This window comes from Ramlibacter sp. MMS24-I3-19, assembly GCF_050320135.1.
Classification (GTDB): Bacteria; Pseudomonadota; Gammaproteobacteria; order Burkholderiales; family Burkholderiaceae_C; genus Ramlibacter.
Genome location: NZ_CP190017.1, coordinates 3,677,302 through 3,900,116 on the forward strand (window position 1 = coordinate 3,677,302; position 222,815 = coordinate 3,900,116).

At 69.5% G+C, this 222,815-nt stretch carries 210 protein-coding genes, 6 pseudogenes and 1 riboswitch (2 of these 217 only partly in view); of the genes and pseudogenes, 102 read left to right on the forward strand and 114 right to left on the reverse strand.

Annotated elements, in window-relative coordinates; translation table 11 throughout:
- Together ACPWT1_RS18235 and ACPWT1_RS18240 are read right to left on the reverse strand one after the other, a co-directional pair.
- Positions 1-153, reverse strand: the 5' portion of a protein-coding gene (locus tag ACPWT1_RS18235) for a cupredoxin domain-containing protein (protein WP_427912550.1). It extends 507 nt beyond the left edge of the window; only the first 153 of its 660 coding nucleotides appear in the window; the start codon lies at positions 151-153; its stop codon lies beyond the left edge, outside the window.
- An 8-nt stretch (positions 154-161) separates the two neighbouring features.
- On the reverse strand, positions 162-551 hold the full coding sequence (locus tag ACPWT1_RS18240) for a COG4315 family predicted lipoprotein (RefSeq protein ID WP_427912551.1): 390 nt from the start codon (positions 549-551) through the stop codon (positions 162-164).
- Positions 552-747: 196 nt separating this feature from the next.
- Between ACPWT1_RS18240 and ACPWT1_RS18245 the strand changes: the two genes are divergently transcribed.
- From ACPWT1_RS18245 to infA, 8 genes are all read left to right on the forward strand, one after another.
- Complete coding sequence (locus ACPWT1_RS18245; protein WP_427912552.1) at positions 748-1,734, forward strand: Bug family tripartite tricarboxylate transporter substrate binding protein; 987 nt, start codon at positions 748-750, stop codon at positions 1,732-1,734.
- Between the two features lie 34 nt (positions 1,735-1,768).
- Entirely contained in the window at positions 1,769-2,236 is a 468-nt protein-coding gene (locus ACPWT1_RS18250; RefSeq protein ID WP_427912553.1) for a tripartite tricarboxylate transporter TctB family protein, read from the forward strand.
- Positions 2,230-3,726 (forward strand): tripartite tricarboxylate transporter permease, encoded by a 1,497-nt coding sequence (locus ACPWT1_RS18255; protein ID WP_427915589.1) that lies wholly within the window; start codon positions 2,230-2,232, stop codon positions 3,724-3,726. The genes ACPWT1_RS18250 and ACPWT1_RS18255 overlap by 7 nt, the downstream gene beginning before the upstream one ends.
- 149 nt (positions 3,727-3,875) lie before the next feature.
- Positions 3,876-4,733: a MipA/OmpV family protein gene (locus tag ACPWT1_RS18260; RefSeq protein WP_427912554.1), complete on the forward strand. Its 858-nt coding sequence runs from the start codon at positions 3,876-3,878 to the stop codon at positions 4,731-4,733.
- A 2-nt stretch (positions 4,734-4,735) separates the two neighbouring features.
- The gene (locus ACPWT1_RS18265; RefSeq protein ID WP_427912555.1) at positions 4,736-5,866 is read left to right on the forward strand and encodes a phospholipase A; all 1,131 of its coding nucleotides are present in this window, start codon (positions 4,736-4,738) and stop codon (positions 5,864-5,866) included.
- A 103-nt stretch (positions 5,867-5,969) separates the two neighbouring features.
- Complete coding sequence (locus tag ACPWT1_RS18270; protein WP_427912556.1) at positions 5,970-6,842, forward strand: winged helix-turn-helix domain-containing protein; 873 nt, start codon at positions 5,970-5,972, stop codon at positions 6,840-6,842.
- 250 nt (positions 6,843-7,092) lie between these two features.
- Positions 7,093-7,389 carry an RNA recognition motif domain-containing protein gene (locus ACPWT1_RS18275; RefSeq protein WP_427912557.1) on the forward strand — a complete coding sequence of 99 codons (297 nt, stop codon included), beginning with the start codon at positions 7,093-7,095 and terminating at the stop codon, positions 7,387-7,389.
- A gap of 129 nt (positions 7,390-7,518) precedes the next feature.
- Positions 7,519-7,797 carry a translation initiation factor IF-1 gene (infA, locus tag ACPWT1_RS18280; RefSeq protein ID WP_427912558.1) on the forward strand — a complete coding sequence of 93 codons (279 nt, stop codon included), beginning with the start codon at positions 7,519-7,521 and terminating at the stop codon, positions 7,795-7,797.
- 4 nt (positions 7,798-7,801) lie between these two features.
- On the opposite strand, the gene ACPWT1_RS18285 is transcribed toward infA, so the two are convergent.
- Entirely contained in the window at positions 7,802-9,694 is a 1,893-nt protein-coding gene (locus tag ACPWT1_RS18285; RefSeq protein WP_427912559.1) for an ABC transporter ATP-binding protein, read from the reverse strand.
- Between the two features lie 240 nt (positions 9,695-9,934).
- Here ACPWT1_RS18285 and ACPWT1_RS18290 point away from each other — a divergent pair, with 240 nt between their 5' ends.
- Entirely contained in the window at positions 9,935-10,456 is a 522-nt protein-coding gene (locus tag ACPWT1_RS18290) for a hypothetical protein (RefSeq protein WP_427915590.1), read from the forward strand.
- Positions 10,457-10,489: 33 nt separating this feature from the next.
- On the opposite strand, the gene ACPWT1_RS18295 is transcribed toward ACPWT1_RS18290, so the two are convergent.
- Positions 10,490-10,765: a KTSC domain-containing protein gene (locus ACPWT1_RS18295; RefSeq protein ID WP_427912560.1), complete on the reverse strand. Its 276-nt coding sequence runs from the start codon at positions 10,763-10,765 to the stop codon at positions 10,490-10,492.
- 108 nt (positions 10,766-10,873) lie between these two features.
- Between ACPWT1_RS18295 and ACPWT1_RS18300 the strand changes: the two genes are divergently transcribed.
- The 3 genes from ACPWT1_RS18300 (at position 10,874) to ACPWT1_RS18310 (ending at position 13,842) form a co-directional block, all read left to right on the forward strand.
- Positions 10,874-11,095, forward strand: a complete 222-nt coding sequence (locus tag ACPWT1_RS18300) for a hypothetical protein (protein ID WP_427912561.1) — start codon at positions 10,874-10,876, stop codon at positions 11,093-11,095.
- Between the two features lie 112 nt (positions 11,096-11,207).
- Positions 11,208-13,178, forward strand: a complete 1,971-nt coding sequence (locus ACPWT1_RS18305) for a prolyl oligopeptidase family serine peptidase (protein ID WP_427912562.1) — start codon at positions 11,208-11,210, stop codon at positions 13,176-13,178.
- A 19-nt stretch (positions 13,179-13,197) separates the two neighbouring features.
- Positions 13,198-13,842, forward strand: a complete 645-nt coding sequence (locus tag ACPWT1_RS18310; protein WP_427912563.1) for a hypothetical protein — start codon at positions 13,198-13,200, stop codon at positions 13,840-13,842.
- On the opposite strand, the gene ACPWT1_RS18315 is transcribed toward ACPWT1_RS18310, so the two are convergent.
- The gene (locus tag ACPWT1_RS18315; protein WP_427912564.1) at positions 13,820-14,548 is read right to left on the reverse strand and encodes a hypothetical protein; all 729 of its coding nucleotides are present in this window, start codon (positions 14,546-14,548) and stop codon (positions 13,820-13,822) included. The two genes, ACPWT1_RS18310 and ACPWT1_RS18315, sit on opposite strands and share 23 nt — an antisense overlap.
- 187 nt (positions 14,549-14,735) lie before the next feature.
- On the opposite strand from ACPWT1_RS18315, the gene ACPWT1_RS18320 reads away from it, so the two are divergent.
- From ACPWT1_RS18320 to ACPWT1_RS18330, 3 genes are read left to right on the forward strand one after another with little or no spacing between them, the layout of a single operon-like run.
- The gene (locus ACPWT1_RS18320; protein ID WP_427912565.1) at positions 14,736-15,629 is read left to right on the forward strand and encodes a DUF6502 family protein; all 894 of its coding nucleotides are present in this window, start codon (positions 14,736-14,738) and stop codon (positions 15,627-15,629) included.
- Positions 15,613-16,911, forward strand: coding sequence for a DUF5666 domain-containing protein (locus ACPWT1_RS18325; protein WP_427912566.1), 1,299 nt, complete (start codon positions 15,613-15,615; stop codon positions 16,909-16,911). The genes ACPWT1_RS18320 and ACPWT1_RS18325 overlap by 17 nt, the downstream gene beginning before the upstream one ends.
- A 16-nt stretch (positions 16,912-16,927) precedes the next feature.
- Positions 16,928-17,332: a DUF6869 domain-containing protein gene (locus tag ACPWT1_RS18330; RefSeq protein ID WP_427912567.1), complete on the forward strand. Its 405-nt coding sequence runs from the start codon at positions 16,928-16,930 to the stop codon at positions 17,330-17,332.
- Here ACPWT1_RS18330 and ACPWT1_RS18335 read toward each other — a convergent pair.
- A complete protein-coding gene (locus tag ACPWT1_RS18335) occupies positions 17,329-17,754 on the reverse strand; it encodes a DUF1810 domain-containing protein (RefSeq protein WP_427912568.1) in 426 nt (141 codons plus the stop codon). The genes ACPWT1_RS18330 and ACPWT1_RS18335 overlap by 4 nt on opposite strands.
- Positions 17,755-17,821: 67 nt before the next feature.
- Between ACPWT1_RS18335 and ACPWT1_RS18340 the strand changes: the two genes are divergently transcribed.
- Both ACPWT1_RS18340 and ggt read left to right on the forward strand, forming a co-directional pair.
- Positions 17,822-18,049, forward strand: coding sequence for a hypothetical protein (locus ACPWT1_RS18340; RefSeq protein WP_427912569.1), 228 nt, complete (start codon positions 17,822-17,824; stop codon positions 18,047-18,049).
- 68 nt (positions 18,050-18,117) lie between these two features.
- Complete coding sequence (gene ggt, locus ACPWT1_RS18345) at positions 18,118-19,854, forward strand: gamma-glutamyltransferase (protein WP_427915591.1); 1,737 nt, start codon at positions 18,118-18,120, stop codon at positions 19,852-19,854.
- Between the two features lie 9 nt (positions 19,855-19,863).
- On the opposite strand, the gene ACPWT1_RS18350 is transcribed toward ggt, so the two are convergent.
- Together ACPWT1_RS18350 and ACPWT1_RS18355 are read right to left on the reverse strand one after the other, a co-directional pair.
- The gene (locus ACPWT1_RS18350) at positions 19,864-20,541 is read right to left on the reverse strand and encodes a DUF3313 family protein (RefSeq protein ID WP_427912570.1); all 678 of its coding nucleotides are present in this window, start codon (positions 20,539-20,541) and stop codon (positions 19,864-19,866) included.
- A gap of 13 nt (positions 20,542-20,554) precedes the next feature.
- Positions 20,555-21,031 carry a hypothetical protein gene (locus ACPWT1_RS18355; RefSeq protein ID WP_427912571.1) on the reverse strand — a complete coding sequence of 159 codons (477 nt, stop codon included), beginning with the start codon at positions 21,029-21,031 and terminating at the stop codon, positions 20,555-20,557.
- 99 nt (positions 21,032-21,130) lie between these two features.
- Here ACPWT1_RS18355 and ACPWT1_RS18360 point away from each other — a divergent pair, with 99 nt between their 5' ends.
- From ACPWT1_RS18360 to ACPWT1_RS18375, 4 genes are all read left to right on the forward strand, one after another.
- Positions 21,131-21,532: an FKBP-type peptidyl-prolyl cis-trans isomerase gene (locus tag ACPWT1_RS18360; RefSeq protein ID WP_427912572.1), complete on the forward strand. Its 402-nt coding sequence runs from the start codon at positions 21,131-21,133 to the stop codon at positions 21,530-21,532.
- Between the two features lie 161 nt (positions 21,533-21,693).
- The gene (locus ACPWT1_RS18365; protein ID WP_427912573.1) at positions 21,694-22,395 is read left to right on the forward strand and encodes an SRPBCC family protein; all 702 of its coding nucleotides are present in this window, start codon (positions 21,694-21,696) and stop codon (positions 22,393-22,395) included.
- The gene (locus tag ACPWT1_RS18370; RefSeq protein WP_427912574.1) at positions 22,395-22,520 is read left to right on the forward strand and encodes a hypothetical protein; all 126 of its coding nucleotides are present in this window, start codon (positions 22,395-22,397) and stop codon (positions 22,518-22,520) included. Before ACPWT1_RS18365 ends, ACPWT1_RS18370 begins: the two co-directional genes overlap by 1 nt.
- 147 nt (positions 22,521-22,667) lie before the next feature.
- The gene (locus ACPWT1_RS18375; RefSeq protein ID WP_427912575.1) at positions 22,668-25,556 is read left to right on the forward strand and encodes a molybdopterin oxidoreductase family protein; all 2,889 of its coding nucleotides are present in this window, start codon (positions 22,668-22,670) and stop codon (positions 25,554-25,556) included.
- Between the two features lie 15 nt (positions 25,557-25,571).
- On the opposite strand, the gene ACPWT1_RS18380 is transcribed toward ACPWT1_RS18375, so the two are convergent.
- Positions 25,572-26,510: a bestrophin family protein gene (locus ACPWT1_RS18380; RefSeq protein WP_427912576.1), complete on the reverse strand. Its 939-nt coding sequence runs from the start codon at positions 26,508-26,510 to the stop codon at positions 25,572-25,574.
- Positions 26,511-26,633: 123 nt separating this feature from the next.
- Here ACPWT1_RS18380 and ACPWT1_RS18385 point away from each other — a divergent pair, with 123 nt between their 5' ends.
- From ACPWT1_RS18385 to ACPWT1_RS18395, 3 genes are all read left to right on the forward strand, one after another.
- Complete coding sequence (locus ACPWT1_RS18385) at positions 26,634-27,398, forward strand: hypothetical protein (protein ID WP_427912577.1); 765 nt, start codon at positions 26,634-26,636, stop codon at positions 27,396-27,398.
- Positions 27,399-27,467: 69 nt separating this feature from the next.
- Positions 27,468-27,962, forward strand: coding sequence for a hypothetical protein (locus ACPWT1_RS18390; RefSeq protein ID WP_427912578.1), 495 nt, complete (start codon positions 27,468-27,470; stop codon positions 27,960-27,962).
- A gap of 394 nt (positions 27,963-28,356) precedes the next feature.
- Positions 28,357-28,497, forward strand: a complete 141-nt coding sequence (locus tag ACPWT1_RS18395; RefSeq protein ID WP_427912579.1) for a hypothetical protein — start codon at positions 28,357-28,359, stop codon at positions 28,495-28,497.
- A 21-nt stretch (positions 28,498-28,518) separates the two neighbouring features.
- Here ACPWT1_RS18395 and ACPWT1_RS18400 read toward each other — a convergent pair whose 3' ends face one another.
- Positions 28,519-28,875, reverse strand: coding sequence for an STAS/SEC14 domain-containing protein (locus tag ACPWT1_RS18400; protein WP_427912580.1), 357 nt, complete (start codon positions 28,873-28,875; stop codon positions 28,519-28,521).
- A 39-nt stretch (positions 28,876-28,914) separates the two neighbouring features.
- A complete protein-coding gene (locus ACPWT1_RS18405) occupies positions 28,915-29,157 on the reverse strand; it encodes a glutaredoxin domain-containing protein (RefSeq protein WP_427912581.1) in 243 nt (80 codons plus the stop codon).
- Between the two features lie 170 nt (positions 29,158-29,327).
- On the opposite strand from ACPWT1_RS18405, the gene ACPWT1_RS18410 reads away from it, so the two are divergent.
- Positions 29,328-30,530 (forward strand): ammonium transporter, encoded by a 1,203-nt coding sequence (locus tag ACPWT1_RS18410; RefSeq protein WP_427912582.1) that lies wholly within the window; start codon positions 29,328-29,330, stop codon positions 30,528-30,530.
- A gap of 10 nt (positions 30,531-30,540) precedes the next feature.
- Here the strand turns inward: ACPWT1_RS18410 and ACPWT1_RS18415 are convergent, their stop codons facing one another.
- Both ACPWT1_RS18415 and gndA read right to left on the reverse strand, forming a co-directional pair.
- Positions 30,541-31,359: a glycosyltransferase gene (locus tag ACPWT1_RS18415; RefSeq protein ID WP_427912583.1), complete on the reverse strand. Its 819-nt coding sequence runs from the start codon at positions 31,357-31,359 to the stop codon at positions 30,541-30,543.
- A gap of 143 nt (positions 31,360-31,502) precedes the next feature.
- A complete protein-coding gene (gndA, locus tag ACPWT1_RS18420) occupies positions 31,503-32,906 on the reverse strand; it encodes an NADP-dependent phosphogluconate dehydrogenase (protein WP_427915592.1) in 1,404 nt (467 codons plus the stop codon).
- Positions 32,907-33,238: 332 nt separating this feature from the next.
- Here gndA and ACPWT1_RS18425 point away from each other — a divergent pair, with 332 nt between their 5' ends.
- The 5 genes from ACPWT1_RS18425 to ACPWT1_RS18445 all read left to right on the forward strand — a co-directional run bounded on the left by ACPWT1_RS18425 (position 33,239) and on the right by ACPWT1_RS18445 (position 37,537).
- Entirely contained in the window at positions 33,239-33,994 is a 756-nt protein-coding gene (locus ACPWT1_RS18425; protein WP_427912584.1) for a DUF3348 family protein, read from the forward strand.
- Between the two features lie 2 nt (positions 33,995-33,996).
- Positions 33,997-36,081 (forward strand): DUF802 domain-containing protein, encoded by a 2,085-nt coding sequence (locus ACPWT1_RS18430; protein WP_427912585.1) that lies wholly within the window; start codon positions 33,997-33,999, stop codon positions 36,079-36,081.
- Positions 36,078-36,743 carry an OmpA family protein gene (locus tag ACPWT1_RS18435; protein WP_427912586.1) on the forward strand — a complete coding sequence of 222 codons (666 nt, stop codon included), beginning with the start codon at positions 36,078-36,080 and terminating at the stop codon, positions 36,741-36,743. The genes ACPWT1_RS18430 and ACPWT1_RS18435 overlap by 4 nt, the downstream gene beginning before the upstream one ends.
- A complete protein-coding gene (locus ACPWT1_RS18440; protein WP_427912587.1) occupies positions 36,740-37,303 on the forward strand; it encodes a DUF2894 domain-containing protein in 564 nt (187 codons plus the stop codon). The genes ACPWT1_RS18435 and ACPWT1_RS18440 overlap by 4 nt, the downstream gene beginning before the upstream one ends.
- Positions 37,304-37,378: 75 nt before the next feature.
- Positions 37,379-37,537 carry a hypothetical protein gene (locus ACPWT1_RS18445; protein WP_427912588.1) on the forward strand — a complete coding sequence of 53 codons (159 nt, stop codon included), beginning with the start codon at positions 37,379-37,381 and terminating at the stop codon, positions 37,535-37,537.
- A gap of 143 nt (positions 37,538-37,680) precedes the next feature.
- Here ACPWT1_RS18445 and ACPWT1_RS18450 read toward each other — a convergent pair whose 3' ends face one another.
- The 5 genes from ACPWT1_RS18450 to ACPWT1_RS18470 all read right to left on the reverse strand — a co-directional run bounded on the left by ACPWT1_RS18450 (position 37,681) and on the right by ACPWT1_RS18470 (position 41,531).
- On the reverse strand, positions 37,681-37,917 hold the full coding sequence (locus ACPWT1_RS18450; RefSeq protein ID WP_427912589.1) for a hypothetical protein: 237 nt from the start codon (positions 37,915-37,917) through the stop codon (positions 37,681-37,683).
- 271 nt (positions 37,918-38,188) lie between these two features.
- Positions 38,189-39,208, reverse strand: a complete 1,020-nt coding sequence (locus ACPWT1_RS18455; RefSeq protein WP_427912590.1) for a TRAP transporter substrate-binding protein — start codon at positions 39,206-39,208, stop codon at positions 38,189-38,191.
- 40 nt (positions 39,209-39,248) lie between these two features.
- Positions 39,249-40,541, reverse strand: coding sequence for a TRAP transporter large permease (locus ACPWT1_RS18460; protein WP_427912591.1), 1,293 nt, complete (start codon positions 40,539-40,541; stop codon positions 39,249-39,251).
- 4 nt (positions 40,542-40,545) lie between these two features.
- Positions 40,546-40,995, reverse strand: a complete 450-nt coding sequence (locus ACPWT1_RS18465) for a TRAP transporter small permease subunit (RefSeq protein WP_427915593.1) — start codon at positions 40,993-40,995, stop codon at positions 40,546-40,548.
- A gap of 47 nt (positions 40,996-41,042) precedes the next feature.
- Positions 41,043-41,531 carry a gluconokinase gene (locus ACPWT1_RS18470; protein ID WP_427915594.1) on the reverse strand — a complete coding sequence of 163 codons (489 nt, stop codon included), beginning with the start codon at positions 41,529-41,531 and terminating at the stop codon, positions 41,043-41,045.
- A gap of 190 nt (positions 41,532-41,721) precedes the next feature.
- On the opposite strand from ACPWT1_RS18470, the gene ACPWT1_RS18475 reads away from it, so the two are divergent.
- From ACPWT1_RS18475 to ACPWT1_RS18490, 4 genes are all read left to right on the forward strand, one after another.
- A complete protein-coding gene (locus ACPWT1_RS18475) occupies positions 41,722-42,747 on the forward strand; it encodes a LacI family DNA-binding transcriptional regulator (RefSeq protein WP_427912592.1) in 1,026 nt (341 codons plus the stop codon).
- Between the two features lie 63 nt (positions 42,748-42,810).
- Positions 42,811-43,692 carry a DMT family transporter gene (locus ACPWT1_RS18480; protein ID WP_427912593.1) on the forward strand — a complete coding sequence of 294 codons (882 nt, stop codon included), beginning with the start codon at positions 42,811-42,813 and terminating at the stop codon, positions 43,690-43,692.
- 12 nt (positions 43,693-43,704) lie between these two features.
- A complete protein-coding gene (locus ACPWT1_RS18485) occupies positions 43,705-44,064 on the forward strand; it encodes a hypothetical protein (protein WP_427912594.1) in 360 nt (119 codons plus the stop codon).
- Between the two features lie 89 nt (positions 44,065-44,153).
- Positions 44,154-44,399: a hypothetical protein gene (locus ACPWT1_RS18490; protein ID WP_427912595.1), complete on the forward strand. Its 246-nt coding sequence runs from the start codon at positions 44,154-44,156 to the stop codon at positions 44,397-44,399.
- A 9-nt stretch (positions 44,400-44,408) separates the two neighbouring features.
- Here the strand turns inward: ACPWT1_RS18490 and arsC are convergent.
- Both arsC and ACPWT1_RS18500 read right to left on the reverse strand, forming a co-directional pair.
- Positions 44,409-44,833 (reverse strand): annotated as a pseudogene (arsC, locus tag ACPWT1_RS18495) (arsenate reductase (glutaredoxin)).
- Between the two features lie 82 nt (positions 44,834-44,915).
- Complete coding sequence (locus ACPWT1_RS18500) at positions 44,916-47,345, reverse strand: hypothetical protein (protein ID WP_427912596.1); 2,430 nt, start codon at positions 47,343-47,345, stop codon at positions 44,916-44,918.
- 253 nt (positions 47,346-47,598) lie between these two features.
- Between ACPWT1_RS18500 and ACPWT1_RS18505 the strand changes: the two genes are divergently transcribed.
- The 3 genes from ACPWT1_RS18505 to ACPWT1_RS18515 all read left to right on the forward strand — a co-directional run bounded on the left by ACPWT1_RS18505 (position 47,599) and on the right by ACPWT1_RS18515 (position 49,427).
- The gene (locus ACPWT1_RS18505) at positions 47,599-48,759 is read left to right on the forward strand and encodes a helix-turn-helix transcriptional regulator (RefSeq protein WP_427912597.1); all 1,161 of its coding nucleotides are present in this window, start codon (positions 47,599-47,601) and stop codon (positions 48,757-48,759) included.
- A gap of 60 nt (positions 48,760-48,819) precedes the next feature.
- On the forward strand, positions 48,820-49,026 hold the full coding sequence (locus ACPWT1_RS18510; protein WP_427912598.1) for a hypothetical protein: 207 nt from the start codon (positions 48,820-48,822) through the stop codon (positions 49,024-49,026).
- 143 nt (positions 49,027-49,169) lie between these two features.
- Positions 49,170-49,427, forward strand: a complete 258-nt coding sequence (locus ACPWT1_RS18515; RefSeq protein ID WP_427912599.1) for a hypothetical protein — start codon at positions 49,170-49,172, stop codon at positions 49,425-49,427.
- A gap of 100 nt (positions 49,428-49,527) precedes the next feature.
- On the opposite strand, the gene ACPWT1_RS18520 is transcribed toward ACPWT1_RS18515, so the two are convergent.
- Both ACPWT1_RS18520 and ACPWT1_RS18525 read right to left on the reverse strand, forming a co-directional pair.
- On the reverse strand, positions 49,528-50,958 hold the full coding sequence (locus tag ACPWT1_RS18520) for an RNB domain-containing ribonuclease (protein ID WP_427912600.1): 1,431 nt from the start codon (positions 50,956-50,958) through the stop codon (positions 49,528-49,530).
- 20 nt (positions 50,959-50,978) lie between these two features.
- Positions 50,979-51,617: a hypothetical protein gene (locus tag ACPWT1_RS18525; RefSeq protein ID WP_427912601.1), complete on the reverse strand. Its 639-nt coding sequence runs from the start codon at positions 51,615-51,617 to the stop codon at positions 50,979-50,981.
- 219 nt (positions 51,618-51,836) lie between these two features.
- Between ACPWT1_RS18525 and ACPWT1_RS18530 the strand changes: the two genes are divergently transcribed.
- The 4 genes from ACPWT1_RS18530 to ACPWT1_RS18545 all read left to right on the forward strand — a co-directional run bounded on the left by ACPWT1_RS18530 (position 51,837) and on the right by ACPWT1_RS18545 (position 55,014).
- Positions 51,837-52,013 carry a hypothetical protein gene (locus tag ACPWT1_RS18530; RefSeq protein WP_427912602.1) on the forward strand — a complete coding sequence of 59 codons (177 nt, stop codon included), beginning with the start codon at positions 51,837-51,839 and terminating at the stop codon, positions 52,011-52,013.
- Positions 52,014-52,644: 631 nt separating this feature from the next.
- Positions 52,645-53,196 (forward strand): hypothetical protein, encoded by a 552-nt coding sequence (locus ACPWT1_RS18535; protein ID WP_427912603.1) that lies wholly within the window; start codon positions 52,645-52,647, stop codon positions 53,194-53,196.
- A gap of 91 nt (positions 53,197-53,287) precedes the next feature.
- Positions 53,288-54,193, forward strand: coding sequence for a DUF3014 domain-containing protein (locus ACPWT1_RS18540; protein ID WP_427912604.1), 906 nt, complete (start codon positions 53,288-53,290; stop codon positions 54,191-54,193).
- A 77-nt stretch (positions 54,194-54,270) separates the two neighbouring features.
- Positions 54,271-55,014, forward strand: coding sequence for a glutathione peroxidase (locus tag ACPWT1_RS18545; protein WP_427912605.1), 744 nt, complete (start codon positions 54,271-54,273; stop codon positions 55,012-55,014).
- Between the two features lie 9 nt (positions 55,015-55,023).
- Here the strand turns inward: ACPWT1_RS18545 and ACPWT1_RS18550 are convergent, their stop codons facing one another.
- From ACPWT1_RS18550 to ACPWT1_RS18560, 3 genes are all read right to left on the reverse strand, one after another.
- On the reverse strand, positions 55,024-55,278 hold the full coding sequence (locus ACPWT1_RS18550; RefSeq protein WP_427912606.1) for a hypothetical protein: 255 nt from the start codon (positions 55,276-55,278) through the stop codon (positions 55,024-55,026).
- A gap of 45 nt (positions 55,279-55,323) precedes the next feature.
- Positions 55,324-55,698, reverse strand: a complete 375-nt coding sequence (locus ACPWT1_RS18555) for a VOC family protein (RefSeq protein ID WP_427912607.1) — start codon at positions 55,696-55,698, stop codon at positions 55,324-55,326.
- Between the two features lie 63 nt (positions 55,699-55,761).
- Complete coding sequence (locus ACPWT1_RS18560) at positions 55,762-56,133, reverse strand: YybH family protein (protein ID WP_427912608.1); 372 nt, start codon at positions 56,131-56,133, stop codon at positions 55,762-55,764.
- A gap of 98 nt (positions 56,134-56,231) precedes the next feature.
- Between ACPWT1_RS18560 and ACPWT1_RS18565 the strand changes: the two genes are divergently transcribed.
- From ACPWT1_RS18565 to ACPWT1_RS18580, 4 genes and pseudogenes are all read left to right on the forward strand, one after another.
- On the forward strand, positions 56,232-56,891 hold the full coding sequence (locus ACPWT1_RS18565; protein ID WP_427912609.1) for a Bug family tripartite tricarboxylate transporter substrate binding protein: 660 nt from the start codon (positions 56,232-56,234) through the stop codon (positions 56,889-56,891).
- A gap of 10 nt (positions 56,892-56,901) precedes the next feature.
- The gene (locus ACPWT1_RS18570; RefSeq protein WP_427912610.1) at positions 56,902-57,933 is read left to right on the forward strand and encodes an amidohydrolase family protein; all 1,032 of its coding nucleotides are present in this window, start codon (positions 56,902-56,904) and stop codon (positions 57,931-57,933) included.
- Between the two features lie 98 nt (positions 57,934-58,031).
- Positions 58,032-58,886 (forward strand): annotated as a pseudogene (locus ACPWT1_RS18575) (aldo/keto reductase).
- A 106-nt stretch (positions 58,887-58,992) separates the two neighbouring features.
- Complete coding sequence (locus tag ACPWT1_RS18580) at positions 58,993-59,370, forward strand: cupin domain-containing protein (RefSeq protein ID WP_427912611.1); 378 nt, start codon at positions 58,993-58,995, stop codon at positions 59,368-59,370.
- A gap of 236 nt (positions 59,371-59,606) precedes the next feature.
- Here the strand turns inward: ACPWT1_RS18580 and ACPWT1_RS18585 are convergent.
- From ACPWT1_RS18585 to ACPWT1_RS18605, 5 genes and pseudogenes are all read right to left on the reverse strand, one after another.
- Positions 59,607-60,802: pseudogene (locus ACPWT1_RS18585) on the reverse strand (PLP-dependent aminotransferase family protein).
- 186 nt (positions 60,803-60,988) lie between these two features.
- Complete coding sequence (locus ACPWT1_RS18590; protein WP_427912612.1) at positions 60,989-61,633, reverse strand: hypothetical protein; 645 nt, start codon at positions 61,631-61,633, stop codon at positions 60,989-60,991.
- 223 nt (positions 61,634-61,856) lie between these two features.
- A complete protein-coding gene (locus ACPWT1_RS18595; protein WP_427912613.1) occupies positions 61,857-62,603 on the reverse strand; it encodes a hypothetical protein in 747 nt (248 codons plus the stop codon).
- A gap of 108 nt (positions 62,604-62,711) precedes the next feature.
- Positions 62,712-63,653: a YsnF/AvaK domain-containing protein gene (locus tag ACPWT1_RS18600; RefSeq protein WP_427912614.1), complete on the reverse strand. Its 942-nt coding sequence runs from the start codon at positions 63,651-63,653 to the stop codon at positions 62,712-62,714.
- A gap of 27 nt (positions 63,654-63,680) precedes the next feature.
- Complete coding sequence (locus ACPWT1_RS18605) at positions 63,681-64,106, reverse strand: YsnF/AvaK domain-containing protein (RefSeq protein ID WP_427912615.1); 426 nt, start codon at positions 64,104-64,106, stop codon at positions 63,681-63,683.
- A 166-nt stretch (positions 64,107-64,272) separates the two neighbouring features.
- Here ACPWT1_RS18605 and ACPWT1_RS18610 point away from each other — a divergent pair, with 166 nt between their 5' ends.
- The 6 genes from ACPWT1_RS18610 (at position 64,273) to ACPWT1_RS18635 (ending at position 69,010) form a co-directional block, all read left to right on the forward strand.
- On the forward strand, positions 64,273-65,010 hold the full coding sequence (locus ACPWT1_RS18610) for a dienelactone hydrolase family protein (protein ID WP_427912616.1): 738 nt from the start codon (positions 64,273-64,275) through the stop codon (positions 65,008-65,010).
- Positions 65,011-65,209: 199 nt separating this feature from the next.
- Complete coding sequence (locus ACPWT1_RS18615; protein ID WP_427912617.1) at positions 65,210-66,148, forward strand: YihY/virulence factor BrkB family protein; 939 nt, start codon at positions 65,210-65,212, stop codon at positions 66,146-66,148.
- Between the two features lie 98 nt (positions 66,149-66,246).
- Positions 66,247-66,573 carry an ArsR/SmtB family transcription factor gene (locus ACPWT1_RS18620; RefSeq protein ID WP_427912618.1) on the forward strand — a complete coding sequence of 109 codons (327 nt, stop codon included), beginning with the start codon at positions 66,247-66,249 and terminating at the stop codon, positions 66,571-66,573.
- 19 nt (positions 66,574-66,592) lie between these two features.
- Positions 66,593-67,066: an ArsI/CadI family heavy metal resistance metalloenzyme gene (locus tag ACPWT1_RS18625; protein ID WP_427912619.1), complete on the forward strand. Its 474-nt coding sequence runs from the start codon at positions 66,593-66,595 to the stop codon at positions 67,064-67,066.
- Between the two features lie 13 nt (positions 67,067-67,079).
- On the forward strand, positions 67,080-67,772 hold the full coding sequence (locus tag ACPWT1_RS18630) for an aquaporin (RefSeq protein ID WP_427912620.1): 693 nt from the start codon (positions 67,080-67,082) through the stop codon (positions 67,770-67,772).
- Between the two features lie 50 nt (positions 67,773-67,822).
- A complete protein-coding gene (locus ACPWT1_RS18635; protein ID WP_427912621.1) occupies positions 67,823-69,010 on the forward strand; it encodes an MFS transporter in 1,188 nt (395 codons plus the stop codon).
- Positions 69,011-69,016: 6 nt separating this feature from the next.
- Here ACPWT1_RS18635 and ACPWT1_RS18640 read toward each other — a convergent pair whose 3' ends face one another.
- The gene (locus tag ACPWT1_RS18640; protein WP_427912622.1) at positions 69,017-69,949 is read right to left on the reverse strand and encodes a VTT domain-containing protein; all 933 of its coding nucleotides are present in this window, start codon (positions 69,947-69,949) and stop codon (positions 69,017-69,019) included.
- Positions 69,950-70,137: 188 nt separating this feature from the next.
- Between ACPWT1_RS18640 and ACPWT1_RS18645 the strand changes: the two genes are divergently transcribed.
- Positions 70,138-70,476: a GIY-YIG nuclease family protein gene (locus ACPWT1_RS18645; protein WP_427912623.1), complete on the forward strand. Its 339-nt coding sequence runs from the start codon at positions 70,138-70,140 to the stop codon at positions 70,474-70,476.
- A 171-nt stretch (positions 70,477-70,647) separates the two neighbouring features.
- On the opposite strand, the gene ACPWT1_RS18650 is transcribed toward ACPWT1_RS18645, so the two are convergent.
- Together ACPWT1_RS18650 and ACPWT1_RS18655 are read right to left on the reverse strand one after the other, a co-directional pair.
- Positions 70,648-72,258: a gamma-glutamyltransferase family protein gene (locus ACPWT1_RS18650; protein WP_427912624.1), complete on the reverse strand. Its 1,611-nt coding sequence runs from the start codon at positions 72,256-72,258 to the stop codon at positions 70,648-70,650.
- A 110-nt stretch (positions 72,259-72,368) separates the two neighbouring features.
- A complete protein-coding gene (locus ACPWT1_RS18655; protein ID WP_427912625.1) occupies positions 72,369-73,337 on the reverse strand; it encodes a Bug family tripartite tricarboxylate transporter substrate binding protein in 969 nt (322 codons plus the stop codon).
- An 82-nt stretch (positions 73,338-73,419) separates the two neighbouring features.
- Here ACPWT1_RS18655 and ACPWT1_RS18660 point away from each other — a divergent pair.
- A pseudogene (locus tag ACPWT1_RS18660) lies at positions 73,420-73,548 on the forward strand (LysR family transcriptional regulator); the annotation flags it as partial.
- Here ACPWT1_RS18660 and ACPWT1_RS18665 read toward each other — a convergent pair.
- Positions 73,486-73,629: a hypothetical protein gene (locus ACPWT1_RS18665; protein ID WP_427912626.1), complete on the reverse strand. Its 144-nt coding sequence runs from the start codon at positions 73,627-73,629 to the stop codon at positions 73,486-73,488. The pseudogene ACPWT1_RS18660 and the gene ACPWT1_RS18665 overlap by 63 nt on opposite strands.
- 286 nt (positions 73,630-73,915) lie before the next feature.
- Between ACPWT1_RS18665 and ACPWT1_RS18670 the strand changes: the two genes are divergently transcribed.
- Positions 73,916-74,296 (forward strand): LysR substrate-binding domain-containing protein, encoded by a 381-nt coding sequence (locus ACPWT1_RS18670; protein ID WP_427912627.1) that lies wholly within the window; start codon positions 73,916-73,918, stop codon positions 74,294-74,296.
- 103 nt (positions 74,297-74,399) lie between these two features.
- Here the strand turns inward: ACPWT1_RS18670 and ACPWT1_RS18675 are convergent, their stop codons facing one another.
- A complete protein-coding gene (locus tag ACPWT1_RS18675; protein WP_427912628.1) occupies positions 74,400-75,308 on the reverse strand; it encodes a LysR family transcriptional regulator in 909 nt (302 codons plus the stop codon).
- 95 nt (positions 75,309-75,403) lie between these two features.
- Here ACPWT1_RS18675 and ACPWT1_RS18680 point away from each other — a divergent pair, with 95 nt between their 5' ends.
- The 4 genes from ACPWT1_RS18680 to ACPWT1_RS18695 all read left to right on the forward strand — a co-directional run bounded on the left by ACPWT1_RS18680 (position 75,404) and on the right by ACPWT1_RS18695 (position 80,912).
- Entirely contained in the window at positions 75,404-76,363 is a 960-nt protein-coding gene (locus tag ACPWT1_RS18680) for a Bug family tripartite tricarboxylate transporter substrate binding protein (RefSeq protein ID WP_427912629.1), read from the forward strand.
- On the forward strand, positions 76,360-77,319 hold the full coding sequence (locus ACPWT1_RS18685) for a 2-hydroxyacid dehydrogenase (RefSeq protein WP_427915595.1): 960 nt from the start codon (positions 76,360-76,362) through the stop codon (positions 77,317-77,319). Before ACPWT1_RS18680 ends, ACPWT1_RS18685 begins: the two co-directional genes overlap by 4 nt.
- 44 nt (positions 77,320-77,363) lie before the next feature.
- Positions 77,364-78,233, forward strand: coding sequence for a 4,5-DOPA dioxygenase extradiol (gene ygiD, locus ACPWT1_RS18690; protein WP_427915596.1), 870 nt, complete (start codon positions 77,364-77,366; stop codon positions 78,231-78,233).
- Between the two features lie 441 nt (positions 78,234-78,674).
- The gene (locus ACPWT1_RS18695) at positions 78,675-80,912 is read left to right on the forward strand and encodes an NADP-dependent isocitrate dehydrogenase (RefSeq protein WP_427912630.1); all 2,238 of its coding nucleotides are present in this window, start codon (positions 78,675-78,677) and stop codon (positions 80,910-80,912) included.
- A gap of 149 nt (positions 80,913-81,061) precedes the next feature.
- Here the strand turns inward: ACPWT1_RS18695 and ACPWT1_RS18700 are convergent.
- The 12 genes and pseudogenes from ACPWT1_RS18700 to ACPWT1_RS18755 all read right to left on the reverse strand — a co-directional run bounded on the left by ACPWT1_RS18700 (position 81,062) and on the right by ACPWT1_RS18755 (position 95,976).
- A pseudogene (locus ACPWT1_RS18700) lies at positions 81,062-82,043 on the reverse strand (Bug family tripartite tricarboxylate transporter substrate binding protein).
- Positions 82,044-82,173: 130 nt separating this feature from the next.
- On the reverse strand, positions 82,174-83,613 hold the full coding sequence (locus ACPWT1_RS18705; protein ID WP_427912631.1) for an aldehyde dehydrogenase family protein: 1,440 nt from the start codon (positions 83,611-83,613) through the stop codon (positions 82,174-82,176).
- A gap of 130 nt (positions 83,614-83,743) precedes the next feature.
- On the reverse strand, positions 83,744-85,069 hold the full coding sequence (gudD, locus tag ACPWT1_RS18710; RefSeq protein WP_427912632.1) for a glucarate dehydratase: 1,326 nt from the start codon (positions 85,067-85,069) through the stop codon (positions 83,744-83,746).
- 137 nt (positions 85,070-85,206) lie between these two features.
- On the reverse strand, positions 85,207-86,757 hold the full coding sequence (garD, locus tag ACPWT1_RS18715; protein ID WP_427912633.1) for a galactarate dehydratase: 1,551 nt from the start codon (positions 86,755-86,757) through the stop codon (positions 85,207-85,209).
- Positions 86,758-86,860: 103 nt separating this feature from the next.
- Complete coding sequence (locus tag ACPWT1_RS18720; protein ID WP_427912634.1) at positions 86,861-87,823, reverse strand: Bug family tripartite tricarboxylate transporter substrate binding protein; 963 nt, start codon at positions 87,821-87,823, stop codon at positions 86,861-86,863.
- Between the two features lie 47 nt (positions 87,824-87,870).
- Positions 87,871-88,782 (reverse strand): 5-dehydro-4-deoxyglucarate dehydratase, encoded by a 912-nt coding sequence (gene kdgD / locus ACPWT1_RS18725; protein ID WP_427912635.1) that lies wholly within the window; start codon positions 88,780-88,782, stop codon positions 87,871-87,873.
- A gap of 200 nt (positions 88,783-88,982) precedes the next feature.
- Positions 88,983-89,708, reverse strand: coding sequence for a FadR/GntR family transcriptional regulator (locus tag ACPWT1_RS18730; RefSeq protein WP_427912636.1), 726 nt, complete (start codon positions 89,706-89,708; stop codon positions 88,983-88,985).
- A gap of 247 nt (positions 89,709-89,955) precedes the next feature.
- Complete coding sequence (locus tag ACPWT1_RS18735) at positions 89,956-90,930, reverse strand: tripartite tricarboxylate transporter substrate-binding protein (protein ID WP_427912637.1); 975 nt, start codon at positions 90,928-90,930, stop codon at positions 89,956-89,958.
- A 211-nt stretch (positions 90,931-91,141) separates the two neighbouring features.
- Positions 91,142-92,599, reverse strand: coding sequence for an MmgE/PrpD family protein (locus ACPWT1_RS18740; protein WP_427912638.1), 1,458 nt, complete (start codon positions 92,597-92,599; stop codon positions 91,142-91,144).
- Positions 92,599-93,780, reverse strand: coding sequence for a CaiB/BaiF CoA transferase family protein (locus tag ACPWT1_RS18745; protein ID WP_427912639.1), 1,182 nt, complete (start codon positions 93,778-93,780; stop codon positions 92,599-92,601). Before ACPWT1_RS18745 ends, ACPWT1_RS18740 begins: the two co-directional genes overlap by 1 nt.
- Positions 93,780-94,946, reverse strand: a complete 1,167-nt coding sequence (locus ACPWT1_RS18750; RefSeq protein ID WP_427912640.1) for an acyl-CoA dehydrogenase family protein — start codon at positions 94,944-94,946, stop codon at positions 93,780-93,782. The genes ACPWT1_RS18745 and ACPWT1_RS18750 overlap by 1 nt, the downstream gene beginning before the upstream one ends.
- A gap of 154 nt (positions 94,947-95,100) precedes the next feature.
- Complete coding sequence (locus ACPWT1_RS18755) at positions 95,101-95,976, reverse strand: FAS1-like dehydratase domain-containing protein (protein WP_427912641.1); 876 nt, start codon at positions 95,974-95,976, stop codon at positions 95,101-95,103.
- Between the two features lie 62 nt (positions 95,977-96,038).
- On the opposite strand from ACPWT1_RS18755, the gene nth reads away from it, so the two are divergent.
- The 4 genes from nth (at position 96,039) to ACPWT1_RS18775 (ending at position 98,653) form a co-directional block, all read left to right on the forward strand.
- The gene (nth, locus tag ACPWT1_RS18760; RefSeq protein ID WP_427912642.1) at positions 96,039-96,686 is read left to right on the forward strand and encodes an endonuclease III; all 648 of its coding nucleotides are present in this window, start codon (positions 96,039-96,041) and stop codon (positions 96,684-96,686) included.
- A 94-nt stretch (positions 96,687-96,780) separates the two neighbouring features.
- Positions 96,781-97,779: a DUF6602 domain-containing protein gene (locus ACPWT1_RS18765; RefSeq protein ID WP_427912643.1), complete on the forward strand. Its 999-nt coding sequence runs from the start codon at positions 96,781-96,783 to the stop codon at positions 97,777-97,779.
- Positions 97,780-97,922: 143 nt separating this feature from the next.
- The gene (locus tag ACPWT1_RS18770; protein WP_427912644.1) at positions 97,923-98,195 is read left to right on the forward strand and encodes a hypothetical protein; all 273 of its coding nucleotides are present in this window, start codon (positions 97,923-97,925) and stop codon (positions 98,193-98,195) included.
- A gap of 83 nt (positions 98,196-98,278) precedes the next feature.
- A complete protein-coding gene (locus ACPWT1_RS18775; protein ID WP_427912645.1) occupies positions 98,279-98,653 on the forward strand; it encodes a hypothetical protein in 375 nt (124 codons plus the stop codon).
- Positions 98,654-98,660: 7 nt separating this feature from the next.
- Here ACPWT1_RS18775 and ACPWT1_RS18780 read toward each other — a convergent pair whose 3' ends face one another.
- The 8 genes from ACPWT1_RS18780 to ACPWT1_RS18815 all read right to left on the reverse strand — a co-directional run bounded on the left by ACPWT1_RS18780 (position 98,661) and on the right by ACPWT1_RS18815 (position 106,427).
- Positions 98,661-99,695 carry a Cj0069 family protein gene (locus ACPWT1_RS18780; RefSeq protein WP_427912646.1) on the reverse strand — a complete coding sequence of 345 codons (1,035 nt, stop codon included), beginning with the start codon at positions 99,693-99,695 and terminating at the stop codon, positions 98,661-98,663.
- A gap of 151 nt (positions 99,696-99,846) precedes the next feature.
- Positions 99,847-100,737, reverse strand: coding sequence for an ABC transporter permease (locus tag ACPWT1_RS18785; protein ID WP_427912647.1), 891 nt, complete (start codon positions 100,735-100,737; stop codon positions 99,847-99,849).
- A 7-nt stretch (positions 100,738-100,744) separates the two neighbouring features.
- Positions 100,745-101,686: an ABC transporter permease gene (locus ACPWT1_RS18790; RefSeq protein ID WP_427912648.1), complete on the reverse strand. Its 942-nt coding sequence runs from the start codon at positions 101,684-101,686 to the stop codon at positions 100,745-100,747.
- 17 nt (positions 101,687-101,703) lie between these two features.
- Entirely contained in the window at positions 101,704-103,224 is a 1,521-nt protein-coding gene (locus tag ACPWT1_RS18795) for an ABC transporter substrate-binding protein (protein ID WP_427912649.1), read from the reverse strand.
- 21 nt (positions 103,225-103,245) lie between these two features.
- Positions 103,246-104,328: an ABC transporter ATP-binding protein gene (locus ACPWT1_RS18800; protein ID WP_427912650.1), complete on the reverse strand. Its 1,083-nt coding sequence runs from the start codon at positions 104,326-104,328 to the stop codon at positions 103,246-103,248.
- Positions 104,325-105,335, reverse strand: coding sequence for an ABC transporter ATP-binding protein (locus tag ACPWT1_RS18805; RefSeq protein WP_427912651.1), 1,011 nt, complete (start codon positions 105,333-105,335; stop codon positions 104,325-104,327). Before ACPWT1_RS18805 ends, ACPWT1_RS18800 begins: the two co-directional genes overlap by 4 nt.
- Positions 105,335-106,051 (reverse strand): DUF1028 domain-containing protein, encoded by a 717-nt coding sequence (locus ACPWT1_RS18810; protein WP_427912652.1) that lies wholly within the window; start codon positions 106,049-106,051, stop codon positions 105,335-105,337. Before ACPWT1_RS18810 ends, ACPWT1_RS18805 begins: the two co-directional genes overlap by 1 nt.
- Before the next feature lie 94 nt (positions 106,052-106,145).
- Positions 106,146-106,427 (reverse strand): hypothetical protein, encoded by a 282-nt coding sequence (locus tag ACPWT1_RS18815; RefSeq protein WP_427912653.1) that lies wholly within the window; start codon positions 106,425-106,427, stop codon positions 106,146-106,148.
- A gap of 81 nt (positions 106,428-106,508) precedes the next feature.
- Between ACPWT1_RS18815 and ACPWT1_RS18820 the strand changes: the two genes are divergently transcribed.
- Positions 106,509-107,138 carry a cysteine hydrolase family protein gene (locus ACPWT1_RS18820; protein WP_427912654.1) on the forward strand — a complete coding sequence of 210 codons (630 nt, stop codon included), beginning with the start codon at positions 106,509-106,511 and terminating at the stop codon, positions 107,136-107,138.
- Between the two features lie 67 nt (positions 107,139-107,205).
- Here ACPWT1_RS18820 and ACPWT1_RS18825 read toward each other — a convergent pair whose 3' ends face one another.
- Genes ACPWT1_RS18825 through ACPWT1_RS18850 form a run of 6 tightly spaced genes read right to left on the reverse strand, consistent with a single transcriptional unit; the run spans position 107,206 to position 113,658 of the window.
- Entirely contained in the window at positions 107,206-108,648 is a 1,443-nt protein-coding gene (locus ACPWT1_RS18825) for an FAD-binding oxidoreductase (protein WP_427912655.1), read from the reverse strand.
- 12 nt (positions 108,649-108,660) lie between these two features.
- The gene (gene hpaI / locus ACPWT1_RS18830) at positions 108,661-109,467 is read right to left on the reverse strand and encodes a 4-hydroxy-2-oxoheptanedioate aldolase (RefSeq protein ID WP_427912656.1); all 807 of its coding nucleotides are present in this window, start codon (positions 109,465-109,467) and stop codon (positions 108,661-108,663) included.
- Positions 109,464-110,948 (reverse strand): NAD-dependent succinate-semialdehyde dehydrogenase, encoded by a 1,485-nt coding sequence (locus tag ACPWT1_RS18835; protein WP_427912657.1) that lies wholly within the window; start codon positions 110,946-110,948, stop codon positions 109,464-109,466. Before ACPWT1_RS18835 ends, hpaI begins: the two co-directional genes overlap by 4 nt.
- Before the next feature lie 41 nt (positions 110,949-110,989).
- The gene (locus ACPWT1_RS18840; RefSeq protein WP_427912658.1) at positions 110,990-112,513 is read right to left on the reverse strand and encodes a UxaA family hydrolase; all 1,524 of its coding nucleotides are present in this window, start codon (positions 112,511-112,513) and stop codon (positions 110,990-110,992) included.
- 22 nt (positions 112,514-112,535) lie between these two features.
- Entirely contained in the window at positions 112,536-113,537 is a 1,002-nt protein-coding gene (locus ACPWT1_RS18845; protein ID WP_427912659.1) for a tripartite tricarboxylate transporter substrate binding protein, read from the reverse strand.
- A complete protein-coding gene (locus tag ACPWT1_RS18850) occupies positions 113,503-113,658 on the reverse strand; it encodes a hypothetical protein (RefSeq protein WP_427912660.1) in 156 nt (51 codons plus the stop codon). The genes ACPWT1_RS18845 and ACPWT1_RS18850 overlap by 35 nt, the downstream gene beginning before the upstream one ends.
- Positions 113,659-113,692: 34 nt before the next feature.
- On the opposite strand from ACPWT1_RS18850, the gene ACPWT1_RS18855 reads away from it, so the two are divergent.
- Entirely contained in the window at positions 113,693-114,658 is a 966-nt protein-coding gene (locus ACPWT1_RS18855; protein ID WP_427912661.1) for a LysR substrate-binding domain-containing protein, read from the forward strand.
- 209 nt (positions 114,659-114,867) lie between these two features.
- Complete coding sequence (locus tag ACPWT1_RS18860; protein ID WP_427912662.1) at positions 114,868-116,403, forward strand: WD40/YVTN/BNR-like repeat-containing protein; 1,536 nt, start codon at positions 114,868-114,870, stop codon at positions 116,401-116,403.
- A 94-nt stretch (positions 116,404-116,497) separates the two neighbouring features.
- Here the strand turns inward: ACPWT1_RS18860 and ACPWT1_RS18865 are convergent, their stop codons facing one another.
- The 3 genes from ACPWT1_RS18865 to ACPWT1_RS18875 form a co-directional block, all read right to left on the reverse strand.
- Positions 116,498-116,902, reverse strand: coding sequence for a DUF1801 domain-containing protein (locus ACPWT1_RS18865; RefSeq protein ID WP_427912663.1), 405 nt, complete (start codon positions 116,900-116,902; stop codon positions 116,498-116,500).
- A 308-nt stretch (positions 116,903-117,210) separates the two neighbouring features.
- A complete protein-coding gene (locus tag ACPWT1_RS18870; protein ID WP_427912664.1) occupies positions 117,211-118,215 on the reverse strand; it encodes an aldo/keto reductase in 1,005 nt (334 codons plus the stop codon).
- A gap of 10 nt (positions 118,216-118,225) precedes the next feature.
- Positions 118,226-119,191: an alpha/beta fold hydrolase gene (locus ACPWT1_RS18875; protein WP_427912665.1), complete on the reverse strand. Its 966-nt coding sequence runs from the start codon at positions 119,189-119,191 to the stop codon at positions 118,226-118,228.
- 157 nt (positions 119,192-119,348) lie between these two features.
- Between ACPWT1_RS18875 and ACPWT1_RS18880 the strand changes: the two genes are divergently transcribed.
- From ACPWT1_RS18880 to lplT, 4 genes are all read left to right on the forward strand, one after another.
- On the forward strand, positions 119,349-119,618 hold the full coding sequence (locus ACPWT1_RS18880; RefSeq protein WP_427912666.1) for a hypothetical protein: 270 nt from the start codon (positions 119,349-119,351) through the stop codon (positions 119,616-119,618).
- A gap of 245 nt (positions 119,619-119,863) precedes the next feature.
- Positions 119,864-120,997 carry a hypothetical protein gene (locus tag ACPWT1_RS18885; protein WP_427915597.1) on the forward strand — a complete coding sequence of 378 codons (1,134 nt, stop codon included), beginning with the start codon at positions 119,864-119,866 and terminating at the stop codon, positions 120,995-120,997.
- A gap of 1 nt (position 120,998) precedes the next feature.
- The gene (locus ACPWT1_RS18890) at positions 120,999-121,865 is read left to right on the forward strand and encodes a GNAT family N-acetyltransferase (protein ID WP_427912667.1); all 867 of its coding nucleotides are present in this window, start codon (positions 120,999-121,001) and stop codon (positions 121,863-121,865) included.
- On the forward strand, positions 121,862-123,061 hold the full coding sequence (lplT, locus tag ACPWT1_RS18895) for a lysophospholipid transporter LplT (protein WP_427912668.1): 1,200 nt from the start codon (positions 121,862-121,864) through the stop codon (positions 123,059-123,061). The genes ACPWT1_RS18890 and lplT overlap by 4 nt, the downstream gene beginning before the upstream one ends.
- Before the next feature lie 28 nt (positions 123,062-123,089).
- Here lplT and ACPWT1_RS18900 read toward each other — a convergent pair whose 3' ends face one another.
- The 10 genes from ACPWT1_RS18900 to ACPWT1_RS18945 all read right to left on the reverse strand — a co-directional run bounded on the left by ACPWT1_RS18900 (position 123,090) and on the right by ACPWT1_RS18945 (position 138,937).
- Positions 123,090-124,745 carry an efflux transporter outer membrane subunit gene (locus ACPWT1_RS18900; protein WP_427915598.1) on the reverse strand — a complete coding sequence of 552 codons (1,656 nt, stop codon included), beginning with the start codon at positions 124,743-124,745 and terminating at the stop codon, positions 123,090-123,092.
- An 11-nt stretch (positions 124,746-124,756) separates the two neighbouring features.
- Positions 124,757-128,077 carry an efflux RND transporter permease subunit gene (locus ACPWT1_RS18905; RefSeq protein ID WP_427912669.1) on the reverse strand — a complete coding sequence of 1,107 codons (3,321 nt, stop codon included), beginning with the start codon at positions 128,075-128,077 and terminating at the stop codon, positions 124,757-124,759.
- The gene (locus ACPWT1_RS18910; protein ID WP_427912670.1) at positions 128,074-131,250 is read right to left on the reverse strand and encodes an efflux RND transporter permease subunit; all 3,177 of its coding nucleotides are present in this window, start codon (positions 131,248-131,250) and stop codon (positions 128,074-128,076) included. The genes ACPWT1_RS18905 and ACPWT1_RS18910 overlap by 4 nt, the downstream gene beginning before the upstream one ends.
- Positions 131,251-131,281: 31 nt before the next feature.
- On the reverse strand, positions 131,282-132,871 hold the full coding sequence (locus ACPWT1_RS18915) for an efflux RND transporter periplasmic adaptor subunit (RefSeq protein ID WP_427912671.1): 1,590 nt from the start codon (positions 132,869-132,871) through the stop codon (positions 131,282-131,284).
- A 256-nt stretch (positions 132,872-133,127) separates the two neighbouring features.
- Positions 133,128-133,565 (reverse strand): universal stress protein, encoded by a 438-nt coding sequence (locus ACPWT1_RS18920; RefSeq protein WP_427912672.1) that lies wholly within the window; start codon positions 133,563-133,565, stop codon positions 133,128-133,130.
- A gap of 100 nt (positions 133,566-133,665) precedes the next feature.
- Positions 133,666-134,430, reverse strand: coding sequence for an ABC transporter ATP-binding protein (locus ACPWT1_RS18925; RefSeq protein WP_427912673.1), 765 nt, complete (start codon positions 134,428-134,430; stop codon positions 133,666-133,668).
- Positions 134,427-135,449, reverse strand: coding sequence for a FecCD family ABC transporter permease (locus ACPWT1_RS18930; protein WP_427912674.1), 1,023 nt, complete (start codon positions 135,447-135,449; stop codon positions 134,427-134,429). The genes ACPWT1_RS18925 and ACPWT1_RS18930 overlap by 4 nt, the downstream gene beginning before the upstream one ends.
- On the reverse strand, positions 135,446-136,312 hold the full coding sequence (locus ACPWT1_RS18935) for an ABC transporter substrate-binding protein (RefSeq protein ID WP_427912675.1): 867 nt from the start codon (positions 136,310-136,312) through the stop codon (positions 135,446-135,448). The genes ACPWT1_RS18930 and ACPWT1_RS18935 overlap by 4 nt, the downstream gene beginning before the upstream one ends.
- Positions 136,309-137,121, reverse strand: coding sequence for a cobalamin-binding protein (locus ACPWT1_RS18940; protein WP_427912676.1), 813 nt, complete (start codon positions 137,119-137,121; stop codon positions 136,309-136,311). Before ACPWT1_RS18940 ends, ACPWT1_RS18935 begins: the two co-directional genes overlap by 4 nt.
- A gap of 7 nt (positions 137,122-137,128) precedes the next feature.
- Positions 137,129-138,937 (reverse strand): TonB-dependent receptor domain-containing protein, encoded by a 1,809-nt coding sequence (locus ACPWT1_RS18945; protein WP_427912677.1) that lies wholly within the window; start codon positions 138,935-138,937, stop codon positions 137,129-137,131.
- Between the two features lie 76 nt (positions 138,938-139,013).
- Positions 139,014-139,283, reverse strand: a riboswitch (cobalamin riboswitch).
- Positions 139,284-139,319: 36 nt separating this feature from the next.
- Between ACPWT1_RS18945 and ACPWT1_RS18950 the strand changes: the two genes are divergently transcribed.
- From ACPWT1_RS18950 to ACPWT1_RS18965, 4 genes are all read left to right on the forward strand, one after another.
- The gene (locus ACPWT1_RS18950; RefSeq protein WP_427912678.1) at positions 139,320-139,529 is read left to right on the forward strand and encodes a DUF904 domain-containing protein; all 210 of its coding nucleotides are present in this window, start codon (positions 139,320-139,322) and stop codon (positions 139,527-139,529) included.
- A gap of 15 nt (positions 139,530-139,544) precedes the next feature.
- Positions 139,545-139,874 carry a cell division protein ZapA gene (locus tag ACPWT1_RS18955; protein WP_427912679.1) on the forward strand — a complete coding sequence of 110 codons (330 nt, stop codon included), beginning with the start codon at positions 139,545-139,547 and terminating at the stop codon, positions 139,872-139,874.
- 351 nt (positions 139,875-140,225) lie between these two features.
- Positions 140,226-141,026: a sulfite exporter TauE/SafE family protein gene (locus ACPWT1_RS18960; RefSeq protein WP_427912680.1), complete on the forward strand. Its 801-nt coding sequence runs from the start codon at positions 140,226-140,228 to the stop codon at positions 141,024-141,026.
- A 19-nt stretch (positions 141,027-141,045) separates the two neighbouring features.
- Entirely contained in the window at positions 141,046-141,972 is a 927-nt protein-coding gene (locus tag ACPWT1_RS18965) for a methionyl-tRNA formyltransferase (RefSeq protein WP_427912681.1), read from the forward strand.
- On the opposite strand, the gene ACPWT1_RS18970 is transcribed toward ACPWT1_RS18965, so the two are convergent.
- A complete protein-coding gene (locus tag ACPWT1_RS18970; protein WP_427912682.1) occupies positions 141,969-142,916 on the reverse strand; it encodes a LysR family transcriptional regulator in 948 nt (315 codons plus the stop codon). The genes ACPWT1_RS18965 and ACPWT1_RS18970 overlap by 4 nt on opposite strands.
- Before the next feature lie 108 nt (positions 142,917-143,024).
- On the opposite strand from ACPWT1_RS18970, the gene ACPWT1_RS18975 reads away from it, so the two are divergent.
- Complete coding sequence (locus ACPWT1_RS18975) at positions 143,025-143,294, forward strand: hypothetical protein (RefSeq protein WP_427912683.1); 270 nt, start codon at positions 143,025-143,027, stop codon at positions 143,292-143,294.
- Positions 143,295-143,322: 28 nt separating this feature from the next.
- On the opposite strand, the gene ACPWT1_RS18980 is transcribed toward ACPWT1_RS18975, so the two are convergent.
- Together ACPWT1_RS18980 and ACPWT1_RS18985 are read right to left on the reverse strand one after the other, a co-directional pair.
- A complete protein-coding gene (locus tag ACPWT1_RS18980) occupies positions 143,323-144,066 on the reverse strand; it encodes a sulfite exporter TauE/SafE family protein (protein WP_427912684.1) in 744 nt (247 codons plus the stop codon).
- Between the two features lie 65 nt (positions 144,067-144,131).
- Positions 144,132-144,257: a hypothetical protein gene (locus ACPWT1_RS18985; protein ID WP_427912685.1), complete on the reverse strand. Its 126-nt coding sequence runs from the start codon at positions 144,255-144,257 to the stop codon at positions 144,132-144,134.
- Positions 144,258-144,512: 255 nt separating this feature from the next.
- Here ACPWT1_RS18985 and oxlT point away from each other — a divergent pair, with 255 nt between their 5' ends.
- Positions 144,513-145,829, forward strand: a complete 1,317-nt coding sequence (oxlT, locus tag ACPWT1_RS18990) for an oxalate/formate MFS antiporter (protein WP_427912686.1) — start codon at positions 144,513-144,515, stop codon at positions 145,827-145,829.
- A 102-nt stretch (positions 145,830-145,931) separates the two neighbouring features.
- Here the strand turns inward: oxlT and ACPWT1_RS18995 are convergent, their stop codons facing one another.
- Positions 145,932-146,552: a Crp/Fnr family transcriptional regulator gene (locus ACPWT1_RS18995; protein WP_427912687.1), complete on the reverse strand. Its 621-nt coding sequence runs from the start codon at positions 146,550-146,552 to the stop codon at positions 145,932-145,934.
- A 153-nt stretch (positions 146,553-146,705) separates the two neighbouring features.
- Between ACPWT1_RS18995 and oxc the strand changes: the two genes are divergently transcribed.
- The 5 genes from oxc to fdhF all read left to right on the forward strand — a co-directional run bounded on the left by oxc (position 146,706) and on the right by fdhF (position 156,606).
- Positions 146,706-148,436 (forward strand): oxalyl-CoA decarboxylase, encoded by a 1,731-nt coding sequence (gene oxc / locus ACPWT1_RS19000; RefSeq protein ID WP_427912688.1) that lies wholly within the window; start codon positions 146,706-146,708, stop codon positions 148,434-148,436.
- A gap of 37 nt (positions 148,437-148,473) precedes the next feature.
- Entirely contained in the window at positions 148,474-149,721 is a 1,248-nt protein-coding gene (gene frc / locus ACPWT1_RS19005) for a formyl-CoA transferase (RefSeq protein WP_427912689.1), read from the forward strand.
- 58 nt (positions 149,722-149,779) lie between these two features.
- Positions 149,780-151,918: an acetate--CoA ligase family protein gene (locus ACPWT1_RS19010; RefSeq protein WP_427912690.1), complete on the forward strand. Its 2,139-nt coding sequence runs from the start codon at positions 149,780-149,782 to the stop codon at positions 151,916-151,918.
- Positions 151,919-151,927: 9 nt separating this feature from the next.
- Positions 151,928-153,634, forward strand: coding sequence for an NAD(P)H-dependent oxidoreductase subunit E (locus tag ACPWT1_RS19015; RefSeq protein ID WP_427912691.1), 1,707 nt, complete (start codon positions 151,928-151,930; stop codon positions 153,632-153,634).
- Between the two features lie 143 nt (positions 153,635-153,777).
- Positions 153,778-156,606, forward strand: a complete 2,829-nt coding sequence (fdhF, locus tag ACPWT1_RS19020; protein ID WP_427912692.1) for a formate dehydrogenase subunit alpha — start codon at positions 153,778-153,780, stop codon at positions 156,604-156,606.
- Between the two features lie 16 nt (positions 156,607-156,622).
- Here fdhF and ACPWT1_RS19025 read toward each other — a convergent pair whose 3' ends face one another.
- From ACPWT1_RS19025 to ACPWT1_RS19055, 7 genes are all read right to left on the reverse strand, one after another.
- Complete coding sequence (locus tag ACPWT1_RS19025; protein ID WP_427912693.1) at positions 156,623-157,885, reverse strand: phospholipase D-like domain-containing protein; 1,263 nt, start codon at positions 157,883-157,885, stop codon at positions 156,623-156,625.
- Between the two features lie 72 nt (positions 157,886-157,957).
- Complete coding sequence (locus ACPWT1_RS19030) at positions 157,958-158,782, reverse strand: alpha/beta fold hydrolase (RefSeq protein WP_427912694.1); 825 nt, start codon at positions 158,780-158,782, stop codon at positions 157,958-157,960.
- Entirely contained in the window at positions 158,779-159,069 is a 291-nt protein-coding gene (locus ACPWT1_RS19035; protein WP_427912695.1) for a hypothetical protein, read from the reverse strand. Before ACPWT1_RS19035 ends, ACPWT1_RS19030 begins: the two co-directional genes overlap by 4 nt.
- Before the next feature lie 105 nt (positions 159,070-159,174).
- A complete protein-coding gene (locus tag ACPWT1_RS19040; RefSeq protein ID WP_427912696.1) occupies positions 159,175-159,951 on the reverse strand; it encodes an enoyl-CoA hydratase/isomerase family protein in 777 nt (258 codons plus the stop codon).
- 4 nt (positions 159,952-159,955) lie between these two features.
- A complete protein-coding gene (locus ACPWT1_RS19045; protein ID WP_427912697.1) occupies positions 159,956-161,158 on the reverse strand; it encodes a CaiB/BaiF CoA transferase family protein in 1,203 nt (400 codons plus the stop codon).
- Positions 161,159-161,300: 142 nt separating this feature from the next.
- Complete coding sequence (locus ACPWT1_RS19050; protein WP_427912698.1) at positions 161,301-162,269, reverse strand: Bug family tripartite tricarboxylate transporter substrate binding protein; 969 nt, start codon at positions 162,267-162,269, stop codon at positions 161,301-161,303.
- Between the two features lie 17 nt (positions 162,270-162,286).
- A complete protein-coding gene (locus tag ACPWT1_RS19055) occupies positions 162,287-163,516 on the reverse strand; it encodes a pyridoxal-phosphate-dependent aminotransferase family protein (RefSeq protein ID WP_427912699.1) in 1,230 nt (409 codons plus the stop codon).
- Positions 163,517-163,642: 126 nt separating this feature from the next.
- On the opposite strand from ACPWT1_RS19055, the gene ACPWT1_RS19060 reads away from it, so the two are divergent.
- From ACPWT1_RS19060 to ACPWT1_RS19105, 10 genes are all read left to right on the forward strand, one after another.
- Positions 163,643-164,329, forward strand: coding sequence for a GntR family transcriptional regulator (locus ACPWT1_RS19060; RefSeq protein ID WP_427912700.1), 687 nt, complete (start codon positions 163,643-163,645; stop codon positions 164,327-164,329).
- Positions 164,329-167,391 (forward strand): FAD-binding and (Fe-S)-binding domain-containing protein, encoded by a 3,063-nt coding sequence (locus tag ACPWT1_RS19065; RefSeq protein ID WP_427912701.1) that lies wholly within the window; start codon positions 164,329-164,331, stop codon positions 167,389-167,391. Before ACPWT1_RS19060 ends, ACPWT1_RS19065 begins: the two co-directional genes overlap by 1 nt.
- 153 nt (positions 167,392-167,544) lie before the next feature.
- Positions 167,545-168,525, forward strand: a complete 981-nt coding sequence (locus ACPWT1_RS19070) for an LLM class flavin-dependent oxidoreductase (RefSeq protein WP_427912702.1) — start codon at positions 167,545-167,547, stop codon at positions 168,523-168,525.
- Between the two features lie 49 nt (positions 168,526-168,574).
- The gene (locus ACPWT1_RS19075) at positions 168,575-169,027 is read left to right on the forward strand and encodes an N-acetyltransferase family protein (protein ID WP_427912703.1); all 453 of its coding nucleotides are present in this window, start codon (positions 168,575-168,577) and stop codon (positions 169,025-169,027) included.
- 79 nt (positions 169,028-169,106) lie between these two features.
- Positions 169,107-169,424, forward strand: a complete 318-nt coding sequence (locus ACPWT1_RS19080; protein WP_427912704.1) for a phasin family protein — start codon at positions 169,107-169,109, stop codon at positions 169,422-169,424.
- A gap of 125 nt (positions 169,425-169,549) precedes the next feature.
- Positions 169,550-174,298 (forward strand): ATP-binding protein, encoded by a 4,749-nt coding sequence (locus tag ACPWT1_RS19085; RefSeq protein ID WP_427912705.1) that lies wholly within the window; start codon positions 169,550-169,552, stop codon positions 174,296-174,298.
- Positions 174,299-174,370: 72 nt separating this feature from the next.
- A complete protein-coding gene (locus ACPWT1_RS19090; protein WP_427912706.1) occupies positions 174,371-174,877 on the forward strand; it encodes an HAD family hydrolase in 507 nt (168 codons plus the stop codon).
- A 7-nt stretch (positions 174,878-174,884) separates the two neighbouring features.
- The gene (locus ACPWT1_RS19095; protein WP_427912707.1) at positions 174,885-175,418 is read left to right on the forward strand and encodes a GFA family protein; all 534 of its coding nucleotides are present in this window, start codon (positions 174,885-174,887) and stop codon (positions 175,416-175,418) included.
- 97 nt (positions 175,419-175,515) lie between these two features.
- The gene (locus ACPWT1_RS19100; protein ID WP_427912708.1) at positions 175,516-176,169 is read left to right on the forward strand and encodes a phosphatase PAP2 family protein; all 654 of its coding nucleotides are present in this window, start codon (positions 175,516-175,518) and stop codon (positions 176,167-176,169) included.
- Positions 176,170-176,398: 229 nt separating this feature from the next.
- The gene (locus tag ACPWT1_RS19105; protein WP_427912709.1) at positions 176,399-177,061 is read left to right on the forward strand and encodes a DsbA family oxidoreductase; all 663 of its coding nucleotides are present in this window, start codon (positions 176,399-176,401) and stop codon (positions 177,059-177,061) included.
- A 13-nt stretch (positions 177,062-177,074) separates the two neighbouring features.
- Here the strand turns inward: ACPWT1_RS19105 and ACPWT1_RS19110 are convergent, their stop codons facing one another.
- Positions 177,075-179,294: an ATP-binding protein gene (locus ACPWT1_RS19110; protein WP_427912710.1), complete on the reverse strand. Its 2,220-nt coding sequence runs from the start codon at positions 179,292-179,294 to the stop codon at positions 177,075-177,077.
- A 147-nt stretch (positions 179,295-179,441) separates the two neighbouring features.
- Here ACPWT1_RS19110 and ACPWT1_RS19115 point away from each other — a divergent pair, with 147 nt between their 5' ends.
- The 4 genes from ACPWT1_RS19115 (at position 179,442) to ACPWT1_RS19130 (ending at position 184,489) form a co-directional block, all read left to right on the forward strand.
- Positions 179,442-180,212, forward strand: coding sequence for an IclR family transcriptional regulator (locus ACPWT1_RS19115; protein ID WP_427912711.1), 771 nt, complete (start codon positions 179,442-179,444; stop codon positions 180,210-180,212).
- Positions 180,213-180,294: 82 nt separating this feature from the next.
- Positions 180,295-181,800, forward strand: coding sequence for a sensor histidine kinase (locus ACPWT1_RS19120; protein WP_427912712.1), 1,506 nt, complete (start codon positions 180,295-180,297; stop codon positions 181,798-181,800).
- A 58-nt stretch (positions 181,801-181,858) separates the two neighbouring features.
- Positions 181,859-182,545, forward strand: a complete 687-nt coding sequence (locus ACPWT1_RS19125) for a response regulator (RefSeq protein WP_427912713.1) — start codon at positions 181,859-181,861, stop codon at positions 182,543-182,545.
- A 66-nt stretch (positions 182,546-182,611) separates the two neighbouring features.
- A complete protein-coding gene (locus ACPWT1_RS19130) occupies positions 182,612-184,489 on the forward strand; it encodes a potassium transporter Kup (RefSeq protein WP_427912714.1) in 1,878 nt (625 codons plus the stop codon).
- 10 nt (positions 184,490-184,499) lie between these two features.
- On the opposite strand, the gene ACPWT1_RS19135 is transcribed toward ACPWT1_RS19130, so the two are convergent.
- The 6 genes from ACPWT1_RS19135 to ACPWT1_RS19160 form a co-directional block, all read right to left on the reverse strand.
- Positions 184,500-186,035: a malonate--CoA ligase gene (locus ACPWT1_RS19135; RefSeq protein ID WP_427912715.1), complete on the reverse strand. Its 1,536-nt coding sequence runs from the start codon at positions 186,033-186,035 to the stop codon at positions 184,500-184,502.
- A gap of 96 nt (positions 186,036-186,131) precedes the next feature.
- Complete coding sequence (locus ACPWT1_RS19140) at positions 186,132-187,115, reverse strand: Bug family tripartite tricarboxylate transporter substrate binding protein (protein WP_427912716.1); 984 nt, start codon at positions 187,113-187,115, stop codon at positions 186,132-186,134.
- A gap of 47 nt (positions 187,116-187,162) precedes the next feature.
- Complete coding sequence (locus ACPWT1_RS19145; protein ID WP_427912717.1) at positions 187,163-188,527, reverse strand: malonyl-CoA decarboxylase; 1,365 nt, start codon at positions 188,525-188,527, stop codon at positions 187,163-187,165.
- Entirely contained in the window at positions 188,524-189,192 is a 669-nt protein-coding gene (locus ACPWT1_RS19150) for a GntR family transcriptional regulator (RefSeq protein ID WP_427912718.1), read from the reverse strand. The genes ACPWT1_RS19145 and ACPWT1_RS19150 overlap by 4 nt, the downstream gene beginning before the upstream one ends.
- Positions 189,193-189,373: 181 nt before the next feature.
- Positions 189,374-190,213, reverse strand: a complete 840-nt coding sequence (gene lgt, locus ACPWT1_RS19155) for a prolipoprotein diacylglyceryl transferase (RefSeq protein ID WP_427912719.1) — start codon at positions 190,211-190,213, stop codon at positions 189,374-189,376.
- A gap of 20 nt (positions 190,214-190,233) precedes the next feature.
- The gene (locus ACPWT1_RS19160; RefSeq protein ID WP_427912720.1) at positions 190,234-191,148 is read right to left on the reverse strand and encodes a LysR family transcriptional regulator; all 915 of its coding nucleotides are present in this window, start codon (positions 191,146-191,148) and stop codon (positions 190,234-190,236) included.
- Between the two features lie 103 nt (positions 191,149-191,251).
- On the opposite strand from ACPWT1_RS19160, the gene ilvD reads away from it, so the two are divergent.
- Together ilvD and ACPWT1_RS19170 are read left to right on the forward strand one after the other, a co-directional pair.
- Positions 191,252-192,946, forward strand: coding sequence for a dihydroxy-acid dehydratase (gene ilvD / locus ACPWT1_RS19165; protein ID WP_427912721.1), 1,695 nt, complete (start codon positions 191,252-191,254; stop codon positions 192,944-192,946).
- Between the two features lie 210 nt (positions 192,947-193,156).
- Positions 193,157-194,653, forward strand: a complete 1,497-nt coding sequence (locus ACPWT1_RS19170; protein ID WP_427912722.1) for an FAD-dependent oxidoreductase — start codon at positions 193,157-193,159, stop codon at positions 194,651-194,653.
- A gap of 21 nt (positions 194,654-194,674) precedes the next feature.
- Here the strand turns inward: ACPWT1_RS19170 and ACPWT1_RS19175 are convergent, their stop codons facing one another.
- Positions 194,675-194,914: a TIGR04438 family Trp-rich protein gene (locus ACPWT1_RS19175; protein ID WP_427912723.1), complete on the reverse strand. Its 240-nt coding sequence runs from the start codon at positions 194,912-194,914 to the stop codon at positions 194,675-194,677.
- 111 nt (positions 194,915-195,025) lie between these two features.
- On the opposite strand from ACPWT1_RS19175, the gene ACPWT1_RS19180 reads away from it, so the two are divergent.
- The gene (locus ACPWT1_RS19180) at positions 195,026-195,331 is read left to right on the forward strand and encodes a c-type cytochrome (protein WP_427912724.1); all 306 of its coding nucleotides are present in this window, start codon (positions 195,026-195,028) and stop codon (positions 195,329-195,331) included.
- 162 nt (positions 195,332-195,493) lie between these two features.
- On the opposite strand, the gene acs is transcribed toward ACPWT1_RS19180, so the two are convergent.
- The gene (gene acs / locus ACPWT1_RS19185; protein ID WP_427912725.1) at positions 195,494-197,479 is read right to left on the reverse strand and encodes an acetate--CoA ligase; all 1,986 of its coding nucleotides are present in this window, start codon (positions 197,477-197,479) and stop codon (positions 195,494-195,496) included.
- 167 nt (positions 197,480-197,646) lie between these two features.
- Between acs and ACPWT1_RS19190 the strand changes: the two genes are divergently transcribed.
- Positions 197,647-198,261: a YqhA family protein gene (locus ACPWT1_RS19190; RefSeq protein WP_427912726.1), complete on the forward strand. Its 615-nt coding sequence runs from the start codon at positions 197,647-197,649 to the stop codon at positions 198,259-198,261.
- A gap of 30 nt (positions 198,262-198,291) precedes the next feature.
- Here the strand turns inward: ACPWT1_RS19190 and ACPWT1_RS19195 are convergent, their stop codons facing one another.
- From ACPWT1_RS19195 to ACPWT1_RS19215, 5 genes and pseudogenes are all read right to left on the reverse strand, one after another.
- Entirely contained in the window at positions 198,292-198,768 is a 477-nt protein-coding gene (locus ACPWT1_RS19195; RefSeq protein ID WP_427912727.1) for a hemerythrin domain-containing protein, read from the reverse strand.
- A 14-nt stretch (positions 198,769-198,782) separates the two neighbouring features.
- Positions 198,783-201,203 (reverse strand): catalase, encoded by a 2,421-nt coding sequence (locus ACPWT1_RS19200; protein WP_427912728.1) that lies wholly within the window; start codon positions 201,201-201,203, stop codon positions 198,783-198,785.
- Between the two features lie 122 nt (positions 201,204-201,325).
- Complete coding sequence (locus ACPWT1_RS19205; protein ID WP_427912729.1) at positions 201,326-202,339, reverse strand: aldo/keto reductase; 1,014 nt, start codon at positions 202,337-202,339, stop codon at positions 201,326-201,328.
- Positions 202,340-202,343: 4 nt separating this feature from the next.
- A pseudogene (locus ACPWT1_RS19210) lies at positions 202,344-203,815 on the reverse strand (M81 family metallopeptidase).
- A 46-nt stretch (positions 203,816-203,861) separates the two neighbouring features.
- Positions 203,862-204,815: a Gfo/Idh/MocA family oxidoreductase gene (locus ACPWT1_RS19215; RefSeq protein WP_427912730.1), complete on the reverse strand. Its 954-nt coding sequence runs from the start codon at positions 204,813-204,815 to the stop codon at positions 203,862-203,864.
- A gap of 191 nt (positions 204,816-205,006) precedes the next feature.
- Between ACPWT1_RS19215 and ACPWT1_RS19220 the strand changes: the two genes are divergently transcribed.
- The gene (locus tag ACPWT1_RS19220) at positions 205,007-207,178 is read left to right on the forward strand and encodes a C1 family peptidase (protein WP_427912731.1); all 2,172 of its coding nucleotides are present in this window, start codon (positions 205,007-205,009) and stop codon (positions 207,176-207,178) included.
- A 143-nt stretch (positions 207,179-207,321) separates the two neighbouring features.
- On the opposite strand, the gene ACPWT1_RS19225 is transcribed toward ACPWT1_RS19220, so the two are convergent.
- From ACPWT1_RS19225 to ACPWT1_RS19255, 7 genes are all read right to left on the reverse strand, one after another.
- A complete protein-coding gene (locus ACPWT1_RS19225) occupies positions 207,322-208,173 on the reverse strand; it encodes a class III extradiol dioxygenase subunit beta (protein ID WP_427912732.1) in 852 nt (283 codons plus the stop codon).
- 88 nt (positions 208,174-208,261) lie between these two features.
- Positions 208,262-208,642 (reverse strand): protocatechuate 4,5-dioxygenase subunit alpha, encoded by a 381-nt coding sequence (gene ligA / locus ACPWT1_RS19230; protein ID WP_427912733.1) that lies wholly within the window; start codon positions 208,640-208,642, stop codon positions 208,262-208,264.
- A gap of 59 nt (positions 208,643-208,701) precedes the next feature.
- Positions 208,702-209,628 (reverse strand): amidohydrolase family protein, encoded by a 927-nt coding sequence (locus ACPWT1_RS19235; RefSeq protein ID WP_427912734.1) that lies wholly within the window; start codon positions 209,626-209,628, stop codon positions 208,702-208,704.
- A 7-nt stretch (positions 209,629-209,635) separates the two neighbouring features.
- Complete coding sequence (locus ACPWT1_RS19240; protein ID WP_427912735.1) at positions 209,636-210,619, reverse strand: tripartite tricarboxylate transporter substrate binding protein; 984 nt, start codon at positions 210,617-210,619, stop codon at positions 209,636-209,638.
- Between the two features lie 7 nt (positions 210,620-210,626).
- A complete protein-coding gene (ligK, locus tag ACPWT1_RS19245) occupies positions 210,627-211,310 on the reverse strand; it encodes a 4-carboxy-4-hydroxy-2-oxoadipate aldolase/oxaloacetate decarboxylase (RefSeq protein WP_427912736.1) in 684 nt (227 codons plus the stop codon).
- Between the two features lie 11 nt (positions 211,311-211,321).
- Positions 211,322-212,350 carry an amidohydrolase family protein gene (locus ACPWT1_RS19250; protein ID WP_427912737.1) on the reverse strand — a complete coding sequence of 343 codons (1,029 nt, stop codon included), beginning with the start codon at positions 212,348-212,350 and terminating at the stop codon, positions 211,322-211,324.
- Between the two features lie 25 nt (positions 212,351-212,375).
- Positions 212,376-213,065, reverse strand: coding sequence for a substrate-binding domain-containing protein (locus ACPWT1_RS19255; RefSeq protein WP_427912738.1), 690 nt, complete (start codon positions 213,063-213,065; stop codon positions 212,376-212,378).
- A gap of 121 nt (positions 213,066-213,186) precedes the next feature.
- Between ACPWT1_RS19255 and ACPWT1_RS19260 the strand changes: the two genes are divergently transcribed.
- The 3 genes from ACPWT1_RS19260 to ACPWT1_RS19270 all read left to right on the forward strand — a co-directional run bounded on the left by ACPWT1_RS19260 (position 213,187) and on the right by ACPWT1_RS19270 (position 215,692).
- Positions 213,187-214,098: a LysR substrate-binding domain-containing protein gene (locus tag ACPWT1_RS19260; RefSeq protein ID WP_427912739.1), complete on the forward strand. Its 912-nt coding sequence runs from the start codon at positions 213,187-213,189 to the stop codon at positions 214,096-214,098.
- Positions 214,099-214,200: 102 nt separating this feature from the next.
- Positions 214,201-215,097 carry an aldo/keto reductase gene (locus ACPWT1_RS19265; protein ID WP_427912740.1) on the forward strand — a complete coding sequence of 299 codons (897 nt, stop codon included), beginning with the start codon at positions 214,201-214,203 and terminating at the stop codon, positions 215,095-215,097.
- Between the two features lie 4 nt (positions 215,098-215,101).
- Positions 215,102-215,692, forward strand: a complete 591-nt coding sequence (locus ACPWT1_RS19270) for a DUF6064 family protein (protein ID WP_427912741.1) — start codon at positions 215,102-215,104, stop codon at positions 215,690-215,692.
- A gap of 9 nt (positions 215,693-215,701) precedes the next feature.
- On the opposite strand, the gene ACPWT1_RS19275 is transcribed toward ACPWT1_RS19270, so the two are convergent.
- The 8 genes from ACPWT1_RS19275 to ACPWT1_RS19310 form a co-directional block, all read right to left on the reverse strand.
- Positions 215,702-216,667: an AEC family transporter gene (locus ACPWT1_RS19275; RefSeq protein WP_427912742.1), complete on the reverse strand. Its 966-nt coding sequence runs from the start codon at positions 216,665-216,667 to the stop codon at positions 215,702-215,704.
- A gap of 2 nt (positions 216,668-216,669) precedes the next feature.
- Positions 216,670-217,599, reverse strand: coding sequence for a tripartite tricarboxylate transporter substrate binding protein (locus tag ACPWT1_RS19280; RefSeq protein WP_427912743.1), 930 nt, complete (start codon positions 217,597-217,599; stop codon positions 216,670-216,672).
- Between the two features lie 174 nt (positions 217,600-217,773).
- Positions 217,774-218,499 (reverse strand): ABC transporter ATP-binding protein, encoded by a 726-nt coding sequence (locus tag ACPWT1_RS19285; protein ID WP_427912744.1) that lies wholly within the window; start codon positions 218,497-218,499, stop codon positions 217,774-217,776.
- Positions 218,492-219,256 carry an ABC transporter ATP-binding protein gene (locus ACPWT1_RS19290; RefSeq protein ID WP_427912745.1) on the reverse strand — a complete coding sequence of 255 codons (765 nt, stop codon included), beginning with the start codon at positions 219,254-219,256 and terminating at the stop codon, positions 218,492-218,494. The genes ACPWT1_RS19285 and ACPWT1_RS19290 overlap by 8 nt, the downstream gene beginning before the upstream one ends.
- Positions 219,256-220,278 carry a branched-chain amino acid ABC transporter permease gene (locus ACPWT1_RS19295; RefSeq protein WP_427912746.1) on the reverse strand — a complete coding sequence of 341 codons (1,023 nt, stop codon included), beginning with the start codon at positions 220,276-220,278 and terminating at the stop codon, positions 219,256-219,258. Before ACPWT1_RS19295 ends, ACPWT1_RS19290 begins: the two co-directional genes overlap by 1 nt.
- Positions 220,275-221,150 carry a branched-chain amino acid ABC transporter permease gene (locus tag ACPWT1_RS19300; protein ID WP_427912747.1) on the reverse strand — a complete coding sequence of 292 codons (876 nt, stop codon included), beginning with the start codon at positions 221,148-221,150 and terminating at the stop codon, positions 220,275-220,277. Before ACPWT1_RS19300 ends, ACPWT1_RS19295 begins: the two co-directional genes overlap by 4 nt.
- Before the next feature lie 49 nt (positions 221,151-221,199).
- Positions 221,200-222,375 (reverse strand): ABC transporter substrate-binding protein, encoded by a 1,176-nt coding sequence (locus tag ACPWT1_RS19305; RefSeq protein WP_427912748.1) that lies wholly within the window; start codon positions 222,373-222,375, stop codon positions 221,200-221,202.
- Between the two features lie 173 nt (positions 222,376-222,548).
- A protein-coding gene (locus tag ACPWT1_RS19310; protein ID WP_427912749.1) for a GntR family transcriptional regulator crosses the window boundary here: on the reverse strand, positions 222,549-222,815 show its 3' end. Its footprint extends 504 nt past the window's final position; only the last 267 of its 771 coding nucleotides appear in the window; its start codon lies beyond the right edge, outside the window — the gene reads right to left on this strand; the stop codon is at positions 222,549-222,551.

The window sequence follows — 222,815 nt, forward strand, 5'->3', positions numbered from 1 at the left end:
CGGCCCGAACGCGGGCGGCACGAGCACCACCACCGCATCGGGCACCGGGTTGCCGTCGCGGTCGATGACCGACACCTGCAGCGTGCCGGCTGCGGCCGCGACCGGCAGCGCGAGAACCACGGCCAGGGCCGCGAGGGAGCGTCGCAAGGTCATGGCCGGCATCAGCGAACGATGTGCCAGACCTTGTTGTAGTTGTCGCCGTACTTGTCGCCCGGGTCCTGGTCCTCGGGCCAGGTGTACAGCGGCTTGCCCTTGAAGGCCCACTGGCGCCTGCCGTCGTCGCGCGTGACGACGGTGTAGTCGCCCGAAGGCCGGTCGTCCGCCTTCGCCATGACCGGCGGCCACTTGACCGCGCAGTCGCCGTTGCACGCCGACTTGCCGCTGTTAGCCACGTCCTTGTCGAACGTGTAGACGGTCATGCCCTTGCCATCGACAAGCATGCCGTCCTTCATGGCCAGCGGCGGGTGGCCGGCGGACGAGGACATCGGTCCGGACGCGCAGGCCGCAAGCAGCACCGCGGCGGCGGCGAGGGACAGTGAGGTCTTGTGCATTCGCTTCTCCTCAGGCCATCGACATGCAGCCTGTGACGCACCAACGCCGGCGACCGTTGGGTTATTCCATGGTTGGCGCGCGACTGCGGAGGAATTCACGCTGGGCCACTGGGTTTGCCCTAGCGGGGCGATGCCGCCGTGCCGCTTAGATTGCGATGAGCCGCGCCGGAGCCGCGGCCTCAAGGAGACACAGTCCATGACGCACCGCAGCCGCCGGGCCTGGCTGGCCACCGCCATCGCCGCCCTGTCCTTCGCCACCACCACCCTGCCCGCTGCCGCCCAGGCCAACTACCCCAGCCGGCCGGTCACGCTGATCGTCCCCTGGGGCGCGGGCGGCGGCACCGATGCCACGGCGCGCATCGTCGGCAGCCTGCTCGAGAAGGAACTGGGCCAGCCCGTCACGGTGGTCAACCGCACCGGCGGCAGCGGCGTGGTGGGCCATGCGGCGATCGCCGCGGCCCCGCCCGACGGCTACACCATCGGCATGGCCACGGTGGAGATCAGCATGATGCACTGGCAGGGCCTCACCGAGCTGAGCGGCGCCTCGTACACGCCGATCGGGCTGGTGAACATCGATCCGGCCGGCATCCAGGTGCGCGCCGATGCGCCGTACAAGAACGTCAAAGACCTGCTGGCCGCGATCAAGGCCAGCCCGGGCAAGTACAAGGCCTCGGGCACCGGCCAGGGCGGCATCTGGCACCTGGCGCTCGCGGGGCTGCTGCGCGACCAGAAGATCGATCCGGCGGCCGTGGGCTGGGTGCCCAGCAACGGCGCGGCGCCAGGCCTGCAGGACATGGTGGCCGGGGGCGTCGAGATCGCGCCCGTGTCGCTGCCGGAAGCGCGCTCGCTGATCGACGCTGGCAAGGTCAGGAGCCTGGCGATCATGAGCGACAAGCCCTCGGCGCTGTACCCGAAGGTGCCGACCCTGAAATCCGAGACCGGCAGCGACTGGACCATGGCGGCGTGGCGCGGCATCGTGGCGCCCAAGGGCCTGCCCAAGGACATCCACGACAAGCTCGCGGCGGCCGTGCGCAAGGTGGCGGCGAGCAAGGAATACACCGACTTCATGGCCAGCCGCGGCTTCGGCGTGATCTACGCGGGACCCGAGGACTTCGCGAAGTTCATGGCCAAGTCCGACCAGGAACTCGGCGCGACCATGAAGGCCGTGGGCATCGCGAAATGATGTTGCAGTTGCCTCGGGAGGCGAAGCCATGCGGATGAACGACGCCGTCTTCGGCTTCCTGCTGCTGGTGCTGGGCGCGGCGGTGCTCGCCGTCGTCCAGGGCTATCCCAAGATCCCCGGCCAGCCGGTCGGTCCTGCCCTGTTCCCGGGCCTCATCGCCGCGGGCCTGTGCATCGGCGGCGTGCTGCTCGTCGCACGCGGCTGGAAGGAACGGCACGACGCCCCCTGGATCGCGTGGGACGACTGGGTGCGATCGCCGCGTCACATCCTCGGCTTCGTGACCGTGGTGGCCTCGATCCTGTTCTACATCCTGGCGTCCGAGTGGCTCGGCTTCCTGCCGACGGCGTCGCTGATCCTGCTGGCGCTGTTCCTGGTGCTGAAGGTGCCGCCGGGCCGCGCCGTGCTCATCGCGATCGTCGCCACGCTCGTCATCCACTTCGCCTTCTACAAGCTGCTGCGCGTGCCGCTGCCCTGGGGCGTGCTCAAGGGAGTCGCCTGGTGAACGCCGTCCTGCAGGCCTTCGCGATGGTCTTCGAGCCGACCACGCTCGTGGCCATGCTGCTCGCCTCCCTGTTCGGGTTGTTCGTGGGCGCGGTCCCGGGACTCACCGCGACGATGGCCACCGCGCTGCTGGTGCCGGTGACCTTCTTCATGGCGCCGATCCCGGCGATCGCGACGATGGTCACCGCCACGGCGATGGCCATCTTCTCGGGCGACGTGCCCGGCTGCCTGCTGCGCATCCCCGGCACGCCGGCCAGCGCGGCGTACACCGACGAAGCCTATGCGCTCACGCGCAAGGGCCAGGCCGAACTGGCGCTGGGCGCTGGCCTGGTGTTCTCGGCGATCGGTGGCCTGTTCGGCACCGCGGTGCTGATCCTGGCCGCGCCCGCGCTGGCCGAGTTCGCGCTGCACTTCAGCTCGTTCGAGTACTTCTGGCTCGTGCTGCTCGGCCTCACCTGCGCCGTGTTCATCACCAGCGACCAGCCGCTCAAGGGCGTGATCACGCTGTTCCTCGGGCTGCTGGTCGCCTGCGTCGGCCTCGGCAACCCCGCGGGCTTTCCGCGCTTCACCTTCGGCAATGCCGAGATGACGGGCGGCATCGGGATGATCGCGATGATGATCGGCATGTTCGCCATCTCCGAGGTGATCCGCTTCGTGGTGGACACCAGCCCGCCGGCCGAACTGGTCGTGGACAAGGTGGGCAACGTGATGCGCGGGCAGTGGGAACTGGCGAAGAAGTACCCGCTGCAGATCCTGCGCGGCAGCGCGCTGGGCACGGCCGTCGGTGCGTTGCCCGGTGCGGGTGCCGACATTGCGGCCTGGATGTCCTATGCGATGAGCAAGAAGTTCAGCAAGGAGCCGCAGAAGTTCGGCACCGGGCACATCGAAGGCATCGTCGAGTCGGGGTCCGCCAACAACAGTGCGCTGGCGGGGGCGTGGATCCCGGCGCTGGTGTTCGGCATTCCCGGCGACAGCATCACCGCCATCGTCATCGGCGTGCTGTACATGAAGAACATGAACCCGGGGCCGACGCTGTTCACGACGAACCCGCAGAACATCTATGCGGTGTTCCTGCTGTTCATCGTGGCCAACGTGATCATGATTCCGCTGGGCCTGCTGTGCATCAAGGTGTCCAAGCAGATCCTGCACGTGCCGCGCAACGTCCTGATGCCGCTGATCCTGCTGTTCTGCATCGTGGGCACGTTCGCCATCAACAACTCGCTGTTCGAGGTGACCGTGATGCTGGTGGTCGGCCTGGTGGCCTACCTGCTCGAGGCCAACCGGTTCCCGATCGCGCCCGCGATCCTCGGCGTGGTGCTGGGCGGCATGCTGGAGGAGAACTTCATCACCTCGATGATCAAGAGCAACGGCGACCTCGGCGCGTTCTTCTCGCGTCCGATCGCCGCGGGCCTGGCCGTGCTGACGGCGGTGGTCTGGTTCGCGCCCGTGGTCACGCGCCTGCTGCGCGGAAGGCGTCCGTTGCCCGCGTGATCGCCCGTGGCAGGACGAGGGCGGCCGGCCATCGTTGGGTTGCTTTTCGTGCGTCGGACGGGCGCCATGCGGGCGTCCGTCACGCCCTCCTCCCCACGCGGACGGCGAAGTGCGATAGAACCGACGACTTTGCCGCGCCGCCCTCATCGATGAACGTCCTCCGCTGCCTATCCCGCGCCCTGCTGCCACTCGCCTGCACGGCCGCCTTCGCCCAGACCGAATCCGTCCCCGCCCCGCCCACTGTCGAGGGCGCCGGCCGCCCGCTCTGGGAAGTCGGCGGCGTGGCGCTGGGCGTGGCGCAGCAGGCCTATCCGGGATCCAGCCGGCAGGTGCACCGCGGGCTGGCCCTGCCCTTCGCCATCTACCGCGGCCGGTTCTTCCGCGCCGACAACGATGGCATCGGCGTGCGGCCGGTGAAGACGCCGCTGTACGAGTTCGACATCAGCGCGGCCGGCAGCTTCGGCTCCAGCGCCAGCAACGACCCGGCGCGGGCCGGCATGCCCAACCTGGGCACGCTCGTCGAATTCGGCCCGCGCCTGAAGTTCAACCTGGGCCCGGCGCCGCTGGGCGGCCAGTGGCGCGCCGACCTGCCGCTGCGTGGCGTGTTCGACCTCAGCCACCAGCTGAAGTACCGCGGCGCCGTGTTCCAGCCCGGCATCACCTGGAGTCGGCGCCCCGGCGGCGGCTGGCTCTATGGCGGCGGCCTCAGCGTGCTGTTCGCCGACCAGCGACTCGCCCGCACGTTCTACGAGGTCGAGCCGCGCTTCGCACGGACCGGCCGCCCGGCGTACGAAGCCGAAGCGGGCCTGCTCGCGACACGCCTGTCCCTCTTCGCGTCCAAGGACATCACGCGCGACTGGACGTTGTTCACCTTCGCGCGCGTCGACTCGATCGCCGGCGCCGCCAACCGCGCCAGCCCGCTGGTGCGCGAGACCACCGGGCATTCGATCGGCATCGGCGTCTCCTGGACGTGGTGGCGCTCGCAGCGCAGGGAAGGCGAAGACTGAGCGTGTCTGCTGTCGCAGCGGCCGCCGGCAGCGCCCTCGTGGCGCTGGCCTGGGCCGCGCCCCTGCCTGCCGCGGCCCAGGGCGCCGCGCCAGCCGACGGCTGGCAGGCCTGCGCCGCCCTGGCCGATGCCGATGCACGCCTGGCCTGCTATGACCAGTGGGCAGGCCGCGCGCGGCCCGGCCCGGTGGCCGCGCCCGAACCGTCCCCTGCACCAACGCCCAAGCCGGGCGACACCGCCCGCGTCGAACCCCCGGGCAACGACGACACCGCACCTGGTGGCTGCCACGACAGCGCGTACTCCGAGCTGTCCCGCTTCTGGGAGCTCGAACGCGCGACCGGCTGCGGCGTGTTCGGCATCCGCAGCTACCGCCCGATCAGCCTGTCGGTGATCGGCTCCGACAGCGTGAACCGGCAGCCCACCTCGGAGAACCCGCTCAACAACGCGGCGGCTCCGCTGCCCTATCGCACCACCGAAACGCGCATCCAGCTGTCGGTGCGCACCAAGCTCGCCGAGGGCCTGCTCACACAGGGCGCCGTGCGCGATTCGGTCTGGTTCGGCTACACGCAGCAGTCGTCGTGGCAGCTGTTCACCGGCGGGTTGTCGCGCCCGTTCCGCAACACGGACCACGAGCCGGAGTTCGTCTATGCCTACCCCTTCCAGCTGCCTGCGCTGCAGGGCTGGCGGCTGCGGTACGGCGGCCTGGGGCTGGTGCACCAGTCCAACGGCCAGAGCCTGCCGCTGTCGCGCAGCTGGAACCGCGTGTACCTCATGGCCGGCGCCGACCGTGGCAGCTTCACCCTGCAGGGGCGCGTGTGGCAGCGGATCAACGAACAGGCGGCCGACGACGACAACCCGCGCATCAGCGACTATGTCGGCCGTGCCGAGGCCACGGGCAGCTGGCACCTGTCGGATGGGGAGATGCTGTCCTTCACCGTGCGCCACTCGCTGCGCGCGCAGGCGCATGGGTCGCTGCGGCTCGAATGGATGCTGCCGATCGGCGACACGCACGGCAGCCGCAACAGCGCGATGCGCCTGCACACGCAGCTGTTCTCCGGCTACGGCGACAGCCTGCTCGACTACAACCGGCGCCGCACGGTGCTGAGCTTGGGCCTGAGCCTGGTGGACTGGTAGCCGCTTCACACACGCTTCACCAGCCATCACCGAAGCGATACACCGCCTGCATAGTTCCTGCACCGTCTGTCCGTACCGTGGCGCCAGAGCCGAGGACCACGCGATGGAAGACCTGCACGCCCACAGCGGCGCACCCGAAACCTTCACCGGCGCGGGCCACCTGCCCAGGCCACCGACGCAACGGCGCCTGGTCCAGCGTGGGCCACGCAACGGCGCCGGCTCCTGGCGTTCACGCGAGGCGGCCGCACCCCGCAGGGGCTCGCCGCACGTGCTGCTGGTGGACGTGGGCAGCCCGTTGCGCGAACAGCTGGTGGCCCCCTTCACTGCGGAAGGCATGCTGGTCACCACGATGGACTCGCCGGCAGACCTCGCCGTGCACGTGGGGCGGCTGGAGCCGCACGCGCTGCTGCTCGGCCTGCAGCGGCAAGGCAAGGTGACGCTCGAGCTGTGTGCGCGATTGCGCGAGCAGGGGCGAGATGTTCCCGTGATCCTGCTGTCCGCGAGTCGCGACGAGGTGGACTGCGTGGTCGGCCTGGAAAGTGGCGCGGACGACTACGTGGTGCTGCCCTGCTCGCCGCGCGAACTGCTGGCCCGCGTGCGCGCGGTGCTTCGGCGCTGCGGTCCTGCCCCGAACGCAGCAGTCCCGCAGCCTGAGGCCCGCCCCGTTGCGGTCGGCGACTCGGTCTTCGATCCCGACCGGCGCAGCCTGTCGCGTGGCGCCGAGCTGCGGCACCTGAACCCGATCGAGTACGCCATCCTGGCCGAGCTGTTGCTGCATCCCGCGCAGCCGATCTCGCGCCAGCGCCTCCTGGAGGTGTCGCACGGCACAGGCAAGACGCCACTGCCGCGCAGCATCGACACCGCGGTCATGCGGCTGCGGCGTCTGGTGGAACCCCAGCCGTCGCAGCCCGTGTACCTGCAGACCTTGCACGGGCACGGCTACATGTTCCTGCCGACCGGGCGACGCGGCGTCTGAAGGCGCGGATGCGCGGATGCGCGGGCCGGGCTACAGCTGCTGCGTGCATGAACCACAAGCTTCGCGGACGCAGCAGGGTTTTTTGCGCCTTCGCAGAGCGAACGAAGGGCTGCGGGCGCATAATCCTGCCTGCCCGCAAGGGCATGTTTCGCGGTGTCCAGTCTGCTTCGCCTTCCCGAACCCGGTTTTCTCCATGAGTTTGTGATTGCATCCCGGCTCCATCGTGGCTTTTTCTCTCTATGGAGTCTTCATGGGTAACAAACTCTACGTGGGCAACCTGCCCTATTCGTTCCGCGACAGCGACATGGAACAGGCGTTCAGCCAGTTCGGTGCCGTGCAAAGCGCCAAGGTGATGATGGACCGCGACAGCGGCCGCTCGAAGGGCTTCGGCTTCGTCGAGATGGGCTCCGAGGCGGAAGCCAAGGCTGCCATCGAAGGCATGAACGGCCACGACGTCGGCGGCCGCGGCCTCGTGGTCAACGAAGCCCGCCCGATGGAACCGCGCGCCCCCCGCAGTGGCGGCTACGGCGGCAACCGCGGCTACTGATCCCCGCGGCCGGCCCGCGCAGCGGGCCGGTTCGCAGCAGCCGAACCAGCCAGTTCGCCTCGCGGCGGGCTGGCTGTTCCCGCTTCTCAACACTGCTTGCGTGCCTGGAGGCGCGCCAAAGGAATTGACGTGGCAAAGGAAGAATTGATCGAAATGCGCGGCAAGGTCGCCGAGATCCTGCCGGACTCGCGCTGCCGGGTGATCCTGAACAACGGCCATGAACTGGTGGCCTACACCGGCGGCAAGATGAAGAAGCACCGCATCCGCATCATCGCGGGCGATGACGTGACGCTCGAGATGTCGCCCTACGACCTCACCAAGGGACGGATCATGTTCCGCCACCTGCCCGAGCGCCGTCCCGACCAGCCGGGCGGCCCGGCACGACGGCCCGGAGGCCCGCGCCGCTGAGACGCTACGCCGCCCGTTCCGCGAAGGGCGCGCGGGGCGGGAGGTCCGTGTCGTTGGCAGCACTCGCGGCTGCAGGCGGCACCAGGTCGGGCGCGGCGGAGGGCACGCCTTCCTCGTCGGCCAGGTTTCCCAGCGAATCGAGCGAGGCCCCGCGCGCATGCCGCGCGAAGAGCCCCGCGTAGTAGCCGCCCTGCGCGAGCAGCTGCGCATGCGTGCCCACCGCCTCCACGCGGCCGCCGCGCAGCACGACGATGCGGTCCGCATCCACCACGGTCGAGAGGCGGTGCGCCACCACCAGCGTGGTGCGACCGCGCGTGAGGCTGCGCAGGGCCTGCTGCACCAGCGCTTCGCTCTCGGTGTCCAGCGCACTGGTCGCCTCGTCCAGCACCAGGATCGGCGGGTTCTTCAGCAGGGCCCGCGCGATCGCGATGCGCTGCTTCTGTCCGCCCGAGAGGCCTGCGCCGCGCTCCCCGACGACGGTGTCGTAGCCGAGCGGCATCTTCTCGATGAAGCCGTGCGCGTTGGCCGCGAGCGCTGCCAGTTCGGCCTGCTCGCGCGTGGCACCCGGCGTGCCGTAGGTGATGTTGGCCAGGATGGTGTCGTTGAACAGGTGCACGTCCTGCATCACGGTGCCGACCTGGCTTCGCAGCGACCGGTGCGTGCAGCCGCGGATGTCGACACCGTCGACGAGGATGCGGCCGGCGCTGGGCGCATGCAGGCGCTCGAGCAGCGACACCAGCGTCGTCTTGCCGCAGCCGCTCGGGCCCACCAGGGCGACGGTCTCGCCGGGCGCGACCGACAGCGTCACGTCGCGCAGCACCGGTCGGCCATCGCCGTAGTCGAAGGTGACGCCGTCGAAGGTGACGGCGCCCTGCGCGACCACGAGGTCCTGCGCGCCCGGCACGTCGGCCACCGGATCGGGCGCCTCGAGGATCGCGCAGACGCTTTCCAGCGACACGCCCGCGCGCCGCACCGTCGCATACACGTTGGTCAATCCCTGGATCGGGCCGAACAGGCCGCCCACGTACTGCAGCGCGGCCACCAGCGTGCCGACGGTGCCGTGGCCGCGCAGCACGAGCCAGGCGCCGAGGCCGGCTACCGAGAGCCGCGCCGCTGCGGCCGACAGTCCTTGCAGCGCCGTGGTGCGCGCATCGCGCCGGGCGCCGCGCGTGACCTGCGCGTTGCCATCTGCCACGGCGGCCAGGAAGCGCTGCTCCTCGGCCTGCTCCATCGCGAAGCCCTTGACCGTGCGGATGCTCGCCAGCACCTCGGTCCAGCGGCCGAAGGTGGCGGTCCAGTGCGCGAGCAGCGCGCGGTCGCGGCGCGTCTGCTCGGGTGCGGCGCACATGCCGATCGCCGCCGGCAGCGGCGCGAACACGCACACGGCCAACGCAAGACGCCAATCGAGTTGAACGAGCGCTGCCAGCGCCAGGCCCAGGTAGGCGATCGCGGGCAGCGCCTTGAACGCCAGTTCGCCGACTGCGGCCACGAAGCCGTTGATCGACACGTTGACGCGGTTCACCAGTCCACCCACGGTGTTCTGCTGGTGGAACGTCAGAGGCAGCTGATGCAGTTGCGCGGTGACCCGCTGGCGCAGCCCGAAGTCCAGGTCCAGCCGCACGCGCCAGCTGCGCGCCTCCAGCAGGCGCGACAGCCAGACCTGCGCGAGCTCGGAGATCGCCACCAGCGACAGCGACAGCAGCACCAGGCGGACGGTCGCCGGGGCCAACGGACCGGGCGCCGTCGCCTGGGCGGAGGCCACCTGCCCCAGCGCGTCCACCAGCCGCATCACGGCGAGTGGCGCGGCGGCGCTGACGGCGGCCAGCAGCAAGGCCAGGCCGACCACCTTGGCGATCGGCTTGCCGAATCCCTGCAGCCACGGCAGCGAGCGCCGCATGAGGGCGGTGCTGATCCTCGGTGAGGTTCGGGACGACAAGGTGACTCCGGAGGGGAACTGCTTGGGGGACACGCGTTCCCCGTCAACAGGACTGTACCGGCTTGCGGATGAGCTCATGGTCCGCTTGGGCACTCGGAACGCACCGGGCGTCGCCTGCCCCGCGCCGGCGCTTCCCGTGCGAGCATCGGCCCTCAACGAGGCGAGGTCTGCATGGCAGGTGGCAAGTCGACGGTGCGCGGGATGAAGATGGTGCTCGGCGCGTTCGCCGTGGCGCAGGGCGTGATGGCGGTCCTGTTCGCCGCGGCCGGCCTCGTGCTGCTGCTGATCGCCGCGCGCACCGGCTGGGAAGCCGTCGTCGAAGGCCTGACCGCCGAGTCCGCCCAGACCGTCATCGAGGCGGTGGGCCTGCTCGCCGCCGCGGTGGTCGCGTTCCAGATCGCCCAGACGATCGCCGAGGAGGAAGTGATCCGCGATGCGCACGTGAGCGCACCGACGCGCGTGCGGCGCTTCCTGTCGCGGTTCCTGGTGGTGATCGTGGTGGCCCTCTCCGTCGAAGGCGTGGTGGCCACCTTCAAGGCCGTGCACGAGGGCCTGGAGAAGCTGCTGTACGCCAGCGCCCTCCTCGGCTCGGTGGCGCTGCTGCTGGCCGCCTGGGGCCTGTTCGTGCAGACCAACCGGCATGCCGAGGACCTGGAGCCCGAGGCGATGCAGGACGCCAAGGACGAGGACCGCAAGCTGGGACAGGGCGGTCCGCGCGAATGAGACGGCCGGGGCGGCGGTCCCGTCGAGAGCGCTTCAGTCGTCCGTGCCGCCGAACAGGTCGCGCAAGTCCTTCGTCCCTGCCGCCGGCGGCTCCGCGGCCATCGGCGTTCCCTTCGGATATTCCTCGGCGATGCGGTCTTCCCAGTAGGTCGCCGGGTTGGGGGCGCTGCACAGCCGTCGGAAGACCTCCTGCGGCACATGCTTGTAGGCGGTCACGGCCCTGTTGTCCCAGTGCAGGTCCAGCTGCTGCGATGACGGGTCGTACTGCGCCTTGCGCAGGCGACCGCTGGTGAACACCTTGATGGTCATGGCGCATCTTCCCGGAACCCGCAACGTGCGTGTCAAGCACAGCAAACGTCCCGTGTGGACATGCACGCGGGAGTGGCCTCTTGCGGGGTGATCGGCGAAAATACGGCCATGGCAGCAAAGACCGACAGAGCCGCAGCAGCGGCCGACACCGACATCCACATCATCATCGAAGACCAGGACGAGCTCACCGCCCGCGAACTCGCGCAGGAGCGCAAGGCCGCCATCGAGGAGAAACAGCGCCAGACCTGGCTGTCCCACACCGCCGAACAACTGGCCGGCCGCATCCCGGTGTCCGTGTTCGCGATGGGTTCCCTGGTCAGCGGCGACTGACGTCCCGCAGCCACGCCGGCCCCGCGCTGGGCCGGCCCGCATCGCTTCCTGCACGTGCGGCCCTTGCGGCCGCCCACCATCGCCTTCCTAGAATGTCCGCAGGAGGACAGGGATGGCCCACGACCGCAGCTCCGGTGATCGGCCGGGAACGACCGCGCTCACGCGTCGCCGCTTCAACCAGGGGCTCGGCGCGCTCGGCGTCGGGCTGACCGTCCGGGCGAACGCCCAGGACGCGCCCGTTCCGCTGGAGCAGTTCTTCCAGAACCCCGCGTTCGGGGAGCCGCGCTTCTCGCCCGACGGCAACTCGCTTGCCGTCGGCGTGGCGGCGAAGAACGGCCGCGTGCAGCTCGTCGTGATCGACGTGGCCAGGCTCTCGGCAAAGGTGGTGGCCAGCTTCACCGACTCGGACGTCTCGATGTACGACTGGGTCAATGACGATCGGCTCGTCGGCGGCGTGACCGAGGGCGACACCGCGCCGGGCGACATGCGCTTCGGCTCGGCGCTGTTCGCCGTCGACAAGGACGGCGACAACTACCGGCGGCTGTGGACCGCCATCGGCGCGTACGCCGGCACCCCCCGCAAACGCGACACCGACGACATCTTCGTCGAAGGCGCGGAGCGCACGCCCGCAGGGGAGCTGCACCACACGGTCCTGTTCCGGCTGAACACGCGGACCGGACACTTCACGCGCCTGAAGGGACCCGACTTCGTCCGGGATTGGGTGCTGGACCAGGACGACGAACCGCGCGTAGCCGTCACCGTGAGCGACGGCAAGCGCTCGGTGCTCCATCGCGATCCACGCACGGGAGAGTGGCGCGCACTCGACACGCGGGGCGTGTACGAATACGCCGGCTTCGAGCCCTACGCGTTCACGCCCGACGGCACCCTGCTCGTCACCTCGCGGCAGGAAGGTGACACCACGCGGCTGCACCGCTACGACTTGCAGGCCAACCGCGTGGCGGATGCCATCGTCTCGGTGCAGGGCTACGACTTCCAGGGCTCCCTCGTCTTCAGCCAGCAGCGCCTGCTGGGCGTGCACTACGTGGGCGACGCGATATCGACGGTGTGGCTCGACGAGCGTCTCAAGGGCATCCAGCAGAAGGTGGACGCCCTGCTGCCCAACACCATCAACCTCCTGGCCGTTCCCTTGCGCGGCCAGCGGTCCACCGTGTCCGTGCACGCCCATTCGGACCGCGACCCCGGCACCCTGTACCTGTTCGACACCGCGTCGGGCGAACTCACCCTGCTCGGCAAGCGGATGCGCGACATCGACCCGCGCCGCATGGGCAAGGTGGACCTGGTGCGCTACAAGGCGCGCGACGGCCTGGAGATCCCGGCCTGGCTCACCTTGCCCGCCGGCGGCGGCAAGAACCTGCCGATGGTCGTCCTGGTGCACGGCGGCCCCTACGTCCGCGGCCGCAGCTGGCGCTGGGATCCGCACGCGCACTTCCTCGCCTCGCGCGGCTATGCCGTGCTGGAACCCGAATTCCGCGGCAGCACCGGCTTCGGGTTCCGCCATTTCCGCGCGGGCTGGAAGCAATGGGGCCTGAAGATGCAGGACGACATTGCCGACGGCACGCGGTGGGCGATCGCGGAGGGCATCGCCGATCCGAAGCGCATCTGCATCGCGGGTGCCAGCTACGGCGGCTATGCCACGCTCATGGGCCTGGTGAACGATCCGGACCTGTACAAGTGCGGCATCGACTGGGTCGGCGTCACCGACATCGAGATGCTGTCCACCGTCAGCTGGAGCGACCTGTCGGACGTCTACGAGCGGTACGGCATGCCCATCCTCGTCGGCGACCGGGCCAAGGACGCGGAGCAGCTGCGCAGGACCTCGCCCCTGCACCAGGCCGCGCGCATCAGGCAGCCGCTGCTGCTCGCCTATGGCGGCCGCGACCGCCGCGTGCCCATCGTGCACGGAACCGAGTTCCGCGACGCCGTGCAGAAGACCAATCCCGACGTCGAGTGGATCGAATACCGGCTCGAGGGCCACGGCTGGATGCACGTGCCCAATCGCATCGACTTCTGGACGCGCGTCGAGAAGTTCCTCGCCAGGCACCTGGGCCCGCACGCCGGCTAGCATTCGAAGAAGGTCCGCCATGCCCATCCGTCCCAGCTCCCGCAAGGCCGCCGGCGTCCTCCTCGCGGTCGCCGTGGTCATCATCGCTGCCGTGTCGGGCAGTTGGCACGGCCGCAGGGAGCAGCCCCAGCAGGTGCTGGACCCCGCCCGCATCGTCCTGCTGCGCACGCCGGGTGGTTTCCTCGAAGTGGGCAGCCTCGAGAAGGCCGAGGAGTTCGGCTGGAGCTCCAGCTGGGATTGCGGGCCGGTCGCCGATTGCGGCAAGTTGTTCGGCACCACGGTCAGCCGGTTGCGCGTGCGTGCGCGCTACACCTACCGCATCCCGCTCGCGGAGGAATGGCGCCTCGTGCGTGACGGCGCGCAGTGGCTCCTGGAAGTGCCGCAGGTGCAGCTGGCGACGCCCGTGCCCTTCCACACCGCGGACGTCGAGATCAGCACCAGTGCAGGCTGGCTCTCGCCTCCCGTGGGACCGAATCGCGAACTGCTGCTCCGCAACATCGGGCCCGAGCTGGCGCGGCGCGGCAACGAGCCGGCCTACCTGCAGGCGCAGCGCCCCCTGGCCCAGAAGACCGTTGCCGAGTTCGCGCGGCGATGGATGCTGGAGCAGCGCAAGGGCGCCGATCTCCCGGTCCAGGTCACGTTCAGCGGCCCCTCGCCAGGCTGATCCTTCCCGCCCGCGCTTCTTGCCGGGCACACCCATTGCCGCGGTCCTGCGGGATGCGTCCCATGGCCGGCATGCCATGGGCGGCGTCCCTTCGCGTCTTCGAACGCACCTCAACCAAAAGGACCTCCGACATGACCAAGACCCACAGAATCGCCGTCCTCGCGGCCAGCGCCGCGCTTGCCGCGGCCTCGTTCGCGGTGCAGGCGCAGTCCTCCTCCAGCGGATCCAGCACGAGCCCGGGCAGCAGCACCAGCTCGTCGACCGGCTCCTCGTCCAGCTCCGGCACGGGGTTGAGCAGCGGATCCAGCACGAGTCCCAGTACGGGCGCCGGCACGAGCTCCAGCACCAGTCCCAGCACCAGCGGCATGGGCGCCTCCAGCGCCGGCACCACGCCCTGCCTCAATCGCGGCAGCAGCGCGAGCGCGTCGGCCACCCCGGGCAGCAGCTCCATGGGTTCCGACTCCAGCGGCTCGACCACCATGGGCTCGGCAGGCAGTTCGGGCGGGATGGGCTCCAGCAGCAGTCCCTCCGCATCGAGCGGCACGTACGGTTCGAGCAGCAGCCCGGGCGCCAGCAGCACGGCATCGTCCAGCCCCAGTGACAGCAGCAGTTCGTCCAGCCCCGGAAGCACGACGATGGGATCGTCCAGCGGCTCGGGCAGCAGCCTCGGCGGGACGAGCAGCTCGATGGGCGCGGGAGCGGGCACGACCGCGAGCAACTCCGGCTCGACCGGTTGCTGATCCGGCGCGTGGCGCGGCCACGCTGATCAGAGATGGGCGCCTCAGGCGCCCTTCTCTTTGGGCAGGCCAAGCTCCAGCGCGGCCGCTCGAAACAGCTTGTCACCTCTTCGTGCTGGCGAAATGTGCTCTTTGCACATTACAGTAGCTCAGCACATGACGAACCCGGACACACCCCTCGACGCGGACCGGCACGCCGTCCTGGGTGTGCTCGCGACGCTGCTGAAGCCCGTGGCGCAGCTGTGCATCGCACGCGCCGTGACGATCCAGCCCGTCGAGGAACTGCTGCGGCAAGCCTTCGTGCAGGCCGCTCGGGACGCTTGCGAGGCCAGTGCGCGCAGCGAGCGGCTCACCAGTCGCCTGAGCACCATGACGGGCCTGACCCGGCGGGAAGTCGGCCGGCTGCAGGCGGCGCCCGAACAGCGGCTGCCGGTCTCGCGATCTCCGGCGACCGACGTGCTGACGCTCTGGATGAGCCAGGCGGCCTACCTGGACGAGACCGGCGTTCCAGCGTCGATTCCCCGCCTCGGTCCTGAACCCAGCTTCGAGGCGCTCGCGGCCCAGGTCACGCGCGACGTCCACCCGCGATCGCTGATGGACGAGCTCGTGCGGCTGAAGATGGTGGCGCACGACCCCGCCACGGACCGGCTGGCACCGCTCACCAACGCCTTCGTGCCGCGGGCCGACTGGACCCGCATGCTCGGCTTCCTCGGGACCAACGTCGGCGACCACCTGCGTGGCGCCGTCACCAACGTGCTCGGCGGCGGCAACGAACATTTCGAACAGGCGCTGCTGGCCGACGAGCTCTCCAGCGAATCGCTCGCGAAGGCTCGCCAGCTCGTCGCCGAGCAATGGCGTCACCTCATGACTTCGCTCGTTCCGCAGCTGCAGGCGCTGATCGAGGACGACGCGCGCCAGCGGCGGCCGCAGGACCGCGAGCTGCGCATCGGCCTGTATTCGTGGTCCGGTCCCATGCCGGACCAGGACCGACCTTCCGGAGCATCGGACTCCGGCCAACCAGGGAATGCAACCCATGACAAGCACGACTGACAAAGCCGGCCGCGTCACGCGCCGAACCGCCCTCGCCTCCCTCGCCGCGGGCGCCGCCACGCTGGCAGGCTGCGGCGGAGGTGCCGCGGGCGGCGACGCGACGGCCGGCGTGAGCGGAGCAGCAGGCGTCGACGCCGTACCCGCTGGAGCCGCGCCCGCCATGGGGGATGCAGGCGGACCCGCCGACGTGGCGGGCATCAGCAGCGGCGGCACCGGATCGTTCACCACCGGCACCGTGTCGGGACTGGGTTCGATCATCGTGTGCGGCATCCGCTACGACGACGGGTCGGCGACCGTGGAACGGGACGACGGCGGCATCGTGGGCGCGGTCCGCCCCGGGATGGTGGTCGCGGTACGGGGAACCGCCATCGCGCCCGCCGCCGGCACTGCCCTCCCGACCGCGACGGCGCTGCAGATCCGCTATGCCAGTGAATGGGCCGGCCCGGTGGATGCGGTGGACGCCGTCGCGCGGACGATCACCGTCGCCGGGCAGCGCGCGGACATCGCCGCGAATGCCGTGTTCGATGGCGACGCCCTCCAGCTGGCCGGCATCACCACGGCGCACCAGGTGGAGCTGCACGGCTACCTGGACGTCTCGACCGGACGCCTGCTCGCCACCCGGGTGGAGGTCTCCAGCGTCGCGGCAGCCAGCGTTCGCCTGAGCGGCAAGGTGACCAGCCTGGATGCAGCGGCACGCACGTTCCAGCTCGGCACCGCCCTGATCGGCTTCGATGACGGTCTTGCGCTGCCGGCGGCCTGGGGCAATGGGCAGCTGGTGCGGGTGACGCTCGTGCCCGGCTCGAGCGGGACTGCATGGCGTGCGACGGGCATCCAGCAGCGCCAGGCATGGCTGCAGGCGATGGACGCCGGCAATGGTGCGGAGGCCGAACTCGAGGGACGCATCACCAGCGTCGGTGCGCCCGGCACGTTCGCGGTCAACGGCATCCAGGTCGACGCGTCCGCTGTCACGCTGGCGGGCGCGCTGCTGGTCGGCACCGTGGTGGAAGTGCATGGCACGACGTTCAACGGCACGGTGATCGCGAGCCGCGTGGAGCTCAAGCCGCTGGCCCAGGTCGAGACCGAGGTGTTCGAGTTCCTGGGCGCGGTGAGCAACCTGGACATCCTCACGCGGACCTTCACGCTGAAGGGCCTGCAGTTCACCTACGGCGTGGGCACGCCCATCGACATCCTTGGCTGGATCACCGGGGCGACGCCCGTCGTCCACGTCAAGGCCGTTCCCGTCGGCGGCAGCTGGCTCGCGACCGAGATCCACCAGTCCTGAATCGATCAGGCATCCCATGCTGACCACGTCCGACATCAACGAGTGGACCCGCGCGTCGATCCACGCGCGGCAGGTCTCCACGGGCACCTGGACCTCCTCGGCACATCGCAGCGCCGAGGAGACCGGCACGCCCGAGGCGGAACAGAGCTGGCGCACCCTGCTGCGCGTGCTGCAGACCAGTGCCGATCCCGAGGTGCACCTGGCGCTCGCGACCGGTCCGCTGCGGCGCCTGATCGACGAGGCCAGCGGCCAGTTCATCGACCGCATCGAGCGCGCCGCCTGGAGCAATCCCGGGTTCTGCAAGCTGCTGGCGCTGGCGTGGGACTGCGCCCCGACGGACATCTGGGCCAGGATCGATGCGGTGCGAAGCGTCGACGTCGCGCGCCGGCTCGCAGCCGGCTACGGAACGCCCGGCCGCTAGCGCAGGGCCGCGGTCGTCAGCGGATCGGGCGTGCCGCCGAAGTACTGGCGCAGGGCGTCGCTGAACACCTCGTTGTCCTGCGCCGCTTCGGCGAACAGGGTCAGGCAGGAGCGCAGCTTCATCGCGTCGGTCTCGCCGAAGATCGCCACGGCGTCGTGCTGCCGCAGGTGCAGCAGCAGCTGGCAGCACTCGAGCAGTCGCGGCCCGAGGACCGGGTGCATGAGATAGGCCCTTGCCTCGTCCACGCCGGACAGGCCGTAACGACGGGCCATGCTGCTGCGGCCCAGCGTCGCCAGCTGCGGGAACACGAACCACATCCAGTGGGACTGCTTGAGCCCGGCGCGCAGCTCGGCGAGCACGTCCGCCCACACGGTGTCCTGCGCGGTGACGAACCGCTGGAGATCGAAGGGATCGGCTGCCATCGCACCACTCTAGTCGCGTGCGGTCCCCGCCGGTGACAATGCGCCCCTTGCCTTCACGAAAGCCCGCATGCCGCCCCGTCCCGCCTGGTCCGACAAGGTGATCGCGCTGCTGCGCGCAGGCAACCCCGCCGGCGCCATCGCCCAGATCAGGGTGGCGCCCAGCGTGCGCGACCTGCGCGCGCTGGAGAAGGCGATGGGCGCAGCGCAGCTCACCGGCAAGTGGCGCGATGTCGACGGCGCGATCGCGGACAGCGTGCAGGCGCTGTCGGCACCGCGGCTGCACCGCTCGCCGTGACGGGCGCGAGCCGGTAAGCTCCAAGCCCCGCGCAGCACCGCGCGGAGCTCCAGGAGACAACCATGCGCATGCCCGCCTCGTTCCCGCTGTCCTGCATCAGGCGCGGAGTTGCCGTCGTCGCGACCACCTTCCTCGCCATCACGTCCCATGCCGCGTCGGTGCCGCCCGTGGGCGCCGAGAACGGGATGGTGGTCACGGCCCAGCACCTGGCCAGCCAGGTCGGCGTCGACGTGCTGAAGAAGGGCGGCAACGCCGTCGATGCCGCCGTCGCGGTCGGCTATGCCCTCGCGGTCGTCTATCCCGCGGCCGGCAACCTGGGAGGCGGCGGCTTCATGACGATCCAGCTGGCCGACGGGCGCAAGACCTTCATCGATTTCCGCGAGAAGGCGCCGCTGGCCGCGCGGCCCGACATGTACCTGGACAAGGATGGCAACGTTGTGAAGGGCGCCAGCACCGGCGGCCACCTCGCCGTGGGCGTGCCCGGCAGCGTGGCGGGCATGGAGCATGCGCTGGCCACCTACGGCACGATGAAGCGCGGTGAGGTGATCGCGCCCGCGATCTCGCTGGCCGACCGCGGCTTCGTGCTGGAACAGGGCGACATCGACCTGCTGGGCACGGCCACGGAAGGCTTTCGCAAGGACCCGGCGACCGCGGCGATCTTCCTGAACAAGGGCGAGCCGTACAAGGTCGGCGACCGGCTGGTGCAAAAGGATCTGGCCGGCACGCTGAAGCAGATCGCGCGGCATGGCGCGGCCGGCTTCTACCAGGGACCGGTGGCCGCGGCCATCGCCTCGTCGAGCAAGGCCGGCGGCGGCATCCTCACGCAGGAAGACCTGGACAAGTACCGCGTGCGCGAACTGGCGCCCATCGAGTGCGACTACCGCGGCTACCACGTGGTGTCGGCGCCGCCGCCCAGCAGCGGCGGCGTGGTGATCTGCGAGATCCTCAACGTGCTGGAAGGCTATCCGCTGCGCGACCTGGGCTTCCGCTCGGCGCAGTCGGTGCACTACCAGATCGAGGCGATGCGCCATGCGTACATGGACCGCAACAGCTACCTCGGCGACCCGGCGTTCGTGAAGAACCCGATCGATCGCCTGCTGGACAAGAGCTACGCGGCCGCGATCCGGCAGGCGATCGACCCGCAGAAGGCCGGCGACTCCGCGGCCCTGAAGCCCGGCGTGCCGCCGCACGAGGGCAGCAACACCACGCACTACTCCATCATCGACAAGGACGGCAACGCGGTCTCCGTCACCTACACGCTCAACGACTGGTTCGGCGCCAAGGTCACCGCCGCGGGCACGGGCGTGCTGCTGAACGACGAGATGGACGACTTCACCGTCAAGGTCGGCGTGCCCAACCTGTATGGCCTGGTGCAGGGCCAGGCCAACTCCATCGCGCCCGGCAAGACGCCGCTCAGCTCGATGTCGCCGACGATCGTCACCCAGAACGGCAAGCCAGTGATGGTGGTGGGGACGCCCGGCGGCAGCCGCATCATCACGGCAGTGCTGCACACCATCCTCAACGTGATCGACTACGACATGGACATCCAGGAGGCGATCGACGCACCGCGCTTCCACCAGCAATGGCTGCCCGACGCCACCAACGTCGAACGGTTCGCGATCAGCCCCGACACGCGCAAGATCCTCGAGGGCATGGGCCACAAGCTGGCCGGCCCGCAACCGGCCAACCACGTCGTCGCCATCCTGGTGGGTGCCCCCTCGCTCAAGGGCAAGCCGGTGGGGCGCAACCGCTATTACGGCGCCAACGACCCGCGCCGCAACACGGGCTTGGCGCTCGGGTACTGAGTCGCGCGCTCAGGGCGACACGCCGCGCGGCGGCCGCATCGCATCGGCCACGGCGCTCGCCCACAGCTGCGCCGTGCGGTCCACGTCCCAGCCCGTGCGCACGTCGTTGCTGGGCAGCAGGCGGCCCGGGTTGCGCATGTCCTGCCAGTCGCCCGCACGCAGCAGCAGCTCGCCCGAGCGGGCGTCGCTGAGTTCGGCCACCAGCGTCATCTCGCCGCTGGACGCCGCCAGCACGCGCGATCGGCCCGGCGTCGGGGTCCACGGATTGTTGAGATACACGTCGACGACCTTCAGCTTCATCCGCAGCACGCCAGGGCCGGCTTCGTTCGCCAGCACCAGGCCGTGTTGCGGCAGCGTGGCGGCGAACGCCTGCTGGACCGATCGGGCCACGTCCTTGCGCAGCGCCTCGCGCTCCTGCGGGCCGAGCGGAATCACGCTGCCCGTGCGGTAGGGCTTCCAGTCGCGGCGGAAGGACACGTCGACGGGCTCCAGCAGCACGCGGTCATAGCTGCCCAGTGACGCCCCCGGCCGCACGGACGCGAGCCCCAGGCCGGCCAGCTGCGTGCGCTGCAGGCCCTGCGCAGGCACCAGCTGGTCGAGCGAGCCATTGAAATCAGCGAAGGCGACCGGCGCCGCCACGAGAGCAGCAAGCACGGTCGCGCGGCGAATCCAGCGCATGGTCGTCATGAGGATCTCCTCGTCACTCCTGCGGGATCGATCCCGGCATCGGTCCCACCAGCAGCCAGGGCTCGGGGCAGGTCAGCACCTCGGGGTAATACGCCTGCAGGACGCCGCAGTAGTAGCGCGACTCCGGCTGCACCAGCACCGCCGCCGGCGCGATCGGCTGCAGGTACACGGGCGCCGCTGCGCCCACCCACCACCAGCCGAGCGTGCCGCCACGCACCCCATGCGCCCAGTGCCCGCCGTGGAACGCGGGCGACCCGCCGTGGCCGTGGAAACCGCCGCCGTGGAAATGGGAACCGGAGCCGCCGACGACATGTCCTGCAGAGCCGGGGCCCCCGCGTACGCCTGCAGGTCCACCCGCGTGTCCGCCATGACCGCCGCCGTGACCGCCCCCATGCCCACCGCCGTGGGCGAATGCCGCCAGCGGCGCGGCGGCCAACAGGAGCGTCGCGCCCATGGAGGCGACACGCTTGCAGAGTCTGGCAGCGGCCATGGCCGTGCTCCGGAGGGAATGGGAAATAGGTGTAGACCGCCGCGGCGCGCGGGAGTTGCATCGCCATCGCGCCAGCCTCCCCGGCGCGACAATCGCCGCATGGTCCGAACGCCCCTCCTCCTCGCCGCCGCCCTGCTCGCCGCCTGCGCCACGCAGCCCCCGCCGCCGGTCACCACGGCCAGCGGACTCGTCTACGAGTCGCTTCGCGAAGGCACCGGCCCTTCGCCCACGGCCACCGACGTCGTGCAGGTCCATTACCGCGGCACGTTGCCCGACGGACGCGAGTTCGACAGCTCCTACGGCCGCGGTCGTCCCGCGCAATTTCCGCTCAATCGCGTGATCCCCTGCTGGACCGAAGGCGTGCAGCGGATGAAGACGGGCGGCAAGGCCCGCCTCACCTGCCCGCCCTCCATCGCCTACGGCGAGCGCGGCGCGGGCGGCGTGATCCCGCCGAATGCGACGCTCGTGTTCGAGGTCGAACTGCTGGGCACCCAGCGCTAGCCCGAACTGCGCAGCTTGCATCGCGCGGCTGGGCCACGCGATTGCCACAGGCGGTGACGGGGCCGGCGGGCTGCTTGCACTTGGTTGCCTGCGGCCGCGGCAGGGGTGGGCAGCATCGCGGGTTCCGGCGCGACAGCGCCACGACACGCAGAAGGAGCACCATGGAGAACCCCAACCGCACCACCTATGCCGCACTCGCCGCCGGCGGCCTGCTGCTGGCCGACCAGGTCCGCCGCTACCGGCGCCGCACCATGCTCGACGACCTGAACGACAACGTCAGCGACGTGATGAACAGCGATGTCAGGACGCGCATGCCGATGGGCACCGCTGTTCTCGGCCTGGCGGCGCTGGTGGGTGGCGCGCTGTACCTGTCGAACGTGCTGCGCAGCAGCCCCGGCTCCGGCCGTGCGTCGAACGTGCACGAGGCGATCGAGCTCGAGGTGCCGGTGAGCACCGCGTACAACCAGTGGACCCAGTTCGAGCAGTTCCCCAAGTTCATGGCGACCGTGCAGGAGGTCAGGCAGGTCGACGACACGCACCTGCACTGGCGCGCCGTGGTGGGCGGCAAGACCAAGGAGTGGGACGCCGAGATCACCGAGCAGATCCCCGACAAGCGCATCGCCTGGCGCAGCACCAATGGCGTGGCCAACGGCGGCGTGGTGACGTTCCACAAGATCGGCGAGAACCGCACCCGCGTGATGCTGCAGATGGACTACGAGCCCGAGACGCTGGGCGAGAAGGTGGGCGACGCGATCGGCGGCGTGAAGCTCACGGCCAAGGGCAACCTGAAGCGCTTCAAGCAACTCGTCGAGCAGCGCGGCGCCGAGACGGGTGCATGGCGCGGCACCGTCACCGAGCATTGATGCGCTCCGCACCGTCCGGTCGCACGCGCACGCCGCACGACGTCTTCGTCGGCAAGGAGATGCAGGAGGAGCAGCGCGTGGTGCAGAGCGGCGCGAAAGACACGGTGGCGCGCGCCGAGTCCTGACTCCGGGCGGCGCGACATCCTCGCGGCCGGTGTGCGCGGCGGCCATTGGGGCTGTCCGACACACACGCAGGGTGAAAGGCGATATAGATCGGAATCCGATGTTTGTGGCGTCGAGGCCGCAGGCATTCCACTTGCCCATCCATCGCCATGACCACCACACGCGACAGCATCGAGGACATCTGGGGTCCGCGCACGCCCTACGCGGGCGAGGCCCAATGGCCCGAGCGCGCCGACGAGCGAACGCTCGAGCAGCCCGACCGCTGGGTGCAGTCCGCCTGCGTGCTGTGCTCCAACGGCTGCGGCTGCGACATCGGCGTCAAGGACGGACGCATCGTCGGCGTGCGCGGCCGTGCGCAGGACACCACCAGCCGCGGCCGACTCGGCCCCAAGGGCCTGCACGGCTGGGAAGCGAACAACAGTCCCGACCGGCTGACCACGCCGCTCGTGCGGCGGAATGGCCGCCTCGACCCGGCCAGCTGGGACGACGCCATGTCGCTCATCGTTCAGCGCGCGGCGCAGGTGAAGAAGGAGTTCAGCGGCAGCGCGATCGGCTTCTACACGTCGGGCCAGCTGTTCCTGGAGGAGTACTACACGCTGGGTGTCATCGGCAAGGCGGGGCTCGGCACGCCGCACATGGACGGCAACACCCGCCTGTGCACCGCCACGGCGGCGGCAGCGCTGAAGGAGACCTTCGGCTCCGACGGCCAGCCGGGCAGCTACTGGGACATCGACGAGACCGACTGCGTTCTGATGGTGGGCCACAACATGTCGGCCACGGACACCGTGCTCTGGAGCCGCGTGCTGGACCGCCGCGCCGGACCGCGTCCGCCCAAGCTGATCGTCATCGACCCGCGCCGCACCATGACGGCACGCGAGGCCGACGTGCACCTGGCGCCGCGCCTGGGCACCAACGTCGCGGTGCTGAACGGCCTGCTGCACCTGCTGATGGAGGGCGGCCATGTGGACCGCGCCTTCGTGGAGGCGCACACGCTCGGCTTCGACAAGCTGCGCGAGGTGGTGCAGCCCTACACACCCGAGCGCGTGCAGCAGATCTCGGGCATCGACGCGCAGAAGTTGCGCGACGCCGCACGCATCATCGCCACGTCGTCCATGCTGCTGTCCACCTGCCTGCAGGGCGTGTACCAGTCGAACCAGGCGACGGCCGCGGCGGTGCAGGTGAACAACATCAACCTCGTGCTGGGGCGCATCGGCAAGCCGGGCTGCGGGATCCTGCAGATGAACGGGCAGCCGACCTCGGAGAACACGCGCGAGACCGGCGCCGATGGCGACCTGCCCGCTTTCCGCAACTGGGAGAACACGGAGCACATCGCCGAACTCGCGCGCCTGTGGAACGTGGAGCCGGCGCGGATTCCGCACTGGGCGCCGCCGACCCATTCGATGCAGATCTTCCGCTACTGCGAGACCGGCTCGATCCGCATGCTGTGGATCCAGGCGACCAATCCCGCGGTGTCGTTGCCCAACCTCGATCGCGTGCGAGCCATCCTGGGCAAGCCCGATTTGTTCGTCGTGGTGCAGGACGCCTTCATGACCGAGACGGCGGCCCTGGCCGACGTGGTGCTGCCCACCGCGATCTGGGGCGAGAAGACAGGCACTTTCACCAACGTCGACCGCACCGTCCACATCAGCCACAAGGCGGTCGATGCGCCCGGCCAGGCCCGCCCGGACTTCGACATCTTTCTCGAATTCGCGCAGCGCATGGACCTGCGCGACAAGGACGGCGCGCCCCTGATCAAGTGGAAGACGCCGGAGGAGTGCTTCGAGGCCTGGAAGGCGTGCTCGCGCGGACGGCCCTGCGACTACAGCGGCATGAGCTATGCCAGGCTCACCGGCGGCGCGGGCGTGCAGTGGCCCTGCAACGAGCAGCATCCGCAGGGCTCGCGCCGGATCTACACCGACCACAGGTTCATGACCGATCCCGACACGTGCGAGACCTTCGGCCATGACCTGCTCACGGGTGCGGTGGTGCCGGTGGCCGAGTACAAGGCCATGCGCCCCGACGGCCGGGCGCTGCTCAAGCCGGCCGAGTACGTGCCACCGCCCGAGGAGCCCGATGCGCAGTACCCGTTCTTCCTCACCACGGGCCGCCTGACGCACCACTTCCACACCCGCACCAAGACCGGCCGCTCGCCCGAGTTGGTGGCCGCCGCGCCCGACGCCTACCTGCAGATCTCGCGCGAGGACGCGGCCTCCCTCGGCGTGAAGGAGGGCGACTGGGTGCGGGCCACCTCGCGCCGCGGCACGCTCGAGGCGCGCGCGCAGGTGGGCGACATCGATCGCGGCCAGGTGTTCGTGCCGTTCCACTATGGCTACTGGGATGCGCCGGAGCATGCGCGCGCGGCCAACGAGCTGACCATCTACGAGTGGGATCCGGTCAGCAAGCAGCCGCACTACAAGTACGCGGCCGTGTCGCTGGAGAAAGTGGCGTCGCCGCGCACGCGCCAGCCCGAACAGGTGGCGCTGGATCCAAAGGCGCAGCCTGGCGGCGGCGTGACCGGCGCGCTCAAGGCCGCCGCGCAGGGTGCCGTCACGGCGGTGAAGCACCTGAAGCCCGCGCGCTCGCACACCGCCGACTACCTGGGCCTGCTGCAATTGAGCGAGCAGCGCCTGGTGCGAGCGTTCGAACAGGCGCGCCACACGCACCCCGACGAGCCCGACCTGGGCACGATGTGCCAGCAGTTCGAGCAGTGGTCGACCGAGGCCGAGCGCTCGCTGGTGCCGTTCGTGGCGAAGTACGGCGAGCGCAAGGAAGGCGAGCCCGAGCGGCTGGACAAGGCCCTGCTGGTGCAGCGCAAGCCGAACGCGTTCGACCTGCTGCGCGACCTGCACGACCTGTGGCTGCTGGTCAACGAGAGCCTGATCTCGGTCGACGTGATGGAGCAGGCGGCGCATGCACTGCGCGACGAGGAACTGCTGAAGGCCATCCAGCAGATCCGCGAGCGCAACAAGCGCCAGGGAGACTGGCTGCGCACCCGCATCCGGCAGGCGGCGCCGCAGGTGCTGGTGGTGCCGTCCTGAGGCTCGCGCCGCAACTCAGGTGAGCCGGTACTCCACCGGCTGCAGCGCCGCAGGCAGGTCCGTTTCGCCCAGGGCTTCGCGCAACTGGATCTCGATGTTCTGGCACACCGTGTCCAGCGGCAGGTGGTTGGCGGCCAGGCCGAACGGCTCCTCGATCTCGTCACCCAGCGCGTCGAGGCCGAAGAAGGTGTAGGCAACGATCGCCACCACGAACGGCGTCATGAAGCCGACCGTGTCCACCAGCCCGAACGGCAGCAGGAAGCAGTAGAGCCACGCCGTCCGGTGCAGCAGCAGCGTGTACGGGAACGGCACCGGCGTGTTCTGGATCCGCTCGCAGCCCGCTGCCGCCGACGTCAGTGCCGTCAGCGTCTGGTCGAGGTCCAGCGCGAGCGGTGCGTCGACCTTGCGTGCACGCAGCAGGTCGCCGAGGACCTCGCCATTGCGGCGCAGCAGGTAGTCGGTGCCTGTGCGCGCCGTCCCGAAGCCGGCCACGTCGGCCTCGGCCAGCAGCCTGCGCATGTCGGGCATGGGATCGCTTCCGCGCAGCTGGTGCCGCAGCGCCGAGGCGAACGCGATCGTGCGCATCACCAGGCCGTGGCGCGGGTCCTGCGGAGGCGTGGGCGAAGCGGGCGCGTCCAGCAGCAGCATCGTCTGCACTTGCCGCGCGAACGTGCGCGAACGCGACTCGACTTCCGCCCAGAGCTTGCGCGCCTCCCAGTAGCGGTCGTAGGCCGTGCTGTTGCGAAAGCCCAGGAAGATCGCGAGCGCCAGGCCGATCAGCGAGAACGGCACGGTGGTCAGCGTCACCTTGAACTGGTAGACGAATCCATGGGTGAGGGTCACGAGCACCGCGACGGCGATGCAGGTGATCAGCTCCCAGGCGACGTGGGGAAGGACGGAGCCGCGGACGATGAAGAACAGCTGGGCCCCGTGCGGGCGGTCTCGGACAATCACAGGCGGGAAACGATGGCGATCGCGCGGCGGGATCGCTCCTGGAAGCGGATGGACAACTCGCGATGCTAAGCGATGGTGCCTTTCAACTCCCTGTGGATCCTGCCGCTGCGGCATCATGGCGCGATGCCAGCACCGCACCTGCGGCCACTCGCCCGCGCCGCCCTCGCCTCGCTCTCCCTCTGCCCGTTCGCGATGCCGGCCTTCGCCGCCGACGATGGCCCGGGCAGCCATGGCGAGGAACTGCCGTGGAAGCTCACCACCGGCGTCTACGCCCTCAGCGGCGGCGCGCAGCCGCGCGCGACGGCGCTCGACCTGAACCTGCGCCGCTCGGGTGATTTCGGCAATGCGTGGGTCGGCTGGTACACGCAAAGCGCCGGCGGTCCCACGCAATCGCGCGCCGGCTGGGACCGGTTCTTCGATCTCGGGCCAGCGCGCGTGCAGCCCTCGGTGCAACTCGCATCCGGCGGCTTCCGCGGTGGCAGCGTTTACGTCGAAACGGGCGAGACCTGGTTTGCCGGCGTCGGCGCCGGCCGAACCAACCTGCGCCCCTACGTCAACCTGAATTTCGATCCGAATGACATGGTGATGCTCGCGGCCGGGCGGCGCAGCGAGCACCAGCAAGTGCAGCTCCTGCTGGTGGCCGACAACCGCGAGAACCCCGACCAGCGCCACCTGCACCTGAACTGGCGGACCGAACCGCGCGAAGGCGAACGGCTCACCGTCGACCTCCTGGCCAAGCGTGGCGACGTCGAAGGCGAGCGCATCCACCGGCTCGGCGCTTCCGTCACCTACGACTGGCCGCGCTGGTCGCTGCGCGCGGCGTGGGACCCCAAGGTCAACTTCACGCCGCAGGACATGCTGCGGCTGTCCGTCGCGGCGCGGTTCTGAGCGCACAATCGCGGCCCTGAGAACCGCGCTCGTCCGAAGCGCGGCCACACATGCGATAGCGGGAGGCGCATGCAACAACCAGACATCGAGGAATGGCGACTGGCGGAGCGCGCCGCCGCGGAAGCCGAGCAGGCCGCGCGCGCAGCGGCCGGCACCGAAGACCATCGCGACCTGGTGGCCGCGGCCAAGCGGCAGCGGGCCAATGCGGACCGGCTGTGGCGCGAGTTTCTGGGCAGCAGCCTCACGCCGCTGGCACCCGCGGCACCGGAAGCGCCGGCCACCGGACCGGCACCCGCGCGCGACCAGGCAGACGTCGCGACGCTCACGCGGCGCATCGAGGAATGGCGACGCGCACAGGCGCGCGCGCATGCCGCCGAAGTGAAGGCGGTTCACGCCTATACCCGCTTCGCGCGCGGCGCGGAGGAAGAAGCGCCGTACGCGTGGCAGGCCGAAGCCACGATGCTGCGCGACGAAAGCGCGGCACGCCTGCAGCGCGTCTACGAGGAGGCGGCGCGGCTTCGTGCGGCCTCCGGCGGCAACCCGTTGCCACCCCGCCAGGCCTAGGGCGCGCAGTGCAGGTCGACAGACACGAAACGAACGGCCTCGGGTAAAATCGAAGCAGCGGTGCATGGTGCGCCGCTGCTGCAAACGGAGAGACCCCATGTTGCAACCCGTCCTGATTGGCGGGCCAGACGCAAGGCGACTCCAGCCTTCCGTTTCCCGCCTCCACAAAGGCGCAGGCCGTGTCGACGACTCGCGCCTGTGCACCAGCGCCTCGCGCTGGATCCTGCCCCCCAGCGTTCCCGAACGATGACGACGCGGTCCTGCACCGCTCGTTGACGCCCTGCGCCTCGGCCCATGGCCGGCGCAGCCCCTCGTCCTGCTCGCACAGCTGTCGCTCACGTGGTCTCGCCACGTGCGGGCCTGGCCGTGCGCGCGCATCGCTGAAGGAAACGCCATGCACATCGATCTGAGCCTGAGGGAGCACGCTCCCCGCAAGTCCACCGACGGACTGCAATTGCTGCTGTATGCAGCCGCGAGTGCCCTGCTGCCCTACGCGGCGGCGGCCGTTCTGCTGCTCATTGGCCAGGGCGCCTGAGCGCCCCGCAAGGCGATCGCGTCAGCGATGGCCTTGCGCCAGCCACGCCTGCGCTTCGGCGCGGTCGCGGAACATCTGCGTCTGCAGGCCGATCTCGTTGGCGAAGATCTCGGGCTCCTGCAGGAGCCAGGGCGCGTCCACGACCATCGCCACGCGCACGCCTTTCAGGCGCACCGCCGCGACGCGCGCCACTTCGAGGCGGTCCTCGTCTTCCGTGACGTAGGGAATGCCGCTCATGTCGATGAGCACGCGCCGCATGCCCTCGCGCGCGCAGATGTCCGCGATCAGGGCCAAGCCACCCAGGTAGTCGTTCGGCGCGGGTTCGCCGCTGCAGGCGACGACGAGATGGTCCCGCCGTGAGATGGCGATGTTGAACATGGCGAGAGGACGGCGTTGCGCCCGGTGCGCGGGGACGAGCTAGGCGTTCAGCTGCGCGAGCGCAGCCTGCAGGCCGGGCAGGCCGCCCACCCGCTGGTCGTTGATGAAGACCTGCGGCATCTGCCGCACCGACGGACCGCACTTCGCGTAGAACGCGAGCCGCTCGGCCTCGTCGTCGATCTTCACTTCGTCGAACGCGAGGTTGCGCGACTTCAGCAGCGACTTGGCCGAGTCGCATTGCGGGCAGGCCGACTTGGAATAGACAACGATCTTCAGGGGCATCGCGCTCCAGTGTATCGGCCGTGCTGACGCCGAACTTGCAGCGGGAGGGGCGCACCGTGCCGGACTTCCGGTGCACGTTGTTGGCGCGCTTATTGCTTGATCGAGGTGCGCGTGAGCCGGGATGGCCCGCGAACGCACCAACACGAAGCAATTCTCTCGGAGAGACATCCATGGAGGCACTCAAACAGGGCGGTGACGTCCTGTTCATCCTGCTCGGCGGAGTCATGGTCCTGGCCATGCACGCGGGGTTCGCGTTTCTGGAACTGGGCACCGTCCGCAAGAAGAACCAGGTGAACGCGCTGGTGAAGATCCTCAGCGACTTCGCCATTTCCACCATCGCCTACTTCCTCGTGGGCTACACCGTGGCGTACGGCACTTCGTTCTTCGTCGGCGCCGAGCAGCTGGCGGCGAAGAACGGCTACGAGCTGGTGAAGTTCTTCTTCCTGCTCACGTTCGCCGCCGCCATCCCGGCCATCATCTCGGGCGGCATCGCCGAGCGCGCCCGCTTCGGGCCGCAGCTGCTGGCGACGGCGGTCATCGTCGGCCTGGTCTATCCCCTGTTCGAAGGCGTGAGCTGGAACCACGCGTTCGGCATCCAGGGCTGGATCCAGCGCACCACGGGCGCGGAGTTCCACGACTTCGCCGGCTCCGTGGTGGTGCACGCCGTGGGCGGCTGGCTCGCCCTGCCGGCGGTGCTGCTGCTCGGCGCGCGCGCCAACCGCTATCGCAAGGATGGGGCGATGTCGGCACACCCGCCCTCGAACATCCCGTTCCTTGCCCTGGGTGCGTGGATCCTCACCGTCGGCTGGTTCGGCTTCAACGTGATGAGCGCGCAGACGCTCGACAAGGTCTCGGGCCTGGTCGCGGTCAACTCGCTGATGGCGATGGTGGGTGGCACGCTCGCCGCGCTGGTCCTGGGCCGCAATGACCCCGGCTTCGTGCACAACGGCCCGCTCGCCGGCCTCGTCGCCGTGTGCGCGGGCTCGGACGTGATGCATCCGATCGGGGCGCTGGCCGTCGGTGCCATCGCCGGCGCGATCTTCGTGGCGATGTTCACCGTCGCCCAGAACCGCTGGCGCATCGACGACGTCCTCGGGGTGTGGCCGCTGCACGGCCTGTGCGGCCTCTGGGGCGGGCTGGCCGCCGGCATCTTCGGCAGCAAGGCGCTGGGGGGCATGGGCGGCATCAGCTTCGGCGCGCAGGCGATCGGCAGCCTGCTCGGCGTGACATGGGCCGCCCTCAGTGGACTGCTGGTCTACGGGGCCCTCAAGTTCACCCTGGGCCTGCGCCTGTCGCAGGAAGAGGAATACGAGGGCGCCGACCTCGCCATCCACCGCATCGGGTCGACGCCCGAGCGCGAGGCGACCTGGTAGCAGCCGGGGCCTAGGGAACGCGGCGCAGCAGCTCGCCGTACGTGCGCAGCACCTCGCGCTGGCCCGGCCCCATGCGGCCGCGCAGCAGCGCGAGGGCGTTGCGAAGCCGCGCGCGCGGCATCCACGGCTTGTAGCGGCCGGCGAAGTGCACGACGCGCAGTCCACGCGTCGTGCCGCGCGTCAGCCGCCCGGGCAATGCATACAGCCCGGTGTCCAGGTACGCGTCCACGTAGTCGAAGAAGCAGTTGTCGCCCTGGTCCAGGTGCGGGCCCTCGCGCGACCAGTCGGCATAGAAGGAATTGATCAGGTCCTGGTCGCCCAGCGCGGGCCGGCCGTCGCGCTGCATCTCGTCGCGCGCCATCTCCAGCGTCGTGGCGATGCGCTGCGGCAGCTCGGCCTTGGGCTCGATGACCATCAGGCCCGAGTTGAGCCGGATCCAGTCGCTGTTGACCAGCCGGCCTGCATCGACGGCCGCCATGTGCGGGGCGTTGAACAGGTCGTCGATGTTCTGCAGGACCACCATGTCGCAGTCCAGGTAGACCAGCTTGCTGAACTGGTCCAGCCCGAACAGCCACAGCTTGTCGAAGGTGTAGGCCCAGTGGTGGTGCTGCTGCACGGCCCAGCCGGGGAGCAGCCCGTCGGCTGGCAGTGGCAGAACCTGGGCCACGCCGGGCATCGTGGTCAACGCATTGCGCGTGGCCTGCGGCAATCCGGCCGACACCGCCACGACCAGCGGGATGTGGGTGCCGGTGCGCTGCAGGCTCGCGGCGAGACAGGCCACGCCCGGCAGGTAGTCGGGCGTGCTCAGCAGGGTGATGTAGGCGCGCATGCGGCGTGAAGGAGTTGGCAGTTCGCCAGACTCTAGAAGCTCAGCGCCATCCGTGCGCCTCCGCACGTCCGTGAATTGTCACAAGACGTGCCGGATCAGTTCGATCTGAACTCTTCGTCAGATGCGGACTGCCCCGCGCACGCTCAGGCTTCCGTCCACTTCGTGTGGAACTTCCCCGGCCGGTCCAGCCGCTGGTAGGTGTGCGCGCCGAAGTAATCGCGCTGGGCCTGCAGCAGGTTGGCCGGCAGGCGCGCCGCGCGATAGCTGTCGTAGTACGCCAGCGCGCTCATGAACGCGGGCACCGGCACGCCGTGCTGCGCCGCGGCCGCAACCACGTCGCGCAAGGCCTGGTGCGAGTCGGCCATCACCGCGGCGAAGTGCTCATCGAGCAGCAGGTTGGCCAGCTTCGGATCGCGCACGTAGGCGCGGCGGATGTCCTCCAGCAGGCGCGCGCGGATGATGCAGCCCGCGCGCCAGACACCCGCGACGGTGCCGAACGGCAGGTCCCAGGCGTACTCGCGGTCGGCCGCCGCGAGCAGCTGGAAGCCCTGCGCATAGGCGCAGACCTTGGCGGCCAGCAGGGCGCGGCGGATCTTCTCGACGAACGCCTCGCGATCGCCCGCGAATGCCAGCGACGGGCCACGCAGCACTTGCGAGGCGGCCGCGCGCTCGGCACGCACCGCGCTCACGGTGCGCGCGAACACCGCATCGGCGATGGTGGGCGCCGTCACGCCCAGGTCCAGCGCCGCCTGGCTGGCCCATTTGCCCGTGCCCTTCTGCTCCGCCGTGTCGACGATGACGTCGACCATCGGCTTGGCCGTCTCCGGATCCGTGCGCGCCAGGATCTCGGCCGTGATGCCGACCAGGTAGCTGGAGAGCTCGCCGCGGTTCCAGCCCGCGAACACCTCGCTCATCTCCGCCGGTTGCAGCCGGGCGAGCTGCTGCATCAGGAAGTAGGCCTCGCAGATCGTCTGCATGTCGGCGTACTCGATCCCGTTGTGGACCATCTTCACGTAGTGGCCCGCGGCCGACGGCCCCATCCAGTCGCAGCACGGCTGGCCGTCCTCGGCGCGCGCGGCAATGGCCTGCAGCATCGGCTTCACGCGCGGCCAGGCCTGCACATGGCCGCCGGCCATGATCGCCGGGCCGCGCAACGCACCCTCCTCGCCACCGCTCACGCCGGCTCCCACGTAGAGGATGCCGGTGCCTTCGAGCTCCAGCATGCGGCGCTGGGTGTCGGTGAAGCGCGTGTTGCCGCCGTCGATGACGATGTCGCCCGCCGCGAGCAGCGGGCGCAGGTCGGCCAGCACTGCATCGACTGCAGCACCGGCGGGCACCATCAGCAGCAGCACGCGCGGGGTGCGCAGGCTGGCCACCAGCTCCTGCAGCGATCGCGGCGCGGCGGCGTGTGTGCGGCGCGCGAAGTTCTCGCGCTTGGTGTCGTCCAGGTCATAGCCGCTGACGGCGAAGCCGTTGCGGTCGAAATTGAGGGCCAGGTTCTCGCCCATCACACCCAGGCCGACGATGCCCAGGTCCGATTGCTTCAGGGAATTCATCCCCCGATTGTCCCCGAGGCTCGACAACGGCCGGGCTGCCGGCAAAGTAGGCCGGGCCGCTGCATCCACCCCACACCCGCGCGACCCGCCGCACGCCCGCTACCGATGCTTACCAACCCATCCCGGGCAGCGCCAGCAGCGCCGCGGCGCTGCTGCCGAGTTGGTTTCTAATAGCGCTCCGCTGGCGCCTCAGACGCGAGCCGCCAGCCGTCCGGGCCCATCGCGGCCCTCCCGCGCCGCAGCCGCGCAGGCCTCGCGCCGCCGGCCGCTGCGCACCGACGAACGAACTTGGAAGGCGCCCGCGTGGCGCCCGGGATTGGCCATTGCGCACGACGTTCTGCAGTTCGAACCTGGTCCGCCTGCTCGGTGAGTGGCTGCCGGCCGCGCCGGACAGCTCGGGGATCGACTTCGCCGAGCGCCTGAGCCTGCAGCTCAATCCGCTGGATGCGATCGCACTGCAGGCGGTGAACCAGCAGGTGCGTGCGCGGCGCACGGCCGCGCGCACCACGCCGGCCGCGCTCGCACGCAAGCTGCGCGAGGACGTGGAGCGCGTGCGCGGCACGCTGGCGCACGCGATCGGCCAGGAGGTCGAGCCGTTCTTCGACGTGCCCCTGCCCGGACGCGGCAAGACACGCGCCGTGCTGCCCTCGCCCGCCGAGGCCGCGTGGTCCGGCTACCAGCACCGCCACGCGGCGTTGCAGCGCCAGATGGACCAGATGGTGGCCGCGGTGCGCGACCACGTGCGCCAGGCCCTCTCCAGCGCCTCCCCGCGGCTGCAGCAGCTGGCCGCGCTCGACGCCACGCTCGAGAAAGTGCTGGCCGCCCGCGAGCAGTCGGCGCTGCCCCGCATCCCGCGCCTGCTGCAGCGGCGCTTCGACCAGCTGCGCAAGGACCACGAGCGCGCCGTGGCGCAAGACGCCGTCGACGACGACCCTGCACGCTGGAGCAAGCCCGGCGGCTGGCTCCACGCCTTCGCGCAGGACTGGCGCCAGGTCCTCATCGCCGAGCGCGACCTGCGCCTCGACCCCGTGGCCGGCCTCGTCGAGGCCGCCGCCACCGACACCAACACGACCCCATGAGCATGAGCAAACGATTCTTCGCCGCGGCTTTCGCGATCGGCCTCCTGGCCGTGGCCTGGGTGGGCCAGGGCTTCGTCGGCACCAACTGGCTCGCGCTGGCGATGACCGTCGCCATCGGCTGCGTGTACGTGCTGGGCGCGTGGGAGCTGCGTCAGTTCCGCGCCGACACCGCGTCCCTGTCCACCGCGCTGCAGGAGACCGCCTCGCAAGCGCCCGCCGCCCTTCCCGCCTGGCTGGATCGCCTGCCACTCTCGCTGCGGCCTGCCGTGCGCCAGCGCCTCGAAGGCGAACGCGGTGCCTTGCCGGGCCCGGCGCTCACGCCCTACCTCGTTGGCCTGCTCGTCATGCTCGGCATGCTGGGCACCTTCCTCGGCATGGTGGTCACCTTCAAGGGCGCGATGTTCGCGATGCAGGGCTCCACCGACCTGCAGGCGATCCGCGCCGCGCTGGCCGAGCCGATCCGCGGCCTGGGCCTGTCGTTCGGCACCTCCATCGCTGGTGTTGCGGCATCGGCCATGCTGGGCCTGATGTCGGCCATCGCGCGCCGCGAGCGGCTGGACGCGGCACGCACGCTGGACCAGCGCATCGCCGGAACGCTGCGTCCGTTCTCGTTCGCCCACCAGCGCGAGGAGACGTTCCGCGCGTTGCAGGCGCAGGCCGGCACGCTGCCACAGGTGGTCGACAAGCTCGAGGCGCTGATGCAGCGCCTGGACCAGCGCGCGCAGCAACTCGACGCACAGCTGCTGGCCGGCCAGTCGCGGTTCCACCAGGAAGCCGCGCAGTCGTACGGCGAACTTGCGCGCACCGTCGGCGCATCGCTGCAGGACAGCCTGGTCGCTGCGGCCACGGCTGCCGGCGACAGCATCCGCCCCGTGGTCGCCTCGGCGATGCAGACCGTGGTGGAGCAATCGACGCGCGAGAACGCGCGCGTGGCCGAAGCCATGCAGCAGCACAACGCCAAGCTGGCCGAAGCGGCGCAGCAGCAGGTGCAGGCCGTCACCGAGGCGGCGAAGCGGCAAGCCGATGCGCTGACGGCGTCCGCGAAACAGCAGACCGAATCGCTGACCGCGTCGGCGAAGCAGCAGACCGAGGCGCTCACGGCATCGGTCAAGCAGCAGGCCGAGGCGCTCGCGACTTCGGTGAAGCAGCAGGCCGACACGCTCACCGCCTCGTTCCGCGACACCGCGCGCACCGTCGAGACCGGCTGGCAATCGGCGCTGCAGGCGCATGCCCGCAGCAGCGATGCGGCCGCCGCCGCCCTGCGCGAGAGCCTGGCCGACTTCACGGCGACGTTCGAGCAGCGCAGCAGCGCCCTCGTGTCCACCCTCGGCGACAGCTTCTCCGCCTCGCACCAGGGCCAGGCCACGCGAGAGCGCGAGCGCCTGCAGGCCTGGACCGAGTCGCTGGAGGCCTTGGGCAGCAGGCTGGAAGCGCAGTGGCAGCGCCTGGCACAGGACACGGTGCAGCAGATGGCAACCCTCGGCGGTGCCATGGAAGCGCCGGTGCAGCGCCTGCTGCAGACCGCCTCCGAAGTGCCCGCCGCCGCGGCCGGCGTGCTGTCGCAGCTTCGGGAGGAAGTGGGCCGTTCGGCCGAGCGGGACAACCTGGCGCTGCAGGAGCGCACCACGCTGCTCGAGAAGCTGGGCACCGTGCTGCACGAGGTGCAGCAGGCCGCCGGCGCGCAGCGCGATGCGATCGCCACGCTGGTGCAGTCGACCACGACGGTGCTGGAGCAATCGAGCACGCAATTCGCGCAGGTGCTGGAAGCCAACGCGGGCCGCGCCACCGACACCGCGGCGCACATCGCCGCCAGCTCGATCGAGATGAGCACGCTGGCCCAGGCCTTCGCCGAAGGCGTGCAGCACTTCCAGGCCAGCAACGGCAAGGTGCTGGACACGCTGGTGCAGCTGGAGTCCACGCTGCAGCGCTCCATCGAGCGCAGCGACGAGCAGCTGGCGTACTACGTCACGCAGGCCCGCGAGGTGATCGACCTGAGCATCACCTCGCAGGAGGGCATCCTCGGCCAGCTGCGGCAGCTGCAGGGCAAGCAGGCGATCGTGACCCTGGCCGACGAGGCGCTGGGATGAGCGCGCTGGTCGACGACAGCGACGACGGCGGCCAGCACGCCGCGCCGATCTGGGCCGTCTTCGGCGACCTGATGGCGGGCCTGCTGGGCGCGTTCGTGCTGGTGCTGGTGGGCGTGCTGGTGGTGCAGATGGACCTGGTGTCCACCCTGCAGTCCGAGATGGAGAAGCGCAAGCAGGAGGAGCAGCGCCGCATCGCCCTGGAGAAGGCGCTCGCGGTGCCGCTCGCCACCGGACGCGTCACCGTGAGCAACGGCCGCATCGGCATCAGCGGCAGCGTGCTGTTCCCCGTCAACAGCGACCAGCTGCGCCCCGAGGGCCGCCAGCTGCTGCAAAGCCTGGTGCATCCGCTGCGCGTGTACCTCGGTGAACGCAACGAGCTGCTGATGGTGAGCGGCTTCACCGACGACAAGAAGGTGTCCGGCCGCAACCGGCAGTTCAGCGACAACCTGGAGCTGTCGGCGCAACGCGCGCTGACGGTGACGCGGGCGTTGATCGACGAAGGCATGCCGTCGTCGCAGGTGTTCGCGGCGGCCTTCGGGGCCGAGCAACCGGTCGCCTCGAACACCGACGAGAGCGGGCGGGCGTTGAACCGTCGCGTGGAGATGGCCCCGGTGCCGCGTGCGCCTTCGGTGGCCGCGCAGGGCACGCCGGCGAAGCCATGAACGATCGAGTCGCCGGTCGCGACGACGCCGAAGCGCTGCAGGCGCAGCTCGCCGCATTGCGGGCCGATGGCGCCTGGCGCGCCGACCCGATCCGCTTCCAGGCGCTGGAGAAGCTGTCTGCCCGCATGGCGGGGCAGCCCGCGCCGGTGCAGGCCTTGCTGCAGGCCCGGCTGGTGGACGCCCTGCGCGAACTCAGTGCACGGGACGCGCCGATGCCGATGGTTGCCGGACGGCGCACGGGCAAGCCGTCGGCCAGCGCTCTGGCGACACTCGCGATGCCCTCGCGCAGCACACCCGAGCTGTCCAGCGTGCGCCGCTTCCGCCAGGCCTATGCGCGCCTGCAGGTGGTCGATCGCGTGGCGCAGGCCCTGGCGCGCAAGCCGCGCAATGCGGGCCCGCTGAACTCGCATGCGCTGGTGCTGCAGACGTTCGCGCTGTTGCAGGCTGCATCGCCCGACTATCTGCGACGCATGGTGGGCGTCATCGAGACGATGCACTGGCTGGAGCGGGCGACGGAGACGCCGGCCGCTCCGCGCAAGACGGCGAAGCGCCGCAGCTGAAACAGTTCATTGCCCAGCCTCGATCGGGCGAGGCCATCCCTAGCATGGACTGCTTTCAACCTCCGGAAGGCATCCATGAGCAAACGCAGCCGTCACACCGACAACAGCAAGCGCCAGCAGCCGGTCCAGCAGCAACGCGCCGAGGCCGCGCGCCAGACAGCGGGCCAGCCCAAGGCCACCAAGCGCAGCGACGAGTCCATGCAGGATCGCTCCGCGCGCAAGACCGAGCGCTGAGGTCCCAGGCGGCACATTCGCCGCCGCACTGGATGCCGGGTCAAACCCGGCATGACACCGATTCGTGCCATTGCGGGCTTGACCCGCGCCACACGACGCCTTGGGTCATTGCGGGCTTCACCCGCAATCCAGTCCCGTCGCCGTCAGTGCAGCGCCGGTGTCTCCGGCAACCCGAGCCGGTGCCGCAGCGCGTGCTCGTACTCCCAGTCGTCCGCGCAGTCCACATCGCAGAACAGCCGCTCCGCTATGCCCTCGGCGTTGCCGCAGTAGTGGCAGCAGCCCACGGGCTCCAGCACGCGGTTGCGGCGACGTTGGGCGGCGAGCGCGTTCGTCAGGTGGCGCTGCTCGGAATCGAATGCGAGATCTGCTTCGTCGGCCATGTCTGGACTCCCTGTGGCGATGGGAGGGATTGTTCGACCGACCGCATCGCCGCGGACTTCCAGCGCGGCAGTTCCCGCTGTAGGACGCCTGCTGAGCCACGCATCAGCGCGCAAGCGCCGGCGCAGACAGCAAAAGGCGCCGCCCGTTGCCGGGCGGCGCCTTTCATGTGACTCCGGGTGGGTGTCATCCCGGGCTCGACCCGGGATCCAGCAACGGTGCTCGAACGGGCACCGGACTGGATTGCGGGTCAAGCCCGCAATGACAGCTGGATCACTTCCCGCCGCGCAGCGTCTTCAGCTGCGCCTGGGTCTCGTTCCACAGGTCCATGCCGACGTTCGCGGCGATCTGGCCGTTCACCTTGGTCAGCTTGTCGCGCATGCGGGCGGCTTCCGCGGCGGGCAGCTCGTTGACCTGCATGCCCTTGGCCTTCAGGTCGGCCAGCGCCCTGGCACCCTCTTCACGCGTGTCCTTGCGCTCGAAGTCGCGGCTGGACTTGGCGGCATCGGACAGGACCTTCTGCTCGTCCTTCGACAGCCCGTCCCACCACTTCTTCGACACCAGCACGATCCACGGGCTGTACACGTGGTTGGTGACCGTCAGGTACTTCTGCACCTCGTAGAACTTCGACGACAGGATCGTGTTGTACGGGTTCTCCTGGCCGTCGACCGTCTTGGTCTCCAGCGCGCTGAAGAGCTCCGAGAACGGCAGCGGCACCGCGTTGGCACCCAGCGTCTTGAACGAGTCCAGGTAGACGTTGTTCTGCATCACGCGCAGCTTGATGCCGTCCAGGTCCTCGGCCTTGGTCACCGGGCGCTTGCTGTTGGTGAGGTTGCGGAAGCCGTTCTCCCAGTACGCCAGGCCCACCAGGCCCTTGTCCTGCAGCTTGTCGATCACCTTGGTGCCAACCGGGCCGTCCAGCACGGCGTCGGCTTCCTTGGCGTTGTTGAACAGGAACGGCGTGTCCCACAGCGCCATTTCCTTGGTGATGCCCACCAGGGTGGCGGTGGAGCCCACCATCATTTCCTGCGCGCCGCCGATCAGCGCCTGCTGCATCTGCGTGTCCGGGCCGAGCGCGGCGGCGCCGATGGCGCGCACCTTCATCTTGCCGCCGGAGGCCTTCTCGACCTGCTGGGCGAAGAACTTGGCGGCGCGGCCCTGGTTGCTGTCCTCGTTCAGGCCGTAGCCGAAGCGGATCAGGCGCGGCTTGATGTCGGCGGCGAAGCCGGCGAGCGGCGCGAGCAGCGTGGCGGCGGCAGCGGCCGCGAGCACGGTGCGACGGATCATGGTCATGCGAGTCTCCAAGGGGAGTGGTTGTGGAAAGGGGAAGGCCTCAGCGCATCCACGCGACCGGTGCGGTGACCAGCTGCGGGAACGCGGTGAACAGCGCGAGGATCAGGACGTAGGTGACCAGGAACGGGTTCACGCCCTTGATCACCTGGTGCAGCGAGAGGCGGCCGACGCCGGCGACGACGTTCAGCACGGTGCCCACCGGCGGCGTGATCAGGCCGATGGCCCCGTTCAGCACGAACATCAGGCCGAAGTACACCGGGTCGATGCCGGCCTTGACCGCGATCGGCAGCATCACCGGCGCGAAGATCAGGATCGTGGGCGTGAGGTCCAGCGCGGTGCCGATCAGCACCAGGACGATCATCATCACGGCCATCAGGAGGCGCGGGCTCTGCACCAGCGGGCCCAGCCAGCTGGTGAGCACCGCGGGCAGGTCGGCCAGCGTGATCATGTAGCTGGCCACCTGGGCGCCGGCGCACAGGAACATCACGATGGCGGTGGTCTTGCCCGCGCGCACCAGCACCGGGCCGATGTCCACGATGCGCATCTCGCGGTGCACGAACAGCGAGACGACGAGCGCATAGAACGCGGCGACCACGGCGGCCTCGGTCGGCGTGAACACGCCCGTCTTCATGCCGCCGATGATGATCAGCGGCATCAGCATGGCCCAGAACGCCTTGGCCGTCGCGCGCAGGCGCTCCTTCAGCGGCAGCGGCTCGCCGGCCGGCAGTTCGATCTTGCCCAGCACCAGCCTCCACGCGACCAGCAGGCCCACGCCCATCACCAGGCCCGGCACGATGCCCGAGAGGAACAGCAGCGAGATCGAGGTGTTGGTGGTGACGCCGTAGATCACGAACGGCATCGACGGCGGGATGATGGGCGCGATGATGCCGCCCGAGGCCAGCAGGCCCGCCGACGTCGCCATCGGGTAGCCCTGGCGCTTCATCATCGGCAGCAGGATGGTGGCCAGCGCCGCGGTGTCGGCCAGCGCCGATCCGCTCATGGACGCCATCAGCACCGCGGCACCGATCGCGACGAAGCCCAGGCCGCCGCGGATGTGGCCGACCCAGGCCTGCGCCATGTCGATGATCCGCTTGCTGATGCCGCCCGAGTTCATCAGCTCGCCGGCGAGGATGAAGAACGGCACGGCCAGCAGCGGGAAGCTGTCGATGCCGGCCACCAGGTTCTGCGCCAGCAGCTGGGTGTCCCAGAAGCCGAGCACCCAGGCCATGCCGGCGCCCGTGAGCACCAGGGCCAGGGCCATGTTCATGCCGATGCCCATGAGCACCAGCATGCCGGCGGAAAAGACGATGAAGGCGAGTGCTTCAGGGGACATCAGTTCACTCCACCTCGGCCGCGTGGCCCAGGTCCAGCGGCTCGCGCTTGATCAATTCGATGATCGCCATCACGCCGATGGCGATGGCGCAGAGCAGCGCGGGCAACGGGAGCAGCGAGGCCGGATAACCCAGCACCACCGAATACGTCGACATGCCCGCCAGCACCTGCAGCCACGCGCCCCAGCCAAGCAGTACGCACGCCAGCAGCACGCACAGGCGGATCAGGACGGTCATCGCCGCCATCGCGCCACGCCGGTTCTGCAGCAGCCCCACCAGCGAGGTGAAGGCCATGTGCTCGCCGGCCGGATAAGCCGCCGTCGCGCCGATGAACACCATCCACACGAACAGCAGCCGCGAGAGTTCCTCGCTGGCGACGATGCCGCTGCCGAAGCCGTAGCGCAGCACCACGTTGACGAACACGGCGACCGCCATCACGCCCAGGCAGGCGCCCATGAGCGCGTTGGCCACCCACTGGAAGCGGCCTCTCGAAGCGGGAAGATTCACGATGGGTCCTTGTCGTTGCCCTGCAGCCAGGCATGCACCTGGCCCTGGATGGCGGCGATCGGCGCGAGCGCGTCGACCTGCAGCACGCCCTGCTCGCCCACGGGCGGCTCGAGCGTCGCGAACTGGCTGTCCACGAGATGGGGCGAGAAGAAGTGGGCGCCGCGGCCGGCGACGCGTTCACGCGCGGCTTCGCGCTCGATGGCGAGGAAGACGAAGCGCAGGCCGGGCGCGGCGGCACGCAGGCGGTCGCGGTAGGCGCGCTTGAGCGCGGAGCAGGTGAGCACCACGCCCTGCGTGTGCGCGGCGAGCTTCGCGCCGAGCACGTCGAGCCATGCGGCACGGTCGTCGTCGGTCAGCGCGATGCCACGGGCCATCTTGTCGCGGCTGGCAGCGCTGTGGAAATCGTCGCCTTCCACCAGCGGAATGGCCTCGGCCGAGGCGATGGCGGCACCGACGGTCGACTTGCCGCAGCCGGCGACACCCATGACGACGATTCGGTGATTCAAGAGGACAGCGCTATCCAAAACGGCACGAAAATTGCACCAAGGCAGCCTGGGATACCCCATTCTCCGAGGGACCGGGGTTTCCCCGCTGCCATGGCGCATACGGATAGCGCTATCCTAACCGGACAGGCTGACGGCTCCGGCCCCGGACTTTCCCCTAGGCGACACCCTCATGCATTCCAAGCCCGCCCGCCCCCGCGCCACCGGCCGCACCACGCTGGCCGACGTCGCCCATGCGGCGGGCGTGAGCCCGATCACCGTGTCGCGCGCGCTGCGCGGCGAGCGTGCGGTCGATCCGGCGCTGGTGGAGCGCGTCAGGGCCGCCGCCGACAAGCTGGGCTACGTGCCCGACCCGGCCGCCCGCGCCCTCGCCTCTCGCCAGGGCACGCAGGTGCCGCTGCTGGTGCCCGCGCTGGCCAACGCGCTGTTCGTCGACCTGCTCGAAGCCGCTCAGGAAACGCTGGCTGCCGCCGGCTACCAGACGCTGATCGGCGTCACGCACTACGACCCCGCCGAAGAAGAGCACCTGCTGCGCAGCCACCTGATGCACCGGCCGCCGGGCCTGCTGGTCACCGGCTTTGATCGCAGCGCCGCCACGGAGCGGCTGATCGCCAGCAGCGGCGCGCCGTGCGTGCACCTGATGGAGACGTCCGATTTGCCGGGCGTCCACAGCGTGGGCATGTCGCAGCGCGATGCGGGCCGAGCGATGACGGAGCACCTGCTGGCGGGGGGCCACAAGCGCATCGCCTTCGCGGCCGCGCAGCTGGACCCGCGCACGTTGCAGCGGCTGGAGGGCTGGCGCGATGCGATGCGGCACGCCAGGCTGCACACGCCGGTGCTGGAGTGGCTGAACCCGCAGCCCTCGTCGATCGCGCTGGGCGGCGTGATGTTCGAGCAGATCGTCGGCCAGACCCCGCCGGTCGATGCGATCTTCTTCTGCAACGACGACCTCGCCCAGGGCGCGCTGCTCGCGGCGCTGCGCCTGGGCATCCAGGTGCCGCAGCGCGTGGCGGTGGCCGGCTTCAACGACCTCACCGGCAGCGACCAGATGGTGCCGCCCCTCACCACCATCCGCACCCCGCGTGCGGAGATGGGCCAGCAGGCCGCACGCATGCTGGTGCAGCTGATGCGCGGCGAATCCGTGGAGAAGCGCTGCGTCGACCTGGGGTTCGAGGTGGTGGTGCGGGGGAGCACGTAGCCGAAAAAGCTTGTCAGACGGCGGCCAGTGAACGCCGCACCGCGCTGAGAGAATCGCGGCTGCATGCAGTCCCGCCATTTCCTCCAGCTGCTGTTCCTCTCCGCAGTCTGGGGCGCCTCCTTTCCCATGATCCGCATCGCGGCCCCGGCGCTGGGGCCCTTGCCGATGGCCTTCATCCGCTGCGCACTTGCGGCGATGGTGCTGGGCACGCTGGTGCGCGTGCGGCGCCAGCCGCTGCCCACGCGCGAGCACTGGAAGTCGCTCACGGTGCTGAGCGTGCTGACGGTGGTCGCGCCGTTCGTGCTGTTCAACGCCGCCGGCCTGGTGATCCCGGCAGGCTATTCGGCGGTGCTGAATGCGACTGCGCCGCTGTTCGGCGTCGTGGCAGGCGCCGCGATGGGCGAGGAGCGCCTCACCGGCCGCAAGCTGGTGGGCTGCGCGTGCGGGCTGGGCGGCGTCGCGCTCCTGGTGCAGCTGGGGCCGCTCGCGCCCGACATGCGCGTGGCCCTCGGCGTGCTCGCCTGTGTGGCCGCATCGGCCAGCTATGGCTTCGGCTCGATCCTGATGAAGCGGGCCACGATGACGCATGCGCCCCTCCCTGCGTCTGCCGCCGTCCACATCGCAGCGGCGCTGGTGCTGCTGCTGCCGGCGTCGACGACCGTGTCGCGCATGCACCCGACGACCAACGCACTGATCGCGATCGCGGTGCTGGGCACCTTCACCTCGGGCTTCATGTACTGGATCAGCATGCGGCTGATGCGCGAGATCTCCGCGAGTGCCGCGACCTCGTCGGCCTTCCTGATCCCGATGTTCGGCGTCACCTGGGGCGCGAGGTTCCTCGGCGAGCGCTTCACGCCGGGCATGGTGCCGGGCGTGGCGCTCGTGCTGCTGGCGGCCGGGCTGGTGACGGGATTCAATCCGCTCGCCGTGTTGAAGCGGACCTGACCGTCGCAACCCATGCAGCTCGACTACCTGCTGTTCGATGTCACCGACGAGGAGAGCGGCGGCGCGAGCTTCGACGCCCTCGCGTCCGTGCTGCCGGACCGCCTGCCGGCCCTGCTGCGTGAAGCCGAGGCAGTGCTGCAGTGGGCGCACCGCGAATTCGGGCCGCCGTCTCCGGCCGACGAAGGCGGCTGGGACTTCGACCTGCAGGGCACCGGTGAAACCGGCGACATCCTGGATTTCACCTATGACGCGGCGAGCGCACGGCTTACGCTGCGACAACCCGTCACCGGGCGCATCACGCTGAGCCTCACGCTGGGCGGCCCCGCCACTTTCTGCGAGGCATTCCGCGGCGCGTTCCCCGACTCGGCATGAGCGGACCGCGGACGCGGCGCAGGACAACGCGCGCCTAGCCGTCGATACGCACTGACAGACGCCAGCTCCGGACCGTCTAAGGTGCGCCGATGCGACCGGCACGGAACCTCCAGCAGGGCCCCCACACCACCTTCGTCCAGTCCATGGTGCGCAGCCATGGACGCGACGCGACGGCCTTCGACGCCAGGATCCTGGATGACGGGAGCGTGGCCGTCAGCGGCCCGATGGGCACCGCGCTCTATCCGCTCGGCGGCTGGACGAGCAAGTTCGTCCGGCACCTCGAGCAGGGGTACTTCGGCCCCGCCACGGCCGCCGCCGACCAGGAAGGCGGCTGACCCCGGGCCTCACTTCGCGCGGCGCCAGCCCGGGTCCACCACCGTCTCGCCATCCTCCTTGACGAAGGGGGCAGCTTCCCGGCGGGCAGCAGTTCGAGCACCGCCTCCGAAGGCCGGCACAGCTTCGTGCCGAGCGGGGTGCGCACCACCGGGCGATTCATCAGGATGGGATGCTGCTGGATGAAGGCCGCCAGCTGCTCGTCGGTCCACGAAGGATCGCCAAGTCGCAGCTCTGCGTAGGGCGTGCCCTTCTCGCGCAGCAGGTCACGCACGGTGACGCCCATCTCGGCCACGAGATGGCGAAGCTGCTCCGTGGACGGCGGCGTCTTCAGGTACTCGACGACGACCGGCTCGATGCCGGCATGCCGGATCAGCGCGAGCGTGTTGCGGCTCGTGCCGCAGGCGGGATTGTGGAAGATGGTGACGTCGGGCATGCCGCGATTGTCCCTTCCCGAATGACAGCGGCCCGGCACCCTCGTCGGGTGCCGGGCCGCTGCGGTTCAGGCGATCAGTCGCTTAGCGGCGGCGCCCCACGATGGTCTCGGCAGCGCCTCCCGCGGCCGGCGCGAACGACCCGGTCACCGCACCGCTCGCCATGCCGAAGGTGGCGGTCAGCACACCGTCGGTGTCCTGCAGCGTCACCGCGCCGGTGGCGGGGTTCAGCGACAAGGTGCAGCTGAAGGTCGCACCCGTGTTGTCGAAGCAGAGATAGCCAGTCGTGCCGTTGAAGTTGGGCTGGATGCGCACGATCGAGTAGTCCACCACGTCCACGTCGGCGGCATTCCACACCTGCCAGTCGCCCTGGTAGGAGGCCGGGGTCAGCTCGAACGCGGCTTCGGGATCGACGGCCTCCATGCCCAGCTGCGCCAGCAGCGCGTTCGTGGCCGCCATGTTCATGCGGGCCGACGGATTCGGCGTCGTGCGGTTCTTGTAGCCCACGCGCACCTTGCCGCCACGCTCGACGAACACCCGTTCCTGCAGCGCGGCAGCCTGCACCGGCGTGTTGGCCAGCGTCAGGACGCGCGCGTCACCCAGCGTGTTGATCGCGTAGGTGCCGGTGCCGATCGGGTTGCAGTTGCGGACGGAGCCATCGCTGGCACGCTGCTGGCAGGCGAAGTACTTGGCGACGTTGCCGGCGGCGAAGCCGACGCGCAGCAGCGTGTTGCCGGTGTAGTAGCTCTCGGAGCCGGCCGTCTGCACGGCGCCCACGGGCACGTTGCCCAGCTGGCCGATGCCGGCGGTGCTGTTGTTCCACCACTCGTTGCGCGATCCGCTCGAGACCGTCACCGGCGTGCCGCTGGTGGACGGCACCTGCATCGTGCTGGTCGGGTAGTAGCACGGCGTCGCCGGGTTGGCGGCGATGAAGGACTCGAGGGACGTTGCCGGGCTGGAGATCGTGGTCAGCGACGTGGCGGGCGTGATGGACGCGCACGCCGCTCCGGTGTCGGACGCCGAGGCATTGCCGGCCGCCACGTCGGCGTTGAGGTTGCGCAGCTCGCTGGCCGGCGACGGGGAGTAGCCGATGGCGGTGCTGAGCGGCGTGTTGGTCTGGTAGAACAGCTTGGAGTTGGCCGGGAACGTCGCCGTGCCCAGTGCGGTGGCCGCATTGGCGATGGTGATGTTCACGAAGCCGGCGCCGCGCACCTGGTTGTAGACGTCCAGCATCGTCTTGCCGCTGACGTCGAAGGCGGCGCGTTGGCTGGAGCCAACGTCGAACCCATCGCAGTAGTTGTAGTTGGCACGACCCTCGGCGTCACGCACGCCGCTGATGGTCTCGGTCTGCAGTGCGCACTGCACCCAGTTGCCGCCGTTCCAGTGGAAGTCGCTCTGCGCGCTGGGGTTGCCGCCGAATGCCCAGTGGGCGACGACGCCGGAATTGGCGCGGCTGCGGCGCTCGACGGCGCGGGTGTTGCCCGACGCGTCGGGCGCGTTCTGGGCCGCGGTCGACGAGAACACGCGCTGGAACCAGTTGCCCGCGCCGTTGTACGTCAGCTGGTTCAGCGCCGCGGTGGCCACATTGGTCACCGGGACCTCTCCAGTCGCCGCCTGCTGCTGGTTGGCGATGCCCACCAGCGTGCCCACGGACGACGTGGTGATGCCGGAGCTGCTGACGGCGCTGGCGACGACGGGCGCCAGCGCGGCATTGAGCTGCGCCGGATCCTTGCTGGCGATGGCGGCCTGCACGGCCGGGTCTGCCAGCTGCGCCACCACGGAGGGCAGCACCTCCAGCAGCTTGCGGGTGATCAGGTCGTTGATGTCCTGCTGCGTGATGGTGCTGCCGTCGATCGCGGCGCCGCCCACGCTGGACGCGAGTGCCGACGTCTGCTGCTGCGTGGTGACCACGATGGTGCGGGCGATCGCGTTCAGCGTGGCGCCTTCCGTGGTGGTGCTCTTGGTGAAGTCCTGGAACAGCGAGACGTCCAGGCCGATCTGGGCCTTGATCGCTGCTTCGGCGGTCGCCGTGCTGGCGCCGGTGGCCTCCACCTGCGACTGCACGAGGGTGGTGAGCGGGCTGACCACGGCCGGCTTGTCGGCCGGCGCCTTGAGCACGAACGCGGTGGTCACCGCGCCGTTGTCGGCGTCGACGGCGTCGGTGCCGACGATGGCCAGGACCGGGTACTTACCCGCATCGGCGGCGTCGACCTGGAGACTGGCGGCGCCGGACGCATCGGTCTTCGCGGACGGCTCGTCGCTGTCGCAGGCGCCATTGAGGTTCTTGTCCAGGCACACGGTGGCATTGCGGATGGCACCGTCGATGACGGTCACTGCCACGGCAGTCGTGCTGGGCTGGCCGCCTCCGCCTCCGCCACCACCACCGGTGGTGACATCGCCACCGCCGCCGCCGACCACGGGCGTCCCGCCTCCGCCGCCGCCGCCACCACAGGCCACCAACAGGGCCACGCTCGCGGCAACCGCCAGCGCAAGCCCGCTCTTCCTCGTATTCATAAGACTCCTAGTTCACAACACTGTTTGTCGACACGAAGCACACGGCGGGAACCCATGACCCGCCGGGGCGCGAGCATCCGCGAGGGGGTCGATGCGGGCCATTCCCCGATTGAGGTACGACCAATGGCCCCTGCCGCCGAGGTAGGCATTGGTTGTAAGTAATCCGCTCGATGCCTTCGCGCGCCGGCCCATGCAATGCTCACGGTCCGGGGTTGGGTCCACGCCCCCAACGAAGAAGAAAAGCGAAGTGCCCATGACAAGCAGCAGCCCGGCATATGGCGAGTTGGTCGACCTGGTCTACGCGGCCGTCGAGGAACCGGCGAAGTGGCCGGATGTCTACCAGGCGATCTGCACGGCCACCGGCTCCGAGTCCGTCCACATGCTCGGCTTCGACAACCGGCACAAGACCCTCTCGTACAGCGAAGGCGCCAACCTCCCGGTGCAGGGCGAGCTGGCGTACATCCAGCAGTACCGATTCGTCGACCCGCGGGTGCCCCTGGTGATGCAGCGCCCCGAGCGGCAGTGGGTGCACTGCCACGAGGACTTCGACGAGGCCTTCGTCGCTGCCGATCCGTTCTACCAGGAGTTCCTGATTCCCAACAACCGGCGCTTCATGACGGCCACCAAGCTCGTGGACGCCAGCGATGCGACGGTGATCTTCTCCACCCTGCGCACGCAGGAGCAGGGGCCGATGCCGGCCGAGGGAGTCGCCCTGCTCGACCAGCTGCTGCCGCACCTGTGCCGCGCCGCGCGCATCACCATCCGCAACTTCTTCTACTCCACGCAGGCGCTGGTGGGCCAGGCGCTGGTGAACAAGCTGCGGCAGCCGGTGATCCTGATGACACCCGGCGGCGACGTGATCCACACCAACGAGGCGGCGAGGCAGCTGTTGGCCAGCACGCGCCTGGTGCAGGTGGCCGGCGGCAGGATCGAACTGCCCGAGCCGCACGGGCGCGAGCTGCTGCGGCGGGTGGCCGGGATCGAGGCGCAGCTGAAGACCGCCGGCGCGACCGCAGCCGAGTACCGGGCCCAGTTCCAGTCGCTGCACGTGGCCACCGAAGCGGCGCCCAACGACGGCCTCTACGCCTTCTTCACCGTGCTGCCGCCCGAGGAGATGATGGGCACCTTCGGCCTGCGCCCGGTGGTGATGCTGCTCTTCTTCCACCCCGAGTCGTCGCCCGCCATCGACCCCAGCCTGCTGTTCGCGGTGTTCGGTCTGACGCCGGCCGAGAGCCGGATCGCGGCCTTGCTGGCCGAAGGCCTCTCGCTCAAGGAGATCGCGCGCGAGCAGGGCACGCAGCACGACACCGTGCGCAAGCAGCTGCGATCGATCTACCAGAAGACCCGCACCAACCGCCAGCCCGAGCTGGTGCGGCTGCTGCTGCATCTGCCGCACAACGTGGTCCAGGGGTGAGCCCCAGTCCAATTACCGCCGCGCGCCCTCGTCGCCTGTCAAAAATAATCGGCATCAACCGTGGCCGACCTGGATCCCGCCGCCATCGACCACGCGGCCCCCTTCTTCACACGGCACGGCGATGCGTTCATCGCGCGGCTGAAGGCCAACGCGGCCTACGTGGAGGAAGAGTTCGCGCAGATCCAGCGCATCGACTACCGGCGCCCGTTCGACGAGTGCCTGACGCTGGCCGAGACCATCGTCGACGGGGTGATGCGGCGCTACTGACGAGGTTGCGGGCCTGCGCTCCATCCGGGCTGGCTGCACTTCATCGCACGCGGCTGCAGTTCGTCGAATGGCCGTCGCGCCGGCGGCCGGCGCTCCCTAGAGTCCGCTCCATTGCACAACGAACCGACACCAAGGAGCCCGCCATGACCACCACCGCCAATACCCTGAAGACCACGACGTCCCTGCCGCTGGCCTTGCGCGTCGGCGTCGCGCTGGCGATCGTGGTGATCCTGTCGCTGGCGTGGATCGGCGCCGAACGGTCCAGCCACCAGGCGGTGCAGACCGCGCAGGCCACGTTCTCGCGCACCTACGTCACGCTGCCGCGGGTGGAGATCGTGGCCAAGCGGGAAGCGGCCGTCACGCCCGTGGCATCGCGCGCCGCCACGAAGCGGCAAGGCTGAGATCGGACACGGACGGCCTGGATTCCCGCCTCCGCGGGAATGACAACCCCTGCGTCGTCCCCGCGAAGGCGGGGACCCAAGGCTTCCACGGGGCCCGGCTTCAAACCCGCTCGAAGTCGATGTGCCCCTGCTGCGCATCCAGCGCCACCAGCCGCACGCGCAGCGCATCCCCCACATCCGCCTCCTCGAACCCGCGCACCAGCCGCCCTTCCAGCAGCGGCTGCGCGATGCGCACGAACGTGCCCTTGGGCGCGGCGCCGGTGACGATCGCATCGAACGTGTCGCCGATGCGCCCCTGCAGCAGGAACGTCGCCGCGGCCTTGAGCACCTGCCGCTCGACCGCGTTCGCACGGTTCTCCTGTTCCGTGCAATGCCCCGCGATCGCCTGCAGCGACGCGAAGTCATACGGCGACGGCCGCCCCGCGATCGCAGCCTTCACTAGCCGCTGCGTGACGAGATCCGGATAGCGCCGGTTCGGCGCCGTGGAGTGCGCGTAGTTGCTCGCAGCCAGCCCGAAGTGGCCGACATCCTGTCCATCCGGCTGCGCCGCCACGTACGCGCCCGGTCCGAGCATCTTCACCAGCCTGAGCGACAGGTCGGCGAACCCGGCGGGATCGGCATCGCGCCGCTCCGCCAGGAACCGCTGCAGGGCGACGGCATCCGGATCGGTGGGCAGCGTGGTGCCGAGCGTCGCCGCGAGCGCCTCGATGCGGTCCCAGCGCCGCGGTGACTCGAGGAAGCGGCGGATCGACGGCAAGCCCTTCGCGGAGAGAAAGCGCGCCGTGGCCACGTTGGCCGCGATCATCAGGTCGGCGATGAGGTCCTTGGCCCGCACGCGCTCGTCGGGCCGCAGGTCCACCAGCGCGCCATCGCGGAACACGGGCCGCGCGCTGACGGTGTCGATCTCCAGCGCGCCACGCTGCTGGCGCCAGCGGCGCATCCGCATGGCCACGTCATCGTGCACGCGCAGTTGCCCTTCGAGCTGCGGCACGTCCTTCGGCCCGGGCAGCGGAGCCTTGCCCTCGAGCCACGCGGACACGTCGTCGTAGGTGAGCTTGGCGCGATTCAGCACCAGCGCGCGATAGAGCTCCGATGCGCCCACGCTGCCATCCGCCTGCACCGCCATGTCGACCACCACGGCCGCACGCTCCTGGCCCTCGTGCAGCGACGTGAGGTCGGTCGACAGCACCTCCGGCAGCATCGGGAACACGCCGGCCGCGGTGTAGACGGAGGTCGTGTTGGTGGCGGCGTGGCGATCGATGGCGCTGTCCTGCGGAACGAGCACGTCGACGTCGGCAATCGCAACGAGCAGGCGCACGGCGCCATCCGCCAGCGGCTCGACCACGCTCAGCTGGTCGAGGTCGCGCGTGTCGGCGTCGTCAATGGAAAACCAGGGCAGCTGGCGCAGGTCGCGCAGGTCGGGCGTGCGCGGCAGGCCGGCATGGCGCACCGCTTCGGCGGCAGCGACCACGCCCTGCGGAAACACGGGCTCGAGGCCATGCGAGCGCATGGCCTCGACGGCCAGGGGCAACAGCTGTGGTGCTCGATCGCTCACTGGGGCTTGACCGGCGTGAAGTACGGCGAGAAGTAGAGGTTCGGCCTCGCCGGGTCGCTGAACCCCGCAGGGTTGTAGTAGTACATGCGGTAGCGATCCACGTAGCGCCGGCCGGTATTGCCGCACTGCTGCGGGTCGTACATCAGGTCGCAGGTTTTCAGCGTGTACTCGTCCATCGTCTGCGTCTGGAGGATCTGCGGCGTGTGCATCGCACCGAACAGATGGAAGAGTTCGTGGAACGGAATGTCGTCAACCCATGACGGTGCCGCATCGGGCGCTGCTGCCCTCGGCCATATGGCGCATGTCCCCTTCACCCCGTTCAGGAACACCAAGGCCGTCTTGTCGTAGGCGTCGCCGGGCAGCGCCGACTCGCCGCAGTAGCCATCATCGCCGCCCTCGTAGAAGACGAGGTATTTTTGCCCCGGCCTCACGAGGCCCATCAGCGCCAGGTCGTACTCGATCCATTGACGCTTGTAGTTCACGCCCCCCAAGGCACGGTGCTCGTCGTATTGAGCCTCGGTCTCCGGCAGCTGGGCGAACTGGATATCCAGCGCGCCCTGCCAGGTGTCGAACACGATCTTGCGCCCGATCTCGCTGTCGAGCCACTTGTTGGCCGAAGCGATCGAGTACGGCAACGTGGTCGACAGGTCCAGTTGCCGGTCCTGGTTCCCGGACCGGGACGGCGTAGATCACCTTGATCATCGGTCCCGAAGAGTCGTCGGGGCGATCCTGGGTGCTGCGTGTGGCGAGCGAGTAGGTCGCGTTGAGGTTCGCGGTCCCGAACGGTCCGGTCCCGGAAAGCGTCGGGGAAGGACCGGGCGCGGGTGTTGTTGGCGCGGGTGTTGGCGCGGGTGTTGGCGCGGGTGTTGGCGCGGGCGTCGGTGCGGGCGTCGGTGCGGGCGTCGGTGCGGGCGTCGGTGCGGGCGTCGGTGCGGGCGTCGGTGCAGGTGTCGGTGCAGGTGTCGGCGCCGGTGTTGGCGCTGGTGTCGGCGCTGGTGTCGGCGCCGGTGTCGGCGCCGGTGCAGATGTAGGCGCTGGTGTCGGCGTTGGTGACGGTGCAGGTGTGGACGCCGGCGTGGGCGCGGGGCTGCTGCCGATGGAATCAGAGGGCGGAGCGGTGGGCGGTGCCGGCGCGCCGGCTATCGGCGTGGGACCTGCTGCGACCGGTTCGACGGGCTGCGGAGCCGCCGTGACGGCGCCATCTCCCCCACCCCCGCCGCAGGCGCTCAGCCACAAGGCCGCAATCGAGACCAGCGCCAGCCGCATGCGGGCCTGGCTGCCCAGCATTCCATTCATCCATTCGCTCCCCGCCCGGACTGACTGCCGGGGTAGCGCATGCTCGTGCCTCATCGTCACGGGCCCTGTAGCCGGAATGGACGGGGCGCGTAGGACAAAGCTGCTGTTGCGAATTGCAGCGAAACGGCCGAGTTCGGCCTCGGCGCCCACGACGCGCTTCGGCACAGTGACGCCGTACACGTTCGCGAACGTGGCCGTCCCGGCGAGGAGTCCTCTCACCTGCGCTGAGCTGGTCTCGGAGGCGTGCGCGATGGCCGACGGCGCCGTAGGCCGCTGCTGTCCGGCTCACGAGCAACCAGGGGATCGGCAGCGGCCGCGTCCAGGGCTACGGTGGGCACCCCCCTGACCAATGCGAAGGAGATCGCGATGACTGATCGTCAAGACAACGCCATGTCCGATCGGCCGGTGGCCAAGGACGAGAAGGGCATTGCCGGCAAGACTGCCGCGACCGGCGCCGGCGCCGTGGTGGGCGGAGCCGTGGGCGGCGTCGCAGGCGGAGCAGCCGCGGGGGCCAGCATGGGCAGCGTGACCGGCCCGGTGGGCGCTGCCGCGGGCGCGGTGGCCGGCGCGGTGGTGGGCGCGGTCGCAGGCCACGCGCTGAGGACCGACCCGCTCGCCGAAGAAAGGTACTGGCGCGAGAACTACACGAGCCGTCCGTACGTGGCGCAAGGGTCCAAGTACGAGGACTACGGCCCGGCGTACCAGTACGGCCTCGATGCGTACAAGCGCTTCCCCGACCGCCACTTCGACGACATGGAGCCGGACCTGCAGCGTGAGTGGGAGAGCTCACGCGGCACCTCCACGCTGGAGTGGGAGCGTGCGCGGGTCCCGGCCAGGGACGCGTGGGAGCGGGTGAGCCATGCGGCGGAGTACACGTACGAGGGGGATCCGAATGACGTCGATGCCCTCAGCCAATGACACGAAAGAGGCCCTCGCTCATTCCACTCGAACGAAAGGGGCCTCGGCCGCTTTCTCTTGAGGTGGGACACGGATGGGCGCACCATGGCGCATGACCGATGAACGACGAGAACCCTCCTTTTCCGCATCCCGCCCGTTCCAGAGCCAGCCGCCCCCGGAACCGCGCTCCATCGCGCCGACCATCCTTGTCGCCCTGGCGATCGCGCTGGTCGTCGCTGCCGGCGCGTACTGGTGGGTCCATCGGGAAACCCCGCGCATAGTCGCCTCGGCCCCTGCCCCGTCGGCGCCCGCCGAAACAGCGGCACAGCCCGACACCCCTTCGGCCACGACGACACCAGAACCGGTTTTGCAGCCCGCGCCCGCGGACACGGTGGTGAAGCCGGATGACGTCACCACCGCCCTCAACCGCCTCCTGGGCCGCGATGCCGTCGTGAAATTCCTGGAGACCACCGACTTTCCGCGCAGGTTCGTTGCAACGCTGGACAACCTCGGGCGCGAGCACGCTGCAGTGACGGCGTGGCCGGTGCAACCGACGCCGGGCCGTTTCGTCGCGGGGTCCGACGGGGCGTCGGCCGTGATCGCTCCCGAGAACGCACTGCGCTACACGCCGTTCGTGGCGTTCGTGGGATCCGTCGATGCCGCGCAGGCCGTGGATCTCTACCGCCGCATGTACCCGTTGCTCGAGCAGGCGTACCACGAGCTTGGATTTCCGAATCGCCACCTGCACGCACGGGTGCTGGAAGTCGTCGATCTGCTGCTGGCAACGCCGGAGCCCGCGCAAGCGCCGAAGATCACGCTGACCGAAGTGAAGGGGCCGATGCAGACCCCGAGGCCGTGGACGCGCTACGAATACGTCGATGCCAAGCTCGAGCGCCTCTCGGCCGGCCAGAAGATCCTGCTGCGCGTGGGTCCGGACAACCGCAAGGTGCTGAAGGGGAAACTGCAGGAGCTGCGGCGGGAACTGCTGCGGGTGTCGGTCGAGCCTGGCCGGCCATAGACGCCTCGCCGTCGCGGTAGCCCGACCGCTGCGTCGGGCGCAAGATACGCGGTCCTTCAATTCACGAGAGCGACGCCATGCCACAGCCGACCCGCGAGGGCCAGCCCGTTCCCCAGGTCAAGTTCCGCTACCGCGCGAACAACGAATGGAAGGAGATCACCTCCGACGACATCTTCAAGGGGCGCACGGTGGCGGTGTTCTCGCTGCCCGGCGCCTTCACGCCCACCTGTTCCAGCACCCACCTGCCGCGCTTCAACGAGCTGGCCCCCACGTTCCGGCAGAACGGGGTCGACCAGGTGGTCTGCATCGCCGTCAACGACCCGTTCGTGATGGAGGAGTGGGCCAAGAGCCAGGAGAGCGAGAACATCTTCATGCTGCCCGACGGCAACGGTGCCTTCACCGAGCAGATGGGCATGCTCGTCGACAAGAGCGACCTGAACTTCGGCAAGCGCTCGTGGCGCTACTCGATGCTGGTGCGCGACGGCATCGTCGAGAAGATGTTCGTCGAGCCCGACGAACCGGGCGATCCGTTCAAGGTGTCGGACGCCGACACGCTGCTGCGCTACGTCAACAAGGACGCCCACGAGCCCGACCAGGTGGCGCTGCTCACGCGCGAGGGCTGCCCGTTCTGCGCCCGGGCCAAGAAGCTGCTGGACGACGCCGGGGTGACCTATGCGGACGTGCCGCTGTCGCACAGCATCCGCACCCGCACGCTGGGTGCGATCGCGAAGGCCAAGACGGTGCCGCAGATGTTCGTCAACGGCGAACTGATCGGCGACGGCGACGCCATCGAGCAGTGGGTCAGGCAGCGCAACGGCTGACGGCCATCTTCAGTCCGGCACGAAGCGCTCGCTGAACCGCCGGGCATCGGCCTCCAGTTCGAACGTCACCAGCTGGCCGTTCTTGCCATCCGCGAGGCGATGCGCGGCAAACAGGCTCCACTTGCCCCGCGGGTCGTAGCTCGGCGGATCGACGAGTGCGTACATGTGAGGGACGAACACCTCGTGCTCGAAGATCTCGCGATGCCGGTTGCGGGGCGAGGGGTAGAGCTTGTAGAGGTCGGTGGTGATGGTGGCTTCGGGCATGGGGGCGCGGCTGGTTCGGTCCGATCGTAGTCCGGCCTGGCGGTGTCATTGCGCCGGCCCGTGGTACACGGCCTCGATGTTGTGCCCGTCCGGATCGAACGCGAACGCCGCGTAGTACCCCGGGTGGTAGTGGCGCTCCCCCGGCTCGCCGTTGTCGCGGCCGCCGTTGGCGAGAGCTGCTTCATGGAACGCCTTCACCTGGTCCCGCCCGCTGGCCTGGAGCGCGAGATGCACGCGGGAGACCGGGCCATCGGCCTGGTCGATCCAGAGTTCGTCGGCGGAGAAGTAATCTTCGCCTTCGCGGATCACGTGCTCCTTGCCGACCGCGCGCAGCACGGCGCGGTAGAAGCGCCTGCTCGCCGCGAGATCGGCGACCCGCAGGTGGACATGGTCGATGAGGCGGCCGCGGTGGAATTCCATTCGAGACGCTCCGTTGCGTGGAGCGCGGAATTCTGCCGGTGCCGCGCGCTGCAGAGCGGCCGCTCAGGCGCCGCCGTACGGACTGTCGATGACGTACACCCAGCGCCCGTCGGCCTGCCGCTGCGCGACCTCGGCGCTGTCGGCTTCCAGCGTGAGCGGCTTGCCGTCGGGGCCGGTGCCGGCCAGGCGCCAGTGGCTGCGCATCAGCGCCGTGTCGCCGGACTGCACGACAGCGGTCGGCTGCAGGTCGATCTTGCCCTTCAGCTGCAGGAACGCCTGCAGCGCCTCACGGATCGCCGCTTGCCCTTTGACCTCCTGGCCGGGCTGCGGCACGAGCGTGGCGTCGCGCGCGTAGAGCGCCATCAGGGAATCGATGTCGCCGGCGTTGAACGCCTGGGCGAATTCGCGCTGGGTGTCCTGGGGGGTGATTGCCATCGTCGATCTCCTTCCATGGCAGCCGGCCCCGTGGGCGGCGGCCCACGACGGATCACCGGCAGCCGGGATCAATCTAGGAGGTGGCGCAGGGCTGCGCAATGGCAAGGTTGTCCGGGCTGCCTGCCGAGCCGGCCAGCCTCGTGCCGGCCTCCAGGGCCGCGCTGGTGCTCTACGTGAACGCCGGCCTGCCGGCGACCAACCTGAACCAGCTCGTCGACCTGGTGAAGAGCCACCCCGGCAAGTACAGCTACGCATCCGGCGGCAGCGGCAGTCCCCAGCACCTGATGGGCGAACTGCTCAAGCTGGAAAAGGGCCTGGACAGCGTGCACGTGCCGTACAAGGGCCAGGGCCCGGCCATGCAGGACGTGGTGGCCGGCCAGGTGCAGATGGCGTTCGAGACCACGACGGTCATCGCGCCGCAGCTGTCGTCGGGCCGGGTCCGCGCACTGGCGACCACGGGCGCGGAGCGCTCGAAGAACATGCCCGCCGTGCCGACCATGAAGGAGCTCGGCATGGGCGATTTCGTCACCGAGAACTGGTACGGCGTGTTCGCCCCGGCCCAGACGCCGCCGGCGCTGGTGCAACGCCTGAACCAGGCCATCAACAAGGTCCTGGAGAGCAAGGACGTGCAGGCCAGCCTCGAGAAGATGGGATCCCGCGACGTGAAGGGCACGCCCGAGCAGTTCGCGAGCTTCATCGCCCGCGAGCTGCCCCTGTGGGAATTGGTCGTCAAGCGCTCCGGCGCCAAGGTGGACTGACCGCATCCCGATGATCATCGATTGCCACGGCCACTTCACCACCGCGCCGCCGCAGGTCCCGGAGTTCCGCAAGCGGCAGCTCGCCGCGCTGGCCAGCAGCGGCAGCGCCGCGGGGGTCGTCCCGCCCGTCGTGACGGACGAGGAGATCCGGGCCGCCATTTCCGGGCACCAGCTGCGACGCATGCGTGAGCGCGGCGTCGACCTGACGATCTTCTCGCCCAAGGCCGTGGCCATGGACCACCACCAGGGCGACGAAGCCGCCAACGTGGCCTGGGCGCGGTTCAACAACGAGCTGGTGCACCGGGTCTGCCGCCTCTTCCCCGAGCACTTCGCCGGCGCCTGCCAGCTGCCGCAGACGCCGGGCGTCGCGCCGGGCGCGCGCGTCTTCGAAGAACTCGAGCGCTGCGTGAAGGAGTACGGGTTCGTCGCCGCCAACGTCAACCCGGATCCCACCGGCGGCCGCTGGGCGGACCCGCCGCTCTGGGACCGGAAGTGGTGGTACCCGCTGTACGAGAAGCTCGTGGAGCTGGACGTGCCGGCCATGATCCACGTCAGCGGGTCGTGCAACCCGCATTTCGATGCGGTGGCCACGCACTACATCAACGGCGACACAACCGCCTTCGTGCAGTTCATGAAGTCGGACATCTTCCGTGACTTCCCGACGCTGAAGTTCATCATCCCGCACGGTGGCGGCGCGGTGCCCTTCCACTGGGGCCGCTACCGCGGCCTGGCGCAGGACATGGGCCTGCCGCCGCTGGAAGAGAAGGTGCTGCGCAACGTCTACTTCGACACCTGCGTGTACCACCAGGCCGGCATCGACCTGCTGCTGCGCGTCGTGCCCGCGGGCAACATCCTGTTTGCGTCGGAAACGTTCGGCGCCGTGCAGGGCATCGATCCGCGGACGCAGCACCACTTCGACGACACGCGCCGCTACGTCGAGGCGTCAGCCGACGCGAGTGCCGCAGACAAGGCACGCATCTTCGCGGAGAACGCCCTGGGCGTGTACCCGCGGCTGCGGGCGCATCCGCGCTGCGGCGGCTGACCCAGCGACGGCTCGGCAGCTGCTGCTGCCGGGCCAGCCCACCGCCGGACCGCAGGAAAAGGAAACACGCGCCCGCGCCGCGCGGCTAAGGTCGGTGCATGAACACACGGACCGTTTCCATCCGCAAGACCAGTTTTCCGTCGGGCATGGAAGTCCCCGTCCTCGGACAGGGCACCTGGGGTTTCGGGGAACGTCCCGAGAACAGCCAGGGCGAAATCGACGCGCTGCGGTTCGGCATTGACCTCGGCATGACACTGATCGACACGGCAGAGATGTATGGCGACGGCGCGGCTGAGGCCGTGGTCGGCAAGGCGATCGAAGGACGCAGGGACGAGGTCTTCATCGTCGACAAGGTGCTTCCCCAGAATGCATCGCGGAAGGGAACGGTCCAGGCCTGCGAGAGAAGCCTGCGCCGCCTGAAGACCGACCGCATCGACCTGTACCTGTTGCACTGGCGCGGCTCCGTGCCACTCGCGGCAACGCTGGAGGGTTTCGACGACCTGCTGCGCGCGGACAAGATCCGTTCCTGGGGCGTGAGCAACTTCGATGTGGACGACATGGAGGAACTCGCCGGGCTAGAGGGCGGGCGGGCGGTTGCGACCAATCAGGTGCTCTACAACCTGACGCGGCGAGGCATCGAGTACGACCTGATGCCATGGTGCGAACAGCGCAGCATTCCGCTCATGGCGTACTCGCCGCTGGAGCAGGGCCGCTTGATGGAAGAGCCTGCCATCCGGCGCATCGCGGACGCGCACTCAGCGACATCGGCACAGATCGCGCTGGCTTGGGTGCTGCACAAGGAAAGCGTGATTGCGATACCGTAGGCCAGCACGCGTCCCCATGTGGAGCAGAACCGGAGCGCGCTGGACATCCACCTGACGCCGGACGAGCTTGCCGCACTGGACCGCGCGTTCCCGCCGCCCCGCCGGAAGGTGCCGCTGGAAATGATTTGAGCCTTGATCGGCCGCGGGTGCTTCCTATAGTGAAGCGGCCGGCCGGCACCTGCCTGCACGGCGCGTTGCCGCAAACGGATTGCGGCCTTGGACACAGGAGGCACACATGACGACACCTGTTTCGGTGAGCACGTTCCAAGTCAAGTCCCACGGCTCCCCCGACGAGGTCCGCACGCCGGCGAAGACCAGAGTCGAGGTCGTGAAGCTGGAGGGCTACACGATCGGCAGGTTCAACTTCCAACCGGGGTGGCGCTGGTCCGAATGCATCAAGCCGGTGGTGAAGACCGAGTCGTGCCAGCTCTCGCACGTGGGGCACGCCGTCTCAGGCCGGCTCCGCGTCCGCATGACCGACGGCTCCGAGAAGACGATCAGCGCGGGCGAGTCGTACACCATCCCGCCCGGTCACGATGCCTGGGTGGAAGGCAACGAGACGTTCGTCGGCCTCGAAGTGATGAGCGCGGACGTTTACGCGAAGCCAGCCTGAGGCCTCCTCCTGAAAGGCCGCGCGTGTGCAAGCCGCGGCATTGAGGGGCGTCAGTCCGAAGTGCTCGCTGAAGCGGGCCGCGCACCCGCCTTCGCTCGAACGTCCCCAGCTGCCAGTTCTTGCCGTCGGCCAGGCGCTGCGCCGCCAACAGGCTCTTCGGGCATGCGGCGCTGAGTGGCGCGCTTCCTCATGACGCCGTGATGTCCACGCGCATCATGCCTTCGACTGTTGAGACGCTAGCCAACAGAGCGCCCCAGCCTCTGCATCCCTTCCCGAATCTTCCCGACGTCGGCCGTCGCAAACGACAGCCGGAACGCCGATCGATCCGGCTCCTTGGCAAAGAACGGCGCCCCCGGCACGAACGCCACGTTGTTCTCGATCGCCCGCTTCGCGAATTCGCTCGCATCCTTGATCTTCCCGCCCGCCCCCGTCAGCCGCGCCCAGAAGAACAACCCGCCCTGCGGCTGCGTGAACGTCACCGCGTCGCCCAGTTCCTTCTTCAGCGCCTCCCCCATCGCCTGCGCCCGCTCCGCATAGACCTTGCGCACGTTCGCCAGCGTCGCCGGCATCCGGCCGGACTTCAGGTACTGCGCCGCCGTCGCCTGCGCGAACGTGCTCGTGTGCGCATCGCTGAACTGCTTGCACATCGTGGCCTTGGCCAGCAGCTCCGGCTGCGCCACCAGCCAGCCCACGCGCAGGCCGGGGACAGCACCTTGCTCATGCTGCCGCAATGCGCCAGCCACTCGCGCGAGCCGGGCACGTCCTTGCTCAGGGCCAGCAGCGAAGGCGGCGGCGAGTTCTTGGTGAAGTACAGGTCGCCGTACGGGTCGTCCTCGATCACCAGCACCTGGTACTTCACCGCGAGTTCCAGCACGCGCTTGCGCCGCTCCAGCGACAGCAGCGCGCCACTGGGGTTGCCGAAGGTGGGGATCAGGTAGACGAACTTGGGCTTGTGCTCCTTGATGAGGGCTTCGAGCTTGTCGACCTGCACGCCGTCGGCATCGATCGGGCACGACTGCACGTCGGCGCCATACAGGCGGAAGCACTGGATGGTGGCCAGGAAGGTCGGGCCCTCGACGATCACCTTGTCGCCGGGGCTGACCATGGTCTTGCCCAGCAGGTCCAGCGCCTGCTGGCTCCCGGTGGTGACGATCAGCTGGTTCGGCTCGATGTCCTGCACGGCCTTGCTCTTCTCGAATGCGGCGAGCTGGGCGCGCAGCGGCTCGTAGCCCTCGGTGGCGCCGTACTGCAGCGCGCCGCCGGGCTCCTCGGCCAGCGCCTTCTGGCTGGCCTCGCGCAGGCCGTCGACGTCGAACATGGCGCTGTCGGGGAAGCCGCCCGCGAAGGAAATGATGCCGGGCTTGCCCAGCAGCTTGAACAGCTCGCGGATGGCGGAGGTTTCGACGTTGTCGAGGCGGGAGGCGAATTGCAGGGGCATGGGGTGGCTCGAGTGAGATCAGGGATTGTGGCGCGAACGTCGGGGCAGCCTTTCGAGGGGAATGAGCACCCCACTGTGTCATTCCCGCGGAGGCGGGAATCCAGGGCGTCCAACGCGTTCTGTGCAGTATCGAGATGGGCGCCTTGGGTCCCCGCCTTCGCGGGGACGACACAAGTGTGGTCAGTGCCCCGGCTGGCTCCAGATCCCCGCGTGCCGGCTCGTGACCGCCAGCTCGCGGATCTCGCCGCCCTCGCCGATCCAGCGGAACTGCAGGCCGAACAGCATCGAGCCGTCGGCCACCACCTGCTTCGACACCGTGCGCGTCACCTGCAGGCCGCCCACCACCAGCGTGCCCTCGCCGCGGCCACGGTGGCGGCGGAAGACGTCGTCGAGCAGGCGTGTGGTGAACTCGCCCTCGTGCAGGCACAGCGGGTCGGCGATGCGAGCCTCGTAGGCGGCCCGCGTCTCTGCGCGGGTGCGCGCCGGGTCGAGCCAAGGGCCCTCGCCGCGGAGATATGCGCAGAGCTCGGACGTCGGCGTGCCGGGCACCTTGCCGCCAGTGTCCAGCACGCCGGCGCAGTACAGCCGCACCAGCAGCTCGGCGCCGAGCGGCGAGACGGCGACGGCATTGAAGCCGTCGCGGACGATGGGGATGAAGAGCTCGGCCAGGTCGGCGTGCGGGACGCGCAGGTGGCCGATCAGGGCCTCGGCGTCGGCGCGCTCGTGGAGGTCACGCAGGGCGGCCTGCGTGATGCGCGGGCGCAGGTGCGGCAGGCCGCGGCAGATCTGGGAGAACGGGAGGTAGTCCTCGGGACGGACGGACATCCGGGGATGCTAGCAAGGCTCGGGGGCGTGCCCGCACCCCGGCCCTCTCCTGGGCGAGAGGCACCAAGACCGCCATTGCTGTCATTGCGGGCTTGACCCGCAATCCAGCGACGGCGACTGATCGAGCACCGCTGCTGGATGCCGGGTCAAGCCCGGCACGACACCTTCTCGCTTGGGCCGCTGGATGCCGGGTCGACCCCGGCATGACACATTGCTTGCGAGGCTACTCCCCGTCGCGCGTGCGCCCCAACCCGTCGCGGCTCACGGCCGGCTTCTCGGCGTCGTCCTTGTCGGCGTACCGCAGGCCAACCTTGTCGGTGTCCTGGTCGGTGCGGCCCAGGTCCAGCGGGCGCTGCTCACCGCTGGCCACGGCGCGTTCGGCCGGCGTGGACGTCACTCGGCGGTCGGTCCATTCCGTGTCGCGGCGCGGCAGGCCGGTCTCCACCGACTGCACGCGCGAGGTCGCATCCGCCGCCAGGCCGGCGCCCGGGCGGGCCATCGGCTCGGTGGACAGCGGCGCGGCGCCCGACACCGGCGAGCCGGCCACGATGTCACGCAGCGGCTGCTGCTCGGGCCGGTGCACGCGCGTGACGTCGCTGCCCTGCATCTCGGCCAGCACGGCGCGGGCGCGCTCGGCCTCGACCTCGTCGCGGGTGTCGACGACCACGACCGTGCGGCCGCCATGCACGTGGTCGTCCCACATGCCGCGGTGCGGGTTGTCGCGACCGAACAGGTGGCCGAAGAAATGCGTGACGCGCTCCACCACGTCCGGCGACAGCGCGACCTCGTGCTCGACACCGCCGCGGTGCCGCAGCATGTCGCTGCGCGTCTCGCCGTCGGGGTCGTAGGTGCCCTGCGTGCCGCGGTGCTGCAGGTGGACGTCGCTGCGGTCGAAGCCGGCCTGCAGCAGGCGGTCGCGGGCACGCTCGGCCGCGGCGTGGTCATCGAAGGCGCAAAGGGCGGTGTGCATGGAGAGCTCCTTGTCTGGCGGGGTTCTCTCCATTGAAAGACGGGCTGCCCCGGCTGGCAGTCGTCCTGCCGGGGCAGCCCGTGTAGGTCGCGGCCTACCGCCGGGCCGTCACGCCAGCGGATCGTTCTTGCGAGGCCGGGTGCCGGTCAGTGGACGGTCAGCGTCGGGCTCGCGCGAGTTCGCCAGCGGGTCGCGCGTGTCGGAGGCCACCGCACGCTCGCGCTCGCCACCCATGCGCTGCACATCCACGTCCTTGCGGCGCACCTTGTCCTCGACCACCTGCTCGCGCTCCTTCACTTCCTTGCCCACGCGCACTTCCTCGACCACGCGGGCCGTCTTGGCGACGACGGGCTCCTCGGCGGTCTCGCGCACTTCCAGCGTGCCTTCGCGGAAGGCTTCCAGCTCCCCGGGCTGCACGGGGCGGTCGACCGGCCGCCGCTCGACCACGGCGTGCTCCTCGCGCAGCCGGACGACTTCGCGCACCGGCTTCTCGGTGATGCGCTGCACGACGCGGATGCCACCGTTCTCGAATGACCGCTTGCCGACGTGCAACTGCTCCTCGACGACGTCGAGCTTGCCCTCCTCGCCCAGCTGCTGCGTGCCGCCGCGGGCCTGCGTCTGGCCCTGCACCGCTTGTCCCTGCATCGGCTGCCCGCCGGTCCAGCCTTCCTTGCGCCACTGCTGCACGCGCTCGTCGACGTTGATCGCGCCGGCCTCGTGCAGGCACGTCGCAGCCTTCTCGGCCTGCGCGTCGTCCTGCGCGTCCACCACCACGACATAGCTGCCGCGGCGCACCGCTTCCTGGTAGGTCTCGGAGTGGTGCCGGTGCAGGTCGCTGGTGCCGAACAGCTCGGCGAAGAAATGGCCGATCCTGCCCTGCGGTTCATGGCGGTCCATGTCACCGTCACGCGCCGTGCCGGCCAGCGGCTTCGGGGTCGGGTCGCCGGGCTCGATGCCCACGTCGTCACGCCCGAAGCCGTCGCGGATCAGGCGCTCCTTCGCCTGCTGGGCCTGGGCCTGTGAATCGAATGCGCCAATCACTGTCTGCATGGTTACTGCTTCCTGGGAGGTTGAAGGTCACTCTGGCGTGCCCGGGTCGGGCCGCCACTCGCCGGTCTCGGGGTCGAATCGCTCCGCCACCACGCGCTCGCGCCGCAGCAGCACAGGCTCGACGTCGGCCTCCGTCATCTCGCGCCGGCGGGTGAGGCGGATTTCCTCCACCAGCACCAGTTCCTTGCGCGTGACAAGCCGTTCCTCGACCACCGGCACCACGATCACGTTGCCCTCGTGACGCACCGCGGGCGCCTCCTCCACCACGCGCCCGACGGGCACGCGCTGGATGTCGACGACCTCGGTCGCCACGGGGACGCGCACGTCGGACTGCACGTCCTCCACCTGCTTGCGCAGGCGCAGGGTGCGGCCCGTGTCCACCACTTCACGATGCACGTCGAGCCGTTCCTCGATGACGGGAATGACAAGCTCTGCATCGTTCACGGTGGCCATGGCGCCCTCTCATTGGCAACGGGAAGCGGCCCATTCTTCGCAGCGGTCGCGCAAATGCTGTCGTCCGGTTTCGTGTCCGACCGGTCGGTTGCGGACTACCCTCCGTGTTTCTCCTGTCTAGCTGTCCTCGGCCGTCATGCAATGCTGGTCCCACAGGAGAACGCGCATGGTCGAACACCACCTGGACATCCACACCGCGCACGGCGCGATGAACAGCTTCGTCGTGCATCCGGAGGAAGGCGGCCCGCACCCGGTGGTGCTGTTCTACATGGACGCCCCCGGCAAGCGCGAGGAACTGCACGACATGGCGCGGCGCCTGGCGGCGGTGGGCTACTTCGTGGTGCTGCCCAACCTGTACTACCGCCGCGTGCGCGAGTTCGAGCTGAAGGAGCGCACGCCTGAGGGCATGAAGCCGATGTTCGAGTTGATGCACAGCCTCACCAACGCGATGGTGGTGCTCGACACGCAGGCCATGCTGCGCTGGGTGGGCCAGCAGCCCGCTGCCGACAAGTCGCGCATCGGCGCGGTGGGGTACTGCATGAGCGGCCCCTTCGTGTTCGCGGCGGCCGCGCACTTCCCCGATCGCATCAACGCCATCGCGGCCCTGCACCCGGCCAACATGGTGACGGGGCGCGAGGACTCGCCCGACAAGATGGCCCCGCACATCCGCTGCGAGACCTACGTGGGCTGCGCCGAGATCGACAAGTGGTGCCCGCCGGAGACGGTCGCCGCGTTGAAGGCGGCGCTCGATGCCGCCGGCACCAGGTACCGGCTGGAGATGTACCCGGGCGTGGAGCACGGCTTCACGTTCCCGCAGCGCAAGGGCATCTACGACAAGCCCGCGGCCGAAAGGCACTGGGAGCGGCTGTTCGCGCTGTTCGAGAGGAACCTGAAGACGCGCTGAGCTCCTGCACTTGATCGTGTCGTCCCCGCGGAGGCGGGGACCCAAGGCTTCCATCTCTAACGCCAACCGCGGAAGCCCTGGATTTCCGCCTTCGCGGGAATGACACAGGACGGCCGCCAACCCATCAGCCCCCGCCCCCCGGAAATCAGCCTCCGTCCGACGCTCTCCACCCCCGCCATGCGTGAACCTCGGGCGCACCATGGCCCTGCATCTGCCGAAGAAATTCCCGCATCTCCTCATCCAGGCCGTGAAGTCCTGGTCCAACGATTACGCGCCCAGCATGGGTGCGGCGATCTCGTACTACACGGTGTTCTCGCTCGCGCCGCTGCTGGTGATCGTCATCGCGGTGGCCGGCGCGGTGTTCGGGCATGAGGCCGTCCAAGGCCTCATCTCGGCGCAGATCTCGGGCATCGTCGGCCCGCAGGGGGCCAAGATGGTGGAGGGCCTGATCGCGGCGGCCAGCGACAAGAACAAGGGCCTCATTGCTGGACTGATCAGCGTCATCGTGCTGATCGTCGGTGCGACGACGGTGTTCAACGAACTGCAGAGCGCGCTGGACCGCATCTGGAAGGTGCCCGAGTCCGCCAAGCCGTCGGGCGTCTGGGGCCTGCTGCGCGAGCGGTTGCTGTCGTTCGGGCTGGTGCTGGGAGTCGCGTTCCTGCTGATGGTCTCGCTGGTGGTCAGCGCCGGGCTCGCGGCCCTGGGCAACTTCGCCGGTGGACTGATGCCGGGCTGGAACGTGCTGCTCTACATCATCAACCTGTTCATCTCGCTGAGCCTGTTCACGCTGCTGTTCGCATTGATCTACCGCTTCATGCCGTCGACCACGGTGGCATGGCGCGATGTGTGGATCGGCGCGTTCGTCACGGCCGTGCTGTTCGAGGTGGGCAAGATCCTCATCAGCCTGTACATCGGCAAGAGCGGCATGAGCGAGTCGTTCCAGGCCGCCGGCGCCATCGTGGTGCTGCTGGCCTGGGTCTACTACGCCTCGCAGATCTTCCTGCTGGGCGCCGAGTTCACCAAGGCGTACGCCGACGCCGACCGCCCGCCCGACCAGGCCCGCGTGGTGCACCAGGAGAACCCGACGCGGCGTGCGCCGCTGAGGAAGCCCTCGGCACAGTCGAGCGAAGGGGCGTAGGCCCGGTCGGGTTCGGCTGAGCTCGTCCCGGCCGCTGCCCTCCGTGCAGCTCGACCCCTTCACTTGCCACATTTCCATGATTCAAGTATTCTTGAATCATGGAAGAAACCCAGGCCGTCAAGGCACTTGCCGCGCTCGCCCAGCCAGTGCGGCTGCGGCTGTTCCGCGCGCTCGTGGTCACCGGGCCGCAGGGGCTGACGCCCGGCACCATGGCGGAGGGACTGGGGATCTCCGCGAGCGCGCTGTCGTTCCACCTCAAGGAACTGGTGCACGCGGGGCTGGTGAGCGTGGAGCGCTCCAGCCGCAACCTGATCTACCGCGCCGAGTTCGGGCAGATGAACGCGCTGCTCGGCTACCTCACCGAGAACTGCTGCGAGGGCGCCGCTTGCGCGGTCACGCCATCCGGCACCTGCACGACCTGCTGACCCACCCAAGGAGCCGACCATGAAGCGATTCCACGTCCACACCCACGTGCACGACCTCCAGGCAAGCATCGCCTTCTATTCGAAGCTGTTCGGGGCCGAACCGGCGCGGGTGGAATCCGATTACGCCAAGTGGATGCTGGAGGACCCGCGCCTGAATTTCGCGATCTCCACCCGTGGCAACGGCCACGTCGGCGTCGACCACCTCGGCTTCCAGACCGACACGGCGGAAGAACTCGGCGAGCTCAGGTCGCGGGCCGAGGCAGCCGACCTGCTGGCCATCGACGAAGGCGAGACCAGCTGCTGCTATGCGCGCAGCGAGAAGCACTGGGTGACCGACCCGCAAGGCGTCGCCTGGGAGCAGTTCCACACGCTGCACAGCATCCCGACGTTCAACGGCGCGACGGAGAAGCCGGCAGTGAGCCCGGCGGCCGCCTGCTGCACGCCGCGCGGCAAGCCGGTCGGGGTGCCGGTCAAGGCCTTCAGCTGCTGCTGAGCCTGCCGCACGGATGCGCGCCAAGCCCACCCAGCGCCTGCTGGCGGAATTCCTCGGCACGGCGCTGCTGCTGGCCGTCGTCGTCGGCTCCGGAATCATGGGCGAGCGCCTCGCGGCGGGCAACGTCGCGATCGCTCTGCTGGCCAACACGCTCGCCACTGTCGCTGGCCTTTATGTCCTGATCGAGCTGTTCGGCCCGGTCAGCGGCGCCCACTTCAATCCCGCGGTGTCGCTGGTGATGGCAGCACGCGGCAATCTCGTGTGGGCCGTACTGCCGGCCTACATCGCCGTGCAGCTTGCCGGCGCGGCCGTCGGCGCCTGGCTGGCCCACGCGATGTTCGACCTGCCGATCCTGCAGCTGTCGACCAAGGTTCGCCCGGGACCAGGCCAGTGGATCGCCGAGGCGGTGGCGACGGCGGGGCTGCTGCTGGTCGTGCTGCGGGCGTCGCAGGCGCGGGCAGCAGCGATGGTCGCCTGCTACATCGGCGCGGCGTACTGGTTCACGGCCTCGACGTCGTTCGCCAATCCGGCCGCGGCCTTCGGCCGCATGCTGAGCGACAGCTTCGCGGGCATCGCGCCGGCCAGCGTGCCGGGATTCGTCATCGCGCAGCTCGCGGGAGCCGCAGGCGGCGTGGCGCTCCACGTGGCGCTCGGTCCGGCCGGCGATCGCACCAGCCCGCAGGAAATGCCGGGGGGCGAGGCCTAGCCCGGCATGACAAGATCGGGGCCGGTGACACATCACATGAGCCCCGCCTGATGCCCTCCTCCCGCGCCCGCACCGTCGCCGCGCTCGGCACGGCGCAGACCCTCGGCTGGGCTTCCACCTACTACCTGCCTGCGATCCTTGCGGCGCCCATGGCGCACGAGCTCGGCCTGTCCGTGCCTGCCGTGTTCGCCGCGTTCTCGGCGGCGCTGGTCGTGTCCGCGCTGCTCGGTCCCCACGCCGGCCAGGCCATCGACCGCTGGGGTGGACGCCCCGTGCTGTCGGCCACCAGCCTCGTCTTCGCGCTGGGCCTTGCCGTCATGGGACTGGCGCACGGACCCGTGCTGCTCGTCATCGGCTGGCTGGTGCTGGGCGTCGGCATGGGCAGCGGCCTCTACGAAGGCGCGTTCGCTGCGCTCGTGCGGCTGCAAGGACGCGACGCGCGCGGCTCGATCACCGGTGTCACGCTGCTCGGCGGCCTGGCCAGCACGGTGGGCTGGCCGCTCTCGTCGTGGCTGCTCGCCCAGTACGACTGGCGCACGGCCTGCTTCGCGTGGGCCGCGCTGCATCTGCTGGTCGGCCTGCCGCTCAACCTGTCGCTGCCACGCGCGCAGCCGGTTGCGATCGACCCTGCCAGGCCCATCGAAGCCGCGGCGCCCGTCCCGACGACGTCGGCGCTGCTGCTGTCATTCGTCTTCGCGGTCACGTGGTTCGTCAGCACCGCGATGGCCGCGCACCTGCCCCGCGTGCTGGAAGCCGCCGGCACGACGACCGCCGCGGCGATCTTCGTCGGCACGCTGCTCGGCCCGGCGCAAGTGGCGGCGCGGCTGTTCGACTACGGCGTGCTGAGCCGGGTGCACCCGCTGCTGTCGGCACGGCTCGCATCGGTGCTGCATCCACTGGGCGTCGCGGCCCTGTTCATCGCCGGGCCGATCGCGGCGCCGGTCTTCGGCGTGCTGCACGGCGCGGGCAACGGCATCCTCACCATCGCCAAGGGCACGCTGCCCCTGGTGCTGTTCGGACCCGCGGGCTACGGCCAGCGGCAAGGCGTGCTGACGGTGTCGGCCCGCATCGCGCAGGCCCTGGCGCCCTGGCTGTTCGGCGTCGCGCTGGACCGCTGGGGCGCGGGCTCGCTGGTGGTCTCGGCCGCGCTCAGTCTGGCGGCGCTGGTCGCGTTGCTGGCGCTGCGACCGGTGCGCGAAGAGCCCCGCAGCGTTGCAGCGGGCGACGCCAGCGCCTGACGCGCTTCATGCCGCGGCGAGGTCCTTGTCGCCCTCCAGCGCCAGCCACGCGTCGTGCCCGCCACGCAGCACCTGCACGTGGTTGCCCAGCTTCACGAGCAGGCCCGCCGCCTTCACCGCCGAGACGTCATTGGGGCAGTTGCAGTAGACGACCACGTGCGCGTCGCTGGGCAGCTGGCGGGCGCGGGTCGCGATCTCGTCCAGCCCGATCGCGATCGCACCCGGCACCATGCCGCTCGCCTCGCGCGCGACCGGCGCGCGCACGTCGAAGATCACCGGCGACATGCCGCCGCTGATCAGGGTGTGCAACTGCTGCGGCGTGATGCGCTCGATGGCGGGGCCACTGCCCGAGCGCAAGCGCCGCACCAGGCGCAGCGCGAGCGCAAGCAGCAGGAGCACGCCCAGCGCGACCGCCGCCTTGGTGCCCATGTCCGCCATCGCCGCGAGCACCTCGCGCACCTGCGTGCGCAGCGCATAGCCGAGGACCAGGTACACCGCCGTCCATGCCGCGGCGCCGGCCAGGTCCCAGGCGACGAAGCGTCGCCACGACATCTTCAGCGCCCCGGCCATCGGTGCGGCCACGACGGACACGCCAGGGACGAACTTGGCCGCAACCAGCGACCAGCCGGCCCAGCGTTCGAACATGCCTTCGCTCTGCCGCACGCAGGTGTCGGGCGACAGCGAGACGCGGCACAGCATGCGCAGGACGCGATAGCCGTATCGGCGACCACCGACGAACCAGAGCGCATCGCCGAGCACGTTGGCCAGCAGCGAGAGCACTGCCGTGATCGGCAGCGAGAGCTGTCCCAATGCGCCGAGCGCGCCGGCGACGACGAGCACGGGCCCGGCCGGAAACGGCGCCCCGGCACGCGACAGCAGCGTGAGCGCGAACACGACCAACGGACCGTGGTTGATGAGGAGCGCGACGATGTCATCCACGGTTGCTCTCGCAGCAGAAGTCGATTCTGCTGCCGGTTGTCCTGGCGCCGTGTGAGGCGGCGGCCGCGCCCAGTGTCAGAAGCCGGCGGTGAGGGGCGCGTGAAAGCCTTGGATTCCCGCCTCCGCGGGAATGACAACAATGGAGTCGTCCCCGCGGGGCGGGGACCTAGGGCGTCCGAGTCCCCGGCTTGGCGGACGCACACGGCACGCCGTACCACTACCGTGCCCGCGTGCACCACTTCCAACCCGCCGTCTACATGCTGGCCAGCCGCAAATGGGGCACCTTGTACATCGGCGTGACGTCGAACCTCGCACAACGGGTCTGGCAGCACCGCCAACACCTCGTTCCCGGATTCACGAGCACGCACGACGTGAGCCGGCTCGTCTGGTACGAGATGCACGACGGGATGGCCGCGGCGATCACGCGGGAGAAGCGACTGAAGAAGTGGGATCGGTTGTGGAAGCTGCGGCTGGTCAGCGAACGCAACCCGGAGTGGATGGATCTGTTCGATGAGATCTGCCGTTGAAGGCGGAAGCCTTGGATTCCCGCCTCCGCGGGAATGACAAAGAGGGGGCGCGGTCTGGCAGACGCAGCCGGCTCACTCAAGCGCAGGTGGTGCCGGCGAGCCGGGACCGAACAAACAGGTCGTCCCCGCGGAGGCGGGGACCCAAGGCGTCCGTCTCGTTTCGAGAGCGCGTCAGAACCCCGCAGCCAGCCCATCGCGCCGCGAGTCCGACGCCGCCACGTACCCCTCCACCTTCGGATCCCCCGCGCGCCAGATGAACTGGCCCGCGCCGAAGTCCTGGTAGCTGTCGTTGATCACTTCCATGCGGTGGCCGCGCGAGGACAGCTCCTGCACCACCTTCGGGTCCATCTGGTGCTCGACGTTGATCTCCAGCCCGGCGTTGAAGCGCCAGCGCGGCGCGTCGCACGCGGCCTGCGGGTTCTGGCCGTAGTCGAGCATGCGCACCAGCGTCTGCATGTGGCCCTGCGGCTGCATGTTGCCGCCCATGACGCCGAACGACATCACCGGCTGCCCGCCCTGCGTGAGGAACGCCGGGATGATCGTGTGGAACGGCCGCTTGCCCGGCGCCACCTGGTTCGGTCCCGGCTTCAGCGAGAAGCCATGCCCGCGGTTCTGCAGGCTGATGCCGTAGGTGGGCTCCACGCAGCCCGAGCCGAAGCCCATGTAGTTGCTCTGGATGAAGCTCACCATCATCCCGTTCTCGTCGGCCGCGGTGAGGTAGATCGTGCCGCCCTTGACGATGTTGCCGGCGCCGAAGTCCTGTGCGCGCTTCATGTCGATCAGCTTCGCGCGGCTGGCGAGGTACGCGTCGTCCAGCATCTGCGCGGGCGTCACCTCCATGTCCGACAGCTCGGCGCAGTGCTTGTAGACGTCGGCGAACGCGAGCTTCATCGCCTCGATCTGCAGGTGCTGCGAGTCGGCGCCGTCACGCTTGTGGCTGGCCATGTCGAAGTTGCCCAGGATGCCCAGTGCCATCAGCGCCGCGATGCCCTGCCCGTTGGGCGGGATCTCGTGCAGCGTGTAGCCGCGGTAGTTCTTCTCGATGGGCTTCACCCACTCGGGCTGGTACGCCGCGAAGTCCTGCGCGGTGTGCACGCCGCCGTTCTCCTTCGAGAAGCGCTCGATGGCCTGCGCGATCTCGCCGCGGTAGTAGGCCTCGCCCTGGGTCTGCGCGATCAGGCGCAGCGCCCTGGCCGCGGCCCTGAACTGCCACAGCTCGCCGACCCTGGGCGAGCGTCCCTTGGGCAGGAACGCCTGCGCGAAGCCGGGCAACGAACCGAGTTCGGGACGCGCCGCTTCCCATTTCTGCTGCACGACGACGGGCAGCAGGTAGCCGCGCTCGGCGATGTCGATGGCGGGCTCCAGCAGGTCGGCGAAAGGCAGCTTGCCGAACTTCTTCGACAGCGCCACCCAGCCCGCCACTGCGCCAGGCACGGTCACCGAATCGATGCCGCGCTTGGGCGGCGTGGTGGCCTTGTCGCCGTACTTCTTGCGGAAGTACTCGGGGGTCCACCCCGCCGGCGCGCGCCCCGAGGCGTTGAGGCCATGCAGTTCCTTGCCGTCCCAGAGGATCGCGAACGCGTCGCTGCCCAGCCCGTTGCTCACCGGTTCGCAGATCGTCATCGCGGCGGCAGCAGCGATGGCCGCATCGACCGCATTGCCGCCCTTCCACAGGATGCGCAACCCGGCCTGGGCGGCGAGCGGATGCGAGGTCGACACGACGTTGCGCGCGAAGACGGGAATGCGGGTGGTGGGATAGGGGTTGTGGAAATCGAAGTGCATGGTGGTGTGGTGTTGGGGTGATGCGGGAGATGGGCGCCTTGGGTCCCCGCCTCCGCGGGGACGACAACTCCGTTGTCATTCCCGCGGAGGCGGCAATCCAAGGGTTCCGGTCAATCGAGCGTCAACTTGCGCTCCGCAATGATCTTCTTCCACTTCGCGCGATCCGCGTTCGTCATCTCCGCGAACTGCTGCGGCGTGCCGCCCGCGGGCACGATGCCCAGACGCGCCAGGCGGTCCTTCACGTCGGCTTCCACCAGCGCCTGGTTCATGGCCTTGTTCAGGCGCGTGACCATGTCCGCCGGCAGGCCCTTCGGCCCATACAGCCCGAACCACGTGTCCACGTCATAGCCGGGAACCGTCTCGTTGATGGTGGGCAGCTCGGGGAACAGCGGCGAGCGCTTGGCGCTGCTGATGCCCAGTGCCTTCACGCGGCCGTCCTTCAGGTGCGGCATCGCGCTGGCCACGTTGTCGAACAGCAGGTCGATCTTTCCGCTGATCAGGTCGGGCATCGCGAGCGCGGTGCCGCGGTACGGGATGTGCACCAGCTGCACGCCGGTCTGCGCCTGGAAGTACTCGGCGCTCAGCTGCACGATCGTGCCGTTGCCGCTGCTGGCGTAATTGAGCTTTCCAGGGTTCTTGCGCGCGTAGTCGATCCACTCCTTCACCGAGTTCGCCGGTGAAGTCTTGGGCACGATCATCAGGTTGGGCGCATTGCCCACGTGGCCGATCGGCGTGAAGTCGTTGACGACGTCGTACGGCAGCTTGGCGTTCGGGTAGCTCGGGCCGATGGCGTGCGTGCTGCTGGTGGCCAGCAGCAGCGTGTAGCCGTCGGCCGGCGCCTTGGCCGCGATGTCGGAGCCGATGGCGCCCCCGGCGCCCGGCTTGTTGTCGACGACGATGGTGCCGCCCAGGTGCTCGCCCAGCTTCTGCGACACGGCGCGGGCGAAGATGTCGGTGGCGCCGCCCGCCGGGAACGGCACCACCAGGCGGATTGGCCGGGAGGGATAGTGGGCCTGCGCCCAGGCGGGCACGACGGCGGCAGCGGCGGTGGCAAGCAGGACGGTGCGGCGGGTGGTCATCGGGCCATCATAGGCAGCCGCACGCGAAAGCAAAAGGCAATTCGCGTTGAGCCATCCGAAAGCGATCCTTTAGGATCCGCGCATGTCCAGCATCCGCCTCCTGCGCACCTTCCTCGCTGTGGCGTCGGAAGGATCGTTCGCTGCAGCGTCAACGCGCGTCGCGCTGACGCAGGCGGCCGTGGGCCAGCAGATGCGCGCGCTCGAAGCCGAGCTGCGCCGTCCTCTCTTCGAACGGCAGGGCAAGTCGGTGACGCTGTCCGACAGCGGCCGCGCCGTGCTGCCGCAGGTGCATGCGCTGGTCACGGCCTGGGACCAGCTCGCGTCGAGCGTGCCCACGGCCGAGCCCATGGCCGGCACCGTGCACCTGGGCGCCATCGTGTCGGCGCTGCGGCCGCTCACCGAAGCCACGCTCGCACTGAAGGCCCGCCACGCGGGCCTCGCCCTGCACGTCACCGCGGCCAAGTCGGCCGACCTGCTGGCGCGCGTGCAGGCGGCCGAGCTCGACGGGGCCGTCGTCGTGCGTGAAGGCACGGCCGCGACACCGGGCCTGGACCTGGACCGCGCTCTACGAAGAGCCCATGGTGCTGCTCGCGCCCGGCACGCTGCCCGCCAGCACGCCGCGAACGCTGCTGCAGCGGCACGCCTTCATCCGCTTCGACCGCGGCGAGCACACCGGCCGGCTGGTCGAGCGCACGCTGCGCAAGCTGCGCGTGAAGCCCGACGCCTTCCTCGAGCTCAACACGCTCGAAGGCATCGTCGACCTGGTGCGCTCGGGCCTGGGCGTCGCCGTCGTGCCGCTGCTGCGCGAGGCGCGCTGGCAGTCCGATCCGCGGCTGCGCGTGCTGGCCATCGAGCAGGCGCCCTCGCGCCGGGTGGCACTGGTGCAGCGGCGCGGCGCCGGCAATGCCGATGCGATCGCCGCGGTCGTGCGCGAGATGAAGCCGCGGTTAGGCAGCTAGGGAACATGTCGTTCCCGCGGAGGCGGGAATCCAAGGCATCCGTCTCTGCGGAGATCCGGGAAGCCTTGGGTCCCCGCCTCCGCGGGGACGACAGTTCGGTGAGTCAGCGCGTGCGCTGCGACGCCGGCGCCTTCCAGCGCTCCACGACGAAGCGGCGCAGCGTGGCGGCCGCCGGATTGCGGCTGTCCTCGCGCCAGCACAGGTCGATGTCGGCGATGGCATCGGCGCGCCACAAGGGCCGGAACACCACGTTCTCCAGCCGCAGGTGCTGTCCCGAGGCCGGCACGATGGCGCAGCCGATGCCGGCACGGACCAGCGCCAGGATGGTGTGCGTCTGCGCGATGTGGTGCACGTAGCGCGGCGGCGTGGCCGTGGACCCGAACAGCGCCACGATCTTGTCGTGGAAGTACTTGCCCTCGGTGCGCGAGTACATCACCAGCGGCTCGTCGGCCAGGTCCTGCATGCGGATGCGCGTGCGTGCCGCCAGCGGATGCTTCGCCGGAACCGCCAGCATCAGCGGTTCGCGCGAGACGCGGTGGTGGCGCACGCCGCCCACCGCGTGCAACGGCCGCACGAAGCCCAGGTCGATGCCGCCCTCCTCCAGGCTCTGCAGCTGCGCGGTGGACACCATCTCCTGCAGCACGATGTCGATGTCGGGAAAGGCCTCGGCCGCCGCCGCGAGCAGCGACGGAATCAGCACGTAGCCCGCGACCGCCGTGTAGCCGACCACCACGCGCCCCGAGTGGCCGCTGCCCGTGCGGCGCGCCGTGTCGGCCGCGCGCTCGGACATCGCGATGATCGCCGCCGCATCGTCGTAGAACGCGCTGCCCGCCGCGGTGAGCCGCACGCTGCGGCTGGTGCGCTCCAGGAGGCGCGTGCCCACGGCGTGCTCCAGCAGCTGGATCTGGCGCGACAGCGGCGGCTGCGTCATGTGCAATCGCGCGGCGGCGCGGCCGAAGTGCAGTTCGTCGGCGACGGCGACGAAGCAGCGCAGCTGGGCGAGGTCGAACATCGATCCACATTCTGCATCGATCCATCCAGCATCTGGCTTGGACTTTGAATCGATGCCTGCCTAGACTGGCCGCCACAAGACCCCAGGAGACAAGCATGAAGAGAACCCTCGCCTTCGCGGCCCTGTGCCTGACTGCGGCCGGCGCCTTCGCCCAGGCCTGGCCCACACGCCCGGTCACCCTCGTCGTCCCCTTCCCGCCCGGCGGCGGCACCGACACCGGCGCCCGCATCCTCGCGGAGCAGTTGGGCAAGAAGTGGGGCCAGCCCGTCGTCATCGAGAACAAGGGTGGCGCCGCCGGCCAGATCGGCGCTGACATCGTGGCCAAGGCCAGGCCGGACGGCTACACGCTCCTCATGGGGAACATCGGCACGCAGGCGATCAACCCCGTGCTGTACGCCAAGCTGCCGTACGACGCCGACAAGGCGTTCGCGCCGGTCTCGCTGGTCGCGGAGCTGCCGCTGGCGATGATGGTCAATCCCGCCGTGCCCGCGAAGAACGTCAAGGAGTTCGTGGCGCTGGCGAAGGCCGAACCGGGCAAGCTGAGCTACAGCAGCTCGGGTGCCGGCGGCGGCCCGCACCTGGCCGCGGAGATGTTCAAGGACGCCACGCAGACCTTCATCGTGCACGTGCCGTACCGCGGCGGTGGCCCGGCCATCGCCGACCTGCTGGCGGGCCACGTGCAGCTGTCGTTCATGACCGTGTTCGAGGCCAGCGGCCAGGTCAAGGCGGGCAAGTTGCGCGCGCTGGCCGTCACCAGCGACAAGCGCGTGTCGGCCCTGCCCGACGTGCCCACGCTGGCCGAATCGGGCCTGCCCGGTTTCAACAGCATCTCGTGGATCGGCATCCTCGCGCCGGCCGCCACGCCGAAGGACCTGGTCGAGAAGATCGCGGCGGACATCCGCGAGACCGTGGCCCGCGACGACGTGAAGGACAAGCTGGTGCAGCTGGGCGCGGTGCCGCTCACCAATTCGCCCTCGCAATTCGCTGCGATGATCGACAAGGACCGCAAGCGCTACGGCCAGATCATCAAAGAGCGCAACATCACCGTGAACTGAATTCCATGACCCGACCCGTCCTGCTGCAAACCATCGCCCTGCTCCCCGACGTCGACCGGCACCTGGCCGAGCACTACACGGTGCACCGCCTGCCGCCGCCCGGTGCGGAGCGGGAGGCGCTGCTGGCGCAGCATGGCGCGCAGGTCGAAGGCATGGTGACGTCGGCGCGTGCCGGCTTCGACGAGGCGCTGCTCGCGAAGCTGCCGAAGCTGCGCGTGATCTCCAGCTTCGGCGTCGGGCTGGATACGCTCGACGTCCCGGCGGCGAAGAAGCGCGGCATTCCGGTGGGCTACACGCCCGACGTACTAACCGACTGCGTCGCCGACATCGCGTTCGGGCTGCTGCTGTCGATCGGCCGGCGCATCCCCGAGGGCGATCGCTTCGTGCGGGCGGGCCAGTGGGTGCGCAAGCCACCCGTGGCCTTCCCGCTCGGGCGGCAGGTCAGCCGCGCGAAGCTGGGCATCCTGGGCCTGGGCCGCATCGGTCAGGCCGTGGCCAAGCGTGCCAGCGGCTTCGACATGCAGGTGCGCTATTCGGGGCGGCGTCCCGTCGAAGGCGTGCCGTATGGCTTCGAGCCGAAGCTCGTCGAGCTGGCGCGCTGGGCCGACTTTCTCGTGGTCGCCACGACCGGCGGGCCGGAGACGAAGCACATGGTCAACGCCGACGTGCTGCAGGCGCTGGGCCACAAGGGCTTCCTGGTGAACATCGCCCGCGGCACCGTGGTCGACGAGCAGGCGTTGCTGAAGGCGTTGCAGGCCAGGGAGATCGGCGGCGCGGCGCTCGACGTGTTCGAGCGCGAGCCCGAAGTGCCCGAAGGCTTCTTCGCGCTGGACAACGTGGTGCTGCTGCCCCACATCGCGAGTGCCACGGTGGAGACGCGCGCCGCGATGGGGCAACGCGTGCTCGACAATCTGTCCGAGTTCTTCGCGGGGCGCGCGCTGGTCAGTGCGGCCTGAGCGTCGACCCTCTTCGTGGACCACCCTTGCACCGTCGTGACCTGATCGCCTCCCTTTGCGCCATCGCCGCCGGACCGGCACTCGCAGCGTCCTCGCTGGCCGGACTGTCCAGCCTTCCGAAGACGGCGAGGATGCCGATCCTCTTCGTCGGCCACGGCAGCCCGATGAACGCGATCCAGGACAACCCCTGGCGTCCGCAATGGGAAGCGATTGGCCGGCTGTTCGGCCAGGAGTTCCCCCGGCCGGCGTTGATCCTGTGCATCTCGGCCCACTGGCTCACGGACGGCTGGTGGGTGACCGGCGCCGAGAAGCCGAAGACGGTGCACGACTTCGGCGGCTTCCCGCAGGCGCTGTTCGACCAGCAGTACCCCGCGCCTGGCGCACCCGCCCTCGCGCGTGCGCTCGCGGAGACCAGCCCCGCGCGCAAGCTGCGGCTGGACACGACCGAATGGGGCTACGACCACGGTGCCTGGTCCGTCCTCAAGCCGATGTTTCCCGCCGCCGACATCCCGGTGCTGCAACTGAGCATGGACTACAACCGCCCGCCTGCCGAGCACCTGGCACTGGCGTCGGAGCTGAAGTTCCTGCGCGATCGCGGCGTGCTGATCGTCGGCAGCGGCAACGTGGTGCACAACCTGCGGGCCACCCGACGCGGTGCGGCGCCCAACCAGGCCTATGACTGGGCGCACGAGTTCGACAGCTGGGCCGCGCCCCTCATGCAGGCCGGCGACGGCAAGTCGCTGGCGGCCTTCCTCGCCAAGGGCGACCTCGCGCGCCTGGCGCATCCGTCGCACGACCACATGCTGCCGCTGATCCACGCCGTGGCGGCGGTCAACCCCGGCGAGCGCGCCCGCCAGTTCGGCGAGGGATTCCAGAGCGGCTCGATCTCGATGCGGTCCGTCCTCTGGGGCTGAACCGGCGGACCTTCAGGGGCGCTGCGTCGCTGAGACGCCATGCTCCTGGCGGGAATGACCGTCCTGGTGTCGTCCCCGCGGAGGCGGGGACCCACGGCTTCCGTCCCGCCGTCGCGGCCCAGCCGTCATAGGCACTCCCCTAGCACACCTCCCTGCGTCGGCTTCCCACAACTGACGGGGAGAAGGGTGTGGACAAGGATGTGGAATCCCGCCGCAGGCCGCGCCAGCCCTGCATTCCCGGCGCTTGCTCAACTTTTCAGCAGTCGCTTGCCGCAGGCTGACGTCGCCACCTCGCGTGTGCGAGCCCCCCGATGGCCAGGAGTGCACCGGCTCATGGTTTCGTGCCGCTGCAGCCCGCAAGGTCACCGCGGCTCATGGCATACCATTGCGTCTTCACGCGCGCGTCCGCCGCCCCATCCAGTTTTCCCGAGAGAGATTGCCTTGCCTTCCGACCGCTCCCAGATCATCTATACGCTGACCGACGAAGCCCCCTACCTGGCGACACATTCGTTTCTGCCGATCGTCCGCACGTTCGCGACCGCAGCGGGCATCGATGTGGTCGAGAGCGACATCTCGGTGGCCAACCGCATCCTCGGCGAATTCCCCGAGTTCCTGAAGGACGACCAGAAGGTGCCCAACACCCTGGCCGAACTGGGCAAGAAGACGCTGCAGCCCGATGCCAACATCATCAAGCTGCCCAACATCAGCGCCTCGCAGAACCAGCTGGTGGCCGCCATCCGCGAACTGCGCTCGCGCGGCTACATGGTTCCCGAGTACCCGGAGACCCCGAAGACCGACGAGGACAAGGCGATCCGCCAGCGCTATGCGAAGGTGCTCGGCTCCGCGGTGAACCCGGTCCTGCGCGAAGGCAACTCCGACCGCCGCGCCCCCAAGGCAGTCAAGGAATACGCCCGCAAGAACCCGCACAGCATGGCGGAGTGGAGCCCGGCTTCGCGCACGCACGTGTCGCACATGGTCGGCGGCGACTTCTACGCCAGCGAGAAGTCGATGACCCTCGACAAGGCGCGCGACGTCAAGATGGAGCTGATCACCAAGTCCGGCAAGACCGTGGTGCTCAAGCCGAAGGTCTCGCTGCTCGAAGGCGAGATCATCGACTCGATGTTCATGAGCAAGAAGGCGCTGCTGGCCTTCTACGAGAAGCAGATCGAGGACGCGCACAAGACGGGCGTGATGTTCTCGCTGCACGTGAAGGCCACGATGATGAAGGTCTCGCACCCGATCGTGTTCGGCCACTGCGTGCGCACCTTCTACAAGGACGCCTTCGCCAAGCACGGCAAGCTGTTCGACGAGCTGGGCGTGAACGTCAACAACGGCATGGCGAACCTGTACGAGAAGATCGCCACGCTGCCCGAGTCCAAGCAGGACGAGATCAAGCTGGACCTGCACAAGTGCCTGGAGCAGCGCCCCGCGCTGGCCATGGTGGATTCCGCCCGCGGCATCACCAACTTCCACTCGCCCAACGACGTCATCGTGGACGCCTCCATGCCGGCGATGATCCGCCAGGGCGGCAAGATGTACGGCGCCGACGGCCGCCTGCACGAGGCCAAGGCGGTGATCCCCGAGTCGACCTTCGCCCGCATCTACCAGGAGATCATCAACTTCTGCAAGTGGCACGGCGCCTTCGACCCGAAGACCATGGGCACGGTGCCCAACGTGGGCCTGATGGCGCAGCAGGCCGAGGAATACGGCTCGCACGACAAGACCTTCGAGATCCCGGAAGACGGCGTCGCCAACATCACCGATCTCGCCACCGGCGAAGTGCTGCTGACGCAGAACGTGGAACAGGGCGACATCTGGCGCATGTGCCAGGTGAAGGACGCCGCGATCCGCGACTGGGTGAAGCTGGCCGTCACGCGTGCCCGCAACTCCGGCATGCCCGCCGTGTTCTGGCTGGACAACTACCGTCCGCACGAGTCCGAACTGCGCAAGAAGGTCGCGAAATACCTGCAGGAGCACGACACCAAGGGCCTGGACATCCAGGTGATGAGCCAGACGCGCGCCATGCGCTACACGCTGGAGCGCGTCATGCGCGGCAAGGACACGATCAGCGTCACCGGCAACATCCTGCGCGACTACCTGACCGACCTGTTCCCGATCATGGAGCTGGGCACCAGCGCCAAGATGCTGTCGATCGTGCCCCTGATGGCCGGCGGCGGCATGTACGAGACCGGCGCGGGCGGCTCGGCTCCCAAGCACGTGCAGCAGCTGGTGGAAGAGAACCACCTGCGCTGGGACTCGCTCGGTGAATTCCTCGCCCTGGCCGTGAGCCTGGAAGAGGAAGGCATCAAGACGAACAACAACAAGGCCAAGATCGTCGCCAAGGCGCTCGATGCCGCCACCGGCAAGCTGCTGGACAACAACAAGAGCCCGTCACCGAAGACCGGACAGCTGGACAACCGCGGCAGCCAGTTCTACCTGACGCTGTACTGGGCGCAGGAGCTCGCGCAGCAGACCGAGGACAAGGAGCTGGCGGCGAAGTTCGCGCCCCTGGCGAAGACCCTGGCCGAGAACGAGAAGAAGATCGTCGACGAACTCAACGCGATCCAGGGCAAGCCGGTCGATATCGGCGGCTACTACTTCCCGGACCGTGCGAAGGTGACGGCCGTGATGCGTCCGAGCCAGACCCTGAACAAGGCCCTCGCGGCCATGCAGGGCTGACCTCTCGTTGACCGCGGACGGGAGCGTCCGCGCCTGGCGTGCCCTCGACGAGGGCCGCCGCTGGATGCCGGGTCGAGCCCGGCATGACAGCCCTCCAGGTGGTCGTCGCGCACAGCTGGCTGTCATTGCGGGCTCGACCCGCAATCCAGTCACTCGGCCTTGATGTCCGCCGCCTTCACGACCTTCGCCCAGCGCTCGCGCTCCTGGTTGAAGAACTTGTCCTGCTCGGCGGGCGTCATCGTCACCACCTCGGCGCCCTGCCCGGCCAGCCGCGCGCGGATGTCGGTACTGCGGATGATGCGCACCAGCTCGGCATAGAGCCGCTGCACCGCCGCCTCCGGCGTGCCGCGCGGCGCCAGCACGCCCTGCCACGTGCCGGTCTCGTACCCGGGGACGCCCTGCTCCGCGATCGTGGGGACGTCGCCGATCAGGGGCATGCGGGTCTTCTTCGACACGCCCAGCAGCTTGAGCTTGCCGCTCTGCACGTGCGGCAGCGTGGCCAGCATCCCGTTCATCATCACCTGGCACTGACCGGACACCGTGTCCTGGATCGCCTGGCTGCCGCCCTTGTACGGCACGTACTGCCAGCGCGCGCCCGTGGCCTGCTGCAGCGCCACGCCGGCGAGGTGGTTGGCGCCGCCGGTGCCGCTGATGGCGAAGTTCAGCTCCTTCTGCTTCGACAGCGCGACCAGTTCCTTCAGGTTGCTGGACCGGGACCGAGGGATGCACCACCAGCAGGTGCGGCGAGTACGCCAGCATGGTCACGCCGTGCAGGTCCTTCGACGGCTCGAAGGGCAGCTTGCTGTAGATCGAGGGCGTGATCGCCAGCGCGCCGACGTCGCACAGCAGCAGCGTCGTTCCATCCGGCGTCGACTTCGCGACGAAGTCCGCGCCGAGGTTGCCGTTCGCGCCGGGCTTGTTGTCGACGATGACCGTCTGCTTGAGCGCTTCCGAGAGCTCGTTCTGCACCGAGCGCGCGATGATGTCCGACGAGCCGCCCGGCGGGTACGGCACGACCAGGCGGATCGGCTTGGTCGGCTGCCAGCCGGCTTGCTGCGCGAACACCGCGGGTGCGGCGAGAGTGGCGGCGCCGGTGGCCAGCAGCTGGCGGCGCGTGAGGGAACGGGTCATGGCTTGTCTCCTTCGTTGGTGAATCGGTGCTATGCCGTGTCATTGCGGGCTTGACCGCAATCCAGGCCGGCGCTTCTTCCGGCGCCGTGCCGGGAATGCCGGGTCGAGCCCGGCATGACACCTGTCCTGCTCAGGCCTGCGTGTAGGCCGTCTTGACCGTCGTGTAGAACTCCGCCGCATAGCGGCCCTGCTCGCGCGGCCCGTAGCTCGAGCCCTTGCGGCCGCCGAACGGCACGTGGTAGTCGACGCCGGCGGTGGGCAGGTTGACCATCACCATGCCGGCCTGCGAATGGCGCTTGAAGTGCGTGGCGTGCTTCAGCGACGTCGTCGCGATGCCGGCGGCCAGGCCGAACTCGGTGTCGTTGGCCAGGTGCAGCGCCTCTTCGTAGTTCTTCGCGCGGATGACGCTCACCACCGGGCCGAAGATCTCTTCCTTGTTGATGCGCATCGCGGCGGTCGTGCCGGTGAACAGGGCCGGCCGCATGTAGAAGCCAGGCGCGCCGTCGGCGTTCTTCGCGATGGCCTCGCCACCCGCCACCAGCTTCGCGCCTTCGCCCTTGCCGATGGCTATGTACTCGAGGTCCTGCGCCAGCTGCTTCTCGTCGACCACCGGGCCGATGTCGGTGCCGGCTTTGCGGGCGTCGTCGATCTTCAGCGACTTCATGCGCTCGGCCATCGCGGCCACGAAGCGGTCGTGGATGCCTTCGGTGACGATCAGGCGCGACGAGGCGGTGCAGCGCTGGCCGGTCGAGAAGAAGCCGCTGTTGATGGCGGCACCGACGGCGACGTCCAGGTCGGCGTCGTCCAGCACGATCATCGGGTTCTTGCCGCCCATCTCGAGCTGGAACTTGGCCATGCGCGCGACGCACGCCGATGCGATGCGGCGGCCCGTGGCCACCGAGCCCGTGAAGCTGATGGCGTCGACGCGCTTGTCGTCCAGGAGCACCTGGCCCACTTCGGAGCCGCGGCCCATCACCAGGTTCAGCACGCCGGCGGGCAGGCCCGCGCGCTGCAGGATGTCTGCCAGGGCCCAGGCGCTGCCCGGCACCAGGTCGGCGGGCTTGAGCACCACGGCATTGCCGTAGGCCAGCGCCGGCGCGATCTTCCAGGCCGGAATCGCGATCGGGAAATTCCAGGGCGTGATCAGGCCGACCACGCCGACCGGCTCGCGCGTGACTTCCACGCCGATGCCGGGGCGGACGGACGGGACCGCGTCACCGTTGGTGCGCAGCGCCTCGCCGGCGAAGAACTTGAAGATGTTGCCGGCGCGGACCACCTCGCCCGTCGCTTCCGGCAGCGTCTTGCCTTCCTCGCGCGCCAGCAGGTCACCCAGCTCCGCGCGGCGCGCCAGGATCTCGGCGCCGGCGGCATCGAGGATGTCGAAGCGCTGCTGCGGCGTCGACAGGCCCCAGGCCTTCTGCGCCTTCGCCGCGGCGGCGATCGCCTGCTGCGCCTGCGCGGCATCGGCCTGCGCGTACTCACCGACCACGTCGCGCGTGTCGGAAGGGTTGATGTTGCGGGTGGTGCGGGCGCCTTGCACCCACTCGCCGTTGATCAGGTTCTTGAACATGCGTTGCTCCAGTCGTTGAGGGGCGTCAGGTCTTTGGGTGTCATTGCGGGCTTGACCCGCAATCCAGGAGAACAGCGGCCCGCCGGGCCGCGCCTGGGTCCCGGCCTTCGCCGGGATGACAAAAGCATGGTCAGCGCACCATGCAAGGCCGCTTCGGGTCGAACTTCCAGTTCGGCACCAGGAACTGCATCGCGATCGCGTCGTCGCGCGCGCCCAAGCCGTGCTTCATGTACAGCGCGTTGGCCTTCTCGACCTCGGCCATGTCCAGCTCGATGCCCAGGCCCGGCTTCTTCGGCACCTGCACGTAGCCGCCTTCGATCTTCAGCGGGTCCTTCGTGAGGCGCTGGCCGTCCTGCCAGATCCAGTGCGTGTCGATCGCCGTCACCTTGCCCGGTGCCGCCGCACCCACGTGCGTGAACATCGCCAGCGAGATGTCGAAGTGGTTGTTCGAATGCGAGCCCCAGGTCAGGCCCCAGTCGCGGCAGGTCTGCGCGACGCGCACCGACCCGGCCATCGTCCAGAAGTGCGGGTCGGCCAGCGGGATGTCCACCGACTGCAGCGACAGCGAATGGGCCAGCTGGCGCCAGTCGGTGGCGACCATGTTGGTCGCGGTGGGCAGCCCGGTGGCGCGGCGGAATTCGGCCATCACCTCGCGGCCGCTGAAGCCTTCTTCCGCACCGCAGGGGTCCTCGGCATAGGCGACCACGCCCTGCATCTTCCTGCCAAGACGGATCGCGTCCTTGAGCAGCCAGCCGCCGTTGGGGTCGAGCGTGACGCGCGCCTTCGGGAAGCGCTCGTGCAGCGCCGTCACGGCTTCGACTTCGGCGTCGCCGCTCAGCACGCCGCCCTTGAGCTTGAAGTCCTGGAAGCCATAGCGCTTCTGCGTGGCCTCGGCCAGGCGCACGATCGCCTCGGGCGTCATCGCCTCCTCGTGGCGCAGGCGCAGCCAGTCGTCGCTGGCCTCGGGCTCGCTCGCGTACGGCAGGTTGGTCTTCTTGCGGTCGCCGACGAAGAACAGGTAGCCGAGCATCTGCACGGCCTCGCGCTGCTGGCCTTCACCGAGCAGCGCAGCGACGGGCACGCCCATGTGCTGGCCCTGCAGGTCGAGCAGCGCGGATTCGACCGCGGTCACCGCATGGATCGTGGTGCGCAGGTCGAACGTCTGCAGGCCGCGGCCGCCGGCATCGCGGTCGGCGAACCTCGTGCGCATCGCATTCAGGATGGCCTGCAGGTTGCCGATCGACTGGCCCTCGACCAGAGCACGCGCGTCTTCCAGCGTCTGGCGGATCTTCTCGCCGCCGGGCACCTCGCCGAGGCCGACATTGCCGGCGTTGTCGGTGGCGATGACGATGTTGCGGGTGAAGTACGGCGCATGCGCACCAGACAGGTTCAGCAGCATGCCGTCGCGACCGGCGACGGGGACGACGCGCATGGAGCGCACGGTTGGAGATGTCATGTCGGTTACTGGTTGGTTTTCAGCAGGAACAGCCGAACGCAAAAGTCGCGAAATCACGCAAAAGACGCAAAAGGATCAAATCAAGGTTTTTGCGTCTTTCGCGTCCTTTTGCGCCTTTTGCGTTCGGCTGTCCGCATTCATGTGACCGGCGCCGGGTTGAACAGCACCAGCGCGTTGTGCAGCTTCCAGCGCTCGGCCCAGGTCTGCTGGCGGCCGCTGGCCACCTCGAGCATCAGGCGGAACAGCTGCCAGCCGACGTCGGCCACGGTGGCCTCGCCGTCGGCGATGGTGCCGGCGTTGACGTCGATCAGGTCGTGCCAGCGCTTCGCGAGTTCGGTGCGCGTGCCCACCTTGATCACCGGCACTTCGGCCAGGCCGTAGGGCGTGCCGCGGCCGGTGGTGAACACGTGCAGGTTCATGCCGGCGGCCATCTGCAGCGTGCCGCAGATGAAGTCGCTGGCGGGCGTCGCCGCGTAGATCAGGCCGCGCTTGCCATCGAGCTTCTCGCCCGGGCGCAGCACCCCCGAGATCGGCGAGCTGCCCGACTTGATGATGGAGCCCATCGCCTTCTCGACGATGTTCGACAGGCCGCCGGCCTTGTTGCCGGGCGTGGTGTTGGCGCTGCGGTCGACGCTGCCCTGCTTCAGGTACTCGTCGTACCAGGCCATCTCGCGCGTGATCTGGCCGGCCACGTCGGCATCGACGGCACGCGACGTGAGCTGCTCGACGGCGTCGCGCACCTCGGTGGTCTCGGAGAACATCACCGTCGCACCGGCGCGCACCAGCAAGTCGGTGCAGTAGCCCACCGCGGGGTTGGCCGTGACACCGGAGAAGGCATCGCTGCCGCCGCACTGCACGCCGACCACCAGCTCGCTGGCGGGCACCGTCTCGCGGCGGCGCTTGTTCAAGCGCTCGAGGTGCGGGATGGCCTGCTGCACGACGGCATTCACGATGTCCATGAAGCCTTGGTGCTGCTCGTCCTGGAAGCGCACGACGTCCAGCGCGCCGGCCTCGGCGCTGAGCGGAATCGACCCCGGGGGCAGCAGGCGCTCGGGCTGCAGCTTCTCGCAGCCCAGGCTGAGCACCATCACCTCGCCGCCGAAGTTGGGGTTGGTGGCGATGTTGCGCAGCGTGCGGATCGGGATCACCGCATCGGGCGCGTCGATGGCGACGCCGCAGCCGTAGCCGTGCTCCAGCGCCAGCACGCCATCGACGTTGGGATAGTTCGGCAGCAGCTCGGCGCGGATGCGCTCGGCGGCGATGCGCGCGACGCCGGCCACGCACTGCACGGTCTGCGTGATGGCCAGCAGGTTGCGCGTGCCGACGGAGCCGTCGGCATTGCGGTAGCCCTCGAAGGTGTAGCCCTCGATCGGCTCCGCGGGCGCGAGCTTGCGCGTGGCGACCGGGAGGTCGTCGAGCTCGCGCGCGGCCGGCATCCTGAGCAGGCGCTCGTGCACCCAGCTGCCGGCGGGAATCGCTTTGACCGCGTAGCCGATCGGCACGTCGTAGCGGCGCACGACGCCGCTTTCGGGAATGTCGACCAGCGCGACCTTGTGGCCCTGCGGCACGCGATCGCGCACCACCAGGCCGTCGTCGAAGCGCGCACCCGGCCCGAGGCCGCCGTCATTGGCGACGATGGCCACGTTGTCGGCCGGGTGCATCTGGATGCGGTGGGGCTTGGTGGTCATGGGATCAGCCTGTCGAAGATGGACGCCTTGGGTCCCCGCCTTCGCGGGGACGACACGATCTTTGTCATTCCCGCGAAGGCGGGAATCCAAGGCTTCCCTGTATTCAATCCGCCGTGATGTGCCGCGCCTCGATCAGCTTCTTCCAGCGCGCGTATTCCGCGGCCTGGAACTTGGCGAAGTGCTCGGGCGTGTCGGCGACGATCTCGAATCCCTGCTCGACCAGCTTCGACTTCACCGACGGATCGTTCAGGATCGCGGCCATCGCGGTGGCCAGCTTGTTCTTGATCTCCGGCGACAGGCCCTTGGGACCCGCGACGGCCTGCCACGACTCGACTTCCGCGCCCTTGACGCCCTGCTCGGCCAGCGTCGGCAGTTGCGGCAGCAGCGGCGAGCGCTTCTCGCTGGAGATGGCCAGCGCGCGCACCTTGCCCGACTTGATGTGACCGATGATGCTGTTGATGTTGACGAACGCCGCGTCCACCTGGCCGCCCAGCACGTCGGTGATGGCGGGGCCACCGCCCTTGTACGGGACGTGCAGGCCTTCGGTGCCGGTCTGCTGCCAGAGCAGTTCAGCGGACAGGTGGTCCGACGAGCCGTTGCCCGACGAAGCGAAGCTCACCTTGCCCGGCGATTTCTTCAGGTGCGCCAGCAGGTCGGCCAGCGTCTGGTCGGGCGACGAATTGGGCACCACGAGCACGTTGGGCGCCTGCACGGCGATGGTGATCGGATCCAGGTCCTTCAGCGCGTCGTACTGCACGCCCTTGATCAGGTGCGGCGCGATCACGAACGGGCCGAGCGACGACACGAACAGCGTGTAGCCATCCGGTGCCGCGCGCTTGACGAACGCGGCGCCGATGGTGCCGGTCGCGCCCGGCTTGTTGTCGACGATCCAGTTGCCACCCAGCTTCTCGGGCAGTTTCTGCGCCAGCACGCGGGCGATGGCGTCGGTGGAGCCGCCCGGGGGGAACGGCACGACCATCGTGACCGTCTTCTCCGGGTAGCCGGCGGCGAATGCGCTCACGGTGGCGGCCGCGGCGAGGGCCAGGCCGATCAGGGTCTTCTTCATCGGATGTGTCTCCTTGGGTCCAGTGCTTGGTGGCGGGTGAACTGCGGTTACTGCGGGCCGAGCTTGCGAATGAGTGCGGCCAGCTCCTCGACTTCCTGCGGCTTCAGGTCCGAGATGGGCGGACGCACCGGGCCGGCGGTCTTGCCGACGATGGTGGCGCCGGCCTTCACGATGGACACGGCATAGCCCTCGCCCTTGTTGCGGATCGCGAGGTACGGCAGGAAGAACTCGTTGATCAGGCGGCCGACGGTGGCCTGGTCGCCGCTCCAGTAGGCGTTGTAGAACTCCAGCGCGGTGCGCGGGATGAAGTTGAACACCGCCGACGAATAGGTGGGCACGCCCAGCGCCTTGTACGCGTTGGCGTACACCTCGTGCGTGGGCATGCCGCCGATGTAGACCAGGCGATCGCCCAGCTTCTGGCGGATGGAGACCACGCGCTCGATGTCGCCGGTGCCGTCCTTGAAGCCGATCAGGTTCGGGCAGCGCTCGGCCAGCTTGGCCAGCGTCTCGGCCGTCAGGCGCGTGGCGCCGCGGTTGTAGACGATCACGCCGATCTTGACGCTCCTGCACACGGCCTCGACGTGCGCCAGCAGGCCTTCCTGGCTGGCTTCGGTCAGGTAGTGCGGCAGCAGCAGCACGCCAGCGGCGCCATTGCGCTCGGCTTCCTGCGCGTACTTGATCGCGAGCGTGGTGCCGCCGCCGGCGCCACCGACGATGGGCACGCGGCCCTTGCAGGTCTCGGCCGCGGTCTTGATCACCTGCGAGTACTCCTGCGGCTCCAGCGAGAAGAACTCACCGGTGCCGCCGGCGGCGAACAGCACGGTGGCGCCATACGGCATCAGCCACTCGAGGCGGTTCGCATAGCCCTTCGGCTCGAAGCGCAGCTCCTTGTCGAAGTCGGTGAGCGGAAAAGACAGCAGTCCGGTGGAGAGGGCCTTCTTGAGTTCGTTCGGGGTCATGCGGGCTCGCGAGTTGGTGGTGGCGGGTTGAGGTAAGACATCGTACAACCTATTCGGGCGGATTCCGGAAATCCCTTGCGGCTGGGCTGGGCTACTGGATGAGGACCGCGGAAGGTGTCATGCCGGACTTGATCCGGCATCCAGTGCCTGGATCAGCGCCGCCGCTGGATTGCGGGTCAAGCCCGCAATGACACGACAGGTCACCGCCCCGCCGCGATCCTCTGCCGCCTCTCCTTGCTGTTCGCCAGGTGCGTGCGCATCGCCGCTCGCGCTGCATCGGGGTCCTGCCGCTCGATCGCGACCAGGATGCTCTCGTGCTCCATGTTCACGCGGCGCAGGTAGTCCTGCGACGCGGGCGACGGCGGCTGCGCGGCCTCGAGCCGGGCGCGCGGGATCATCGTGCCGCCCAACGTGGCCATCAGGTCGGCGAAGCGCGGGTTCTGGGTGGCCCGGGCGATCTCCAGGTGGAACTGGTAGTCGGGGCCGACGGCGTCGCGCCCTTCCGCCAGCGCGCTCATGAACGCTTCCAGCGCCGAGCGCAGCGACTTCAGGTTGGCGGGCGTGCGGCGGATGGCGGCGAGCGCCGCGCTCTCGGTCTCGACCGCGATGCGCAGTTCCAGCACCGCGATCACGTCGTTGAGGGTGGCGACCTGCGTGGCCGGGATGCGGAAGCTGCTGGCGTCGCCATGGCCCAGCACGAAGGTGCCGATGCCGTGCCGGGTCTCGACCATGCCCGCGGCCTGCAGCCGCGAGATGGCCTCGCGCACGACGGTCCGGGACACCCCGAACTCCTCCATGATCGCGCCCTCCGGCGGCAGCTTGGTGCCCGCCTGAAGGCGCCCGTCGCGGATGCGGTCGCCCAACGCCTGCATCAGGTCGGCCGTGAGCGAGGAGCGGCGGGGAGCGGCGGCGGGAAGCACAGTCATATTATGTCTGACGACCCTGAATGCGGACTTCCGGAACGCGAAAAACGCAAAAACGCGCAAAAGACGCGAAAGAGACAAGAGGTTGGGCCGCTCGAGCCGCTCGTCCCGTTAGCGGCCCCCGGCTTATCCCCGCTACTTCCATCGACTTCTTTCGCGTCTTTTGCGCCCTTTCGCGTCTTTCGCGTTCGGCTGTCCGCTCCCGCTCCCGCTCCCGCTCCCGCCCCCGCCCCCGCTCCCGCTCCCGCATTCAGTCCGCGTACACCCCCGCCTTGCGGATCACCGGACCCCAGCGGTTGATCTCGGACTCCAGCTGCGTCTTCAGCCCCTGCGGCGAGATCTTGTCCATCGGGGCGATGTCGGAGCTGAGCTCGGTCAGGCGCCGCTTCACGTCCGGGTCCTGCATCGCCACCTTCAGCGCCGCATTCAACTTCTCGATCACCTGCGGCGGCGTTCCCTTGGGCGCATACATGCCGTGCCACACCTTCACCTCGAAGCCCTTGAGGCCCTGCTCGTCCAGCGTGGGCACGTCGGGCAGCACCTCCAGGCGGTTGGGCACCGTCACGCCGAACACCTTCACGCGGCCGCTCTTGATCAGGGGCACGGTCTGCGTGGTCTGGTCGCACAGCAGGTCGACCTGCTTGCCCAGGAGCGCGTTCATGGCGGGACCGGTGCCCGAGAACGGCACGGTGGTGAGCTCCACGCCCATCTGGCTCATGAACAGCAGGCCGCACAGGTGCGACACGGCGCCCAGGCCCGCGTTGGCCAACGAGACCTTGTTGCCGTTGGTCTTGAGGTAATCGCGCAGCTCGGCGAAGTTCTCGGCCGGGAAGTCCTTGCGGGCCAGCAGCGTCATCGGCACGTCGACCACCTGGCCGATGTACTCGAAGTCCTTCAGCGGATCGAACTGCAGCTTCTTGTACAGGGCCGGCGCCGTGCTCATGCCCATGTGGTGCAGGAAGATGGTGTAGCCATCGGGCTTGGCGCGCGCCACCTTGGTGGCGGCGATGGTGCCGCCGGCGCCGACGGCGTTCTCCACCGCCACGGTCTGCCCGAGCGACTTCGACATCGGGATCGCGATCATGCGGGCCACCACGTCGGTGGGACCGCCGGCCGCAAACGGCACGACCAGCGCGATCGGATGGTCGGGCCAGGTCGACTGGGCCGCGGCCGCGAGCGAGAAGGCGGCGAGCGAGGCCGCCAGCAAGGTCTTGAGGATGCGCATCGTTGTCTCCTTCAGGGTGGGATCAGTGCAGCCCCACCCTACCCCGGCAACACTGGCCGATGCCTTGGCGTTTTCCCAGGAGCGGGGAAGAAGATGGACGCCTTGGGTCCCCGCCTGCGCGGGGACGACACACTTTGTCTTGGGTCGCCGCCTACGCGGGGACGACACACCCTTTGTCATTCCCGCGGAGGCGGGAATCCAAGGCTTCCATCTAGGCGGACATCAACGCGCCGACGCGCTCGACCCCGGCGATTCCCCACCACCGCGGCAGCAACCGCTCCATCTCGCCCTGCGTCGCCGCGCCGCCGTACAGCGCCAGCCGCAGCGCCTTGGCCGAGATCTCCTCGCGCGACAACGTGTTGCCCGGATCGCCCTTGGGCTCGTCGACGCGGCCCTGCAGGACGCGGCCGTCGGTGGTGTGCACGGTCACCTTGCCGATCCAGCGCTGCGGATACGCCTGGTCCACCTCGGGGTCGAGCTGCATCGTCACCTTCTCGCGCAGGGCCACGGTGGGCTCGGCCTTGAAGTGCGCGTCGAACTCGCCCAGCCCGGCGTGGCCATGGTGCGCGACGAGCGCCAGCACCGTGCCCATGGAGAACTTGCTCTGGTGCACGGTCGCCGGATCGACCACCGGGCCCAGCACATCGATCGCGCCCTGGTGCACGTGCGTGACCACGCGCTCGATGTCGGCAGGCGTGAGCTTGTGCTGCCGAATGACCTGCAGCAGCGCGTCGGCGGCCGGGTGCGTGTGGCGGCAGGACGCGTGGTACTTGAACGAGGTCTCCTCGGTGGCCCAGCGCGTGCCGAGACGATCGGTGAGCCGCGCCGGATCCGCATCGCTCGACATGCCGGCCGCCAGTCCCTGCGGGCCGTCGAAGATGCGCTGCGCGCCGGTGAAGCCGTCCTTCGCCAGCCACGCGGACATCCAGCCTGCGCCGGCCGCATGCGCGGTGTGCAGCTGCTTGGAATCGGCAGCGGTGCGCAGGAACTCCCACAGCCCCGCGGATTGCGTGCCGGCGGAGCCAAAGGCGTGGCGCATCTGCGCGGCGTCGAGGCCGAGCAGATGGCCCGCCGTCGCGGCAGCCGCGACCGTGCCCGCGGTGCCGGTCGTGTGGAACACCTTGTAGTGCGACCGGCCGAGGAACTCGCCGACGCGGATGCCGACTTCGTAGCCGACGACGGAGGCGGCGAGCATCTGCTGCCCGCTGGCACCGAGCGCCTGTGCACCCGCGAGGGCGACGGGGAACACCACCGTTGCCGGGTGGAACACCGAGCCGTTGTGCACGTCGTCCTGCTCGGCGACATGCGAGGCCGCGGCATTGGCCATCGCGGCGAGGTATGGCGAGTTGCGGCTGCGGTCGACGACGACTTCGCTCGGGCCCTGCGGGTTGCCCATCGCGGCGGTGAACTTGCGGATGGATTCGACCGGGCGTGCGCCTTTGCCCGCCAGCGCGGAGCCGACCCAGTCGACGAAGAGGTCCTCGATCTTGCGAACCGTGGATGCGGGCAGGTCCTGGAATCGCAGGCCGGCGGCGAAGGCGGCGAGTTCGCCGTTGTCGACAAGGGAGCTGTCATTGCGGGCTCGACCCGCAATCCAGCCCGGGGCTTGTCCTGGCACCGTCGCTGGATGCCGGGTCGAGCCCGGCATGACAGCCTTTGTGTCTTCCATCAAGTCGCTCCTTGCGCCCGCATCTCCGCGCAACGCGCATCGTCGAACCCCAGCTCGCGCAGGATCGCCTCGGTGTGCTCACCGACCGCGGGGATCGGGTCCATGCGGTGGTCGAACCCGCTCTGCACGCCCGGCGGCAACAGCGCGGCGATCGGGCCGACCGGCGAGCCGACTTCGGTGAAGCGTTGCCGCGCGACCAGTTGCGGATGCGCCCACACGTCGGCCATGCCATTGACGTGCGCATTCGCGATCTGCGCCTCGTCCAGCCGCTGCAGCACCTGCTCGGCCGTGAGCTCCGAGAACGCGAACACGATCACGTCGCGCAAGGCGGCGCGCTGCTCGTTGCGGCGCGCATTGCTGTCGAAGCGCGGATCCGCGGCCAGTTGCGGCTGCAGCAGCACCTTCTCGCAGAACGCCTTCCACTCGCGCTCGTTCTGCAGGCCCAGCATCACGGTCTTGCCGTCCCCCGCCGGGAACGGCCCGTACGGATAGATCGTCGCGTGCGACGCCCCGCTGCGTGGCGGCGGCGTCTGGCCCTGGTAGGCGTAGTACAGCGGGAAGCCCATCCACTCGGTGAGCGACTCCAGCATCGACACGTCGATGTGCGCGCCCTCGCCCGTCTTCTGCCGCTGCAGCAGCGCGGCCAGCACGCCGCTGTACGCGTACATGCCCGCGGCGATGTCGGCGATGGAGTTGCCGGACTTGCACGGCTCCTCGGGCGTGCCGGTCACCGAGAGGAAACCCGCCTCGCTCTGGATCAACAGGTCGTAGGCCTTCTTGTCCCGGTAGGGGCCGTCGTTGCCATAGCCCGAGATGTCGCACACCACCAGCCGCGGATGCTTCGGTTTGAGCAGCTCGTACGAGAACCCCATGCGCGCAGCCGCGCCCGGCGCGAGGTTCTGCACCAGCACGTCGGCCCTGGCGACCAGCGCATGCAGCGCGTCGAGCGCCGGCAGCTGCTTGAGATCCAGCGTGAGGCTTTCCTTCGAGCGATTCACCCACGCGAAGTGCGACGCCAGGCCGCCGGTGCGCTGGTCGTAATCGCGTGCGAAGTCGCCGCGACCGGGGCGCTCGACCTTGATGACGCGCGCGCCCAGGTCCGCCAGCTGGCGCGTGCAGAACGGCGCGGCGATCGCATGTTCCAGCGACACCACGGTGATGCCATCGAGCGGTCTTGCCATCAGAACGACCTCGGCAGCCCGAGCAGGTGCTCGGCCACGTAGCTGAAGATCAGGTTGGTGGAGATGGGCGCCACCTGGTACAGGCGCGTCTCGCGGAACTTGCGCTCGACGTCGTATTCGTGCGCGAAGCCGAAACCGCCATGCGTCTGCAGGCAGGTGTTGGCCGCCTCCCACGACGCCTTGGCCGCCAGGTACTTGGCCATGTTCGCCTCGGCGCCGCAGGGCTTGTGCGCATCGAACAGCGAACACGCCTTGAACCGCATCAGGTTGGCGGCCTCGGCCTCGATGTAGTCGGCGGCGATCGGGAACTGCACGCCCTGGTTCTGGCCGATGGGCCGGTCGAACACCAGGCGCTCGCTGGCATAGCGGCGCGCCTTGTCGATGAACCACCACGCATCGCCGATGCATTCGGCGGCGATCAGCGTGCGCTCGGCGTTCAGCCCGTCGAGGATGTACTTGAAGCCCTGCCCTTCCTGGCCGATCAGGTTGGCCGCGGGGACCCGCAGGCCGTCGAAGAACACTTCGTTGGTCTCGTGGTTCACCATGTTCGGGATCGGCCGCACGGTCATGCCGTTGCCGATGGCCTGGTGCAGGTCCACGAGGAAGATGCTCATGCCCTCGCTCTTGCGCTTGACCTCCGCGAGTGGCGTCGTGCGCGCCAGCAGGATCATCAGGTCCGAGTGCTGGATGCGCGAGATCCAGACCTTCTGGCCGTTCACGACGTAGTGGTCGCCATGTCGAACGGCCGTGGTCTTCAGCTTCGTGGTGTCGGTGCCCGTGGTGGGCTCGGTGACCGCCATCGACTGCAGCCGCAGCTTGCCGCTGGCGATGCCGGGCAGGTAGCGCTGCTTCTGCTCCGGCGAGCCGTGCCGCAGCAGCGTGCCCATGTTGTACATCTGGCCGTGGCACGCGCCCGCGTTCCCGCCCGAGAGGTTGATCTCCTCCATGATCACCGGATCCTCGGCCAGGCCGAGACCCGAGCCGCCGTACTCCTGCGGGATCAGCGCGGCGAGCCAGCCGGCTTCGGCGAGTGCGTCGACGAAGGCTTCGGGATAGCCGCGGTCGGTGTCGACCTTCTGCCAGTAGGCGGAGTCGAACTCGCGGCAGAGGCCGCGCAGGGCTTCGCGCAGGTCCTGGTACTGGTCGGGAGTGGGGATGGGATTCATGTCTTTGTCATTGCGGGCTCGACGCGTCCAGTGTCATTGCGGGCTTGACCCGCAATCCAGTCCCGCGGTTGATCATGCGCAGTCGCTGGATCCCGGCATTCGCCGGGATGACAAGGAAAAGCGGCCTGGACTCCATGAACGTGCAGTGCGCGGCTCATGCCAGCTCCGCCTCCGCCTGCATCGTCAACCACCCTTCATGGTCACTGGCCCACAGCGCCACCTTCTTTCCGTCCGCCGACGGCTTCCCATTCACCCGGAACGGATGCAGGTCGAACGTCGGCCGCACGGCCTTGAACTGGAACTTCGAGATGCGCGCTTCCGGCCGCTGTCGCCGCACCAGATCGACCAGCAGCGTCGCGATCAGCGGCCCGTGCACGACCAGACCCGGATAGCCCTCGACCTCGGTCACGTACTTGCGGTCGTAGTGGATGCGGTGGCCGTTGAAGGTCAGCGCCGAGTAGCGGAACAGTAGCACGTCATCCGGCCGGATCTCGCGCTGCCACGCCGCGCCGGTCTCGGCGAGCTGCGGCGCCGGCGCCGGCTGGCCGAGCTGCGGGGCGCTGCGGTAGACGATGTCGTGTTCCTCGGTCAGCGCCAGCCCGTGCGCGTTGTGCACCTCGTGCCGCACCACCACGAACACCAGGTCGCCCGAGCGGCCGCTCTTGTGCGTGACCGACACGATGCGCGAGTCACGCCGGAGCGCGTCACCCACACGCAGCGGCTGGTGCCACTGCAGCCGACCGCCGGCCCACATGCGGCGTGGCAGCGGCACCGGCGGCAGGAAGCCGCCGCGCTTCGCATGCCCGTCGGGCCCGATGTCGCTCTGCCGTGCCTGCGGCAGGAAGTAGAGCCAGTGCGCCAATGGCGGCAGCTCGTCACCGTGCTTCGGCGGCGGATCGACGCGGTCGAGCGTGGCAGACAGTCCGCGCACGGGCGCGGCGGTGGCTTCGTCGTGCAGGGTCTCGGTGCGGCCCTGCCAGCTCTGCAGGTGGGCGAGCGTCTCGCTCGACAGGCCGGTCTCGCTGGTCATGCGGCCACTGTACCGGCTGGCCCGGCGCGGCCGCCTAGTGCTCGCCCCTACACTCGCGCGCCATGAAAGACGCCGACGTCGAGCCCTTCTTCGCCACCCTGCAGGCCGCCAACCCCACGCCCGAGACCGAGCTGGAGTACACGAGCGTCTTCGAACTGCTCGCGGCGGTGCTGTTGTCGGCGCAGGCGACGGATGCGGGCGTGAACAAGGCGACGCGGCGGCTGTTTCCTGTGGCGGGGACTCCGCAGGCGATCCTCGATCTCGGCCTGGAGCGGCTCGAGGACTTCATCAAGACCATCGGCCTGTACCGCACGAAGGCGCGCAACCTGATGGAGACCTGCCGGCTGCTGGTGGAAAAGCATGGCGGCCAGGTGCCGCGCACGCGCGAGGAACTGGAGGCGCTGCCCGGTGTTGGAAGGAAGACCGCGAACGTGGTGCTGAACGTGGCGTTCGGGGAGGCCACGATGGCGGTGGACACGCACATCTTCCGCGTGAGCAACCGCACGGGGCTCGCGCCGGGGAAGGATCCGTACGCGGTGGAGATGAAGCTGCTGGAACGGGTGCCGGAGAAGTATCTGGCGGATGCGCATCACTGGTTGATCCTGCATGGAAGGTATGTGTGCGTGGCGAGGGTGCCGCAGTGTTGGCGGTGTGCGGTGCGGGCTTATTGCGATTACGAGCCGAAGACGCCGGCGCCGGGGGCGGAGTGATACTGGACAGGAACCGAGCGCGAGAACTAACCTCCGCGCACTCAACCTCGCCCCTGCGCTGAATTGCGCAGTGGTGAATTCTCCAGGACTGCGAATGCAAAACGACAACGAGCAAGACCAGCACCTGCTGAAGAATTTTCGACGTGTTGTTCGGAGTCACGTCGAGATGTTCAAGGCTCAGCGGGATCACGTCCACGACTTACTCGGCGGACGGCACCACTACTCAAGCGGTGCATTCCGCGAGAGCCTCCTTAAGACCTTTTTGTCCACCCTTCTTCCACGATCGGTCTCGGTCGATTCAGGCTTCGTTTACGGCTTCGAGCAGGTCCCAAACAGCAAGCAAATTGACGTTCTCATTTGGAACTCGAGCAGTCATTCCGCCGTTTTTCGTGCAGGCGACTTCGTGATCGTTCCACCCGAATCCGTAATTGCAGCGATCACGGTCAAGAGCACTCTCGATGGCGCTGCCATCCGAGAAGCGCTCGACAACCTGCGCTCGCTCGTTGAGCTCGACCTAATCTACCGGACTACAGAGGACGAACACGGAACGCTGCTGCAGCGGCCAATCTTCAAGGCGGTCGTCGCTTATGACACGAAGATTTCCGTTCAAACCCTACTCACGGCCGCCGGCAACTTCTACTCCGACCTATTTGCGAGTGATGGGAAATTAACTGAGGCGCTCTGTGGTGCTCTTAAGGAGTTTGACCCCTTGCATCCATCACGCGAACACGTCTCGATCGTTCAGCGCGTTCTGCCAGGTCTGATCTCGGTAATCTCCGACAACGAACTGAGCCTTTACCGAGGCTGGGGGCCACCGGACGACATCACAGGAGAGAAGCGATTCGGACCCGGCCTTAGACGACTTCCATATCTGTATGCGCAGCGTAGCGAACTGACAAGCCCGCTTGAGAAGCTTGTCTATCACGTGCTTACTGCAACGTACGCAGCTCTCGGGACTGTCGGCTGGTCTCTCGTTTCAGCATGGGGCGAGCTAGACCCCATCTGTGGTTTCCGCGGCTTAGATATAGACGAGCTGGATAAAGCGTCTGGCGTCCCTCTTTTAGATCCAACCCGTCTTGCGCGGGCGACATGAGGAAAAACCTGGGCGACGAGCTTGTTGAGAGACTATGAAAGGTCGCCGACCTGAACGACGGATTGGCCGCCTTGCTCAGTGCTATGTCTGCTGGCAGACTGCCGTGCAGCGCGTCGCAACAGGAACCCAACAAGGAGACACCAATGATCGACAAAGCCCAATCCGACATGGCCAAGACGCTCTGGGAGCAATCCAAGACGGCGGCCTTGCAGGTCCACCAAGCGTGGGACCTGGTGATGAAATCGCAGAAGGCGTTGATGGACTCGATGCGCGGCGCCGGCGCGCCCTACGCGCAGGCGGCGGACCAGTTCGACAAGCTGATGGACTTCCACTCCGAGCAGTACAAGGCGGCCGTCGCGTACATGGACAAGATGTCGGACGAGTACCAGAAGATGCTCGCACCGAAGAAGAAGTGAAGGCAGTCGTCCTGGCTGCTGCGGCGGTGGCGGCCGCAAGCCCCGCGGTCGGCTACGTGCGCGATTGCCGGTGAGGCGATGACATGACACGCCTCCGCCTCGCAATCGCGGCGAGCTTCCTCGCGACGCTGGCGAGCCTCGTCCTGCTGGCGGGCGTCGATGTGCCCAACGTCCTCCTCAAGCTCTCCAGCCTTTGCGTCGTCGGCGCCTGGGCAGGCTTCGTTCTCGGCGCGATCTTCGGGCGCGAGTGCGTGCGGGCGATCGGCTGGAGCGCCTTCGTCGCCGCCGCAGTGGCTTGCCTGCCGGTGGTGCTCGTCACCTATGGATTCGCCCTGGCAGGAGCTCCGCTCGTGGCGGCCTTCGCCATCGTGGTTGCGGCGGGCGCGCGGTGCGGGGCGGCGACGATGGAGTACTTCGGCGTGCACCGGTCGCACGACGGCCGGACGCCGCCGCTCTGACCGCGATCTACCTGCCTCCCAGGCGCGCCTCCACCGCGGCCACCAGCGGCCCGATCGCCGACGGCGGAAACGGCGCCGCGCTGCTCACGTTGATCTCGCACAGCACGAAGCGCTCGCTTCCACCCGCGTCCGGCTCGCCGAAGAGGAAGTCGCAATCCCACAGCAACGGCAAGTGATCGCGCGAGAGCCCCACGCGCGCTCGCAGCAGCTCGACCCACTCCGTCTCCAGCCGCCGCCTCAGTCCCTGGAACTGCGCCAGCTCCGGCCCGTGGTACAGCCTCGGCCCCGCTTGCGGCGCTCCTTGTCCCGGCGCTGCGGGATAGAGCGCGTTGACGGCCTGGTGCCCGAAGCCGGCCACGCGGTCCTCGACGAGATAGGCGCGCACCATGCCGTCCACGAGGCGCGGCTGCCAAGGCTGGTCGACCATGTGGCCGCCGTTCGCGGACTCGAAGTACGGCGCCAGCGTGGCAAGCAGCGCCGCCATGTCCATCACCGCCTCCTCGCTGCCACGCTGCGCATGGCGAACGCGCAGTGATGCGTCAGCGCCCTCGCCTGCCAGTTCGACGCGCCACACGCCGATGCCGCTGTGCCCGCGGTGCTGCTTGAGCACGCGCGGTCCGCGGCGCAATCGCCCCGGCAGTTCGGCCGCGAGTTGCGCGAGGCTGTCCACCCGCACCGCGTCGCTGCCGAAGGGGAGATCGCGCGTGTCGACCAGGACATCCTTCGTGCCGAGTTTCAGGACGGCATCCGGATGCGCACTGACGACGACGCCCGCGTCGTCCAGCCGCCGCAACATCGCGTCGAGGCGATCGCGCCGGCGACCGCCTTCGATCGGGTTGCACCACACCAGCACAAGAGCGACGTCGCGCACCTGGCCCTCGACCTCGTCGGCAAAGTCGTCGTTGTAGACCGCTGGAACTGCGTCGACACCCGCCGCGGCGAACGCCTCGAACAGCGGGGCGAAGCGGCTCTCGGCCGGATCCGAACGATCGCGCATCGCACGGTCGCCGGGGTAGAGCAAGGCGATGGAGGCAGCAGGCAAGGTGAGCTCCCAAGACGGCAGGCCCGCGACCAGGAGCAGAGCTTGGAGGCGCAGGCCTCGTGGGACGCGGGGAGTCTGCTCGTGTCCCCACGCGGATCATTCTAGGACCGGGGCGCGGCGCGGGTCCTGGATCGATGCTCGCCGACCGATCTCAGCGCTGGCGTGGATCCAGCGCGTCGCGCAGCCCGTCGCCCAGCAGGTTGAACGACAGCACCAGCAGGAAGATCGACGCTCCCGGCCAGATGGCCATCCAGGGCGCGTTGTCGACGAAGTTCTTGGCCGTGTTCAGCATGCTGCCCCAGCTGGGCGCAGGTGGCTGCTGGCCGAGGCCCAGGAACGACAGGCTGGCCTCCGCGATGACCGCGGCGGCGATCGCCAGCGTGCTCTGCACGACCAGCGGCGCCGTGATGTTCGGCAGGATGTGGCGCAGCGCGATGCGCAGCGGCGGGTTGCCCACGGCGCGCGCGGCCTCGACATAGTCCTCGACCTTCACGCTGAGCACCTGGCCACGGGTGAGGCGGACGAAGATCGGCGCGGCCGAGACGCCGATGGCCACCATCGCGTTGGCGAGGCTGGGGCCCAGGAATGCGGCCAGGGCGATGGCGAGGATCAGGAACGGGCAGGCCAGGAATGCATCGGTGATGCGCGAGACGATGACGTCGACCCAGCCACCGAGGAAGCCCGCGGCCAGCCCGATCGGCACGCCCACCAGCAGCGAGATCGACACCGACACGATGCCGGCAAGCAGCGACGCCCGAGTGCCCCAGACGACGCGCGAGAGCACGTCGCGGCCGATCTCGTCGGTGCCGAACCAGTGCTGCGCCGACGGCGCCTGGCGGATGGCGCCCCAGCTGGTGGCGATCGGGTCGTATGGCGAGATCCAGGGCGCGCACAGCGCGATCACCACGAATCCCAGCACGATGGCCAGCCCCAGCAGCGCCGAGTGGCGACGGCGCAGGCGGCGCCACGCGCGCTGCCAGGACCCGGCAGGTTCGGGACGCGCGACTTTCGGTGCGATGGGCGTGGGCAGGACGGCGGACATGGCGGGATCAGCTGCGCAGGCGGGGGTTCACCGCGATGTAGGCGATGTCGGCCAGCAGGTTGAGCAGCATGTACGCCGTCGCCGTGACCAGCACGACGCCCTGCACCACGGCGTAGTCGCGGTTGAACACCGCATCGACGATCAGCTTGCCGAAGCCCGGAATGGTGAACACCTGCTCGGTGAGCACCGCACCCGACAGCAAGGTGCCGAACTCCAGCGCTCCCAGCGTGATGATCGGCATCAGCGCGTTGCGCAGCGCATGCTTGAGAACGACGGTGCGTTCCAGCAGGCCCTTGGCCCGCGCGGTGCGCACGTAGTCGGCCGACAGCACCTGCAGCATCGCGCTGCGGGTGTGCCGCATCAGCACCGCCGCGATGGCGTTGCCCAGCACGAAGGCCGGCATGACCATCGCAGCCAGGTTGCCCCACAGGTCCTCGAACGGGCTCACGTAGCCCGAGGCCGGCAGCCATCCCAGGTTCACCGAGAACAGCAGGATCAGGAGGATGCCGAGCCAGAAGTTCGGCGTCGAGATGCCCCACAGCGCGAACACGTTGGCCGCCCAGTCCCAGGCCGATCCGCGTCCCACCGCCGACACGATGCCCGCCGGGATGCCGATCAGCAGCGCGATGCCCATGGCGAGCACCGCCAGCTCCAGCGTCACCGGCAGCTTCTGCGCCACCAGGTGCAGCACCGGTTCCTGGTTGCGCACCGACTCCCCGAGATCGCCCTTCAGCACGCCGCCGACCCAGTACGCATAGCGCATGGGCAGCGGGTCGTCGAGATGCAGCTTGGCATGCAGGTAGGCGATGACCTGCGGGTCCTGCTCCTCCCCCGCCAGGATCTTGGCCGGATCGCCGGGCAGCAACTGCTGCAGGCCGAAGATCAGCATCGACACCAGCACCAGGGTCGGCACCAGCTGCGCGATGCGCTTGAGGAGGAACTCGGTCATTCAGCCGCCCGCGAAGGTCACTGCATCTTCAGCCCGCTCACCCGCAGCAGGCCGTCCGGGATGTTGCGCACGCCCTGCAGCTTCGGGCTGTACGCCCACAGCCACTTGCGGTGGTAGAGGTAGACGATCGGACGCGCCTTCAGCACGCGGGCGGCGACCTGCTCGAAGATCTTCTTGCGCTTGGCCGGATCGCGCTCCATGCGCGACTCGTTGATCAGCTTGTCGGTCTCGGCGTCGCAGTAGCCGGCGTAGTTCAGCGGCTGCTTGCACACGTCGAACGAATACAGGTTGCCGTCCGGATCGGGACGCCCGCTCCACGCCAGGACGTAAGCCTCGAAGTCGCCCTTGTCGGCCATGTTCAGCGAGGTCGCGAACTCGGCGGCCTGGATCTTCACGTCGAAGCCGGCTTCACGGGCCATCGCCTGCACCACCAGCGCGATGCGCTGCGCATCCGAGGTCGTCGGGGTCACCAGCGTGAAGCTCGGGTTGGTGACGCCAGCTTCCTTGAGCAGTGCCTTGGCACGGGCGACGTCGCGCTTGGGGATCGGCACATTGGCCGCGTAGAACGGATTGGTGGGCGGCACCCACTGGTTGCCCACGATGGCCTGGTTGTCCATCACCACCTGCACCAGCCCCTGCCGGTCCAGCGACAGCTCGAAGGCCTCGCGCACGCGGGCGTCGCGGCCCAGCGGGTTGGCCTTGGCCCGGTCGCTCTTGCCGACGTTGATCGTGATGCCCTGGTAGCCGATCTCGGTGATGCTGGAGGTCTTGAGCTTCTTCTCGGCGAGGATCTTCTCCATGTCGCTGGGTGCCACCCGCTCGATGAAGTCGAGCTGGCCGGACCGCAGGTTCGCCAGCCGCACGGTGGCGTCCGGGATCGGGGTGTAGACGACCTTGTCGAACGCGATCGCGCCCTTGTTCCAGTAGTTCGGATAGCGCTCGAACACGATGCGGTCCTGCGCGACGCGCTCGACGAACTTGAACGGGCCCGAGCACACCGGATGGGCGCCGAACTTGTCGCCCTCCTCCTTGGCGGCCTTGGGCGAGACCATCATCCCCGCGCGGTCGGTCAGCTGCGACAGCAGCGGCGAAAACGGCGCCGACAGGTTCAGGCGCACCGTCATCGGATCGACCACGTCCACCGTCGTCACCGGCGCGAGTTCACCGCGGCGGTTGGAGCCCGGCATGGTCTTGTGCCGCTCGATGTTGAACTTCACCGCGGCGGCATCGAACTTCTCGCCGTCGTGGAAGGTGACACCCTGGCGCAGCTTGAGCGTCAGCGCCTTGCCGTCGGCGGACCACTCGTAGCCGGTCGCCAGCTGCGGAATGATTGCCAGCTTCTCGTCGATGTCGAACAGCTTGTCGCACAGCGACGCGAAGACGACGCGGCCGACGAAGCTGCGGGCCAGCGTCGGATCGAGGGCGTCGGGGTCTTCCGCGAGGCCGACCCGCAGGGTCTGGGCCTGGCTGGCAAGCGCGGCGGCGCCGAGCAGCAGCGCGAGCAGCGGTCGCGCGAGTCGTCGTGTGAGCGTGGGCATGGCGGTGGCTCCTGGTGTTGACTAGGTCTGGTCAGTGGGCGGCCGGGTGAGGAACGCAGCCTGCAGCCGCTCGAGCCGCACGCGCGCCGGCGGCATCCCGGCCGGCTGCGGCTTCGCTGCCGTAGCCGCGATGGTGGGCCAGAAATGGCAGGCCGTGGCATGGCCGTGCTCATCCGGCACCAGCGCCGGATCCTGCTCGCGGCATCGTTGCTGCACGTAGGGGCAGCGCGTGTGGAACCGGCACCCGCTCGGCGGGTTCGCGGGGCTCGGCACGTCGCCCCCGAGCACCGCGCGATCGCCACGTGCGCCGGGCCGCGGCTGCGGGATGGCGGCCAGCAACGCCCGCGTGTAGGGATGGCGCGGCGACGCGAAGAGCGCCTCCTTGTCGGCGATCTCGACGATGCGTCCGAGGTACATCACCGCCACCCGGGTCGCGATGTGCTTGACCACCGCCAGGTCGTGCGCGATGAAGACGTACGCCAGGCCGAAGCGGCGCTGCAGGTCCTGCAGCAGGTTCACCACCTGCGCCTGCACCGAGACGTCGAGCGCGGACACCGCCTCGTCGCAGACGATCAGCCGCGGCTCGACCGCGAGGGCGCGCGCGATGCCGATGCGCTGGCGCTGCCCGCCGGAGAACTCGTGCGGATAGCGCTGCGCATGCTCGGGCGCGAGGCCAACCGTATGCAGCAGCTCGGCCACGCGCTCGCGCTCGCGGCCGGCATGCAGCCCGTGCAGCTTGAGCGGCTCCACGAGTGTCTGGCCCACCGTCATGCGCGGGTTGAGCGAGGCATACGGGTCCTGGAAGATCAGCTGCATCACGCGCCGCTGCGTGCGCAGCTCGGAGCCCTCGAGCGTCGTGATGTCTCGCCCTTCGAAGCGGATGCGACCTGCCGTGGGGTCCAGCAGGCGCAGCAGCAGCCGGCCCAGGGTCGACTTGCCGCAGCCGGATTCGCCGACGACGCCCAGGGTGTCGCCGGCGGAGATCCGCAGGTCGACGCCATCGACCGCCTGCACCTGCCCGCTCACGCGCGACAACAGGCCGCGCCGCACCGGGAAGTGCTTCACCAGCCCTTCGGCCACCACCAGCGGTTCGGCGCTGCTCATGCCGCCACCGCGTCTGGCACGTGGGGCACCAGCCGGTCCGGATCCAGCGGCGCGCGCCAGCACGCCGACAGGTGACCGGGACCCATCGGCATCAGCGGCGGCTCGTCCTCGCGGCAGCGGTCGATGGCGAACGGGCAGCGTTCCGCGAACTGGCACCCGCGGGGGCGGTACAGCGGATTCGGGACCTGGCCTTCGATGGCAGCGAGCCGGTCGCGCTGGACGTCGAGGCGCGGGATGGAGCCGAGCAAGCCGATCGTGTACGGATGCTGGGGCCCGTCGAACAGGGCCTTCGCCGGCGCCTGCTCGACGATGCGGCCGGCGTACATCACCGCGACCTCGTCGGCGACTTCGGCGACCACGCCGAGGTCGTGGGTGATGAGGATCACGGCCGTGCCGGTCTCCTGCTGCAACGTGTTCATCAGCTCCAGGATCTGGGCCTGGATGGTCACGTCGAGCGCAGTGGTGGGTTCGTCGGCGATCAGCAGGCGGGGACGGCAGGCGAGCGCCATGGCGATCATCGCGCGCTGGCGCATGCCGCCCGAGAGCTTGTGCGGGTGCTCGTCGAAGCGCTGCTCGGGTGCCGGGATGCGCACCTGGCGCAGCACCTCGAGCGCCCGCTCCTTCGCCTGCGCGCGGGTGAGCGTCTGGTGGCGGCGCAAGCCCTCGACGATCTGCTCGCCGATGGTGAACGCCGGATTCAGCGACGTCATCGGCTCCTGGAAGATCATCGCCATGCCATTGCCGCGCAGGTCGAGCAGGTCGCGCGCAGGGGCGCCCACGAGCTCGCGTCCGTCGAGGCGGACCGAGCCGCCGACGATGCGTCCCGGCGGGTTGGGCACCAGGCCCATGATGGACAGCGCGGTGACGCTCTTGCCGCAGCCCGACTCGCCGACCAGCGCGAGCGTGCGGCCCGTGTCGACGGAGAAGCTCACGCCCTCCACCGCGCGGAAGGTGCCGTCGTCGGTGGCGAACTCCGTGCGCAGGTCGCGCACCTCCAGCAGGGCCATCAGCGCCGCTCCGCGCGCTCGCGCGTGAACTGCTCGATGCGCGCCTCGATCTCGCCACGGTCGGTCAGGCCGACGGGATCATGCCGCCCGGCCAGGCACGCCATGAACGGCTGGTAGCGCTCCAGGCTCTTGCGGTAGAGCCCCTGCAGCTCCTGCACGGGCTCTGCATGGTCGTCGACGCGCAGGTCCAGCTCGGGCCAGTCCTCGTCGCCGTGGATGCGCAGCGCCGCGGCCTGCTTCCCGCGCTTGTCGCCGCCGGCCGCCTCACCCGCGGCCAGGGCCGCCAGCAGCCGCTCCGCGAGATCCTGTCCGCGGGTCGCCAGGAAGGCCTGGGCCGTGGCTTCGATCACCTGCGGTCCGGCCAGCATGTTGCCGGCCACGCTGAAGTCGTCGTCGATGCAGTGGCCGCACCAGTCGATGCAGGCCGAGCCGGTGCGCGCCGCGGGTCGCCCGTGGGCCGGCAGGACGTGCACCTGCCGCTGCTCGCGGCCGCTGTCGTCGGCGGTGAGGCGTTCGATCACCTCCTGCGGCGCCAGCCCTTCGGCCAGCAGCGCGATGCCACGCGGGCCGTACAGCGGATTCATCAGCGCCTGCGTCGAGAGCGCGCCGACGCCGCGCCGCGTGTGGACGCACAGTGCGCCGACGGCGAAGAAGCGGCTGGCGATGGCAACGCCGAAGCGTCCTTGCCCGTCGCGCGCCAGGATCGACCAGGTCATCTCCGCATTCCCGAGTGGGCGGCCCGCCCGCGGGGCCGTGCGGAAGCATGCTAACGCGAAGCGGGCGCTGCCGGACCCGGGAGAACGAGTACCGTCAGCGGTGCCAGTGGCGGCCGCCTCCTCCGCCGCCGAAGCGCCCGAAGATGCTGATCGACGGGTAGAAGACCGGGCCCGGGTAGTACACGGGAGCCGGAGCCACGTAGACGGGCGCCGGTGCCACGACGCCCGGGACCTGCGCCACTGCGGCCCCATTGGCGGTGACCACCTGCCCGGCGGGGTAAGCCTGGTAGGCGGGGTATGCCGGGTACACGGCACAGCCTCCCAGCAGCGCAGCCGCTGCGATGGCTGCGGCGCAGACGATCGGTCTGGTGTTCATGAGCGGATCGTCGCAGCGCAACGCAACGGCAGCATTCATGCCGCGCAAAGCTCGCGACCACATGTAAGCGCGACGGCTGCCTTGGATGCAGCCGGGCTGGCTCGAAGGCTGCGCAGCCCTGCGCGACAATTGCCGAGTCAGCCAGACACGGTCACCACACCCGCGGATCCCATGAAGTCGGCGCTTCTCGTCATCGATGTCCAGCGTGCGTTGTTCGACGCCGGACCGCGCCCCTTCGAAGCCGATGCAGTCGTCGGGCGGATCAACGTGTTGGCTGCTCGCGCCCGCAGGTCTGCGGCACCGGTGATCTTCGTCCAGCACGAAACGCCGGCATCCGCGCTCGAACTCGGGAGCAGCGGCTGGCGGCTTGCGAACGGCGTGGATGCGCAGCCGGGCGATCACTCGGTGCGCAAGGCAACGGCGGACTCGTTCCAGGGATCGACCCTGAAGGAGATCCTGGACACCTTCCGCATCTCGCATGTCGTGGTGTGCGGGTACGCCAGCGAGTTCTGCGTGGACACGACCGTCCGGCGGGCTGCCGCCCTGGGCTACGCGGTGACCTTGGCCTCGGACGCCCACACCACCCACGACAAGGCGCACGCATCCGCGGCGTCCATTCGGGTGCACGAGAACGCCACGCTGCCGGAGATCACGAGCTTCGGGCCTGTGATCAGGGCCGTTGCGAGCGACGACATCGCGTTCGGGAACTGAGCACAGCGGCCAGGGCCAGCGGCCGTGCTGGATTGCGGGTCGAGCCCGCAATGACACCTTCAGTTGGCTAGGCCAGCACCTTGCCCGGATTCAGCAGGTTCTTCGGGTCGAGCGCGCGCTTCACCTGCTGCATCAGCTCCAGCTCGACGGCGCCCTTGTAGCGACGCATGTCATCGCGCTTGGCGACGCCGATGCCATGCTCGGCCGAGATCGATCCGCCATACGAATGCGCCAGCCCGTCCACCGCATGGCTCACCGCTTCGTAATGCGTGTCGAGGAACTCGCGCGCGGGCACGTCGGCCGGACGCAGCGGGTTGAAGTGCACGTTGCCGTCGCCCATGTGGCCGTAGATCACCATGCGGGCCTGCGGCGCCACCTCCAGCACCTTCGCGCTGGCCTCGGCGACGAACTGGGCGATGCGCGACAGCGGCACCGACACGTCGCACTTGATGCTGCCGCCGGTGCGGGTCTGCGCATCGGAGATTTCCTCGCGCAGGCGCCAGAACGCCTCGACATCGGACAGGCTCGCAGCAACCGCGGCGTCCTGCACCAGGCCGCGCTCGAAGCCGTCCTCCAGCACCTGTTGCAGCTGCGCGTCCAGCGCCTCCTGCGCACCGCCGGAGGTCAGCTCGACCAGCACCATCCACGCGGGGTTGGCGGAGAGCGGCGACGCCACGCCGCCCAGGTACTCGCGCACCAGCTTCATCGCCGGCGCGGAGATCAGCTCGAAGGCGGTCACGGCCTGGCCCGCGGCTTCCTTCGCCGCCTGCAGCAGCGACACGGCCGCCGCCGGATCGCTCACCGCGACCAGCGCCACCGACCGCGCGCGCGGCAGCGGCATCAGTTTCAGCACGGCCGCCGTGACGATGCCCAGCGTGCCTTCGGAACCGATGAACAGCTGCTTGAGGTCATAGCCGGTGTTGTCCTTGCGCAGGCCGCGCAGGCCGTCGTAGATGCGGCCATCGGGCAGCACGGCCTCGACCCCCAGCACGAGGTCGCGCATGTTCCCGTAGCGCAGCACCGCGGTTCCGCCGGCGTTGGTCGAGAGATTGCCGCCGATCTGGCACGAACCTTCGGAACCGATGCGCAGCGGGAACAGGCGCCCCGCTTCTTCCGCCGCAGCGCGCGCCGCATGCAGCGTCACGCCGGCCTGCACGGTCAGCGTGTCGTTCACCACGTCGACGGCGAGCACCTGCTTCATGCGCGCGAGGCTCAGCACGATGACGTTGCCGCCGCGTGCATCGGGCACCGCGCCGCCCATGAGCGACGTGTTGCCGCCCTGCGGGACCACGACCACGTCGTGCGCATGGCACCAGGCCATCACGCGGCTCACCTCCCCGGTGGTCGAGGGGAACACCACCGCCGCGGCGCGGCCCTTGTAGATCTTGCGGTAGTCGGTGACGTACGGCTCGACGTCGGCGGGCGCGCTCAGGCACGCGTTCGCGCCGACGATGGAAGCCAGCGCGCCGGCGATGTCGAGGTTGGAAGAAGAAGAAACGGAAGCGTCCATTCCTGGATTGTCTCAATAGCCCGCGGACGGCTTGCCGGCGACAGGCTCCGCAGTCGCGCCCAGGAAGTCATTCGCCAGCCGGCGCGCCGCATTCGCGAAGATCAGGATGTCCACGCCGACGGCCACGAACGTGCAGCCCAGCTCGAGATAGCGGCGCGCCAGCGTGGCGTCCGACGTCAACGTCCCCGCAGCCTTGCCCGACGCCACGATGGTCTTCATCGCGCCTTCGATGGCGGCCTGCACTTCCGGATGCCCCGGCTTGCCGCGATGGCCCATCGACGCGGCCAGGTCGGCCGGCCCGATGAACACGCCGTCGATGCCGTCCACCGCGCAGATCTCGCGCAGGTTCTTCAGCGCCAGCACGGATTCCACCTGCACCAGCAGGCAGACCTCGTCGTCGGCGGCATCCAGGTAGTCGGTGCGCGCGCTCCAGCGCGAGGCGCGGCCCACAGCGCTGCCGACGCCGCGAATGCCCAGCGGCGGGTATTGCGTGGCATTCACGATCGCCTTCGCCTGCTCCGCCGTGTCCACCATCGGGATCAGCAGGTTCTGCGCACCGATGTCCAGCAGCTGCTTGATGCGGTGCGTGTCGCCATTCACGGCACGCACCACCGGCTGCGAGCGGTACGGCGCCACGGCCTGCAGCGCCGAGAGCGTGGTGCGCACGTCGTTGGGCGCGTGCTCGCCGTCGATCAGCAGCCAGTCGAAGCCCGCGGTCGCGCTGGTCTCGGCCAGGTACGGGTCGGCCATCGAGAGCCACAGGCCGACCTGCGGCTTCTTCGCCTCGAGTTGGTCCTTGAACGCGTTGCCGGATTTCATTGCAGGCCTCCCTGGCACAGATACTTGATGTGCATGTAATCGTCGAGGCCGTGGCGCGAACCTTCGCGGCCATAGCCCGACGCCTTGACGCCGCCGAACGGCGCGGCTTCCGCCGCCAGCGCGCCTTCGTTGATGCCGACGATGCCGGTCTCCAGCGCCTCGGCCACGCGCCAGATGCGCGCGGGGTCCTGGGTGTAGAAGTACGCGGCCAGGCCGAACGGCGTGTCGTTGGCGGCGGCCACCACCTCGGCCTCGTCCTTGAACGTGAAGATCGGCACGACGGGACCGAAGGTCTCTTCCTGCGCCAGCACCATGTCGGGCTTGGCGCCGGCCAGCACGGTGGGCGCGTAGAAGTGCCCCTCGCCCTTCGCGTCAGGACTGCGCAGGCGGCGGCCGCCGGTCGCGACCCATGCGCCCTTCGACACCGCGTCCTGCACGTGGCGCTCGATCTTCTCGACGGCACGGGCGTTGATCATCGGGCCGATCTGCGACTTCGGATCGGTGGCCGGGCCGACGTGCAGCGCCGAGACGCGCGCGACCAGCTTGTCGACGAAGCGGCCCTCCACCTTCTCGTGCACGAACACGCGGTTGGGGCACACGCAGGTCTGGCCGCCGTTGCGGAACTTGGAGACCATCAGGCCCTCGACCGCCGCATCGATGTCGGCGTCCTCGAACACGATGAATGGCGCGTTGCCGCCCAGCTCCATCGACACCTTCTTGAGCGTCGTCGCCGATTCACGCGCCAGGTGCTGGCCCACGGGCGTGGAGCCGGTGAAGGTGAGCTTGCGCACGCGCGCATCGGCCAGCCAGGTGTCCACCACGGCCGGCGTGCGGTCGCGCGAGGCCGCCACCATGTTCAGCACACCGGCGGGGAAACCCGCTTCCTGCGCCAGCGCGACGAGGGCCAGCGCGGTCAGCGGCGTGTCCTCGGCGGGCTTGGCGACCACCGTGCAGCCGGCCGCAAGGGCGGGCGCGATCTTGCGGGCGATCATGGCCAGCGGGAAGTTCCACGGCGTGATGGCGGCGACCACGCCCACCGGCTCCTTGATCGCCAGCAGCTTCTTGCCGCGGACGGGCTCGGGGATCACGTCGCCGTGCGCGCGCGTGGCTTCTTCCGCGAACCACTCGACGTACGAAGCGCCGTACAGCACCTCGCCGCGCGCCTCGGCCAGCGGCTTGCCCTGCTCGCTGGAGACGATCCTGGCCAGGTCGTCCTGGTGCTGCACGATCAGCGCGTGCCAGCGCTTGAGCAGCTGCGCGCGCTCGCGGGCGCTGCGGGCGCGCCACTCGGGAAAGGCAGCAGCAGCCGCGTCGACGGCCGCACGACCATCGGCCGCGTCGCTGTCAGGCACCTGCGCGATGGGGCGCAGCGTGGCGGGATCGGTCACGGGATGCAGCGCACCGGAGGCAGCCGGCTGCCATTGGCCGGCGATGAAATTGGCGGTGCGCAGCAGGGCGCCGCGCGCGAGCTGGTCGAGCATCGTGGAATCCTGGAAAGGAAAGTGGAAAGCCGGGCGGCGCGTCAGCTGACGATGCCCAGGTGCCAGGGCACGAACTCTTCGTCGCCGAGCCCGAGCTGCTCGCTCTTGGTGGGTTCGCCGGAAGCGTGCGCCAGGATGGCCTGGAAGATGCGCTCGCCCATCTGCGGCACGTCCACCTCGCCGTCGAGGATGGCGCCGCAGTTGATGTCCATGTCGTTCTTCAGCCGCTGGTACATCGGCGTGTTCGACGCCAGCTTGATGGTCGGCGCCGGCTTGGAGCCGAACATCGAGCCGCGGCCGGTGGTGAAGCAGATCAGGTTGGCGCCACTGGCGATCTGGCCCGTCGCGGCGACGGGGTCGTAGCCGGGCGAGTCCATGAACACGAAGCCGCTCTCGTCGATCGGTTCTGCGTACTCGTACACCGCGCGCAGCGGCGTGGTGCCGGCCTTCATCGCGGAGCCGAGCGACTTCTCGAAGATGTTGGCCAGGCCGCCGGCCTGGTTGCCGGGACCGACCACGCCGTTGAACTGGCCGTTGTGGCCGCGGGTGTATTCCTCCCACCAGGCCAGGCGGTCCAGCAGCTTCTGGCCGACCTGCGGGGTCACCGCGCGGCGCGTCAGCATGTACTCGACGCCGTGGATCTCGGGCGTCTCCGACAGGATCGCGGTACCCCCGTGACGCACGAGGATGTCCATCGCAGCGCCGAGCGCGGGATTCGCGGTGATGCCCGAGAAGCCGTCCGAGCCGCCGCACTCCAGGCCGATCTTGATGTGGCTGGCCGGCACGCTCTGGCGCCTGCACGCGTTCGCATGCGGCAGCATCGCCTCGATGGCGCGGATGCCGGCTTCGATCGTCTCCTGCGTGCCGCCGACTTCCTGCATCACCATGGTCTGCAGCAGCGGTCCACGCTCCAGGCCTTGCGACGCGATGAGGTCGGCCACCTGGTTGCGCTCGCAGCCCAGGCCCACGACCAGCACGCCGGCCAGGTTGGGGTGGCGCGCATAGCCGGCCAGCGTGCGGCGCAGCAGGTCGAAATGCGGGCTGGGCGACGACATGCCGCAGCCGGTGGTCTGCACGAAGGCGGCGACGCCGTCGACGTTGGGGAAATCCTTCAGCCGCTCGGGCGTGAAGTGGGCGGCGATCTTGCGGATCACGGTGCCCGAGCAATTCACCGACGACAGGATGCCGATGAAGTTGCGCGTCCCCACGCGGCCGTCGGGCCGCACGTAGCCCATGAAGCGGGCGCGCTTCTCCTCCGGCAGGTAGTCGACGTCGCGCACGTCCAGGCCGAAGCCCGGATCGCGGTCGAAATCCACCAGTTCCAGGTTGTGGGAGTGCACGTAGTCGCCCGGCTCGATGTCGCGCGCGGCGACGCCGATCACGGCGTTGTACTTGCGCACCGGCTCGCCCTTGGCGATGGCGCGCGCCGCGACCTTGTGGCCCGCGGGCACCTGGCCGCGCAGGCGCGCGCCCAGCTCCGGCAGCGTGTCGCCGAGTGCCAGCGGCACCTTGGCGACCAGCACGTTGTCGGCCGGGTGCAGCCGGATCAGGGGGGACTTGCTCATGGCGTCGACGGCGGGACGAGGGTCACCCCTTCGCCAGCAGTTCCTTCAGCTTCAGGCGCTCGATGAGGTGCGTCTCCTTGTCGTACGTGGCCATCACGTACTTCTGGTAGTCGGGACCATCCAGGTACATCACGGGCGCGTCGATGCGTGCGGCGACGGCCTTGAACTCGTCGCTCTTCACCGCGGCGCGGAAGGCGTCGCGCAGCTTCTTGTCGATCTCCGGCGGCAGGCCCTTCGGCGCGCCGATGCCGTTGGGCGCATCGACCACGACGTTGTAGCCCAGGTCCTTGAGCGTGGGCGTGTCCTTGAAGCGCGGCGTGCGCTCCTCGCCCCAGGTGGCCAGCAGGCGCAGCTTGCCGGCTTCCACGTGCGGCGCCCACGAGCTGGAGTCGGCGAGCATGTCGACCTGGCCGCCCAGCGTGTCGTTCAGCGCGGCCGAGCCGCCCTTGTAGGCGATGGCGTTCAGCTGGATGCCGGCGGCCATGGCGAATTCCTCCATGCCCACGTGCGTGGCACCGCCGACGCCGGCATGCGCGTAGGTCACCTTGCCGGGGTTGGCCTTCGCGTACTCCACCATGTCCTTGAGCGTCTTGAACTTCGACTGCGGCAGCACCGCGATGCCGAAGGTCTGGCCCGAGGTGCGGGCGATGTAGGTGAAGTCCTTGCGCGGGTCCGCCTTCAGCGTGCCCAGCTGCGAGAAGCGCGTGACCGAGATCGGGATCTGGCCGATGGTGTAGCCGTCGGGCTTGGCATTGGCGATCGCCTGCGCGCCGATCATGCCGGCGGCGCCGGCGCGGTTGTCGACCGTCACCGGCTGCTTGAGGATGCGTCCTGCCACTTCGCAGATGGCGCGCATCGACGCATCGGCCGTGCCGCCCGCGGGCCACGGGCAGATGAAGGTGATGGGACGGCTCGGGAACTCGTCGGCGGCACGCGCCCACTGGGGCAGCAGCAGGCCGGCGGCACCGGCGGCACCGGCGACCAGGACGTCACGGCGTTGCAGGCGGGAAGAGGAAGCGGGCATTGAATGTGTCTCCGGGATGGATCTGGACAGCGGGGATCTCGGCGACTGCCACGGAGGGCAGCGTGGTCCAGCGCGCATTGTTCGCCGGGCCCTTCATCACCGGCAAATCGAAAATCAGCATGGCTGCATGAGGAGGCGGTTATGTACCATCGCGCATGGCCATCGACCGCGTGCTGCGCTCCAACATCAAGCTGCGCCACCTGCAGCTGGTGATCGCGCTCGACGAGTTCCGCCACCTGGGCAGGACCGCCGAATTCCTCTCGGTCACGCAGCCGGCCGTGTCCAAGATGCTTGGCGAGGTCGAGCAGATGCTGGGCGTGTCCCTCTTCCAGCGCTCCACGCGCGGCACGCAGCCGACGGTGGCCGGCCGTTCGCTGGTGCGCTTCGCGCGCTCGGTGCTGGCCGAGTACGAGCGCACGCGCGACGAGATCGCGGCGCTGGAGAGCGGTGCGGCGGGTCGCACGCGCGTGGGCGCCATGGTGGTCGCGACGCCGACGCTCGTCGCACCCGCTGTCGCGCGCCTGAAGTCGCGCGCGCCCGGTGCCACGGTGCTGATCCAGGAAGGCGACCTCACGCACTTGCTGCCCAAGTTGCGGCTGGGCGAGATCGACCTGTTCGTCGGCCGGCTCGAACCGGGCTACGCCGCGCCGGACCTGCTGACGGAGAAGCTGTACGAGGAGAAGATGGTCGCGGTGGCGCCACCCGGGCATCCGCTCACGCGCAAGAAGGGCGTGCGCTGGCGCGACATCGCTCCCCTGCCCTGCGTGCTGCCGCCGCCGTGGGCGTCGCTGCGCGTGAAGCTGGAGCAGCAGTTCTACCGCGAGCACCTGCAACCGCCGGCCGACCTCGTGGAGTCTGCCTCCTTCCTGGCGCAGATCACGTTCATCCGCCAGCGACAGGCCGTGGGGTTCATGGCCGCCTCGGTGGGCGAGCATTTCGAGCGCGACGGGTTCGTGCAGCGGCTTGCGCTGCCGGTCGACGTGGAGCTGCCGCCGGTGGGGTTGATCGTGGTGCGCGAGAGGCCGCTGACAGCGGTGAGCGAGCAGCTGGTGCAGTGCCTGCGCGAAGAGGCGGTGCAGCGGAAGACCAAGGCCAACGGGCGGCGGAAGCGGGGCGCGTGAGAAAGCCTTGGGTCCGCGCCAACGGGCGCGGTGTCGCGATGGTGTTCTCGGGCATCCGCCACTGCCGCCTCTGAACGCACGGCGCCTGTTGTGATGGCGCTACCTTCGGCCAGCGGGCGCTTGGCGGCCTGCACGCGCGCATGGCCCAATCGCCGCTCCACGAAAAAAGCGCCATGGCAGAAAGACCAGACCTGGAAATGAACGAAAAGATGAACGCACAGGCAGGGAGCGGTGCGACCCGGCGCGGCTGGGCCGCGCGGGCGGCCACGTATGCGATCGCGGCCACTGCCGCCGGCCTCCTGGTGGCTTGCGCCACCACCGCGATCTCCAAGGACACGGAACTCGGAGCTGGGGACGGCGTGGTCACGCTGCGCGTGGTGAAGATGATGGACGGGCGCGTGCTGGACCGGTTCATCGTGCAGAACCTCGACACCCAGCAGGAGTACAAGCTGCATCCGCAGCCCGCGCTGGGCGGCAAGAGCCTGCGCTTCATGGGCGTGCTGCCGGCAGGCCGCTACCAGGCACGCTCCCTGTACGGCGAGACGACCGAGGAACTGGCCACCATGAAGGTCGTGCACACGCTCGGCGTGCCGCTGGACGGTGAGCACAACCGTTTCGAGGTGCAGCCCGCAGTCCTCACCAACCTGGGCTCGCTCGTGTTCGTGCCGCTGGCCGACAAGCGCTTCATCGCCCCGCGCGAGAGCACGCCGGTGGCCGCGCGGGAGTGGCTGCGCTACGCCAATCCCGTGCTGGAGGCAACACTGAAGCCGGGGCAGGAACAGGGCTGGCTGCAGCCGCCGCCTGCGCGCCAGGCCGCGCTCCTGGAGCAGCAGCTCGCGTATGCCGAGAGCCGCGCGGTGCCGGTGGGGCCGCCGGTGCCGGATGCAAAGGGGACCTACTGGGACGAAGGCCAGCTCGGCACCGTGTTCGAGCTGGCCAGCGGCGCTCGCTACCGGGTGGGCACCGTGCAGCAGCTCACGGCGCTCGCACGGCTCGCGGATGACCGCCTGCTGGTGGGCGGCGAAGAGGGCTACGTCGCCGTCTCCACGCCCGACCGGCGCACGTGGCGCCAGCAGCCGTCGCCGGCCTCGAAGGCCGCCGTGGCCATGCTCGCCGCGCAGGCGCCGGACGGCACCGTGTACCTGGTGAGCCGGACGCCGCAGGGCGTGGTCGTGCATGCGGCAGACCCGAACGCCGCGACGTGGAACTGGCGCGAAGTGCGCCGCCTGCCGCATGAGCAAACGGGGCGGCCGCCGCTCGCGGTGAGCGCGGGCGAGCGCATCGTCATCTACACGGTGGACCCGGGCCCGGACACCCTCTCGTCCCTGGACCTGCGCAGCGGCCAATGGGAGGCGCATCCCGCGCTGGGACGCGTGCTCACGCTGCGCGGCTGGCCGCACGGCCTGGTGTTCGCCGTCGGCTTCCAGCAGTCGTTCACGACGACGGCGGACTTCGGCCGCACGTGGCAGCAGATCGACCACGTCGTCACCGGCTCCCTGCCCGAGTTCTCGTCGGCGACCCAGGGCTACGTGGCCGGATTTCCGTTCGGCAGCACGCGCAACGGCCCGGTCCTCTTCAAGACCGCCGACGCCGGCAAGACCTGGACCCGGGTCGGTTCGGCACCGCCCGACGTGAACGGTGTGACAGGCACCCTGGTCTACGACCGCGTGGCGCAGCGACTGGGCTACCAGGCCGCTTCCGGCAAGATGGTCTGGTCGCAGGACGAGGGCAAGAGCTGGCAGTAGTCCGCGGGCTCAGGCGGGCGTGCTGATCACGTCCCGCGCCGCCTGAATGGCGAGCGCGGTGTCGTCCGCGCCGTGCGCGGACGCGGCAAGATCGCTACTTCTTCCCCGCCTTCGCCGCCGTGTTCGCCGCCACCGCCGCCCGGATCAGCGCCTTGAATGCGGCCTCGTCGATCTTCTCGCCTTCACGGATGTCGATCGCGCGCCGCGTGCCGCCTTCCAGGCTCGCGTTGAACAGCTTCTTCGGGTCGGGCAGCGTGGCGCCACGGAAGAACGTGAGCTTCACGACCTGCTTGTACGTCTCCCCGGTGCACACGCCGCCATCGTGTTCCCACACCGGCGTGCCGCGCCACTTCACGGCTTCCTCGATCTGCGGGTCGGCGTCGTGAATCAGCTGGCGGATGCGGGCGAGCGTCTCGCCGCGCCAGTCGGCCAGTGCCTCGATCTTCGCGGTGATCTGCTTCGACCCTTCTGCGGCGTCGGTCACGGATGAAGTCGCCATGGTGTGTGTTCTTGTCCTGGTGTGCGCGCCATTGTGTGGCGCACCGTGCGAGCGTCAACCGGCACAACCCGCTTCCGCAATGACACGGGGCGGGTTCAAGGCCCTCTCCGATCAAGCACGGTGCCGGAACGCGGCAGGCGGTGTCTGGCAGGGTCGATTTGGGTGACGGGAGCGAGCGCAGCGAAGCGACTCTCACCGTATGAGACCCTGCCAGGCACCGCCTGCCGCGCCCCCCGGGACAGCACCTGCCCAGACCAGCCGCGGTACTGGATTGCGGGTCAAGCCCGCAATGACAAAGCCTGGCGGCGCTAGTCCCGCCGCCGCGGCGACAGCGGATACGACGGATCCGTGTACCCCGGTGTCGACGGATGCCCCGGCCGCACCAGCGAATCCACCAGCGCCTCGTCGTCCTTGTCGATCACCACCTCGACCGCCGGCCCGTACGCCTTCCACTGCTCCAGCGTGCGCGGTCCCGCGATCACCGAGCTCACCGCACGGTGGTGCAGCACCCACGCGGTGGCGAACTGCGCCAGCGTGATGCCCTTGGCCTGTGCATGCGCCTGCAGCTGCTGCGCGATGCGCAGCGACTCCTCGCGGAATTCGGTCTCGGCGATGCGCTTGTCGCCACGGCCCGCGCGCGTGTCCGCGGGCGGCGGCATGCCGGGCTTGTACTTGCCGGTGAGCACGCCGCGCGCGATCGGGCTGTACGGCACCACGCCGATGCCGTAATGCACGCACGCCGGCAGGATCTCCACCTCGGGCATGCGATTGAGCAGGTTGTAGTACGGCTGGCAGGCCACCGGTCGCGGCATGCCCAGCTCGCGTGCGATGCGCACGGCTTCAGCGATGCGCCAGCCGCGGAAGTTGGACAGCGCCCAGCCGCGCACCTTGCCGTCGCGGATCAGCGTGTCCATCGCGCGCAGCGGCTCTTCGAGGTCCATGCCTTCGAAGTCGCGGTGCATGTAGAGCACGTCGACGCGATCGGTCTGCAGCCGCTTCAGGCTCGCATCCGCTTCGCGCAGCATCCACGCACGCGAGTAGTGGCCCTGGTTCACCGCGTCGCCCATCCTGTTGCCGAGCTTGGTGGCCAGCACCCAGTCGTCGCGCTGGCCCTGCAGCAGCTGGCCCAGCATGGTCTCGGACGCACCCTTGGTGTACACGTCCGCGGTGTCGATGAAATTGACGCCGCTGTCGCGTGCGGCGCCGACGATGTTGCGGGCCTCGTCGATGCCGGTCTGGTCGCCGAACATCATGGTGCCCAGGCAGAGGGCGGAGACCTGCAGGTTGCTGGCGCCGAGTCGTCGGTAGTGCATGGCCGGGAGCTTACCCGGGCTGCGGCGCGGCGAGCGCCGAGGCGATCAGCTCCTGCGCGTGGTAGTGCGCCATGTGCCCCACGCCATCCAGGATGTGCAGCCTGCTGTGCGGCAGCACGTGGTGCAGGCGGCCGGACTGGGACCGGCTGTCCACGATGGCGTCCTGCGCGCCGGCGACCAGCGTGATCGGCACCTTCAGCTCGGCGTAGTGCGGCTTCAGCACTCTCGCCTGCGTCACCATGTGCGCACCGTCCTCGGTGGTGGCGCGCTGCTGCAGGGGCCGCAGCAACAGCTCGCGCGGCAGCGCCTCGCCGAAGGCTGGAGGCACCGGCTGTGGCGCGAAGAGCGCCTTCACCGTCGGGCCCAGCGCCAGTCGCGCGGCGAGCGATGCGACGGTGTAGCGCATCGCATCGCCGAACCACGGGATCGCGCCCAGGCTGGCCGAGACGACATCGAGCCGCAGCGACGGGAAGTAGTAGCCGCCCACCAGCACCAGCCGGTTCACGTGCGCCGGATCGCCGAGCGCCATGGCGATCGCCACCTGCGTCCCCAGCGAATGGCCCACCACGGCGAAGTTCTCGAAGCCCAGCGCGACCGCCGCGCGGCACAGCAGGCGCGCCTGCTCAGCGGGCGTCCAGGTGCGGTCACGCGTGCGGTCGCTCCAGCCGAAGCCCGGCCGATCGATCACCAGCAGCCGGTGGTTGCGCGACAGGCGACGCAGCAGGCCGCTGGCCTCGAAGTCGTTGCCGTGCACCGTGTTGCCGTGAATGAGCAGGACGGCCGGCCCGTCGCCTGCGATGCGGTAGTGCAGACGCACGCCGTCGATGTGGATGAACTTGCCGGGCGCGGGATGGCGGTGCTCGGCCCGATCGGCCTCGTGCTGCACCCACACGGCGGTGCCCAAGGCGGCCACCGCGGCGGCGGCCGCCAGCGGCGCCCAGGGAGGAAGTCGCGTCTTGTCGAGGAGGAAAGTCATGGCCGTCGAGCTCCAGGTCGCGTTCGATCATGGAGGGCCGGGCGCGGCTGCGTGTCGGCCATCGCTGCAGGCTGGCGTAGTGATTCGCTGGCGGCACGCGCGCCGGCAGCGGCTGCAGAGCCACCGCCCCCTGCGCCCGCCCTGCTACATTGCCCCGATGGACACCCCCGACATCGAGCAGCAGCTCCTCGAGCAGGCCGAGAACATCAATGCGCTGAAGGACAACCAGTTCGCGCTGGTCGCCCAGGTGCAGGTGCTGCAGGCCGCGCTCGCCAGCATCCTGCTCACGCACCAGGACCGCCCCGCGGTCGCCGCCAACTTCGAGCGGTACATGAAGGTGGCCAAGGAAGCGGCGCCCACGCTGGCCACGCGGATGGAAGGCCTGGAGGCCGGCATCCTGTCGCTGATGGGCAAGCACCAGGCCTGAGGCTCGCCGGGGCGTGAACGGGGCGCGTGCCGTACCGCGCCACCAGTGGCGCTCCCCGACGCGACCGTACAGGGCAAGACGCAAACCATCGGTTTTTGCTGACACCAAGTCTGCTCGGCCGCGCGCGCAGGCACCCAGCCCGCGACCGGCATTCTCGACGGCACCAGTGCGCGGGCTCAGTTCCGTGCGTGGGTCCCCTGCCAACCAATGCTCCCGACGCTCCTCCTCACCCTGCGCCCTTGCCCGTGCCGCCTTCGCCCGCTGCGCCCGCGGCGGCGATGAGGGCCTTCCTCGACCCGGCGCCCACGCGGCTGGACGCGCATCGTGCAGCGCCGCTCACCCGCGGCGCGCTCGAGCGCATGCCGAAGTGGCTGATCTGCGTGCCGCTCGCCCTGCAGTGGCTCTGGCTGGGCCTGCGGTACGGAAGCCTGACGCTGCCCTCGGCGGCGAATCCCGGCATCACGTCCGGTGGCCTGGTGGGGGAAGGCAAGCTCGAGTACTTCGCCGCAATGGGGCCGCGCGCGCTCGCCGCGACCGCCACGCATTGCGCCGTCCGCAACGCAGGCGCGTCCGTTGCGACGATGGTGCGCACGCAGGTTGCGGAAGCCGGGCTCGCCTACCCTCTTGTCGCGAAGCCGGACCTGGGGTTGTGCGGCCACGGCGTGCGGCGCATCGACAGCGAGGACGCCCTGCTGGCGTACCTGGCGGACTTCCCCCGCGGCGAGACCGTCGTGCTGCAGGAGTACCTGCCGGAGGCCGGGGAAGCCGGCATCTTCTACGCGCGCGACCCTGCCACGGGGCGCGGCGCCATCATCGGCCTGGCGTTGCGCACGTTCCCCCACGTCGTCGGTGACGGGACGAGCACCGTGGCCGACCTCGTCGCAGCCGACGCGCGCGCGCGCCGCGCCCTGTCGTCGCGCTGGCACCAGGCAGGCTTCGATCCGACCGCGGTCCCGGCGGCGGGCGCCGTGGTCCGCCTCGCGACCATCGGGTCGACGCGCGTGGGCGGGCTGTACCGCAACGGCGAGGACTGCATCACGCCCGAGCTGCTCGCTGCCATGGATGCCATCGCCGACGACATGCCGCGGTTCCACGCCGGCCGCTTCGACGTCCGGTTCGAGACGCTGGCGGCGCTGCGCGCGGGCACCGGCTTGCGCATCATGGAAGTCAACGGCGCCGGATCGGAGGCAATCGAAGCGTGGGACCCCGACATCGGCCTGGTCGACGCGTTCCGTCGCATCTTCCGCAAGCAGGCCCTGCTGTTCGCGATCGGTGCTGCCCGCCGGCGCGAAGGTGCCAGGCCCATCGGGCTGCTGCAGCTGGCGCGCCTCAACCGCCGCCAGTTGCGCCTGATCGAGCATTACCCGCGCTCGAACTGAGATGTCCCTTCGCGCCTGCGACGTCGAGCCCCCCCTCGGGATTGCGGCCGCGCATCGGCGCACCCCCCCGCTTCCGGCGCTCCACCGTGAACCGGCGCCACCGCCGCTGCGTCCGCTGTCGATCGAGTGGGCGCGCAGCGAGGACGACGTCCGCGAGGCGCAGCGGCTTCGCTACAGGGTGTTCGCACTGGAGATGGGCGCTCGGCTCCCCCAGGCCGCAGGCACCGCCGAAGGCCTGGATGTCGACAGGTTCGACGCGTTCTGCGACCACCTGCTGGTGCGCGCCGGGCGCGGCTGCCACGACGCCCGGGGCGACATCGTCGGCACGTACCGCGTGCTGTCGCCGGCCGGCGCGCGCGCGGCGGGGGGCTTCTACACCGACACGGAGTTCGATCTCGCGCCACTCGCGGCACTGCGCCAGCGCACCGTCGAACTCGGGCGCTCGTGCGTGCATGCCGACTGGCGGTCCGGAAGCGTGATCCTGGCCATGTGGTCGGCCCTGGCCGCCTACATGCTACGCAGCCGGCTGGACACAATGATCGGTTGCGCCAGCGTGAGCCTGGCGCAGGGCGTCGCGCCCGTGGCCGCCCTGTGGCAGGACCTGCGCGGCAGGTACCTGGCCGATGCGCGATGGCACGTGCAGCCGTTGCATGGAGTGCCGGGCGCCACGCTGGCCATGGCAGGCGGCCCGGCGGCGTGTGCGCCATCGGAGGCGCCGCCGCTCCTCAAGGGCTATCTTCGGTGCGGCGCCCGGTTGCTGGGGCCGCCTGCGCTGGACGAGGCCTTCAACACGGCCGATCTGCCGATCATGCTGCGCCTGGACGACATGGCTCCCCGCTACCGCCGGCACCTGCTCGCGTCCGCATGAAGCCCGGCCCGGGCCTGCGCTGGGTCGTCGCCGGTCAGTTCGCGGGCGCACTGGCCGACAACGCGCTGCTGCTCATCGCCGTCGAGACCCTGGCGGAGCAGCACGCCGCGGCATGGACCGTTCCTGCGTTGCGCATCGCGTTCTACCTGGCCTTCGTGCTCTTGTCGGCGCACGCCGCGGCGATCGCCGACGCCTGGCCCAAGAAGCGCGTCATCGCGGCCGTCAACACGCTGAAGGTGGCGGGCTGCGGGCTGCTGCTGGCAGGGTGCAGCCCGCTGCTGGCGTATGCGCTGGTCGGGATTGGCGCGGCGGTCCATGCCCCGGCACGCTACGGCATCCTGTCGGAGCTCTCGCGGCCGGGCGAACTCGTCGCCGCGAACGCCTGGCTGGAAGGGTCGACGGTGCTGGCGATGCTGCTCGGCACCCTGTGGGGCAGCGCGATGTTGCGCGGCCTGGGCGTGCTGCCCTGGCTGTCCGGGACCACGGCGTCCCAGGGCACGGTCACCCTGGCCGCCGCCTTCCTGGTCGCGGCGCTCTGCGCGTTGCCGGTCCAGGGTCGCGGCTCGAGCAACCCTGGAGCACTGCGCCGGCCCGCGTTGCTGCGCGCGTTCCTCCGTTCCCTCGCCGCGCTGTGGACCGATCCCGCGGCGCGCACGTCGCTGCGCGTTACCTGCACCTTCTGGGCCGTCGCCGCCATCCTGCAGTTCGTCGTCCTGCGCTGGTCGGTGGAACGGCTGGGGATGGCGCTTGCCGATGCCGGCCTGCTGCAGGCGGCGGTCGCGTCCGGGATGATCGCCGGCGCCGCAGCGGCCGGGCGCTGGGTCCGCGAGGAGCAGGCGATGGCGGTGCTCCCGGTTGGCGGGGCGCTCGGGGTTGCACTGGTTCTCATGCCCTTCCTGGACACCCTGCCGTCGACGGCAGTCCTGCTGTTCGCGACAGGCCTGCTGTCGGGCCTGCTGGTCGTGCCGCTGAATGCCGTGCTGCAGCGGCGCGGCCAGGCGCTGATGGACCCCGGCCAGGCGATCGGCGCCCAGAATGCGAGCGAGAACTTCGCCAGCCTGGTGGGTCTGGCGATCTATGGTGCCGCGGTCCAGCTGGAGGCCGGCTTGCAGGCGACCGTGGTGGTTCTGGGCGCCCTGACGGCGGTCGCGATGCTGGCCGCGACGGTCGAACGCCGAAGGCTGCGGTCGGCCTGAGTCGAGCTTCCGGGAGCCGCTGCGCGTTCTAGGAGCCGGCCTTCACGGGCGCAGCCTGTGCCGCGCTTCCCTCGGCCCCGAGCCCCTGCCATCCGCCGCCCAGCGCCTGGATCAGCGACACGGCCGCCACCTGGCGGCTGGCCTGCAGCTGCACCAGCGCGCGCCGCGCCTGCTGCGCGGTGTTCTGTGCGGTGATCACCTCGGTGAAGACCACCTGCCCTGCCTGGTAGCGATTGAGCACCTGCTGCTCCACCAGGTCGGCGGCCTGGCTCGCCTCCTGCCGGAGCGCGAGCTGCTCGCCCAGGATGCGCGAGGCGGCCAGCTGGTCCTCGACGTTCTGGAACGCGGTGAGCACCGTCTGCCGGTAGCGGGCTGCGGCCTCGTCGAACGCCGCGCGCGCGGCTTCGACCTGCGCGCCGGTGAGGCCGGCGTTGAACACCGTCTGCGCCACCGAGGCACCCAGCGCCCACACCAGCGACGAGGCGCTGAACAGGTCTCCGACCGCCGACGCACCCGCGCCCAGCGACGCGGAGAGCCGCAGGCTGGGGAAGTACGCGGCGCGTGCGATGCCGATCTGTTCGTTGGCCTGGGCCACGCGGCGCTCGGCCGCGGCGATGTCGGGACGACGCTGCAGCAGCGTGGAGGGCACTTCGGGCGGCACCGTCGGCACGTTGAGCGCCCAGGTGGGCTGCGCCTGCAGCGAGAAGTTCGCAGGGACCTGCCCCACCAGCACCGCGATCGCGTGTTCCAGCTGCGCACGCTGGCGCTGCAGGTCCAGCAGGTCGGCGCGGCCGCTGGCCAGCTGGCTCTGGGCCTGCAGCAGGTCGGTGCGCGCCACGACGCCGGCGTTGTAGCGGTTGTTCGTGATGGTGAGGGCGCGCTCGAAGTTCGCGACCGTGCGCTTCGCGATGTCGATCTGCACGTCCAGCGAGCGCAGGTTGAAGTAGTTGACGGCCAGCTCGCCCTGGGCCGAGAGGCGCGCCGAGGCCAGGTCGGCGAAGCTGGCCTGCTGGCTGGCGCGCGCGGCCGTCACGCCGGCGGAGAGGCGACCCCACACGTCGGGTTCCCAGCTGGCCCCGATGCTGGCCTGGAAGTTGTTGCGCGGGTTGTCGCTGCCGCCACCGGTGGTCGTGACCGTGGTGCCGGTCCCCGTCGTGCCGCCCGTTCCGGTCGTGCCGGTGGTGCCTGTCGTGATGCTGGTGCCGCCGCTGCCGCGCGTGCCGGTGCGCGTGCCGGTGCCGTTCAACGTGACGGTCGGGAACAGGCCGGCGCGCTGCTGCGCGACGAGGGCGCGCGCCTGCGCATACGCGGCGACCGCGACCGCGACGTTCTGGTTGGAGACGTCGACCTTCGCGGCGAGGTCGTTGAGCACCGGGTCGTCGAAGGCTTGCCACCAAGGGCCGCGTTCGGTGCTGTCGGCGGGCGCGGCCTGCACCCACGCACCGCCGCCTTCCTTGAAGGCCACGGGCGTGTCCATCGTGGGCGGTGCGTCGTAGCGCGGGCCGACGGCGCAGCCGGCGAGGGCGAGGGTGACGGCGACAGCGACCGCACGCGCTCTCCCCCTGCCTGTGTCATTGCGGGCTCGACCCGCAATCCAGTGCGGCGGTTGGACAGGCCCCGTCGCTGGATCTTGGGTCAAGCCCGGGATGACAGCCAACACACCCTCCGAATTCGTCTTGGTCATCTCGTTCATCACTAGGCAGGTTCCGGGTCCACGTGCCGCGACAGCTCGCGTTCGTGCGGGCTGCGGCGGCGCAGCTTGTCCAGCAGCAGGTAGACGACGGGCGTGGTCAGCAGCGTGATCAGCTGGCTGGCGATCAGGCCGCCGATCACGGCGATGCCCAGCGGGCGGCGCAGTTCGGCGCCCTCGCCGAATCCCACGGCCAGCGGCACCGCGCCCAGGATGGCCGCCAGCGTCGTCATCAGGATCGGGCGGAAGCGCAGCAGGCAGGCCTCGCGCACGGCCTCGACCGGGGACAGCCCTCGCGAACGCTCGGCATCGAGCGCGAAATCGATGATCAGGATGGCGTTCTTCTTCACGATGCCGATCAGCAGGAACACGCCGATCAACGCCATGATCGAGAAGTCCAGCTTGAAGATCAGCAGCGCGAGCACCGCGCCGACACCCGCCGACGGCAGCGTGGAGATCACCGTTAGCGGATGCACCAGGCTCTCGTACAGGATGCCCAGCACGATGTAGATGACCACCAGCGCCGCCAGGATCAGCAGCGGCTGCTGGCCCTGCGACTCCTGCGCGGCGCGTGCAGTGCCCTGGAAGCTGCCGCGCACGTTGGCCGGCATCGCGATCTCGGCTTCGGCGGCGCGTACCGCCGCTTGCCCGTCGGCGAGCGTGTGGCCATCGGCCAGGTTGTACGAGATGGTGGTCGCCAGCTCCGCGTCCTGGTGGCTCACCGCCGCCGCCGCCGGCCGCTGCGCGAACGACGCGACCGCGGACAGCGGCACCATCACGACCGACGACGTGCTCAGGGCCGAGCCGCTGGCCTGGTCGCGCAGCGAGGGATTGATCGGCGCCGTCGACGCCGTGGTGGTGCCCGGCTTCGACGTGCTGCTTCCCGTGCTGCCGGTGGTCCCGCCCGAGGTGCCGGTCGCCGCCGTGCTCGCCACGGTCACCTGCGTGCTGCCCGAGGTGGCGCCCGCCACCGTGCTTGCCGCCGCCAGGTTGCGCGCCGGCACGTACACGTCGCGCAGCGCCTCGGGACTGCGCGAGTAGCGCGGCGCCACGCCGAGGATCACCTTGTACTGGTTCAGCTCCTCGTAGATGGTGGACACCTGGCGCTGGCCGAACGCGTTGTACAGCGCGTTGTCGATGTCGCGCGAATTGATGCCCAGCCGCGCCGCGGTATCGCGGTCTACCTGCACATAGGCCTCGACGCCGTTCTCCTGCTGGTCGGTGTCGACGTCGGTCAGCGCAGGCTGGCGCTTCATCGCCTCGGCCAGCTTCACCGCCCACTGCTTCAGGTCGCTGACGTTGTCGCTCTTGAGCGTGTACTGGTAGGTGGAATTGCTCGAGCGCGCACCCATGCGCAGGTCCTGCACCGGATTGAGGAAGAGGCTGATGCCCGACACGCGCGCGAGCTGCGGACGCAGCCGCGCGATCACCGCCTGGGCCCGCTCCTTGGGCGGACGCTGCGACGGCGGCTTCAGGCTCACGAACACGAAACCACCGCCGGCCCGGCTGCCGCCGGTGAAACCCACGACCGTGTCCACTGCCGGGTCGTTGCGGATGATGTTCACCAGTTCGCGCAGCTTGTCCTGCATCGCGCCGAACGAGATGCTCTGGTCGGCGCGCAGTCCGCCGTTGAACTGGCCCGTGTCCTGGGTCGGGAAGAAGCCCTTGGGGATCTTCACGAACAGCAGCGCGTTGATGCCGACCACAACGACCAGCAGCAGCAGCACCAGCCAGCGCGCCTGCAGCGCCCAGTCCAGGCTGGCGGCATAGGTGCGGTGCACCCACTGGAACGCGGCCTCGAATGCGCGACCGATGCGGCCCGGTGGCTTGTGCTCCTGGCCCGGACGCAGCAGCCACGCGCACAGCATCGGCGTGGTGGTGAGCGAGATCAGCAGCGAGATCAGCACCGCGGCCGACAGCGTGACGGCGAACTCGCGGAACAGCCGCCCGACCTGCCCGCCCATGAACAGCAGCGGGATGAACACCGCCACCAGCGAGAGGCTGATCGACAGCACGGTGAAGCCCACCTCGCGGGCGCCCAGCAGCGCGGCGCTGAAGCGGTCCATGCCCTGCTCCATGTGGCGGGCCGTGTTCTCCAGCACCACGATCGCGTCGTCGACGACGAAGCCCGTCGCGACGGTCAGCGCCATCAGCGACAGGTTGTTGAGCGAGAAGCCCAGGAAGTACATGACGCCGAAGGTGCCCAGCAGCGACACGACGGTCGCGATCGCCGGGATGAAGGTGGCGCGGGCGCTGCGCAGGAAGGCGCTGACCACCAGCACCACCAGCAGCACGGCCACCACCAGCGTGATCTCGACTTCGCGCAGGGCCGAGCGGATGGACGTGGTGCGGTCCGAAGCCACCTGGATCTTCACGTCCTGCGGCAGCTCCTGTTGCAGCTCGGGCAGCAGCGCGCGGACGCCGTCGACGGTGGTGATGACGTTGGCGCCGGGCTGCAGCGTCACCAGCACGATGATGGCCGGCTCGCCGTTGAACAGGCCCAGCGTGTAGATGTTCTCCACGCTGTCGGTGACGTCGCCGATGTCCTGCAGGCGCACCGCCGCGCCGTTGCGCCACGCGACCACCAGCCCCTTGTAGTCGGCTGCGGTGCGACCACCGCCGGCGCTGTTGCGGGTGTAGATCTGCAGCCGCTTGCCTTCCACCTCGACCTGGCCCTTGGGGCGATTCGCGCTGCTGGCCTGGATGGCCGCGCGGACGTCCTCGGTCGACAGGCCCCACTGGTTGAGTGCGTAGGGCGACAGGTCGATGCGGACCGCCGGGGCCGCGCCGCCGCCGATCTCGACGTCGCCCACGCCCTGCACCTGGGCGATCTTCTGCTGCACGAGGTTGGACACCTCGTCGTAGATCTGGCCCGGCGTGCGCTTCTGCGAGGTGAGCGCCAGGATGATCACCGGCGCGGCCGACGGGTTGGCCTTGCGGTAGGTCGGGTTGCTGCGCAGCGTGGCCGGAAGGTCGGCGCGGCTGGCATTGATGGCGGCCTGCACCTCGCGCGCCGCGGCATCGATGTTCCGGTTGATGTCGAACTGCAGGTTGATGCGCGTCGACCCCGAGCCGCTGTTGGAGGTCATCTCGTTGACCCCCGCAATGGTGCCCAGCCGCCGCTCCAACGGCGTGGCCACGCTGGTGGCCATGTTCTCGGGACTGGCGCCCGGAATGCTGGCCGAGACCGAGATCACCGGATAGTCGACCTGCGGCAGCGGCGCGACTGGCAGCACGAAGAACGCGGCGATGCCCGCGAGGGCGATCCAGATGGTGAGCAGGACCGTCGCGACGGGGCGGCGGACGAAGGGGGCTGAAAGATTCAAGGCTGCCCCCCATCCTCCCGCGCCAGCGGCACCGGACGCGGATCGCCGCCGCGGCCGCCGGCATGCTGCGACGCCGGCTCGGCGTCACGCCGCCACCGCTGCCCCAGGCGGTCGAACCACAGGTAGATCACCGGCGTCGTGAACAGCGTCAGCAGCTGGCTCACGACCAGCCCACCGAAGATGGCGATGCCCAGCGGCCGGCGCAGCTCGGCGCCCTCGCCCCAGCCGAACATCAGCGGCAGCGCGGCGAAGAGCGCGGCCAGCGTCGTCATCAGGATCGGGCGGAACCGCAGCAGCGCGGCCTGGTGGATGGCCTCGCGCGGCGGCTTGTGCTCGCCACGCTGCGCGTCGAGCGCGAAGTCGATCATCATGATCGCGTTCTTCTTCACGATGCCGATGAGAAGGATGATGCCGATGATGCCGATCACGCCCAGGTCGTTGCCGGTGAGGATCAGCATCAGCAATGCGCCCACGCCGGCCGACGGCAGCGTCGAGAGAATCGTCACCGGGTGCACGTAGCTCTCGTACAGCACGCCCAGCACGATGTAGACGCACACGACGGCGGCCAGGATCAGCCACAGCTGGTTGGTCAGCGAGTTCTCGTACGCGCCCGACGCCCCCAGGAACGTGAGCGTCAGCGCACCGGGCAGGCCCGCGGCCTTGGCCTCGGCGCGAATTGCATCGACCGCGCGGCCCAGCGACACACCGGGCGCCGTGTCGAAGCCGATGGTGGCCGCGGGGTACTGGGCCACGTGCGTGATCTGCAGCGGCGCGCGCTGCTCCACCAGCCGCGCGATGCTGGACAGCGGCACCGCGCCGCCGGAGCTGCTGCGCAACTGCACCTGCGACAGCGCCTCGGGGCTGGGCACGGCGTCGCGGCGCGCCTCCAGGATCACGCGGTACTGGTTGGTCTCGGTGAAGATGGTCGAGACGATGCGCTGGCCGAACGCGCTGTACAGGGCGTCGTCGATGGTCGAGGCGGTGATGCCCAGGCGCGCCGCGGTGTCGCGGTCGATGTCGACCATCATGGCGGCGCCGGTCGCGCCCGCATCGGTCACGACGTTGCGGACCTGCTTCACCGAACCCAGGCGCTGCACCAGCTGCTGCGCCCACTGGTTGACGGTGGCCGTGTCCGCGCCTTCCAGCGAGAAGCGGTATTGCGTAGGCCCCGCTTCCGCGTCGATGGTGAGGTCCTGCACCGGCTGCACGCGCAGCGTGGCGCCCGACGCCTGTTCGCCGGCGTGCTTGAGGCGGTCCATGATCGACTGCAGGTCGCCACGGGCGGACTTCAGGTTCACCAGCATGCGGCCTGTGTTGAGCATGGTGTTGTTGGCGGCGTCGACGCCGACCACGCTGGACAGGCTCTCGACGTCGGGGTCGGCCAGCACGCGCTGGGCCACGTCCTGCTGCAGCTGCGCCATGGCGTCGAACGAGATCGACTGCGCCGCTTCCACCCGCACCTGCAGCTGGCCGGTGTTCTGGGTCGGGAACAGGCCCTTGGGGATCACCAGGTACAGCAGCACGGTGAGCGCCAGCGTCAGCAGCGCCACCAGCAGCGTGGCGCGCTGGCGCGCCAGCACCCAGGTGAGCGCCAGGTCGTAGCGATGGATGATGCGGTCGAAGCCGCGCGTGAGCTTCGCGCCCAGCCCGCTGCCACTGCCCTCCCCGCCGGGATGCGCCTCCAGCCAGCGCGCGGACATCATCGGCACCAGCGTCAGCGACACCACGGCCGAGATCAGGATGGTGACCGACAGCGTGACCGCGAACTCGCGGAACAGCCGCCCGACCACGTCGCCCATGAACAGCAGCGGGATGAGCACCGCGATCAGCGACACCGTCAGCGAGATGATGGTGAAGCCGATCTCGCCCGCCCCCTTGAGGGCCGCCTGCATCGGCGCCATGCCCTCCTCGATGTGGCGCGAGATGTTCTCGATCATCACGATGGCGTCGTCGACCACGAAGCCGGTGGCGATGGTCAGCGCCATCAGCGAGAGGTTGTTCAGGCTGTAGCCCAGCAGCAGCATCACGCCGCAGGTGCCGATCAGCGACACCGGCACCGACAGGCTGGCGATCACCGTCGCGCGCGGGCTGTGCAGGAAGGCGAAGATCACCAGCACGACCAGCACCACCGCGAGCACCAGCTCCAGCTGCACGTGGTGCACCGAGGCGCGGATGCCGCTGGTACGGTCGGACAGCACCTGCACGTTCAGGCCCGCGGGCAGGCTGGCCGTGAGCTCGGGCAGCCGCTGCTTGATCTGGTCGACGGTCTGGATGACGTTGGCGCCCGGCTGCCGCTGCACGTCCAGAACGATGGCCGGCGTGAGATGGCCCCCGTCGCCGCTGTGGCCGGCCCAGGCGCCCAGCCGCACGTTCTCGGCGCTGTTGACCACCTGCGCCACGTCGCCCAGGCGGACCGGCGCATTGTTCTTGTAGGCGATGACCAGCTGCGCATAGTCCTGCGCCTGCATCAGCTGGTCGTTGGCGTTGATGCTCCACGCGCGCGTGGGCCCGTCGATGCTGCCCTTGGCCGCGTTCGCGTTGGCGGCCGTGATGGCGGTGCGCACGCTGTCCAGCCCCAGGCCCTGCGAAGCCAGCGCGCGCGTGTCGACCTGGATGCGCACGGCGGGCCGCTGGCCGCCGGACAGCGTGACCAGGCCCACCCCGTTGACCTGGCTGATCTTCAGCGCCAGCCGCGTGTTCACGATGTTCTGCACGTCCGTGAGCGGCAGCGTGTTCGAGGTGATGGCCAGCGTCAGCACCGGGGCGTCGGCCGGGTTCACCTTGGCGTACACCGGCGGCGCCGGCAGGTCCGCGGGCAGCAGCGACGCGCCCGCGTTGATGGCGGCCTGCACCTGCTGCTCGGCGACGTCGAGTGCGAGGCCGAGGCCGAACTGCAGCGTGACGATGGACACGCCGGCGGCACTGGTGGAACTCATGCGCGACAGGCCCGGCATCTGGCCGAACTGCCGCTCCAGGGGTGCGGTGACCGTCTGCGCCATCACCTCGGGACTCGCGCCCGGGTACAGCGTCTGCACCTGGATGGTCGGGTAGTCCACCTGCGGCAGCGCCGACAGCGGCAGGAACTTCAGTCCCACCAGGCCGGCCAGCACGATCGCCAGCATCAGCAGCGAGGTGGCGACGGGGCGGAGGATGAACGGGCGCGAGGGACTCATCGTCGGCCCTCCGCCAACGCGGACGACACCATCATTGCTGCTGCGTCCCGCCCGCGCGCCGCTGCTGCATCTGCTGCCAGCGCTGCAGGGCCTGCGGGTCGCCCTTGTCGATCGCCTCGAGGAACTGCTTGCGGCGCGCCAGCTGCTCGGGGTCATCCTTCACCGAGTCGAGCATGCGCTGGCGCTGGTCGGGCGAGGGGCCGGCGCTGGCGCTGGCCTGCTGCGACGACGGGTTCTGTTGCGGCGCGGCCTGCTGCTTCACGCTCTGCTGCGCCGCCGACGCCGAGGTGCCCGGCGCGACCGCGGGGCCGTCCTGCGGCGCGCGCGCACCCGGCGCGCCCGCAGCCCCGTTGCGGCGGCCGCTGGCCGGCGCGTCACCGGGCAGCAATACGCGCGAGCCGTCGCGCAGGCGGTCGGCGCCTTCGGTCACCACGCGCTCGCCCGGCTGGAGGCCCTTGACGATCTGCACCTTGTCGACCGTCGACTGCCCGCGCTGCACCAGGCGCAGCGTCACCGTGCGGTCGGGATTGATCACGAACACCTGGTCGCCGTTCGGGCCCTGGCGCACCGCGGCCACCGGCACGGTGGTGGCGCCCTGCAGCGTGCGCAGCTGCAGCTGCACGTTGACGAACTGGCTGGGGAACAGGTTGCCCTGGGTGTTGGAGAAGCGTGCCTTGGCCTTGACGGTGCCCGTGGCCGCATCGACCTGGTTGTCCAGCGACAGGAAGGTGCCGGTGTCCAGCACCTGGCTGCGCGTGCGATCCAGCGCCTTGGCCGGCATCGGCGCCTTGCCGCCGCCCTGCAGCGCACCCACCTGGTCCTGCGGGATGGAGAACTGCACGTCGATGGGCGACAGCTGCGTGATGACCGCCACGCCGTTCGCATCGCTGCCACTGACGACGTTGCCCACGTCGACCTGCCGCAGGCCGAGCCGGCCCGCCAGCGGCGCCGTGATGCGCGTGTACGAGAGGTTCAGGCGCGCTGTGCCCTCGTTGGCCTTGTCGACCACGACGGCGGCCTCGAGCTGCTTGACGGTGGCGGCCTGCGTGTCGACGTCCTGGCGCGCGATGGAGTCCTGCTGCAGCAGCGTCTGGTACCGCTTGAGGGTGACGCGCGCCGCCTCGAGCTGGGCCTCGTCGCGCATGCGCGCACCGGAGGCCTGCTGCACGGCCATCTCGAAGGGCCGCGGATCGATGACGGCCAGGAGGTCGCCCTTCTTCACCATCTGGCCTTCCTGGTAGGCGACCTGCAGCAGCGGGCCCGACACCTGCGGCCGCACCTTGGCCGTCGCCAGCGGGGTGACGGTGCCCAGGGCCTCGAGGGTCACGCTCAGGTCGCTGCGCTCCGCGACCGCCACCCCCACGGTGGTGGGCGGGCCGCCTCGTGCGCCGGGACCGCCGCCGCCAGGACCTCCACCGCCAGGTCCACCGCCGCCACCTGCGGACGAAGCCGCCTGCGTTGCCTCGGGCCGCGTGTAGTGCCACGCCGCCCATCCCAGGCCGCCGATCACCAGCAGTGCGATCAGGGTGCCGAGCCAGAAACCGCGGCGGCCATAGCGGCGGGGAGCACTGTCGGAAGTCGTGGAATGCGGGGCTGGGTCGTGCGGGGTCGGGGCGGCCATCGATGTCCTTGTTGTGCGGCAGCGCAGGCGCGCCGCGGGCAAGCGCCCGTCAGCTTAGCAACGTGGCAATGGCGCATGGACAGCACACCGCCTCCTTGCCTGTCAGCGGCCGGCTCCCCGCCGGTCGCGCACGACGGCCTGCCTGCGACATCAGGATGAGCCCGTGCGATGTCGCGGCCATGCGCGGCATGTGACGGCTTTGCAAAGTTGGGCCGCGCGGCCCGGACCTCGGCCCGCCGTCAGGCAGGCGCGTGCATCACGGCGTGATGACGCAGAGCACGCTGCAGGGCGCGTGCTCGACGAGCGCGCCGGAGATCGAGCCGCGCCACCAGCGGGCCGCCCAGCTGTCGAGGTGCTTGTGGCCGACCACGATCAGGTTGGCGCCGATCTTTCGCGCGTACTTGGTGATCTCGTCGATGGCCTCGCCGGTGACCACCTCGCCGCGCGCCGTGTAGCCGGCCTGCTCCAGGCGGCGCAGGCCGTCCTGCAGGATGGACTGGTACTTGGCACGCTCGCGCTCCTCGAGTTCGACGTCGTAGACGCCGCCTTCCAGCCCGACGAAGCTCATGGCCGAGGGCATCACCGCCACCAGGAACAGTTCGGAGCCGCTCCACTGCGCCAGCTCCCGGCTTTCGAGCAAGGCCTTCTGGCCGGCGTCGCTGCCGTCGTAGGCCAACAGGATTCGCTTGTACATGGGCCGCCTTTGTCGGTGGTGAGGGGTACCCACCAGAATAGTCGCGCCAAACGCGGGCCACATCCGGAGGGACCCGAACGGGCCATTCCCAGCCCGTTCGTCAGACGTGCGGCAACGCCACCCACTGGCCGTCGAGCGCCTGCACCCGCACGCGATGGTCGAACACGTGGCGCAGCGCCTGGTGCGTGGCCGGGTCGTCGCAGCGGCCGTGGTGCACGAGGCGCCCCGCCTGCAGCACCAGCAGGTCGTCGGCATGCAGCGCCATCGTCAGCTCGTGCAGCACGCTCAGCACGGTGCGGCCCTGCGCGACCTGCGCGCGCACCAGCGCCAGCCAGTCGGCCTGGTGCGGCGGGTCGAGGTTCGCCAGGGGTTCATCCATGAGCAGCAGCGGCGCCTCGACGGCGAGCGCGCGGGCCAGCAGCACGCGCTGGCGCTCTCCGCCCGAGAGCTGCCCGACCGGCCGCGTGCGCCAGTCCCAGCACTGGGTCTGGCGCATGGCGCGCTCGACCGCGATGGAATCGGCCGCACTGGGCGTCGAGAGCCAGGCCTGGTGCGGCAGTCGACCGAGCATCACGACGTCGGCGGCGCGCAGGTCTTCGGCGCCGGGCTCGCCCTGCCCCAGCCACGAGATCGCACGGGCCCGTTCCCGGGCCGACCAGGCACCCGATGGCTTGCCCAGCACCACGAGCTCGCCACGGAACGGCAGCAGCTGCGCCAGCGTCTTCAGCAGCGTGGTCTTGCCGGCGCCGTTGGGACCGACCAGCGCGGTCCAGCGGCCGACGGGCAGGACGAGATCGATGCCGTGCAGCACCTCGCGCCCACCCAGAGCGACCTGCAGCCCGCGCGCTTCGAAGGCCGGCGTCATCGCAGCCTCCGGTGCATCAGCCAGAGCAGGTAGCCGCCACCCAGCAGCGCGGTGAGCACGCCGACGGGCAGTTCCTGCGGCGCGAGCAGCCAGCGGGCGCCGACGTCGGCGGCCAGCAGCAGCACGCCGCCTGCCAGCGCCGACAGCGGCAGCAGCCAGCGGTGGGTGGGCAGCGCCGTCGCGCGCACCAGGTGCGGCGCGACGAGGCCGATGAAGGCCACCAGCCCCACCTGCGCCACCGCGGCGCCCGTGGCCAGCGCCATCACCGCGACCAACCCGAGGCGCAGCGACGCCAGCGGCACGCCCAGGCTCTGCGCAGTCGCCTCGCCGAGCGCGAGCGCATCCAGCCCGGGACTGAGCGCGATCGCGGTGAGCACCAGGACGGCCAGCACGAGGGCGAGCAGCACCACGCCGCTCCAGCCGATGAAGCCGGTCGTGCCGAGCAGGAAGCCCTGCATGGCACGCAGCACCTCGGGGGACCACAGCATCACCAGCGAGGTGAGCGCGCCGAACACCATGCCGACGACGACGCCGGCGAGCAGCAGCCGCAGCGTCTGCTGCACGCCGCGGGCCAGCACCAGCGTGATCACGACCGCACCAAGCGCACCGACGAAGCCGCCGCCGGCCAGGCCCGCGTGCGTCCACCATGCGGTGGCGCCCGGGGCCGCCCCGCCCAACAGCAGGAGCAGCAGCGCGACACCGAACGACGCACCGGTGGAGCTGCCCAGCAGGTACGGGTCGGCGAGCGGGTTGCGGAACAGTCCCTGCGCGACGGCGCCGGCCAGGCCCAGCATCGCGCCAGCCAGCCACGCGCCCAGGCTGCGCGGCAGGCGGATGTCCCAGACGATGGCGGCGGCCGCATCGCGCGCGCCCCACAACGGCTCCCAGCCGGCGGAGCCGACGCAAGTGCCGGCGATGACCAGCAGCGCGGTGATGGCGACGAGCCCCAGCGCGACCCACAGGGGGCGTCGCACCGTGCCCGATGCGTTGCCGGCAGCGAGCGTGGCCGCGCTGCTCATGGCGTCCTCCGCAGGCGTCCCGCCAGGCAGTCGGCCAGCAGGCGCGCACCGGTGTCGAGGCGCGGGCCGGGACGCACGATGGTGTCGCCCTGCGCCGGCGTGAATGCGCACACGCGGCCCTCGCGCAGCGCACGCAGGTGCGACCAGCCGGGACGGCTGGCCAGCGACGGGGCGTCGCGCTCGGCAACCATGATCACCTGCGGGTCGGCTCGCACCACGAACTCGGGATTGAGCTTGGGCACGCTGCCCAGATGGCCCGGCACGATGTTGGCGGCGCCGAGGCGCCGCAGCAGCTCGCCGATGTGCGAGGACTCGCTGGCGGCGTACGGACCGTCGCTGATCTCGAAGTAGACGGTGGTGCCGCGTGCAGAGGCCGGCACGCTCCGCGCCGCGGCATCGATGCCGGACTCGATGCGCTGCCACAGCGCCGGTGCGCCCTCCACCTGCAGCGCCTGGCCGACGATGGCGGAGACGCGGCGCACGTCCGCGAGCGTCTTGATGTCCAGGCCCAGCACGGGCACGCCCAGCGCCTGCAGCCGCGGCAACGCGCGTGCGGTCGACGAGAGCAGCACCACGTCGGGCTTGAGGGCGACGACGCGCTCGACGCTGAAGTCGGCGACGCCGCCCACGTGCGGCAGCCTGGGGACCGAGGCGGGCCAGTTGGAAAAGTCGTCCACGCCCACCAGGCGGTCGCAGGCACCGAGCTCGCAGACGGTCTCCGTCAGCGATGGCAGCAAGGCGACGATCCGGCGCGGTGCTTCACGCAGCGTGACGTCGACGCCGCGGTCATCGCGCACGGTGACCGGCGAGGCGCTCGCGAGCGCGCACCACAGCGCGAGCACGGCAGCGATCAGCACCTTCATGCGTGCTCCTGGGCCCAGCGCCGCACGATGCGGTGCAGCTGCTCGACGCCGTCGGTGAGCGCAGCCGGGCCGGGCTGCAGGATGTCGGCGGACTTGATTTCGAACAGCTGGCCGTCGCGCACGGCGTTCACCTGCTCCCATCCGGAACGCGCCGCGACGCGCTCGGGCCGGAACTTCTTGCCGCACCAGGAGCCGATCACGATGTCGGGATTGCGGCGCACGATCTCCTGCGGATCGGCAACGATGCGTTGCTTGCCCAGCGGCTCGCGCGCCAGCTCGGGAAAGATGTCGTCGCCACCCGCGATGCCCAGCAGCTCGCTCACCCAGCGGATGCAGCTGATCGGCGGCTCGTCCCACTCCTCGAAGAACACGCGCGGTCGGCGCGGCAGCGCGGCGGCGGCCCCTCGGATCGCATCGAGCCGCGCGCGCATCGCCCGCAGCAGCTCGAGGCCGCGCTGCGCCTGGTCGACGATCGCGGCCACCTGCCAGAGCATCGCGAAGATCTCCTCCACGCTGCGCTGGTTGAACACGGTGACCTGCACGCCCTGGCGCACCAGCGCGGCCGCGATGTCGGCCTGCAGGTCGGAGAAACCGAACACGCAGTCCGGTTCGAGCTCCAGGATCCTGTCGATCTTCGCCGAGAGGAACGCACTGACCCTGGGCTTCTCCTCGCGCGCGCGGCGAGGTCGCACGGTGTAGCCGGAGATGCCGACGATCCGCGCCTCCTCGCCCAGCAGGTACAGCCACTCGGTCGTCTCCTCGGTGAGGCAGACGATGCGGCGCGGACCCAGCCGGGCAGAGGCAGTCATGCGGAACTCAGAAGTGCGGCTGCCAGTCCAGGCCGACGAACACGCCGCGGCCCGCCTGCCGGTAGCCGTACACGGTTTCGTAGTGGCGGTCGGCCACATTCTCGACGCGGCCGAACACGCGCGTCTCCTTCGTGAGCTTGTAGGCGGCCGTGAGGTCCAGCACTGCGTAGCCGGCGAGCGTGGTGCCGGCGTCCGGGCGCTTGTCGGCCCCACGCAGGTTGCCGCCCCACTGCCACGGTCCGCGGTCGCGCGTCAGTCCGAGCTTCACGAGCGTCTTCGCGCGACGCTGCAATTGCTCGCCCGTGTCCAGGTCTTTCGGCTCCTGCGCGGTGATGCCCGCGCTCACGCCGTAGTTGCCGACCTTGCCGTTGTAGGCGAGCTCCAGCCCGCGGTTGCGCGCGCGACCGATGTTGATGCGGTTGAAGAACGCGTCGAAGCCGAACAGGTCGGTGTAGCGGTTTTCGAACAGCGTCGCGCGCACCAGCTGGCCGCCGGCCGCGTACTGCAGCGCGACCTCGTTCGCGCGCAGGCGCTCGGGCCGCAGCAGCGGATTGCCGCCGAACGGGTAGTACAGGTCGTTGAAGGTCGGCGCGTTGAAGCCGGTCGACGCCGACGCGCTCGCGCGCCAGGCATCGGTGAACTGGTAGCCGTAGGCTGCGAGCCAGGTGTTCGCCGAGCCGAAGGTGGTGTAGCGGTCCTGCCGCAGGTTCAGCTGCGCCTGGTGCTTGCCGGCCGTGAGCGTGTAGCCCAGGCGCGCGCTGTCCTGGTCGCGCGAGCTGCGGTCGTAGGCGGTGTCGCTGCGCAGCTTCTGGCGCGTGTGTTCCACGCCCGCGGTGACGGCCTGGCCCGCCACGGGCTGCCATTGCAGTCCGAGCTGTGCACCGTCGCTGCGCGACTCGACGAAATACGGGAACGCGGTGACGGCGGCATCGAGCTTGTCCGTGGCGGTCGTGAGCGCGGCGTCGAGCTGCAGGTTGGTCGCCAGCTTGACGCGGCCATCGAGCACGCCGCTGGATTCGACGAAGCGTGATTCGTCGGCTTGCGTCGCGGGGCCGAACTGGCTGTCGTACTGGGTCGTGCCGCGCGCCTCGCGCAGTCGCAGGCCGACCTGGTGGCCGCCGGCGATGTCCTGCGTGATGCCCAGCGAGGCGGCGTTGCGCCGGTAGCCGTCGCGGTCGGGATTGGTGCCCGGCAGTTCGACATGGTTGGTGGCATCGAAGCCGCGATCGCGCAGGCCCTCGACGCTGGCGCGCAGGCCGGTGCCGCCGGCGGTGCGCACGGCACCGCTCGCCGCGCCCTGCACGAGTCCGCGCGAGCCGCCCTGCAGCGTCACGCTCGCGGTCGGCGTGGTCGTCGGCGCGCGCGTGATGATCTGGATCACGCCGCCGAGCGCCGCGCTGCCATAGAGGCTGGAGACGTTGCCGCGCACGACCTCGATGCGCTCCACGTCCGCCAGCGACAGGTGCTCGATCGCGGCGAGGCCGAAATTGAGGTTGTTGACCGGCACGCCGTCGACCAGCACCAGCGTGTGGCGCGACTCGGCGCCACGCAAGGACGCGGTGGCCACCGTGCCCGGGCCGCCGAGCTGCGTGAGCTCGAGACCGGCGACGCGTTGCAGCAGCGTCGGCAGGTCGGGCGTCTGCGCCGCTTCGATGTCGGCGCGCGTGAGGACGGTGGTGGCGGGCAGCGCGTCCTGAACACGCTGCTCGGTGCGGCTGGCGGAGACCACCACCTCGGGCAGCGCGGCTTGCGCGAACGAAGCGGGGACGACGACGGCGAGCGCGAACGGGATGCCCGCGCGAGGAATCAACTTCAAGGAAGCCATGGAGACTCACGAAACGAAGTGCCCGGGCCGGCTTCCCCGCCGGCGAATGGGCGAACACGGCTGCGCGAACGCAGCCACCGTGTTGGCCGGTATCCGGGCTGGCGGGTCGATCTCCATCAGCCTTCCCGGTGCGCCGTTGTCGTGCGCGGCCAGTGGCTGTCGAGGATGGAGCGGGGCGCCTTGCGGCACCCATCCGCTTACCGTTGCGGGGGCAGCGCAGGTTGGCCGGAATCCGGTGGCATGACGCGTGGCGGCATGCACGGAACGAGGCTCCCTGCTTCCCGTTGAACTGCGGCATGCGAACCACACCGCGAGCACCAACGCGGGCATTTTAGGCGCAACGGTTTGGGCCAACCCTACAATCGGCGCACGTATGGCCACCGCCTCCCAGGTCGACCAGATTGCCGAACGCGTCGAGCGCCTGCTCGTGCGCTACGAGGAACTGCAGCGCACCAACGCGCTGCTCGCGCAGCAGGTCGAGGCCCTCACGCAGGAGCGCGATTCGCTCAAGTCCCGCCTCTCCGCGGCCCGCACGCGCGTCGACGCGCTGCTGGAACGCCTGCCCGACCTGAAGTCGGTCTGATCCGCCCTTTCCGCCATGACCACCACCAAGCAGATCGAAGTCCAGATCATGGGCCAGAGCTACCTGCTCGGCTGTCCTGCCGGTGGCGAAGGCCGCCTGCTCGAAGCGGTGGAGAAGGTCGACACCGCGATGTGCAGGATCCGCGACGCAGGGAAGGTCAAGGCGCGCGATCGCATCGCGGTGCTGGCGGCACTGAACCTCGCGTTCGACGTCGCCGATCGGGAGACCGCGCCCGCACGTGCCACGCCTGCGCGCGCCGCGAACGACGGCACCGCGGATGCGCGCCTCGACGCCCTGCTGCAGCGGCTCGATCGTGCGCTCGGCGACGACGGACGCCTGATCTGACGCGGGTTGCCGAACGCGCGCTGTCAAGCTCGACGGCAGGTCTCCGAAAATCGATGGTGTCTTACGGCCTTTTCGGACCCAGCCGCCCGGACCACGCCCTAGAATGGCCTCGTCTGCAGTGCATTGCCGGACCTTATATGTCCTTGAACCAATGCTCCCTGAGCAAGGGCTTGGAACAGACCTGGTGAGCGTGAACGTCTCGCGTCAGATGATCCCAACATCAGGTTGACCTCGCCCACCTGAACTCCGGTTCAGGCTGCCGGTCCGGTCGCAACTGCAGACGCCTATTCCGATCGCCGTCCGTGCCGCAAGGACGTGCGACAACAACAAGAACCAGAGGGACTGCGGCGCATGGCGCTCGAACCGCAACTGATCGCCGAACTCGCGCTGATCGGCACCTGCACCGGATTTCTGGCCGGCCTCCTGGGCATCGGAGGCGGCATGCTCATGGTGCCGTTCGTGACGATGATCCTCACGGCCCGCGGCTATCCCGCCGACTACACCGTCAAGGCCGCGGTCGCCACCTCGCTGGCCACCATCTGCTTCACCTCGCTTTCGTCCGTGCGCGCGCACCACAAACGCGGCGCGGTGCTGTGGCCGGTGGTGCGCACGCTCGCGCCCGGCATCCTGGTCGGCTCGCTGGTGGGCGCACGTGTCGCCGTGGCACTGCCCGGCAAGGTGCTGGGCGTGCTGTTCGCCGTCTTCGTCGCATTCTCGGCCACGCAGATGTTCCTCAATCGCCGGCCCGAGCCGAGCCGCACCCTGCCCGGCCCCGCGGGCACGTTCGGTGTCGGCGTGGCGATCGGCTGGTTGTCCTCGATGGTCGGCGCGGGCGGCGCCTTCGTGTCGGTGCCGTTCATGACCTGGTGCAACATCCGCATCCACCAGGCCGTGGCCACATCGGCGGCCCTGGGCTTCCCGATCGCGCTCGCGGGCACGGCAGGCTACCTCTGGGCTGGTCGCGACCTGCCCAACGTGCCGCCGGGGTCCATCGGCTACCTGTACCTGCCCGCCCTGCTCGTCATCTCGCTGGCCAGCATGGCCCTCGCGCCGCTCGGCGCGCGCACGGCGCACCGCATGGACATCCAGCCGCTCAAGCGCGTGTTCGCGGTCGTCCTGTACGGACTGTCCGCCTACTTCCTGCTTCGCTGATCCGCTACGCTCGCCTCCCATGAGAATCGCATTCATCGGCCAGCAGGAATTCGGCAAGCAGGTGCTCGAGGCCTTCCTCGCGCGCGGCGACACGGTCGCCGGCGTCTTCTGCGAGCCTGACCGGCCCGGCACCAAGCCCGACGTGCTGCGCGAGCGCGCGCAGGAACTCGGCCTCGCCGTGTTCCAGTTCAGCAGCCTGCGCAGCAGCTACGCCGAGCACGCCATGCGCGAGCTGCAGGCCGACCTCGGCGTGATGGCGTACGTCACCCAGTTCGCGCCGCAAAGCCTGGTCAACATCCCGCGCCTGGGCACCATCCAGTTCCACCCCTCGCTGCTGCCGCGGCATCGCGGCCCGTCGTCCATCAGCTGGCCCATTGCGCTGGGCGCCACGCACACGGGCATCACCGTGTTCCGTCCCACGGACGGCCTGGACGAAGGCCCCGTGATCCTGCAGAAGTCGTGCGAGATCGGCCCCGACGAAACGCTTGGCGAGGTGTACTTCAACAAGCTGTTCCCGATGGGCGTCGCGGACCTGCTCGAAGCCGCCGACCTGGTGGCCGCGGGCCGCCACGAGGAGCGCGCGCAGGACGAAAGCCAGGCCAGCTACGAAGGCTGGTTCCGCGAGGAGGAAGCGCGCATCCACTGGTCGCAGCACGTGGACCAGGTCTACAACCTGATCCGCGCGTCCAACCCCGCACCAGGTGCGTGGACGATGCTGAACGGCGTGCGCACATGGCTGTATGACGTTCGCAAGCACCCCGTGCGCACCTTCGGCGACGTGCGGGGCAAGGCGGGCGAGATCGCTTCGGTGAGCGACAGCTCGATCACGATCAACGCGCAGGGCGGCCGCATCGAGGTGCTGCGGCTGCGCGCCGAAGGCGGCAAGAAGATGAACGCCGGCGAGTACGCCCGCAGCGTGGGGCTGGTGCCCGCGCCGCGTCGTTAGGCCGCAGGCGCGGCGCGTTTCCTCGAAGGCCCTTCCAGCGCGCGCGTCACCAGCCGCGCGCCGTCCGCAAGCAGGAAGTTCTTGAACGCCTGCGCCACCGGCGGCAGGCGCTTGGTGCGCCGGTGCACCACGAACCAGTTGAGCATCAGCGGGAAGCCCTGCACGTCCAGCACCGTGATGGCGTGCGTGCGCAACTCGCGGCTGATGGTGTGGGCCGACAGGAAGCTCACGCCCATGCCCGCGATCACCGCCTGCTTGATGGTCTCGGTGCTCTTGATCTCCATCGCGATGTTCAGGTCCGCGATGCGCTCGCCGAAGCCCTCCTTCATCGAGTTCCAGGTGTCCGACCCTTTCTCGCGCACGATGAAGGGCTCCCGCGCGATGCGGCTGAAGGGAATGCGCTTGCGGCCGGCCAGCGGATGCGAAGGCGCCGCGACGATCACGTAGGGGTGCGGCGCGAAGGGTTCGGCCAGGGTGTCGGCGTTCTCGGGCGGCCGCACCATCACCGCGAGGTCGGTGCGGTTGGCCTCCAGCTGCGCCAGCAGTTCCTCGCGGTTGCAGACGCCGAAGTTGAGCGTCACGCCGGCATGGCGCTGCGCGAAGTCGACCAGCAGTCGCGGGAAGAAATAGTCGCCGGCGCTGATGACGGACACGTTCAGCTGGCCGCCGGAGACGCCCTTGTAGTGCGCCATCGCCTCTTCGGCCTCCTGCACGCGTTCGAGGATCGCGCGGCTCGAGACGACCAGCTGCTCGCCGGCCGCCGTGAGGTACACCTTCTTGCCCAGCTGCTCGAACAGCGGCACGCCGGCATGCCCCTGCAGGGCACGCACCTGGGCCGACACGGCCGGTTGCGTGAGGTGCAGTTCCTCCGCCGCGCGCGAAAAACTCAGGTGGCGGGCCACCGCCTCGAACACCTTCAGCTGTCGCAGGGTCGCGTTGCGCATTCGCCGAAGATAACCGATGTCTTCTGGAACCGATCAAATCATTTCATTGTTCTTTATGGATCGACGGGCCTAGATTTGCTGCCATCCAACCGATTCAAGGAGACCGTGATGGCTGCAGTTCTGGCCCCCACCTGGCAGCACGAGACCAGCGATGCCGACCGCATCCGCCAGGCCTACAACAGCGCGTTCGATGAGCTCGGCCTGCCGTGGCACTGGGACCGCGCGACGTTCGCGTCGCTGCCCGCCGGCTCCGAAGGCGTGCGCGCGTACATCGAGCGCGACCACCCGCACCTGCTGAAGGCCTACGAGCCGGGCTTCCTCGTTGATGCGGTCGAGGCAGCGCGCTCGCGCTGCAACGCCGTGCTTCGCCGCGGCTGACCCTCGCGACCGAGGCCGCAGAATCGGCTCAGAGGAGCTCCTTGGCCAGCATCGCGAGGCCAAGGAGTCCGAACAGCCCGAACACCAGGCGGCGAAACAGCGCTGGGTCGACGCGGGCGCGCAGCAGGTTCCCCAGCCCCAGGCCGCCGAAGGCCGCCAGCAGCGCGATCCAACCGGCAGCAGTGGACCATGTCACGGCAGTGGACTGCCAGCCGAGCGAATTCGCCAGCGCGAGCGTGCAGACCGTGAACGAGAGGCCCAGCGCCTGGATCAACTCGTCGCGGCGCAGGTCCAGCGACTGCAGGAACATCGTCATCGGAAAGATGTTGATGCCGGTCGCCGCGGTCAGCATTCCCGTTGTCAGGCCGACGACTGCCGAGGTCCCCGCCATGGGCCCGCTCGCAAGCCGCACCCTGAAGGTGGGCCGCGCCAGTCCATACGCGCTGTAGAGGATCATCACGCCGCCCAGCAGCACCCGCACGGCCGAGGCACCGCTGGCAAGCGATGGCAGCGGCGTGAAGCGGCAGCCGACCAGCACGCCGATCCACATCGGCCCCAGCAGCATGGCGAGCCGCCGCAAGTGCGGCCCGAGGCACTGCACGACGTTGGTGGCCAGCGCCGGCACGATGAGCAGGCCGGCGGCGGCGGCAGGCGGCATCGCGAGGCTCAGCAGGCCCATCGCCACCACCGGCAGCCCCATGCCGGCCACGCCCTTCACCGCGCCCGCCACGAAGAACGCCAGTGCAATGCCGCCCAGGAGCTCAGGTGTCATCAGCCGAGTATCCGGGCAAAAAAAGCGCCCCCGAAGGGGCGCTCTGTCTCGTCGCGACGAGCGACTCAGCGGCCGGTGCGCAGCGCAGTGATCACGAGGCCCAGCGGCGTGGAGCGGAACATTTCCTTGAGCAGCTCGACGGGGAACGAGGGCGACTGGCGTCGGGACGGTTGGGCGTAAGTAGCGGACATGCGAAGGTTCTCCAAGTTGAAAAAAATCGTTGCTTGGCGCAATTATAGGGTTAACCCTCAATTCCCCAAGGCATGGCAGGGCTTCATGCAAAGACCTTCCCGAGCCCATAAGTGCAAACCCGAGTTCATGACCGAAGTCAAGAAAGCGCAAAAGGGGCAGGAACAGAATGGGTCCACGACGTGGCCGGGGAGTAGCCCGCAAGCAGCAGTACGCAAGCGAGCCGCGTCGCCCAAGTACAGCAAGGAGACAAGTGAATGAACCGTTCTGCCCAGTCTGCTCCCGCTGCATTCGGCGCGACAGCTCGTCCAGTGGACGAGGCGCCCAGCAATGCATACCGTTGGGGCCAGCTCGTGATGGGCATCGTCTGCATGGCGATGATTGCCAACCTGCAATATGGCTGGACCCTGTTCGTGGCTCCGATGGAGTCCAAGAACCACTGGGGCCTCACGGCGATCCAGTTCGCCTTTTCCATCTTCGTCGTGGTCGAGACCTGGCTGGTGCCCGTTGAGGGCTGGCTGGTCGACAAGTTCGGCCCGCGTCCCGTGATCGCCGGGGGCGCGATCCTGGTCGCCCTGGCCTGGGTCCTGAACTCGTACGCGACGAGCATCACCGCGCTGTATGTCGCGGCGGCCATTGCAGGCCTGGGCGCCGGCGCCGTCTATGGCACCTGCGTCGGCAACGCGCTCAAGTGGTTCCCGGACCGCCGCGGCCTCGCGGCTGGCCTCACCGCGGCCGGCTTCGGCGCCGGCTCCGCGCTGACCGTGATCCCGATCGCCAACATGATCCAGTCGTCGGGCTACGAGCACACGTTCTTCTTCTTCGGCATCGTGCAGGGCATCGTGATCTTCGCGATTTCGATGTTCATGACCCGTCCCCGCGTGCCGAAGGGCGTGGTGGCGGCCACCCGCGTGGTGTCCACCAAGGTCGACTACACCGTCGGCCAGATGATGCGCACGCCGACGTTCTGGGTCACCTACGTGCTGTTCGTCGCGGTGGCCGCGGGCGGCCTGATGGCGACGGCGCAGATCGGACCGATCGCCAAGGACTACGGCTTCGCCAAGATGCCGATGAGCGTGCTGGGCTTCACGCTGCCGCTGCTGACGATGACGCTGGCCATCGACAACCTGGCCAACGGTTTCACCCGCCCGCTGTGCGGCTTCATCTCCGACCGCATCGGCCGCGAGAACACGATGCTGCTGGTGTTCATCGGCGAAGGACTGGCGCTGCTGGGACTGATGAAGTACGGCCACGACCCGGTCATGTTCATGGTGTTCGCCGCCCTGACGTTCCTGTGCTGGGGCGAGATCTACTCGATCTTCCCGGCCCTGGTCGCGGACACGTTCGGCGCGAAGAACGCCGCGGCCAACGCAGGCACCATGTATACGGCCAAGGGCACGGCGTCGCTGCTGGTGCCACTGTCCGCCTACATCGCCACCAAAGGCAACTGGGACCGCGTGTTCCTGTTCTCCGCGGCGATCTCCATCGTCGCCGGCCTGATGGCCAAGTTCGTGCTGCAACCGATGCGCCATCGGACCATCGACAAGGTGAACGAGCGCGGCAGCGTGGAGTGACGGCGCAGGACGCGCGCCGCAACGGCGCGTTCCGCAACGAGAAGGGGCGCCCAGGCGCCCCTTTCGCTTTTCCGGGATCGCGCGGCCCCGTCGCGCCCCGCCTCAGATCTTGCCGCGCGCCTTCAGCCGGCTCAGCGTTTCGGCGGTGAGGTTGAGGTAGCTGGCGAGTTCCTTCTTCGGAATGCGTTCGAACAGGTCCGCGTGCTTGCGCATGAAGCGCTGCACGCGGCCCGGCGCATCCAGCAGGTGCAGCGTGATCGTGTGGGCCATGATGTCGCTCATGTGGTGCATCACCGAGTACTCGAAGGCCTGCTTGAGTCCCGGGTGGTACTCGATGAAGGCCACCCAGTCGCGCAGCGGCAGCTTGGCGACGCGCGTGCGCGTGACACCCATGATGCTGTAGGGCGCCGGAGTGCCGAGCTTCCATGCGGCATAGCTGGTTTCCATTTCCCCCTCGGCCGCGAAGCGCAGGATCATCTGCTTGCCATCGGGCGTGCTGACCACGCGCTTGAGGATGCCGTCGAGGATGAAGTACTGCTCCATCTCGTGCACGCCCTGGTGCAGCAGCCAGTGGCCCTTGGGCGCATCCACCACCTGCAGCTGAGGTTCGAGTTCCATGGTCTGGGCCGCCGTCATGCCCTTGAGCAGGACGTTCTGGGCGAGCTGCACGCGGATGACGTTGCGCTCGGGATGTTCGACGATGGACCTGTGCGGGATGTTCATGCAGCGAGTCGGGATTGCAGTGCTTGACCGAGGTCAATTTTCGCCGATACGCAGGGCCTGCTCGTCCTGAAAATTGACCGCGATCAAGCGTGCTGCCGCGGGGCGATTTCTATGATGGCCACTGCTGCATCACTCATCTCCCGAGGAAAATCCATGACCGCGGAAACGCAAACCGGCGACACCATCGATGCCTTCCACCTCGTCATCGAGGCACTCAAGCTCAATGGCCTGGACACCATCTACACGCTGCCGGGCATCCCGATCACCGACCTCACGCGCCAGGCCCAGGCCGCCGGCGTCAAGGTGATCTCGTTCCGCCACGAGCAGCACGCCGGCAATGCCGCCGCTGCGCACGGCTTCCTCACCGGCAAGCCGGGCATCTGCCTCACGGTGTCCGCCCCCGGATTCCTCAATGGCCTCACCTCGCTGGCCAACGCCACCACCAACTGCTTCCCGATGATCCTGATCAGCGGCTCGAGCGAGCGCGAGATCGTCGACCTGCAGCAGGGTGACTACGAGGAGATGGACCAGCTGGCCATCGCCAAGCCGCTGTGCAAGGCCGCCTTCCGCGTGCTGCACGCCGAGGACATCGGCGTGGGCCTCGCACGTGCCATCCGCTCCGCGGTGTCGGGCCGTCCCGGCGGTGTGTACCTGGACCTGCCGGCCAAGCTGTTCACGCAATCGCTGCCGGCCGAAGCGGGCCGCAAGTCGCTGATCAAGGTCGTCGATCCGGCGCCGAAGCAGATCCCCGCGCCCGAAGCAGTCAAGCGCGCGATCGACCTGCTCAAGGGCGCGAAGAAGCCGCTCGTGATCCTCGGCAAGGGCGCCGCCTACGCGCAGGCCGACAGCGAGATCAAGACCTTCATCGAGAAGAGCGGCATCCCCTACCTGCCGATGTCGATGGCCAAGGGCCTGCTGCCGGACAACCACAACCAGTCCGCATCGGCGGCGCGCTCGTACGTGCTGGCCGAGGCCGACGTGGTAATGCTGGTGGGCGCGCGCCTGAACTGGCTGCTGTCGCACGGCAAGGGCAAGACCTGGGGCGGTGCCTCCTCCAAGGAAGCCGGCAAGCAGCAGTTCATCCAGGTCGACATCTCGCCGACCGAGGCTGACAGCAACCTCGCGATCGCGGCGCCCGTCGTCGGCGACATCGGCTCGTGCATCACTGCGTTCAACCAGGCCATGGGCGCCGGCTGGAGCAAGCCGCCCAGCGACTGGACCGGCGCCATTGCCGAGCGCAAGGACAAGAACCTCACGAAGATGGCCGAGACGCTGGCGAAGAATCCCTCGCCGATGAACTTCCACAGCGCCCTCAACGTGATCCGCAACACGATCAAGGAGAACCCGAAGGCCTACCTGGTGAACGAAGGCGCCAACGCGCTGGACTTCACGCGCTCCATCGTGGACATGTACGAGCCGCGCCGCCGGCTCGACGTTGGCACCTGGGGCATCATGGGCATCGGCATGGGCTTCGCGGTCGCGGCCGCCGCCACCACCGGCGAGCAGGTGATCGCGGTCGAAGGCGACAGCGCGTTCGGCTTCAGCGGCATGGAAGTGGAAACGATCTGCCGCTACAACCTGCCGGTGTGCGTCGTCGTGATGAACAACAATGGCATCTACAAGGGCACCGACGTCAACCCGCGCGGCGACGCGATGGCGCCCACGCAGTTCGTCAAGGGCGCTCGCTACGACCAGATGATGCAGGCCTTCGGCGGCGTCGGCGTGGTGGCGAACACGCCGGAGGAACTGAAGAAGGCGCTCGATGAAGCCGTCTCCTCGCGCAAGCCGACGTTGATCAACGCCATGATCGACGAGAACGCGGGCACCGAGTCCGGCCGCATCACGAGCCTGAACCCCAGCGCGGCCAAGAAGAAGACCGCGTGAGGCCAAGCAACCGAAATTTCAAGAGAGCGACTAAGCCATGACCAAAGCACTTGAGGGCGTCAAGATCCTCGACTTCACCCACGTCCAGTCCGGCCCCACCTGCACGCAGCTGCTGGCCTGGTTCGGCGCCGACGTGATCAAGGTCGAGAAGGCCGGCGAAGGCGACGCCACGCGCAGCCAGCTGCGCGACATCCCGGACGTCGACAGCCTGTACTTCACCATGCTGAACCACAACAAGCGGTCCATCACGGTGAACACCAAGGATCCGAAGGGCAAGGAGATCCTGACCCGCCTGATCAAGGAATGCGACGTGCTGGTCGAGAACTTCGCGCCCGGCGCGCTGGACCGCATGGGCTTCTCCTGGGAGAACATCCAGAAGCTCAACCCGCGCATGATCATGGCGTCGGTCAAGGGCTTCGGCCCCGGCCCGTACGAGGACTGCAAGGTGTACGAGAACGTCGCGCAGTGCGCCGGCGGTGCCGCGTCCACCACCGGCTTCGACGACGGCCCCCCGCTGGTCACCGGCGCGCAGATCGGCGACTCGGGCACCGGCCTGCACCTGTGCCTGGGCATCGTCACCGCCCTGTTCCAGCGCGAGAAGACCGGCCGCGGCCAGAAGGTGCTGGCCGCGATGCAGGATGCCGTGCTGAACCTGTGCCGCGTCAAGCTGCGCGACCAGCAGCGCCTGGACCGCACCCACGTGCTGCAGGAGTACCCGCAATTCCCGGACAAGGAATTCGGCGAAGCGGTGCCGCGCGCCGGCAATGCCTCGGGCGGCGGCCAGCCGGGCTGGATCCTGAAGTGCAAGGGCTGGCAGACCGACCCCAACGCCTACATCTACTTCATCACCCAGGCGCCGGTCTGGGAATCGATCTGCAAGGTCATCGGCGAGGAAAGCTGGATCACCGACCCGAGCTACTCGACGCCGAAGGCGCGCCTGCCGCACCTGAAGACCATCTTCTCGCGCATCGAGGAATGGACCAAGACCAAGACCAAGTTCGAGGCGATGGACATCCTGAACAAGTACGACATCCCCTGCGGCCCGATCCTGTCGATGAAGGAAATCGCCGAGGAGCAGTCGCTGCGCGAGACCGGCACCGTGGTCGAGGTGGACCATCCCAAGCGCGGCAAGTACCTGAGCGTCGGCAACCCGATCAAGCTGTCGGACAGCCCCACCGAGGTCAAGCGCTCGCCCCTGCTCGGCGAGCACACCGAGGAAGTGCTCTCGCAGCTGGGCTACAGCAAGCAGGACATCGCCGCGCTGCGCGAGTCGAAGGTCATCTGAGAAAACATCCGGGGCGCCGCCGGCGCCCTGCCCTCGCATACAAATTCAGGAGAGAGACATGGCCAATGTCGACAAGTCCAAGGTCCGCCAGATCCTCGATACGGTGAAGAAGGAAGGGCGCGATGCCCTGACGGCACCGGAAGGCAAGATCGTCTGCGATGCCTACGGCATCAACGTTCCCAAGGAAGGCGTTTCCACCAGCGCCGCCGATGCCTCCAAGATGGCGTCGTCCATGGGTTTCCCGGTCGTGATGAAGATCGTGTCGCCGGACATCCTGCACAAGACCGAAGCCGGCGGCGTGATCGTCGGCGTCAAGAGCGCCGATGAAGCCGCCACCGCGTACGAGCAGATCATCGCCAACGCGAAGAAGTACAAGTCGGACGCCAAGATCGTCGGCGTGCAGGTGCAGCAGATGATCAAGGGCGGCCAGGAAGTGATCGTCGGCGCGATGACCGACGACAGCTTCGGCAAGCTGGTCGCCTTCGGCATGGGCGGCGTGCTGGTCGAGGTGCTGAAGGACGTCACGTTCCGCCTGGCTCCTGCCACCAAGGAAGATGCCGCGTCGATGCTGGACGGCATCCAGGCGGCCGAGATGCTCCATGGCGTGCGCGGCGGCAAGCCGGTCAACCGCGAGGCGCTGCAGGACATCATCGTGCGCGTGTCGCAGCTGGTGTCGGACTTCCCGGAAATCTCCGAGATGGACCTGAACCCGGTGTTCGCGTCCGAGAACGGCGCCATCGCCGCCGACGTGCGCATCGTGGTGAACTTCACGCCGAAGGCCCCGCGCTACCGCCCGGACGAGAAGGATGTGGTCACCTCGATGAACCGCATCATGAAGCCGAAGGCCATCGCCGTGATCGGTGCCTCCAACGAGGCCGGCAAGATCGGCAACTCGGTGATGAAGAACCTGATCAACGGCGGCTACAAGGGCACGATCTACCCGATCCACCCGAAGGAAGCCGAGATCATGGGCCTGAAGGCCTTCAAGAGCGTCAAGGACATCCCGGGCGAGGTCGACACCGCGGTGTTCGCGATTCCCGCCAAGCTGGTGGCCGGCGCGCTGAAGGAGTGCGGCGAGAAGAAGATCGCCGGCGCGGTGCTGATTCCCTCGGGCTTCGGCGAGACCGGCAACATCGAAGGCCAGGAGGAACTGCAGCGCATCGGGCGCGAGTACAACATCCGCCTGATGGGGCCGAACATCTACGGCTTCTACTACACGCCCGCCAACCTGTGCGCCACGTTCTGCACGGCCTACGACGTCAAGGGCGCCACCGCGCTGTCGTCGCAGTCCGGCGGCATCGGCATGGCCATCATCGGCTTCTCGCGCAGCACCAAGATGGGCGTGTCGGCCATCGTGGGCCTGGGCAACAAGTCGGACATCGACGAGGACGACCTGCTCCTCTTCTTCGAACAGGACGACAACACCAAGGTGATCGCCCAGCACGCCGAGGACCTGAAGGACGGCCGCGCGTTCGCCGAAGTGGCCAAGCGCGTGTCGAAGAAGAAGCCGGTGATCATGCTCAAGGCCGGCCGCACCGAGATGGGCGCCGCGGCTGCCGCGTCGCACACCGGCGCCGTCGCCGGCACCGACAAGATCTACGAGGACGTGCTGAAGCAATCCGGCGTGATCCGCGCCCGCAGCCTGCGCCAGATGCTGGAGCTGTCGCGCGGCGTGCCGATCCTGCCCACGCCCAAGGGCGAGAACGTCGTGATCATCACGGGTGCCGGCGGCTCCGGCGTGCTGCTGTCCGACGCCTGCGTCGACAACGGCCTGAAGCTGCTCAAGCCCATGCCTGACGACCTGGACGCCGCCTTCCGCAAGTTCATCCCGCCGTTCGGCGCGGCCGGCAACCCGGTGGACATCACCGGCGGCGAGCCGCCCATCACCTACGTGAACACGGTGAAGCTGGGCCTGGAAGACGACCGCGTGCACGCGCTCATCCTGGGCTACTGGCACACCATCGTGACGCCGCCCATGGTGTTCGCGAAGAACATGGTGCAGGTGGTCAACGAGATGAAGGCCAAGGGCAAGGTGAAGCCCGTCGTCGCCTCCCTGGCTGGCGACGTGGAAGTCGAGGAAGCCGCGCAGTACCTGTACGAGAACGGCATCCCCGCGTACGCTTACTCGACCGAACTGCCGGTCGAAGTGCTGGGCGCCAAGTACCAGTGGGCCCGCGCCGCTGGCCTTCTCAAGTAAGCGGCGACGATGGCCGGACATCGCGTCATCCCGATCGCAGCGACCGCCGGCCCGCACCTGCGCGAACGCAAGCGCCAGGGTCCGAAGGGGCGCCGCCCCTCGGACGAGGCGCTTGCCGACGTGCGGCAGCTGCTCGGTGACGCGTCGCGCCAGAGCGACCTGCTGATCGAGCACCTGCACAAGCTGCAGGACCACTTCGGCCACCTCTCGGCCGCGCATCTCTCCGCCCTGGCGCAGGAGATGCGCCTGGCGCAGTCCGAGGTGTTCGAGGTGGCGTCCTTCTACCACCACTTCGACATCGTCAAGGAAGGCGAGGAGGCGCCGCAGGCGCTGACCGTGCGCGTCTGCGACGGCCTGTCGTGCGAGCTGGCGGGCGCGCAGCAACTGCTGCAGAAGCTGCCCGACATCCTGGGTCGCGAGGTGCGGGTGATCCCCGCGCCCTGCATCGGCCGGTGCGAACAGGCACCCGCCGCGGTCGTCGGGCAGAACCCGGTGCCCTGCGCCACCACCCAGAAGGTCGCCGAGAAGGTGCGCGAAGGCGCCATCACCCACGAGCCCGAGGGCTACACCGACCTGTCGCAATACCGTGCGGCGGGCGGCTACCAGCTGCTGGAGCAGTGCCTGTCCGGCGCGCGCGACGTCGAATCCGTGATCAAGGTCATGGAAGCGTCCGGCCTGCGCGGCCTCGGCGGCGCGGGCTTCCCGGCCGGCCGCAAGTGGCGCATCGTGCGCGGCGAACCCGCGCCGCGCCTGATGGCGGTGAACATCGACGAGGGCGAGCCCGGCACCTTCAAGGACCGCGTGTACCTCGAACGCGATCCGCACCGCTTCCTCGAAGGCATGCTGATCGCCGCCTGGGCGGTGGGCATCGCGAAGATCTACATCTACCTGCGCGACGAATACCACGGCTGCCGCTCGCTGCTGGAACAGGAGCTGGCGCGGCTGAAGGCCGATCCGCTGGCGAGGTCCCTGCCGGAGATCGAGCTGCGGCGCGGCGCGGGCGCCTACATCTGCGGCGAAGAGTCCGCGATGATCGAGTCGATCGAAGGCAAGCGCGGCATGCCGCGGCTGCGGCCGCCGTACGTGGCGCAGGTCGGCCTGTTCGGGCGACCCACGCTGGAGCACAACTTCGAGACGCTGTACTGGGTGCGCGAACTGCTGGAGCGCGGGCCCGAGTGGTTCGCCAGCCAGGGCGCGAATGGCCGCAAGGGCCTGCGCTCGTTCTCGGTGTCGGGCCGCGTGCGCGAACCGGGGGTCAAGCTGGCACCCGCGGGCGTGACGATCCAGGAACTGATCGACGAGCATTGCGGCGGCATGGCCGAAGGACACAAGTTCTACGCCTACCTGCCCGGTGGCGCTTCGGGCGGCATCCTGCCGGCGACGATGAACGACATCCCGCTCGACTTCGACACGCTGCAGCCCTACGGCTGCTTCATCGGCTCGGCCGCGGTGATGGTGCTGTCGGACAAGGACACGGCGACGGCCGCGGCGCGCAACCTGATGCGCTTCTTCCGCGACGAGTCGTGCGGCCAGTGCACGCCCTGCCGCGCCGGCACGGCCAAGGCGCTGGCGATGATCAACCAGCCGCGCTGGGATGTGCCGCTGCTGGCCGAGCTGTCACAGGTGATGCGCGACGCCTCCATCTGCGGCCTGGGCCAGGCGGCGCCGAACCCGGTCGACTGCGTGGTGAAGTATTTCCCGCACGAGCTGGGCTAGACACCCAACAGCCGGACGCAGAGGACGCAGGAGTTCCGCAGAGGACGCGAAAGAACTTCGATTGAAGATGTCTTCTTCTGCGCCTTCTGCGTGACCTTTGGGTCCTCTGCGTCCGGAAGTTGGGTTTTTGAGGATTTGAATCCATGAACGCCGTCACCCGCGCCGAACTGGCGCAGATCGAAACCCCGGTCGTCGAGTTCACGCTCAATGGCAAACGGGTCGAGGCCCGTGCCAGCGAGACGCTGATCCAGGTGGCCGACCGCGAGGGCGTGGAGATCCCGCGGCTTTGCTACAAGCCGGGCCTGGACACGGCGGGCAACTGCCGCGCGTGCATGGTCGAAGTCAAGGGCGAGCGCGTGCTCGCTCCCAGCTGCTGCCGCACGCCGACGGCCGGCATGGAGGTGACCAGCAACAGCCCGCGCGCGGTGGCGGCGCAGAAGATGGTGCTGGAGCTGCTGCAGTCCGACATGCCCGAGGCGGACTACACGCGCAACAACGAGGTCGACCTGTGGTCCGCGAAGCTGGACCTCGGCAAGCCCCGCTTTCCCTCGCGCGGCCAGGTCGGTCCCGACCTCACGCATCCGGCCATCGAGGTCAACCTCGACGCCTGCATCCAGTGCACGCGCTGCCTGCGCGCCTGCCGCGACGAGCAGGTCAACGACGTCATCGGCCTGGCCTTCCGCGGCGAGCAGGCCAAGATCGTGTTCGACATGGACGACGCCATGGGCGTGTCCACCTGCGTGGCCTGCGGCGAGTGCGTCCAGGCCTGCCCCACCGGCGCGCTGATGCCGGCGCGCGGTGCCGCCCTGCCCGTCCCGGACAAGCAGGTCGCCTCGGTGTGCCCGTACTGCGGCGTGGGCTGCCAGCTCACCTACAACGTGAAGGACAACAAGATCCTGTACGTCGAAGGTCGCGACGGTCCGGCCAACCACGGCCGCCTGTGCGTCAAGGGTCGCTACGGCTTCGACTACGCCAACCACCCGCAGCGCCTGACCAAGCCGCTGATCCGCCGTGCCGACGCGCCCAAGCTGCCGCATGCGACGCTCGACCCGGACCGCGTGCATGAAGTCTTCCGCGAAGCCACCTGGGAAGAAGCGCTGGACTTCGCCGCCGGCAAGCTGCGCGACATCCGCGACACCGTGGGTCCCAAGGCGCTGGTCGGCTTCGGCTCGGCCAAGGGCAGCAACGAGGAGGCGTACCTGTTCCAGAAGCTGGTGCGCACCGGCTTCGGCACCAACAACGTCGACCACTGCACGCGCCTGTGCCACGCCTCGTCGGTGGCCGCGCTGCTGGAAGGCATCGGCTCCGGCGCCGTGTCCAACCCCGTCATGGACGTCACCCAGGCCGAGCTGATCATCGTCATCGGCTCCAATCCCACGGTGAACCACCCCGTCGCGGCCACGTGGATGAAGAACGCGGCGAAGAACGGCACCAAGCTGGTCGTGATGGACCCGCGCCGCTCCGATCTGACGCGGCTGGCCTGGCGCCACCTGCAGTTCAAGGCGGACACCGACGTCGCGATGCTCAACGCGATGATGTACGTGATCGTGGAGGAAGGCCTCGCCGACCAGGCTTTCATCGCGTCGCGCACCAGCGGCTTCGAGGAACTGCGCGCCAACCTCCAGGGCTACAGCCCCGAGGTCATGGCGCCGATCTGCGGCATCCCCGCCGAGACGCTGCGCGAGGTGGCGCGTGCCTATGCCACGTCCAAGGGCTCGATGATCCTGTGGGGCATGGGCGTGTCGCAGCACGTGCACGGCACCGACAACGCGCGCTGCCTGATCGCGCTGGCGCTCCTCACCGGCCAGATCGGCCGTCCCGGCACCGGCCTGCATCCGCTGCGCGGCCAGAACAACGTGCAGGGCGCGTCCGACGCGGGCCTGATCCCGATGATGTTCCCCGACTACCAGAAGGTGTCGGAACCGCAGGTGCGCGCCACCTTCGAGAAGGCGTGGGGCCTGCAGCCCGGCACGCTGGACCCGAACCCGGGGCTGACGGTCGTGGAAGTGATGCACGCGGCGCACGAAGGCAAGGTGCGCGGCATGTACATCATGGGCGAGAACCCCGCGATGTCCGACCCGGACGCCAACCATGCGCGCGAAGCGCTCGCCAAGCTCGACCATCTCGTCGTGCAGGACATCTTCCTCACGGAGACGGCCTGCCTGGCCGACGTGGTGCTGCCCGCGAGCGCGTTCCCCGAGAAGACCGGCACCTTCACCAACACCGACCGGCTGGTGCAGCTGGGCCGGCAGGCGATCACGCCGCCCGGCGATGCGAAGCAGGACCTCTGGATCATCCAGGAGCTCGCACGCCGCATGGGCCTGGACTGGAACTACAAGCACGTATCCGAGGCGTTCGACGAGATGCGGCACACCATGCCCAGCATCGCCGGCATCACCTGGGACCGGCTGGAGCGCGAGCACGCCGTCACCTATCCCTGCACCAACGAGGGTGACCCGGGTCAGCCGGTGGTGTTCGAGACCAGCTTCCCGCGCGAGAGCGGCAAGGCGCGCTTCGTGCCAGCGGACATCATTCCGGCGGCCGAGCGGCCGAATGCCGAATTCCCGATGGTGCTGATCACCGGACGCCAGCTGGAACACTGGCACACCGGCAGCATGACGCGGCGCGCCACCGTGCTCGATGCGATCGAGCCGGATCCGGTGGCGCTGGTGCATCCGCTGGACCTGGCCGAGCTGGGCCTGAAGCCCGGCGACCTGCTCACCATCGAATCGCGCCGCGGCAAGGTGAGCCTGTACGGGCGCGCCGACGACAGCTCGCCGCGCGGCGCCGTGTTCGTGCCCTTCTGCTACTACGAAGCGGCCATCAACCGCATCACGAACGACGCGCTGGACCCGGTGGCCAAGATCCCCGAGCTGAAGTACTGCGCGATCCGCGTCACCGCGGGCGGCACGCCGCCGCACCAGGTGAGCTTCGGCGGCGGACAGGCGCTGCTGCGCGAGCTGCAGGCCTGAGAAGCAGGGTCCGCATTCACAGCACGTCGTTGAGCAGGTACGCCGCGTTGTCCTTCAGCTTGTGCCACGCGCCGCGGCGCGTCCACTTCTCGAGGTCGATCTCCGTCGCGCGCTGCACGTAGTGCTCGAACACCGCATCCAGCTGCTGCGCGAGACGCTCGTCCAGCACCGCCAGCGAGATCTCGTCGTTGGTGTCGAAGGAGCGGTCGTCGAAGTTGGTCGAGCCGATCGCGGACCAGCAGCGGTCGATGGTCATCACCTTCTGGTGCAGCAGCGTGTGCGGGTACTCGAAGAGTCGCACGCCGCTCCGCAGCAGCTGCTCGAAGTCGCGATGGCCCGCGTGCTGCACCATGGGGTTGTCCGAGCCCCCGGTCGACGGCATCAGCACGCGCACGTCGACGCCGCGCTTCACGGCCTCGGCGAACGCCTGGATGGCCTCGGTCTTGGGAATGAAGTACGGGTTCTGGATCCAGATGCGCTCGCGCGCCAGGCATAGCGCGGCGTGGTGCAGGATCTTCACGGCGGGCGCCGAGTTCTCGGGCTTGACGAAGGCCACGTGCACCAGCGCGTCGCCGGCGGGCTCCAGCCGCGGGAAGACCTCGTCGCCCACGAACAGCTCGCCGGTCTCACCGGCCCAGTTCTCGCTGAAGGCGGCCTGGATGCTGTGCACGACGGGGCCGCGCACGTGCACGCTGACGTCGGCCGTGTGCCTGTGGTCCTCGGCGTCGCCCAGCCAGTCGTCGGTGACGCAATGGCCGCCGACGAAGGCCTCGCGGCCGTCGATCACGACGATCTTGCGATGGTCGCGGTCGGTGAGCACGCCCAGGTTGTAGACCGTGCGGCGGTGGAAGAACTTGAGGCGGCAGCCGGCCTCCTCCATCGTGCAGCGTTCGTCCTTGCCGAGCTGGCGGCTGCCGGTGGCGTCGAGCATCACGCGCACCTTCACGCCGGCGCGCGCGCGCCCGGCGAGCACGTCCGCCACGCGCCGCCCGAGCTCGCCCTGCTTCCACAGGAAGGTCTCGAAGTGCACGGTGTGGCGTGCCTGCGCGATGCGCTCGAGCAGCACGTCGAAGTAGCGCCCGTTCTGCAGCACTTCGAGCGCGTTGCCCGGCACGGCGGTGCCCAGCGTCAGCCCCGACAGCGACGGCACCAGTTCGCGGATCGGCGCATCGCAATCGAGCTTCAACCGCGGGCTGCGGTGCCGGCGCGCCGACCACAGCACGACGGCGAGCAGCAACGCGATGCCCGCCAGCAATCCGATCCAGAAACTTGGTCCCATGCGCGCCGCCCCAGCGTGTGAGAGCCCCGCAGCTTAGCCGCGGAAGGCCGAGCCAGGGGGCGAGCCGCCCGTTCAGGCCGGCAGCGGAACGGGAACGGGATGGTCGGCGCGCGCCTGCTCTTCCACGCGCGCGGCCTGCCGCACCACGGCCCGGATTGCATCCAGCACCAGCCGTGGTTGCGTGAGCTGTGGAAAGTGGCCGCTGCGCCGCGCCACGATGTGCGTGCCCAGCGGCGACAGCCGCGCGAGTTCCCTCTGGTGCTGCCGGCGCTGTCGCAGCACGTGCGACGGCACCAGCCAGCGCGGCGGCTCGTTGCCGCCGCTCACCACCGCCAGCGGCACCGACGGGAACGGGCCGGCCTCCTCCAGCTCCTGCGCCGCGGCATCGAGCCAGGCGAGTTCCGCATGCAGGTTGGCGCGGAACACGGACTGCGGCACCGACAGCAACTTGGCCAGCACCTTGGCCAGGTGGCTCTCGTGGCCGTGCAGCGTCGAGCGGTCCTGCGGGTGCGTGGCCTCGACCAGCACGACGCCGGCGACCTCCTCCGAATGCCGGCGCGCGAACAGGTTGGCGTAGAGACCGCCCAGCGAGTGGCCGACCAGCACATAGGGCGGACGCAACGCGAGTGCGTCGAGCAGCTCGCGCGCGGCGTGCAGCACCGTGGTCCCGGTCTGCGGTTGTGAGGGCGCACTGCTGGCGCCCACGCCGAAGCGGTTGAACGCGAGCACGCGGCCGAAGCGCTCGACGTGGGGATGGAGGCGCGTCCACCCCTCCAGCGTCACGCCCGATCCGTTGAACAGGACCAGCGTCGCCGGCCCGCGGCCGGACAGCACGTATTCCAGCGTGCCGTCGCCGATCGCCTGCTTGCGCTTGCCCGGCAGCTTGCCGGCGATCACGCCCCGCCGATGCCGACGTTCACCTTGCCCGTGCCCTCGCACTCGGGGCAGGCGCTGCCGTTCAGGATGCCGGTGCCGCCGCAGGCGCGGCAGACGTCCTCGCCGGTGCCGGGCGTGCCTTCGGGCGCTTCATCGCCCGGTGCCATCGGCGGTGTCGGGCCTGCTGCCCGTGCGCCGTTCGCGCCGGCGGGCTGGTCGGACGCGCCGGGCGAGGCCGGCGTGCGCATGGCCAGGTCGACCGATGCGCCGGGGTCTTCCTCGCCGGCGACCGATTCGCTCAGGTCCATCGTGGATGTGGTTCGCTCGTCAGCCATGGCATGCCTCGCAGTTGCCATGCATCGTAGGAACGCGGGCGGCGGCCCGCCGTAGGACGGGACCGTCGCAGTGCCGGCTCAGCGGCCGGACCAGGCGGGCGGGCGCTTGCCCACGAAGGCCTGCACGCCTTCGCGGAAATCGGCACTGCCGTAGCAGGTGCGGATGAGATCCTCGACGTCCGGCAGCTGCGCATGCAGCAGGCGGTTGAGCGCCTGCTTGCTCACGCGCTGCGTGACCGGCGCCAGCGACGCGAGCTTCCTGCACAGCTTGTCGCTGGCCGCATCGATGGCATCGGGCGCGGCGATCTCCAGCACATAGCCTGCCGCGAGCGATTCTTCGGCCGTGAGCAGGTCGGCCAGCAGCAGCACGCGCTCGGTGCGCGGACGCCCCAGCGCGGCCACCAGCCGCGCGATGTTGGCGGCAGACAGGCAGTTGCCCAGCGTGCGCGCGATCGGCACGCCCAGCTTCGTGCCCGGCGTGGCCAGGCGGAAGTCGCAAGCCGTGGCGATGGCCAGGCCGCCGCCGATCGCCCAGCCCTCGAGCACGGCGACGGTGGGCATCGGCAGCGATTCGAGCAGGCCGACGCAGGCATCGATGCGCTTCTCGTAGGCCACGCCGTCGTCGCCGCTCGTGAAGTCCTGGAACTGCGCGATGTCGGTGCCGGCCACGAAGGCCTGCCCGCCGGCGCCGCGGAAGCGCACCACGCGCACGGAGGCGTCGGCCTTCACCTGCTCGCAGATGCGCGTGAGCGCCTCGTACATCGCCCAGGTCATCGCGTTGCGCGCCTCGGGACGGTCGAAGGTCACCGAGGCGATGCCGCCATCGATGCTCAGGTGGACTTGGCCTTCGTTCATGCTGTCACTTCCCGAACGCCCCCTGCTCGCGCAGGCGTTTCTGCTGGTCCTCGCCGATGCCGATCTCGGCCAGCACTTCGGCCGTGTGCTCGCCCAGCAGCGGCGGATGGCGGCGCACCTGCTGCGGCGTGCCCGAGAGCTTCACCGCGAAGCCGATGTTGGGCACCTTGCCCTCGACGGGATGGTCGATCTCCATGCGCATCTTGCGCGCGGCGGCATGCTCGCTGCCGAACGCCTCGGGGTACGACAGGATGGGGCCGGCGGGGATGCCGTTGTCCAGCAGCGTCTGCACCCAGTGGTCCTTGGGCTGGCTGCGGAAGGTGGCTTCCAGTTCGTCCTGCAGCGCGGCGCGGTTGGCCAGGCGCAGCGCGATGGTGGAAAAGCGCGGGTCGCGCAGCAGGTCCTCGCGCTGCATCAGCGTGCACAGCTGCACCCACAGCTTCTGGTTGTTGGCGCCCATGACGAAGTAGCCGTCCGACGCGGCCATCGCCTGGTACGGCGCCGTCATCTTGTTCGACGTCCCCAGCGGCTGCGGCGGCTTGCCGGTGCCCCAGTAGTCGCACACGTCCCAGACCGAGAAGGCCATCGCCGAGTCGAACAGCGCGGCATCGACGTACTGGCCCTGCCCCGTGTTCTTCGCGCCGATGTAGGCGGCCAGCGTGGCATAGATCGCGAACAGCGCGCAGCCGATGTCGGCCACCGGCACGCCGGCCTTCACGGGCGGGCTGTCGGGGTAGCCGGTGACGCTCATCACGCCCGACATCGCCTGCGCCATGAGGTCGAAGCCCGGCCGATCGGCCCACGGGCCGGTCTGGCCGAAGCCGGAGATGCTGGTGTAGACCAGGCGCGGATTGACTTCCTTCAGAACCTCGTAACCCAGACCGAGGCGCCGCATCGCGCCCGGCCGGTAGTTCTCGATCAGGATGTCCGCTTCCTTGGCCAGCTGCAGCACCACCGACTTGCCGGCCTCGGTCTTAAGGTCCAGCGCGATGCTGCGCTTGTTGCGGTTCATGTTCAGGAAGCCGAGGCTGTCGGCGCCCTTCATCTTGAAGCCCATGGACCCGCGGGTCTGGTCGCCGGTGCCGGGCGGCTCGATCTTGATCACGTCGGCGCCCAGGTCGCCCAGCAACATGCAGGCATACGGGCCGGCCATGACCTGGCTGATGTCGAGGACGCGGACGCCCTGAAGGGGAAGAGGTCGTGTCATGCGAAAGAAAAATGCTGGAACGCAAAAGACGCGAAATCACGCGAAAGACGCAAAAGGCAAGAAGCACTTCCTGGATGCTTCTTTCGCGCCTTTCGCGTCCTTTTGCGTCTTTCGCGTTCGGCTGTCCGCCTTCAGTGACGGATCAGGAATCGCCCTTGACGCCGCCCTCGCGGATCACCTTGGCCCACTTGACCTGTTCGGTCTTCATGAACTCGCCGAATTTCTCCGGCGAGCCGCCGCCTTCAGACGCGCCGGAAGCCTCGAGCTTCTCGACCACCTCGGGCATCAGCATGACCTTGTTCATGTCCTCGTTCATGCGCTTGGCCAAGGCCGCGGGCATCTTGGCGGGGCCGACCAGGCCGTACCAGGTGGTGGCCTCGAAGCCGGGGAAGCCGGACTCGGCCATCGTCGGCACGTTGGGATACGCCTTCACGCGCTGCAGGCGCGTCTGCGCGAGGGCGATCGCCTTGCCGCTCTTCACGTGCGGCGTGGCGGCGGTCATGGTGTCGAAGCTGTACTGGATCTGGCCGCCGATCAGGTCGGTGAGCATCGGGCCCGAGCCCTTGTACGGCACGTGGATCGCCTTGACCTTGGCGGCCAGCATGAACATCTCCAGCGCCAGGTGCTGCGCCGAGCCGGTGCCGGCGGAGCCGAAGCTGATGCGGCCCGGGTTGTCCTTGCAAAGCTTGACGAGGTCCTTCACCGTCTTGGCCGGCTGTTGCTCGTTGCAGATCAGCAGGTTGGGCGTGACGCCCACCAGCATGATCGGCTGGAAGTCGGTGGCCGGGTCGTAGTTGACGCGCGTGAGCGCCGGCGTGATGGCCTGGCTGTTGATGTGCGCCATCAGCAGCGTGGTGCCGTCGCCGGGCTGCTTGGCCACGTAATCGGCCGCGATGGTGCCCGAGGCGCCGGCCTTGTTCTCGACGATGACGGAGGTCTTCCACAGGTCACCAAGCTTCTGGCCGATGACGCGCGCCAGGATGTCGGTGCCACCGCCGGGGGCGAAGCCCACGATGATGCGGATCGGGCCCGCGGGAATGCCCCCCTGGGCCCGCACGAGGGGTGCGGCAAGGGTGGCGGCGACGCCGGCGGTGAAGGTTCTGCGTTGCATGTGCTTGGATCTCCTGGTTATGCGGCCTTCTGCAGGACCGCTGGCGCCGGGTGCCCGGCAAAGTACTCCATCGCGGCCTGGACGCCGGACCCGGCGAGTCTGACGCCGGACAGCTTCAGGCCCATCTCGCACCCTGACAGAGCTGCCATCAGCGTGAGGTCGTTGCAGTCACCGAGGTGGCCGATGCGGAACATGCGGCCCTTCACCTTGCCCAGGCCGGTGCCCAGGGAGCAGTCGAAGCGCTCGTAGATCACCTTGCGCACGGCGTCGGCGTCGATGCCCTCGGGCGTGACCACGCCGGTGAGCACCGGCGAGTACACCGAGGGATCCACGCACTGGATCTCCAGGCCCCAGGCCTTGACCGCGCTGCGCACGCCTTCGGCCCAGCGCTTGTGACGCGCGAACACCGCGTCGAGCCCGCCCTGCTGCGGGTCGAGCAGCATGTCGCAGGCCTCGGCCAGCCCGTACAGCAGGTTGGTGTTGGGCGTGTACGGGAAGTAGCCGGTCTTGTTCATCTCGACCATCTCGTCCCAGGCCCAGAAGGCCTTGGGCAGCTTCGCCGACTTGCTCGCCTCCAGCGCCTTGGGCGACAGCGCGTTGAAGCTGATGCCGGGCGGCAGCATCAGGCCCTTCTGCGAGCCGCTGACGGTGACGTCCACGCCCCAGGCATCGTGCTTGTACTCGGCCGAGGCGAGGCCCGAGATGCTGTCCACCAGCAGCAGCGCGGGATGCTTGGCCGCGTCGATGGCCTTGCGCACGGCCTTGATGTCGCTGGTGACGCCGGTGGAGGTCTCGTTGTGGACCACGCACACGGCCTTGATCCTGTGCTGCGTGTCCTTGCGCAGGCGCTCCTCGATCATGGTGGCCTGCACGCCGCGGCGCCAGCCTTCGACGCCGGGCAGCCCGAGGACTTCCGCATCCAGGCCCAGGCGCTTGGCCATCTTGATCCACAGCGCGGCGAAGTGGCCGGTCTCGTACATCAGTACGCTGTCGCCGGGCGACAGCACGTTGCACAGCGCGGCTTCCCACGCGCCGGTGCCCGATGCCGGATAGATCACGACCGGGTGCTTGGTCTGGAACACCTGCTGGATGCCGGAGAGCACCCGCTTGCCCAGTTGCCCGAACTCGGGACCACGGTGGTCGATGGTGGGCAGGCTCATGGCCCGCAGGATGCGATCAGGCACCGGGGAGGGCCCGGGGATCTGCAGGAAGTGGCGGCCGGTCGGGTGGAAGTCGAGCGTGAGCATGGGGCTGTGCTTTGTCGTGCTTGGATCAGGTGGCCGCATTTTTTGCATACAAAATTCCTGTGTCAATGGGGCCTCCCTGTCAATGTTACGTTTGCACGCAAAGAAATCTGCATACAAAATGCCTGCATGTCCGCCGAAGTGATCTCCATTCCCCGTGCCGGCCTGCACGAGCAGGTGGCCACCAGGCTGCGGCAAATGCTGGTGGAAGGCGCCATCGCGCCGGGGGCCAAGCTCAATGAGCGCGAGCTGTGCGAACTGCTGCAGGTCTCGCGCACGCCGCTGCGCGAGGCGATCAAGATGCTCGCGGCCGAGGGCCTGGTCGAACTGCTGCCGCACCGCGGCGCGATCGCGGTCGCCCTGGACGAACGGGCCGTGCGCGACACGTTCGAGGTGATGGGCGGCCTGGAGGCGCTCTCGGGCGAACTGGCGGCCCAGCGGATCACCGACGAGGAACTCGCCGAGATGCGTGCCATGCACTACGAGATGCTGGCCGCCTACACCCGCCGCGACCTCTCGGCCTACTACCGCCTGAACGCCCAGATCCACCGCGCCATCAACGCCGCCGCCAAGAACCCGGTGCTCAGCGCCACCTACGACCGCATCAACGCCCGCCTGCAAGCCCTGCGCTTCCGCTCCAACCAGGACGGGGCCAAGTGGAAGAACGCGGTGCGCGAACACGAACAGATGCTCGAAGCCCTTGCAGCCCGCGACCCCGCCGCCATGCGCAAGGTGTTGGCATCGCACCTGAAGAACAAGCTCGACGTGGTGCTGGAGCTGCTGCACAAGCAGGAGCCCGCACGCAAGGACGCCTGATGAACGCTCCCCTGCCCCTCACCGTCGCCCGCGAAGCGGCGGCCGGCGCCTACGACAAGGTCGCCGCGGTCTCCAACGAAGTGGCGGGCCGGCTGGCAGCGCGCCTGGCCAGGGAAACGCAAGGCGAGGTCCTGTTCGCGCCCGCCGACCGCGGCCGCTACGCCACCGACGCGTCGATCTACCAGGAAATGCCGGTCGGCGTGTTCGTGCCGCGCAGCGCGGAAGACGTGCAGCTGGCCCTCGACATCTGCCGCGACCTGAAGGTGCCCATCGTCGCGCGCGGCGGCGGCACGAGCCAGTGCGGCCAGACCGTGGGCGCGGGCCTCGTCATCGACTACTCCAAGCACGTGCGCAAGGTGCTGGACGTCGACGTGTCCGGCCGCACCGCGGTGGTCGAGCCCGGCATCGTGCTGGACCACCTGAACGCGTCGCTGAAGAAGCACGGCCTCTGGTATCCGGTGGACGTGTCCACCAGCGCGCAGGCCACGCTGGGCGGCATGGCCGGCAACAACTCGTGCGGCAGCCGCAGCGTGGCCTGGGGCAACATGGTCCACAACGTGCGCGGCATCGACGCCTGGACCGCCGACGGCCGCCTGCACTCGTTCGGCCGCTTCGACCAGGCCACGGGCTGGGTGCGCGAGATGGGCGAGCAGGTGCGCACGCTCGCCGAGACGCTGGCGCCCGAGATCGACGCGGTCTGGCCCAAGGTGCTGCGCCGCGTGGCCGGCTACAACCTGGATGTCTTCCGCAACCAGAACCCGAAGCCCTACACGAACGACGGCTCGGTGAACCTCGCGCACCTGCTGGTGGGCAGCGAGGGCACGCTGACCCTCACCCGCAGCCTCACGCTGCAGCTGTCGCCGCTGCCGCAGGCCAAGGTGCTGGGCGTGGTGAACTTCCCGACCTTCTACAAGGCGATGGACTCCGCGCAGCACATCGTGAAGCTGGGCGAAGGAACGCTCACGGCAGTCGAACTGGTCGACCGCACGATGATCGAGCTGTCGCTGCAGAACCCGGCGTTCGCACCGACGATCCGCAGCGCGGTCATCGGCCAGCCCGACGCGGTGCTGCTGGTGGAGTTCTCCGGCAGCGACAAGGCCACCCTGGTGCGCCACCTGGACCTCCTCGTGGAGCTGATGGCCGACCTGGGCCTGCCGAAATCGGTGGTGCGCCTCGAAGACGACGCCGCGCAGAAGAACCTGTGGGAGGTGCGCAAGGCCGGCCTCAACATCATGATGAGCCTCAAGGGCGACGGCAAGCCGGTGTCCTTCATCGAGGACTGCGCGGTGCCGCTGGAGCACCTGGCCGAATACACCGATGCCCTCACGCAGGTGTTCCGCAAGCACGGCTCGCGCGGCACCTGGTACGCGCATGCGTCGGTGGGCACGCTGCACGTGCGGCCGATCCTGGACATGCGCCGCGAAGGCGCGGCCAAGATGCGCGCCATCGCCGACGAGGCCTCGGCGCTGGTGCGCAAGTACAAGGGCGCGTACAGCGGCGAGCACGGCGACGGCCTGTGCCGTGGCGAATGGATCCAGTGGCAGTTCGGCCCGAACATCACGCGCGCCTTCGGCCAGATCAAGCAGCTGTTCGACCCCAACCAGCTGCTGTGCCCGCGCCGCATGATCGATCCGCCGCGCATGGACGACACGCGGCTGATGCGCTTTCCGCCCTCGTACAAGGTGATCCCGCTGCAGCCCGCGCTGGACTGGAAGGTCTGGGACGTGCAGAACAATCCCGCCACCGAGCAGACCACGGCGCCCGGCACCGGCGGCGACCCCGCGCATGGGTACGCCAAGGCGGTGGAGATGTGCAACAACAACGGGCACTGCCGCAAGTTCGACGCCGGCACGATGTGTCCCAGCTACCGCGTCACGCGCGACGAGCAGCACCTGACGCGCGGCCGCGCCAACACGTTGCGGCTGGCGCTGTCAGGACAGCTCGGCCCCGAGGGCATCACGAGTCCCGCGGTGCGCGAGGCGATGGACCTGTGCGTGTCGTGCAAGGGCTGCAAGCGCGATTGCCCCACCGGTGTCGACATGGCCAGGATGAAGGTGGAGTTCCTGCATCACTGGCATGCGAAGCATGGGCGCTCGCTCAAGGACAGGCTGATCTCCGCCCTGCCGGACTATGCGCACAGGGCCGCCCGTTTCGCGCCGCTGCTGAACATGCGCAACAGGAGCCCCTTGCTCGCGAAGGTCGGCGAGAAGCTGCTCGGGTTCTCCGCCCGCCGCAGCCTGCCCGAATGGCAGTCGCAGCATTTCTTCAACCAGCCGCACAGCACCGCGACGCGCGAGGAAGTGCTCGTCGCAGCCAAGCCGGCGGTGCTGTTCGTGGACACCTTCAACGGCTTCTTCGAATCGGCCAACGCGCAGGCGGCGCTGAAGCTGCTGCAGGCCGCGGGCTACACGGTGCACGTGGCGGCCAAGACGCGCGAGGACGGCAAGCACCTGTGCTGCGGCCGCACCTACCTCGCTTCCGGCGACGTCGCCGCGGCCAAGGCCAAGGCGCAGGAAGTGGTCGAGGCGCTGGGCCCACTGGCCGAGCGCGGCATCCCCATCGTCGGCCTGGAGCCTTCGTGCCTGCTCACGCTGCGCGACGAGCACCTGTCGCTCGGCCTCGGCAACGTGGCGAAGACGATCGCGGGACAGGCGTTGCTGCTGGAAGAATTCCTGGCGCGTGAACTGGCGGCCGGCAAGCTGGAGACGCTGCGCGACAAGCTGCGGCCGGTCGAGCAGCCGATCCTGGTCCACGGACACTGCCACCAGAAGGCGTTCGATGCGGTGTCGCCGGTGCTCAAGCTGCTGCAGCTGCTCCCGGGCGCCAAGCCGCAGCTGATCGAAAGCAGCTGCTGCGGCATGGCCGGCGCGTTCGGCTACGAGGCCTCGCACCACGAGGTGTCGATGCAGATGGCCGAGCTGAGCCTGCTGCCCGCGGTCCGGCAGGCGCCGGATGCGATCGTGGTCGCCGACGGCACGAGCTGCCGGCACCAGATCCACGATGGCGCGGGCCGCGAGGCGGTGCACGCGGCGGTGCTGCTGGCGAGGCAGCTGGCAGCCTGAGCGGGCTGCTCACGCGTGGAAAGGGTGTCATCCCGGCGAAGGGCCGGGATCCAGCGACGGCGCTCGAACCCGGCGCGCGGCTGGATGGCGGGTCAAGCCTGCAAGGACAGCGCCTGACCTTGCGCTGGCGTTTGCCGGCCCCATGTGCCTTCGATGACCACTCTCTCCGTCCTCGACCTGGCGCCCATCCCCGAGGGCGGTGACGCTGCCCAGTCGTTCCGCAACACCGTCTCGCTGGTCCAGCACGCCGAGTCGCTGGGCTACCGCCGCTACTGGCTCGCCGAGCACCACGGCATGCCCGGCATCGCCAGCGCGGCGACGTCCGTGCTGATCAACCATGTCGCCAACCACACGCGCTCGATCCGCGTCGGCGCGGGCGGCATCATGCTGCCCAACCATTCGCCGCTGGTGATCGCCGAACAGTTCGGCACGCTCGAGGCACTGCATCCGGGGCGCATCGATCTCGGCCTGGGCCGCGCGCCCGGCTCCGACCCGATGACGGCGCAGGCGCTGCGCCGCAACCTCGACACCAACCCGGACCAGTTCCCGCAGGACGTGGTCGAACTGATCGACCTCATGTCCGACACGCCGAGGCAGAGGATCGCTGCCGTACCGGGCCGCGGCGCCAAGGTGCCGGTGTGGATCCTCGGCTCCAGCCTGTTCGGCGCGCAGCTCGCGGCGATGCTGGGACTGCCCTATGCGTTCGCCTCGCACTTCGCACCGGCGCAGCTGATGGATGCGCTGGCCATCTACCGCTCCACCTTCAAGCCTTCCGCGCAGCTGGATCGCCCGCACGTGATGCTGGGCTTCAACGTCGTCGCCGCCGACACCGACGCCGAGGCGCAGGTGCTCGCGACGTCGCTGCAGCAGGCCTTCGTCAACCTGCGCAGCGGCCGGCCGACGCGGCTGCCGCGGCCCTTCCCCGGCTATGCCGAGCGCCTGGGGCCGCAGGAGAAGGCGCTGCTCGCCAGCGTGCTGGCCTGCACGGCCATCGGTTCGGCCGACACGGTGCAACGCGAGCTGCGCGCGTTCGTCGAGCGCACCGGCGCCGACGAGGTGATGGTCACCTCGCAGATCCACGACCACGCCGCGCGCCTGCGGTCCTACGAGATCACGGCCGGCGCCCTGCGCTAGGCGCCTGGCTCGCCGCGCCGCGGCCAGGGGCGGCGGCACAATGCCGCGCATGGCCATCGTCATCCGTTCCGTCCTGCCCAGCGACCAACCCGCATGGCAACGCCTGTGGCGCGGCTACTGCGACTTCTACGAGGCCAGGGTGCGCGACGAGGTGACCCAGCGCACCTGGACCCGCATCCTCGATCCCGACTCGGGGATCATGTGCCTGCTGGCCGAGGCCGACGGCCAGGTGGTGGGATTCGCGCACTGCGTGGTGCACGAGAACACCTGGGAGACGCAGCCGGTGTGCTACCTGGAAGACCTGTACGTCGATCCCGCCGCACGCGGCCGCGGCGTCGGCCGCGCCGTGCTGGAGTGGTTGCGCAATTCCATGCGCGCCGAGGGATGGGCGCGCCTCTACTGGGTGACGCACAAGGACAACCGGCCGGCCCGCGCGCTCTATGACGAGTTTGCGCAAGCCGACGACTTCGTGCGGTATGTCGTGAAGCTCCCGCCGGCCTGACAAGTTCTCACACTGTCGCGTTCATGGCTGAGTTGGGTGGCGCCTAGACTCCGCCCCCTCATCCACGAGGAGACTCAGCATGCGACCCATCGCCACCAGCCGTCCCGCCCCCGCGACCATGGCCAGTGAACCGCTCGACCTGTTCTCCCGTGCCACGTCTGCCATGGTGCGCGCCGGTGGCGACGTGCAGCAGCAGCTGGCGCGCAGCACCGGTGCGCTGAACCAGCAGGCGATGCGCGAGCTGCGGCATGCCACCAACCCGGGCGAGATCCTCGCCGTGCAGACCGCCCTGATGCTGGCCGGATGGCAGCAGTCGATGGCGTGCTCGCGGACCGTGGCCAATGCGTGGCGCAGCGCGCTCGAAGGCACGCCGCGCGGCGGCCCGGCACGGCCCTGATCGCGGGAGCCGGCTGGCTCATCCATGGCACAGCGGCATCGCCGCTGCCCGTTTGATTCCATCGTGACGCTGAGGCCAAATAGCGGCCCGCACCTGTGCAGAGGCATCCGGTGCAGGACGACTGCATGCCATCCATGAGCGAGTCCACGCACGTACCCATCGCGTCTCCCCGCGCACCGCAGACGGCGGCCGGCGGAACCTCGCTGCTGGCCGGCGCGACGGCGAAGGCGCGTGCCATCGCCGACAGCGACATGGCGGCGGCCATCTCCGGCTTCGACTGGGCGGCCACGCCGCTGGGGTCGACCGACACCTGGCCGCAAAGCCTGAAGAGCACCGTGCGCCTGCTGCTCGGGTCGCGTTATCCGGGCTTCGTGCTTTGGGGCCCGGAGCTCACCGCGCTGTACAACGACGCCTACATCGAGGTGCTCGGCGCGCGGCATCCGTGGGCGCTGGGCCGCAGCTTCCGCGAGACCTGGGGCGAGATCTGGAACGTCGTCGGCCCGCAGTTCGACGTCGTCATGCAGGAAGGCAGCGCCACCTGGAACGACCGCGTGCTGCTGGTCATGGAACGCAAGGGCTACACCGAGGAGACCTACTTCACCTTCTCGTACAGCCCGTGCTTCAACGACCAGGGCGAGGTGGGCGGCGTGTTCTGCATCTGCACCGAGGAGACCGGCCGGGTGCTCGGCGAACGCCGCCTGCAGAGCCTGCGCACGCTGTCCTCGGCCCTGCTCGATTCGACCAGCCCGGTGCAGGCCTGCGAGAGCGCCGTCGCCGCACTCGCCTCCAACACCCACGACCTGCCGTTCGCGCTGTTCTACCTGCAGGATGGGCCGGTGGCGCGCCTGGTCGCGCAGACCGCGAACGTCGCCGCCCAGCCGCTTCTCGGGCCGGCCGAGATCGAGGTGGGCGACGGCAAGCCGTGGTGCTTCGCCGAAGTGGAGGCCACGCGCCAGCCACGCCATGTGCCCGGCATCGATCGGCTCGCGGCGGTGCCCGCAGGGCCCTGGCCGGAGGCGGTGCGCGATGCCCTGGTGCTGCCGCTGCCGTCGCCCACGCCGTCCACGCCCGCGGGGTTCCTGATCGCGGGACTCAATCCGCGTCGCCCGCTGGATGCGGACTACGACGACTACCTCACCCTCGTCGCCCAGCAGGTGGCCGGCGCCATCGCCGATGCGCGCAGCTTCGAGGAGCAGCAACAGCGCTCGCGCGCGCTGGCCGAACTCGATCGCGCGAAGACCACGTTCTTCTCCAACGTCAGCCACGAGTTGCGCACGCCGCTGTCACTGGTGCTGGGCCCGTTGGCCGACCTGCTGGAGGACGCGGGGCTGGATGAAGGCGCGCGCCAGGCACTCACCCTGGCGCAGCGCAACGGCCGCCGCCTGCAGCGGCTGGTGAACACGCTGCTCGACTTCTCGCGCATCGAGGCCGGCCGCATGCAGGCCCGGTTCCAGCCGGTCGACCTGTCCGCCTTCACCGCCGAACTGGCCAGCTTCTTCGATTCGGCGGCGCGCAAGGCAGGCCTCGCGCTGCAGGTGGACTGCCCGCCCCTGCCGCAGCTGGTCTACGTGGACCGCTCGATGTGGGAGAAGATCGTCTTCAACCTGCTGTCCAACGCGATCAAGTACACGACCGCAGGCACGGTGCAGGTGCGGCTGCGGGCAGTGGGCGCCACGGCACGGCTCGAGGTGCAGGACACCGGGCTGGGCATCCCCGAGGCTTCCCTGTCCCGCGTCTTCGAGCGCTTCTACCGCGTCGAAGGCGCACAGGGCCGTAGCATCGAAGGCACGGGCATCGGCCTGGCCCTGGTGGCGGAGCTGGCCCGCATGCACGGCGCGCAGCCGGAGGTGGAGAGCCTGCTCGGCGTCGGCAGCACGTTCAGCATCGCATTGCCGTTCGGCCACGCGCATCTTCCGCCCGCCCGGGTCGCGCACACGCCGGCCCCGATCGATGTGCCGCCCGCGCACGCCGTCGGCTGGCTCGACGAGATGGAGGCGTGGCTCGCCCCGGACCTGTGGGAACAGGATGCGGCGGACACCGGAGGGTCGCTGGTCAGCGAGCCCGGCGCGCCGTGGGAACCGTCGCCCCGGCAGGGCCAGCGGGGCAACGTGCTGCTCGTGGACGACAACGCCGAGATGCGTGGCTACCTCGCGCGGCTGCTCGGTCGCGAACACGATGTGCGCACCGCCGGCGACGGCTGGCAGGCGCTGCAGCGCATCGCCGAAGGCATGCCGGACCTGGTGCTCACCGACGTCATGATGGGCCGCATGGACGGCTTCACGCTGCTGCAGCGGCTGCGCGCCGATCCGGCCACCGCCACCCTGCCCGTCATCATGCTGTCGGCCAACGCCGCCGAGGACGCGCGCGTGCAGGCACTGGACGCCGGCGCCGACGACTTCCTCGTGAAGCCGTTCCACGCGCGCGAGCTGCTGGCGCGCGTTTCGGGCACCCTGCGGCTGGCGCAGGTGCGGCGCGAGGCGGTCGAGCGCGAGCAGCAGCTGCGTGCCGAGGTCGAGCAGGTGCTGGAGAGCATCGCCGAGGGCTTCATCGCGGTCGATCGCGACTGGCGCTTCACCTACGTCAACGCCAGCGCCGAGAAGATCTACGGCCGGGCGCGCGAGGCGCTGCTGCACATGACGCTGTGGGAGGCCTTCCCGGAGCTGCTGGGCTCGCCCTTCGAGGGCCCGTTCCGCCGCGCCATGCACGACCGCGTGCCGGCCAAGCTCGACGCGCCCTACGACCCGCTGGGCGGCTGGTTCGAGGTGAGCATCTTCCCGGTCGCCTCGGGCGGCCTGTCGTTCCACTTCTGCGACGTGCTGCAGAACCGTCTGGTGCACAAGGCGCTGCGTGAAGGCGAGGAGCGGCAGCGCTTCCTGTCCGACTTCGGCCAGCTGGTGCAACGCATCGAGGATCCGCGGGCGGTGCTCGATGCGGCGGTGGGCGCGCTGGCGCTGCACCTGCAGGCGGACCGCTGCGTGTGGGCGCTGCTGGACGCCCCGGCGGGCACCGCCCAGATCTGCGGCGAGTTCCGAGCCAACGGCATGGGATCGCGCCTTGGCCCGGTGCTGCTGCGTGACTACAACCGAGAGCAGGGGAAGGCCATGCTCGAAGGCAGGCCGTTCGTGGTGCACGACGCCGCGACCGATCCGCGACTGGCTGAGCAGCGCGCGAGCTACGCACAGGCTGGCATCGGCGCCAAGGTCGTGGCGGGCGTGCTGCGCGGCGAGCGGCTGGTGGCCGCCATCGCCGTCCACCAGCGCGGCCCACGCAACTGGTCCGACGCCGAGGTCCAGCTGGTGCAGGCCGTGGCGGCGCGCTGCTGGGAAGCCTTCGAGCGCGCCCAGGTGCAGCAGCGCCAGCGCGAGAGCGAGCAACGCTTCCGCGACATGGCCGAGTCGTTGCCGCAGATCGTCTACGTCACCGACGGCGCCGGCACGCCTGAATTCGTCAACCGCCAGTGGCATGCCTACACCGGACTGGCGACGGCCGCACGCGAGGACGTCGCGGGCGCCGCTCATCCCGACGATGCGGTCGTGCTGTTCGCGCGCTGGACCGAGGCCTTCGCCACCGGCACCCCGCTGGTGTGCGAGTTCCGGTTGCGCGATCGCGCCGGCAACTACCGCTGGTTCCTCACGCGCGCCGTGCCGATCCACGACTCGCGCGGCCGCGTGGTGCGCTGGTACGGCACGTCCACCGACATCGACGAGTCGCGGCGCAACGCCGAGGCGCTGGCGCAGGCCCACGCGGCGCTGCAGCAGGTGGAGCGTCGCAAGGACCAGTTCATCGCGACGCTCGCGCACGAGCTGCGCAACCCGCTCGCGCCGCTGCGCAACGGCGTGCAGCTGCTCGCGCTGGGCGGAGGCCCCGATGGCGGCGCCCGCGTGCAGGCGATGATGAAGCGGCAGATCGACCAGCTGGTGCGGCTGGTGGACGACCTGCTCGAGGTCTCGCGCATCACCTCCGGCAAGGTGGCCTTGCAGCGCGCGCGGCTGGACATGGCGGACCTGCTGGCCGGCACGGCCGAATCCAGCCGACCGGTCGTCGAGACCGCGCGCCATTCGCTGCACGTCGATGTCGACGCACTGGGTGGCCAGATGGTCGATGGTGACCCGCTGCGCCTGGGGCAGGTGTTCGCCAACCTCCTGAACAACGCCGCCAAGTACACCGAGCCCGGCGGGCACATCACGCTGCGCGGCTGGCGCGACGGCGCCGAAGCCGTGGTGCAGGTGCAGGACAACGGCCTGGGCCTCGCACCCGAGATGCTCGAGGAAGTGTTCCAGCCTTTCGTGCAGGTGGACCGCTCCGCCTCGCGCGCGCAGGGCGGCCTCGGCATCGGCCTGTCCATCGTGCGCAGCCTGGTCGAACTGCATGGCGGTTCGGTGCGCGCCACCAGCGGCGGCGCCGGCCAGGGCAGCACGTTCGAAGTGCGCCTGCCGATCGCCGCCGGGCCCGAGCCCGCGCAACCGGGCAGCACCGCCGCGCCGGTGCGGGCGCCGAACACCGGCGGGCCTTCGGTGCTGGTGGTGGACGACAACCACGACGCCGCCGACAGCCTGGCCTACATGCTCGAGATGATGGGCGCCAGCACCCGCGTGGTGTACGGCGGCCCCGACGCCGTGACCGCGGTCGAGTCCGAGGCGCCGGCACTCGTGCTGCTGGACATCGGCATGCCGGGCATGGACGGCTACGAAGTGGCGCGTCGCCTCGCGTCGCATCCGCAGCGCGCGAAGATGCTGCTGGTGGCCCTGACCGGCTGGGGCCAGTCCGAGGACCGCCAGCGCACGCGCGAAGCCGGGTTCGACGAACACCTCGTGAAGCCGGCCGAGATCGACGTGCTGGAAGTGCTGCTCGCGAAGGCCGCGAAGGGGCGATAGCCCTCTTCGTGTCGTCGCGGGCTTGACCCGTGGGGACCGCGGTGCCGGAAGCAGCCGCGCTATAACCACTCCGTGCAACCCACCTTCACCCCTCCCATCCGCGCCGTCTGCTTCGACTGGGGCGGCACGCTGATGTCCGAGGCCGGCCCGGCCGACATGCCGATGGGCGTGTGGCCCGAGGTGCGGGCAATGACCGGTGCCCGGGACGCATTGGCCATGCTGCACGGGCACGTGCCGCTGTGCATCGCGACCAACGCGTCGGTCTCGGACACGTCGCAGATCGAGCGTGCGCTGGCGCGCGTGGGCCTGGGCCAGTTCTTCTCGCACGTGTTCTGCTACACCGAGCTGGGCTGCCGCAAGGACCAGCCGGCCTTCTGGCGCGCCGTGTCGGAGCGGCTGGACGTGCCCGCCACGTCCATCGCGATGGTGGGGGACTCGCTCGACCAGGACATGCGCGGGCCGGCGCGCTTCGGCGTCCAGAGCGTGTGGTTCAGCGCCACCGCGGCGCTTGGCGAGCGCGACGTGCCGCGCGTGGCCCAGCTGCCCGAGTTCGCGCGGCTGGTGTTGCAGGCGCTGTGAGCCTCGCATGACGACAGCGACAGCCCCCTTCCCCCTCGACGGCGGCTGCGACTGCGGGCAGGTGCGCTACCGGATGCTCGACCGGCCGCTGTTCGTGCATTGCTGCCACTGCCGCTGGTGCCAGCGCGAGTCGGGCGCCTCGTTTGCGCTCAACGCGATGATCGAGGCCGATCGCGTGGTGGTGCTGGCCGGCGCGCCGGAGCTGGTGCACACGCCCTCGGCCAGCGGCCAGGGCCAGGACATCGCGCGGTGCCCGCGCTGCAGGATCGCGGTCTGGAGCCACTATGCCGGGGCCGGGCCGCTGGTGTGCTTCGTACGCGTGGGCACGCTGGACGAGCCGGACCTGGTGCCTCCGGACATCCACATCTTCACCGCGAGCAAGCAGCCCTGGGTGCTGCTGCCGCCCGGCGTTCCGGCAGTCGCCGAGTACTACGAGCGCGAGCAGCTGTGGCCGGCGGCAAGCCTGGCGCGGCGGCAGGTGCTGCTGCCGCGCATCGAGGCGTACCAGGTGACGATGCGGGCGCGCAGCGCGCCCAGGTGATTCCCGGCTGGCACTTTTGCGCGGCATCGCGCGCGCCGGCGTGCAACTCGTCGCGGCCTGCACTGCCGGGCTGGGCCAGCCGGTAGCATCGCGGGCCATGTCGTTTCCGTCCCTGCCCTCCGGCGCCTGGCATGTCGTCACCCGCTTCGGGGAAGCCGGCATCCTGATCCCCTGCGCACTGCTGCTGGCGGGCTGGCTGGCGCTGGCCACGCGCGAGTGGCGCACCGTGCTGGCCTGGCTGCTGCCGCTGGCCGCGGCCGTGGCACTGACCACTGCGTCCAAGATCGCGTTCATGGGCTTCGGCGTGGGCATCGCCAGCCTCGACTTCACGGGCTTCTCGGGCCATTCGATGTTCGCCGCCGCGGTCTACCCGATGCTGGCCCATGCCGCCACGCGCCGGCTCGGCCGCGGCTGGCGCATCGGGGCGGTGGGCCTCGCCTATGCGTTCGCGCTGGCGGTGGCGGTCTCGCGCGTGCGCCTGGACGCGCACTCGCCGTCGGAGGTGGTGCTGGGGTTCACCTTGGGCGCGGCCGCCAGCGCGACGGCGCTGCTGGCGCTGCGGCACGCGCAACCGATGGCGTTGCCGCGCGTGCTGGCCTTCGGCCTCGCCTTCTGGCTGGCGTGGACGCCGCGGGAGCCGGTGCTGCTGCCCTCGCACGCAATCGTCACGCGCGTGTCACTCAAGCTCAGCGGCCGTTCGGTGCCGTACACGCGCGCCGACCTGCACCGCGGCCGGCACTTCGCCTCCTGACCGCACCAAGAAAAGGGCCCCCACGGCGCGAACCGCGGGGGCCGAAGATTGGCGGTGTTCAGGCCAAGCACTTTTCCCACCTGAAGGGGAGCCACACGCCAACGCTGGTGATTCTGCAAACGAACGCCTGACTGGAACCTGTTCGCCGCGACGCACGCAATCAGGCAAGGCGAGGGGGCACGCCGGCCCGGCCGCTGCACGCCGGAGCGGTGCGCACTACCATCGCGCGATGACCGCCACCCTCAAGATCGATTTCGTCTCCGACGTCGCGTGCCCCTGGTGCGCCGTCGGCCTGGGCTCGCTGGAACAGGCGCTGCGGGAGCTCGACGGCGAGATCACGGCCGAGCTGCGCTTCCAGCCGTTCGAGCTCAATCCGCACATGGGCCCCGAAGGCCAGGACGCCACCGAGCACCTGGCGCAGAAATACGGCTCCAGCCCCGAGCAGCAGGCGGCCAACTGGGAGGCGCTGCGCCAGCGCGCCGCGGCCGTCGGCGTGCCGTTCAAGCGCGAAGGCCGCCGCCGCGTCTGGAACACCTTCGATGCGCACCGGCTGCTGCACTGGGCCGGCGAGATCAACCTGCGCGCGCAGCTGGCGCTCAAGAAGGCACTGCTGCACGCGTACTTCGGGGAGGGTCGCGGGCTGGCCGACCACCAGGTGCTGCTCGACGCGGCCGAGGCGGCCGGGCTCGATGTCGAGCAGGCGCGGACCATCCTCGCGGGCGACACCTACGCCACCGAGGTGCGCGAGCGGGAGCGCTTCTACACCTCGCAGGGCATCCACGCGGTGCCCTCGGTGATCGTCAACGAGCGCCACCTGATCCAGGGTGGGCAGCCGCCCGAGGTGTTCGCGCGCGCACTGCGGCAGATCGCCGCCGAGGAAGCGCCCGCCTGAAGGCTGGCAGTCGCTAGGCCGGCAGCGAGGTCGGCGCGCCGCTCACGGCGGCATGCAGCGCCGCCAGCAGGTCGTCGACGCCGTACGGCTTGCGCACCACGCGCACGCGCACATCGGGCTGGTCCACCGAGTAGCCGGTGGCCACCAGCGCCGGCAGATCCGGCAGGTGCTCGCGGCACCAGGCGACGAGGTCCAGGCCGGTCAGGCTGCCCGGCATCACGACGTCGGTGAACAGCACGTCGAAGCGCGCGCCGCTCTCCAGCAGGGCTCGCGCTTCGTCGGCGGATCGGCACAAGGTGACGCGATGCCCCTCGCGCTCCAGCGCGGCGGGCACGACCGAGCCGACCAGCACGTCGTCCTCGGCCATCAGCACGTGCAGCAGGCGATCCGGCCGCGGGCGCGGCGCGGCGGCGGGTTCTCGCACGGCGGCACCGTCGATGGCGGCCGGAAGGAACAGGCTCACGCGCGTGCCCCGGCCCACGACGCTCTCGATGCGCACGTCGCCGTCGGACAGCTTCGCGAACGCCTGCACCTGCGGCAGGCCCAGGCCCGTGCCCACGCCGGGCGCCTTGGTCGTGAAGTACGGCTCGAACACCCGCGCGAGCGTGGGCGCATCCATGCCGAGTCCCTCATCGACCACGTCGATGCGCACCAGGGCCGGCTGCATCGTGTCGGACGCAGCCACGCCCGTGGCCTCGATGGCGACGGTGCCGCCCTGCGGCATCGCGTCGCGCGCGTTGAACACCAGGTTGAGCAGTGCCAGTTCGAGCTGGGTGGGATCGGCCAGCACCGGCGGCGTGCCGGGTGCGACCTGGGCGACGAGGCGGATCCGCTCGCCGGCGGCCTTGGCCGTGAGTTCGCGGCTGTGCAGCAGCAGGTCCTCCAGCGACACGGGCCGCGGCAGCAGGGCGTGCGGTCGTCCGAACGCCAGCATCTGCCGCACCAGGTCGGCCGCCTTGCCGCAGGCCGACAGCGCCGCGCCCAGCGCGCGGCTGTGCGAGCCTTCGTGGACCGTGCGCTGCACGACCTGCAGGCCCATGCTGATGGTCTGCAGCAGGTTGTTGAAGTCGTGCGCCACGCCGCCCGTGAGGCGCCCGATCGCCTCGTGCTTGCGGGCCTCGAACAGCTTGGCCTGCGCGACCTCGGCCGCCTGCACGGCCTCCGCGACGCGCGCCTCCAGCACCCGCTCGGTCTGCTGGATGCGCACGCCGGCTGCATGCAGCGCCGCGCTCACGTCGTCGAGCTCGCCCACGCCGCTGCGCAGCACCGGCGGCACCTGCTCGCGACCCAGGTCGGCCGCCGCCGACTTCAGCTGCAGCACCGGCTGGCTGATCCAGCGCGCCGACAGCATGGCCAGCACCAGGCCGATCAGCAGCAGCACGCCCGACACGGCGACGGCCTGCAGGGTCAGGCGCTCGGCGGTGCGACGCAACGTCGCCATCGGCAACGCGACGACCGCGTGCCAGCCGTATGCATTGCGCCGCGCCACGTAGGTGAGCGAGGCCACGCCATCGAGCGTCAGCGTCTCGAGGAATCCCGAACCGCCGCGGTTGGCCAGCTCGCGCAGCGGCGTGTAGCTGGCCGTGACACCGAGCCAGCGCGCCGGGTCGCGGCTGCGGGCCATCACGCGCTGCTCGCGGTCGATGACCGACGACACGCCCCCGGCCGGGGTCGCCTGCCGGTCGACGATCGCCTGCACGTCGTCCGGCGGGAACGGCACGCCGATGTTGAACTCCGGCGGGTCGCGGCTTGCTTCGGGGACGTACAGCGCGATCGCAGGCCGGCCCGAAATCGGGCCCTGGGGCACGAAGAACACCTGGGGCCCGCCGGTCACGAACGGCGCGCCAGGCAGCCGCTGCACGCGTCGCCGCTCGGGCAACCCCGTGTAGACGTACTGCTGGGTGCGGTCCACGAGGATGACCGTCGCACGGGTGCCCGCGGCCGCCTGCCGCGCCTGCTCGTCGAACTTCGCGAAGTCGCGTTCGCGCACCGCGCGCGTGACGGCCAGGGCTTGCGCCAGGACCCGGCGCTTGTCGAGTTCCGCTTCGATGGCAGAGTTCAGGTTGTCGGCGACCTGCCGCACGCTGTCGCGCGCGAGCCGCTCCTGCTGCACGTAGGTCGAGCGCGCCTGCAGCGCGAGGCCGGCGACCGCAGGCACCCACACGGCCAGCACCAGCAGGATCAGCCGGGTCCGGATGGACGCGGGATGCCGGGAGGGACGGGGCAGGCGCACCTCGTCAGTCTAGCTGAGCACCGTCCAGTCACTCCGTCGCATCGCAGTCGCAGCTGCGTTACACAGCCGTCGCACATGCGATGTGCCTCTATGATAGTGACCACTCCGTCTCCGCGCCGATGCCCTCGTCCACCACCTGCCGCATCCATGCAGCCGTCCACCGATGAATTCGTCCGCGAGGCAGCCCAGACGATGGCTGTCCTGGAAGCCTTCAGTCCGGTCTTCCCGGAACTCGGCATCAAGGAGATCGCGCAGCGCGCGTCCCTGCCGCCCGATGTCGTCCGCGGGTTGGCGGTCACGCTGTGTGAACTGGGCTACCTGCGGTTCGAGGCCGCCAGCGGCCGCTACCGGCTCGGCGCCAAGCTGGTCGGCATCGCGCGCAGCTTCCTGGGTGCGCGCGGCGTCCGCGCCGCGGCGCACGGCCACATGGAAGCAATGGTGGCCCGCCTGCGCGCCCCGCTCGCGCTGAGCGAGCGCGACGGGCTGGAGATGATGTACCTCGACTACGTGCGCGGCGACGCGCCCGTGCTCGTGCAGCACCGCGTCGGCACCCGCCTGCCGATCGCCACCTCGGCGTCCGGCCGCGCCTGGCTGGCCAGTGCGCCGGCGGTGGAGGTCGACGCGGTGGCGCGGCAACTCGCCGCCCGATCGGTGCACGGTGGCACGCCCCTGGAAGAACACCGCGCCAGGGCGCAGCACGACCTGCAGACGCTGGGCTTCACGCGCTCGTACGGCGACCTGAATCCGGAAGTGAACGCGGTGGCGGTGCCACTGCACTCGCCGATCGATGGCCTGCTGATGACGTTCAGCGTCACCTCGCCGGCCATGCTGGTGCCGGCGCGCCGCTGCGACGCGGAGCTCGGGCCGGCGCTGGTGCAGATGGTGGCGGACGTGGTGCGCGATCTCACGGCCGGCTGAGCACGCGTGGCGTGGCGTGCGTCCACGGGGACGTCACGCCCTAACACCATCCTGACGCGGCCGGTGCTAGCCTGCATCGGCAATGACGCCCAGTTCCGACCTGCACCTCGTCGAGCCGCCGCCCGACCGGCCGCGGCGCGACGCTGCCATCGTGCTCGCGTTGATCGCAGGCGCCACGGCCATCAACCTGGCCCTGGATGGACGCGCAAGGCTCACCAGCCAGGCGATGCTGTACGTGCTGGCGGTCGTGCTCGCCGCGTACACCGTCTCGCGCACGGCCGCCCTCCTCGGCGCCATCGGCGCGGCCCTCTGCCTCAATTTCTTCTTCATCGAGCCGCGCTACACGCTGCAGGTGGACGCACAGGAGAACGTGTCGGCGCTGGTGGCAATGCTGGGCGTCGCGCTCGTCATCAGCCACCTCGCCGACGCGTCGCGACGGGACGCCGAGGCGGCGCGCCGCAGTGAACGCCGCGCGCGCCAGCTGCAGGAGCTGGCAGCGGAACTCGCCGACGCCTCCAGCGCCGCCGACGTGCATGTGCTCGCGCAACGGTATCTCGCTCGCGCCTTCCCGGGTCCTTGCCTGGTTGCCCTGCTCTCGCCCGAGGGCAAACTGCAGCTTCCCGAGGACCACCGCACCCTGCGCGACGGCATGCTGGCCTGCATCCGCGAGGCGGCCGTCCTCGGGCCCGGGACGGGCCGGTGGCCGGGCCTCGGCGCCTGGTACCTGCCGCTCGCATCCGAGCGCCACATCGCGGGCGCTGCGTGCGTGCAGGACGTGCGTGCACGCGACGTTGCCGGCCTGGACCACGCGCAGGCCATCGCTGCCCTGGCCGGACAGGCCCTCTGGCGCATGAAGCTCGCCGCTTCCGTGCACGAAGCCGAGGAGCAATCGCAATGGCACAAGGCGCAGAACACGTTTCTCGCCGCCATCTCGCACGACTTCCGCACGCCGCTCGCCTCGATCATGGCCGCCGCCACCTCGCTGGAGATGCAGAGGCACAAGCTCCCGCCCTCCGAGCAGGAGCGGCTGCTCGGCACTATCGTCGGTGAGACGACGCACCTGGTCCGCCTGACCGACAACACGCTGCAACTGGTGCGGCTGGAGAACGCCGGTGAGCTGGTGCTGGACTGGCAGTCGGTGGAGGAGATCGTCGGTGCGGTGCTGGCGCGGGTGCGCGCGCGCGATGTCTCGCGGCGCATCCACTCGCAGGTCGATACCGGCCTCCCCCTCATCCGGGCGGACTCGGTGCTGCTGGCGCAGTTGCTGGAGAACCTGCTGGACAACGCGCTGAAGTACAGCGCCGACGCGATCGAGCTGACCGCGTCGCAGCGGGGCGGGCACATCGACATCGCGGTCGACGATCGCGGTGATGGCATCGCGGCCGGCGAGGAACTGGTGATCTTCGAGCCGTTCCGTCGCGGTGACCGGGCCGGCCCGCGGGGCACCGGTCTCGGCCTGGCCGTGTGCCGCGCGATCGCACGTGCGCATGGCGGCGAGCTGGCCCGCGTGCCACGTTCCGGCGGGGGCAGCAGCTTCGTCCTGCGCCTTCCCGTGGAAGCCGTGCAGCCGGTGCCGGAAGCCGCATGAGCCGCCGGGCCGCTCCCAAGGCTCATGGCACCGCGGCCCGCAGGGCGGAGGTTATCCAATGACCCTGCAGGTCCTGGTCGTCGAGGACGACCGCGAGATCCGGACCCTGCTGCAGTCCTCGCTCGCCGCGGAAGGCTTCGAGGTCCGCACCGCGGTGTCGGTGAGCGAGGCGTCCGCCTTGCTGCGGCACGCGCAGCCAGACATCGTGCTGCTCGACCTGGGACTGCCGGATGGCGACGGCGCCGACCTCGTGCGCGACATCCGCCGCCACCACAACCTGCCGGTCCTGGTGGTGTCGGCGCGCCACCAGGAGGCCGAGAAGGTCAAGCTGCTGGACGCCGGCGCCGACGACTTTCTCACCAAGCCGTTCAGCGTCGGCGAGTTGCTGGCCCGCATCCGCGTCTCGCTGCGGCATCGCGGCACCACGGTCGATCCGAGCACGCGCGTGCACGAGCATGCCGGCCTGCGCATCGACCTGGACGCGCGTCGCGTCACCGTGGACGGCGACGCGGTCCACCTGACCCCGACGGAATACAACCTGCTCGCCCGGCTCGCCCGCCATCCCGGAAAGGTGGTGACCCACCGCCAGCTGCTGTCGGACGTGTGGGGGCCGGAGTTCACCGAGCACACGCACTACCTGCGCCTGTACATGGGACAGCTGCGGGCCAAGATCGAGCGCGACCCCGCCGAGCCACGGCACCTGCTCACCGAAACTGGCGTCGGCTACCGCCTCGCCGCAGGCTAGTGTCCATATGCTTTCCTGACGCTGCAGTTCACACACTCGCCGTTCTCCAACAACCCGGGAGCGGCAATGACGACGACAGTGAAACGGGAGAGCCAGGCGGCCCTGACCCTCGGCGCCCTCGGCGTCGTGTACGGCGACATCGGCACCAGCCCGCTGTACACGATGAAGGAGGTCTTCAACCCCGCGCATGGCCTCGCCCTCGACACGGCCAACCTCGTGGGCGCGGTGTCGCTCATCGTCTGGGGCCTCTTCTTCGTCGTGACCCTCAAGTACGTGCTGCTGATCCTGCGGGCGGACAACAACGGCGAGGGTGGCATCGTGGCCCTCACGGCGCTCGCGGCAAAGGCCGCCGGCAGCACACCGCGACGGAGGCTGGCCCTGCTGCTGGTGGGCGTCTTCGGGGCCGCGCTGTTCTACGGCGACAGCGTCATCACGCCGGCCATCTCGGTGCTGAGCGCCGTCGAGGGCCTGGAGGTCGCCACGCCGGCGCTGAAGACGTTCGTGCTGCCCCTGTCGCTGGCCGTCCTCATCGGCCTGTTCGCGATGCAGCGCTTCGGGACGGGGACCGTGGGCAAGTTGTTCGGCCCCGTGATCGGCGCCTGGTTCCTCGTGCTGGCCACCGTCGGCATCGTGCAGATCGCGCGCCACCCGGCGATCCTGGCCGCGCTCGATCCGCTGAACGGCCTGCGCTTCGGGCTGCGACAAGGCTGGCACGTGTTCGTCATCCTGGGTGCGGTGGTGCTCGCGTTCACCGGCGCCGAGGCGCTGTATGCCGACATGGGCCACTTCGGCAAGCGGCCGATCCGCATCGCCTGGACAGGGCTGGTGCTGCCCTCGCTGGCGCTGAACTACCTGGGCCAGGGCGCGCTGCTGCTGCGCGAACCCGCTGCGCTGGAGCAGCCCTTCTACCACCTGTTCTCCGATGCGATGCTCCTGCCCGCGGTGGTGCTGGCCACGGCCGCCACCATCATCGCCTCGCAGGCAGTGATCACGGGCGCCTACTCGCTGACGCAGCAGGCGATCCAGCTGGGGCTGCTGCCACGCATGCAGACGATGTACACCTCCGCGAAGGAGATCGGGCAGATCTACATTCCGGTGGTGAACTGGATGCTGCTGGTGGCCGTGGTGCTCGCGGTGCTCGGCTTCGGCAGTTCGTCCGCGCTCGCGTCGGCCTACGGCATCGCGGTGACCATCACGATGTTCACCACCACCCTGCTGACGTACTTCGTCGTGCGGCGTGCATGGCGCTTTCCGCTGTGGCTGGCCAGTGGCGCGACGGGCATCTTCCTGGCGGTCGACCTCGTGATGGTCGTGGCGTGTTCGCTGAAGTTCATGGAAGGCGGCTGGTTCCCGCTGGTGCTGGGCATGGCGCTGTTCACGGTGATGGCCAGCTGGCGCCGCGGCCGCGAGCTGCTGTTGCGCAGCATCACGCAAGGCGACCCGCAACTGCTGCCGTTCCTGGAGGCCCTTGCCGCGGAGGGCATGCCGCGCGTGCGACGCACCGCGGTGTACGCGGTCGCCAATCCCGACACGGTGCCGCAAGCCCTGCTGCACAACCTCAAGCACAACCAGGTGCTGCACGAACGCAACCTGATTCTCACCGTGGTGTTCCAGGACGTCCCGTGGGTGCCCGAGCGCGAACGCGTGGCGACGCAGCCGCTGGTGCCTGGCTTCTGGAAGGTGACGGTGACCTACGGCTTCAAGGACATCCCCGACATCCCGGCGGCCCTGGTCCGCTGCGACTGCGGCGAGCTGCCGATCAACCTGTTCGAGACCACCTACTTCCTCAGCCGCGAGACCATCATCCCGACCCGGCAGCCGGGCATGAAGCCGTGGCGCGAGAAGCTGTTCGCGTTCATGGCGCGCAATGCCGGCAACATCGCCGACTTCCTGCGGCTGCCCGACAACTGCGTGATCGAGCTGGGGACGCGGGTGCAGATCTAGTGCGCGTCAGTCAGCCCTGGAACAAGGCCTTGTGCTGCTCCCGCAGGAGGTTCTTCTGCACCTTCCCCATCGTGTTGCGCGGCAGTTCCTCGACCACGAAGCAGCGCTTGGGGATCTTGAAGTTGGCCAGGCGCGCCTTCAGCGACGCGATGATGTCCTCGGCCTGCAGCGACGCACCGGACTTGCCGACCACCACGGCCACGCCCACCTCGCCGAAGTCGGGGTGCGGCACGCCGACCAGCGCGCTCTCGGCCACGCCGGGCATCTCGTTGATGTAGCCCTCGACCTCGGCCGGGTAGACGTTGTAGCCGCCGCTGATGATCAGGTCCTTGCTGCGGCCGACGATGCTGACGTAGCCGCGCTCGTCGACCTTGCCGACGTCGCCGGTCCTGAACCAGCCGTCGCTGGTGAATTCCTCGGCGGTCTTCTCCGGCATGCGCCAGTAGCCCTTGAACACGTTCGGGCCCTTGACCTGGATGCCGCCGATCTCGCCGGTGGGCAGCTCGCCGCCATCGTCACCGACCACGCGCAGCTGCACGCCAGGCAGCGGGAAGCCGACGGTGCCAGCGCGCCTCTCGCCCAGCTTCGCGTCGTACGGGTTGGACGTGAGCATCACCGTCTCGCTCATGCCATAGCGCTCGAGGATGGTGTGTCCAGTGCGCTCGCGCCAGGCATTGAAGGTCTCGGGCAGCAGCGGCGCCGAGCCGGCGATGAACAGGCGCATGGTGCGGACCGCTTCGCGCGTCAGCGCCGGCTCGGCCAGCATGCGCACGTACAGCGTCGGCACGCCCATGAAGATGGTGGCGCGCGACATCGCGGCGATCGCCTTCTTCGGATCGAACTTCGCCTGCCACAGCATGGTGCTGCCATTGAGCAGCGCACCATGCAGCGCGACGAACAGGCCATGCACGTGGAAGATCGGCAGCGCGTGGATCAGCACGTCGCCGGACTGCCAGCCCCAGTAGTCCTTGAGCACCTGCGCGTTGGACAGCAGGTTGCCGTGCGTGAGCATCGCGCCCTTGCTGCGCCCGGTGGTGCCGCTGGTGTAGAGGATTGCCGCCAGGTCGTCGGCGGACCGTTGCGCGATCTCGTGCCGGTCGCTGTGCACGGCGGCGCGATCGAGCAGCGAGCCGGTGCGGTCGTCGCCCAGCGTGAACACGTTGTGCGTGCCGGCCTGGAACGCGATCTTGCTCACCCAGCCGAAGTTCTTCGGCGTGCAGACCACCACGGCCGGTTCGGCGTTGCCGATGAAGTACTCGATCTCGGCGCTCTGGTAGGCGGTGTTCAGCGGCAGGAAGACGTAGCCGGCGCGCAGCGTGGCCAGGTACAGCAGCATGGCCTCGACCGACTTTTCCACCTGCACCGCGATGCGCGAGCCCTCGGGCAGCTGCAGGGACTGCAGCAGGTTGGCCAGCATGGCGGTGGCACGCTCGATGTCGCGCCAGCTGTAGGCGAGTTCGTCGTCGGTCTCGACGGCGATGGTGTCGAGGTCGGCAGGGAATCCGGCGCGAAGCGCCGCGAAGAGGTTCTGGTTGGGGGTGCTCATTCGGGTCGGAAGGCGTGCTGGCGGAAGGCGTTGGCGGCGATGGAGTCCGCCGCGCGGGCAGCAGCATAGCGGGGCGCGCCGGCCCCGCCCCGCACTTCAATCGAGCTTGGCACCCGAGGCCTTCACCACGGCGGCCCAGCGCTTGACCTCGCCCGACACGAAGGTGCCGAACTGCTGCTGCGTGAGGTTGGGAAATTCGGCGCCCTGCTGCGCCCAGATCGCCTTGAGTTCGTCGGTCTGGATCGCCTTGCGCACTTCGTCGACGATGCGCGCCTGCAGGTCGGCCGGCGTGCCCTTGGGCGCCCACAGGCCATACCAGGTGCTGACCACGTAGTCCGGCAGGCCCACCTCGGCGGCGCTGGGCACGTCCGGGATGGCGGCGTTGCGCTTGTTGCCCGCGACCATCAGGGCCTTGATGCGGCCGCCCTTGATGTGGTTGGACGAGGATCCGAGGCCGTCGAACATCATGTCGACGTTGCCCGCGATCAGGTCCTGCAGCGCGGGACCCGCCCCGCGGTACGGGATGTGGGTGATGAAGGTGCCGGTCTGCTGCTTGAACAGCTCGCCCGCGAGGTGGTGCGAGGTGCCGCTGCCGGCCGAGCCGTAGTTGTACTTGCCCGGGTTGCGGCGCAACTGCTCGAGGAAGGCCTTGACGTTGGGCGCGTCGACGCGGCGCGGATTCACCACCACCACCTGCGGCACGCTGGCCACCAGCGTGAGCGGCACGAAGTCCTTCTCCAGGTCGTAGTCGAGGCGGGGATACATCGACGGCGCGATGGTGTGGTGCACCGCGCCCATGAACAGGTTGTAGCCGTCCGGCGCGGCGCGCGAGGCCAGCGTGGCGCCCACCGTGCCACCCGCGCCGCCGCGGTTGTCGATGACCAGCTGCTTGCCCGTCTGCTTGGCGAACTGCGCCGCCAGCGGTCGCGCGAAGGCATCGGTGCCGCCGCCGGCCGGGAACGGCACGGTCATCATGACCGGCTTGGCGGGCCACGTGCTCTGACCGAACGCCACTGGCGACAGCGCCGCGAGGCTGGCCGCGCCCAGCAGGTCACGCCGGGTCATACCGGACTGCATCATCTTTCTTCTCTCCTGTGCTTGTGTGGGAGCTGCCGGTGGCAGCGTCCTCAACCGTACAGGGCTTCGATGGCGCTCGAAATCGGGATTTGCCCCTGCGAGAGCATGGCGCGGTGCTTGTCCAGCCGCTTCGGGTCGTACAGGTAGTTCACCATCAGGCCGTACGACTGCTTGATGCCCTTGGGCGAGGGATCCGCAGCCCAGTTGAGGCGCTCCACGCGTGCACCGTTGCCCAGGTGGAAGCGCGCCACCGGATCGCAGGGCTTGCCCTTGTCGGTTTCCTTGCCCAGGTAGCGGGCGGCCAGCGCGAGCAGTTGCGCGCGCTCGGGCGACTTGGGCCCCAGCGACAACGGCTGGTCCAGCGCCTGCAGCAGCGACGCCGGGGCGTTCTTCTGCATCCACTGCCGCAATCCCGGGATCGGCGACAGCGTGGCGAAGGTCTTGAGCCGCGGGAATTCGGCCTTGAGCGTCTCGGCCACGCGCTTGATCAGCGAATCGCCGAAGCTCACGCCACGCAGGCCGGCCTGCGTGTTGCTGATCGAATAGAAGATCGCGGTCGTTGCCTTCGACAGGTCCGCCGGCTCGGCCGACTCGTCCAGCAGCGGCGTGATGCTGTCACTCACCTCGCCGGTCAGCGCCACCTCGACGAAGATCAGCGGCTCGCCATCGAGGCTGGCATGGAAGAACGCGTAGCAGCGCCGGTCGCTGTCCAGGCGGTTCTTCGCGTCGCCCCAGCTGCGGATCTCGTGCACCGCCTCGTACTTGATCAACTTCTCGATCAGCGAAGCCGGCGAGTCCCAGCTGATGGTGCGCAGCTCGAGGAAGGCGACGTCGAACCAGGTGGAGAACAGGCTCTCCAGTTCGGCGTCCAGCGCGAGCAGGCGCCGGTCTGATTTCAGCTGCGGCAGCAGTTCGGCGCGCAGGTCCACCAGGAACCGCATCCCGCCCGGATAGCCGGCGAAGCGCTGCAGCAGGCGCGTGCGCGGCGACTGCACCGCGCGGCGCAAGGCGATCTCGGCATGCGCTTCTTCGGGCGTGCCGAGCGCGGCTTCATAGCGCTCACGCGCCGCCTTGACCTTCGACGGGTCGGCCGCGAACTGCTCGCTCATGAGCAGCCAGCAATCGCGCCGTTCCTCGGTGGTCGCCTTCGCGTACCAGTCGGCCAGCGCATGGGCCCGGCGCGCGCCTTCCACCTCGCTCACGCGCGGATCGACGATGGCCTGCAGCTCCGACAGGGTGCGGCGCAGCACGCGCGGCGAAAGCGCCTCCTGGTGCCGGCGCAAGGTGGCCTGCAGCCGTTCGCGCGTGGTGCGCGGCACGCGCTCGGCCACGGCCGCATCGGCGGCCACTGCCCGCGGCTCGAGGCCCGGCCGCAGCAGCGCCGCACCCTTGGTGAACCATTCGCTCGTCCTCATCCCGCCACCTTCCTGCGCTCGTCGCGCGTCAATTCGCGCAGCGCCTCGCGCTGCCGCGTGATGTGGGTGCGCATGGCGGCCTCGGCGCCCTGCGCATCGCGTGCCTTCAATGCCGCGAACACCGCCAGGTGTTCCGACAGGCTCACCGCGAGACGACCCGGTGCGCGCAACTGCTGCTGGCGGGCCAGCCGCAGGATCTTGCGCAGGTCGCCGATCACCTGCGCCAGCCAGCGGTTGCCGGCCAGGCCGATGATGGCCTCGTGGATCGCGAAGTTCGTCTCGTAGTAATCGTTGATGCGACGGGCCTTCGCGTGCCGCGCCAGCCGCTCGTGCAGGACCTGCAGCCCCTGCAGCTCGGCGTCGGTCGCATTCAGCGCGGCCTCGTGCGCGCAGCGGCCCTCCAGCAGCGCGATGACCGGGAAGATCTCGTCCAGGTCCTGCTCGGTCACTTCGGCGACGAAGCAGCCGCGCCGCGGCTCGTGGCGCACCAGGCCCTCGGCGGTGAGCACCTTCAGCGCTTCGCGCAGCGGCGTGCGCGAGATCTGCATCGCCTCGGCGAGCGCCACCTCGTCCAGGAAAGAGCCGGGCTCGAGCTCGCCGTCGAAGATGCGCTGCCGCAGGGCGTGCGCGACTTCGGCGTGGAGGGAGCTGGGGACGACTCGCATGGCGGGCTCTGTAATTACGGATAATTATGGAGCTCGACCTGCCCGGCTGTGCGGTATCCGCGGGTAAGCCCCGAGGCGGCTTGCGATGGGCGGCCAGGCCCCGTCCTGTCGCGTTGGATCGATGCCGAGCGCGCGTGACACGCGGCACGGCGGCGTGGAATCGCCGCCGCGCGCGACGGCGCTACACCGCGTCGGCGCGGCGCACCGGCTGGGCGCGGCGCTCGGCCCACAGCCACAAGCCGATGCCGACCAGGATCATCGGCACGCACAGCCACTGGCCCATGCTCAGGCCGGTCTGCTGCTGCAGCCATTCGAGGTACGAGTCGGGCTCGCGGAAGAACTCGGCGATGAAGCGAAACGCGCCGTAGCCGACGAGGAACAGGGCCGACACCTGCGCCTCGCGCCGCTGCCGCCGCGCATAGAGCCACAGCAGGACGAAGAGCAGCACGCCCTCCATCAGGAACTGGTAGACCTGCGACGGATGCCGCGGCTGAGGCCCCGCCTGCGGGAACACCATCGCCCAGGGCAGCGACGGGTCGGCCAGCCGACCCCACAGCTCGCCATTGATGAAGTTGCCCACGCGGCCGGCGGCCAGCCCGAGCGGCACGCAGGGCGCGACGAAATCCATCACCTGCCAGAACGGCTTGCCGCGCGAATGCGCGTACCACCACTGCGAGGCGATGACGCCCAGCATGCCGCCGTGGAAGCTCATGCCGCCCTTCCACACCGCGAAAAGCTCGAGCGGATTGGCGGCGTAGTACGCCGGCTTGTAGAACAGGCAGTAGCCGAGGCGGCCGCCGACGATGACGCCGAGCACGCCGAGGAACAGCATGTCGTCGATGTCGCGGCGGCTCCAGGCGCCGGGGCCCTGGATGGAGGCGTACGGCTCGTGCCGCAGGCGGCGATTGGCGAGGAACAGGAAGATCGCGAACGCGGCCAGGTACGTGAGTCCGTACCAATGCACGGCCAGCGGTCCGAGGCGGAACGCGATCGGGTCGATCTGCGGGAAGTGAAGCACCATGGAGCGATTGTGCCCAAGGCTCATGCTGCGCCTGCGCGGGCGCGGGCGAACTCGACAAAGCGCGCCAGCGCGCCCGAGCCTTCGGTACGCCACACCAGCGTGGTCTCGCATTGCGGCAGGCGCGTGCGGGCACCGGGCGGCGCGCGGTAGACCACGCCCTGCCGCTGGAACTCGCGCACGCTCTGCGGCACCCAGGCGATGCCCAGCCCGGCCGAGACCAGGTTGACGATGGTCTGCATCTGGATCGCCTCCTGGGCCACCAGCGGCTCGCGGCCCGCCGCGTGGTACATGCCGAACACCGCGTCGTGCAGCGACGGCAGGATGCGGCGCGGGAACATCACCAGCGGCTCGGCCAGCACGCGCGCCAGCGGCAACGTGCGCGCGGTGGCCAGCGGATGCTGCTCGGGGATCGCCAGCACCAGCGGCTCGCGCGTGACGCGCAGGTGCTGCAGGCCGGGCGGCACGAAGCCCGGCGAATGCAGCAGGAAGCCGGCATCGAGGTCGCCGCGTTCCAGGCCGGGCAACTGGACGTCGCCGGTGGCTTCCAGCAGGTCGAGCTGCACGCGGGGATGGGCGGCCCGGAACGCGCGCACCCAGGTGGGCAGGAGCGTGAAGCCGACGGTAGAGACGAAGGCGAGGCGCAGCCGCCCCGCTTCGCCCTGCGCGGCCGCGCGCGCTTGCGCTGGCAGCGCCTGCGCCCGGGCCAGCAGTTCGTGCGCCTGCGGCAGCAGCGCCTCGCCGGCTTCGGTGAGCTGCACGCTGCGCTTGGTGCGGTCGAACAGGCGCACCTGCAGCAGCCGCTCGAGCTGCGCGATGGCCTGCGTCAGCGGCGGCTGCGTCATGTGCAGCCGCTGCGCCGCGCGGCCGAAGTGCAGCGTCTCGGCGACGGCGACGAACTGGCGCCACAGGCGCAACTCGATCCACGGTGTGCTCATATGCCTGGCATATTAATCGGCGCCAGAAAATGGATTGGAAGCAATCACCGCCGCGGCGCATACTGGCGCCCTTTTCGCGATTTCGCCTCCCGGAGCACACACCATGGCCGAGCAGAAGATCCACCTGCACCTGCGCAGCGACAACATCACCCAGGGCAAGTCCCGCGCGCCCAACCGCTCCATGTACTACGGCATGGGCTACAAGGAGACGGACTTCGGCAAGCCGATGGTCGGCGTGGCCAACGGGCACAGCACCATCACGCCGTGCAACAGCGGCCTGCAGAAGCTGGCCGACGCGGCCGTCAAGGGCATCGAGGAAGCCGGCGGCAACCCGCAGATCTTCGGCACGCCCACGATCAGCGACGGCATGGCGATGGGCACCGAAGGCATGAAGTACTCGCTGGTCAGCCGCGAGGTGATCGCCGACTGCATCGAGACCTGCGTGCAGGGCCAGTGGATGGACGGCGTCGTCGTGGTCGGCGGCTGCGACAAGAACATGCCGGGCGGGATGATGGGCATGCTGCGCGCCAACGTGCCCGCGATCTACGTCTACGGCGGCACCATCCTGCCGGGCAAGTGGAAGGGCCAGGACCTGAACATCGTCAGCGTGTTCGAAGCCGTGGGCCAGAACGCGGCGGGCAAGATCAGCGACCAGGAACTGAAGGACATCGAGCAGCACGCCATTCCGGGCACCGGCTCGTGCGGCGGCATGTACACCGCCAACACCATGAGCTCGGCGTTCGAGGCGCTGGGCCTGTCGCTGCCCTACTCGTCGACGATGGCCAACCCGCACGACGAGAAGCAGAACTCCGCCAAGGAGTCGGCCAAGGTGCTGATGGAGGCGATCCGCAAGGACATCAAGCCGCGCGACATCGTGACGAAGAAGGCGCTGGAGAACGCGGTGGCGGTGATCATGGCCACCGGCGGCTCGACCAACGCCGTGCTGCACTTCCTGGCCATCGCACATGCCGCGGGCGTGGAGTGGACGATCGACGACTTCGAGCGCATCCGCCAGCGCACGCCGGTGATCTGCGACCTCAAGCCCTCGGGCAAGTACCTCGCGGTCGACCTGCACGAGGCCGGCGGCATCCCGCAGGTGATGAAGCTGCTGCTCGACGCCGGCCTGCTGCACGGCGACTGCCTCACCATCAGCGGCAAGACGATCGCCGAGGTGCTGAAGGACGTGCCGAGCCAGCCGCCGGAGGGCCAGGAGGTGATCCGGCCCATCAGCGACCCGATGTACAAGCAGGGCCACCTCGCGATCCTCAAGGGCAACCTGTCGCCCGAAGGCTCGGTGGCCAAGATCACCGGCCTGAAGAACCCGGTGATCACCGGGCCGGCGCGCGTGTTCGACGACGAGCAATCGGCGCTGCAGGCGATCCTTGACGGCAAGATCAAGGCCGGCGACGTGATGGTGCTGCGCTACCTGGGCCCCAAGGGCGGCCCCGGCATGCCCGAGATGCTGGCGCCCACCGGCGCGCTGATCGGCGCAGGGCTCGGCGAGAGCGTGGGCCTGATCACCGACGGCCGCTTCTCCGGCGGCACCTGGGGCATGGTGGTGGGCCACGTCGCGCCCGAAGCAGCCGCTGGCGGCAACATCGCGCTGGTGCACGAGGGCGACACGATCACCATCGACGCGCACAAGCTGCTGCTGCAGCTGAACGTGCCCGACGCCGAGCTGGCCAGGCGCCGCGCCGCATGGAAGGCACCAGCGCCGCGCTACACACGTGGCGTGCAGGCGAAGTTCGCGTTCAATGCGAGCAGCGCGAGCAAGGGTGCGGTGCTGGACCTGTACTGATCTTCCGGTGTCATTGCGGGCTTGACCCGCAAGCCAGCCCGGCGGTCGGCCACGCGCCGTCGCTGGATGCCGGCTCAAGGCCGGGATGACACGGGTTCCACGACGGCCGAGCAGGCATCCGTCCACGGCTCGCAGCGCATGGATGCCCTCCTACAGGGTCGACCGCATGGCGCCTCCTAGGATCGTCCGATCCCACGTTCAGGAGACGCCATGGACACCACTTCCGTGTGGCGCGCGACCGCGTCGACGCCCGGCTTTGCCATGCTGCAGGAGGAGCTGCAGTGCGACGTGCTGGTCGTCGGCGGTGGCATCACCGGCGTGACGCTCGCGCTGCTGCTGGCCGAGCAGGGACGCAAGGTCGTGCTGCTCGAAGCGGGCGAGATCGGCAGCGGAACCACGGGCCATTCCACCGGCAACCTCTACGTCACGACCAGCCAGGGCATCTCGGACATCGCGTCGCGCTGGGACGAGCAGGTTGCGCGCGAAGTCGTGGCGCAGCGCAAGGCCGCGATGGAGTTCGTCGAGCTGCAGTGCCGGCAGAACACCGCGGCCGCGTTCACGCGCTGCCCGCTCGTGCTCTACGCGCGCGAGCTCGCCGACAACGATGGCGTGGAGCAGGAGCGGCAGGCGCTCGCGAAGGCCGGCTGCCTGGTGCGCCAGGCCGACAGCGTGCCGGCGGGCCTGCCGATGCCGCGCGGGCCGGTGATGGTGCTGGAAGACCAGGCGCAGTTCCATCCGCAGGCCTACGTCGCCGACCTGGCGCGGCGCGCGGCGAAGGCCGGTGCCTCGATCCACGAGCACTCGCGCGTGCTGGAGCTCGACACGAAGAACCGCACGGCCATGACCGCCTCGGGCAGCGTGAAGGCGGGCGAGATCGTCCTCGCCACCCATTCGCCCAAGGGCGTGCACCTGGTGCACGCGGAGATGCCGGTGCATCGCGAGTACGTCGTCGCCTTCGAGGCGGGCGCCAGCGATCCCGGGCCCGGCATCTTCTGGTGGCAGGGCGAGGAAGGCCTGTCGATCCGCATGCTGGGCCATGACGGCAAGCGGTACGTGATCGCCGCCGGGCCCGAGCAGAAGGTCGGACTGCACAACGCCAAGGCTTCGCTGATGGCGGTCGAGACACTCGCGACCCAGGTGCTGCAGCCGGGGGCGGCGGTGCATCGCTGGTCGGCCCAGAACTATCGCTCGCACGACGGCCTGCCCTACATCGGCCGCGACCATACGGGCTGCTTCATCGCCACCGGCTTCTCGACCGATGGCCTGACGTGGGGCACCCTCGCCGCGCGGGCGATCGCGGCGCAACTGGCCGGGCAGAAGGACGCGTTCGCCGAGCGCTGCTCACCGGGGCGCTTCACGCCCATCAAGGGGGGCAAGACGCTCGTGGAAGAGAACGTGACGTCCGCGACGACGCTGGTGCAGGACTGGCTCACGCGCGGGCAGCACGAGCACCTGTCCAGCCTCGAAGCGGGCGACAGCGCGATCCTGGAAGCCGAAGGGGAGACGTTTGCGGCCTACCGCGCCGCCAACGGCGAGCTGTTCGCCGTGTCGCCCGTGTGCACGCACATGGGCTGCAAGGTGCGCTGGAACAGCGTGCAGACCAGCTGGGACTGTCCGTGCCACGGCAGCCGGTTCCGGCCGGACGGCAGCGTGATCGAAGGACCTGCGATCGCGCCGCTGCGGCGCAAGCAGGTCAGGCTGGATTGATCGTCGACGCGAGCGCCAGGCTCAGCGCTTGCGCTTGAGGACGCCCATGGCCTCGCGGCTGCGGTCGATGCGAGCCTGCTTGCGCTCGTTCTCGCGCTGGACGGCCTTGCGCTTGGTGTAACCGGACCAGTCGGCCCAGGACCACCAGGCGACCGCCAGGGCGAAGGGAGACAGGACCGCCCACCACGACCAGTCGGCAACGACGCCGAACTCGAGGTATTTCATGGCCAGCAGCAGGATTCCCAGGCCCAGGAACAGCATTCCCCAACTCCTCTTCGGGCCCGGCGGCTTTACCGAACGGTGACGGTCACGTCAACCGGGCTCACTACAATCACGTTCAAGGACTGTACCCCAACCACAGAGGATCACCCCATGAAACGTGTCCTGTTCGCCACTGCCATCGCGCTGCTGGCCACTGGCCCGGCACTGGCCGACCAGGCGCTGGCCACGGCCAAGAACTGCATGGCCTGCCATGCCATCGACAAGAAGCTCGTCGGCCCCGCGTACAAGGACGTGGCCGCCAAGTACGCCGGCCAGCCCGGCGCCGTCGACAAGCTCGCCGCCAAGATCCAGAAGGGCGGCTCGGGCGTCTGGGGCCCGGTCCCCATGCCCGCCAACACGCAGGTCAACGAGGCCGAAGCCAAGAAGCTGGCCGCCTGGGTGCTGACGCTGAAGTGACCTGACCCAGCCAGAGAAGAAAAGCCCGCGCAAGCGGGCTTTTTTGTCTGGCGCTTCAGGTCATCCCCGCGAAGGCGGGGATCCAGCGCAACGCGCTACGTACCGTGAACAGCAGACGGACGCCTTGGATTCCCGCCTCCGCGGGAATGACGGAGTCGCGGGTCAGAGCTTCTCCGCCAGCTGCTCCAGGATCGCCGGGTTCTCCAGCGTGCTCGTGTCCTGCGTGATCGCCTCGCCCTTGGCGATGCTGCGCAGCAGGCGCCGCATGATCTTGCCGCTGCGGGTCTTGGGCAGGTTCTCGCCGAAGCGGATGTCCTTGGGCTTGGCGATGGGCCCGATCTCCTTGGCCACCCAGTTGCGCAAGTCGTTGGCGATCTGCCTGGCCTCCTCGCCCGTGGGGCGCTGGCGCTTGAGCACGACAAACGCGCACACCGCCTCGCCGGTCAGGTCATCGGGGCGACCCACCACCGCGGCCTCGGCCACGAGGTCGGTCTTGGCCACGAGCGCGGATTCGATCTCCATCGTCCCGAGCCGGTGGCCCGACACGTTGAGCACGTCGTCGATGCGGCCCGTGATGCGGAAGTAGCCCGTCTTCGCGTCGCGCACCGCGCCGTCGCCCGCGAGGTACGTCTTGCCCCCCATCTCTTCCGGGAAGTAGCTTTTCCTGAACCGCTCCGGATCGTTCCAGATGGTGCGGATCATCGACGGCCACGGCCTCTTGATCACCAGCATGCCGCCCGAGCCGTTCGGGATGTCCTTGCCGGTCTCGTCGACGATGGCCGCCATGATGCCCGGCAGCGGCAGCGTGCACGAGCCCGGCACCAGCGGCGTCGCGCCGGGCAGCGGCGTGATGACGTGCCCGCCGGTCTCGGTCTGCCAGAACGTGTCCACCACGGGGCAGCGTTCGCCCCCGACGTTCTTGTAGTACCACATCCACGCTTCCGGATTGATCGGCTCGCCCACGCTGCCAAGGATGCGCAGCGACGACAGGTCCCAGTTCTTCGGATGCACCTTGTCGTCGGTCTCCGAGGCCTTGATCAGCGAGCGGATCGCCGTCGGCGCCGTGTAGAACAGCGAGACCTTGTGCTTCTGGATCATCTGCCAGAAGCGCCCCGCGTGCGGGAACGTCGGGACACCCTCGAAGATCACCTGCGTCGCACCCGCGGCCAGCGGACCGTAGGCGACGTAGGTGTGGCCCGTGATCCAGCCGATGTCGGCCGTGCACCAGAACACGTCCCCCGGCCGCAGGTCGAAGGTCCAGTCCATGGTGAGCTTGGCCCACAGCAGGTAGCCGCCGGTGGAGTGCTGCACGCCCTTGGGCTTGCCCGTCGAGCCCGAGGTATAGAGGATGAACAGCGGATGCTCGGCATTCACCGGCACCGGCGCGCACTCGCTGCCCTGCCCCTTCAGCACGTCGTCGAACGTCCGGTCGCGGCCCGCGACCATGTTGCAGGCCGTCGGCGTGCGCATGAACACCAGCACCGACTTCAGCGTGGTGCACCCGCCCATGTCGATGGCTTCGTCGACGATCGCCTTGAGCGGCATCTCCTTGCCGCCCCGCATCTGGTAGTTGGCCGTGATGACGGCCACCGCGCCCGCATCGATGATGCGTTCGTTGAGCGCCTTGGCCGAGAAGCCGCCGAACACCACGCTGTGCGTGGCGCCGATGCGTGCGCAGGCCTGCATGGCGACGACGCCTTCCACCGTCATCGGCATGTAGATGATCACGCGATCGCCCTTGCCGATGCCCTGCGCCTTCAGCGCGTTGGCGAACTGGCCGACGCGGTCCAGCAGCTGCCTGTAGGTGACTGTGGACACCGCGCCGTCGTCGGCCTCGAACACGATGGCCGTCCTGTTCTCGACCGGCGTGCCCATGTGCCTGTCGAGGCAGTTGGCCGAAGCGTTGAGCTCGCCGTCGTCGAACCAGCGGTAGAACGGCGCCTTCGACTCGTCCAGCGTGCGCGTGAACGGCCTGGTCCAGCTGATGTTCTCGCGCGCGAGCCTGGCCCAGAACCCCTCGAAGTCGCGCGCAGCGTCCCTGCACATCGCCTGGTAGGCCGGCATGCCGGAGATGCGGGCGCCCTTGACGGCGGACTCGGACGGCGGGAACACGCGGTTCTCGACCAGGACGGACTCGATGGCGCTCATGGGTGTCTCCGGGTTGGCTTCTCGCGGCGGTACTGTCGAATCAGGCACTTACAGGCCACTGACTGGCTGGGAGCTTACTAAGCCGGCGCGATTCCGGCTCGCCACTCGGGGGAAAACTACAATCGCCGCGCAATCAAAAGAACTCATCCGCCCTTCGACAAGCACGCATGCAAGACCCTCATCTCCCGCAAGGCCGCGGTCCCTCGCTGGGCCCCCTGCCCTCCCTGATCTTCGCCAGCCGCTGGCTGCAGCTGCCGCTGTACCTCGGCCTCATCGTCGCGCAAGGCGTGTACGTCGTGCACTTCCTGCTGGAGCTGTGGCACCTGGTCGAGGCGGCCGCTGGCAGCCAGACCGCATTGCAGCAGCTGGTCACCAGCATCGGCTACCGGCCCAGCGCCGAGGTCAGCGCGCTCAACGAGACCATGATCATGCTGGTCGTGCTGGCGCTGATCGACGTGGTGATGATCTCCAACCTGCTGATCATGGTGATCGTCGGCGGGTACGAGACCTTCGTCAGCCGCATGAACCTGGAAGGCCATCCCGACCAGCCCGAGTGGCTGAGCCACGTGAACGCCTCGGTGCTGAAGGTGAAGCTGGCCACGGCCATCATCGGCATCAGCTCGATCCACCTGCTGAAGACCTTCATCAACGCGGCCAACTACTCGGACAAGGTGCTGGTCGCGCAGACGGTGATCCACATCACCTTCCTGCTGTCCGCGATGGCCATCGCGATGACCGACCGGCTGCTGGTCGGCCCGGCCGGCGAGGTCGAGAAGCACTGAGCATCGCGCGGCGCGGCGTGACATCGCCGCTCAGGCCGCCGCAGCCATCAAGGCCTGCTGCCGCTCGCGCAGCTGTTCGGCCAGCGGGCCCAGCTGGCCGGGCATGCCGGCTCGCGCCTTCGGGAACAGCTCGTCGCGTTCTTCCTTGACGTGGTGCTCGATCTCGCGCGCCAGTTCGGCGACGAGCTCGTCCATCTCCGGACCGGCGGACCCGCTCGCCTGGATCCGGGCGATGAGGTCCTTGGCCTGCTGGTGTTCCTCCTCGGCCTCGTCCAGCAGGTCGGCGGCCTCGGGGACGGCTTCGCGCAGCGCCGGGTAGAAGATCTCCTCCTCGATCTGCGCATGCACGGTCAGCGCCTCGCAGATGCGCATCGCGATCTGCTGGCGATCGCCAGCACTCTCCTGCGGCATCGCGGTCGCCAGTCGTGCGTACTCGACGAACAGGTGCTTGACCGCCAGATGGTCGGCGTCGAGCAGTTCGCAGGCATCCATGTCGAACATCGGCATCGGGTTTCTCCAGGTCAGAGCAGCGGCGGGTCGGTCTCGCGGCCAAAGTGGCGGTGCATGGCCAGCGCGCCGATGAACGCCGTCGCCCCGGCGGCGGCATTCGCGGCGTCGGCCAGCAGCAGGCCGGTGACACCCTGCTCCTGGCTCTTGTCCATCGCCGCCGGCAGCCCGGCGCGCATCAGCAGCAATTGCGAAGAACCCAGGGCGAGGATCGGCTTGCAGTGGCGGAACTGGTCCCGGATGAACTCGACGGTGTGGCCGTCCTGGCCGAGCGCCGCCACCGCTTCGTCGCCGTCCGGCAGCACGAGCGCGTCGAAGAGGAACCCCGGCTCGTTCTCCATCGACGCATCGGCCTCGATGGACTCGCCCGCCGCCGTTTCGAACGCCCCGATGCGCGGCCCCACCAGCCGCGCCACCGCGCCCTGCTCGACCAGCATGTCCTGCACGCGCAGCAGCGACGTGGCCTCGACGCCGCCGGCCACCAGCAGCGCCACCTTGCGGCCACGGATCGAGCCGTCGCCGGGGCGTGCGAGCAGCGACAGCGCCAGCGACTTGCGCACCTCGGGCTCCGCGGGATTCGGCATTGCGAGCGGCAATGGCTCGGGCAGCTCCATCCCCAGGCCCTTCGCGACTTTGCGGGCCAGCGGCTCGGAGGCGTTGCGCAGGGAAGCCACCATGCGCTCGCGGATCGCGGGCACCGTCACCTTCGACAGCTCGAAGCGGAACGCGTTGGCGATGTGGTCCTGCTCCACCGGCGTCTGGCTCTCGAAGAACAGCCGCGCCTGCGTGTAGTGGTCGGCGAACTTCTCCGGCTTGGCGCGCACCTTGCCCTGCTCCTCCTCCGCGCGCAGCCGCGCCGGCACCGACACGAAGCCCTGCGCACCGGCCTGGAACGGGCAGCCGCCAGCGAGCGAGTTCGGCTCGTACGACACACGTCCGCGCGCGATCGCCTGCCTGTGGAAGCCGTCGCGCTGGTTGTTGTGCACCTGCGCGATCGGCGCGTTGATCGGAATCTCGTGGAAGTTCGGACCGCCCAGCCGGCTGATCTGCGTGTCGACGTACGAGTGGATGCGTCCGGCCAGCAGCGGGTCGTTGGAGAAGTCGATGCCGGGGATCACGTGTGCCGTGCAGAAGGCGACCTGCTCGGTCTCGGCGAAGAAGTTGTCGGGATTGCGGTCCAGGACCATGCGGCCCACCGGGCGCAGCGGCACCAGCTCCTCCGGCACGATCTTCGTCGCATCGAGGATGTCGAAGCTGAACTGCTCCGCCTGCTCCTCGGTGAAGACCTGCAGCGCCAGCTCGTACTCCGGGTAGGCGCCCGATTCGATGCGCTCCCACAGGTCGCGGCGGTGGTAGTCCGGATCGGCGCCGGAGATCTTCACCGCCTCGTCCCACACCAGCGAGTGCGTGCCGGCGACCGGGTTCCAGTGGAACTTCACGAACACCGACTCGCCCGCCTCGTTGACCATGCGGTAGGTGTGCACGCCGAAGCCCTGCATCGTGGCGAAGCTGCGCGGGATGGCGCGGTCGCTCATCACCCACATCAGCATGTGCGTCGATTCGGGCATCAGCGACACGAAGTCCCAGAAGGTGTCGTGCGCGCTGGCGGCCTGCGGCATCTGGTGGTGCGGCTCGGGCTTGACCGCGTGCACGAGGTCGGGAAACTTCATCGCGTCCTGGATGAAGAACACCGGCATGTTGTTGCCCACCAGGTCCCAGTTGCCCTCGTCGCTGTAGAACTTGACGGCGAAGCCGCGCACGTCGCGCGCCGTGTCCTTGGAGCCGCGCTCGCCGGCCACGGTCGAGAAGCGCACGAAGACGGGGGTGCGCTTGCCGCGCTCGCGAAACGGCGCGGCCCGCGTGATGTCGGTCAGCGGCTCGTAGCACTCGAAGAAACCGTGCGCGGCCGAGCCACGGGCGTGCACGATGCGCTCGGGGATGCGCTCGTGGTCGAAGTGCGTGATCTTCTCGCGCAGGATGAAGTCTTCCAGCAGCACCGGCCCGCGGGTGCCCGACTTCAGCGAGTTCTGGTTGTCGGCGATGGGCACGCCCTGGTTGGTGGTCAGCCGCTGGCCCGAGGAATCCACCCGCACCCGGTCCAGCGGGGCGATGGTGGCGTTGCGTCCCTCGGGTGCGACGGTGCCCACCTTGTCGGAGGTGTTCTGCTCCGACAGCGTGCTGGCCAGGGGCAGGCGCGAGGCCGCTTGCGCGGTGGCGCCCTCGGGCGGTTGCAGTCCGTTGTCGAAGCCGTGCTCGGCAGCCTTGTTCGGGTTGGAAGACATGCCGGCCGCGAGGTCCTGTGTCTGCGCGGCCTTCTCCGCAGGCAGGTCGCTCTGGCCTGCGCGGCTGACGCGGCTCGGGCCGCTGTCGGTGTTGCGGGCCGCGGACTTGGCGGCGGCGCGCGGCGCCGGCGGCGCCTTCGGGGTCTTGGGCATCAAGGTTCCAGTCTGGCGGCGACACCGCAGCGGCTAGACGGTAGGGGAAGGTCCCTGCCCGACCTGTAGGAACGGATGCCGTCCGGCGCGCCCGGTCCCGGCACGGCCGCGCCACACGTGCGTCACGCGGGCGCCGCGAACTCCTCCGTGTCCACCTCGCTGCGCGCCTGCGCGCCGTAGCGATGGCCGCTCACCGTCTGCTGGTTGATGTGGGCTTCGAGGCGCGCGAACAGTCCTGCATCGAGACGCACGTCCGCGGCAGCGAGGTCCTCGTGCAGGTGCGCCACGTTGGTCGTGCCCGGGATCGGCACGATGTGCGGCGCCTTCTGCAAGAGCCAGGCAAGCGCCAGTTGCGCGGGCGTGCAGCCGGCCTCCGCGGCCAGCGCCTTGTACCCGGGCAGCAGTTGCAGGTTGCGCGCGTAGTGCTGCGGATCGAAGCGCGGCATGGTGCGGCGGATGTCCTTCGCCTCGAGCGTCGACACGTCGTGCAGCGCATCGCACAGGAAGGCCCGGGCCATCGGGCTGAAGGCGACGAAGGCCGCCCCCAGCTCGCGGCAGGCGTCGAGCACCGCGATCTCGGGATTGCGAGTCCAGAGCGAGTACTCGGTCTGCACCGCCGCGATCGGATGCACCGCGTGGGCCTTGCGCAGCGTGGCGGCGGACACTTCGGACAGCCCGAGCGCGCGCACCTTGCCCTGCTCCACCAGCCGGCTCATGGCGCCGACGCTCTCCTCGATCGGCACCCTCTTGTCCCAGCGGTGCAGGTAGTACAGGTCGATCACGTCGGTCTGCAGCCGCCGCAGGCTGTCCTCGCAATTGCGCCGGATCGCCTCCGGACGGCCGTCGATCACGCGACGCAGCACGCCATCCTCGCCGGGCACGCCGGCCATGCCGCCCTTGCTGGCCAGCGTGAAACGCCGGCGGTGCGGCTTGAGCACGCGGCCGACCAGCGTCTCGTTGGCGCCGAAGCCATAGAGGGCCGCGGTATCGAACAGCGTGACACCGGCGTCGAGCGCGGCCAGCAGCAGCCGCTCGCCCTGCTCGGGCGACGGCGGCGTGCCGTAGGCGTGGCTGAGGTTCATGCAGCCCAGGCCGATGGCGGTGACTTCGAAGGGGCCGATGGTTCGGTTGTGCATGGGATCAGACTCCGTCCAGCGGATAAACCGGCCGCTGCAATCGCTCGTAGGGGAACAGGCTGTAGTCGGAACTGGTGACCCCGGCACTGTCGCATTCGACGAGGGCCGCCGACAGGGGCTCGAACACGGGCCGGCAGTACATCCGCGACTTGAGCAGGATGAACCGGTGCGCTGACACGTCGACATCGACACAGGTGAAGATGCCCAGGTCCCACGGCTCGTGCGGCAGCTCGGACACGACGATGCGCGCGTCGCCGGTGTCGAGCACCGCCGTGCGGCCCATCGAGCAGCGCGCGCCCGTGTAGATGGGGCCGGTGACCGTGTACGAGCCGTCGGAGAGGGCGCGCACGATCCCGCGCACGCGAAGCGGCGTCTTCTCCAGCCCCAGCCGGGACAGCGACACCTTGTTCCCGAGTTGCAGTTCGATGGTCTTGCCGACCCCCGCGGCGAACATGGCCGCCACGGATTCCGGGTCCGCGATGGGACCGGCGGCCACGTCCCGCAGCCCGGCCACCAAGGCGGCGTCGAGGACGTCCGTGGTGTCACACGTCCCCCGGACATGCAGTTGTCGCCGTGGTCCAGCAGCAGCACCGGCTTGTCGGCACTCGCCGAGATCCCCCGTGCGCGCTCGAGCGAACGGGCCAGCGGTTCGGCGTGGTAGATGAAGCCTTCCCGATGGGCCCAGATCTCCTGCGCGATGCGGTCGGCGACGGTCTTCGCGCGGTCGATCCCTGCGGCATCCGCATGCCCGGTCACCACGACGCTCATGCACGGCGCTTCGATGTCGGCGAGGGGAAATCCCGCGAAGACGGTGGCCGCGGGGATGCCATCGGCCTCGGCTTGCCTGGCGCTCTCCACCGCGTGCTGCATGGTTCCGGCGAGGGTGGTGCTGCGCAAGGTATGGCACAGCAGGGGCACGCGCTTCCACTGCACGGCAAAACGCGCCTGCCCATCGGCCATCTGCAGCAGCAGCCGCGCCACGTGCTCACCGGTCTCGTACATGTCGATGTGCGGGTAGGTCTTGAAGCCCACCATCACGTCGGCGTTCTCCACCATCCGGCCGGTCACGTTGCCGTGCAGGTCGAGCGCGACCCCGACGGGAACGCCGGGTGCCGCTGCGCGCACGCGGACCAGCAACTCGCCCTCGCCGTCGGCCTGGTGCTCGGCCACCATGGCGCCATGCAGGTCGAGCAGGATGGCGTCGCAGCCCGGCGCGGCGTCGACGATGGCATCGCACATCCGCTCGTATGCCGCCCTGTGCACGGGTCCGCTCGGGTTGGCCATGGCCGACAGCGGCGTGACAACGGTGGCGCCGCGACGCCGGGCAGCGTCCAGGAACGCCGACATCGCCGTTCGCATCCCGGTCTGGCTCTGGCGGGCCGCCTCCCCGAACTGCGGATCGAAGGACGCGAGCGGCGTGGGAACCGGCGAGAACGTGTTCGTCTCGTGGTTCATGCGTGCGATCAGGATCTTCATGGTGGCGTCCAGCATGAAACCCGGCGCCGCCCGCGTCTACGGGAACTCACCCTAGCTGCTTCTCCAGCTGGTCCAGAACCTCGTAGCACGGCAGCACCTTCGCCACGCTTGCGTTCGGCTCGCGCCCCTCGCGGATGGCGGCGATGAACTCGCGGTCCTGCAGCTCGATGCCGTTCATGGACACGTCGACCTTCGACACGTCGATCTTCTCGTCCTTGCCGTTGAACAGGTCGTCGTAGCGCGCGATGTACGTCGCCGTGTCGCCGATGTAGCGGAAGAAGGTGCCCAGCGGGCCGTCGTTGTTGAACGAGAGCGACAGCGTGCAGATGGCGCCGTTCTCGGCCTGCAGCTGGATGCTCATGTCCATCGCGATGCCCAGCGTGGGATGCACCGGTCCCTGGATCGCGTTGGCCTTCACCACGCGGCTGCGGGTCTGGTACTGGAACAGGTCCACGGTGTGCGCGGCGTGGTGCCACAGCAGGTGGTCGGTCCAGCTGCGCGGCTGCCCCAGCGCATTCATGTTGGTGCGGCGGAAGAAGTAGGTCTGCACGTCCATCTGCTGGATGTGGAACTCGCCGGCCCGCACCTTCTTGTGCACGAACTGGTGGCTCGGGTTGAAGCGGCGCGTGTGGCCGACCATCGCCACCTTGCCGGTGGCCTTCTGCGTCTCGACCACGGCCCGGCCGTCGGCGAGTTTGTCGCACAGCGGGATCTCCACCTGCACGTGCTTGCCGGCCTTCAGCGCCGAGATCGACTGCGCGGCGTGCATCTGCGTCGGCGTGCACAGGATCACCGCGTCGACGTCGGGACGTGCGAGCGCTTCGTCGAGGTTGGTGGTGACGTGCTTCGCGCCGTACTTCGTCGCGACCTCCTGCGCCTTGGGCAGTTCGCGGCCGATGATGGAGACGATCTCGACGCCGTCGATCAGCTTCAGGGCATCGAGGTGCTTGATGCCGAACGCGCCGGGACCGGCCAGGGCGATGCGGATGGGTTGGGTCATGCGGAGCTCCTTGGGATCCGGCGATTGTGCGCGGCGCCCCGCTGCGAGGGGAACGGGCAGCCCGGGCTAACAGCTAGAACGGCGCCGCATAGCTTCGCCGCGCGGCGGCACGGTTCGGCAGGTGCCGGCGTGACACGGCTTGACCCCAACCGAACAATGGCCGGGCCAACCCACCCCTGAAGGAGGACGCCATGGCCCAGCCCAAGCCGCGCATCTTCGACGCCAGGCCCGACCGCCTGGACCTGCGCGACCTGCCGTACCGCCCACCCTTGCGATCGCTGCCTCCCACCTGGCCCAGCGATGCCGACATCGGCAAGTTCATCCCGAGCTACGTGACACAGGGGCTGGTGCTCGACCAGGGGCGGCAAGGCGCCTGCACCGGCTTCGGCCTCGCGTGCGTGGCCAACTACCTGTTCTGGGTGCGACACGTGGCCGCGGGCACGAAGACGCCGTTCCTGCCGGTGAGCCCGCGCATGCTGTACGAACTGGCCAGGCGCTACGACGAGTGGCCCGGCACCGACTACGAAGGCTCCAGCTGCCGCGGCGCGCTCAAGGGCTGGCACAAGCACGGCGTGTGCAGCGCGCCGGTGTGGCCCTACAAGCTCGCGCGTGACGGCGAGGCCGTGTTCGTGCGGCCAGAGGCCGGCTGGGAACTCGATGCAGCCGCGCGGCCGCTGGGCGTGTACTACCGCATCGACCGGTCGTCCATCGTCGACCTTCAGGCCGCGATCCTCGACATCGGCGCGATCTACGTGTCAGCCAGTGCGCACGATGGCTGGGACGCGCTGACCAGGCATGCGGGGACATCGTCGATGCCCCGGCGCCATGCCGACCTGCCCGACATCGCGCCGGTGACGAAGAAGGGCAGCCTGGGCGGCCACGCGTTCGCGCTCGTGGGCTACAACGAGCGTGGCTTCGTGGTCCAGAACTCGTGGGGCACCAGCTGGGGCGCCTCCGGGTTCGCGGTGCTGCCCTACGACGACTGGATCGTGCACGCCACCGATGCGTGGGCCTGTGCCCTCGGCGTGCCAGCCCTGGTGCGCGACGGCCGCGGCAGGTCCCCGCGACCTCTGGCTTCGTCGCCATGGCGGTTGGGCCGCAGCGGTTCGATGTCGGACCTGGACCGGCGCAGCCTGCAGGACGGCAATCCGCCCGACGATCCCTGGCCCATCGACCGGCCCTTCACGCACGCCGAGTACCGGCCCTGGAGCACCGCCGCGGCCTACGAGCACAGCCTGGTCACGGGCAACGAGGGCCGCCTGGAACAGACCGACTTCACCCGCGACCCCGCCGATGCGGACGGCCTCGCACGCCAGATCGTGCGCGACGCGCCGCGCCTCTGGCTCGAAGCCAGCGGGCGCACCACGCTCAAGCTGGTGGTCTATGCGCACGGTGGCCTGAACAGCGAGGAGGAAGCCATCCAGCGCAATCGCGTGCTCGGCCCCTGCTTCGAGGCCAACGGCATCTATCCGCTGTTCCTCACGTGGAAGACCGGGCCGGCCGAGACCATCAGCGACATGGTCCAGGACTGGGCGCGCCGCATCATCGGCGACGAGGCCGCGCGGTCGAGGGACGTGCTGGAAGCACTGGGCGACGCCAAGGACCGCGCGGTGGAAGCGGTCGCCCACGTGCTGGGCAAGGGCCTGTGGACCGAGATGCGCAGCAACGCCGAGGCTGCCGCGCAGAACGGCCATGGCCTCGACCTGCTGCTGCGCCACCTGCTCGGCCTGCGCGACGAACTGGAGGCGGCCCACCGCGCGCTCGAAGTGCACGTGGTCGGCCATTCGGCCGGCAGCATCCTGCTCGGCCACCTGCTCTCGCTGGCAGCCGCGCAGCCCGCGCCGCTCCAGGTGAGGACCGGCACGCTGCTGGCCCCGGCATGTTCGGCGGCGTTCGCGAACCGGCACTACGTGGGCGCCGACCAGGCGCAGGTGCTGAAGCTGGCCAACCTGTGGCTGCACGTGCTGAGCGACGAGAACGAGAAGGCCGACGGGCTGCCCACGCCGTCACTGCCCGCCTATGGCAAGTCGCTGCTGTACCTGGTGTCGCGCGCCCTGGACGACGTGCGCAAGCAGCCGCTGCTGGGCATGGAACGCATGCAGCTGCCGCAGTACGCCGACGACAGCGACCAGTGGGATGCGGGCCAGCTGCCCGAAGTGGCGAAGTGGCAGGCCGCCTGGCCGGGCGCCGCGGGCGGCCTGCTGCGCGTGGTGAAGGAACCGGACGTGCGCACCACGAAAACCGGCGAACGCGAACCGGCCACGCACGGCTCGTTCGACAACAGCATCGAGGCGATGATGTCGACGATCGAGCGCATCCGAGGCAGCGGGCTGGTGGCGCCGCTGGAGTGGCTGGATTACTGAGGCGTCGGAAGGCGGACTGCTGGAACGCAAAAGACGCAAAAGCGCGCAAAAGACGCGAAAGAAAACCTTCAAAAGGTCTTCTGATCTTTTGCGTCTTTCGCGTCCTTTTGCGTCTTTTGCGTTCCGGTAGCCCGCTCCCGCGTTCAGTTCTCCAGGATCAGGTGCCCCACCGCCGTGTTTGACGCGGGCACATGGTAGAAGCGGTGCTTCAGCGTCGGCTTGCGGCCACCCGCGACATCGGCCATCGCGCCACGCGCGATCAGCCACATCACCAGCTCGATGCCTTCGCTGCCCGCTTCCTCGACGTACTCCAGGTGCGGCACCTTGGCGAGGCCCTCGGGGTCGTCGATCAGGCGATCCAGGAAGCGGTTGTCCCACTCCTTGTTGATCAGGCCGGCGCGCGGTCCCTGCAGCTGGTGGCTCATGCCGCCCGTGCCCCAGATCTGCACCTTGAGGTCGTCGTCGTAGGTCTCGACCGCCTTGCGCAGCGCCTGCCCCAGGCGGAAGCAGCGCATGCCGCTGGGCACCGGGTACTGCACCACGTTCACCGCGAACGGGATCACCGGGAACGGCCACTGCTTCGTGTCGCCGCACATCAGCGACAGCGGCACGGTCAGGCCGTGGTCCACGTCCATCTTGTTCACCAGCGTCAGATCGAAATCCTGCTGGATGACCGATTGCGCGATGTGCGCGGCCAGCTCGGGATGGCCCTCGACGTCGGGCACGGGCCGCGGGCCCCAGCCTTCATCGGCGACCTTGTAGTGCGCCGCCGTGCCGATGGCGAAGGTAGGGATCATGTCCAGGCTGAACGCGGTCGCGTGGTCGTTGAAGACCAGGATCACGACGTCGGGCCTGTTCTCCTTCATCCACTGGCGGCTGAACTCATAACCGCCGAACACCTTCTGCCAGTACGGCTCCTGCGTCTTGCCCAGGTCCATCGCGGCGCCGATGGCCGGCACGTGCGAGGTGTAGACGGATGCGGTGATGCGAGCCATGTTTTGTCTCCGACGAGCCGCCTCTAGGAGGCAAAAGCCCCCTCGGGGGGCAGCGAGTTCACGAAGTGAGGAGCGTGGGGGCTGTCGGTCATTTCCCTTCGCGGCCCCACGTGGGAGCGCGGCCGCCGGCGACCATCATGTCGCGGTACTGTTCTTCGGTCATCCCCGTCATCGAGCCGGCCATCTGCTGGAAGCTCTTGCCGTCGGTGGCGCCGATCTTGGCGAGGAAGTAGATGTTGCCGCCCAGCGCGATCATGCGGTTCATGTCGCGCGCCAGCACGGCCTGCTTCTGCTCCTCGCTCATGGCCCATTCGTCCAGGTAGGCGCGCTCGTTCTTCTTGAACCGCTCGCGGTTGTCGGCCTTCATCAGCGACATCGCGAACTGGTTCAGCCAGTAGCCCTTGCGGCTCTGGTCGGCATCGAAGATGGTCGTGCCGGGCACGTTCTTGTACGGCTTGTCCAATGGCATGGTCGTTCCTTGGGGACAGGCCAGCGTAGCGCAACGGCGCGCGCCGGCCTTGTCCTGCGTCAATTGCCCCAGTACAGGCGCGTCGGGTTGTCGACCAGCAGCTTCTGCTGCAGCTCGGGCGTCGTGGCGATGTGCGGGATGAAATCCACCAGCAGCCCGTCGTCGGGCATGTGGCCCTTCAGGTTCGGATGCGGCCAGTCGGTGCCCCACAGCACGCGGTCGGGGAAGCTCTCGACCACCTTGCGCGCGAACGGCACCACGTCGCGGTAGGCGTTCTGCTCACCGCCCAGCGCCGGCGGTCCGGACACGGACAGGCGCTCGGGGCAGCTCACCTTGCTCCACACGTTCGGATGCTCGCGCATGAACTTCAGGAACAGGCTGAACTCGGGCCCGTCGATCGGCTTGCTGACGTCGGGGCGGCCCATGTGGTCGACCACGACCGTCGTGGGCAGGCTGGTGAAGAAGTCCCACAGCTCGGGCAGGTCGACCGCCTCGAAGTAGATCACCACGTGCCAGCCCAGCGGAGCGATGCGGCCTGCGATCTCCAGCAGTTCGTCCTTGGGCGTGAAGTCCACCAGCCGCTTGACGAAGTTGAAGCGCACGCCGCGCACGCCCGCCGCATGCATCGCCTGCAGTTCCTGGTCGGTGACGCTGCGCTTCACGGTCGCCACGCCCTTGGCCTTGCCGTTGGAGCGTTGCAGCGCGTCGACCATGGCACGGTTGTCGGCACCATGGCAGGTGGCCTGCACGATCACGTTCTTGTCGAAGCCCAGGTGATCGCGCAACGCGAACAGCTGCTGCCAGCTGGCGTCGCACGGCGTGTACTTGCGCTCGGGCGCGTAGGGGAACTGCGCGCCCGGGTCGAACACGTGGCAGTGCGCGTCGACGCTGCCCGGCGGCAGCTTGAAGCGCGGCTTGCTCGGGCCCTCGTACCAGTCCAGCCAGCCCGGCGTCTTCTCGAATCCGCCGCTCGTGGGTTTGCTCATGGCGTGCTCAATCCGGTTTGATGTTCGCTTCGCGCACCAGCTTCTCGTAGCGCTGGCGCTCCGACTTCAGCAGGGCGACCATCATGTCGCGGCTGCCGGGGATCACTTCGCCGCCGACCGCCGTCATGCGCTCGCGCAGCTGCGGCGTGGCCAGGGCCTTCTGCACCTCGGCATGCAGCTTCTCGACGACGGGCATCGGCGTCTTCGCCGGCGCCATCAGCGCGTACCAGACGGAGGCCTCGAAGCCCTTGAAGCCGGACTCGGCGATCGTGGGCACGTCGGGGAAGATCGGCGAGCGCTGCGGGCTCAGCACCGCCAGCACCTTGAGCTTGCCGCTCGTGACGTGGGGCTTGACCTCCAGCGCGTTCATCGCCAGCAGCGGCACCTGGCCGCCGATCACGTCGGTGATGGCCTGCGCGCCGCCGCGGTAAGGCACGTGCAGCAGGTCGATGCCGGCCGCGCGCGCGAACAGTTCCGCGGCCATGTGCGGCGTCGAGCCGTTACCTGGCGTCGCGAAGGCCACCGAATTCGGCTTGGCCTTGGCGGCCGCGATCAGCTGCTGCACGGTGTTGTAGGGCGCCGAGGCGTTCGCCGCGATCACCACCGGCACGCGGCCCACCAGCGACACCGCGACCAGCTCCTTCTCGGCATCGAACGGCTGCGGCTTGTAGAGGGCCATGTTGGCCGCCAGCGCGTTGGCCGCCATCAGCAGCGTGTAGCCATCGGGCTTCGCATCGATGACGTACTTCACCGCGATGTTGGTGCCCGCGCCGGGCTTGTTGTCGATCACGAACGGCTGGCCCAGCGAGGCCGACATGGCCTGGCCCAGCGTGCGCGCCACCGCGTCGACCGCGCCACCGGCCGAGTAGCCGACAACCAGGGTCACGGCCTTGTCGGGAAAGTTGGACTGCGCCAGTGCGCCCAGCGGCGCTGCGGAGGCGGCGGCCAGCAGCGCGAGCGCCTCGCGGCGGGAGAGGGTCGGATCTGTCATGAAGTTCTCAGTCGATGTAGCGCAGTCCGGCCTTGGCCAGCGGCTCGCGCATCTTGTACATGTCGAGGCCCAGCACGCCGGCGGCGAGTTTGGCGCGCTTGTCGCCCTCATTGGCTTCGCGTGCAGCCGCCGCTTCCAGCGTCTTCTGCGCCATCGCGGCCGGCACGCACACCACGCCGTCGTCGTCGGCCACGATGACGTCGCCGGGATGCACCAGGGCACCGGCGCAGACCACCGGGATGTTCACCGAGCCGAGGGTGGCCTTGACCGTGCCCTTGGAGCTGATCGCCCGGCTCCAGACCGGGAAGCCCATTTCGGTGAGCACGCGCACGTCGCGGCAGCCCGCGTCGATGACGAGTGCGCGCGCGCCGCGGACCTGGAACGACGTGGCCAGCAGGTCGCCGAAGAAGCCGTCGGTGTTCTCCGAGGTGCACGCGGCGACGACGATGTCGCCCGGCTGGATCTGCTCGGCCACGACGTGCAGCATCCAGTTGTCCCCCGGCTGCAGCAGCACCGTGACGGCCGTGCCGGACACCTGGGCACCGGCATAGATCGGCCGCATGTAGGGTTTCATCAGGCCCACGCGGCCCATGGCCTCGTGCACGGTGGCCGACCCGTACTGCGCCAGCCCGTCGGCGATGCTGCGCTCGGCGCGCTTGATGTTGCGGTAGACGACACCCAGTTCGTACATCCCTGACTCCTTCAATGCCCGCGCGAGGCCAGCAGCTTGTCCAGCCGCGGGAACACGCGGCGCGTGTTGCCTTCGAAGATCGCGTATTTCTCCTCGGCGCTCAGCAGCCTGCTGGCGTCGATGTAGCGCTTGGTGTCGTCGTAGTAGTGGCCCGTCTCCGGGTCGATGCCACGGACGGCGCCGATCATCTCGCTGGCGAACAGCACGTTCTTCACCGGGATCACGGTGTTCAGCAGGTCGATGCCCGGCTGGTGGTAGACGCAGGTGTCGAAGAACACGTTGTTCAGGACATGGTCCTTCAGCAGCGGCCGCTTCATTTCCTGCGCGAGACCGCGGAAGCGGCCCCAGTGGTAGGGCACCGCGCCACCGCCATGCGGCACGATGAAGCGCAGCGTCGGGAAGTCCTTGAACAGGTCGCCCTGGATCAGCTGCATGAACGCGGTCGTGTCCGCGTTCAGGTAATGCGCGCCCGTGGTGTGGAAGGCCGGGTTGCAGGACGTGGAGACGTGGATCATCGCCGGCACGTCGTACTCCACCATCTTCTCGTAGATGGGGTACCACCACTTGTCGGTCAGCGGCGGCTCCTTCCAGTGGCCGCCCGAGGGATCGGGGTTGAGGTTGATGCCGACGTTCCCGTACTGCTCGATGCACTTCACCATTTCCGGGATGCAGGTCTTCGGGTCGACGCCCGGCGACTGCGGCAGCATGGCCACCGGCACGAAGTGCTCCGGGAACAGCTGCGACACGCGGAAGCACAGCTCGTTGCAGATGGCGGCCCAGGTGCTGGACACCTCGAAGTCGCCGATGTGGTGGGCCATGAAGCTGGTCCGCGGCGAGAACAGCGTCATGTCGTTGCCGCGCTCCTTCATCAGGCGCAGCTGGTTGCTGGCGATGCTCTCGCGGATCTCGTCGTCGCTGATCTTCAGGTCCGAGACCCTGGGCTTCTGCGACGGGTCCTTGATGCCCGCGATCTGCTGGTTGCGCCACGCCTCCAGCGCCTTGGGCGCGGTGGTGTAGTGGCCGTGGCAGTCGATGATCATGCGGATGTCTCCTTGGTGTGGGGGCTCAGGCCGGCGCCATGCCGTGCCGGCGCTTGATGTCTGCGGTCTCAGGTGACGCGAAGAAGGCGAGCAGTTCGCGCACCGCATCGGGCTGGCGCGACGCGGTGCACACGGCACCCGAGAACACGGTGGTGACCTGAATCGCGGGCGGCAGCATGCCGAGCACGTCGATGCCGGCGAGGTCCTTCAATTCGCTGAACTGCTGGAAGCCCAAGGCAACTTCGCCGCTGGCGACCATCGAGCCGACGGGAACGCCGGGCCGGGCCTGCACGGTGCGGTCGCGTACCTGCTCGGCGATGCCCCAGCGCTGGAACAGCTGCAGCAGCGCGGTGCCGCTCGGGCCGGTGGAGTAGCCGATGGTGGGCGCCGCCAGCACGGCGCGACGCACCGCGTCCTCGCTGCCGATGTCGGGACGAGGCGCGCCGGCCTTCACCGCCACGGCGACCTCGGAGCGCACGATGTCCACGCGGGTGCCCGCAACCGCGTGGCCGCCGGCCAGCAGCTTGTCGATGGCATCGGAGGCGAGCACCACGACGTCGAAGTCCTCGCCCGCCTGCACGCGCTTGGCCGCATCGACCCCGCCAACGGATTCGATGGCGACCTTGCGGCCCATTGCCTTCTCGAAGGCCGCGGCCAGGTCGGCCAGCAGCAGCCGCGTCGCCATGGACGAAATGCCGCGCAACGGCGAACTCATGCGGGGACTCCGGTCAGCATGCGGCGATTCTGGGCCGGCCCCTGCGCGTCGCAAAGCCGGCGCCCCCGCTATCAGCTAGAACAAGCGCTTATAGCTGTACGGCCCCACTTACACTTTGCGCATGGACCTGCGGCAGCTGGAGTATTTCGTTCGCGTGGCCGAGCTGGGCAGCTTCACGCGCGCCGCCATCGAGCTCGATGTCGCCCAGCCCGCGCTGAGCCGGCAGGTGCGCCTGCTCGAGGTCGAGCTGCGCCAGACCCTGCTGCTGCGCAACGGCCGCGGCGCCATTCCCACCGAAGCCGGCAAGACGCTGCTGGAGCACGGCCGCGGCATCCTGCACCAGGTGCAGCGCGCCCGGGACGACCTGGGCCGTCTGCGCGGAGGCCTGTCGGGGCGCGTCGCCGTCGGCCTGCCGAGCAGCGTCGCCCGCGTGCTGACCGTGCCGCTCACGCGCGCCTTCCGCGAGGTGATGCCCGATGCGCGGCTCTCGATCAGCGAGGGTCTGTCCGGCGCGCTCGAAGCCGGGCTGGTCAGTGGACGCCTCGACATCGTGGTGCTGTACAACGCCCAGCCGAGCCGCGAGCTGGACCTCTCCGCGTTGCTCGACGAAGACCTGCTGCTGGTGCGCGCGCGTCCGCCGGGCTTGCACGAGGATCCACCGCCCGGCCCCGTGCCGCTGCAGGAGGTCGCCACCCTGCCCCTGATCATCCCGACCCGACCCAACGCGATCCGCATGCACGTGGAGTCGGCGCTCGCGTCGGTGGGTTGCAAGCCGCACGTGGCGCTGGAGATCGACGGCGTGCTGGCGATCCTCGATCTCGTGCGCGACGGCGCCGGCTGCGCCATCCTGTCGCGCAACGCACTGCTGCATTCGCCAAGGCCCTCGGCCTTCACGGCCCAGCCGATCGGGACGCCGCCGCTGCGCATCCGGCTGTCGCTGGCGACGAGCCTGCAGCGGCCGGCGACGCCGGTGCAGGAGGCCACGCTGGACCTGATCCGGAAGACGGCGCCGATGGTGGTGCCGCACGCCTGAGCCGGGCGCCTTGGATTCCCGCCTGCGCGGGAATGACAGAGCTTGTCGTCCCCGCGGAGGCGGGGACCCAAGGCTTCCATCGCCGGTGCTACGCTGCCCCGCATGGACCGCCGCACCGTCCTGCACCTGTTCGGCGCCGCCTCGCTGGCGGCCGGGCCGGCACGCGCCCAAGCGCCGGCCCCGCACACCAAGCCCATCCCCTCATCCGGCGAAGCCATCCCCGTCATCGGCCTCGGAACCTGGATCACCTTCAACGTCGGCCGCGACAGGCACGGCCGCCAGCAGTGCGCCGAGGTCATGCGCGCGTTCTTCGCGGCCGGCGGCCGGCTGATCGACTCCTCGCCCATGTACGGCTCCTCGCAAGGCGTCGTCGGCGACGGCCTGCAGTCGCTGGGCATGCCGCCGCAGGTGTTCGCGGCCGACAAGGTGTGGACCTCCTCGGATGGCGCGGCGCAGGTCGAGGTCTCGCGCCGCCTTTGGCGCGTGCCGCGCTTCGACCTGCTGCAGGTGCACAACCTGCTCGCGTGGGAAACGCAGCTGCCGATGCTGCAGGCCATGAAGCAGGCCGGCCGCGTGCGCTACGTCGGCATCACGACGTCCGAAGGCCGGCGCCATCGCGAGGTCGAGCAGATCATGCAGTCCCACCAGCTCGACTTCGTCCAGCTCACCTACAACCCCGTGGACCGCGAGGCCGAGCAGCGGCTGCTGCCCCTGGCGCGCGAGCGCGGCATCGCCGTGCTGGCCAACCGGCCGTTCCAGCAAGGGGGGTTGCTGCGCATGCTGCAGCGGCGTCCGCTGCCGGGCTGGGCGGCGGAGATCGGCTGCACCAGCTGGGCGCAGGCGGTGCTGAAGTTCATCGTGAGCCATCCCGCCCTCACCTGCGCGATCCCGGCCACCTCGCAGATGGCGCACGTGCGCGAGAACCTCGCAACCGGCGGCGGTGCCATGCCCGATGCAGCGCTGCGCGAACGCATCGCCGGCGACATCGCGCGGTCGTGACTCCATGAGCGAGTGGTGGACCTACCGGCCCGCGAGCTTCCTGATGTTCTCGGCCCGGACATGGGGCCGCCTGCTGGAGGACTGGAACCGCGAGCTGTGGCCCTTGCAACCAGCCTTCGTCCTCGCCGGCGCCGCGCTCGTCGTGATGGCCGCGCGCCCGCCCGTGCAGTCGGCGCCCTGGATCACCGGCACGCTCGCGCTGGCGTGGGCCTGGGTGGGCTGGGCGTTCCACTGGCAGCGCTTCGCCGACATCAACACTGGCGCGCCCTGGTTCGCCGTGGCCTTCGCGCTGCAGGCCGTGCTGCTGCTGGCGCTGGGCACGGGGCGCAGTGCGTCGCCGCCATCACCGCGCATGCGCATCGCCGGACTGGGGCTCGCCGCGCTGGCGGTGCTTGCCTATCCGCTCGCCGCGCCGCTGGCGGGACGGGACTGGGCGCAGGCCGAAGTCGCGGGGGCGATGCCCACGCCCACCGCGCTGCTCACCGTCGGGCTCGTGCTCGCGTCGGCGTTGCGCCGCCGCGCCTGGCTGCTCGCGATTCCGGTGCTCGCGCTCGTGGTGGGCTGGGGGACGGACTTGCTGCTGGCCACGCGATGAAGCAAGGCTTCAGGCGTGCGCCCGCTGCAGCACCCACAGCAGCGTGGTCAGCGTGAAGAACGACGCGATCGTCGTGCCCAGCTGCGCCGCGGCGGCGAGCGCGTCCTGGTGGTGCTTCTGCGCCAGGATCGGGTAGATGCCCAGCATCGGCACGGCCGCCATCACCACGACGGCGGTCTGCAGCTGGCGGTCCATGGGCGGCAGCAACACCAGCATCAGCAGCACCGCCAGCGGATGCACCAGCAGCTTGCCCGCCGCGATCACGCCGACGTCGCGCGCCATGCCGCGGGCTCGGATGCCCACCAGCGAGCCGCCGGTGACCATGAGCGCGATGGCCGCGGTCGACATCGCGAACAGGTTCACCGTCCGGGCCAGCGGCTCCGGCAGTCGCCATCCGAGCAGCGAGAACAGGAAGCCCAGCGCGATGCCCCAGATCATCGGATTGCGCACCAGGCCACGCCCGGACTGGCGCAGCGCGCCGCGCAGCCGCTCACCGCGCGTGCGGCTGCCATCGTCCACGCCCGCGCCGCTTTCGGCGATGGCCAGCGCGACGGGCAAGGTCACCAGGTTTTCCACCACCATCGCCAGCGCGAGGCCGACGCCGGCCGTCGACGCACCGAACACCTGCGACACCAGCGGGAAGCCGATGAAGCCGCTGTTCGGGCAGCCCATGCCCATCCCGATGATGGCGCTCTCGGCCACCGGCTTGCCGGCCACGCGGCGCGCCCACAGGAAGCCGCCCAGGATCGCGATCAGCGAGCCGCCCGCATAGGCGGCGAGGAAGACGGGGTTCACCACCTCCGCGACACTGCGCGAGGACAGCGCGTTGAACAGCAGCGCGGGCAGCGCGATGTGGATCGCGTACTTGCCGAAGACGCGCATCTCCGTGCGCGCGAACAATCCCGTGCGGGTGGCCACCCAGCCCACCGCCATCACCAGGTAGATCGGCAGCGTGATGGCGAGGACCGCGAGCATCCCTACTGCTTCGGAATGCGGGCGCGGGCGATCACGTCGGACCACCGCCGGATGTCATTGGCCAGTCGCTCCTGCAGCGCCGCGGGCGTGCTGCCCTGCGCGACGAGGTTCAGGTCGGCCAGGCGCTGGCGCACGCCGGGCTGCGCCAGCGCGCTGGCGACCGCTGCATGCAGCCGCTCGATGGCCGCGGCCGGCGTCTTCGCCGGAACGGCCAGGCCGTTCCAGGAACCAACCTCGAAGCCCGCGAGGGAGCCGCCGGCTTCACGCACGGCGGGCACGTCGGGCAACTGCGGTGCCCGCTTCGCGCCGAGGACGGCCAGCGGCCGCAGGGCCTTCGAGCCGATCTGGCCCATCAGCGGTCCCAGGATGTCGAGGCCGACGTCGATCTCGCCCGAACGCAGCGCGGTGATCACCGGCGGCGTGCCGTTGAACGGCACCACCTGCGCCTGGATGCCGGCGCTGGCCTTGAACAGTTCCGCCGCCAGGTTCTGCGTGGTGCCCACCTGCGGCGTGCCGAGATTGAGCTTGCCGGGATTCGCGCGTGCCCACGCGAGCACGTCGTCCAGGCTCTTGAAGCGGCCGCCTTCCGCCGCGACCAGCACGAGATCGAACGTGGCGAGCAGCGACACGGGCGCGAAGTCGCGCAGCGTGTCGAACGGCAGCGACTTGAAGAGCGACGCACTCACCGCGCTTCCGCTGGACACCAGCAGCAGCGTGTGCCCGTCAGGCTCCGCATGCGCGACCACCTCGCCAGCGACGACGCCACCCGCACCGGGCTTGTTGTCGATGACCACCGGCTGCCCCAGCGTGGCCGACATCGCCTGCCCCACGGTCCGCGCCGTGATGTCGGCGGCGCCGCCGGGGCCGTTCGGCACGACGATGCGCACGGGCTTGGAGGGAAAGCGCGGCTGGGCGAGCGACACCATAGGCATCGCGATTCCAGCCACGAGAAGGGCTCGACGAGTGTTCATGTGGAATGCGGACAGCCGAACGCGAAAGACGCGAAAGAGCGCGAAAGACGCAAAAAACTCAAGTGGATTGTTCTCCGGATTCTTTCGCGTCTTTCGCGTCCCTTTCGCGTCTTTCGCGTTCCGGGAGTCCGCTTTCTACCGCGCCACCCCGAGCAGCCGGTCCACCAGCGCCGGGTCCGCGCGCAGTTCGCGCGCAGTGCCGCTGTGCACGATGGTGCCGCGATCGAGCACCACCGCCTTGTCGGAGATGGCGAGGATCGCCTGCGGGTGCTGCTCGACGATGATGGCCGCCAGGCCTTCGTCCTGCGTGATGCGGCGGATGGCGCGCAGCAGCTCCTCGACGATGATGGGCGCCAGGCCCTCCAGCGGTTCGTCCAGCAGCAGCAGCTTGGGGTTGAGCACCAGCGCGCGGCCCACGGCCAGCATCTGCTGCTCGCCGCCGGACAGCTGCGTGCCCAGGTTGGTCTTGCGCTCGGCCAGCCGCGGGAACATCGCGTACACGCGGTCGGGCGTCCAAACCGTGGAGGTTCCTCCGGAACGGCCGGGCCGTGCCACCGCCGTGAGGTTCTCGTGCACGGTGAGCGACTTGAAGATGTTCCGCTCCTGCGGCACCCAGCCGATGCCGGCGCCCGCGCGCAGGTGCGGCGCGAGCTTGTGCAGCGCGGTGCCGCCCAGCGTGATGCTGCCGGCATGCTGGCGCGTGGCGCCGGCCAGCGTGTTGATCAGGGTCGTCTTGCCCGTGCCGTTGCGGCCCAGCAGCGCCAGCGTCGCGCCCTCTTCCAGCGCGAACGACACGTTCTGCAGCACGACGGCCTCGCCGTAGCCGGCCGACAGGCCCTGGACCTGCAGGAGATCAGCCATGGGCCACCTCCTCGCCGTGGCCCAGGTAGACCTCCTTCACGCGCGGGTCGGACGCGATCTCCTCGGGCGAACCCTCGGTGAGCACCGTGCCGTTGACCAGCACGGTCATGCGCTTGGCGAAACTGAAGACCAGGTCCATGTCGTGCTCGATCAGCAGCACCGAGACGTCGGCAGGCAGCGCAGCGACGGTCTGCAGGATCTCCTCGCGCTCGCCGGCCGGCACGCCCGCCACAGGCTCGTCGAGCAGCAGCACGCGCGGCTCGCAGGCCAGCGCGATGGCGATCTCCAGCAGGCGACGCTTGCCGTACGCCAGGACCTCCGTGGGAACGTCCATCACCTCCGCGAGACGGAACTGCGCGAGCAGCTGCTCGCAGCGCTCGGCGACTTCGCGCTCCTGGCCCAGCTTCTGCCAGAAGCGGTTGCCGAGGCCACGCTGCTGCGAGACCACCAGCGCCAGCGTCTGCAGCGGCGTCATCGAGGCGAACAGCTGGTTGATCTGGAAGGTGCGGACCATGCCGCGGCGCACGCGGCGGTGCGGCGCCAGCTTCGTGATGTCGTCGCCGTCGAGCGTGATGCGACCGGAGGTGGGCTCCAGCACGCCGGTCAGCAGGTTGATCAGCGTGGTCTTGCCGGCACCGTTGGGGCCGATCAGCGCATGGCGCGCGCCCCGCTGCAGGCGCAGCGTGACGTTGTTGGTCGCGGTGATGCCGCCGAATCGCTTGACCAGGCCTTCGCAGGCCAGCACGGTGTCGGCCATCAGCGAGCCCCCCGCCGGCCGATCCAGGTCCACGGCTTGAGCAGGCGGTCACGCCCCACCAGCACCAGCACCACCAGGAAGAGCCCCAGCCAGAAGGTCCAGTACTGCGGGGTGATCGCCGACAGGAAATCCTGCATCAGCTTGAACACCACGGCGCCCAGCACGCCGCCATAGAGCCAGCCGGTGCCGCCGACCACCAGCATCAGCATCAGGTCGGCAGACCGGTCGAAGGCGAACACGTCCAGCGACGCGAAGCCGGTGGTCTGCGCCAGCAGTGCGCCCGCGAGGCCCGCGAGGGCCGCGCCGATCGTGTAGACGATGGACAGGCGCGAGGCGACCGGGATGCCGATGGCCATCGCGCGCAGCCGGTTGTCGCGGATGGCCATCAGCGTGGCGCCGAACGGCGAACGCACGAAGCGGCGCGTGAGCAGGAACACCAGCAGCAGGACCACCAGCGAGTAGCACGCGGCCGTGCGGCCGGCCAGGTCGAACTCGAACTTGCCGAGCACGGGGCCCATCACGACGCCCTGCAGGCCGTCCGCGCCGCCGGTGAGCCAGTCAAGCTTGTTGGCCAGCTCGAGCAGGATCAGCGCCGCGCCCAGCGTCACCATCAGCCGCGTGAGATCGGTGCCGCGCTGGATGGTGAGGCTGAACACCGCGCCCAGCACCGCCGCCCCGGCGATCGCCACGACGAGGCCGACCAGCGGGTCGGGCATCCAGTGCTTGGCCACGAGCGCGGCCGCGTACGCGCCGAAGCCGAAGAACGCCGCGTGGCCCAGCGACACCACGCCGGTGAAGCCCAGGATCAGGTCGAGCGACAGCGCGAACAGCGCGGTGATGGCGATCTCGTTGACGATGGCCGCGTACTGCGGCAGCACGAACGGCGCGGCGAAGGCGATCACCCACAGCAGGCCTTCCCACCAGCGCCAGCGCGCGCTGGCCAGCAGCGAGCGTTGTGCGCGGCCGGTGTCGGCCGTCGCGGGGCTGCCCGGCGCGGGCCTGGATGCGGTGCTGTCGTTCATGCCTTGCCTCCCCGCCGCACGAACAGGCCCTGCGGCCGCCAGATCAGCACGGCGATCATCAGCACGTAGACGATGAAGGCGCCCATCTTGGGGATGTAGTACTTGCCCGCGACGTCCGCGATGCCCAGCAGCAGCGCCGCCAGCAGCGGCCCCGTGATCGAGGACGTGCCGCCCACGGCCACCACGATCAGGAAATAGATCATGTACTTCAGCGGGAAGGTGGGATCCAGCCCCAGCACCTCCGCACCGAGCGCGCCGCCCAGGCCCGCCAGGCCGCAGCCGAACGCGAAGGTCGAGAGGAACACGATGTTGACGTTGATGCCCAGGCCGGCCGCGACGCGCTGGTCGTCGACCGAGGCGCGCAGGCGGCTGCCGAACCGCGTGTTCGACAGCACCCACTGCAGCACCACGGTCAGCGCTGCGCAGACGACGATGATGAAGATGCGGTAGTGGCCCATGCCCAGCGTCCAGGCGCCGCTGCCGATCTCGGTGCGGCCGCGCAGCCAGTCGGGCAGCTGCATGATCTGCTGGGTGGACCCGATGAAGTAGTCGGCGCTGGCCACGGCCATGAAGGCCAGGCCGATGGAGAACAGCACCTGGTCCAGGTGCGGCCGGCGGTAGAGCGGCCGGTAGAGCGTGCGCTCGAGCACCGCGCCCAGCAGCGCGGCACCGAGGAAGGCCAGGGGCAGGCACACCAGGAAGGGCACGCCGGCGCGCTGCATCAGCAGCACCGTGATGTACCCGCCCACCATCGCGAACGCGCCGTGCGCCAGGTTGATGAAGTTCATCAGGCCCATGGTCACGGCCAGCCCGAGGGCCAGGATGAACAGCAGCATGCCGTAGGCGATGCCGTCGAAGAGGATGGTGAGCATGGGTCCTTGCCAGTCACGCCGGGTCAGGCCCGCAATGACATCGCCTGCGTTACTTCCTCGTCTTGCCCGGATCCTTCACGTCCTTGATGACGTCGAACTCCACGTTCCACAGCTGGCCGTCCTTCTTCTCCACCTTGCGCAGGTAGACGTTCTGGACGATGTCGCGGGTCTGCGCGTCGATGAACACCGGGCCGCGCGGGCTCTCGAACACCTCGCCCTTCATCGCGTTGACCAGCGCCTCGCCGCCGCCCTTGCCGCCGGTCTTCTTCAGCGCGTCGTAGATCAGGCGCATGCCGTCGTAGCCGCCCACGGCCATGAAGTTGGGGCGCAGCTTGTTGTTGGCCTTCTCGAAGGCCTCGACGAACTTCTTGTTCGCCGGCGACGGGTGCGCGGCGGAATAGTGGTGCGAGGTGACCACGCCCAGGGCGACGTCGCCCATGTCGTTCAGCTGGTCGTCGTCGGTCACGTCGCCGGTGGCGATCAGCTTGATGCCGGCCTTGTCCATGCCGCGTTCGCCGAACTGCTTCATCACCGCCGCGCCCGCGCCCGAGGGCACGAACACGAACAGCGCGTCGGGCTTGAGGTCGCGCACCTTCTGCAGGAACGGCGCGAAGTCCGGGTTGCGCAGCGGCACGCGCAGCGATTCGGGCACCTTGCCGCCGTTGAACTGGAACCGCTCCCTGAAGTACTTCTCGGCGTCGATGCCCGGGCCATAGTCGCTGACCAGCGTGACGACGCTCTTGATGCCGTTCTTCGGCGCCCAGTCGGCCAGCGCCACCGACACCTGCGGCAGCGTGAAGCTGCTGCGCACGATGAAAGGCGAGGCCTCGGTGATGCTGGACGTCGCGGCGGCCATCACGACCAGCGGCGTCTTCGACTGCGTGGCGATCGGCGCGGTGGCCATGGCCGACGGCGTGATGCCCATGCCGGCCAGCACGTCGACCTTCTCGTTGACCACCAGCTCCTGCGCCAGGCGGCGCGTGACGTCGGGCAGGCTGGTGTCGTCCTTGACGATCAGCTGCACCTTGCGGCCCGCGACCGTGTCGCCGTTCTGCGCCATCCACAGCTTCGCGGCCGCCTCGATCTGCCGGCCCGTGGTGGCCTGCTGCCCGGTCATGGGCAGGATCAGGCCGATCTTGAACGGCGCGGCCTGCGCGAACGCGAGGCTTCCCGCGGACAGCAGCGCCGCGCCGACGGCGGCCTGGATCAGGGTTCTCTTGTGCATCGATGTCTCCACGAAGATGTTCAACTCGGGCGCACCCGGGCGCGATCGTTCGCCGCACGCCGGTGGACCGCGATTCTCCGCAGCGCCCCGGCGAAGGACCAGCCGGAGCGTCGTCTATCAGGTATCCACATCGGGCATAGCCGAGGTGCGGCTATCGCGGCAATGCCGGGACTCTAACCGCGGTCGCTTCCGTTTCGGATCAGGCGTACCCCGGGCATGCGCTCGATGTCGGCGCTGCGCACGGCCTCGCGCAGGTTGCGCTGGGCCAGCCGCGAGTGCTCGCGCATGATGGCCTCGGCCCGGCCGCCCTCGCCCTGCTCGATCGCGTCGAGCACCTGCCGGTGCTGGTCCTGCGCGACGATGAGCATGTCGCGCGCGCGGGCCGAGTTGGCCTGCACCACCACGAATCCCGACGGTGATGCGAACGGCAGGCGCACCAC

Coding starts and splice junctions, on each gene's coding strand:
- ACPWT1_RS19055 (WP_427912699.1), bottom strand. CDS start 163,516: ATGCTCACGCTCGACTTCCACCCGACCGGCCGCCACTTCCTGCAGATC.
- ACPWT1_RS18470 (WP_427915594.1), bottom strand. CDS start 41,531: ATGGGTGTCGCCGGCTGCGGCAAGTCGACCGTCGGTGCCGCCATCGCC.
- ACPWT1_RS18395 (WP_427912579.1), top strand. CDS start 28,357: ATGCACATCGATCTGAGCCTGAGGGAGCACGCTCCCCGCAAGTCCACC.
- ACPWT1_RS18485 (WP_427912594.1), top strand. CDS start 43,705: ATGCAGCTCGACTACCTGCTGTTCGATGTCACCGACGAGGAGAGCGGC.
- ACPWT1_RS19140 (WP_427912716.1), bottom strand. CDS start 187,115: ATGATGCAGTCCGGTATGACCCGGCGTGACCTGCTGGGCGCGGCCAGC.
- ACPWT1_RS18655 (WP_427912625.1), bottom strand. CDS start 73,337: ATGACCACCCGCCGCACCGTCCTGCTTGCCACCGCCGCTGCCGCCGTC.
- ACPWT1_RS18270 (WP_427912556.1), top strand. CDS start 5,970: ATGGAAGACCTGCACGCCCACAGCGGCGCACCCGAAACCTTCACCGGC.
- ACPWT1_RS18650 (WP_427912624.1), bottom strand. CDS start 72,258: ATGCACTTCGATTTCCACAACCCCTATCCCACCACCCGCATTCCCGTC.
- ACPWT1_RS19160 (WP_427912720.1), bottom strand. CDS start 191,148: ATGAGCACACCGTGGATCGAGTTGCGCCTGTGGCGCCAGTTCGTCGCC.
- ACPWT1_RS18415 (WP_427912583.1), bottom strand. CDS start 31,359: ATGCGCGCCTACATCACCCTGCTGAGCACGCCCGACTACCTGCCGGGC.
- ACPWT1_RS18480 (WP_427912593.1), top strand. CDS start 42,811: ATGCAGTCCCGCCATTTCCTCCAGCTGCTGTTCCTCTCCGCAGTCTGG.
- ACPWT1_RS19040 (WP_427912696.1), bottom strand. CDS start 159,951: ATGAACGAAGGCCAAGTCCACCTGAGCATCGATGGCGGCATCGCCTCG.
- ACPWT1_RS18775 (WP_427912645.1), top strand. CDS start 98,279: ATGACACGCCTCCGCCTCGCAATCGCGGCGAGCTTCCTCGCGACGCTG.
- ACPWT1_RS18970 (WP_427912682.1), bottom strand. CDS start 142,916: ATGCGCAACGCGACCCTGCGACAGCTGAAGGTGTTCGAGGCGGTGGCC.
- ACPWT1_RS19135 (WP_427912715.1), bottom strand. CDS start 186,035: ATGAGCACCCCCAACCAGAACCTCTTCGCGGCGCTTCGCGCCGGATTC.
- ACPWT1_RS18390 (WP_427912578.1), top strand. CDS start 27,468: ATGCAACAACCAGACATCGAGGAATGGCGACTGGCGGAGCGCGCCGCC.
- ACPWT1_RS18615 (WP_427912617.1), top strand. CDS start 65,210: ATGGCCCTGCATCTGCCGAAGAAATTCCCGCATCTCCTCATCCAGGCC.
- ACPWT1_RS18815 (WP_427912653.1), bottom strand. CDS start 106,427: ATGAACACCAGACCGATCGTCTGCGCCGCAGCCATCGCAGCGGCTGCG.
- ACPWT1_RS18245 (WP_427912552.1), top strand. CDS start 748: ATGACGCACCGCAGCCGCCGGGCCTGGCTGGCCACCGCCATCGCCGCC.
- oxc (WP_427912688.1), top strand. CDS start 146,706: ATGACCGCGGAAACGCAAACCGGCGACACCATCGATGCCTTCCACCTC.
- ACPWT1_RS18560 (WP_427912608.1), bottom strand. CDS start 56,133: ATGGCAATCACCCCCCAGGACACCCAGCGCGAATTCGCCCAGGCGTTC.
- ilvD (WP_427912721.1), top strand. CDS start 191,252: ATGGCCGAGCAGAAGATCCACCTGCACCTGCGCAGCGACAACATCACC.
- ACPWT1_RS19130 (WP_427912714.1), top strand. CDS start 182,612: ATGACGACGACAGTGAAACGGGAGAGCCAGGCGGCCCTGACCCTCGGC.
- ACPWT1_RS18565 (WP_427912609.1), top strand. CDS start 56,232: ATGGCAAGGTTGTCCGGGCTGCCTGCCGAGCCGGCCAGCCTCGTGCCG.
- ACPWT1_RS18435 (WP_427912586.1), top strand. CDS start 36,078: ATGAGCGCGCTGGTCGACGACAGCGACGACGGCGGCCAGCACGCCGCG.
- ACPWT1_RS18370 (WP_427912574.1), top strand. CDS start 22,395: ATGCGCTCCGCACCGTCCGGTCGCACGCGCACGCCGCACGACGTCTTC.
- ACPWT1_RS18455 (WP_427912590.1), bottom strand. CDS start 39,208: ATGACCATGATCCGTCGCACCGTGCTCGCGGCCGCTGCCGCCGCCACG.
- ACPWT1_RS19285 (WP_427912744.1), bottom strand. CDS start 218,499: ATGGCTGATCTCCTGCAGGTCCAGGGCCTGTCGGCCGGCTACGGCGAG.
- fdhF (WP_427912692.1), top strand. CDS start 153,778: ATGAACGCCGTCACCCGCGCCGAACTGGCGCAGATCGAAACCCCGGTC.
- ligA (WP_427912733.1), bottom strand. CDS start 208,642: ATGCCATTGGACAAGCCGTACAAGAACGTGCCCGGCACGACCATCTTC.
- ACPWT1_RS18300 (WP_427912561.1), top strand. CDS start 10,874: ATGGCAGCAAAGACCGACAGAGCCGCAGCAGCGGCCGACACCGACATC.
- ACPWT1_RS19115 (WP_427912711.1), top strand. CDS start 179,442: ATGCAGCCGTCCACCGATGAATTCGTCCGCGAGGCAGCCCAGACGATG.
- ACPWT1_RS19220 (WP_427912731.1), top strand. CDS start 205,007: ATGGCCCAGCCCAAGCCGCGCATCTTCGACGCCAGGCCCGACCGCCTG.
- hpaI (WP_427912656.1), bottom strand. CDS start 109,467: ATGAAATCCGGCAACGCGTTCAAGGACCAACTCGAGGCGAAGAAGCCG.
- ACPWT1_RS18935 (WP_427912675.1), bottom strand. CDS start 136,312: ATGAAGGTGCTGATCGCTGCCGTGCTCGCGCTGTGGTGCGCGCTCGCG.
- ggt (WP_427915591.1), top strand. CDS start 18,118: ATGCCCGCCTCGTTCCCGCTGTCCTGCATCAGGCGCGGAGTTGCCGTC.
- ACPWT1_RS19180 (WP_427912724.1), top strand. CDS start 195,026: ATGAAACGTGTCCTGTTCGCCACTGCCATCGCGCTGCTGGCCACTGGC.
- ACPWT1_RS19095 (WP_427912707.1), top strand. CDS start 174,885: ATGACGACAGCGACAGCCCCCTTCCCCCTCGACGGCGGCTGCGACTGC.
- ACPWT1_RS18360 (WP_427912572.1), top strand. CDS start 21,131: ATGGTCCGAACGCCCCTCCTCCTCGCCGCCGCCCTGCTCGCCGCCTGC.
- ACPWT1_RS19240 (WP_427912735.1), bottom strand. CDS start 210,619: ATGACAGATCCGACCCTCTCCCGCCGCGAGGCGCTCGCGCTGCTGGCC.
- ACPWT1_RS19205 (WP_427912729.1), bottom strand. CDS start 202,339: ATGCACAACCGAACCATCGGCCCCTTCGAAGTCACCGCCATCGGCCTG.
- lgt (WP_427912719.1), bottom strand. CDS start 190,213: ATGGTGCTTCACTTCCCGCAGATCGACCCGATCGCGTTCCGCCTCGGA.
- ACPWT1_RS18305 (WP_427912562.1), top strand. CDS start 11,208: ATGGCCCACGACCGCAGCTCCGGTGATCGGCCGGGAACGACCGCGCTC.
- ACPWT1_RS18845 (WP_427912659.1), bottom strand. CDS start 113,537: ATGCCCGCTTCCTCTTCCCGCCTGCAACGCCGTGACGTCCTGGTCGCC.
- ACPWT1_RS19195 (WP_427912727.1), bottom strand. CDS start 198,768: ATGCCGATGTTCGACATGGATGCCTGCGAACTGCTCGACGCCGACCAT.
- ACPWT1_RS19010 (WP_427912690.1), top strand. CDS start 149,780: ATGGCCAATGTCGACAAGTCCAAGGTCCGCCAGATCCTCGATACGGTG.
- garD (WP_427912633.1), bottom strand. CDS start 86,757: ATGACCACCAAGCCCCACCGCATCCAGATGCACCCGGCCGACAACGTG.
- acs (WP_427912725.1), bottom strand. CDS start 197,479: ATGAGCGCCATCGAGTCCGTCCTGGTCGAGAACCGCGTGTTCCCGCCG.
- ACPWT1_RS18925 (WP_427912673.1), bottom strand. CDS start 134,430: ATGACGCCGGCCTTCGAAGCGCGCGGGCTGCAGGTCGCTCTGGGTGGG.
- ACPWT1_RS19025 (WP_427912693.1), bottom strand. CDS start 157,885: ATGGGACCAAGTTTCTGGATCGGATTGCTGGCGGGCATCGCGTTGCTG.
- ACPWT1_RS18310 (WP_427912563.1), top strand. CDS start 13,198: ATGCCCATCCGTCCCAGCTCCCGCAAGGCCGCCGGCGTCCTCCTCGCG.
- ACPWT1_RS19080 (WP_427912704.1), top strand. CDS start 169,107: ATGCGACCCATCGCCACCAGCCGTCCCGCCCCCGCGACCATGGCCAGT.
- ACPWT1_RS19015 (WP_427912691.1), top strand. CDS start 151,928: ATGGCCGGACATCGCGTCATCCCGATCGCAGCGACCGCCGGCCCGCAC.
- ACPWT1_RS18605 (WP_427912615.1), bottom strand. CDS start 64,106: ATGGCCACCGTGAACGATGCAGAGCTTGTCATTCCCGTCATCGAGGAA.
- ACPWT1_RS18610 (WP_427912616.1), top strand. CDS start 64,273: ATGGTCGAACACCACCTGGACATCCACACCGCGCACGGCGCGATGAAC.
- ACPWT1_RS18670 (WP_427912627.1), top strand. CDS start 73,916: ATGGTGCTGCTCGCGCCCGGCACGCTGCCCGCCAGCACGCCGCGAACG.
- ACPWT1_RS18730 (WP_427912636.1), bottom strand. CDS start 89,708: ATGACTGTGCTTCCCGCCGCCGCTCCCCGCCGCTCCTCGCTCACGGCC.
- ACPWT1_RS18995 (WP_427912687.1), bottom strand. CDS start 146,552: ATGAACATCCCGCACAGGTCCATCGTCGAACATCCCGAGCGCAACGTC.
- ACPWT1_RS18785 (WP_427912647.1), bottom strand. CDS start 100,737: ATGTCCGCCGTCCTGCCCACGCCCATCGCACCGAAAGTCGCGCGTCCC.
- ACPWT1_RS18600 (WP_427912614.1), bottom strand. CDS start 63,653: ATGCAGACAGTGATTGGCGCATTCGATTCACAGGCCCAGGCCCAGCAG.
- ACPWT1_RS18665 (WP_427912626.1), bottom strand. CDS start 73,629: ATGCACCTGCGGCAGCACGGCGCGGCCGCTGTCGGACAGCGTCACCGA.
- ACPWT1_RS19125 (WP_427912713.1), top strand. CDS start 181,859: ATGACCCTGCAGGTCCTGGTCGTCGAGGACGACCGCGAGATCCGGACC.
- ACPWT1_RS18285 (WP_427912559.1), bottom strand. CDS start 9,694: ATGCGGCGCTCGCTGCCGTGGCTGCAGGGATTCGGCAAGCCGATCGCC.
- ACPWT1_RS18940 (WP_427912676.1), bottom strand. CDS start 137,121: ATGACTGCCTCTGCCCGGCTGGGTCCGCGCCGCATCGTCTGCCTCACC.
- ACPWT1_RS18985 (WP_427912685.1), bottom strand. CDS start 144,257: ATGTCCGCTACTTACGCCCAACCGTCCCGACGCCAGTCGCCCTCGTTC.
- ACPWT1_RS18915 (WP_427912671.1), bottom strand. CDS start 132,871: ATGGCCGCCCCGACCCCGCACGACCCAGCCCCGCATTCCACGACTTCC.
- ACPWT1_RS18910 (WP_427912670.1), bottom strand. CDS start 131,250: ATGAGTCCCTCGCGCCCGTTCATCCTCCGCCCCGTCGCCACCTCGCTG.
- ACPWT1_RS18735 (WP_427912637.1), bottom strand. CDS start 90,930: ATGCGCATCCTCAAGACCTTGCTGGCGGCCTCGCTCGCCGCCTTCTCG.
- ACPWT1_RS18440 (WP_427912587.1), top strand. CDS start 36,740: ATGAACGATCGAGTCGCCGGTCGCGACGACGCCGAAGCGCTGCAGGCG.
- ACPWT1_RS18295 (WP_427912560.1), bottom strand. CDS start 10,765: ATGACCATCAAGGTGTTCACCAGCGGTCGCCTGCGCAAGGCGCAGTAC.
- ACPWT1_RS19045 (WP_427912697.1), bottom strand. CDS start 161,158: ATGACACGACCTCTTCCCCTTCAGGGCGTCCGCGTCCTCGACATCAGC.
- ACPWT1_RS18460 (WP_427912591.1), bottom strand. CDS start 40,541: ATGTCCCCTGAAGCACTCGCCTTCATCGTCTTTTCCGCCGGCATGCTG.
- ACPWT1_RS18355 (WP_427912571.1), bottom strand. CDS start 21,031: ATGGCCGCTGCCAGACTCTGCAAGCGTGTCGCCTCCATGGGCGCGACG.
- ACPWT1_RS19260 (WP_427912739.1), top strand. CDS start 213,187: ATGGACCTGCGGCAGCTGGAGTATTTCGTTCGCGTGGCCGAGCTGGGC.
- nth (WP_427912642.1), top strand. CDS start 96,039: ATGAAAGACGCCGACGTCGAGCCCTTCTTCGCCACCCTGCAGGCCGCC.
- ACPWT1_RS18505 (WP_427912597.1), top strand. CDS start 47,599: ATGACAAGCAGCAGCCCGGCATATGGCGAGTTGGTCGACCTGGTCTAC.
- ACPWT1_RS18490 (WP_427912595.1), top strand. CDS start 44,154: ATGCGACCGGCACGGAACCTCCAGCAGGGCCCCCACACCACCTTCGTC.
- ACPWT1_RS19070 (WP_427912702.1), top strand. CDS start 167,545: ATGACCACTCTCTCCGTCCTCGACCTGGCGCCCATCCCCGAGGGCGGT.
- ACPWT1_RS18825 (WP_427912655.1), bottom strand. CDS start 108,648: ATGGACGCTTCCGTTTCTTCTTCTTCCAACCTCGACATCGCCGGCGCG.
- ACPWT1_RS19150 (WP_427912718.1), bottom strand. CDS start 189,192: ATGCGAGTCGTCCCCAGCTCCCTCCACGCCGAAGTCGCGCACGCCCTG.
- ACPWT1_RS18635 (WP_427912621.1), top strand. CDS start 67,823: ATGCCCTCCTCCCGCGCCCGCACCGTCGCCGCGCTCGGCACGGCGCAG.
- ACPWT1_RS18965 (WP_427912681.1), top strand. CDS start 141,046: ATGAGAATCGCATTCATCGGCCAGCAGGAATTCGGCAAGCAGGTGCTC.
- ACPWT1_RS18960 (WP_427912680.1), top strand. CDS start 140,226: ATGGCGCTCGAACCGCAACTGATCGCCGAACTCGCGCTGATCGGCACC.
- ACPWT1_RS18765 (WP_427912643.1), top strand. CDS start 96,781: ATGCAAAACGACAACGAGCAAGACCAGCACCTGCTGAAGAATTTTCGA.
- ACPWT1_RS19120 (WP_427912712.1), top strand. CDS start 180,295: ATGACGCCCAGTTCCGACCTGCACCTCGTCGAGCCGCCGCCCGACCGG.
- ACPWT1_RS19295 (WP_427912746.1), bottom strand. CDS start 220,278: ATGAACGACAGCACCGCATCCAGGCCCGCGCCGGGCAGCCCCGCGACG.
- ACPWT1_RS18680 (WP_427912629.1), top strand. CDS start 75,404: ATGAAGAGAACCCTCGCCTTCGCGGCCCTGTGCCTGACTGCGGCCGGC.
- ACPWT1_RS18755 (WP_427912641.1), bottom strand. CDS start 95,976: ATGACCAGCGAGACCGGCCTGTCGAGCGAGACGCTCGCCCACCTGCAG.
- ACPWT1_RS18515 (WP_427912599.1), top strand. CDS start 49,170: ATGACCACCACCGCCAATACCCTGAAGACCACGACGTCCCTGCCGCTG.
- ACPWT1_RS18340 (WP_427912569.1), top strand. CDS start 17,822: ATGCCGCCCCGTCCCGCCTGGTCCGACAAGGTGATCGCGCTGCTGCGC.
- ACPWT1_RS19175 (WP_427912723.1), bottom strand. CDS start 194,914: ATGCTGTTCCTGGGCCTGGGAATCCTGCTGCTGGCCATGAAATACCTC.
- ACPWT1_RS18500 (WP_427912596.1), bottom strand. CDS start 47,345: ATGAATACGAGGAAGAGCGGGCTTGCGCTGGCGGTTGCCGCGAGCGTG.
- ACPWT1_RS18405 (WP_427912581.1), bottom strand. CDS start 29,157: ATGCCCCTGAAGATCGTTGTCTATTCCAAGTCGGCCTGCCCGCAATGC.
- ACPWT1_RS18900 (WP_427915598.1), bottom strand. CDS start 124,745: ATGACCAAGACGAATTCGGAGGGTGTGTTGGCTGTCATCCCGGGCTTG.
- ACPWT1_RS18865 (WP_427912663.1), bottom strand. CDS start 116,902: ATGGCGACTTCATCCGTGACCGACGCCGCAGAAGGGTCGAAGCAGATC.
- ACPWT1_RS19305 (WP_427912748.1), bottom strand. CDS start 222,375: ATGCACAAGAGAACCCTGATCCAGGCCGCCGTCGGCGCGGCGCTGCTG.
- ACPWT1_RS18240 (WP_427912551.1), bottom strand. CDS start 551: ATGCACAAGACCTCACTGTCCCTCGCCGCCGCCGCGGTGCTGCTTGCG.
- ACPWT1_RS19065 (WP_427912701.1), top strand. CDS start 164,329: ATGAACGCTCCCCTGCCCCTCACCGTCGCCCGCGAAGCGGCGGCCGGC.
- ACPWT1_RS18705 (WP_427912631.1), bottom strand. CDS start 83,613: ATGTTCAAGAACCTGATCAACGGCGAGTGGGTGCAAGGCGCCCGCACC.
- ACPWT1_RS18890 (WP_427912667.1), top strand. CDS start 120,999: ATGTCCCTTCGCGCCTGCGACGTCGAGCCCCCCCTCGGGATTGCGGCC.
- ACPWT1_RS18475 (WP_427912592.1), top strand. CDS start 41,722: ATGCATTCCAAGCCCGCCCGCCCCCGCGCCACCGGCCGCACCACGCTG.
- ACPWT1_RS18810 (WP_427912652.1), bottom strand. CDS start 106,051: ATGACCTGGTCGATCCTGGCGCGCGACGGGCAAGGACGCTTCGGCGTT.
- ACPWT1_RS18950 (WP_427912678.1), top strand. CDS start 139,320: ATGGCCACCGCCTCCCAGGTCGACCAGATTGCCGAACGCGTCGAGCGC.
- oxlT (WP_427912686.1), top strand. CDS start 144,513: ATGAACCGTTCTGCCCAGTCTGCTCCCGCTGCATTCGGCGCGACAGCT.
- ACPWT1_RS19050 (WP_427912698.1), bottom strand. CDS start 162,269: ATGCAACGCAGAACCTTCACCGCCGGCGTCGCCGCCACCCTTGCCGCA.
- ACPWT1_RS18465 (WP_427915593.1), bottom strand. CDS start 40,995: ATGGGCGCCTGCCTGGGCGTGATGGCGGTCGCCGTGTTCGTCAACGTG.
- ACPWT1_RS18410 (WP_427912582.1), top strand. CDS start 29,328: ATGGAGGCACTCAAACAGGGCGGTGACGTCCTGTTCATCCTGCTCGGC.
- ligK (WP_427912736.1), bottom strand. CDS start 211,310: ATGTACGAACTGGGTGTCGTCTACCGCAACATCAAGCGCGCCGAGCGC.
- ACPWT1_RS18620 (WP_427912618.1), top strand. CDS start 66,247: ATGGAAGAAACCCAGGCCGTCAAGGCACTTGCCGCGCTCGCCCAGCCA.
- ACPWT1_RS19035 (WP_427912695.1), bottom strand. CDS start 159,069: ATGGACCTGAGCGAATCGGTCGCCGGCGAGGAAGACCCCGGCGCATCG.
- ACPWT1_RS18545 (WP_427912605.1), top strand. CDS start 54,271: ATGCCACAGCCGACCCGCGAGGGCCAGCCCGTTCCCCAGGTCAAGTTC.
- ACPWT1_RS18330 (WP_427912567.1), top strand. CDS start 16,928: ATGCTGACCACGTCCGACATCAACGAGTGGACCCGCGCGTCGATCCAC.
- lplT (WP_427912668.1), top strand. CDS start 121,862: ATGAAGCCCGGCCCGGGCCTGCGCTGGGTCGTCGCCGGTCAGTTCGCG.
- ACPWT1_RS18790 (WP_427912648.1), bottom strand. CDS start 101,686: ATGACCGAGTTCCTCCTCAAGCGCATCGCGCAGCTGGTGCCGACCCTG.
- ACPWT1_RS19075 (WP_427912703.1), top strand. CDS start 168,575: ATGGCCATCGTCATCCGTTCCGTCCTGCCCAGCGACCAACCCGCATGG.
- ACPWT1_RS18580 (WP_427912611.1), top strand. CDS start 58,993: ATGACGACACCTGTTTCGGTGAGCACGTTCCAAGTCAAGTCCCACGGC.
- ACPWT1_RS18375 (WP_427912575.1), top strand. CDS start 22,668: ATGACCACCACACGCGACAGCATCGAGGACATCTGGGGTCCGCGCACG.
- ACPWT1_RS19170 (WP_427912722.1), top strand. CDS start 193,157: ATGGACACCACTTCCGTGTGGCGCGCGACCGCGTCGACGCCCGGCTTT.
- ACPWT1_RS18880 (WP_427912666.1), top strand. CDS start 119,349: ATGGACACCCCCGACATCGAGCAGCAGCTCCTCGAGCAGGCCGAGAAC.
- ACPWT1_RS19275 (WP_427912742.1), bottom strand. CDS start 216,667: ATGCTCGCGGTCCTCGCCATCACGCTGCCGATCTACCTGGTGATGGCG.
- ACPWT1_RS18385 (WP_427912577.1), top strand. CDS start 26,634: ATGCCAGCACCGCACCTGCGGCCACTCGCCCGCGCCGCCCTCGCCTCG.
- ACPWT1_RS18980 (WP_427912684.1), bottom strand. CDS start 144,066: ATGACACCTGAGCTCCTGGGCGGCATTGCACTGGCGTTCTTCGTGGCG.
- ACPWT1_RS18750 (WP_427912640.1), bottom strand. CDS start 94,946: ATGAATCCCATCCCCACTCCCGACCAGTACCAGGACCTGCGCGAAGCC.
- ACPWT1_RS18740 (WP_427912638.1), bottom strand. CDS start 92,599: ATGGAAGACACAAAGGCTGTCATGCCGGGCTCGACCCGGCATCCAGCG.
- ACPWT1_RS18590 (WP_427912612.1), bottom strand. CDS start 61,633: ATGTCCGTCCGTCCCGAGGACTACCTCCCGTTCTCCCAGATCTGCCGC.
- ACPWT1_RS18930 (WP_427912674.1), bottom strand. CDS start 135,449: ATGAGCAGCGCGGCCACGCTCGCTGCCGGCAACGCATCGGGCACGGTG.
- ACPWT1_RS18875 (WP_427912665.1), bottom strand. CDS start 119,191: ATGACTTTCCTCCTCGACAAGACGCGACTTCCTCCCTGGGCGCCGCTG.
- gudD (WP_427912632.1), bottom strand. CDS start 85,069: ATGACATCTCCAACCGTGCGCTCCATGCGCGTCGTCCCCGTCGCCGGT.
- ACPWT1_RS18675 (WP_427912628.1), bottom strand. CDS start 75,308: ATGTTCGACCTCGCCCAGCTGCGCTGCTTCGTCGCCGTCGCCGACGAA.
- ACPWT1_RS18955 (WP_427912679.1), top strand. CDS start 139,545: ATGACCACCACCAAGCAGATCGAAGTCCAGATCATGGGCCAGAGCTAC.
- ACPWT1_RS18320 (WP_427912565.1), top strand. CDS start 14,736: ATGACGAACCCGGACACACCCCTCGACGCGGACCGGCACGCCGTCCTG.
- ACPWT1_RS19280 (WP_427912743.1), bottom strand. CDS start 217,599: ATGCCTATGGTGTCGCTCGCCCAGCCGCGCTTTCCCTCCAAGCCCGTG.
- ACPWT1_RS18535 (WP_427912603.1), top strand. CDS start 52,645: ATGACTGATCGTCAAGACAACGCCATGTCCGATCGGCCGGTGGCCAAG.
- ACPWT1_RS19190 (WP_427912726.1), top strand. CDS start 197,647: ATGCAAGACCCTCATCTCCCGCAAGGCCGCGGTCCCTCGCTGGGCCCC.
- ACPWT1_RS18430 (WP_427912585.1), top strand. CDS start 33,997: ATGAGCAAACGATTCTTCGCCGCGGCTTTCGCGATCGGCCTCCTGGCC.
- ACPWT1_RS18800 (WP_427912650.1), bottom strand. CDS start 104,328: ATGAGCAGCGCCGAACCGCTGGTGGTGGCCGAAGGGCTGGTGAAGCAC.
- ACPWT1_RS18975 (WP_427912683.1), top strand. CDS start 143,025: ATGGCTGCAGTTCTGGCCCCCACCTGGCAGCACGAGACCAGCGATGCC.
- ACPWT1_RS19215 (WP_427912730.1), bottom strand. CDS start 204,815: ATGACCCAACCCATCCGCATCGCCCTGGCCGGTCCCGGCGCGTTCGGC.
- ACPWT1_RS18450 (WP_427912589.1), bottom strand. CDS start 37,917: ATGGCCGACGAAGCAGATCTCGCATTCGATTCCGAGCAGCGCCACCTG.
- ACPWT1_RS19060 (WP_427912700.1), top strand. CDS start 163,643: ATGTCCGCCGAAGTGATCTCCATTCCCCGTGCCGGCCTGCACGAGCAG.
- ACPWT1_RS19200 (WP_427912728.1), bottom strand. CDS start 201,203: ATGCCCAAGACCCCGAAGGCGCCGCCGGCGCCGCGCGCCGCCGCCAAG.
- ACPWT1_RS18290 (WP_427915590.1), top strand. CDS start 9,935: ATGAAGATGGTGCTCGGCGCGTTCGCCGTGGCGCAGGGCGTGATGGCG.
- ACPWT1_RS19290 (WP_427912745.1), bottom strand. CDS start 219,256: ATGGCCGACACCGTGCTGGCCTGCGAAGGCCTGGTCAAGCGATTCGGC.
- ACPWT1_RS18250 (WP_427912553.1), top strand. CDS start 1,769: ATGAACGACGCCGTCTTCGGCTTCCTGCTGCTGGTGCTGGGCGCGGCG.
- ACPWT1_RS18555 (WP_427912607.1), bottom strand. CDS start 55,698: ATGGAATTCCACCGCGGCCGCCTCATCGACCATGTCCACCTGCGGGTC.
- ACPWT1_RS18625 (WP_427912619.1), top strand. CDS start 66,593: ATGAAGCGATTCCACGTCCACACCCACGTGCACGACCTCCAGGCAAGC.
- ACPWT1_RS18630 (WP_427912620.1), top strand. CDS start 67,080: ATGCGCGCCAAGCCCACCCAGCGCCTGCTGGCGGAATTCCTCGGCACG.
- ACPWT1_RS18920 (WP_427912672.1), bottom strand. CDS start 133,565: ATGTACAAGCGAATCCTGTTGGCCTACGACGGCAGCGACGCCGGCCAG.
- ACPWT1_RS19145 (WP_427912717.1), bottom strand. CDS start 188,527: ATGAGGACGAGCGAATGGTTCACCAAGGGTGCGGCGCTGCTGCGGCCG.
- ACPWT1_RS18770 (WP_427912644.1), top strand. CDS start 97,923: ATGATCGACAAAGCCCAATCCGACATGGCCAAGACGCTCTGGGAGCAA.
- ACPWT1_RS18335 (WP_427912568.1), bottom strand. CDS start 17,754: ATGGCAGCCGATCCCTTCGATCTCCAGCGGTTCGTCACCGCGCAGGAC.
- ACPWT1_RS18745 (WP_427912639.1), bottom strand. CDS start 93,780: ATGGCAAGACCGCTCGATGGCATCACCGTGGTGTCGCTGGAACATGCG.
- ACPWT1_RS18795 (WP_427912649.1), bottom strand. CDS start 103,224: ATGCCCACGCTCACACGACGACTCGCGCGACCGCTGCTCGCGCTGCTG.
- ACPWT1_RS18805 (WP_427912651.1), bottom strand. CDS start 105,335: ATGGCCCTGCTGGAGGTGCGCGACCTGCGCACGGAGTTCGCCACCGAC.
- ACPWT1_RS19265 (WP_427912740.1), top strand. CDS start 214,201: ATGGACCGCCGCACCGTCCTGCACCTGTTCGGCGCCGCCTCGCTGGCG.
- ACPWT1_RS18445 (WP_427912588.1), top strand. CDS start 37,379: ATGAGCAAACGCAGCCGTCACACCGACAACAGCAAGCGCCAGCAGCCG.
- ACPWT1_RS18855 (WP_427912661.1), top strand. CDS start 113,693: ATGGCCATCGACCGCGTGCTGCGCTCCAACATCAAGCTGCGCCACCTG.
- ACPWT1_RS18540 (WP_427912604.1), top strand. CDS start 53,288: ATGACCGATGAACGACGAGAACCCTCCTTTTCCGCATCCCGCCCGTTC.
- ACPWT1_RS18840 (WP_427912658.1), bottom strand. CDS start 112,513: ATGAGCAAGTCCCCCCTGATCCGGCTGCACCCGGCCGACAACGTGCTG.
- ACPWT1_RS19270 (WP_427912741.1), top strand. CDS start 215,102: ATGAGCGAGTGGTGGACCTACCGGCCCGCGAGCTTCCTGATGTTCTCG.
- ACPWT1_RS18350 (WP_427912570.1), bottom strand. CDS start 20,541: ATGACGACCATGCGCTGGATTCGCCGCGCGACCGTGCTTGCTGCTCTC.
- ACPWT1_RS19235 (WP_427912734.1), bottom strand. CDS start 209,628: ATGAGCAAACCCACGAGCGGCGGATTCGAGAAGACGCCGGGCTGGCTG.
- ACPWT1_RS19255 (WP_427912738.1), bottom strand. CDS start 213,065: ATGAGTTCGCCGTTGCGCGGCATTTCGTCCATGGCGACGCGGCTGCTG.
- ACPWT1_RS18400 (WP_427912580.1), bottom strand. CDS start 28,875: ATGTTCAACATCGCCATCTCACGGCGGGACCATCTCGTCGTCGCCTGC.
- ACPWT1_RS18870 (WP_427912664.1), bottom strand. CDS start 118,215: ATGCACTACCGACGACTCGGCGCCAGCAACCTGCAGGTCTCCGCCCTC.
- ACPWT1_RS19225 (WP_427912732.1), bottom strand. CDS start 208,173: ATGGCTCGCATCACCGCATCCGTCTACACCTCGCACGTGCCGGCCATC.
- ACPWT1_RS18595 (WP_427912613.1), bottom strand. CDS start 62,603: ATGCACACCGCCCTTTGCGCCTTCGATGACCACGCCGCGGCCGAGCGT.
- ACPWT1_RS19250 (WP_427912737.1), bottom strand. CDS start 212,350: ATGATCATCGACTGCCACGGCCACTACACCACCGCGCCCAAGGCGCTG.
- ACPWT1_RS18365 (WP_427912573.1), top strand. CDS start 21,694: ATGGAGAACCCCAACCGCACCACCTATGCCGCACTCGCCGCCGGCGGC.
- ACPWT1_RS19105 (WP_427912709.1), top strand. CDS start 176,399: ATGACCGCCACCCTCAAGATCGATTTCGTCTCCGACGTCGCGTGCCCC.
- ACPWT1_RS19085 (WP_427912705.1), top strand. CDS start 169,550: ATGCCATCCATGAGCGAGTCCACGCACGTACCCATCGCGTCTCCCCGC.
- ACPWT1_RS18260 (WP_427912554.1), top strand. CDS start 3,876: ATGAACGTCCTCCGCTGCCTATCCCGCGCCCTGCTGCCACTCGCCTGC.
- ACPWT1_RS18325 (WP_427912566.1), top strand. CDS start 15,613: ATGACAAGCACGACTGACAAAGCCGGCCGCGTCACGCGCCGAACCGCC.
- ACPWT1_RS18720 (WP_427912634.1), bottom strand. CDS start 87,823: ATGAAGAAGACCCTGATCGGCCTGGCCCTCGCCGCGGCCGCCACCGTG.
- ACPWT1_RS18275 (WP_427912557.1), top strand. CDS start 7,093: ATGGGTAACAAACTCTACGTGGGCAACCTGCCCTATTCGTTCCGCGAC.
- ACPWT1_RS19100 (WP_427912708.1), top strand. CDS start 175,516: ATGTCGTTTCCGTCCCTGCCCTCCGGCGCCTGGCATGTCGTCACCCGC.
- ACPWT1_RS19300 (WP_427912747.1), bottom strand. CDS start 221,150: ATGCTCACCATCCTCTTCGACGGCATCGCCTACGGCATGCTGCTGTTC.
- frc (WP_427912689.1), top strand. CDS start 148,474: ATGACCAAAGCACTTGAGGGCGTCAAGATCCTCGACTTCACCCACGTC.
- kdgD (WP_427912635.1), bottom strand. CDS start 88,782: ATGACCCCGAACGAACTCAAGAAGGCCCTCTCCACCGGACTGCTGTCT.
- ACPWT1_RS18860 (WP_427912662.1), top strand. CDS start 114,868: ATGAACGCACAGGCAGGGAGCGGTGCGACCCGGCGCGGCTGGGCCGCG.
- ACPWT1_RS18835 (WP_427912657.1), bottom strand. CDS start 110,948: ATGCTCGACCAGCTCGCGCGCGGCGCCCTGCTGCGCACCGCCAATTTC.
- ACPWT1_RS18570 (WP_427912610.1), top strand. CDS start 56,902: ATGATCATCGATTGCCACGGCCACTTCACCACCGCGCCGCCGCAGGTC.
- ACPWT1_RS18850 (WP_427912660.1), bottom strand. CDS start 113,658: ATGCTGATTTTCGATTTGCCGGTGATGAAGGGCCCGGCGAACAATGCG.
- ACPWT1_RS18550 (WP_427912606.1), bottom strand. CDS start 55,278: ATGCCCGAAGCCACCATCACCACCGACCTCTACAAGCTCTACCCCTCG.